The organism is Pseudomonas sp. 5Vm1k, assembly GCF_056161485.1.
In genome coordinates, this window is record NZ_JBSPCZ010000007.1 from 1 (window position 1) to 230686 (window position 230686).

The following is a 230686-nucleotide window of genomic DNA, read 5'->3' on the forward strand; positions in this document are numbered from 1 at the left end:
TTTTCAGAAGTTTTCAAAGTTTCCTCTGCAACTTCAACCACTTGCGCTTTCGATCTCTCGTTAGCGGGAGGCGAATTCTACAGCGTTACTCGCTGCTGTCAACACCTCTTTTTCAACTCCTTTTGCGCTTCGATGAACTGAAGCAACCTGCTGCCGAAACCTACGTAACTCTTTGTTTACCAAGGAGTTTTCCGTTTCGACTGCGCCGGAAGTGGGGCGAATTATAGACTTCCAGAATCTGCCGTCAAGCACTGATTTAGCTTTTCTATCAGGATGCTGAAAAACCCTGCTTATATATAGACGCGACCGAAACGAATGCGCAGTATATTGCCCAACACATAAAACAATACTTTCGCTTCCTACCTTGGACGATGCCTCGCAATGAATGACCAACCCCGCAGCCTTGCCTCGACCCTCTTTTCGGTTGGCCTGCTATTAATAGCCATGGCATCGATCCAGTCCGGAGCCTCCCTGGCCAAAAGCATGTTCCCCATTGTCGGCGCTCAAGGAACCACCACCCTGCGGCTGATCTTCGCCAGCGTGATCATGTTATTGCTACTGCGCCCATGGCGAGCGAAGCTCACAGCCAAATCCCTGCGCACCGTCATCATCTACGGGATGGCACTGGGCGGGATGAACTTCCTCTTCTATATGTCCTTGCGTACTGTCCCGCTAGGCATAGCAGTGGCTCTGGAGTTCACCGGGCCGCTGGCGGTCGCTATCTATGCCTCGCGTCGCGCCATCGACTTTCTCTGGATCGCACTCGCCGCCGTCGGTTTACTGCTATTGATCCCTACGGGAGCTGCAACGGCCGGAATCGATCTGATTGGCGCTGGTTATGCACTGGGCGCCGGTGCCTGCTGGGCGCTGTACATTCTCTTCGGCCAAAAGGCCGGGGCCGATAATGGTGTAACAACCGCCGCACTGGGCGTCATTATCGCCGCGCTGTTCGTCGCGCCTATCGGGATTGTTCACGCAGGCGCCGCACTGCTCACCCCGTCGCTGATCCCTGTGGCCATTGGTGTCGCCCTGCTATCCACCGCCCTGCCCTACACACTTGAGATGGTCGCCCTGACCCGAATGCCAGCACGCACCTTTGGCACGCTGATGAGCATCGAACCCGCATTCGGTGCGCTCTCAGGCCTGCTGTTCCTTCATGAGTACCTGTCCTTGTCACAGTGGATGGCCATCCTGTGCATCATTCTGGCTTCCGTCGGCGCGACCATGACCATGGGGAGTGCTGCCAAGCCCGTGGTCGCGGCAGATTGATACCGGAGTTGACGAAGGTCTGGTATTTGCCGCTCAATTAGGCCATGTTTAGGCCCGCAACCCAGCGCCACGCATGGACTTTTTCAAGATAGGGATATCGGAGTGCGTCAAGCGATAGTGACAGCGAACGCAGCCAGACCCGGGCGTAAGATCCGGGCCGCTTAAGGACAGTAATGAAACGAATTTTGATACTGATCGCCGTACTTGCAGTTGCGGGCTGCGCGGCGACCTCGAAAACCCAGGTCAAACACGGCAAGAAAGGGCTGCATATCAACTGTTCGGGGCTCTCGTCCTCGTGGGACAAGTGCTACACCAGCGCCGCCAATTCATGTGCGCCCAAGGGCTACAAGGTCATCGCCAAGTCGGGAGATGCTGTGGAAGAACCCGGCGACTATCCTTTCGGTCTCAACCCCGCCGGTTACACCAGTCGCAGCATGATCGTCATTTGCAAATAGCTTGATGCCGCCCGGCAATCTGGCGGCCAATCTCATCTTGACTGGATTGCAGCACGGCTCGCTGGATATCCGCAGTGGCCAGCATTCTGGCCACCACCAGCGCACCGATGCATTGCGACAGAATCGCCCAAGCCAGACTGTCGCTGTCCAGAATCCGCGCCCAACTCTCCTGAAGCCGACAAATCCACACCTCCGCCTGCTGGCGCACCAAGATGTCTGAACGGGCAATCTCGGCCCCCAACGCAGGCAATGCACACCCGGACTCAGGCTGTTCGACATGGGCCATGCTCAGGTAGTGCTTGAGACAGCGTTCCAGCCTCGCGCGATCCTGTTCACCCTGCCCACCCAACCGGGCCAGGCTCTGGCACAACTCGCGTTCGACGATTGCAGCGAATAGTTCATCCTTCGACGAAAAATGACTGTAGAAAGCCGCCCCACTCAACCCGATTGCTTTCATTAAGCCGTCGACACCAACGGTCGCAAAACCGGACTTCTTGGCCGACACCGCACTGCTTTCCAACAGCTTCTCTTTGGTTTCCAACTTGTGACTGGGCGAGTAACGCATTGCCTTTTCCTCAGGATTGATCGCCTTGACGCTGGCCGGATCTTAGCATAACGTCCGTTCAGTTAACGATCGTTTACCAAAGGGATCTACCCATGAATAACAAGAAGGTCGTACTGGTTGTCGGCGCTGGGGATGCTACCGGCGGCGCCATCGCCAAACGTTTTGCGCAGGAAGGCTTCATCGCCTGCGTCACCCGCCGCAGCGCTGACAAACTCCAGCCGTTGGTGGACGCCATCAAGGCCAGCGGCGGCGAAGCTCATGGTTTTGCCTGCGACGCGCGTAAGGAAGAGGATGTGATTGCGCTGGTGGAGCAGATTGAAACCCAGATCGGCCCCATCGAAGCTTTTGTCTTCAACATAGGCGCCAATGTGCCGTGCAGCATTCTCGAAGAAACCGCCCGCAAATATTTCAAGATCTGGGAAATGGCCTGTTTCTCAGGCTTTCTCAATGCTCGAGAAGTGGCCAAGCGCATGGCGACACGCCAACGGGGCACAATCCTGTTTACCGGCGCCACTGCCGGCATGCGCGGCGCCGCGGGGTTTGCGGCATTCGCCGGCGCCAAACACGGCATTCGCGCCTTGGCCCAAAGCATGGCCCGGGAACTGGGCCCTATGAACATCCATGTCGCCCACATCGTGGTCGATGGCGCTATCGACACCGACTTCATTCGCAACAGCTTCCCGGAAAAGTACGCGACCAAGGATCAGGACGGCATCCTCAACCCCGAGCACATTGCCGAAAACTATTGGTACCTGCACAGTCAGCCACGGGACGCCTGGACGTTCGAACTCGACCTGCGCCCCTGGAACGAACGCTGGTAAGCCCTCCCCCAATAACAATAAACAGAGTGCATCAACCATGAGCAAAACCGTGGAGTTTTACTTCGACCTTGGCAGCCCTGCCACCTACCTGGCGTACACCCAACTGCCGAAGATCTGCGCGCAAACCGGCAGCCAACTGATCTACATTCCGATATTGCTGGGCGGCGTCTTCAAAGCCACCGGTAACGCATCACCGGCAACCATTCCGGCCAAGGGTCGCTACATGTTTCAGGACCTGGACCGCTACGCCAAACGCTACGACGTGCCACTGAAGTTCAACCCGCATTTCCCGATCAATACCCTGATGTTGATGCGCGCCGTCACCGGCGTGCAATTGCGCCACCCAGAGCGTTTCCAGGACTTCATCGGTTGTTTGTTCACAGCGCTATGGGTGGAAGGCCGCAGCCTTGATGACCCGGCGACCGTCGCGGCCGTGCTGAAGGAAAACGATTTCGACCCGAACGAAGTGCTGGCCCTGACCGCCGATGAGGAAGTCAAAGCCGCCCTCAAGGACAACACGGAGAAAGCCGTGCAGCGCGGCGTGTTCGGTGCGCCGAGCATGTTTATCGATAATCAACTGTTCTTCGGCCAGGACCGACTGGACTTCGTCCTTGAAGCCCTGAGCTGAATGGCCTGAGCCAGGCGCTCGATTGAGCGCCTGAACTCAAGTCGATCAGATAGCCGCGGTCCGGGTGTTCAACCACTCAAGCGCCGCACCGTCGAGCAACGGACTCAAACGCTCACGCACTTCAGCGTGATAGCCGTTGAACCACTGTTTCTCATCCTCAGTCAGCAACGACGGCTCCAGGCAGCGAGTGTCGATCGGGCACAGGGTCAGGGTTTCGAATTTCAGGAATTCACCGAATTCGCTCTTGCCCGCTTCACGGTTCAACACCAGGTTTTCGATCCGCACTCCCCAACGGCCCGGACGATACGTCCCAGGCTCAATGGAAGTGATCATCCCAGGCTGCATCGCGGTTTGCGGTGCCGCAGCGGCTTGATAGGCAATCACTTGCGGGCCTTCGTGAACGTTCAGGAAGTAACCGACGCCATGCCCGGTGCCGTGGCCGTAATCAACGCTTTCCGCCCAGATCGGCGCACGAGCGATGGCATCCAGCAACGGCGACAAAATGCCCCGAGGGAATTGCGCACGGGACAACGCGATCACGCCCTTGAGCACCCGCGTGCAATCGCGCTTCTGCTCGTCGGTTGGCGCGCCGACCGGCACCATCCGAGTAATGTCGGTGGTGCCACCCAGGTATTGGCCGCCGGAATCAATCAGCAACAGACCATCACCCTCGATCACCGCGTGTTCTTCTTCGGTGGCGTGGTAGTGCGGCATGGCGCCATTGGCGTTAAACGCGGCAATGGTGTTGAAACTCAGCGACACATAATCCGGGCGCCGTGTGCGGGCCGCAGTCAGGTGTTCGTCGATGGTCAGTTCGGTGATGCGCTCACGGCCCCACGCGGACTCCAGCCAGGTGAAGAATTCGCACAACGCCGCGCCGTCCTGCTCCATGGCCCGACGAATATGCTCAGCGTCGTCCAGGCTTTTCCGGGATTTGGCCAAGGTGGTCGGGTTCAAGCCTTCCAGCAGTTTTACGCCGCTGTCCAGGTTATCCAGCAACCCGGCAGTGACGCGCGCCGGGTCGACCTGCAGGCTCGCGCCGCTCGGCACGGCGCGCAAGGCATCGGCCACTTCGCTGTAATCGCGCAGGGTCACGCCGTCCTGTTCGAGGATGGCGCGCAACTCGGCACTGACTTTGCTCAGGGCCACAAACAAAGTGGCCTGCTGCTGGCTGATCAAGGCGAAGGACACAAAAACCGGGTTGAACGACACATCGCCGCCGCGCAGGTTGAACAACCACGCAATGTCGTCGAGGGTGGCGATGAAATGCCAGTCGGCACCGCGTTCTGCCAATACCTCGCGCAACGTGGCGAGCTTCTCGACACGGCTGACTGTCGCTTGCGGCGGCAAGTGTTGATAAATCGGTTCGTTCGGCAGGTTTGGGCGATCGCTCCAGACTTCGCTCAACAGATCGATATCAGTGCGCAGACGGGCACCGCGCTCTTCGAGTTTGCCGCCCAGCGTGCGTGCCGAGGCCACCGCCATTACTGCACCGTCGACGGCAACGACGCCACCTTCAGGCGTTTGCTCGGCCAGCCAGTCCAGCGGCCCCGGTTGACCCGGTTGCAGCTTGACCAGTTCAATGCCGCTGCCCTTGAGCTCCTTGCTCGCTTGTTCCCAGTAACGGCTGTCGGCCCAGACGCCGGCGAAATCCGGCGTAACAATCAGGGTGCCGACCGAGCCGTGGAAACCCGACAACCATTGCCGACCTTGCCAGTAACCCGGCAGGTATTCCGACAAGTGCGGGTCGGCCGACGGCACCAACAGGGCGTGAATACCCTCGCGGTTCATCAGCTCACGGGTTTGCGCCAGGCGCTGGGGTACCAATCCATTGGTCAAAGGCTGCGTACTCATCATGTCTCCTGCTAACCACTTCATCATTATTGTTGAGTGCCGATCTGAGTCGGCGCTTTAACGGCTTATTGCCAGAACGCCGGGGCGCTGGCGTTAGCCGCTTTAATCAGTTCGATCGCTTGGTCGATGTCCTGCTCGGTGGTGAATCGCCCGAGGCTCAAGCGGATAGTGCGACCGGCCGTACGGGCGTCGTGCCCCAGGGCCAGCAACACATGGGATGGCGCATTGCTTGCGGAATTGCAGGCCGAGGTCGCGGAAAACGCGATCGAATGGCCCAGCGCCGCCGCGTTGAACTCGCCTTCATTGAAGGTCAGGCTCAAGGTGTGGGGAATACGTTGGGTAGCGCTGCCATTGAGGCGCACGCCGGGGAGGCTCAGCAGTTGTTCGAGCAAGCGCTCGCGCAGATGCACGATGGTGGCTTTCTCGTCATCGAACAGGGTCGCCGCCAGCGCAAACGCTTCGCCCATGGCGACGATCTGGTGCGTGGCGAGAGTGCCGGAACGCAAGCCGCCCTCATGACCGCCGCCGTGGATCTGCGCCTGCAAACGCTGTTGTGCCCGCGGGCCGACATACAACGCACCAATACCTTTGGGACCGTAGATCTTGTGTGCCGAAAACGACATCAAGTCCACTGGCCATTCGGCCAGATCGATCACGACTTTGCCCGCGCCCTGGGCCGCGTCAACGTGAAACAACGCGTCACGATTACGCACCACCTGCCCGATGGCCGGGATGTCATTAACCGTACCCAGCTCGTTATTCACCAGCATCAACGACACCAGAAAGGTGTCGTCGCGCATGGCTTCACTGACCGCTTGCGGTGTGATCAGGCCTTCGGCGTCCGGCACCAGATAGGTCACCGCCACACCGGCGTCCTGCAATTGTTTCGCGGTGTCGAGAATCGCCTTGTGTTCAATCTGGCTGGTGATGATGTGGCCGCCGGACACGCCTCGGGCCTGGGCAACGCCCTTGAGCGCCAGGTTATTCGATTCGGTGGCGCCGGAAGTCCAGACGATCTGCTCGGCCTGGGCACCTACCAACTCGGCCACTTGCTGGCGCGCCTGCTCGACCGATTGCCGGGCCTGCTGGCCGAACGCATGGGAGCTGGACGCCGGGTTGCCGAAATTGCCGTTGAAACCCAGACACTCGACCATGACCTTGATGACCCGCTCATCCACCGGCGTGGTGGCGGCGTAGTCGAAATACAACGGACGTTTATTCATAAAAAGACTCGCAGAGCGTGTTCCGGGATCAGGAGGCTCGTGACTAAATAGCTCAAAGCGTCGCCTTGTGAGCGACGCTGAATTATCCGCACGTCAGCAATACCTGATCGGAGGCCGTTAAAGAAGAACAACTTCATTTAAAAGTGCGTAGGAACGCTCCTGAAGTCGAGCTTAACAGGCATCGGCCAACCGGTTGAAGCAATGCGTCAGTGAAAGCTTTCGATCAACAACGGATACAGCGAAGCGACCAGCAGTAGAGCCATGCCCCAATTGAAGATCCGCAACCAGCGGCGATCCTTCAACACATTGCGCAACAACGTACCGCAACCGGCCCACACGCCGACGCTCGGCAGGTTGATCAAGGCGAACACCGCGGCAATCACGATCACATTGGTGAAGTAGCCCTGCATCGGCGTGTAGGTGCTGATGGCGCCGATGGCCATGATCCAGGCCTTGGGATTGACCCACTGGAATGCCGCGGCGCTGAGGTAGCTGATCGGTTTGCTTTCGCCCTGTTCGCTTTCGGACACCGGCCCGGAGTGAGCGATTTTCCACGCCAGATACAGCAAATACGCCGCGCCGACGTAGCGCAACACGGTATAGAGCAACGGATAGGTTTGAAACACCGCACCAAGGCCAAAACCTACCGCGACCACCAATACGAAGAAGCCGCAGGTGATGCCGAGCATATGGGGAATCGTGCGGTTAAAGCCGAAGTTCACGCCCGATGCCAGCAACATGGTGTTGTTCGGGCCGGGTGTGATCGAGGTCACGAGGGCAAACAGGGCGAAGCCCAGTAGCAGATCGAGCGAGAGCGTCATGGTGGCAGTCCGTCAGGGTCAGTCAGGTATTGACCCTATCGCACGCCTTGCGGGAAACCCACGGACAGTTGGGTAAAAGTTCGAGCAGTACAGTCGCAGATTAGCTTGGGCGACCGTGAAGGTGTACGGCACGTTCAGCATTCATTTCGCCTTGGCTATCGAAGCCAAACGACTTCTGTGGCTGGCCGAGCAATGCGGCTTTTTTCGCCTGGTATTCCTCAAAGGACAACCCTTGCCGATTCAAGGCTTCCATCGCCAGTTCCTTGGTTTCTTCGGCGGTGTAGGGCCGCAATTCCGGCGAAACATGGCTGGCACATCCGGCGAGGACAGAAACGGCGAGCAGCAAGGAAACAGTGAGTAAGCGGTTCATGGGGAGCGTCCTGACAAGGTTGTGTTTGGCGATGTGTGAAGGCTACGCCCGGCCCGCCCCGAGCAGAAATCAACGCTCTCGATAGTGGGTATCAGGGACCAGGCATCGGAGCGCCACATATTCAATAAAGATCTATAAATATCTTTTAATGATCTTTTACGGAATAACAACAAGCCTTTATAACAACCGCATCGCTGCACCTGCTGTTGCCCACGCAACTGTTGGCCTGGCAACAGTCATTCAACAAATGGCCCTGCCAGTCACACAGCCTGCGTTGACCGTAGCGCTGAAAGCCCCGGAATACGGGGCTTCGAAGGATTGGTACAGGTCTTGCTCAAGCCCAGTGACTCTTCACTGCTCCCTGAGCAACTGTTTAACAAGGAACTGATCATGTCGCGTCCATTGAAAGTCGTTGCCCTCTCCGGCGGTACCTGGCGTCCGTCCCGCACCTTGGTGCTGACCCAAGCGCTGTTGGCCGAACTCGGCGAGCAATTGCCGATCGAGAGCAAGTTGATCGAACTGGGCGACATCGCCCGGCCACTGGGTGCCGCCCTCGCCCGTCAGGAACTGAGTGCCGAAATCGAAGCCGAGCTGCAAGCCATCGAAAGCGCCGACCTGCTGATCGTCGCCGCACCGGTTTATCGCGGCTCCTATCCTGGCCTGCTCAAGCACCTGTTCGACCTGATCGACCTCAATGCGTTAATCAACACGCCAGTGTTGCTGGCCGCCACCGGTGGCAGCGAGCGTCATGCATTGATGCTCGATCATCAGTTGCGACCGCTGTTCAGTTTCTTCCAGGCCCTGACCCTGCCGATTGGCGTCTACGCCACCGAAGCCGATTTCTCGAATTATCAAATAACCAGTGAGCCCTTGAAGGCCCGCATTCGTCTTGCTGCAGAACGCGCCGCGCCGTTGTTTGGCGTGCACCCCAACAATCTGCTGAAAATCGCTTAAGGATCTCTTCATGGATGTTTTCTGGTTTCTGCCCACCCACGGCGATGGCCATTACCTGGGTACCACCCAGGGCGCCCGCCCGGTGACGCTCAACTATCTGAAACAGGTGGCCCAGGCCGCTGACAGCCTTGGCTACCACGGCGTGCTGATTCCCACCGGGCGTTCCTGCGAAGACTCGTGGGTGATCGCCTCGGCGCTGGTGCCGTTGACCGAACGCCTGAAATATCTGGTGGCGATTCGTCCGGGAATCATCTCGCCGACCGTTTCCGCGCGCATGGCCGCCACCCTGGATCGCTTGTCCAATGGCCGCTTGCTGATCAACGTGGTGACCGGTGGCGACCCGGATGAAAACCGTGGCGACGGAATCTTCCTCGATCACAGCGAGCGCTACGAAGTCACCGACGAATTCCTGCAGATCTGGCGTCGGGTGCTGCAAGGCGAATCCGTCGACTTCGAAGGCAAACACTTGCAGGTGCAGAACGCCAAGGCGTTGTATCCGCCGGTGCAAAAACCTTATCCACCGCTGTACTTCGGCGGCTCTTCGGAAGCAGCCCATGAACTCGCTGCCGAGCAAGTGGACGTGTACCTGACCTGGGGCGAGCCACCGGCTGCCGTGGCGGAAAAACTCGCCGATGTGCGTGAGCGTGCTGCACGCAACGGGCGCACCGTGAAGTTCGGCATTCGCCTGCATGTAATCGTGCGCGAAACCGCTGAAGAAGCGTGGAAAGCCGCGGACAAACTGATCGAGCACATCAGCGACGACACCATTGCGGCGGCGCAGAAGTCGTTCTCGCGTTTTGATTCCGAAGGTCAGCGGCGTATGGCGGCGTTGCATGACGGGCGGCGCGACAACCTGGAAATCGCCCCCAACCTATGGGCCGGCGTTGGCCTGGTGCGCGGCGGTGCCGGGACGGCGCTGGTGGGTGATCCACAACAAGTAGCGGCGCGGATCAAGGAATACGCGGACCTGGGGATCGAGAGCTTTATCTTCTCCGGTTATCCGCACCTTGAAGAGGCGTATCGCTTTGCCGAACTGGTATTCCCGCTGCTGCCGGAGCCGTATGCCAGTCTCGCGGGACGTGGTGTGACCAACCTCACGGGGCCGTTTGGCGAAATGATTGCCAATGATGTGCTGCCGGCAAAAGCCACAGCTTGACCAGGTAATTCCCTGTGGGAGCGGGCTTGCTCGCGAAAGGGTGTGTCAGTCAACCGTAATGCCGACTGACACGACGTCTTCGCGAGCAAGCCCGCTCCCACAAGGGATCTGCGTCGATTTCAATAAGGAATTCCCCGCGTGACGGCCAAACCACAAAGCGCCCTGCTCTCTCCCCTGCACACCGCCCGCCAATTGGCGGCCGAGTTTGCCCTGACCGCCGTCGAGCGCGACGAACGTGGCGGTACGCCCAAGGCTGAACGTGACGCCCTGCGCAACAGCGGTCTGCTCGCGCTGAGCATTCCCACCCAGTACGGCGGCCTCGGCGCCAGCTGGAGTGAAACCCTGAGCATCGTGCGCGAGTTCGCCAAGGTCGACAGTTCGATTGCCCATGTCTTCGGTTTCCATCACCTGATGCTCGCCACGGTACGCCTATTCGCCAAACCCGAACAATGGCAGCCATGGTTCGAGCAAACCGCGCGCAAGAACTGGTTCTGGGGTAACGCCCTGAATCCACTGGACACCCGCACCGTGGTGAAAAACCTCGGCGGCTGGCGTGAGTTTTCCGGAAAGAAAAGCTTCTGCTCCGGCGCCAGCGATTCACAGATGCTGATCGCCTCGGCGGTAGACGAAAGCGCTGGCGGCAAACTTTTGATCGCCGCCATCCCCAGCGGTCGCAGCGGCATCACCCTGCACAACGACTGGAACAACATGGGCCAGCGCCAGACCGACAGCGGCAGCGCCACCTTCGAACGAGTACGGGTCGAAGAGTCGGAATTGCTGCTCGATCCCGGTCCATTGAGCACACCGTTCGCCTGCCTGCGGCCGTTGATCGCGCAACTGACGTTCACCCATATGTTCCTCGGCATCGCAGAAGGTGCCTTCGAAGAAGCGCGGCAATACACCCTCACCGAAACCCGGCCCTGGCATAAATCCAGCACCCAGGACGTGCGGGAGGATCCGTATGTGCTCGCCCATTACGGCGAGTTCTGGGTTGCCCTCGAAGGCGTTCGCTTGTTGGTGGAACGCGCTGCCGACTTGCTCGACAAAGCCTGGGCCAAGGGCCCGAACCTCAGCGCCGAAGAGCGCGGGCATCTGGCGACGGCGATTGCCACGGCCAAGGTCGCCGCCACTCGCAATGGCCTGGAACTCTGTAGCCGACTGTTCGAAGTGACCGGCGCGCGTTCGACCCACGCCTCGCTGCGACTGGACCGGCACTGGCGCAACCTGCGCACGCAAACCCTGCACGACCCGGTGGATTACAAACTCCATGAGCTGGGTGATTGGGCGTTGAACCAGTCCCTGCCGATTCCAACTTTCTATTCCTGACCTTCTCTTCATGGAGCCTGCCATGCAACTGCTGACCCTACCGCCCTCGCCCGCCCTGGCCACGTCGATCCGCGCCACCGCGCAAGTGTTCGAAGACCCGAAATCCCAGGCCTTGCTCGCGCATTTGCAACAGGTCGCCCCGAGTGAAGCCAGCGTGCTGATCATCGGTGAAACCGGCACCGGCAAGGAATTGGTGGCGCGGCACATCCACAACCTCAGCGCCCGGCGCAACCGGCCATTCGTGGCGGTGAACTGCGGCGCGTTCTCCGAATCCCTGGTGGAAGCCGAGCTGTTCGGCCACGAGAAAGGCGCGTTCACCGGGGCGTTAAGCGCCAAGGCCGGGTGGTTCGAAGAGGCCGATGGCGGCACCCTGTTCCTCGATGAAATCGGCGATTTGCCGATGGCGATCCAGGTCAAGTTGCTGCGGGTGTTGCAGGAGCGTGAAGTGGTGCGCCTCGGCTCGCGCAAAAGCATTCCCATCAATGTGCGGGTGCTGGCGGCGACCAACGTGCAACTGGAGAAAGCCATCAACGCCGGGCATTTCCGCGAGGATTTGTACTACCGCCTCGACGTGGTCAGCCTGGAACTCAGCCCGTTGCGCGACCGTCCCGGCGACATCCTGCCGCTGACCCGCCACTTCGTCGAAGCCTACAGCCAACGCCTCGGCTACGGCACCATCACCATCAGCAAAGAAGCCGAGCTGAAACTGCGCAGCTACAGTTGGCCGGGCAATATCCGCGAACTGGAAAACGTGATTCACCACACCCTGCTGATCTGCCGCAACGGTGTGATCGAACGGGATGACCTGCGCCTGTCGAACATGCGCATCGAGCGTCAGGACGATCACCACGGCACAGTCGATGATTCACCGGAAGCCTTGCTCGACCGCGCGTTTCAAAAGCTCTTCGAAGAACAGGCCGGGGCGCTGCACGAGAAGGTCGAAGACGCGTTGTTGCGCGCGGCGTATCGCTTCAGCCATTACAACCAGGTGCACACCGCTGCGCTGCTCGGCCTGAGCCGCAACGTAACCCGCACGCGGTTGATCAAGATCGGCGAACTGGCGGTGAACAAGCGCCGGCCCACAGAAAATGTGCAGGGCGAGCGTTTGATGCAGTTGTCGATCTAGGCCCTTAGCCGGAATGCACCAGATTGCAGTGCAGCGCATCATCGTGACTGCGCTCCAGGCTGTGCAGCACCTGGAATGATCCGAAGGTCACGGTTTTCGCCTGATGGGCGCGGATCAGTTGCCAGAAATCCTGCTCGCCGCTTTCAAAGCGCTGAAACGCGGCTTCCCCGGCCTCGCGGGACTGCCATTGCAGGTAATTGAGCACCCGCCGGCCATCGTCGCTGGCCTGGATGCTCGCGCTCAAGAAGCCGCTGAAATCCTGGGCCAGGCGCTCAGTCTGCGCAGACAGCGCCGAGACCAGTGCGGGCTGTTGATGAGGCTCGATCTCGAATTCGATCAATTGGGTGAAACTGCGGTTTTTCTCTGACGTTTGCATGAATAGTCCCCACTCACCTTGAAACCGGATCTTGCGATCCGAAGGCCTGCAGGGTAAAACCTCAAGTTAACTAGAGGTCAAGAGGCTTTTTTCAAATGGTCACCTCGGAAAACCTGCACAAGGAACTCACTGTCGGCCAGGTCGCCGCCCGTAGCGGCGTGGCCGTGACCGCCCTGCACTTCTATGAAACCAAGGGTTTGATCAAAAGCCATCGCAACCAGGGCAACCAACGGCGGTATCCGCGGGAAGTGTTGCGGCGGGTGGCGCTGATCAAGGTTGCGCAACGGCTGGGGATTCCGTTGGCGGAGATTGCGGAGGCGTTGAGGTCGTTGCCGGACAATCGTGCGCCGACGGCGGCGGACTGGCAGGTGTTATCGGCGCAGTGGAGTCGGGATCTGGATCAGCGGATTCATCAGTTGACCTTGTTACGCGACCGGCTCAATGGCTGCATCGGCTGTGGGTGTTTGTCGATGGAGGCGTGCCCGTTGCGTAATTTTGGCGATGTGCTGGGGGAGCGTGGGCCGGGGGCGCGGCTGCTGGAATCGGGGATTGATCCGGAATAGTGGTGCGGCCTTCGCGAGCAAGCCCGCTCCCACAGGGGATTTGTGAGCGCCACAGATCCAGTGTGGGAGCGGGCTTGCTCGCGAAGGCGTCCTCAAGACAAACCGAAGCTTAGAACCCCGGCGCAATCTGCCCTTTGTAGCGGGTCAAAATGAACTGCCGAACCTCATCGGAATTCAACGCCTTGGCCAGTTTCTGGATGCGCGGGTCGTTGATGTTGTCCGGGCGCGCGACCAGGAACTCGATGTAAAGGCTCTTGCCCTTCTCGACGATCAACGCGCTGTTGGTGTCGATCCCGGCTTCCAACGCATAGTTGGCAAACACAAACGCCAAATCCACCTGGCTCACCGACCGCGCGAGCAACGCCCCTTCCAGTTCACGAATCTTCAAGTGTTTCGGATTCTCGATGATGTCCCGTTGCGTGGCCAGGGTGTTGCTCGGGTCCTTGAGTTTGATCAGCCCCGCTTCGTGCAGCAACACCAGCGCGCGACCGGTGTTCACCGGGTCATTGGGGATCGACACGCTGGCGCCGTCCTTCAATTCGCTGATGTTCTTGATCTTGGTCGAGTAGGCGCCAAATGGTTCGATGTGCACGCCAACCACCGGCACCAGGTCGGTGTGGCGGGTTTTGTTGAAGTCATCGAGGAACGGCCGGTACTGGTAATAGTTAGCGTCGAGGTTTTTCAGCGCCAGTTGCTGGTTGGGCTGGATAAAGTCGGTGAAGACCTTGATGTCGAGGTCCACGCCTTCCTTGGCCAGGGTCGGTTTGACGAATTCGAGGATTTCCGCGTGCGGCACCGGGGTGGCGCCGACGATGAGTTTTTCGTTGGCGTGAACGCTGAACGACAGGACGGCAGCCAGAATGGCCAGGGTCTTTTTCATGCTGTGCTCCAAGGCAGATTGAGTGGCCGTCGTGGGGTGGACGTGGGGCCTGATTGTTTGTTGAATCGAATTTTTAGCGTCGGCTGTAGCGCGCCACCAGGCGGTCGCCGGTCATTTGCAGGGCCTGCACCAGGATCAGCAGCAACACCACGGTGACCACCATCACGTCGGTCTGAAAGCGCTGATAGCCGTAGCGGATCGCCAGGTCACCGAGCCCACCGCCACCGATCACCCCGGCCATCGCCGTGTAATCCACCAGCACAATCGCGGTCACCGTGACCGCCGCCAACAACCCGCCTCGGGCTTCCGGCAACAAGGTGTGACGGATGATTTGCCACGTGGTGCCGCCCATGGCCTGGGTCGCTTCCACCACCCCGCGATCGACCTCGCGCAACGCGGTTTCAACCAGCCGCGCAAAGAACGGCGTGCAGCCCACCACCAGCGGTGGAATTGTCCCCGGCACGCCGAGCGAAGTACCCACCAGCAGCGTGGTCAGGGGAATTAGCACGATCAGCAAAATGATGAACGGCAGCGAACGCAGCATGTTCACGATCACCGATAGCACCCGGTAAACCCCGACCGCTTCATGCAACTGGCGCTTGCCGGTGAGGAACAACACCACCCCCAGCGGCAACCCGAGCAACACGGTAAAACCGAGGGCGGCGCCGAGCATCGTCAGGGTATCGAGGCAGGCCTGGGCGATGTCGGCCCAATAGATATTCTTGAACCACTCGGCCATGGTCAGGACCAATCGTGGCGTGGCGGTTTGACGCCGTTGAGCAGCCAGTTGCCGACCACGTGGTACTTCCAGCGCACCGGGTCATGCAGGGTGTGGACCCGCGCGTTGCGCCAGTGGCGGTCGAAGTTGTGTTTCTTCAGGGTCGAGCGAGTGCCGCCGAGTTCGAAGAGTTTGTTGCTGGCCTCGATGGCGATTTCGGTGGTCAACACTTTGGCTTTGGCGACCGCCAGTGAAGCGCGGGCAACGTTGTCTTCATCCGGCGCCGGACGTGCCGCATCCAGCGCGCGACCGGCGCGTTCGAGCAAGGCTTCGGCGGCTTCCAGGCGAATCTCCAGGCCACCGACTTGAATGATGGTCAGCGGATCTTCGCTGGCCTTTTCTACGCCTGCGTCGATCCACGGCCGGGCGAATTGCTGGACGAAGGCGATGGTGTCGCGCAGGGCCGCGCGGGCGATGCCGGCATCGATGGCTGCGGTGGTCAATTGCGCGAACGGGCCGGCCAGGGTCGGGCTTTCATACGAGCGATAGGTCGGGAACACGTTGAACGGCGAGACGTGCAGATCCTCGGCCAACACCGTGCCGCTGGACGTGGTGCGCTGGCCGATGCTGTCCCAATCGTCGACGATCACCAGCCCCTTCGTGCCGCGCTCGACGAACGACAATTGGCCCTTCTCCTCTTCATCCACGGCCAGCACCGCCAGCCAATGAGCGTAGAGCGAACCGGTGCAATAACCCTTGCGCCCGTTGATCACATGGCCGTCGCCGTAACGACGGATCGTTGCCTGAATGTCCTGCACGTTCTTGCCGCCGGTTTCCGACAACGCATTGGCAAAGCGATGCCCTTGCAGCGCGAGCTCGAAGAAGTGCGCTTGCTGCTCCGGTGTGCCTTGCAGGCGAATGTCTTCCAGCAGGCAATAGTGGTTTTGCGGGATCTGGCCGAGGGACGGATCGGCCGCCGAGATAATCGCAATCACCTGCGCCAACACCGCGTAGGACACCTGCGCGCCGCCGAACTCCTTGGGCACGCTGATGCCCCACAATCCGCTGTTGGAATACAGATCGACAATCTCGGCCGGCACCTGGCGACTGCGGTCGCGCTCGGCGTCCTGCTCCAGCAAAACGGCGGCCAAACGCTCGGCAACCCGCAGGGCTTCGGCTCCGTCGGCGATCCGATGGGCGGCCGGCGGGTTGATCGGATAAACGGCAGATTCAGGCATACACGACTCTCGACAACAGGGTTTTGAGAGGGTCATTGCAGCTTCTGTGCCGAGTGCATGGATCAATGTTTTCGGGGGTTTTTCCGGGTTTAACGGTGATGAAGCCGAGCAATCTGCTGCTTCACTGTTGATGGCTGAACAGTGGCGTTTTTGCGCCGAACATTTGTAGGAGCTGCCGAAGGCTGCGATCTTTTGATCTTGATCTTTCGTCGCCCTCGCTGGCGCCAAAGTCAAAAGATCGCAGCCTTCGGCAGCTCCTACTATATTTGTTCGCTCCGTCCCACAACAAAAATCAGGGAGAACCGTTATGAGTGTCAAACCCATTCCAGAGGGCTATCACAGCATCACCCCCTACCTCGGCATCCAGAAAGCCGCCGAAGCCATCGAGTTCTACAAGAAAGCCTTTAACGCCATTGAAGTGATGCGCCTGAGCATGCCTGACGGCGGCATCGGTCACGCCGAACTGCGCATTGGCGACTGCCCGATCATGCTCGGCACACCGTGCGATCAAGGGCCGCTGAGCAACCCGGACAAATCACCGTCCGTGGGGTTGCACCTGTATGTGACCGATGTCGACAAATCCTACAAACAGGCGATTGCCGCTGGTGGCACGGTGGTATCGGAGGTTAAGGATCAGTTTTACGGCGACCGCTCGGGGACCCTGAAAGATCCTTATGGGCATTTGTGGTTTCTGGCGACGCGCAAGGAGGATTTGACTCAAGAGCAGATTGAGCAGCGGGCCAAGGAGATGTTTCAGCAGGGTTGAAATTTTCAGCGCCTGATCGGGCCTCTTCGCGAGCAAGCCCGCTCCCACAGTGGATTGGTGTTGAACACACATTTTGTGTACACGGCCGATCCCCTGTGGGAGCGGGCTTGCTCGCGAAGACGGCCTCCCAGCCACCGCCGATCTGCTTCAACACACTTCATGAACAACCACCCCACGCTTTGCGCCTTGCCGTAACCGCTCAACAATTTCAGGATGCAGGCAACTACAACAAGGAGTCATTCCCCATGTTCGCCGGATTCCTGAAAGACCAGCGCCACGTCAACGGCGTGGACATCGCCTACCGCATTGGCGGCAGCGGGCCGGGCCTGCTGTTGTTGCACGGTCACCCGCAGACTCACGTCATCTGGCACAAGATCGCCGAGCAACTGGCCGAGCATTTCACCGTGGTCGCCGCCGACTTGCGCGGTTATGGCGACAGCGGCAAACCGCCGGCCAACGATCATCACACCAACTATTCCAAACGAGAGATGGCCAAGGACGGCGTCGAACTGATGAAGTCCCTGGGCTTCGAGCAGTTCTCGATTCTGGCCCACGACCGTGGCGCCCGGGTGGCGCATCGCCTGGCGCTGGATCATCCCGATACCGTGCAACGCATGGTGCTGCTGGACATCGCCCCAACGCTGTCGATGTACGCGCAAACCAACGAAGCGTTCGCCCGCGCCTATTGGCACTGGTTCTTCCTGATCCGCCCGGCGCCGCTGCCGGAAACCCTGATCGAAGCCGATGCCGAATCGTACCTGCGCAGTGTGATGGGCAGCCGCAGCGCCGGGCTCAAACCGTTCACCGCCGAGGCCTTCGGCGAATACCTGCGCTGCCTGAAACTGCCCGGCACCGCCCGGGGTATCTGCGAGGACTATCGCGCCAGCGCCAGCATCGACCTGGATCACGACCGCGCCGATCTCGACGCCGGGCGTCATCTGAATCTGCCCTTGCTGGTGTTGTGGGGCGCCGAAGGCACCGTCGGCCGTTGCTTCGAGCCACTCAAAGAATGGCAACTCGTGGCCACCGACGTGCGTGGCAAAGCGCTGCCCGCCGGTCATTACATCGCCGAAGAAGCCCCCGAACTGCTGCTCGCCGAGGTCCTGCCTTTCCTGCACTGACAGCCCTGTGCTGACACCCGCAACAGCCTGACCTGAATCCACCTCCCACCGTGGGCCGTCACTGGCCCGCGCGGGATCGTCATGCCCAAAAACCGTCTCGAGATAATAAAAATGACAATCAGAAAACTGCTGGGAACCCTCTATGTGCAGGTGCTTATCGCCATCGCCCTGGGCATTGCGATCGGGCATTACTGGCCCCAGGTCGGCATTGATCTCAAACCGTTGGGCGACGGTTTTATCAAGCTGATCAAGATGATCATCGGTCCGATTATCTTCTGCACCGTGGTCTCCGGGATCACCAGCATGCACGACGTGAAACAGGTGGGCCGGGTCGGTGGCAAGGCGTTGCTGTATTTCGAAGTGGTTTCCAGCATTGCGCTGTTGATCGGGTTGCTGGCGGCGCATGCGCTGCATCCAGGCGCAGGGTTCAACATCGACGTGAAGACCCTGGACTCAACGGCCATCGCCGGTTTTGTCGGCCAGGCGCAACACGGTGAAGGCGTAACCGGGTTTCTGTTGCATGTGATTCCGACGACGTTTTTCGAGGCGTTTTCCCAAGGAGAAATTCTGCCGGTGCTGTTCGTTTCGGTGTTGTTCGGGATTGCGCTGGTGATGGTCGGCGAGAAAGGCCGCCCGCTGGTGGGCATCATCAATCAGGCCAGCGAGGTGTTTTTCCGCATTGTCGGCATCATCAGCCGCGTGGCGCCAATCGGCGCGTTTGGCGCGATTGCCTTCACCATCGGCAAGTACGGGCTCGGCTCGTTGCTGCCGCTGCTGAAACTGATCGGCACCTTTTATCTCACCGCGTTTATTTTCGTCGCCTGTGTGCTGGGCAGCATCGCCCGTTATGCCGGGTTCAGCATTTTCAAATTGCTGGCGTACATCAAGGCTGAGTTGTTGATCGTGCTCGGCACCAGTTCTTCGGAATCGGCAATGCCGCAGTTGATCCAGAAACTGGAAAGCCTCGGCGCGTCGAAAGGCGTGGTCGGCATCGTGGTGCCGACCGGCTACACCTTCAATCTGGACGGCACCAACATCTATATGACCCTGGCGGTGTTGTTCCTGGCCCAGGCGACCAATATCGACCTGACGCTGGAGCAGCAACTGACCTTGCTGGCGGTGGCGATGCTCACGTCCAAAGGTGCCGGCGCGGTGGTCGGTGCAGGCTTCGTTGCCTTAGCGGCGAGCCTGGCGGTGGTGCCGACCGTGCCGGTGGCGGCGATGGTGCTGATCCTCGGTGTCGACCGTTTCATGGCGGAATGCCGGTCCCTGACCAACATCATCGGCAATGCGGTTGCAGCCCTGGTGGTGGCGGCATGGGAAGGTGAACTCGACCGCAGCAAAATGGCGCCGATTGCCCTCAAGCGTGGGCGACATGCGCGGGCCGCCGCCAAACTTTCCGCTGAATAGAAAGCCCACACACCGATGCTATGCTGGCGGCTCATGCCGCCAGTGCTCGCTCTGTCATGACCACCAAGAAAGACACCGTGCCCCTACCCGAAGACCTGCGTGTTTTGCTTACCGTCATCCGCAAAAGCGGTTTTGCCGCGGCCGCCGATGAACTGGGCCTCTCCCCTGCTTACGTCAGCAAGCGTATCCAGATTCTTGAAACCACCCTCGGCACGCGCCTGTTGCATCGCACCAGCCGCCGCATCGCCCTGACCGAAGACGGCGAGCGGGTGCAGCGCTGGGCGTTGCGCATCCTTGATGACTTCCAGCAACTGCACGACGAACTCTCCGACGCCCACGACAGCCCTCGCGGGCGTTTGCATCTGTGCAGCAGTTTTGGTTTCGGCCGTAATCATGTGGCGCCTGCGGTCTCACTGCTGGCCGAGCGTTACCCGGAACTGGAGATTCGCCTGGACCTGTTCGACCGGGTGGTGGACATCGTCAGCGAAGGCTTCGACCTGGAAATCCGCGTCGGCGACGACATCCCCGGTCAGCACATCGGTCGGCGCCTGGTGAGCAATCGGCGGGTGCTATGTGCGGCCCCGGCATATCTGCAACGCCACGGCACGCCGCAGACGCTGGCGGATCTGGAACAGCATCATTGCCTGGTGATCAAGGAGCGCGACAACGCGTTTGGCATCTGGAACCTGGAGCGTGACGGGGTTCAGGAGAGCGTGAGGGTCAGCGGGCCGTTGTCGTCGAATAATGGCGAGATTGTCTTGCAGTGGGCACTCGATGGGCGCGGGGTGTTGCTGCGTTCATTGTGGGATGTGAAGCCGTTGCTGGAGCAAGGACGGTTGGTGCAGGTGCTGGCGGATTACACCCAGAGTGCGAATGTGTGGGCGGTGTATCCGACGCGGTTGGCGTATTCCGGGAAGTTGCGGGCGTGTGTGGAGTTTTTGCAGGAGCATTTCAAGGGGTTGTCGGTTTAGTGGCAACAATGCAATCCAAATTGTGGGAGCGGGCTTGCTCGCGAAAGCGGTGTGTCAGTCAACGTTGATGGTGACTGACACGACGCCTTCGCGAGCAAGCCCGCTCCCACATGGGATTTGTGTTCAGCCTAACCAGGGGTTCGCAGCCAGATGTGCGCGTTCGAAGGCCTTGATCTGTTCAGCACGCTGCAACGTGCTGCCAATGGCATCAAGTCCCAGCAACAATGCGGTCTTGCGCAAGGTATCGATCTCGAACGGGATGACTTCACCTTGAAGGCGAATCTCTTGCGCCTCAAGGTCTACGCTGATCTGTGCGCTGTCGGGCTCACTGACGACCCGACCCAGCCGCTGCAACACCGGCTCATCGAGCGTGATCAACAACACCCCATTGCGCTGGCAGTTGTCATAAAAAATCCCGGCAAAGCTTGAGCCGATCAACGCCCGAATTCCCATTTGCTTCAAGCCCCACACCGCGTGTTCCCGGCTCGATCCGCAACCGAAATTCGGCCCAACCACCATGAAACTCGCGCCTTGCCAGGCCGGTCGATTCAGTACGAACTCAGGGTTAAGTGAACCGTCCGGCAAGAACCGCAAATCAAAAAACAACCCACGGTCCAGCCCCGCGCGGTCGATACTCTTGAGGAACTGCTTGGGCATGATCACGTCGGTATCGATGTTCGCCGCGAGCATTGGCGCAGCTTTGCCGCTGACCTGGGTGAAGGGTTGCTGGCTCATGCTCGTTCTCCAAAGTGGCGGATGTCGGTGAGGCGGCCGGTGATCGCAGCGGCCGCGACCATCGCCGGGCTCATCAGGTGCGTGCGGGCTCCGGCGCCCTGGCGGCCTTCGAAATTGCGGTTGGTGCTTGAAGCGCAGCGGTCGCCCGGGGCGAGCACGTCGTCGTTCATCGCCAGGCACATCGAGCAGCCGGACTGACGCCATTCGAACCCTGCGTCGATAAAGATCGCCGCCAAGCCCTCGGCTTCGGCCTGATCCCGCACTTCGGTGGAACCGGGCACGATCATCGCCCGCACATGCTCAGCGACATGTTTGCCACGGACCACGCTGGCGGCATCGCGCAGGTCTTCGATGCGCGCGTTGGTGCAGGAACCGATAAAAGCGTGACTGATGACGATTTCGCTCAATGGCATACCGGCCTCCAGTCCCATGTAATTGAGGGCGCGGCGCATGTCCTGGCGCAGGATCAGGTCACTGACGTCTTGCGGATCCGGGACCCGAGCGCCAATCGGCGAGGCCTGGTCCGGACTGGTGCCCCAGGTGACCATCGGTTCCAGCACACTGGCGTCCAGATAAACCTCACGGTCGAACCGCGCATCCGCATCGCTGTGCAAGGCGCGCCATTTCTCGACGGCGCGGTCCCACAATTCGCCTTTGGGTGCGCGGGGTTTGTCCTTGAGGTAGGCGAAGACTTTTTCGTCCGGCGCCATGAACGCGCCGCGAGCCCCCGCCTCCACCGCCATGTTGCAGATGGTCATGCGCGCTTCGACGCTTAGGGCATCAATGGTCGAGCCACGAAATTCGATGGCATAACCGGTGGCGCCGGATGCACCGATCTGGCCGATCAGCGCCATGATCACGTCCTTGGAAGTCAGCCCTGTGGCCAGCTCGCCGTCCACGGTCACACGCATGCTTTTCAGGCGTTTGTAGACCAGGGTCTGGGACGCCAGCAGGTGTTCGATTTCCGAGGTGCCGATGCCGAAACCGAAAGCGCCCAGGGCGCCATAGGTCGTGGTGTGGCTGTCACCGGCGGCGATCACCATGCCCGGCAGGATGAAGCCCTGTTCCGGGGCGATTACGTGTTCGATGCCTTGGCGCTTGTCGAGGATGTCCAGCAGTTCGATACCGAAGTCCTGGCAGTTTTCCGCCAGATACGACACCTGCCGCGCCCCTCCGGCATCCGGCATCGTGGCAATGCGCACCGGCGCCGTGGGGTTGACGTGATCGACCACCGCCAACGCGGTTTCCGGGCGCCAGACCTCGCGTTTGGCCTCACGCAAACCGCTGAACGCCTGAGGGCTGGTGTATTCATTGATGACTTGCCGATCGATGTACAACAGGACGTGGCCCTGGTCATCGAGGCGACACACCGTGTGGGCATCGATGTGTTTGTCGTAGAGGGTTCTTGATGGGGTCATGGAAGTACTCGCTCAGAGGACGGTACGCCGCAGGCGTCTGGGTTCCATCATAGGGAGCGGGGGTTGGCCATCAATGGCCGGAGAGTGATCCCGTGAACCATGGTTCGTGTTGAATAGCGCTCCCGAGTAAACACATCGCCCCTGTGGGAGCGGGCTTGCTCGCGAAAACGGTGGGTCAGGCAAAGTGATGTCGACTGACATGACGCCTTCGCGAGCAAGCCCGCTCCCACAAGGGGCCAGAGCGACTGGCGAACGCGAAACATTTACTTTCATCTCCGCTTTCGGGATTTCCATGGCTCATCCGTCTTATTTAGATGCAGTCAGGCCGCGTAGGCAAAAGCCACGGCCGGGCTTTTCGAGGACCATCATGCTGCGAAGCCCGCAGAAGAGGTCCCTCCATCGAAACAAGACCTTTAATCATGTCGAAGAAATCCCGCTCAAAACTCTGGTTTCTGGTCCATAGCTGGCTGGCGCTGCCGATCTGGTTTTTCGTGCTGATCGTCTGCGTGACCGGCACCCTGGCCGTCGTCAGCCAGGAAATCGTCTGGCTGGCCAACCCGCAAATGCGCGCCAGCCAACCGTCGGACGATGCACCGCTGCTCAGTTACGACCAGATCCTTGCGGCCATGAAGAAAGCCGAACCCCAGACCCTGGTCCAATCCATCAACCGCCCCGACGAATCGCACTTCGCCCTCGATGTGGACGTCAGCTATCCCGACGGGCGCTCGGTCACCGTCTACGTCAACCCGTACACCGGCGTGATCCAGGGCATTGCCCCGGCGTTCAACTTCAAGGCATTCACCCGCGCGTTGCATGGCTGGTGGCTGGTGCCGTTCACCAATGGCTTCAGCTGGGGCTGGTACCTGGTGTCGTTCCTCGGCCTGCCGCTGCTGGTTTCACTGATTACCGGGCTGGTGGTCTACAAGAAGTTCTGGAAGGGGTTCCTGCGCCCGACCTTGCGCATTCGTCATGGCGCGCGGATTTTCTGGGGCGACTTTCACCGCCTCAGCGGTATCTGGTCGATCTGGTTCATTGCGGTCATTTCCATCACCGGCACCTGGTTTTTGATTGAAGCCCTGCTGTCCGACAACCAGATTTCCATTTCCAGCGCACCGATCATTCCGGCCATGGCCCGTGAAGCGGTGCCGCTCTCGGCTGACGGCTCGCCGCCACCACGGATCGACCTGGATCGTGCGATTGAAATCGCCATGCAGAAAATTCCGGGGCTGGAAGCCAGTTTTGTCAGCCTGCCGGGCAATGGCTACAGCCACCTCGATATCGGTGGTCGCGGTTGGTATCCGCTGATGTACCAGACGGCGACCATCAACCCCTACAACGGTGAAATCGCGGCTTCTCGACTGCTGTCAGACCGCAATGCGCTGGAGTTCGTGACCGAGTCCATGCGTCCGTTACACACCGGGGATTTCGGCGGTCTGTGGATCAAGCTGATCTGGTTCTTCTTCGGCCTGGTGCTGAGCATGATGGTCCTCAGCGGCCTGCTGATCTGGACCAAACGTACCGCACTGGCCACCGCCAACGCGCTCAAGCGCAGTAACAAAAAACAGCGCAGCACCACGGCACAACCGAGCGTGAACCACGAAACCTCGGAGGCCAGCCTGTGAGCAAAACAATCGTCACCGTCCAACCCTCGCGCCTGAGTGTGCTTTGGCACAAATGGCGTTTCCACTTGAACATTCTGTTGCTGCTGATCCCCTTGGGTTTCATGCCCAAATACTTCAGCGACGCCGCGCTGTTTCGCGGTGACAGCGGCCTGGGCGAGCGCGAAATCGGCGAGATCCAGGTCGGCCCATGGAGCCTGCGCCTGGCCGAGTTGCGCGACGAAGCTCCCCGTTCGGACGGCCCCGCCGGCTACCTGAAAAGCTTCAACGCCGCCCTGTGCGACACCTGCATCGAACCGGTCAAGGCCACCTACCTGCGTATTGGCAAGCCGCGCAGTCTGCGTGCAGCCGGGGTGATTTTCTTCGGCACGCCATACCGCATGGGCGCGTCGTTGCCGGTGCCGGCAAAAACCCAGGCCGACGCCGAACTGTGGATCACCATGGAAGGCTGGGACGGCAGCATGCACCAGGCCTCGATCCCGCTGAGCCAGGCATCCCCGGCCACCATCGCCTGGCTGAACAAACAAGGAGGCAAACCATGATCAACGCTCTACGCCCACTGCGCACCGCACTGCTGGTGCTCGGCGTCGGTTTCAGTGCCAGTGCCCTGGCCCACAACCCGATGTGCGAGTGCAAGGCCATCGATGCCGAGCAAATCAAATGCACCGGCGGTTTCTCCGACGGCAGCGGCGCGCCCGGGGTGACCCTGGACGTGATCGGCTACGACGAAACCATCTTGGTACCGGGCAAGCTCGGCGCCGACTCGACCCTGGTGTTCAAGAAGCCCGGTGCCGAGTTCTATGTGCTGTTCGACGCCGGCCCTGGCCACGTGGTCGAGATCGACCAAGCCGACATCGAGGCGCCCTGAACATGAGTACGCCCACGACCCAAGTTGTGCGCCCGGCCGGTGCCGGCCATGAAACCCTGTATGTACTGCTGTTGTGCCTGATGATTCTCGCGGTAGCCGGTTCGGTAGTCGCCTGGCGTCATGAGTCCCAGGCTGTGAGCACTATCAGCAGCCATCAACTGGATGCCCGCCGCGACCTGAGTGCTTCCGAGCAAGGCATCTACGCCGATCTGCGGGTGACCCTGGACGAGATTCACTTGCTGCGTCAGGAGCAAACGACGCTGCCCACGCCGCAAGCGTTGGCCGATGAAGGCTTTGCACCGTTTGCCCAGGACGCCAGCTCCGTCAGTCGCGGCGGCCATGCCTGGCAGTTGCTCGCGGCCAAGGCGTACTTCGGCCAGAGCCAGGCGCCGAGCGTGGCCGGTTCGTTCCTGATGCGCCTGACCGCTGACGACGATGCGCCGGACGTGTGGCTCAACCGCAGTAAAACCCTCGCTGCGCCGACCGACCTGACTGACGCCGCGCTGGAAAGCGCTGGCTGGCAGCAGATCGTCGCGCAATTCGATGCCGGCGTGACCCGCCAGCATCGGCACTGACCCCTCGCCTTCACCCGAGAGAAGACCGCTTTCCCATGCCTATTTCATCTCAACGTTCAATTCTGCGCCTGCTGCTGGTTGGCCTGTGCGCCTTGCTGCTGGCACCACTGGCCAGTGCCGATCAGGCCAAGCGCCTGCGCATCGGCATCACCCTGCACCCTTATTACAGCTATGTAGCCAACATCGTCGGCGACAAGGCCGAAGTGGTGCCGCTGATCCCGGCCGGTTTCAACCCCCACGCCTACGAGCCACGGGCCGAAGACATCAAGCGCATCAGCGGGCTGGACGTGATCGTGCTCAATGGCGTCGGCCATGACGACTTCGCCGACCGCATGATCGCCGCCAGTGAAACCCCGAATATCCCGGTGATCGAGGCCAACGAAAACGTGCCGCTGCTGGCCGCCACCGGCACCGCTGCGCGCGGCGCCGGCAAAGTCGTGAACCCGCACACGTTCCTGTCGATCAGCGCCTCGATTGCCCAGGTCAACAACATCGCCCGTGAACTGGGCAAGCTCGACCCGGACAACGCCAAGACCTACACCCAGAACGCCCGCGCCTACGGCAAACGCCTGCGGCAGATGCGCGCCGACGCACTGGCCAAACTGACCCAGGCGCCCAATGCTGAACTGCGGGTGGCCACGGTCCACGCGGCCTACGATTACCTGCTGCGCGAGTTCGGCCTGGAGGTGACCGCCGTCGTCGAACCGGCCCACGGCATCGAGCCGAGCCCGAGCCAGCTGAAAAAGACTATCGACCAACTGCGCGAACTCGACGTGAAAGTAATCTTCTCGGAGATGGATTTCCCGTCCACCTACGTCGACACCATCCAGCGTGAGTCCGGGGTCAAGCTGTACCCGCTGTCGCATATTTCCTATGGCGAATACACCGCCGACAAGTACGAAAAAGAAATGACCGGCAACCTCAACACCGTGGTGCGGGCGATTCAGGAGTCGGGCTCATGACCGCGAAAGAAACCATTCACTCGAATCCCCCCCAATCCCCTGTGGGAGCGGGCTTGCTCGCGAATGCGGTGGATCAGTCAACATTGATGTCGACTGACACGACGCCTTCGCGAGCAAGCCCGCTCCCACAAGTCTTCGGGCCGACGCTGGATTTTGCGGAGGTCAGCCTGACGCTGGGCCGCACGACGATCCTCGACAAGGTGACCTTTACCGTTCAGCCCGGCAGCGTGCATGCGCTGGTCGGCCCTAACGGCGGCGGCAAGAGTTCGCTGATCAAAACCCTGCTCGGGCAGATGCCCCACCAGGGTCGACTGAGCCTGCAATGGCCCGGCGAACCCGGCACCATCGGTTACGTCCCGCAAGCGCTGGAGTTCGACCGGGGCCTGCCGATGACCGTCGACGATTTCATGGCCGCCATGTGTCAGCGGCGCCCTGCGTTTCTCGGCTTGAGCAAGCATTACGCGGTGGCGATTGGCGAAGCGCTGGAACGGGTCGGCATGCAGGACAAACGCAAGCGTCGCATGGGCGCGCTGTCCGGCGGTGAACGCCAGCGGGTGTTGCTGGCCCAGGGGCTGATTCCGGCGCCGCAATTGCTGGTGCTCGACGAACCAATGTCGGCCCTCGATGAAGCCGGTATCCAGGTGTTCGAACGGCTGCTGGGCGACTGGCGCCAGAGCGGCATCACCGTGCTGTGGATCGAGCATGACCTGGAAGCCGTCGGGCGTCTGGCGGACCGGGTAACCGGACTCAATCGCCGGGTGCTGTTCGACGCCACGCCGCAACAGGCGCTGACCCCGGAACGCTTGCTGACCCTGTTCTCAACCCATCCCCGGAGCGCTGTCTGATGAGTTATGAAGCCTTTCGTTTGATGGTCCAGGGCTGGGCCTCTTCGGGTTATCTGCCGGAAGCGCTGGCCTATGGATTTGTCGTCAATGCGCTACTCGCCGGCCTGTTGATCGGCCCGGTGCTCGGCGGTTTGGGCACGCTGGTGGTGGTCAAGCGCTTCGCGTTTTTCTCCGAAGCGGTGGGTCACGCGGCGTTGACCGGCGTGGCCATCGGCATTTTGCTCGGCGAACCCTACACCGGGCCGTATGGCAGCCTGTTCGGTTACTGCCTGCTGTTCGGCATTTTGCTCAACTACCTGCGCAACCGCACTGGCCTGGCGCCGGACACGCTGATCGGTGTATTCCTTTCGGTGTCCCTGGCACTCGGGGCGAGCCTGCTGTTGATTCTGGCGGGCAAGATCAACGTGCACATTCTGGAAAACGTGCTGTTCGGTTCGGTGCTGACGGTCAACGGCAATGATTTGCTGGTGTTGGCCATCGTCGGATCGCTGGTAATGGCCCTGGCCCTGCCGCTGTACAACCGCATCATGCTCGCCAGTTTCAACCCGCAACTGGCGGCGGTGCGCGGGGTGGCGGTGAAGACCCTGGATTACCTGTTCGTGATTCTGGTGACCCTGATCACCGTCGCGGCGGTGAAAGTCATCGGCGCGATTCTGGTCGGTGCCTTGCTGGTGATTCCAGCGGCTGCCGCGCGGTTGCTCAGCCAGTCGCTGAAGGGATTTTTCTGGTGCTCGGTGGCGATTGCGACGGTCAGCACCCTGTGCGGGATTCTGGCGCCGATTGTCTTCGACCTGCCGATCCCGTCCGGTGCCGCGATCATTCTGGTGGCCGGTATCGCCTTCGCTCTCTGCGCCATCGCGCGCGGTGTCGTTCCAAGTCTGAAAGGGAATCTCGGATAAATGTCTTTTACTCTGCGTCAATTGAGCCTGGCCGTGGCCCTGTGTGGGACGGCCTCCTTCAATGCGTTGGCCGGCGACAGCTTCGAACCGATGCGCCTGGTGGCCAATCACGGGATCGGTAATACCGCCCTCTTCGCCTCGTCGTCAGCACACAAAACCCTGGTCCTGGCCTCGCTGCCAGTGACCTATGGCCTGGGCAGCGTGTTGCTGGAAGGCACTGATGTCGCCATTGAGCGCGCGGCACCGGCCAACCTGCCCGGTACACGGCAGACCGCTTACTTCACCGGGCGTGGCGCAGCGGAACTGAGCAAACTGGCGACCGACGCTGATGCGGTAATTGGCATCCGCTCGTTGTGGCCGGACGATCCGCTGTACCCGAATGCCCGCCGCAGCAATATCCGCATCATTGAAATCGACGCCGCCCGCCCGGTGGATGGCGCCCTGCCCGGCATCGCCGTGCAGCCGGGCAACAAGGTCGATGGCTTGAACAGTCAGCCATGGTTTTCCAGCAACAACATGGGGCGCATGGCGGACGTGATGGCGGCGGACCTGGTGCGCCTGGCACCCGAGGCCAAGCCGAAGATCGAAGCCAACCTGGCGGCGCTCAAGCAGCGGTTGCTCAAGCTCAGCGCCGACAGTGAGGCGCGGTTGGCCAGTGCTGACAACCTTACAGTGATGAGTCTGAGCGATCACTTCGGCTACCTGGTCGGCGGGCTCAACCTGGAATTGGTCGGCCTCGACGCGCGGCCGGATGCCGAGTGGACACCGCAAGCGCTCAAGCAATTGGGCGCGACGCTCAAGGACAATGACGTGGCGGTGGTGTTGCATCATCGCCAGCCGTCGGAGGCGCTGAAAGCGGTGATCAGCGAGGCCGGGAGTCGGTTGGTGGTGTTGAGCACCGACGGGGCGGACCCGGTGACCGAGCTGGAGGGGAATGTGGATTTGTTGATCAAGGGGTTGAGTGACGGGCCTTCGGCCTAAGATCAAAAGATCGCAGCCTTCGGCAGCTCCTACAGGGGAATGCGGTCGGCGTAGGAGCTGCCGAAGGCTGCGATCTTTTGACTTTCCAACCACAAAAAAGCCCGCTGAACCAGTTACGGTCAGCGGGCTTCTTTATGCGCGGTGACTTCAGTGAGCCACTGCCGCCTGCTCTTCCATCTTCTGACGCAAGCTCAACGGGCGCATGTCGGTCCAGGTTTCTTCGATGTAGGCCAGGCATTCTTTCTTCAGGCCACTCTTGCCCACGGTGCGCCAGCCCTGTGGCACGGCTTTGTAGTCGGGCCAGATCGAGTATTGCTCTTCGTGGTTGACCACGACCTGAAAGAGGATGTCCTCGCGGTCGAATACTGACGTCATGGTGTCTCTCCATCGTTGTAGGGGTGGGCTGCACTGCGCGTACAGCCGGTATGTAGAAGGAACGTACAAGTCGCTGAAAAATTTAGAGGCTGGTGGTGGCTGCTGCCAACGCCCGACCGAAAATCTCCGCGACACGGTCGATTTCAGCGGCGGTGATCACCAGCGGCGGCAGGAAGCGCACCACCGCGCCATGTCGACCGCCCAGTTCGAGGATCAAGCCGCGCTTGAGGCATTCGCGCTGCACCAGCGGCGCCAGGCGACCGAATGCCGGTGGATGACCTTGCACGTCCGGCGTGCCAGTCGGGTCAACCAGTTCGACGCCGAGCATCAAGCCGCGACCACGAATGTCACCCAACTGCGGGAAGTCCCGTTGCAGGATGCGCAGGTGTTCGCTCAAGCGCTCCCCCATGGCAGCCGCGTGTGCGCAGACGTTGTTGTCTTTGAGGTAACGCATCACCGCCGAACCGGCGGCCATAGCCATCTGATTGCCACGGAAGGTCCCGGCATGGGCGCCCGGCAGCCAGGTGTCGAGCCAGTCGCGATAGACCACCACCGCCAGCGGCAAGCTGCCGCCGATCGCCTTGGACAGCACCACCACGTCCGGAATGATCCCGGCATGCTCGAAGGCAAACATCTTGCCGGTGCGGGCAAAACCGCTCTGAATTTCATCGACGATCAGCGCCACGCCAGCCTGCTCGGTGATGCGCCGCAAGCCGCGCAACCAGTCGAGATCAGCCGGAATCACCCCGCCCTCGCCCTGCACCACTTCGACGATCACCGCCGCCGGCAATTGCACGCCGGCCTCCGGATCGTTGAGCAGATTTTCCAGGTAGTTGAGATTGACCTGCACCCCTTGCGCGCCGCCAAGCCCGAACGGGCAGCGGTAATCGTACGGGTACGGCATGAACTGCACGCCGCTGCTGAGCAGTGCGCCCAAGGGCTTTTTCGGCCCCAGGCTGCCCATCAAGCTCAGCGCGCCCTGGCTCATGCCGTGGTAACCGCCCTGGAACGACAACACGGTGCTGCGCCCGGTGGCGGTGCGCACCAGTTTCAATGCCGCTTCCACGGCGTCGGTGCCGGTGGGGCCACAGAACTGGATTTTCGCTTCAGCGGCCAGGGCTGGTGGCAGCAGACCGAACAAGTCCTGGACGAACTGATCCTTGACCGGCGTCGTCAGGTCGAGGGTGTGCAGCGGCAATTCATCGCTCAGCACTTGCTGGATCGCTTCGATCACCACTGCGTGGTTATGCCCCAGCGCCAGCGTCCCGGCACCGGCCAGGCAATCGATAAAGCTGCGGCCCTCGACGTCCTCGACATAAATACCCTTGGCACGCTTGAGCGCCAGGGGAATACGTCGCGGGTAGCTGCGGGCATTGGATTCCTGCTGGCTCTGACGGGCCAGCAACGGCGATTCGTTGAACTGGTAAAGCGTCTCGGCAGGCGTCGGGACGACCCGGGCCGGCTGATCTTCGATAAGGCTGGTAGCGACTGACATCTCTCGACCCCTCAATACGCTGTTGATAGTGACCAAAACTGCACACCGGGCAGGTGCGCGTTCCGGTCACGGGGCGCACTTGCAGGTTTTCCTGTTCTGGAAACGCATCAGAGCCTTGAGGATTTAGACCCGCGCTCAGCTTTCTATGAAGGTGATGCGAGTGCCTTGTGCATGGGAATGGCGTGCAGCCCCGCCACGCTGAAGGTTTCGGCACAGGCGCGATAGCCCTGACGCCGATAAAAGGCTTCGCTGGTGCGGGTGCTGTTGAGGCGTGCCTGGTGCAAGCCCTGATCGAGCAGCCAGGTTTCGAGGCCGTGAATCAAGGCCTGTCCGGCGCCACGGCGAAACCATTCCGGCTGCACGTAACAGAAGGCGATTTTGCCACTGCTCACGGCCATGGCGACGCCGATCGGTTTGTCCTTGATCAAGGCGATGTTCAGGTACAACCGTTGGTCGGTCAGCCAGGCATGGATATGTTCGGCGGTTTTGCTGTGGGTCCAGGCGGCGACGATTTTCGCGTCGTTGCGGTGGTCGAGCGCGCAACCGACCCGAATCGAACGCTCGACGATCCGGCTGATAATGCCGGCGTCGGCAGGGGTTGCGTTGCATATGTGCAGGGGTGCATCCATGGCGCTGTTACCTCAATCCATTGAGTCAAAGCTGGCGGGAAGATAGCGCCGGTTGGGGCATGAATGCCAATGGACAGAAGTTACATTTGATGTGCAACACAGATCCCCTTGTGGGAGCGGGCTTGCTCGCGAAAGCGGTGGGTCAGCCAACATTGATGTCGACTGACACGCCCTCTTCGCGAGCAAGCCCGCTCCCACAGGGGGGGTATGGTGTTTTTTAGACTGTTTGCAGCGGCATCGTCAGCTCGACCCGCAACCCGTCCGGGCGACTGTCGAAATGCAAGGTGCAGGCGCAACGCTGGACAATCGCCTGGACAATCGCCAATCCCAAGCCGCAACCGGTGCTCTGGCCGTTGCGCCAGAAACGTTGAGTCAGGTGTTGCAGGTCATCTTCGGCAATCCCCGGCCCATGGTCGCGGACCACAAAGCGCACACGGTTGCCGGTGGTTTCCAGGCTCAGCTCCACGGCCCCGTCACTTGGGGTATGGCGCAGGGCGTTGTCCAGCAGGTTGCGCAGCGCGGCAATCGACAGCACTGCGGGCATTTGCACCGGGGCCGCCGAGAGCTTCGCCGGCAACTGGAACTTGATGCGCTGGCGATCACCGCTGGCGGCATCCTGAATCGCCAGTTTCGCCACTTGCTCGGCGCTGCACTGCACGCCGTCATCGAACGACAGACTGCCCTCGACCCGCGCCAGCAGCAGCAATTGTTCAAGAGTGCGGTGCAGGCGGTCGGCGCCTTCTTCGGCCCGGGCCAGGGATTGATCCCGGGCCGCGCCTTCGGTCATGCGCGCCACTTGCAGGTGGGTCTTGATCGCGGTCAGCGGGCTGCGCAGTTCGTGAGCCGCATCCCCGGTCAGACGTCGTTCGCGCTCGATGGTCCGGCCGATACGCTGGAACAGCTGATTCTGCGTGTCGAGCAACGGTTGCAGTTCGCTGGGCAGTGGCTGGATCTGCAGCGGTTCGAGAGAATCGGCACTGCGGCGCATCAAGGCATCGCGCATGCGATTGAGCGGCGCCAGGCCTTGGCCGATGCCCAGCCAGAGCAGGCACAGGCAACCGAGCAACGCCACGCCCACCGGCACCGAAGCGGCCAGCAGAATCGACATGTTCAAAGCTTCGCGTTCGATCTGCCGGTCCGCCGTGGTGATGCGCAGATCGCCGCGCGCCAAGGTGAAACTGCGCCATGGCGCGCCATCGATCATCTGGTCATGAAAGCCCATTTTTTCGGCTTCCAGGGTTTGTTGCGGGTCGGTGTGACTGCGCGCCAGGATTTCGCCGCGCAACGAACTGACCTGACAGGCCATGCCGCCGGGAACATTCAATTGCTCCGCGCTGAAATGAGTGCCCTCGCCCTTGGTCGGCAACGCCGGCAATTGCTCCATCAGCCCCGCAACCATCCGCGCCGAAGCGACCAGCCGCTGGTCGAGGGAAAACATCATCTGGTTACGCAGGTCGCTGAGCATCCAGGCTGCCGCCAGGGCCCAGATCAGCGCAAAAGCGGCGCCGAGGGTCAAACTCAGGCGCAAACGCAGGCTCATCACTTCGATTGATCTCCGCCATCCGCCGGACCCAGCCGATAACCGAGGCCGCGCACTGTTTCGACGATGCCGTTACCGAGTTTACGCCGCAGGTGGTGGATATGGACGTTGAGGGCATTGCTTTCCAGTTCGTCGTTGAACCCGTAGACGCTGTCCTTCAATTGCTCAGTGGACAACACCCGACCACGGTTGTGCAGCAAGGCTTGCAACAGCGACTGCTCGCGGCGCGACAAGTCCACCGGCTGGCCGGCGAGCATGGTTTCGCGGCTGCTTGGGTCGTACGTCAGTGCGCCGTGCTCGATCAGATTGACGCTGCGCCCGGCTACTCGTCGCAACAACGTGTGCAGACGCGCGGCGAGTTCTCGCAGGTCGAAGGGTTTGAGCAGGTAATCGTCAGCGCCGGCCTGCAGGCCATCGACCCGGTCGGTGACCGAATCCCGGGCAGTGAGAATCAGCACCGGAATCTCCAGACCGCTTTGGCGTAGCTGCTGCAGCAGCTTGAGGCCGTCTTCGTCCGGCAGCCCGAGGTCGAGCACCATGACATCAAACTCGGCGACCTTGAGTATCGCCCGTGCCGATGATGCCGTAGCCACATGCTCCACGGTCAGGCCCTGAGCGGTGAGGCCGGCGACGATGCCGCTGGCGATCAACTCATCGTCTTCGCAAACCAGTACGTGCATGGAAAGCCCCGTAGAAAAAAGCTGATTAGGCCGTTGGCCGATTAAGCGGACATTATGCCCCGATCACCGGCGCTACAAGGCCATGACGGTTAATCATCGGTTAATCGCCGCCCACCATTGTGCAACTCACTTGCACAGGGACAAGGCCTACCCATGCGTCGACTGTTTTTCCTCTTTGCTCTCTTGATCTCGGGTCTGGCCCAGGCAGGGACCAATCCGTTCGAGACCAAACCGGACTTTCTCCCCGTCGAGCAGGCGTTTGTCTTTACCTCCGAACGTCTGGACTCCGGTGAAACACAACTGTTCTGGCAGATCGCCGACGGCTATTACCTGTATCAGAAGCGTCTGAAATTCGATGGCCTGGCCCAGGAGCACACACCTGTGTTGCCGGCGGGCGAGTCCCACAGCGATGAGTTCTTCGGTGAACAGCAGGTCTATCGCCAAGGCCTGGAACTGAAAATCCCGGCCGGTGCCACCGGTCAGATCAAGGTCGGCTTCCAGGGCTGTGCCGATGCGGGTTTGTGTTATCCGCCACAAACCCAGGTCGTGGACCTGGGGGAAGTTTCAGCAACGTCAGTGACCAATGAAGCCCCGGACCAGACCCTGGCCAGCAACCTGCAACAGCGGGCGCTGGGCTGGAGTCTGCTGGTGTTCTTTGGCCTCGGTCTGCTACTGGCCTTTACGCCGTGCACCTTGCCAATGCTGCCGATTCTCGCCGGTTTGATCGTCGGCAGCGGCGCCACGCCCAAACGCGGTTTTGCCCTGGCCAGCAGCTATGTGATCTGCATGGCGTTGGTGTATGCGGCGATGGGCGTTCTGGCGTCGCTGCTCGGGGCAAACCTTCAGGCACTGCTGCAAAATCCGTGGTTGCTGGGCAGTTTCGCAGCGATATTTGTGCTGCTTGCATTGCCGATGTTCGGCTTCTTCGAATTGCAATTGCCGGTGGCGCTGCGGGATCGACTGGAAAACGTCTCGCGCAATCAGCGCGGCGGCAGCCTGATCGGCGCCGGTGTGCTCGGGGCCTTGTCCGGTTTGCTGGTCGGCCCGTGCATGACCGCGCCACTGGCCGGCGCCCTGCTCTACATCGCCCAGAGTGGCAATGCACTGCATGGCGGACTGATTTTGTTTGCCATGGGCATCGGCATCGGTGTGCCCCTGTTGCTGCTGGTGACCGTCGGCAACCGCTTCCTACCCAAGCCCGGCGCCTGGATGAATTTGCTCAAAGGCGTGTTCGGTTTCCTGTTCCTCGCCACCGCGCTGCTGATGCTGCGGCCGGTGCTGGATCAATCGCTGTGGGTCGGTTTGTGCGGCGCCCTGCTATTGATTGCCGCTTATAGCGCCTGGAAGCAGTCGGAAGGTTTCGGTCGCGTGGCCCAAGTGTTCGGCGCCAGTTCGCTGTTGCTCGGGGTGTGGGGCAGTCTGTTGATGGTCGGTGCGGCCGGCGGCAGCGATGATCTGTTCAAGCCGTTGCAGGTTTACACCGCTGCACGCTCCAACAACGCCCCCGTCGGTCATGACGCTTTCACCACGATCAAAGACCCCGCCGCCCTGCAACGGGAACTCGATGCGGCGCAGGCCCAGGGCCAGTGGGTGTTGCTGGATTACTACGCTGACTGGTGCGTGTCGTGCAAAGTCATGGAAAAACAGGTCTTCGCCAAATCGCGGGTATTGGACGCCTTGAAAGACGTGCGCTTGCTACGGCTGGACGTGACCGCCGACAATGCCGCCAGTCGCGAGCTGCTCGGCCGCTACAAAGTGCCGGGGCCGCCAAGCCTGTTGTGGATCGGTGCCGATGGCAACGAACGCCGCAGCCAGCGCATCACCGGTGAGGTCGATGCCGAGACTTTCCTGCAACGCTGGACCACCACCCGAGATGCCCGTTAATGCTGACCTTTACCCTCGGCACCTTTGCCATCGCGCTTAACCACCTGCTGCTGATCAGTGCTCTGGCGCTGGCTACCTTTGTCGGCTGGCGGGTGGCCAAGCGCGGCGGCGAGAACCCCGAGTCAGCGCTGTTCAGCCTGTTCCTGCTGGGCATGCTGGCGGCGCGGATCAGTTTCGTGATCGCCTACTGGGCGCAGTATCGCAACGATCCGTGGCAGATCATCGACCTGCGCGATGGCGGTTTTCTCGCCTGGCCGGGCGTGATCGTGCTGGTGCTGGCCGCGTTGTATCGCGGCTGGCGCCGACCAGGGCTGCGTCGGCCACTGGGGTTCGGGGTCGGCAGCGGCCTACTGTTCTGGTTGCTGGCAACCTTCTCCCTGAGCCTTTACGAACAAGGCACGCGCCTGCCGGAAATCACCTTGCGCAATGCCGCTGGCGAAACCGTGCAACTGGCCGACTATCAGGGCGGCCCACTGGTGATCAATCTTTGGGCCACTTGGTGCCCACCGTGTCGCCGGGAAATGCCAGTACTGGAAAACGCCCAGCAACACCGCCCGGACCTGACCTTCCTGTTCGTCAACCAGGCCGAAAGCATGCAAAGCGTCAGCACCTTCCTGGAAACCCAGGGCCTGAGCCTGTCCAACGTGCTGTTCGACGGCAGCGGCCGCTTGGGCCAGGCCGTCGGTTCCATGGCCTTGCCGACTACGCTGTTCTATAGCCACGATGGTCGCCTGCTGGGCAGCCATCTGGGCGAATTGTCAGAAGCCAGCCTGGCCCGGGCCCTGGAAAACTTCGACACCCCCACTTCTGCCGCACCGGCCACCTCTGCAAGGAAATTGCCATGCCCCGCCTCCGCCACCTGCTGACGCTGACCCTGGGCGCCGCCCTGCTGCACCTGCCGTCGGCGCAGGCTGTTGAAGAATTGCCCGAGGCGATCAAGAAGATCGAAGCCAAGGGCGCGAAAATCGTCGGCCAGTTCGATGCGCCGGACGGTTTGCGCGGTTACGCGGCGCAGTACCAGAATCGCGGCATGGCGCTGTACCTGACCCCGGACGGCAAGCACGTCTTGCTCGGCAACCTGTACGACGCCGACGGCAATGACCTGAGCAGCGCGCCGTTGCAGAAACTGGTCTACGCGCCAATGTCCAAGGAAGTCTGGGGCAAGATGGAAGCAAGCAACTGGATCGGCGACGGCAACAAGGACGCCCCGCGCGTGGTGTACCTGTTCAGCGACCCGAACTGCCCTTACTGCAACATGTTCTGGGAACAGGCACGGCCGTGGGTCAAGTCCGGAAAAGTGCAGCTGCGGCACATCATGGTCGGCATCATCCGCGAAGACAGCCCGGGCAAATCCGCTGCGCTGCTGGCGGCCAAGGACCCAAGCAAAGCCTTGGAAGACCACGAAAAATCCGGCAAGCAAAGTTCGCTTAAGGCCATGAAAGACGTGCCACCAGCGATCCAGGCAAAACTGGCGGCGAACATGCAGTTGATGGAAGACCTGGAATTGCAGGCAACCCCGGCGATTTTCTATATGGATGACAAAGGTGAGCTGCAACAACAGCAAGGCGCGCCGTCGCCGGACAAGTTGTTGAAGATTCTCGGGCCGAAGTGAATTCACTGGCCTCTTCGCGGGCAAGCCTCGCTCTACAGGTTCACGCTGTCTGTAGGAGCGAGGCTTGCCCGCGAAGGCGTCAGAAAGATCGACTAATTTCTCTCAGCCAAAAAACCCAACAAAGCCTGCGTCACAAACCCGGGATTCTCCAGATTGGAGATATGCCCCGCCTCCGGCACCAGCACACACGGGCAACCAATCAACTCGGCCATTTCCCGTGCTTCTGACGGCGGTCGTGGTTTGTCCTGATCGCCACACATCACCAGCGTGGTGTCAGGATTCAACTCACCCAAACGCGGCAACAGATCATCCCGTCCAAAGGTAATCCGCCCCATCGGTACGATGCTCTCGCGCAGACGTTCCGCCGGTAACGCCGCCAATGACGCGCGGAAATCCTGATACAGCGCCGATTGCGGATCGATGCCCGGCCGGAAGAAGATCGGCACCACGATGTCCAGCAACTGCGACGAAATCACGCCGGTGTCTTCGATCTGCTTGAACAGCGAGAAATAATATTGGCGGGTCGGCTCGGGTTCGACGCCGACGTAGGTGTCCATCAGCACCAGGCCGTTGAGCCGTTGCGGTGCCGACAGCGCCAGACGCACGCCCCACATGCCACCGACGGACAACCCGACCAGGGTGATGCGATCAATGTCCAGATGATCGAGCAGCGCCAAGGCCTGGCGTGCCACATCATCCAGCGACGTCGTACCGTCAGGCAGTCGCCCGGATTGACCGTGGCCCCAGAGGTCCAGGGCAATCACCCGGTAATGCTGCGACAGCGCGGCAATCTGCGGCGCCCACATGGCCTGGTCCCACAGATAACTACCCGCCAGCAGCACGGCCGGGCCGGTGCCCTGGTCGATGTAGTGCAGGGGTTGTCCGTCTATTGTTGCGAAGGGCATCGAGTGTCTCCTTTGTGAAGGGGTCTACCGAAAAAGCCTTGGCAGGCTGAACCGGTACAGCTCGACAGTCAACGCGCAAATTGTAGCGAAAGTGCTGACGCCTTCGCGGGCAAGCCTCGCTCCTACAGGGATACGTAAATCTCCTGTAGGAGCGAGGCTTGCCCGCGAAGAGGCCATCACAAACGCTAGAGAATCAAAGCCCCTCCAGCTCCGCCATCAGGTCATTCAAGCGATCCACCTTCTCCTCGGTCATATCACTCGCCGCCAACCCGTCGATGTACTCGGCCAATTCCTCCACTGTGCTGCACTCGAACATCGCCCGCAGCGGCACATCACGTTGCAACGATTTCTGCACCCGCGAAGCAATCTGTGTCGCCAGCAGCGAATGGCCGCCCAGTTCGAAGAAGTTATCCCGAATACCGACCTTCTCCACCTTCAGCACCTCAGCCCAGATATCGGCCAGGGTCTGCTCCAGATCATTGCGCGGCGCCTGGTAATCCTGGCTCTGCAACTGGCCGATCTCCAGCGCTGGCAGCGCCTTGCGATCAAGCTTGCCGTTGGCATTCAACGGCAGTTTGTCGAGCCACAACCAGTGCAGCGGCACCATGTATTCCGGCAGTTCAGCGCGCAGGCGTTGCTTGATCCGTTCCAGGCGTTCGCTCGGGTTGAGCGCGGAATCCGCCACCAGATAGCCAACCAGGTGCTTGCCGTTGACGCCTTCCTGCACACCTACCGCCCCGTCGCGGACTTCCGGTTGCTCGTGAAGACGCGCCTCGATTTCCCCCAACTCGATACGGTAACCGCGAATCTTCACCTGATGGTCGATGCGTCCGACGTATTCCAGCACGCCGTCATTGCGCCGACGAGCCAGGTCGCCCGTGCGATACAGACGATCACCCGGCTCGCCAAACGGGTTCGGCACAAACACCTGGGCGGTGCGCAGCGGATCGCTGACGTAACCGCGACCGACGCCCGTACCCGCGACGCACAACTCGCCCACCGCTCCCAATGGCACCAGTTCCAGCGCGCCATCGAGCAGGTACAAACGGTTGTTGTCGGTCGGCGTACCGATCGGCAAATAGCTGCCGCGAGTCGAAGCCATGTCGACCCGGAAGAACGCCACGTCATCCGAGCATTCCGCCGGGCCATAGGCATTGACCAGCCCTATCTCCGGGTAGCGCAGCAGCCATTGGTGCGCCAGTTCCGGCGGCATCGCTTCACCGGTCGGCAGCATCCAGCGCAGACCGTCGAGGCTCATGCGTTCCTGGGCGAGCATGCCCTGGATCAGCGACGGCACGCTTTCGAGCACGGTGATGCCCTGGCTTTGCACGTGGGCCAACAAACCTTGCGGATCGTGGGCGATGGTGTTCGGCACGATGTCCACCCGCGCGCCGAACAGCGGCGCGGCGAGGAACTGCCAGACCGAAATATCGAAGCTTTGCGAAGCGGTTTGCGCGATCACATCGTTAGCGCTCAGGTTCAGGTACGGCACTTTGCTCAACTGGTTATTCAGCATGCCGCGCTGTTCGACCATCACGCCCTTCGGCAAACCGGTGGAGCCCGAGGTATAGATCACGTACGCCAGGTTATCCGGTGCGCTGTAGATGCCCGGGTTTTGCACCGAGGCATCGCTCGCTTGCACGTCTTCCCAGACCAGCAACCGTGGACGATTGGCACAACCGAACTCCTCCAGCAACGTGACGGCCTGATCACGACAGGCTTGAGTGCAGACCAGCAATGGCGTGCGGCTCAGGTCAATGATGCGGCTCAGGCGCTGGCTCGGCAGGCCCGGGTCCAGCGGCAAGTAACCGGCACCGGCCTTGAAGCTGCCGATGATCATGCCGAGCAAATCGAGGTTACGTTCGGCGAGCAACGCTACCGGCTGATCCAGCCCGACACCCGCCGCGATCAACGCGTGACCGAGACGGTTGCTGCGCTGGTTCAGCTCGACGTAACTGTGCAGCCGGTCGAGGCAACTCGCGGCAATCCGTTGTGGATGTTGCGCGACCTGGGCTTCAAACAGTTCGACGTAGCCTTTTTCCAACGGGTATTCATGTTCGCTCTGGTTGCAGCCATGGATCAGGAAGTCCTGTTCCTCGCTGCCCAGCAATGGCAAGTCGGCCATGTCGCCATGGAAGCCTTGCACCAGCGCCAGCAGCAGACGCTTGAACTCGCCGAGCATGCGCTCGACCGTGGTCTCGTCGAAATAACGCTGGTCGTAGGAGAGGTGCAAACCAAGGTCATCCCCCGGATAACACACCGCCGTCAGCGGGAAGTTAGTGTGGGTGCGGCCCGAATCCGAGGTGGCATTGAGGCTTTGCGCACGGTCCAGCACCGAGACTTCCACCGGGGCGTTTTCGAACACGAACAGGCTGTCGAACAACGGCTGGCCTTTCGGCAGTTCGCTGTTTTCCTGGATCGTCACCAGCGGCAGGTATTCGTACTCACGCAGTTGCATGTTGCTGTCGAGCAAGCCGCTGAGCCACTGGCGCACGCTGACGCGCTGATCGTCTTCCGGCATTTTCACCCGCAGCGCGATGCTGTTGATGAACAGCCCGACCGTGCGTTGCATCTCCGGCATTTCCACCGGACGCCCGGCCACCGTCACACCGAACAACACGTCGCGATCACCGCTCAAGCGCCGCAGCACCAAGGCCCACGCAGCCTGGGCGAAAGTGTTGATGGTCAATTGATGGGCCTGGGCCAGTTCGCGCAATTGCGCGCCGTCACGGGCATCGAGTCGGGTGTAGCGGTCGCCAACGATCATGCCGCCGCTGTCACCGGCGTGTTCACGCAGGAACGGCCGGTCGCTCGGGATCGGCGTGGTCCGCTCGAAGCCTTGCAGGTTGGTTTTCCACCACTGCCGCGCTTCGGCCAGGCTCTGGCGTTGCAGCCAGCCGATGTAGTCGCGGTAACGCGGCGGCACGGCCAATTGCGCATCCCGGCCCTCACCCAGCGCCATGTAGATTTCAAAGAAATCGTTCATCAGCAGCGAGCGGCACCAGGCATCGATCAGGATGTGGTGGTTACTCATCATGAACCAGTAGCGCGCCGCGCCGACCTTGATCAGGCGCAGGTGGAACGGTGCCTGGTTGAGCAGATCGAAGCCGGCCTCACGCTCGCATTTCAGTAGCGTTTGCAGCTTCGGTTCTTGCTCGGTTTCGGCGACGGCAGTCCAGTCCAGATACTCGATCGGCGTGCTGCCCGGTTTGTGGATCACTTGCAGCATGTCTTCGCCGACGTTCCAGCAGAACGAGGCGCGCAAGGCTTCGTGACGGGCGATCACCGCTTGCCAGGCCTGGGCGAAACGCTCGGCGTCGAGTTCGCTGTTGATGCGGTAGCGGTCCTGCATGTAGTAGAGGCCGGTGCCCGGCTCCAGCAAGGTGTGCAGCAGCATGCCTTCCTGCATCGGGGTCAGCGGGTAGACGTCTTCGATGACGGCGGCCGGGATCGGCAACGCATCGAGTTGCGGCTGGGTCAGTCGAGCCAGCGGGAAGTCCGACGGCGTCAGGCCACCGGCATCGTCGTGCAGGCAATGTTCGATCAGGCTTTGCAACTCGCCCAGATAGGCATTCGCCAGATCGCTGATGGTTTGCGGATCGTGGCGCTCGGCGCTGAAGGTCCAGCGCAGCACCAGTTCACCGCCGTAGACCTGACTGTCGACGCTCAGCTCGTTCGGCAGCGGCGCGCGAGGATCATGGGCCGCACCGACCGGTTCATCGAGTGGCCGGAACAACGCGTCCGCACCGAAGCTCTGGTCGAATTGGCCGAGGTAGTTGAAGGTGATCGGCGCCACCGGCAACGCGGCCATGGTCTGGCGGCACAGGTCATCGGCGAGGTAACGCAGCACGCCATAACCCAGGCCTTTATGCGGCACCGCGCGCAGTTGTTCCTTGATCGCCTTGATCGAGGCGCCCTGCTCCAGCGCCGGGATCAGTCGCAGCGGATAAGCGCTGGTAAACCAGCCGACGGTGCGGGTCAGGTCGATTTCGTCGAACAGGGTTTCGCGACCATGGCCTTCGAGCTGAATCAACGCCGATTCGTGACCGCTCCAGCGGCACATGACCCGAGCCAACGCGGTCAGCAGCAGGTCGTTGACCTGGGTGCGATATGCGCTCGGTGCCTGTTGCAGCAATTGCCGGGTGCGCTCGGCATCCAGGCGCACGCTGACGGTTTGCGCATGACGATTCTGCTGGCCACCTTGCGGGCGATCACATGGCAGTTCGACGCTTGGTCCGGCCAATTGTGATTGCCACCAGCTCAGTTCTTCGCGCAGGGATTCGCTGCTGGCATAGGCCTGCAAGCGTGCTGCCCAGTCCTTGAAGGCGCTGGTTTTCGCCGGCAGTTTCACCGACTGCTGTGCGTCGAGTTGACGGTAGACCGTTTGCAGATCGTCCAGCAAAACCCGCCAGGAAACACCGTCCACCACCAAGTGGTGAATGGCGATGAACAAGCGTTGCTGGCCTTCGGGACCGTCGACCAGCAAAGCACGCATCAGCGGACCTTGTTCAAGGTCGAGGCTGCGCTGGGCATCGGCGAACAGCGCGGTGCACTTGTCCATGGACGCAACGCGAACCTGCCACAGCACCGGGGTGTCATTCACCGCTTGGTGCGCGGCGTGCCACTGACCATCTGTTTCCGTGAAGCGCAGGCGCAAGGCGTCGTGTTGTTCGATCACCGCCAGCAGCGCTTGCTCCAGACGATGGGGTTCCAGGGCCAAGGTCGGTTCCAGCAACAAGGCCTGGTTCCAATGCTGACGCTCGGGGATATCCGTGTCGAAGAACCAGTGCTGGATCGGCGTCAAACCCGATTCGCCAACCAGCAAACCTTGCTCGGCGGTGACTTGCTCGGTGCGCGTCGCGACGGCGGCAAGGGTCTGCACGGTCTGGTGCTGGAAAAGATCCCGCGGGCTGAAGTGAATGCCCTGTTGCCGCGCACGGCTGACCACCTGAATCGACAGGATCGAATCGCCGCCCAGTTCGAAGAAGTTATCGTTGAGGCCGACCTGCGCCACGTTCAGCACTTCGCACCAGATGCCGGCCAGGGTCAGCTCCAGTTCATTGCTCGGTGCCACGTAGTGCTGGCGGTTCAGTTCCGGGTCCGGCGCCGGCAGTGCGCGACGGTCGAGTTTGCCGTTGGCGGTCAGCGGCATGCTCGCCAGCAGGATTAGGTGCGTCGGCACCATGTAGTCCGGCAATTGGGATTTGAGGTGAGCCTTGAGCGCTTCGCGCAGTGCGGCTTGGTGTGTTTCGTCCTGTTCGGCGACGTCAGTGACCAGATAGCCGACCAGTTGTTTGCCGCTCGGCGCATCCAACGCGAGGACCACTGCTTCACGGATGGATTGGTGTTCCAGCAGACGGGTTTCGATTTCGCCCAGCTCGATGCGGAAACCACGGATTTTCACTTGATGGTCGATACGCCCGAGGTATTCCACCAAACCATCGGCACGCTGACGCACCAGGTCGCCAGTGCGGTAAATGCGCCCGCCGTTGCTGGCGAACGGGTCCGCGACAAAGCGCTCGGCGGTCATGCCCGCCCGTTCGTGATAACCCTGGGCCAGGCCGGCACCGCCGACGTACAACTCGCCGGTCGCGCCTTGCGGCACCAACGCCAGGTCGGCGTCGAGGATGTACGCCACGCGAGCGCCGATCACGCTGCCGATTGGCACACTGCCCAGGCCTTCTTCCAAAACGTCCGGAGCCAGACTGGCCAACGGCATGACCACGGTTTCGGTCGGGCCGTAAGCGTTAAAGAACACACTCGGTTTGAACGTCGCACGAATCCGCGCCAGGTGTTCGCCGGTCAAGGCTTCGCCGCCGGTGATGATCATGCGCACCGGCAGGGTTTCGCCCTGGGTCGCCAGCCATTGCGCCAACTGGCTGCCGTAGCTCGGGGTGAAGCCGAGGATGTTGATTTGATGCTGACGAATCAGGCCGCAGATTTCTTCCGCGTCCCACTGGCCTTGAGCACGCAACACCACTTGCGCACCACTCAACAACGGCACCAACAGACGCTCGGTGGCGGCGTCGAAGTTGATCGAATAGAAATGCAGTTCGCAGTCGTCCGGGCGCATGCCAAAACGCTCGATCACCGCTTGGCAATGCATGGCGATTTCGCCGTGAGACACCACCACGCCTTTCGGTTTGCCGGTGGAGCCGGAGGTGTAAATCAGGTACGCCTGATGTTGCGGCAGGCTGATAAATGGCAGCTCGCTGGCCGGGTAGTTGGCCAGTTCGGCGGCGTCGTCTTCCAGGCACCAGCGAGCCACGGTCGAGGGCAATTCACCGAGGGCGTTGAACATGGCTTTGTCACTGAGAAGCAGACCAATGCCGCTGTCTTCGATCATGTAGTGCAGGCGATCGAGCGGGTATTCCGGGTCCAGCGGCACATAGGCGCCGCCAGCCTTGAGGATCGCCAACAGCCCAATGACCATTTCCAGCGAACGCTCCAGCGCCAGGCCAACGCGCACTTGCGGGCCGACACCGCGCTCGCGAAGCATCCAGGCCAGGCGATTCGCGCGGCTGTCGAGTTCAACGTAGCTCAAGGTTTGGCCAGCAAAGGTCAGGGCCGGCGCATCCTTACGCGCCAGTGCCTGCTCGCTGAACAGGTGATGAATGCACTGGTCCAGACGATGTTCGCCCGGCTCGATGCCGAGGCTGTTCAACAGGTTTTTCTGTTCCGTGACTTCCAGCAACGGCAATTCGCTGAGGCGCTGTTGCGGATCAGCCAACAAGGCTTCCAGCAGATTGCGCCAGTGCCCGGCCATCCGCGCAATGCGTGGTTCATCGAACAGGTCGGTGCTGTAGGTCAGGCAGCAACCCAGGCGATGGTCGAGGTCGGTGACTTCCAGGTTGAGGTCGAACTTGGTCGCCCGGGCATCGTTGGCCAGGTACTCGACGGTCATTCCGGCCAGAGTGCGGCTCTGCTGGAACTCCCAACGCTGGACGTTGCACATCACCTGGAACAATGGGTTGTAAGCGGCGCTGCGTGGGGGTTGCAGGGCTTCGACCAAGTGATCGAACGGCAGGTCCTGATGGGACTGGCCTTCGATCACGGTGTGGCGCACTTGCTCGAACAGTTCGCCGACGGACATCTGCCCGTCGAGCTGGCAACGCAACACTTGGGTGTTGAGGAACGCGCCGATCAGCCCTTCGCTTTCCGGACGAATGCGATTCGCGACCGGTGCGCCAATACGCAGGTCGGTCTGGCCGCTGTAGCGGTAAAGCAGCACAGCGAGGGCGGCGGTCATGGTCATGAACAGGGTCAGACCGTTTTGCGCGTTGAAGGCGCGAACACGGGCGGCAAGATCGTCGCTCAAGTCGAAACGGAACAGTTCACCCTGATGGCTTTGCACCGGCGGACGCGGACGGTCGGCGGGCAATTCCAGCAGCGGATGCTCGCGGCCCAGTTGCGCGGTCCAGTAGTCGAGTTGGCGTTGACGCTCGCCGGACTCCAGCCACTGGCGCTGCCAGACGCTGTAATCCAGGTATTGCACCGGCAACGGTTCCAGCGGCGATTCGCGATCATCGACGAAAGCTTCGTAGAGCGCACTGAGTTCCCGGGCAAAGATGTCCATCGCCCAGCCTTCGGTGACGATGTGGTGCAGGGTCAGCACCAGGTAATGTTCCTGTTCGGCAGTCTTGACCAGGCAAGCGCGCAGCAACGGGCCGGTTTCCAGATCGAACGGCTTGTGCGCCTCATCGTCCGCCAGTTGCTGGACCTGCCATTCGCGGCCCTCGGCATCCAGCGCAGTGAAGTCCTTCCAGTCCATGCGCAGGCCAGTGTCGGCATGCACCTGCTGCCGGGCCACGCCATCGACGCTCGGGAACGTGGTGCGCAGGGTTTCGTGGCGGATGATCAGCGCTTGCAGCGCCGCTTCGAAACGCCCGACATCCAGCACCCCGCGCAGCCGCGCCATGCCGCCGACGTTGTAGGCCGGGCTGTCCGGCTCCATTTGCCAGAGGAACCACATGCGCTGCTGGGAATAGGACAACGGCACCGCTTGGTTGCGGTCGACTTTCTCGATGGCTGGCTGCTGGTTGGTTTTGCCGCTGGCCTGGATCAAGCGCACCTGTTCCGCGAAGGCGCCCAGTTCACTGTTTTCGAACAGCGCGCGCAACGGTAATTCGACGTCGCAGGCCTGGCGAGTACGGGAGATTATTTGCGTGGCCAGCAGCGAATGGCCGCCGAGGGCGAAGAAATCGTCGCGCAGGCCGATTTGGGTTTGACCCAACACTTCACGCCAGATGCCGGCGATTTGTTGCTCCAGCGCGGTGACCGGTTCGACGTGTTCGCGGACCTGCCATTGCGGTTCCGGCAAGGCGCGACGGTCGAGTTTGCCGCTTGGGCTCAAGGGCATTTCGTCCAGACGCATCAGCTGGGCCGGAACCATGTATTCCGGCAGCTCGGCGGCCAGCGCGGTTTTCAGGCGCTGCGTTTGAACATCAATGTCTTCAGAGGAATCAGTGGTTGTGTAGTAACCAATCAACTGCGCGCCAGCGGCCGTTTCGCGCACCAGCACCACGGCTTGGGCGACGCTATCCTGGGCCAGCAGACGCGCTTCGATTTCTTCCGGCTCGACCCGGAAGCCACGCAGCTTGACCTGCTGATCGAGGCGTCCGAGGTATTCGATCACGCCATTGGCGGTCCAACGCGCACGGTCGCCGGTGCGGTACAAACGCGCGCCCTGCTCGCCCAGTGGATCGACCACGAAGCGTTCAGCAGTCAGGGACGGACGACCGAGGTAACCCCGGGCCAGGCCGATACCGCTGATGCACAGTTCACCCGGCACACCGGCAGGGACGGGATTGAGATCACTGTCGAGCACGCGGCAAATGACGTTGCCCAACGGCCGGCCAATCGGTGAACGCTCGCCATCTACCGTCGTGCAATGCCAATGGGTAACGTTGATCGCGGTTTCGGTCGGGCCATAGCGGTTGTGCAGTTGCACCGCAGGCAATTGCTCCAGCACACGGTTGCGCAGCTCGGCGGGCAAGGCTTCGCCACCAGAGAATACCCGGCGCAGGCTGGTGCATTCGGCGGTCAGCGGTTCTTCGATAAACAGCGCCAGCAACGGCGGCACGAAGTGCAGCGTAGTCACGCCATATTGCTGGACCAGTTGCGCGATGCGATGGGGATCGCGGTGTTCGCCGGGACCGGCAATCAACAAACGCGCGCCGGTGATCAGCGGCCAGAAGCATTCCCACACCGACACGTCAAAACTGATCGGCGCTTTTTGCATCAGCACGTCGGTGTCGTTCAAGCGATAAGTGTTCTGCATCCATTGCAGGCGCTCGGCGAGGGCCGCGTGGGTGTTGCCGACGCCTTTCGGTTGGCCGGTGGAGCCCGAGGTGTAAATCACGTAGGCCAGGTTGTCGCCGTGCAGGTGCAGGCCGGGTGCGTGGCTCGGCCAGTTTTCCAGGTGCAACGCGTCCATGGCGATCACGCTGACGCCATCGGTGGCTGACAAGCGGTCCAGCAATTCAGTCTGGGTCAGCAGTAATTCGACGCCGCTGTCGCGGAGCATGTAGGCCAGGCGATCGGCCGGGTAATCCGGGTCCAGCGGCACGTAGGTGCCGCCGGCCTTGATGATCGCCAGCAGGCCAATCAGCAGTTGCGGCGAACGCTCGGCGGCAATGGCGACGCACACATCCGGGCCGACACCTTTGTCGCGCAGGTAGTGGGCCAGGCGGTTGGCTTGGGCGTGCAGTTCAGCGAAGTCGAGTTGGCCGCCGTCCCAGATCAGCGCGGCGCGTTCCGGGGTCAGGCGCAGTTGTTCATTGAGCAATTCCGGCAGCCATTGGCTGGCCGGTGTGCAGGGGGTCGCGCTCCACGAGGCTTGCTGATCATGCTCGCTTGCAGTCAGCAGTGGCAGGTCGCCGATAGCTTGTTGTGGCTGTGCGCAAACCTCGCTCAGCAGGTTGGTGAAGTGCTCCGCCAGACGCTTGATGGTCGCTTCATCAAACAACTCGTTGGCGTAGTCGAAGGACAGACTCAGGCGACCATTACGGTCTTCTTCACTGTGCAATTGCAGGTCGAACTTGGCTTCGCGGCTGTGCCATGGCAACTCTTCGGCGAGCAACCCCGGCAAGCGGCGCAATGCGCTCAGGTCGCGCTGCTGGTGGTTGAACATGACCTGGAACAAACCGGATTCGCGGGCCTGGGGGAAGGCTTCAAGCAGTTGCTCGAACGGCAGATCCTGATGAGCCTGGGCGCCGAGCGCGGCTTGGCGGGTTTGCGCCAGCAACTCAACGAATGGCAGGCGCGAATCAACCTCGGCGCGCAGCACTTGGGTGTTGATGAAGAAGCCGATCAACCCCTGGGTTTCCAGGCGCGGACGGTTGGCATTCGGCACGCCGATGCGGATGTCGCGTTGGCCGCTGTAGCGGTGCAGCAGGCTCTGGAACGCAGCGAGCAACAGCATGAACGGCGTGGCTTCATGAGCCTGAGCCGTCTGGCGGATGGCTTCGCTCAGGCTCACACCCAGACGCACGGTGTGGCGGGCGGCGCTATGTGCGTGCTGCGCCGAGCGCGGATGATCAGTGGCCAGGCTCAGCACCGGATGTTCATCGCCCAACTGGTTTTTCCAGTAGGCCAGTTGCCGCTCGCCCTCACCTTGCGCCAGCCATTGGCGCTGCCAGCTACCGTAATCGGCGTACTGGGTTGGCAGGGCCGCGAGCGCGGTTTTCTGTCCTTGGGAAGCAGCGGCGTACAGGCGCGAGAACTCGTCGATCAACACATTCAGCGACCAGCCATCAGCGATGATGTGGTGCATCGTCACCAGCAGTTGATGGTCCTCGTCGTCGAGGCGCACTAGCGTCACCCACAGCAGCGGGCCTTTCTCCAGATCGAACTGGGTGCGGGCTTCGTCCTCACGGATTTGTTGTGCGCGCAGTTCACGCTTGTCGACGGGCAAATCGCTGATGTCGATCAGTTGCAGATTGAATTCGCCAGCCGCATCGACCCGTTGCAGCGCCACGCCGTCACGCTCAAAGAACCGTGTGCGCAGGGATTCGTGGCGTTCGATCAACTGCTGGAAACTGGCGCGCAGTGCGTCTTCGTCCAGTTCGCCGCGCAAACGCAAGGCGCCGGGAATGTTGTAGGCGCTGCTCTGCGGGTCGAGTTGCCAGGTGATCCACAAACGGTTTTGTGCCAGGGATTGTGGCATCGCTTCGCTGCGCGACAGCGGCGTAATCGTGCCTTGGGCGAGGCCGCCATCCTGTTGCAGACGGGCCACGGCATCAGCGAAAGCGCCGAGGGTCGGGGCTTCGAACAACAGACGCAGGTTCAGCTCCAGGCCCAGCTCTTCACGCAAGCGCGCGACCACTTGAGTGGCGGCGATGGAGTTGCCGCCGAGCAGGAAGAAATGATCGTCGGCGTTGACCTGTTTGACGTTGAGTTGCTCGCACCAGATTGTGGCGATCAAGCTTTGCAGCTCGGAAGCGGATTCAGTTTTGCCTGTGCTCTCGGTGGTTGCCGAGGGGAACAGCGCGTAGCTGTCGAGGCTGCCGTCCGCCAGGCGATTGCGGCATGCCGAGCGTTGCAGTTTGCCGCTGGAGGTCTTCGGCAACGCGCCGGGATTGAGCAACACCACCACGCTCGGCGCTTCCTGATACGCCTCGGCCACGGCTTGGCGGATGGCCTTGATCAGGGCGTCGGGCGGGAGGATTTTCTGCACGCTGCGGCTGATTTCCGCAGCAATGCCGATGCCTTCCTGGCCGTCGACATTCACCGCAAACGTGGCGACGCGCCCCTTGCGCACCACTTCCACTTCGCGCTCGACGGTTTGCTCGATGTCCTGCGGATAGAGGTTGTGACCGCGAACGATCAGCATGTCTTTCAGGCGCCCGGTGATGAACAGTTCATCGTCGCGCATAAAACCCAGGTCACCGGTGCGCAGCCAGGTGCGGCCCGCGTGCTGGACGAAAGTCTTGGCGCTGGCCTCGGGGTTGCGCCAGTAACCGTGGGCAATGCTCGGCCCGGAGGCCCAGACTTCGCCGACGGCGTTGTCCGCCAGTTCAGTGAGCGCGACAGGATCGACAATCAGCACCGCGTGCTCCGGCTGGCTGATGCCGCAACTCATGATCGCAGCGCCCTCGCCCGCTGTGGCACGGTTTTGTGCCAACGCCTGATCGTCCACGCGCAGGTTGCCGATGCCCTGGCCGCGCGGCGTGCCGGCCACGAACAGCGTGGCTTCGGCCAAACCGTAAGACGCCATGAAGCTGTCCGGGGTGAAACCACACGGGGCGAACTTCTCGGCAAAGCGTTCCAGGGTGTCGAGGCGAATCGGCTCGGAGCCGGAATAAGCCACGCGCCAGCCGCTCAGATCCAGCCGTTCCAGCGCCGATTCGCTGACCCGTTCGCTGCACAGGCGATAGGCAAAGTCCGGCCCACCACTGATGGTGCCGCCGTATTCGCTGATCGCTTCGAGCCAGCGCAACGGCCGGCCGAGGAAGTACGCCGGCGACATCAACACGCAGGGCACGCCGCTGAAAATCGGCTGCAACAGGCCGCCGATCAGGCCCATGTCGTGGTAAAGCGGCAACCAACTGACGATCACGTCGTCCGGGTTGAGGTCGATGCCGAAGCCATGACGGATCAGCAGTTCATTGGCCACCAGGTTGCCGTGGCTGACTTGCACGCCTTTGGGCAACGCGGTGGAGCCGGAGGTGTATTGCAGGAAAGCGATGTGGTCGTCTTCCAGATCCGGCGCGACCCAGCGTTCGGCCATATTGCTGTCGAGGGTGTCGACGCAAAGCAACGGCGGAGCGCCTTCAATTTGCAGTAAGGCGTCGCGCAGGCCGGCGCTGGTCAATAGCAGACGCGGTTCGGCATCGCTGATGATCGATAGCAGGCGTTCCTGGTGATGACGCTTGGTCGACTCCGGCGGATAGGCCGGCACGGCGATGACACCGGCATACAGGCAACCAAAAAACGCCGCGACGTAATCCGGGCCACTGGGAAACAACAGCACCGCGCGATCGCCAAATCCGGCCTCAGCCTGCAACGCGCCGGCAATGGTCCGCGCCCGCTGATCAAGTTCTTGATAACTGAGTACCACCGCCTGATCCGGGGTTTCGGCGAGAAAACGCAAAGCCACGCGATCCGGCGTCAGGGCCGCGCGGCGCTGGAGGGCTTGGACCAGTGTGCTGGGGAGTTCGAACGCGTCGGTCATGAGGTTTCCTGCCTGAATTCGGCTTGCAAGTTGGAATCGGTTTTCCTACGTCACGCTCATACAAATGGCGTGCAGGGCGCGGTCTTCGCCGACCGCGCAAGGCTTGGGAATGCGGTTATGGCCGGGACGTATCCGGAACCATTCACCAATGAGAACGATTGATGTCTTGAAATAATTAGTCGGCAGGCTTCAACCCCAACAGGGCCGGGCTTGCCTGCGTGTCGCAGTTCTCACTCTGCACTTTTGTGGAGCATTAATTCTCTTTCTCAATTGACAATCATTATCATTCAACATAATTTGTCGCTCGATGTGTAGGACGGCTCCGAAACGCTTGTCGTCCCGCAACCCTATTTGCAGCAAGGTGATTTCCATGACGGAACAAGTATCCACAAGCAGGTGCGATTCACCGCTACTTCAGGCTTTTGTCGACAACCGACTGATTCTGGTCAAAATTGCAGCCCGCATTACCGGCTGCCGGTCGCGGGCTGAGGACGTGGTGCAAGATGCGTTCTTCCGGCTGCAATCGGCGCCGCAGATCACCTCTTCGTTCAAGGCTCAACTCAGTTACCTGTTCCAGATCGTGCGCAACCTGGCGATCGATCACTACCGCAAACAGGCGCTGGAGCAGAAGTATTCGGGCCCTGAAGAGGAAGGTCTGAACGTGGTGATCCAGGGCGCTTCGCCAGAAACCTCGCACATCAATTTTTCGACCCTGGAACACATCGCTGACGCGCTGACCGAGCTGCCTAGCCGCACGCGTTATGCCTTCGAGATGTACCGCCTGCACGGCGTGCCGCAAAAGGACATCGCCAAGGAACTCGGCGTCTCGCCGACCCTGGTGAATTTCATGATTCGCGATGCGCTGGTGCACTGCCGCAAGGTGTCGGGCAGTCGGGCGGATACGTTCGCTCGTCGTTAAGATCTGAGATTTTTGTCGCACCCATTCGCGGGCAAGCCTCGCTCCTACGGGTTCAGCGCCAACCGTGCCATTGTGGTTCGACGCTAAACCTGTAGGAGCGAGGCTTGCCCGCGAAGGCTGACTCAAGACCGCAACGGATCTTGAGCCTCAAGCATCACGCCAACCTGCACCGATCAAAAAACCGCTCACGCCCCAACACCATCAACGCCGCGCGCTTGTGCGGGAAGTCGAACTCTTTCTCGCAGTGGAAACACTGGTTGTGCATGTGCCCGATCATCTTCGCGTTGTCGGCGCGGGGCTCGGCGACCACGCGCTGGGTGCGCGGATCGTCGAGAAACAGGTAATGCACCAGCGCCGATAACCAGCTCGCCACTTTGTCCGGGCCGCGATGCGCCTCTTCCCCCACCAACATGTGAATGCCACGATCGTAATCGCCGGCGTCATAGAACGGCGCGATGCGATCTTCCTTGGCCCAGTAGGCTTCAAAGTAGGCGAACGGCTGGTCGTCGAAACAACCGATCAACGTCAGGGTGTGAGGGTCGGCGTCGAGCTTGCTCAGGTATTCGCGATGTTTCTCGAGGCTGCCCTCCTCCTGCCAGAAACTGGCCACCCGCGGGCTGTTCTGCCAGCGATTGAAGCGCGTCAGGTCCTGTTCGATCTCCACCGTTCGCAAGGACACCCACGCGCCGAGACGTGCATCGAAACGGCGATAGACTTCGCCGCGAGGTTTGGCCGGGCGCAAGGGATGACGCTTGCCCGTGCTGATGACCATCTGTTGCGGATAGCTGCCGGTCAGAGATTGCCCCAGCCACGGCTGCGGCAACTGCCAGAACAGCGTGCGCTCGCAATGGTACTCACCCAACTTTTCGGTCGGGATCAGCAAACCGCTGAGCAAGGCTTCGGTAGGTGCTTCGCCCAGACGCCAGGTCAGGCGCTGGCAATCCGGATCACGCGCAAACAGCCAATAACATGCCGCCCAGAATGCCTGACCGGCGGGCAAGCCAAAGCGCTCTTCAACCTCGATGTGCAACTCGGGCTCACGGCTCAGGCGCAAGCGAATCAGCGGCTGCCCTTCCAGGCTGAGGCTCAGGCGGCTTTCGGTTTCATCGGCTACAAGACTGCGCCCTGACGGCAACGCCAGGGCAGTCAGGTCATTCAGATTGGACATGGGGCGGGCTCACAGTAATCGTCGACAGTTCAACGATGTGACGTGAGCCGAGGCAGGAAATTTAAGCGAACGGGTTAAATCCGCGACCTGTGACACGTTTCAGGGCTTGGGCACCGGCACCACAGCAATCTTGTACGGCTCGAAAATCTTCAGCATCTGGCCGTTATCGCGCAAGCCTTGCAGCAGCTTGCTGAACGCCGGGCCACTGATCGGTGCGTTCGGGCTGAGCAGTGCGTAGTGGTGGTAAACCTGATCGATGCGCTGGGACACCAGCAACTGATCGGCGACTTTCTCGTTGCGCAGCAGGTAATCGCTCAAATAGGAGCGCGTGACCAAAGCAATGTCCGCGCGCCCGCGAAGGACCATCAGCAGGTTGCTGTCATGGGAATAGGTCAGCGTGGCGTTGAAATTCTGCGCAAGGAATTTCGGGTCGGCATTGAAGTTGGCGAATTCATAGTGATAACCACTGAACAGTGCCAGACGTTTGCCCGTGAGGTCGGCAAAGTAGCTCTCGCGACGATCGGCTTCCCGTTGCGCGACAAAAATCTCGGCGTCTTCCAGGCCCATGTCGACAGTGGTGTGAGGAATGTCCTTCCAGCCCCAGTCCGGGTTCTCGAAGATCGCCATGTCCACCCGACCCTGCTTGAAATCACCGAAACGCCGGGGAATCGAGGTCGGCACCAGCACAAACTGATAATCGGTTTGCAATTGATTCAGGGCTTCGACCAATTGCGGCAACAGACCGGTGTCGGCACCTGATTCCGGGCGCACAGTGTAAGGCGGGAAATGCGCGGCGCCGACCCGCACCTGTTGCGCCGCCTGGGACGGCAACACCCATAGCACCGCTAATGCCGCTAGCAAGAGCCGCGACACTGTCCAAATTGGTGAAGACATCAAAACAACCCACTCCCCGAAAAAATACACATCAATGCATTCAAGCTAGGCGGTTTCGCCTACTTAGCCAGTTTATCGTCGAGATAGACGTCTCACTGCCGCTCTTCCAGCACCAGAATCAACGCTTCATCGGCCAATTGATCGAGGCTCATGCTGCCACCGGCGCGAAACCAGGTGGTGGTCCAGGACAGGGCACCCGTCAGGAAGCGCCGAGTGATGAACACATCGCCGCGGATAAATCCGGCGTCCTTGGCCTCACCCAGCACCTGCAACCAGATCTCTTCATAAATATCGCGCAGAGCCAGCACTTGGACCTGCCCTTCTGCGGACAACGAACGCCATTCGTAGACCAGCACCGCCATGGCTTCGCCGCTGCCGCCCATGATTGACTGCAATTCGCAGCGGATCAGCGCCAACACCCGCTCGCGCACGTTACCGGCCTCGGCGAGGGCGGCCTGCATCAACGCAGTGTTGTAGCGAATGGTTTCTTCCATCACGGCGCGCAGGATCTCGTCCTTGCTTTTGAAGTGATGAAAAATACTGCCCGACTGAATGCCTACGGCGCTGGCCAGATCGCGCACTGTGGTGCGTTCGTAACCTTTGTTGCGAAACAGATGAGCCGCCACTTGCAGCAGTTTGCCGCGAGCGCTGTCCGGGTCGGTCAATTGGCCATTGTCGACCAATTCGCGCATCACCCTCAGGGCTTTTTGCTCGTCCACCCGTTCTCTCCTACAGTCGTTCAGTCAGATGCGCCGCTCGCCGCTAAAACAGCGGGGTTGCGCGGGCAATTTAAGCTGGCCGGGGCGACCAAGCAAGCGCTTGGGGCGAAGATATTTCAGGCGTTTACAAACCAAGCGCTTGCTTGGTAGTCTCGAAGCACTTCCGTCGGAGCTGACCATGGAGTTGACTGTGCCAAAAACAATCCGCATCGGTTGCGCCAGCGCCTTCTGGGGCGACACCTCGACCGCCGCCGCGCAGCTGGTAGAAGGCGGGCGGCTGGACTATCTGGTGTTCGATTACCTGGCCGAAATCACCATGTCGATTATGGCCGGCGCCCGGATGAAAGACCCCCAGGCCGGCTACGCCAGTGACTTCATCGAAGTCCTCAGCCCCCTGCTAACGCAACTCGCCGAGCAAAAGATCCGCGTCATCAGCAATGCCGGCGGGGTCAATCCACAAGCCTGCGCCGCCGCCCTGCAAACGGCGTGCGACAAGGCCGGTGTGGCGCTGAAGATCGCCGTGCTGCTGGGTGATGACCTGCAACCACAGTTCAAACAGCTCAGCAGCCAAGGCATCCGCGAAATGTTCAGCGGTGCGCCGTTGCCACCGATGTGCGTGTCCACCAACGCTTACCTCGGCGCGCCGGGCATCGTCGAAGCGCTGCGCCTGGGGGCGGACATCGTTATTACCGGGCGGGTGGTCGACAGCGCCGTGGTCAGCGCCGCACTGGTGCATGAATTCAACTGGTCGTGGCACGACTACGACAAATTGGCCCAGGCTGCGCTGGCCGGGCACATCATCGAATGCGGCGCCCAGTGCACCGGCGGCAACTTCACCGACTGGCGCGAGGTGCCCGATTACGAGCACATCGGTTTCCCCATCGTCGAAGTCAGCGCCGACAGCCAGTTCATCGTCAGCAAACCCGAAGGCTCCGGCGGGCTGGTCACGCCGCTGACCGTCGGCGAGCAGATGCTCTATGAAATCGGCGACCCGCGCGCCTATCTGCTGCCGGACGTGGTCTGCGATTTCAGTCAGGTCAAACTTCAGCAACAGGGCAAAAACGCGGTTCAGGTGCACGGTGCCAAAGGCCTGCCGCCGACTGATCAGTACAAGGTCAGCGCCACGTACCCGGACGGTTTCCGCTGCACCGCCAGTTGCCTGATTGCCGGCATCGATGCCGTGGCCAAGGCCCGACGGGTCAGCGAAGCGATCATCAACAAGACGTCGGAGATTTTCAGCCAGCGCGGCTGGGCGCCCTACAGTGAAGTAAACATCGAGCTGCTCGGCAGCGAAGCCACCTACGGTCCGCACGGTCAGCGCCAGGACAGCCGCGAAGTGGTGATCAAACTCGCCGTGCGCCACCCGAGCAAGCAGGCCTTGATCGTGTTCTCCCGGGAAATCGCCCAGGCCGCCACCGGCATGGCACCGGGGTTGACCGGTATCGTCGGTGGGCGGCCGACGGTGTATCCGCTGATCCGGCTGTTCTCGTTCCTGATCGACAAAACGGCCTGCACGCTGGAGATTGATCTCAAGGGTCAACGCCATCCCTGCGCCCTGCCGACTCTCGATCCGCTGGACACCGCCGCCCTGCCCGGTCCTCATGAGCTGCCCAAACCCCAGGGTCGAGCCGATGCCAGTGTTGCGCTGATCAAACTCGCGGTGGCCCGCTCCGGCGACAAGGGCAATCACAGCAATATCGGGGTTATGGCACGACATCCGCAGTTTCTGCCGTGGATTGCCGAAGCGCTGACGCCGGAGGTGATCGTCGACTGGATGAGCCACGTGCTCGACCCGGTCCACGGGCGTGTCGAGCGCTGGTATTTGCCCGGTACCCACAGCTTGAATTTCCTGCTGGAAAACGCCCTCGGCGGTGGCGGCGTGGCCAGCCTGCGGATCGATCCGCAGGGCAAAGCCTTCGCCCAGCAACTGCTGGAGATTCAGATTCCGGTGCCCCAGAGCATCGCCGACCAGGTCAACTAGAGGACCGCTGCCATGGCTTACGACTCGATTTTCAAATCCGATCTGTTCGCTGGCCAAACCATCATCATCACCGGCGGCGGCAGCGGTATCGGCCGTTGCACCGCTCACGAACTGGCGGCCCTCGGCGCCCACGTGCTGCTGGTGGGGCGCAATGCCGACAAACTGAAAACCGTGGCCGCCGAGATTGCCGAAGACGGCGGTAAGGCTGACTGGAAGACCTGCGATATCCGCGAGGAAGAAGCGGTCAAGCATCTGGTCAGCGAGTTGATCCGCCTGTTCGGTCCAATTCATGGCCTGGTCAACAATGCCGGCGGCCAGTTCCCCTCGCCACTGGCCTCGATCAATCAGAAAGGTTTCGAAACCGTGATGCGCACCAACCTGGTGGGCGGTTTCCTGATGGCCCGGGAAGTGTTCAACCAGTCCATGAGCAAACATGGCGGGGCCATCGTCAACATGCTCGCCGACATGTGGGGTGGCATGCCCGGCATGGGCCATTCGGGTGCATCGCGCTCGGGCATGGACAACCTGACCAAGACCGCCGCGTTCGAATGGGGTTACGCCGGGGTGCGGGTCAATGCCGTGGCGCCGGGCTGGATTGCCTCCAGCGGCATGGACACCTACGAAGGCGCGTTCAAAGCGGTGATCCCGACCCTGCGCGAGCATGTGCCACTCAAGCGTATCGGTACCGAATCGGAAGTCAGTGCGGCGATTGTGTTCCTGCTCAGCCCGGCAGCGGCGTTTGTCAGCGGCAGCACGTTGCGCATTGACGGTGCGGCGAGCCTGGGCGGTCGCGCGTGGCCGATTCACAAGGCGCAGAACAGCGAGTCGTATAACGGCTTTCACCGCGCCTACTTACCAGATGTACTACGGCCCGAAGTACTCAAGGACAAGGAATAACCTATGCCGGTGATCGAGTCCCAGATCGACCCTTTCAGCGAACAGTTCGCGCAAAACCGCGCGGCGATGCTGGTGGGCATCGAACATGTGCGCCAGCTCGAACAGAACCTGCTGAACAAGGCCGCCGAAGCGAAGGCCAAATTCGACAAACGCGGCCAACTGCTGCCCCGAGAACGCCTTAACTTGCTGCTCGACCCCGGCGCGCCGTTTCTCGAACTGGCCAGCCTGGCCGGCTATAAATTGCACGACGACAAGGACGGCAGTTCGGCCGGCGGCGGGTTGATTGCCGGGATCGGCTATGTCTCTGGCGTGCGGGTGCTGGTCGTGGCGAATAACAGCGCGATCAAGGGCGGGACCATTTCCCCCAGCGGTTTGAAAAAATCCCTGCGCCTGCAACAGATCGCCATGGAAAACAAACTGCCGGTGATTACCCTGGCCGAGAGCGGTGGTGCCAATCTCAATTACGCCGCCGAGATTTTCATCGAAGGCGCGCGCAGCTTTGCCAATCAGGCGCGGATGTCAGCCATGGGTTTGCCGCAGATCACCGTGGTCCACGGCTCGGCCACCGCGGGTGGCGCGTATCAACCGGGCTTGTCGGATTACGTGGTGGTGGTGCGTGGCAAGGCCAAGCTGTTTCTCGCCGGCCCACCACTGTTAAAAGCCGCCACTGGCGAAGTCGCCACCGATGAAGATCTGGGCGGCGCCGAGATGCACGCACAAACCGCGGGCACCGCCGAGTACCTGGCCGAGAACGATGCCGAGGGCGTGCGTCTGGTGCGCGAGATTGTCAGCCTGTTGTCGTGGAACGAGCAGTTACCGTGGCTGCCCGAACCGCAGTGGAAAGAACCGCTCTATCCCATCGACGATTTGCTGGGCCTGATTCCGGATGATCCGAAAAAACCTTACGACGTGCGCGAAATCATTGCGCGAATTGCCGACGCATCGAACTTCCTCGAGTTCAAAGGCGAGTTCGATCAACAGACGATCTGCGGGCACCTGAAAATCCAGGGTCGCGCCTGCGGCTTCATCGGCAACAACGGCCCGATCACGCCCAAGGGCGCGAGCAAAGCCGCGCAGTTCATTCAGCTCTGCGACCAGAGCCAGACGCCGCTGCTGTTTTTCCACAACACCACCGGGTTCATGGTTGGCACCGAGTCGGAGCAACAAGGCGTGATCAAGCACGGCGCGAAGATGATCCAGGCGGTGGCCAATGCCCGCGTGCCGAAACTGACCATCGTCGTCGGCGGTTCCTACGGTGCCGGCAACTACGCGATGTGTGGTCGTGGTCTGGACCCGCGCTTCATCTTCGCCTGGCCCAACAGCCGCACCGCGGTGATGGGCGGCGCCCAGGCCGGCAAGGTGCTGCGGATCGTCACCGAGGCCAAGCAGCTCAAGGATGGCTTGGTGCCGGACCCGAAAATGCTCGACATGCTGGAGCAGGTCACCGCGCAGAAACTCGATAGCCAGTCCACCGCACTCTACGGCAGCGCCAGTTTGTGGGACGACGGGTTGATCGATCCACGAGACACCCGGACGTTGCTCGGGTATTTGCTGGATATCTGCCATGAGGCCGAGGTTCGGCCGCTGCAAGCCAACAGCTTCGGCGTGGCGAGGTTTTGATCGTTCCCACGCTCTGCGTGGGAATGCAGCCCGGGACGTTCCCCGTCCCAAAAGCGGACGCAGAGCGTCCATAGCGGCGTTACCACGCAGACGGTTCGACGTGGAAACGATCATGGATCAAAGGAGAACAATAAAAATGATCTTCACCCAGGAACACGAAGCACTGCGCCGCACCGTTCGCCAATTCGTCGATCACGAGATCAACCCGCACGTCGAAGAATGGGAAAAGGCCGGACGCTTTCCGATCCATGAGATCTTCCGCAAGGCTGGTGACCTTGGACTGCTGGGCATCTCCAAGCCGGAAAAATTCGGTGGCATGGGCCTGGACTACAGCTACTCGATCGTCGCCGCCGAAGAGTTCGGCACCATTCATTGCGGCGGGATTCCGATGTCCATCGGCGTGCAAACCGACATGTGCACCCCGGCCCTCGCCCGCTTCGGCTCCGATGAATTGCGTGAAGAGTTCCTGAGGCCCGCGATCACCGGTGAGCAGGTCGGCTGCATTGGCGTTTCGGAAGTCGGTGCCGGCTCCGACGTCGCCGGGCTGAAAACCACCGCCCGCAAGGACGGCGATGACTACGTGATCAACGGCAGCAAGATGTGGATCACCAACTCGCCGAGCGCCGATTTCATCTGCCTGCTAGCCAACACCTCGGACGACAAACCTCACGTGAACAAGTCGCTGATCATGGTGCCGATGAACACGCCAGGCATCAGTCTGAGCTCACACTTGGACAAGCTCGGCATGCGCAGTTCGGAAACCGCCCAGGTGTTTTTCGACAACGTGCGCGTGCCACAGCGCAACCGCATTGGCCACGAAGGCGCGGGGTTCATGATGCAGATGTTGCAGTTCCAGGAGGAACGTCTGTTCGGCGCGGCGAACATGATCAAAGGCCTGGAATACTGCATCGACAGCACCATCGAGTACTGCAAGGAGCGCAAGACCTTCGGCAACGCGCTGATCGACAACCAGGTGATCCACTTCCGCCTGGCTGAGTTGCAAACCGAAATCGAATGCTTGCGGGCGCTGGTCTACCAGGCCACCGAGCAGTACATCAAAGGCCAGGACGTCACCCGACTGGCGTCGATGGCCAAACTCAAGGCCGGGCGTCTGGGCCGGGAAGTCAGCGACAGTTGCCTGCAATATTGGGGCGGCATGGGCTTTATGTGGGACAACCCGGTGGCTCGGGCCTACCGCGATGTGCGGCTGGTATCGATTGGCGGTGGCGCTGACGAAATCATGCTGGGGATCATCTGCAAACTCATGGGCACCCTGCCGGGGAAAAAGAAATGAACAGCCTGCCGGTTTGTCAGACGCTGTTGCTTGAACTGCACAATGGCGTACTTCACATCACCCTCAACCGCCCGGAAAGCCGCAATGCCATGAGCTTGCAGATGGTCGCCGAATTGCGCGCGGTGCTGGCGGCGGTGCGCGATGACCACGCCGTGCGGGCCTTGGTGATCGGCGGTGCCGGCGGGCATTTCTGCGCAGGCGGTGACATCAAGGACATGGCCAACGCCCGCGCTCAAGGCCCGGACGCCTACCGCGACTTGAACCGGGCGTTCGGTGCGCTGCTGCAAGAAGTGCAACACGCGCCGCAAGTGGTGATCACGGTGCTGCAAGGCGCGGTGCTGGGCGGTGGTTTCGGTCTGGCCTGCGTCAGCGACGTGGCCCTGGCCGATCATCAGGCGCAATTCGGTTTGCCCGAAACCAGTCTCGGTTTGCTACCGGCGCAGATCGCACCGTTCGTGGTCCAGCGCATCGGCCTGACCCAGGCCCGAAGACTGGCCCTGACGGCAGCGCGGTTCGATGGTGTTCACGCGAGGCGAATGGGCCTGGTGCATTTTGTCGAGCACGATCCGCAAGCCCTGGCCGAACGCCTCGATGAAGTGTTGGCCCATGTGTTGTGCTGCGCGCCGGGGGCGAATGCGTTGACCAAAAAACTGTTGCTGGCGAGTGCCGGGCAGCCTTCCGACGAATTGTTGGATCAAGCGGCCGAGTGGTTCAGCGACGCGGTGACCGGGTCTGAGGGAGTCGAGGGGACGATGGCCTTTGTGCAGAAACGAAAACCGGGGTGGGCCACTTAAAAGCTTCGCGGGCAAGCCTCGCTCCTACAGGTTTTCAGTCGTGCCCAACATTTGCGGCAAACACAACCCCTGTAGGAGCGAGCCTTGCCCGCGAGGAGGCCCTCAACTTCACCGCAAAACATTAGAGAAGACCCCATGCCCGAACTCCGCAAAATCCTGATCGCCAACCGCGGTGAAATCGCCTGCCGCATCCAGCGCACCGCCCAGGCCCTGGGTTACCGTACCGTCGCGGTGTTCAGCGACGCCGACGTCGATGCCCTGCACGTGCAGATGGCCGACGAAGCCGTAAACATCGGCCCGGCCCCGGTGCAGCAGTCCTACTTGAACATCCCGGCGATCATCGAGGCCGCTCGCCGCACCGGCGCCGATGCGATCCACCCAGGTTATGGCTTTCTCTCGGAAAACGCCGGCTTCGCCCTCGCCTGTCAACAGGCCGGTATCACCTTCATCGGCCCCAGCCCCGAAGCCATCGAATTAATGGGCAGCAAGCGCCTGTCGAAAATTGCCATGCTCGCGGCCGGCGTGCCCTGCATCAACGGCTATCAAGGTGCCGAACAGGACGATGCGACCCTGAGCCGCGAAGCCGAGCGCATCGGCTACCCGCTGATGATCAAGGCCAGTGCCGGCGGTGGCGGGCGTGGCATGCGCCTGGTGCACGACGCCAGTGATTTGCTGGAGCAACTGCGCACTGCACGCTCCGAAGCGCTGCACGGGTTTGGCAGCGATGAGTTGATCCTCGAACAGGCGCTGATCGATCCGCGCCACGTCGAGGTTCAAGTATTCGGCGACCAGCATGGCAACCTGATCTACCTCGGCGAGCGCGACTGCTCGATCCAGCGCCGACACCAGAAGATCATCGAGGAAGCGCCCTGCCCGGTGATGACCGCCGAACTGCGTCAGGCCATGGGCGAAGCGGCGCTCAAGGCTGGACGCGCAGTGAACTATGTCGGCGCCGGCACCGTGGAGTTCCTGCTGGATGCGCGCGGGCAGTTTTACTTTCTGGAGATGAACACCCGGCTGCAAGTGGAACACCCGGTGACTGAACTGATCACCGGCCTGGACCTGGTGGCCTGGCAACTGCACGTCGCCGAAGGCCAGCCACTGCCGTTGCGTCAGGATCAGGTGCAACTCAACGGGCATGCCATCGAAGTGCGCCTGTATGCCGAAGACCCGGCCCAGGGTTTCCTGCCGCAAACCGGGCGTATCGACGCCTGGGAGCCGGCGTTGCAAAGCGGCGTACGGATCGACCATGGCCTGATCGAGGGCCAGCATGTCAGCCCCTTCTACGACCCGCTGCTCGGCAAACTCATCGCCCACGGCGCCACCCGAGAAGAAGCCCGGCGCAAATTGGTGCGCGCGGTGCAGGACAGCGTGCTGCTGGGCGTGCAAAACAATCAGCGCCTGCTCGCCAGCCTGCTGGAACACCCGCAATTTATCAGCGGCGACTTCAGCACCGGGTTTATCCCGACGCACTTCGCCGACCATCCGTGCCTGCATACCCATGTCCCGAGCGCCGAAGAACTGGCCATCGCGACGGCGTTGCTCTATCAGGCATCAGCACAGCAACACACCGCACCTCTGGCCGGCTGGCGCAACAACGCCAGCGTGCCGCTGCACTATCGCATCGGCGTGGAGGACAAGGACTGGACCGTGGAATTGAACGCGGAGCCTGACCAACCTTATCGGCTTCAGATCGGTGACCGAACGCTCGAACTGAAGCTCATCCACAGCGACGGACAACAGGCCACCCTGGAAATCGACGGCATCCGCCAGCGCCACGCCTATCGCCTCATCGCAGGAGAACTCTGGTTGTTCACCCGCCCCGGCAGCCTGCGACTGGTGGATCGCACTCAGATGCAGGTCAGCAGCCAGGCCAGCATCAGCTCCGGCACGCTCAAGGCACCGATGGACGGGGCCATCATCGACGTGCTGGTCAGCGAGGGCAGCACAGTCAGCAAGGGACAACTGCTGGTAGTGCTGGAGGCGATGAAAATGGAGCACCCACTCAAATCCGGCATCGACGGTGTGCTCAAACGTTTGCAGGTCAGCGTCGGTGATCAGGTCAAAAATCGTCAAATTTTGTTGGAGGTCGAATAAGGCGCTAGGCGGATCCGTCGGGTTTGGCTACGCTCAAGCCCTATCAGGACGCGGATACCAGGAACCCTGCGATGCCTCACTGGTTGGTCATTGATCTGGAAGCCACCACCGATGAGGGCGGCTGGCCAGTCACAGAGATGGAAATCATCGAAATCGGTGCCACCCTGGTGGACCGAAAAGGCCGGGAACTGGACCAATTCCAGCGCTTCGTACGCCCGACGCGTCGACCTTTGCTGACGCCGTTTTGCCGCGAGTTGACCCACATCACTCAGGCCAATATCGATACCGCGCAGCCGCTGACCGAGGTCTGGCCGGCGTTCGAGGTCTGGCTCGGCCAGCATCACTCGCAGCTGGAAGGCTGGGCCAGTTGGGGCGATTACGACCGCAAGCAATTGGTTCAGGAATGGCAGCGCCTGCAACTCGACAGCTTCCTGAGCCAGGTGCCACACATGAACCTCAAGCAGCGTTTCGCCAAGGCGTGGCGGCTGGATCGCCCGTTGGGGCTTAATGGCGCTCTGCAGTTGGCTGGCATGCTATTCAATGGTCAACAGCATCGGGCACTGGAAGACGCACGTAATACGGCGCGGTTATTACCGCTGGTTCTTCCCGTCTAGGAGGGTGACGGCGCAAGGGGCGTTGTGCATACTGGCCGGCCCTTTTAAGCCCTTTTTCGAGGAATCGCCCATGTTTAAAGTCAACGAGTACTTCGACGGCACCGTCAAGTCGATCGCCTTTGGCACTGCTGAAGGTCCTGCGACCATCGGCGTCATGGCCCCGGGCGAATACGAATTCGGCACCAGCCAGCGTGAAATCATGCACGTGGTGACCGGCGCCCTGACCGTCAAACTGCCAGACAGCAGCGACTGGGAAACCTTCGCCGCCGGCAGCCAGTTCAACGTACCTGCCAACAGCAAGTTCCAGCTGAAAGTGGCCGTCGACACCGCTTACCTGTGCGAATACCGCGGCTAAAACCCTGGGTTTTCACAGCGCAAAAAAATGCCCGTGTCCAAGGACACGGGCATTTTTCGTTCAAGGGCTTTTTACTCGAGGATCGTCACCGGCATGCCGACTTCAAGTCGACCGTTGCTGTCGTTGACCAGGTTCTGTCCGAACATCGCACCGTCCTCCTCGGCCCGATACTTCTGCAACGTGGCCAAGGGCTCGCGATCATCGCTGCGTAAACCGGTCTGCGGATCGATCGTCGTCAGGATGCAACGCGAGCACGACTTGACCACCCGAAACTCGACGTCGCCGATGCAAATGCGCTTCCAGCCATCCTCGGCATACGCCTCACTGCCTTCGATCACCAGATTGGGCCGGAAGCGCAGCATTTCCAGCGGTCGCCCGACTTTGCTCGACAGGTCTTCCAGTGATGCTTGGCCAATCAGCAACAGCGGAAAACCATCGGCGAATGCCACTTGGTCGTCGTCCTTGCCGTAACCGGACTGGGTGGTGCGCGCGCGATCCAGCGGCACTTGCACCAGCCGTGTCGGCTTGCCGATGAATTGGCTGACCCAGGCCCCCGCTGCGTCGCCGGCGTCGGGCACGCGCAAGGTGTCGCGCCAAATGGTCACACCGCGCAGTTCGGCTTCAGTGCCGGGCAAGGCAATATCAATCGGTGAATGGCCAGGCGCGCTGAGGGTCAAGCCGCCATCGGCATTCCACAGCGCCGACAATTGGCTCATTTGCGCCACTGCGCGCTGGGTCAAGAAGCGCCCACTGGCCTCGTCCACCAACATCCAGCGTCGATCCCCGTCCAGGCCCAGTTTGTCGAGGTTGACCTGTTGCAGGGTCTCGCCCTTGCCGGATTTCAACGGATAACGATAAAGCGCGCTCAGACGCAGCATGGCCAGCTCCCTGGTGGCAAAAACGCCACCCTATACGAGCTTGATCGCTGAATCAAAGGCAAAAAAAACCTGTGGGAGCGGGCTTGCTCGCGAAGGCGGTGTGTCAGCTGACATCAATGCTGAATGTGACACCGCTTTCGCGAGCAAGCCCGCTCCCACAGGGATTAGATCGTGATTAGGCCGGCACTTCGTCCAGCATCAGGCGCTGGCGCACTACATCCACAAGCTTGTCCGGCTGGAACTTGGAGAGGAAGTTGTCGCAGCCGACCTTCTTCACCATCGAGTCGTTGAAGCTGCCGGACAGCGAAGTATGCAGGACCACGTAGAGGCCACGCAGGCGTGGATCGTTGCGGATTTCGGTGGTCAGGCGATAGCCATCCATTTCCGGCATTTCCGCGTCAGTGAAGATCATCAGCAGCTTGTCGGTCATGACCACGCCGGTATCGGCCCAGGCTTTGAGCATGTTCAGCGCCTTCAGGCCATCGCTGGCGATGTGCATTTTCACGCCCAACTGGCCGAGGGTGTCGCGCAATTGCGAGAGCGCCACGTTGGAATCGTCCACCAGCAGCACTTCACGACCACGGGCGCGCTCCAGCACAGGGTCATCAAGTTTGTCCTTGGACACCTTGGCGTTGTACGGGACGATTTCGGCGAGGACTTTTTCCACGTCGATGATTTCCACCAACTGGTCGTCGACCTTGCTGATGGCCGTCAGGTAATGCTGGCGACCGGCGCTGGTCGGTGGCGGCAGAATGGCTTCCCAGTTCATGTTGACGATGCGATCCACGCCACCGACCAGGAACGCCTGCACCGAGCGGTTGTACTCGGTGACGATGATCGTACTGGTGGGGCTTGGCACCAGAGGTCGCATGCCGATCGCCTGGGACAGGTCGATCACCGGCAGCGTCTGGCCACGCAGGTTGACCACACCGCAGACAAACGGATGGCGCTGGGGCATCAGGGTCAGTTTTGGCAGTTGCAGTACTTCTTGAACTTTAAACACGTTGATTGCGAACAATTGCCGCCCGGCCAACCGGAACATGAGAATTTCCAGGCGATTCTCACCCACCAGTTGCGTGCGTTGGTCTACCGTGTCGAGAATGCCGGCCATCAATGACTCCTGGGCTTGTTCTGATGAATTCACTAAAGAGGGTTATCGGCTGTTATTGCCGGACCTTGACCCCCAGACAAAATGCCATGCTCAGCCATTGATGTCACATTAACATCATGCTTTACTGCCCCTGTGATTTTCATCTGCTTCATCCCCTGCCGCGCGACCTCGGTTCGCACGTTAGGTTCCCCTGTGTAAGGGATTCCCCTAGTAACAATCAGGCCCAACCTGATATTCGCAATATCCAATAGCCATTAATGTGACGCCATTCTCATTGCATGAACGGAGTCAGGCTTTTGTGTGCGATCGCAGGTCAGTGGCCCTCCACCCTCTCGAGTTCTCCAGCGAGCGCAAAAGCTTACCGGCGTGCGCTCGCGCAAAAACTCGTGATTATCGGCACACACGACATTCCCTCATCTGACATGACGTTGTGGAGATAAGCATGCCGAACGACCATAAAGAGGGAACTCAGGGGCTTCCCGAATTTCTCGTCGAGGCTGAAACACTCCTGGCCAAATCCGAGGAATGTCTCAGTCATCTGCAACTGATCAGCAATGATACGGACGCGATCGACTGCATGCTCAGCACCCTGCTCAAGCTGGCAAACAAGGCCGATGCCCTGGCGCTGGAGGCGGTTTCGGAGTTTTCTCTGCATATTCATGGCTTGTTGAACCATGCCCAACATCACATGGAACTGCACGACCAGGCCCTGGATGCGTTGAAAGACTGCTTGACGCTGATGGCCTGGCAGCTTGAACTCATCGACCCGAAAACCGGCCAATTGAGCCTTGATGACAGCGAGCAGGTTTCGCTGATCGAAGCCTTTGCCTTTCAGGTCGGACAAAGCCGTTTTCAGCCCCCTGCCCATGCCAAACCGCTCACTCTGGTGGCCTTTTCGGAACGGCAAGCTTAAATCTCCAGATAACTATGCGCCGTCTGGTTTTCATATTGCCCGGAGCCGACTCAGCAACTTGAATGCACATGTCGCAATTGAATATTTCATACCTGCCAACGACAGCTCATTACACATAATTATTCTTGTCGGGCACGGACTTTCTGTCTCGGGCTCAGGTAATGCCTGGCATTAAAAATAAAAAACAGGCACGTCCACTATCTTCGCACGACAAAAAAACCAAACTTTTTCCATTATGGAACACACGTCCAATTCTCTTTAATTCCTGACTGTATGGACATATATACCAAACGCGACCAACGGTATCTTAAGTGGTATTATGCCGCCCATTAGTTGCCTTCAATTAATGGCACCTTGATTCCAAACGAGAGCAGCCCGCTAAACTTCAAGGCTCGATTTCGTACATGGGTTTGCCGGTTGAAGTCGGTGATTTACCCAACAGTTTTCCAGACAGAGACCCGTCAACCACCTGACCGGTCTGCCCGCAGCGAACATCCATTGGCTCCATCTGCTATGTACGCCAGCCTCAAGTCAATCACCACATGGCCACCGTCCCGAGAAAACGCGCGTCGGTTCACGCTATTGCTGTGTATCTGCTCGGCGCTTGGCAGCTTGCTGGTCTATGGCCTGTCCACTCGCCTGCCGGCAAGCCTGCTGGTGCTCAATTTGGCAGCACTGGCCTGCGTCTGGGTCGGGCATCGCCTGTCGCTCAAGTCGATCAAGTTTCAACCTCAAGAGTTGGCCGACCGGCTTCTGGAAGTACAGGAAAATGAACGTCATCGACTCAGCCGCGAGTTGCACGACGACATCGGCCAATTGCTGACAGCCGCAAAACTTCAAAGTGAATGGCTCAAGCGCCGATTGCCCGAAGACCTTCAAGGTCAGTGCTCGGTGCTCTGCGACACCCTGGAAGAAACCTTGACCAAGGTGCGTGACGTGTCAGCCATCCTCAATCCCCGGCAACTGACCAGTCTTGGCCTGGAAGCCAGTTTGCGGGCACATTTGCTCAAGACCCTGGCCAACACCTCGGTGCACTGGAGCCTGGAATGCCATCAGCGCTTGACTGGCATTCCGGAAGAAATGGCCGTGGCCGCCTTCCGGATTACCCAGGAAGCGGTGACCAATATCCTGCGCCATGCCGAAGCCCGGAATCTGCTGGTGCGCGTGCAACGCCTGCCGCAGGGTCTGACATTGTTGATCAGCGATGACGGTCAAGGCTTTGCGCCTGCGGCGAACCCCGGGCGCGAGGGGCAACGCGGAATGGCCGGGATGTCGGAACGGATCGAGCAATTGGGCGGGACCTTGACCGTGACCAGCGAGCCAGGCAAAGGCACTCAAATCGAAGCACTATTCCCCTGGGCGCCCCGAGCGCTCGAGCGGGCCAGTACGAATAAGGTTATGCGTTGACTTGTAACTTACTTCTGGTGGATGACCACTCGCTTATCCGGGCAGGCGTGCGCGCTCTGGTGCTGGATATTCCCGGCTACGCCGTCGTTGGTGAAGCCAGTGACGGCTCACAACTGCTGGAGATGGTCGAGCAACTGTCCCCGGACATCGTCCTGCTGGATATTTCCATGAAGGAAACCGGCGGCCTTGAAGCCTTGCAGCGACTTAAAAGGGTTCGTCCACAAAGCAAAGTGCTGATCCTGTCGATGCACACCGACCCGGCGCTGATCATGCAGGCGCTGGAATCCGGTGCCCACGGCTACTTGCTCAAGGACACCACGGCCACCGAACTCGAACACGCCCTGGACGCCTTGCGTAACAATGAGCGCTACCTGAGCCCGGCCATCGCTCACACCGTGATCAATCAGGCGCTGACCCGTACGCAGAAAAACCAGCCGCCGATCCCCGACACCCACAACCTGACGGCACGCCAGCTGGAAATTCTGCGGCTGATCGTTCGCGGCAAATCCACCCGGGAAATCGCCAACGGTCTGGGCCTGAGCATCAAGACCGTCGAAACCCATCGCTCGCAGATCATGAAACGCTTGCAGATCTACGATGTGGCCGGCCTGGTGCTATTCGCCGTACGTGAACAAATCATCAGCCTGGACGATTGATCGCTTGCGATGAGCCCAGCAGTGGCGAGTTCGGCGGCAAGTGCACCCGCAAGGCCGCCGGACGCGCCTCGAAACGCAAGTTATCGCCTTCCAGCGGTTCGCCATCAAGGTTGATGTGCAGGCCTTCCGACACTTTGATCTCGACCCACGGTAGTCGGGCCCGCACGAACATGTTGTCGATACCGAAGCCATCGGTCAGCAGGTTTTTCAACGTGCCGACCACCTCCTGCGGTGCCGGCAAAATACTGATATCCAACAGCCCGTCATCCACCAGCGCCTCCGGACACAACACGCGGCCACCACCGGCCTGCCGGCCATTACCGATACCCAACGCCAGCAACTCGCCACGCCAATGAAAGTCCGGGCCCTGCAATTCACCGTAAGCCGCATGCAATTCGCTGAAGCGCGATAAACCGGTGAACAGATACGCTGCGCCGCCCAGGACCTTTTTCAGGTCCTCCGAAGTGTTGGCCGTAACGTTACTGCCAAAACCACCCGTGGCCATGTTCAGGAAAACCTGGCCGCCGATCGTTCCCAGGTCGATGGCGCTCGGGGCACTGTCCAGCAGTTCCAGCGCCTGAGCGGGCTCCAAAGAAATACCGGCGGCCCGCGCAAAGTCGTTGGCGGTGCCCAACGGCAGCAACACCAGGCTGGCCTCGGTCGAATGCGTCGCCATGGCTTCGGCGATATCACGCAAGGTTCCGTCACCGCCACCGGCAATCACCTGCCTGTAACCGGCTGCCAGCGCTTCATCCACCAGACGTTGGGCATCGCCAGCCTCCCACGTCACCCGGACGGCCAGTTCCCATCCCTGCTTGCGCTTGCCTTCAACGGCCGCGCGGACTTCCTCGTTGAGTGCCTGCTTGCCATGCAGAATCAACAGCGCCTTGCGCTCACCCATTGCTGTCACTCCCCTGTTTGGAATCCGTATGGGAGATGTTGACCTCACAGGCACGCAAAAAAGTCAGGGAAACTTGAATTAATTCAGCGTCCCGGCGCTTTGGGTCCTACAACGCAGTATTTTTTCCTACGAAACATGAGGAATCGGCTCAATTGACCGAGGCAGGTGATTGGTACACCGTTGGCGCCAGCGGTCTCAATCAAAATACAAACACACAAGGATGTGCACGCAATGAATGGAAGCGCCTTAAAGGCTCATCAGGCTGAATTCAAAAACAGCGTAAAAGCCAATGGAGAAGTTGATATGGAACCTCGAGTCATTGAACTGGAGACACACCTCAAATACATCCGTCGAGACATGGATGAGGTGCGGGGTGACGTCAAATCCATCAAGCACCGCCTGGCCTACTCAGCCGGCGCAACTGCGGTAATCCTGGGACTGCTGGGGTGGATCGCCAATAGCCGGTTCGAACAGGTCGTGACACTCCTATCTCGCTAAGCCGCACGGGGTGGATGCAAGGCCCGGCTCGAACAACCGGGCTTGCAAGGGCGGGCATCAGCCCAAGACTTCACTCAAGGGGATGAAGTTGACGACATCCCCCTCGATCAATGTGCAGTCTTCCAGCACCTCCACCAGGCCTTCGGCCCAGGCGGCGCTGCGCAGTACACCAGAACTCTGATTCCTGTAAATGGTTGCCCGACCGTTCTCGAGGCGCCCACGCAGGTACTCACGGCGATTGCCAGCCTTGGGCCAGACAAACCCTGCTGGCACCGGGAACTTCAGCGGTTCGACGTCCTGAACACCCTGACGACGCAGGAGATAAGGCCGCGCCAACAAGGCAAAAGTCACCAGCGTCGAAGCCGGATTACCCGGCAGGCCAATGACCGGTACCCCACGAAAATGCCCGAACGTCAGCGGTTTGCCGGGTTTGATGGCGAGCTTCCACAGTGACAGCTCGCCCTCTTCGCGCAGGGCAATGCCCAGGAAGTCGGCTTCCCCCACGGATACCCCGCCAGTGGACAGAATCAGGTCGACATTGGTCAGTTCGCCCAAACGCGCGCGGGTCACCGCCAGATCATCCACCAGGATGCCGGCATCAATCACCTCGCAACCCAAACGCTGCAACCAACTGCACAGCAGCACACGATTGCTGTTATAGATCTGGCCCGGCCCCAAGGCCTGACCGGGTTCGATCAGTTCATCACCGGTGGACAGCACCGCGACACGAATCTTGCGCACCACCGCCAGTTCCGCACAGCCCAGTGATGCCGCCAGCCCCTGCTCGATAGGCCCAAGGCGCGTACCGGCCGACAAGACCAACTCACCAACAGTGGTTTCCTGGCCCTGGGGACGAATGTTCTGGCCCGGCGTCATGGTTTCGATGAAACGTACACGCTCGTCCGCCTGGACTTCGGCGTTCTCCTGCATCTCGACACAGTCGGCACCCGCGGGCACCGGAGCACCGGTGAAGATTCGTGCACACGTGCCTGGCTGCAACGGTTGCGGGGCCTGGCCAGCGAAAATCTTCTGGCTGACTACCAATGGCTCGCCGGTCCAGTCGGCCACGCGCAAGGCATAACCGTCCATGGCGCTGTTGGGCCAGGGTGGCAGGTCCAGTGTCGAAATCAGATCGTCTGCCAGCACGCGCCCCTGGACCTGCGCCAACGGCAATCGCTCAGGTTCACGAATCGGCGCCGCTTCAGCCATCTCCAGCAAACGCGCCAGTGCCACCTCGACCGGCATCAAACTACCGGTCTTGCCAGGCTTACCCGCGGGATTCACAGGGAGCCGCCTGTTTCAGATGAGGAACGAAATTGCACGGGCGGTGACGCGAGTCCAATTGCTCGGCGAGAATGCCATCCCAGCCAGTGCGCACAGCATTGGTCGAACCCGGCAAGCAGCAGACCAGCGTGCCATTGGCCAGACCTGCCAACGCACGGGACTGCACGGTAGAGGTGCCGATATCCGCCACGGAAATCTGGCGGAACAACTCGCCAAAACCATCGACCTGCTTATCCAGCAGGCAACTCACCGCTTCCGGCGTACTGTCGCGGCCGGTGAAACCGGTACCGCCCGTGATCAGCACCACTTGCACCACATCGTCGGCAATCCAGGTGGCGACTTGCGCGCGAATTTTGTAGAGATCATCTTTAAGCAGCACCCGCGCCGCCAGGTTGTGACCGGAAGCACTCAGGCGGTCGACAAAGACCTGGCCAGAAGTGTCGGTTTCCAGGGTACGGGTATCACTGACTGTCAGCACCGCGATGTTGAGTGGTGCGAAAGGTACATCAGCCTTGGCTTTCATAGGCTCGTCCAGTTGTAGGGGAAACAGCCCGGTGTTATATCACAGCGCCTCATTTTTTTTCGCCGCCCCCACGGAGAGCTGCCATGACTTCCAATACATCTCTTCCCACCTGTTCAATTCTGCTCCTGGCGGGTGGACGCGGCCAGCGCATGGGGGGCCAGGACAAGGGTTTGATCGAGTGGCACGGCGAACCGCTGATTGCGCATCTGCACCGCAAGACCCGCGCGCTGAGCGATGACCTGATCATCTCTTGCAATAGAAACCAGGAAAAGTACGCGCCTTACGCCGACCAACTGGTGGTTGATGATCATGCCGATTTCCCCGGCCCTCTGGCCGGCATCCGGGCGGGTCTGAAGGCTGCCCGCCACTCCCATTTGCTGGTGCTGCCCTGTGATGTGCCACGTATCGATGCCGCTTTGCTTCAAGGCATGCGCGAGACCGCCGCGCAGCATCCGGACAAACCACTGATGCTGCGCCACGGTGAACACTGGGAACCGTTGCTGTGCATTATCCCCGTCGCCCTTTCACCGGCGTTCGAAAACGCCTGGAACAAGGGCGAACGCAGCCCGGGTCGAATCATGCGCCAGCTGGGCGCTACCGCCCTGCAATGCCCCGACAACGACCCTCGCCTGGCCAACCTGAACACACCCGAACTGTTAAGTGCACACAACAGTGTGTCAGACTGACACGAGAAGGAACTTGCGCTCGTTGCATACGTCTACAAGCTCAGTAACCAAAGAATTCATATCGGAGACACACTCATGACTCAACGGACCCTCGCCACTTTCATGCTCGCACTGGGCCTCGCCACCCTCGCCGGTTGCGCATCGCCAACAGTGATCACCTTGAATGATGGTCGTGAAATCCAGGCCATCGACCAGCCTAAATTCGATTCCGAGTCGGGTTTCTACGAGTTCGAACAGCTGGACGGCAAGCACACCCGCATCAACAAGGATCAGGTTCGCACTGTTAAAGAGTTGTAATCTTTGCGGTGATAACCGGATACAGAAAAGCCCGCTAAATTCGGGCTTTTTCGTGGCTGACATAAAGTGCGGCGTCGATTACCACTGCAAGGTGATAGCGCTTTCGAAGGCCCGTTCCTGCCCGGTGACGGGATCGACAAAACGTAAGCCCTGGGCCAGCAGCTTCAACGGGTTGGCGTAGTCATCCTCAACATCCTTGAGCACCTGCGGATAAAACGGATCATTGCAGATACTGGCGCCCAGAGCGGTCATGTGCACCCGCAACTGGTGCTTCTTGCCGGTCACCGGGTAGAGCCCGTAACGCCAGAGTTCGCCGTTTTTCTCCCGGACTTCGACGGCCGTCTCGGTATTGCTGACGCCTGGACCTTCCTGCATGCGGAAGAACGGTTCGCCGTCCACGAGGCGGCTTTTATGGACCAACGGAAAGGACAACTCAGGCAATGCCCGGGCAATGGCCTCGTAGCGCTTTTCGATCTGTCGCGTAGGGAACAACGACTGATACGCCGAACGCGTCTGCGGGTTGGCCGAAAACAACACCAGCCCCGCCGTATGCCGGTCAATGCGATGCAATGGCACCAGATGCGGATTATCCAGGCGGTGGATCAGCCGTCGCAGCAGCGTTTGTTCGACGTATTCACCCGCCGGCGTCACGGGTAGGAAGTGCGGTTTGTCCGCGACCACCAAGTGTTCATCGGCGTACAGGATCGACTCGACCACCGGGATCGGCTTTTCGTCCGGCACCTCGCGAAAATAGTGAATCCGCAGGCCTTCCTTGTACGGCAGGTCAACGGCGATCGGCTGTCCTTGGCCATCGAGGACACGACCGCGTGCGATGCGGTCCAGCCATTGCTCACGACCAATAGCGCGGAAGTGCTCGCACAGGCAATCGAGCACGGTCGACCACGGGCCAGGTGGCAAGTAGAGGGTGCTGGCCTGGCTGTGTGCAGCGGAAAACGATGAAGTGGACATACAAAAGCTCTAACCCTCAATGCAGGGCGGCATTATCCAACAGTGGCCGAAGCGAACCTAGCAGAGAATCCTCAGGCCGTCCGCGCGGCGGCTTCGGTGAACTCCTTGAGCCAGCGCAGCACATCCACCGCTTCCCAGCGGCCCGGATCATAAAGCGCATACATCAAGCCCTGATAACCCACGACATCCAGTTGCCGGTGATAACCCGCGCGCTGGAACAAGGCTTCGATTTCGGCGAAACAGGTGTTGAAATGCAGCTTGTTGAAGGGCGTTTTGCCTTCGGTGACCAGGCCATCCAGACGCAGCTCGATGACAGCCTCGCGCACCACGTCGACCGACATCCGGTTCACGCTGTTCTTCAATTGTTCGACATTGACCACGGTACATCCCTCTGACTGGCGCGATTACCTGGCCAAACCCGGAAGGGAGGATGCATGGCAGGCAATCCGAATAACTGTATGAACATACAGTAACCGAATAACCTGTTTTTCGCCAATGGATGAACGCAACACCGCGACGGATGGGGACACTCAGCGCAAGAACGCCACGACCTGCTCGGCATCGAAGGGCCAATCGAGTTCAGCGCCGGTATCGAGGCGCCGCAACACTGGAATTCGCAGGCCGTAGTCTTCGACCCACGCTTCGTTTTCCGCGATATCGACCAACTCCACCATCAAACCGTGCTCGACCATGGGCATCAGTTCGTCTTCGGCAAGTTCACATAAATGGCAACCCAGGGTGCCGAACAGCTGACATTCAGGAGGCATGACAAACAGACCCGATAAAGTAGGCGTTCATTCTAGGCCCCGCCGCCATAACCCGTCGAGCCAATGCCCCCGAGGCCTGCAGACGACAGCGTCAGTCAATTTCAAAAGGTTTCGGCAATTTGCTGATGCACATCATTTGCGCGCAATCCTGTTTGCGCGATGCTCTGGACTTTTTTTGCCTCTACGCTTGGGGAGCCCCAACCCCTCACCGGAGTTTTTTGTGTTTGCCAATCTGCTGATCATCCTCGCCTCCTCCCTGGTGGTCATTGCCCTGTTCCGGCGCCTGCGCTTGCCACCCGTGCTGGGTTACCTCTGCGTAGGGCTGATGGTCGGGCCCACGGCATTTGATTGGGTAAACGAAAGCGAAGAGCTGCCGGATCTCGCTGAGCTGGGCGTGGTTTTTTTGCTGTTCTCCCTGGGGCTGGAGTTTTCCCTGTCGAAAATGCTCGCACTACGCCAGGTCGTATTCGGCCTCGGCAGCCTGCAAGTGTTGAGTTCCGGGATACTGCTGGGGGCTTTGCTGATGCTGTTCGGCATGTCGGTCACACCCGCCTTGCTGCTCGGCGCCGGCCTGGCGTTGTCTTCCACGGCGATTGTCAGCAAAGAGTTGAGCAGCCTGGGGGAGATTTTCAGCAGCCACGGCCAAAATGCGATCGGCGTGTTGTTGTTCCAGGACGTGGTGGCGGTCTTGCTGCTGACCCTGGTGCCGGTGTTCGCCGGCAGCAGCGATCAAGCCTGGTATTGGGCATTGCCGCTGACACTGGCCAAGACCGTGTTGCTGTTTGTCGGCCTGCTACTGGCCAGTCGATGGTTGCTGCCCCGGCTGTTCCAGGAGGTAGCCGCGTCCCGTTCTGCGGAACTGTTCGTGCTGCTGGCCCTGGTGATTGTGCTGTTGACCGCCTGGCTGACACATCTGCTCGGCCTGTCCCCTGCCCTCGGCGCATTCCTGGCCGGCATGCTGTTGGGGGAAAGCCATTATCGGCATCAGATCGAGGCTGATATCCGGCCGTTCCGCGACATCCTGCTCGGGTTGTTTTTCGTCAGTATCGGCATGCTGATCGACTTACAGCTATTCGCCAGCCACGGCTTGCTGATCCTCGGTCTGACCCTCGGATTGCTGCTGATCAAGGGCAGCGTGGTGGCCCTGCTGGTCAAATGGCGCGGCAGTGACGGCGAGACCGCCTGGCGCAGTGGCTTGGCGCTGGCCCAGGGCGGCGAGTTCTGCTTTGCCTTGATGGCGCAGATGCAGCAACACAAATTGATGCCCGCCGACCTCGGTGGCCTGCTGCTGGCTGCGACGTTCTGTTCGATGCTGGTTACCCCGCTGTTGTTGCGCGCCGCCCCACGCATCGCCGCACGCCTGCACCGCAAACCCAACGAAGAAGCGCAACTCGAGGAAATCAGTGCGCTCAACGCCGGGCTGCATAGCCATGTGGTGATTTGCGGTTATGGCCGCGTGGGCCAATCCATCGGCCGCTTTCTGCACAATGCACAACAACCGTATATCGCTCTGGATAACGACCCGGTGCGGATTCAGGAAGCGGCGGTCGGGAAAAGCAGCGTGCACTACGGCGATTCACGTCGCGGTGAGTTGCTGGTCGCCGTCGGGCTGGAGCGCGCCAGGTTACTGGTGATCGCCGTCGACCAGACTGACATTGCCTTGCTGATCTTGAAGGAGGCGCGTCGATACAACCCGAGCGTACCGATTCTGGTGCGCACCCGGGATGACAGTCAGTGGGCTGAATTGAAAGCAGCCGGCGCCAATGAAGTGGTGCCGGAGTTGCTCGAGTCGAGCCTGATGCTCGCCTCCCATGCGCTGATCATGCTGGGACTGCCGGCGCATCAGGTCCAGGAACGAGTCGATCAGGTCCGCCACGACCGCTACCGCCTGCTGCACCGGTTTTATCCCGGTGCTGAAGATGAAGAAAACTAGTCCTGGCTCACGGCGCCTATCTTGTGCACCGACAAATCCGCGCCGTAATACTCCTCTTCCTGGCTCAGGCGCAGCCCATGGAATGCCTTGATCGTGCCGTACACCGCGAAGCCGCCGGCCAGTGCCACGATCACGCCCAGCGAGGTGCCGATCAACTGGCTGATCAGGCTCACACCGCCCAGGCCACCCAGGGCTGTCTGACCAAAAATGCCGCAGGCAATCCCGCCCCAGACGCCGCACAAACCATGCAACGGCCAGACACCCAACACATCATCGATGTGCCATTTACCTTGGGCCGCAGTAAAGCACCAGACGAACAACGCCCCGGCGATCGCACCGGTGACCAGCGCGCCCACCGGATGCATCAGGTCGGAACCGGCACAGATCGCCACCAGCCCGGCCAGCGGGCCGTTATGCAGGAAGCCTGGGTCATTGCGCCCGACGATCAACGCCGCCACGGTGCCGCCGACCATGGCCATCAACGAATTCACCGCCACCAGGCCACTGACGCCCTGCAACGTCTGTGCACTCATGACGTTGAAGCCGAACCAGCCGACGATCAAAATCCACGACCCCAAGGCCAGAAACGGAATACTCGACGGTGCAAACGCCACCAGTCGACCGTCGCGATAGCGCCCTTGCCGTGGCCCGAGCAACAGCACCGCCGCCAGCGCGAGCCAGCCACCCATGGCGTGAACCACCACGGAGCCGGCGAAATCATGGAAGCTGGCGCCAAAACGCTCCAGCAACCAGGCTTGCACTCCGAAGTTGCCGTTCCAGATCATGCCCTCGAAAAACGGATAGATGAACGCCACAATCAGTGCCGTCGCGCACAACTGCGGAACGAAGCGTGCACGCTCGGCAATACCGCCGGAAATGATCGCCGGGATCGCCGCCGCGAAGGTCAGCAGAAAAAAGAACTTCACCAGTGCATAACCGTGATCGGCATTGATCACTGCCGCCGGTTGCATGAAAGTGACGCCGTAGGAAATCCAGTAGCCTATAAAGAAATAAGCCAAGGTCGAAATGGCGAAGTCGCTGAGGATTTTCGACAAGGCATTGACCTGGTTCTTTTGGCGAACCGTGCCGACTTCCAGAAAGGCGAACCCGGCGTGCATGGCCAAAACCATGACTGCACCGATCAGAATGAACAACGTATTGGAGCTGTGAACCAGACTGTCCACAGCGCTTTGCAGATTTTCCATGGGGTTGGCAGACCTGAAGGCTAAAAAAGCACCAAAGCAGTTCGCGCAGGCAATTCATGCACCAAGTTGCGGCTTGTCGGAACCAACGCATTGATTCCAATGAACCGCTTTGGCGCACAAGGTCATCACCTTTGCGCGGGTTTTGATTATTTGAGTTATGGTTTTGCTCAAATCATGCCCAGCAACAGCGCAACGGCGCAGGCTGACGCACCATGACATAGCAAAAGTTGTACCAGTCATTTGTACTGAACCTTCGCCCAAGGCTCATACTCGAACGCATCAGAAGCCACTTACGGAGATCCACCCATGGCCAGCATCAAGGCAAAGACTGCTCAAGAAATCCTGATGAACGATTTTCAGACCCTGGTCAGCGACACTGAACGGTTGCTGGAACACACCAAATCCATTGCAGGCGATCAGGCCGATGAGCTGCGCGACCAGATCCACGACAGCCTGCTGCGTGCCCGCGAAACCTTGAAGCTGACCGAAGACTCGCTGCGCCAGCGCGGTCAGGCAGCCGTCACCGCCACCGAAGATTATGTGCAGGCCAACCCATGGCAATCGGTCGGCATCGCCGCCGGCGTGGGTTTCCTGATTGGCCTGCTGGCCACGCGTCGCTGATATGTCTATCGGCGAATCCGGCTCGTCCGCGACGGGCACAAGCTCCTCAACGCGGCGCCTGGGTGCCGCATTTCTAGGGTTGCTGCACAGCCATGTCGAATTGTTCGGCATCGAATTGCAGGAACAGAAAGCCCGCACCGTAAGCCTGTTGCTGTTTGCAGGCTTGGCGCTGGTGTTTGCCTTGCTGTTGCTGGTGGGGTTGTCGACGCTGGTGATGATCCTGTTTTGGGACACCTATCGCCTGGCCGCGATCATCGGGCTATGCGTGTTCTACACCCTGGCCGCGATTTTCTGCGGGATGCGCCTCAAGGCTGCGGTATTCGATGAGTCCTCGCCCTTCCATGGCACCCTGGAAGAATTGGCCAACGATCGGGAGCGCCTGCTGCCATGAGCCTGCCTGAACTGCCACACAACAGCACGCGCACGGAAATGCGCAAGGCGCTGATCCGTTTGCGCATGGAAATGCATCGCCAGGAGATCCGCCACGAATCCGCGCAATTGCTGCAACCGCTGCAGCGAGTACGCGGGATGACGCAAAACCTGCAAGACGGTTTCGGCATCAAGCATGCTCCGCTCTGGGGCATGGCCGCCGTGACCCTGCTCGGTTTTCTCACCGGCAAGGGCGCCAAAAGCGGTGGTGTCAGCAGCGTCACTCGCCTGGTTCAGTTAGGCACCAGTCTGGGGCCGCTGATCAAGTTGGTGATGCAAGGCTCCGCGCGCAAACCGTAATCCGTCAGCCGTCATTAGCTGGCTGCATTCTTGCAATACCACCGGGATTGAATCTCTTTATCGAGGGGTTTAATCCTGCGTGCCTACCCGGCCTTGGGCTCAATCCAAAAACAAAACCTCACTAAGGAGGCCTCGTGATCGACGGGCACCCGCTCGCCTGCTTTCAGCCGTTCATCGATACTGCCACCGGCCGTATCGCGGGCGTCGAAGCATTGGGTCGACTGCGTCAGGCCGATGGTCAATTGACCTCCGTGGGGCCACTGTTCGCCGACCCGCGAACCCCGGCCATCGCCCTGCGTCGCCTCGACCGGCAGATACGTGATAACGCATTGAGCCGCCTGCACGAAGCACCTTCGGAATGGTTTTTGAGCCTGAACATGTCGCCGCGCTGGATCAGCCGCTTGCGCCCGGATCAGGCCTTGCCAAGTCTCAAGCAACTGGCCCGGCACGGGGTCGACCCGCAACGCATTGTCTTCGAGATCACCGAACTGGGCGGCGACGGTCAACGCCTGGCCGAAGTGGTAGCGCGTTATCGCCAGGCTGGTGCGCGGATCGCCATCGATGACTTCGGCGCCGGTTATTCGCAACTCGATCGCGTGCTCGCCCTGCAACCTGACATTCTCAAGCTCGACATGCGCCTGTTTCAGGCCGCTGCGCTAGGTGGGCCGAGCAGCGAAGTGGTCAAGGCCCTGGCACTCATGGCCGAAAAAACCGGGTGTTGGATCATCGCCGAAGGGGTGGAAACCGAAGCCCAACTGAGTTTCGCCCTGGAATGCGGTTCTCGCTATGTGCAGGGGTTTCTGTTCGCCCGGGCGCACACCGATTTCTTCGCCACCGATGCCTTCGTCGACCAATTCGCCCAACTGCGCCAACGCTATGTTCAGCGCAAGCTGGTTGAACGCGGGCAATTGATGGTCATGCGTCGACAACTCAGCGAGCTGATGGCGATCCTGCAGGAGTGGGCCCAGGCCCGCGCACCGCTGAGCGCCCTGCCCCAACTGGATGCTTTTCCCTGGCTGTTGCGCTTCTACCAATGCGATCGCCATGGCACGCAACTGACGCCCAACCTGGAATGGCGCAACAATCGCTGGGAGGCCGACGACCGATACCTGGGCCATAACTGGTCATGGCGCCCGTACTTCTATCATCTGCTGGCCGAAGGTTGGGATGAGCGGCGGCTGACCCTGTCCAACACCTACCGCGATGCCACCAGCAACCAGTACTGCCTGACGGCGGGACAGTTTTTCGACAACGGCGAACGACTGGTGCTCATCGATATCGACGCCGCCGGGCTGTAGTTCTGCTTGCAGGCACTGATGCGAACCGGGAAGCTAGGCCATCAGTCACTTGACGGAGAGAACCAGCCTTGGATTGGCAAACCCTGCTTACCCGCGAACGCCTCGGAAAGCCTCTGCACAGCCCGGAAGAACTTGGCCGCAGCCCTTTCCACAAAGACCACGATCGCATCATCTTCTCCGGTGCGTTCCGTCGCCTGGGGCGCAAGACTCAGGTCCATCCTGTGTCCAGCAACGATCACATCCACACGCGCCTGACCCACTCGCTGGAAGTCAGTTGCGTCGGCCGTTCCCTGGGAATGCGCGTGGGCGAAACCATCCGCAATGCCCTGCCCGAATGGTGCGAACCGAGCGACCTGGGCATGGTGGTGCAATCGGCTTGCCTGGCCCATGACATCGGCAATCCACCTTTCGGCCACTCCGGCGAAGACGCGATCCGTCACTGGTTCCAGCAGGCCGCCGGACGTGGCTGGCTGGATGCGATGAGCGAGGTCGAACGTAACGACTTCCTCAATTTCGAAGGCAATGCCCAGGGCTTTCGCGTGCTCACCCAGCTGGAATATCACCAGTTCGACGGCGGCACCCGCCTGACCTACGCCACCCTCGGCACTTACTTGAAGTACCCGTGGACGGCCAAACACGCCGATTCCCTGGGTTACAAAAAGCACAAGTTCGGCTGTTATCAGAGCGAACTGCCGCTGCTCGAACAGATCGCGCACAAACTCGGCCTGCCGCAACTGGAAGACCAACGCTGGGCCCGTCATCCGCTGGTGTACCTGATGGAAGCCGCCGATGACATTTGCTACGCGCTGATCGACCTTGAAGACGGTCTGGAGATGGACCTGCTGGAATACGCCGAAGTCGAATCCCTGCTGCTGGACCTGGTGGGCGACGATATTCCGGAAACCTATCGCCTGCTCGGCCCGCAGGATTCTCGTCGGCGCAAACTGGCGATCCTGCGGGGCAAGGCCATCGAACACCTGACCAACGCCGCCGCCCGCGCCTTTGTCGAGCAACAGGATGCGCTGCTGGCCGGCACGTTGCCCGGCGATCTGGTGGAACACATGCACGGCCCGGCCAAGCGCTGCGTGCTCAATGCCAAGGACATGGCACGTAAAAAGATCTTCCAGGACAAGCGCAAGACGCTGCATGAAATCGGCGCCTACACCACCCTGGAAATCCTGCTCAACGCCTTCTGCGGCGCGGCACTGGAACAGCACAACGGTCGCACCCCGTCCTTCAAGAGCCGTCGCGTTCTTGATCTGCTGGGGAACAACGCGCCCGATCCCCATGGCCCGTTGCATACCTCGTTCCTGCGCATGATTGATTTCATCGCCGGCATGACCGACAGCTATGCCAGCGAAATGGCCCAGGAAATGACTGGGCGCTCCGTCCACGGATAAAACCCTTGGATCAGCCGGGTCGGAGGCTTCTGACCGGCTGATTCAAGTGGCTCACCCTTCAACTGAATATCAACAGGCGCTGAATCCCTGCGTCTTGCGCTGAGCAAGCTGATCAATTATCCGGCTCCGACAGCGCCGAAGGTACCCTGTAAAAGATGCTCGGGGCGGGGCAACCGTTCGATATTCTGCTACGCGATCAATGCCTGCACGATCTCCCCCGGCTTGACCTTGCCCCGATATAAAAAAACGCAAACTTTCGATACTCACCAGGCACCAATAAATACAGCGTGTAATTCGCACTTTTAAACTCATCGCTTTCCGATTAAACAATCAGAAACTTCACACTTCCTCATTCAAAACCCAGTTGATACGTAGTCCTATTCTTTATCATTTGTAGGAATTGTCCTATATCACAGCTATCGACCCGTCCGTTCATACGCCCTTCCAATTAACTGAGCTAAGGTGCGCGCTTTATTCGCGCACGTATGGGACTTGATTATGAACTCCGTTTTTATTGTCGACGATCACCCCGTCATCCGTCTTGCTGTCCGGATGCTGCTGGAGCATGAAGGTTATAAAGTCGTGGGCGAAACCGATAATGGGGTCGATGCAATGCAGATGGTCCGCGAATGCTTGCCCGACTTGATCATTCTCGACATCAGTATTCCCAAGCTCGATGGGCTGGAAGTTCTCGCTCGTTTCAACGCCATGGGTACTCCGCTGAAAACACTGGTACTGACGGCACAATGCCCGACACTTTTCGGCATTCGCTGCATGCAATCCGGGGCCTCCGGGTATGTCTGCAAACAGGAAGACCTCAGTGAACTGGTGAGCGCCATCAAGGCCGTACTGTCGGGTTACAACTACTTTCCCAGCCAGGCCCTCAACCCCGTGCGCCCGGACGACGAGCGTTATGCAGAACTTGAGCTGTTCAAGTCCGTCAATGATCGGGAACTGATGGTATTGCAACTTTTTGCTCAAGGGCGCACCAACAAGGAAATTGCCAAAGGCATGTTCCTGAGCAACAAGACGGTCAGCACTTACAAAAAACGACTCATGCAAAAACTCAAGGCCAAATCCCTGGTAGCACTCATCGAGATGGCAAAACGTAACGCGTTAGTGTGAGAGACAGGATGCCGAGTCGCATAAAGGACTATCTAATAACATTGAGCGCAGGTTTATGCCTGAGCACTTCAGTGTCCGCGGCACACACCGCCGTCGAGAACTACACCCTGCTCAGCCGCTCAGCCGTCGGACATCTGGAAGTCCAACTGGATAAATCACAACGCCAATGGGCTAACAACAAACGCGAATTGATAGTGGGCACATCCGCCCCGGATTACCCGCCTTTTGACCTGACTGTCAGTGGCCGTGACTATGAAGGCTTCACCGCTGACTATGAAGGCTTCACCGCTGACTATGCCGGGATTCTCGGCCAGGCCATGGGCTTGCCGGTCAAGGTCCAGCGCTTCGCGACCCGCCATGCCGCCATCGAGGCGCTGGAAAAAGGTGAGGTCGACCTGCTCGGCACGGCCAATGGCTTCGAAGCCCACAACGCCAACGTGGTGCTCTCGACACCCTATGCCGTGGATCAACCGGTCCTGGTGACACGCGTGGGAGAAACCCGGTCGCTGACCGATGGCCTCGCCGGACTGCGGCTGAGCATGGTGTATCACTATTTACCGCTGGAGGAAGTGCAGGCGCTGTACCCGAAAGCGCTCATCACCGACTACCCGTCCTATCAGAATGCGATCAACGCGGTGGCCTTCGACCAGGCTGACGTCTTTCTTGGCGACACCATTTCAGCCCACTACATGATCAACAAGGGTTACCTGAACAACATCCGCATGGCCAATTTCGGTAAACACGAGGCCCATGGTTTCAGCTTTGCGGTACACAAGGACAACCCGCAACTGCTGCAGATCATCAACGCAACACTCAAGGCCATCCCCACCAGCGAGCGAGAAAACATCGCCAAGCGCTGGAGTGCCGGTAGCGACATTCTCCTCACCGATCACAAGTTGCATCTGACTGACCGCGAAGAGCGCTGGCTGGCGCAACACCCGGTGGTGCGCGTGGTGGTCAACGAGGCGTTTGCGCCGCTGACATTTTTCGACAGCGACGGCAATTTCCGCGGGGTCACCGCTGACCTTCTCGAGTTGATCCGAATGCGCACCGGTTTGCGCTTCGATATCCAGCGCAGCCGCGGCGACGATCAGATGATCGCGCTAGTCAAAGGCAACCAGGCCGACTTGATCGCCGCGCTGCTCCCCAGTCCTCAACGTGAAACCCAGCTGAGTTTCAGCCGCCCCTACCTGGAAAACTCCTTTGTACTACTGACGCGCAAATCCGCCGACAGCGCGACAAATCTTTCGCAGTTACAGGACAAACGCCTGGCCATCGCCCAAGGCAATCCTCTGACCGACTATCTGCGCAGCGAGTTTCCAGGGATCCACCTGATTGAAACACCGGACACTTTTCACGCCGTGGAATTGCTCGCCGAGGGCCAGGTAGAAGGCGCCGTCAATTCACTGGTCATCGCCAACTACTTCATTTCGTCGCGCATCTTCGAACATAAACTGCAGATCAGCACCACCATCGGCACCCAACAGGCGGCGTTCTCCCTGGCCACGGCGCGCGGCGCCACGGAACTGAGTTCGATCATCGACAAAGCCCTGTTGAGCATTGCTCCGGAAGAGCTGGGGGTCATCAACAGTCGCTGGCGTGGTTACTCGGCAGCCTCGGAAAAAACCTGGAATAACTTTCACCGTGTGTTCTATCAGATCGTGATCGGGGCCAGCGTGCTGCTGCTGATTTCCATGGCCTGGAATGCCTGGATGCGACGCCAGATCAACCAGCGCAAGGCCGCTGAGCGTGCATTAAACGATCAGTACGAATTCATGCGCTCGCTAGTCAACGGTACGCCTCACCCGATTTATGTGCGTGATCGTCAGGGCTTGCTGCAAAGCTGCAACGACAGTTACCTGGAAGCGTTCCAGGCGAAACGCGAAGACGTGATCGGCAAAAGCGTCATGCAGGGCAAGATGAACAATGCCTTCGAAGCCCGGGAATATCAGGCTGACTATCAACGGGTCGTGGCTGAAGGCACACCGATGATCGTCGACCGTGCGCTGCACATTGGCGGGCGTCGGTTGACGATTTATCACTGGATTCTCCCCTACCGAGATTCGAGCGGTGAAGTGCAAGGCATCATTGGCGGCTGGATCGATATCAGCGAACGGCGGCAACTGTTCGACAAACTGCGGGCCGCCAAAGAGCAGGCCGATGAGGCCAACCGGGCCAAAAGCACCTTTCTGGCCACCATGAGCCACGAGATCCGCACGCCGATGAATGCAGTGATCGGCATGCTTGAGCTGACCCTCAAACGCATGGATCTGCGGCATCAGCATCGCTCGTCCATCGAAACCGCGTACAGCTCGGCCAAAGATTTGCTGGAATTGATCGGCGACATTCTCGACATTGCCCGGATCGAGTCCGGGCGCCTGAGCCTGAGCCCGGAGCGGGTCAACCCGAGGGAAATCGTGGCCTCGGTCGTGAGGATTTTCGACGGCCTGGCCCGCCAGAAAAATCTTCGCCTGTTGTTGGCGTTCAATCCTCCCGAGCCGCCCTTCGATGTACTGCTGGACCCGTTGCGCTTCAAGCAGGTGCTGTCCAACCTGGTCAGCAACGCCATCAAGTTTACGGAACACGGCGAGGTGAGGATTACCGTCGACCTGCTCCCTGGCGATGAGGCCGAGCACACGCGACTGCAAGTGCAGGTCCAGGACAGTGGGGTCGGTATCAGCGAACAGGATCAGCAGCGCCTGTTCGAGCCCTTTGCCCAGGCCGATAACACCGGGCAGTCCGCCAGAGGCGGGGCGGGGCTTGGCCTGGTGATCAGTCGCCATCTGTGCGAAACGATGGGAGGCAGCCTGAAACTCAGCAGTCAGCCGGGGGTTGGCACTCAGGTCAGCGTTTCTTTGCATCTGGGAACGTTGCCACCAGAGCAGGCACCGGACAGGATTGAGCCACACCTCAACACCAGCGGCGCGCCGCTGAACGTTCTGGTGGTCGACGATCATCCCGCCAATCGACTGCTCATGTGTCAGCAACTGGAATACCTCGGGCACCGGTTTACCGGGGCCAGTGATGGCCAAGCGGGACTGGAAGCCTGGAAGCGTGCGCCCTTCGACCTGGTGGTGGTCGATTGCAACATGCCGATCATGAATGGCTACGACCTGGCTAGCGCCATCCGCCAGCATGAACAGCAGGGCCAACGTTCTCCCTGCATCATCCTGGGGTTCACCGCCAACGCGCAGCCAGAGGAAATTCAACGCTGCAAGGGCGCCGGGATGAACGACTGCCTGTTCAAACCCCTCAGCCTGACAGCGTTAAGTCAGTGGGTTGAAGGCATCAAGCCATCGGTCGGTGAACAGCCGTTCAATCTGCAAGGGCTGGACCTGTTGACGGGCGGCAATCCGGAGTTGGCCCAACGGCTGATGGCCGAACTGCTGAGCAGCAACCGACTGGATCGCCAGGAGCTGCTGGCCTTGTCCAGCCTCGATGACCGCCAGGGACTGCTCGATATTGCGCACAAAATCAAAGGCGCCGCCCGCATCGCCCAGGCCTCTCGATTGATCGATTGTTGCCAGGCCCTCGAAAAAGCCTGCCATGACACGGCGCCTGAAGATGAACTCGCCCCCTGCATCCGAACCATGGATCAAGCCATGCTCGAACTGGAGCGTGCGTTACTCCACCAGATGAGCCTCAACGCCGGCAGCAAAATGGCGGAGCCTTAACTATGCTTGGACGCTGAGCAGTGAGTTAAACACTATGGAGAGACCTGTAATGCCCAGCCCACTGCGCCAGGATCAACGCCGGTTTCCCCTGCACGTCCATATCAGCGTCATGTTCACGTTCCTGTTGCTGCTGACTGGTGTGGTGCTGGGCATTTTCAACTACGGGCAAACCACGCAGATCATTCTGTCCAGCAGTGAAAAGCTCTTCAATCGCATCGAGCAGGATGTACGCCTGGACCTGCAATCCACCTATGAACCGATTCGCCACCTGCTGAGCCTGCTGGCCGACAGCCCGCCCACCCAGGCCACGACACTTGAGCAGCGGCTGGCGTTGCTCAAGCCGTTCAGCCAATCGCTCAAGGACAATCCCAACCTGGCCTCGCTGTACCTGGGCTACGGCAATGGCGATTTTTTCATGGTGCGCCCGCTGCGCACCGCCGCCCTCAAGGCGCTGCTCAAAGCCCCCGACGCGGCGGCCTATCAAGTGTGGAGCATCGAGCGCCACGGCAGCAGCGATCAGGTGGTTTCCCAAGCCTTGTTCTACGACCAGGCCCTGAACCTGATCAGCCGCCAGGCGCTTCCCGACGAAACCTACGATCCGCGGACCCGCGCCTGGTTTACCAGCGCTCGTGGGGAGATGGACCAAATCACCACCGAGCCCTACGTTTTTTTCTCCACCCACAATGTCGGCACCACACTGGCCCGGCGCAGCGGCGACGGGGCGGTGATGGGCGCCGACCTGACCCTCGCTGAACTCTCGGCGACCCTGGCCAAACACGTCGTCACCCCCAGCACCGAGATTGTGCTGTTCGATGCCGAGGGCAATGCCATTGCCTACCCGGACAGCCAAAAACTGATCATCGACGACCAGACCGCCCGCCTCAGTAAAGCAGCGGACCTGAGCCCCATCCTCGGCGCCCTGCTCGCCAGTCCGCTGGCGGGTCATCGCCTGAACGTCGCCGGCCGGCAATGGATCGTTGCCCGCAGCCACATGCAGGAAGGTGGACCCGAGGGTTTGCAAATGGCGCTGCTGGTGCCCGAGGATGAATTGCTCGTCGATGCCTACCGCATGCGCTGGCAAGGGGCGCTGATTACCCTGGCCACGTTATTGCTGTGCCTGCCGCTGGGCTGGCTGACGTCGCGCATTCTGGTCAAGCCGCTGCGCGCTCTGGTGAAGGAAGCAGACGCCATTCGCAGTTTCGATTTCAATTTTCCCGTCAGCCGGCGCTCGCCAGTGCTGGAAGTCGATCAATTGAGCGTGTCGATGGCGCGGATGAAAGACACCTTGGGGAGTTTTTTCCAGATTACCGACAGCTTGTGTGCCGAGACCCGCTTCGCCCCCTTGCTGCAACGGGTACTGTTTGAAACAGTAAAAATCGGCCAAGCGCAGGCTGGCCTGATCTACCTGCGCGAGAGCGATGGCGATCGAATCGAGCCCCATGGCCTGGTGATCAATGGCACGTCTGAGCCCTTGCCTTCATACGGCATTCAAGGACATGAACTGCAGAACACGCGGAACCCGTCGTGGTTACAACAGCTGTCGAATGCTGACAATGTGGTCGCCAATCTGGGGTTCGAACAGGCCGGGGATTTGCAGAAGGTCTTGCTTGCGATGAACAGCCCACGGGTGCATCTGATCGGTATTCGGCTGCGTAACCGGCATAACGAAACCGTGGGTCTGCTGATTCTGCTGCTGGCCGACAGTGGCAGCCAAAGCGACCTGGAAAAACTCCGCCCGGATCGCATCGCGTTTCTTCAAGCGGTGTCCGGCGCCGCAGCGGTGAGTATCGAAAGCCAGCGTTTGCAGGCCAAGCAAAAACAACTGCTCGATTCCTTCATTCAACTGCTGGCCGGCGCAATCGACGCCAAGAGCCCTTACACCGGCGGACATTGCCAACGCGTCCCGGCGCTCACGCTGATGCTCGCCCAAGCGGCCGCGGCCAGTCAGGCCCCGGCGTTCAGTGGCTACCAACCCACCGACGATGAGTGGGAAGCACTGCACATTGCAGCCTGGCTCCACGATTGCGGCAAGGTCACCACCCCCGAATATGTGGTCGACAAGGCCACCAAGCTGGAAACCCTGAACGATCGTATCCACGAAATCCGCACCCGCTTCGAAGTGCTCAAGCGCGATGCCTGGATCAACTATTGGCAGGCCATCGCGTTGGGTGGCGACGAGCAACACCTGGCCGAACTGCGCAATGCCAACCTGGCAGGCCTGGACGATGATTTCGCCTTTATCGCCCGTTGCAACCTGGGCGGCGAGGCGATGGCCGAGGCCGACCTCCAGCGCCTGAACCTGATCGCCCAACGCACCTGGACCCGAACCCTGGATGATCGACTGGGGGTGTCCTGGGAAGAGAACCGCCGCCAGGCACGCACTCCGGCGCCGACGCTACCGGTCAGTGAGCCGTTGCTGGCGGACAAACCCGAGCACCTGCTGGAACGCGCCGAAGGCGAACTGATCCCGGCCGACAATCCCTGGGGTTTCAAACTCGATGTGCCGCACTACAAATACAATCGTGGCGAGCTCTACAACCTGAGCATTCCCCGAGGCACCCTGACTCGCGAAGAGCGCTACATCATCAATCACCACATGGTGCAGACGATCCTGATGCTCAGCCACCTGCCCTTCCCCGGCCACCTCATCAACGTCGCGGAAATCGCTGGCGGCCACCACGAAAAAATGGACGGCACCGGTTATCCCAAACAGTTGAAGCGCGAAGACATGAGCCTGCCTGCGCGGATGATGGCGATTGCCGATATTTTCGAGGCGCTGACCGCAGCGGATCGTCCCTACAAGAAAGCCAAGTCCTTGAACGAAGCGCTGGGCATCATGGCCACGATGTGCCGTGACGCCCATATCGATCCTGAATTGTTCGGGTTGTTTATCAACGAGCAGATTTACCGGCAGTACGCCGAGCAATTCCTCGACCCGAAACAGATCGATGCCGTGGACCCGGCAAGCCTGCTGGCAAAAGCAGGCTTAAGATAGTGACAATCAACCCCTGTGGGAGCGGGCTTGCTCGCGAAGAGGCCATAACATTCAGCATTGATGTTGACTGACAGACCGCTTTCGCGAGCAAGCCCGCTCCCACAGGAGGTAAGCCTCAGCAATCGGTCAAGCGCAGGAAAATCGCCGCCAGTTGCTCGATGCCTGCCTGATCGGCGGCGGTGAAACGCGCCAGCTTCGGGCTGTCCAGGTCCAGCACGCCGATCAGTCGGCCGTCCTTGACCAGTGGCACCACCAGCTCGCTGTTCGAGGCGCTGTCGCACGCGATATGGCCAGGGAACGCGTGAACGTCTTCAACAAGCTGGGTCTGCAAAGTGGCGGCTGCCGCCCCGCACACGCCCCGGCCGAAAGGAATGCGCACACAGGCGATCTGTCCCTGGAACGGGCCAAGCACCAGCTCTTCGTTGCGATTGAGGTAGAAACCGGCCCAGTTCAGGTCATCGAGCTGGTTGAACAGAAACGCCGAAAACTGCGCAGCATTGGCGATGAAATCCCGCTCGTCCGCCAGCAAGGATTCCAGTTGTGCGTGCAGCATGCCGTAGCCTTCGAGGCCCTGGCCGCTTTGTTGTAAATCGATCATGCCTTGTGCTCCAACAGCTTCAGTCCAACCCAATAACGTGCAAATTGATAGGCACAACGGCCATTGCGATTACCCCGCCCAGTGGCCCAACGGACCGCGAGGATATCCAGCTCTTCCGTGCGCTGCCAGGCGAGGCCAGCCTTGTCGGCCAACTGCCCAATCCAGTGCTCGACCACATTGAGGAAGTGTTCCTGAGTAAACGGATAGAACGACAGCCACAGGCCGAAACGGTCCGACAGGGCGATCTTGTCTTCCACCGCTTCGCTGGGATGCAGTTCACCGTCGACGCGTTTCCAGTTTTCGTTGTCGCTTTCCTTTTCCGGCACCAGGTGGCGGCGGTTGGATGTGGCGTACAACAGAACGTTGTCCGGTGCCTGTTCCAGGGAGCCGTCGAGCACGCTCTTGAGCACCCGGTAATCGCCCTCGCCCGACTCGAACGACAAGTCATCGCAAAACAGCACGAAACGCTGGGGCAATTTGGCAATCTGCTCGACGATACGCGGCAAGTCCGCCAGGTGATCGCGTTCGATCTCGATCAAGCGCAAACCGGCGGCGGCGTGTTCGGCCAGCAACGCGCGAACCAGCGACGATTTCCCGGTGCCACGCGAACCCCAGAGCAGCGCATGGTTGGCCGGCATGCCGTCGATAAACTGTTGAGTATTACGCCCCAGCTGTTCCACTTGGCGGTCGACACCGATCAGGTCGGTCAAACGTGTGTCGAGGCTGACTTGCAGCGGCAGCAGGAAACCGCTGCGGCCTTCACGTTGCCAGCGCGCGGCCAGGCAATGCGTCCAGTCGATGGTTTGCCGAGGTGCCGGCAACAACGGTTCGATACGAGCCAGAACGGCATCGGCGCGTTCAAGAAAAGCATTCAATCGGGAATCCACGTCTTCTCCTCGGGCACGTTTCACAGTAATGATGGCGATACGGCAACTAACAACAACCGTCCTCCTCGAATCAGGGTGGCACGGGAACATCGGTATCGATGCATGATCGACTATGCTTGAGCAGCGAAGGGAAACGGAAGTGGTTCAACACCCCATGGATATCAAGTTCACCCACCGGCTGTCTTACAAGCAAGCCCGGCTCACTGTGCTGGTCGGTTTTATACTGGGCACCTTGCTCAGCCTGGTACAAATAGGCATCGATTATGCCAGCGAAGACGCCTCCATCAACCGCGAAATATTGTCTTTGCTGGAAATCAGCCATAACCCCGCCTCACGCATCGCTTACAACATCGATGCCGAGCTCGCCCAGGAACTGACCATGGGCCTGCTGCGCTCACCGGCGATCATCAGTGCGCAGTTGACCGATAACAACAATACGGTGCTGGCCAGCGTCAAACGCCAGGGCCTGCAAAGCGGTTATCGGGTGATCAGCGACTTCCTGTTCGGCGCCAACCGACAGTTCGAAGACCGCCTCTTCCTCGACCACTTACCCGATGAGTCCCTCGGCACTTTGCAGCTGGAGGTCGACACTTATTCCTTCGGCAGTCGTTTCCTGCGCCGGGCGGAAGTCACCCTGCTCAACGGTTTCGCCCGCAGCCTGATCCTGACCGGGATTCTCCTGGCGCTGTTTTACGTGATGCTGACCAAGCCACTGGTGCGGGTTATCCGCGAACTCAGCGGCCGTGATCCGCGCAGCGCGGAACCGACGTGGCTGGAGTACCCGTTGGGGCATGAAAACGATGAAATCGGTGTGCTGGTCAAAGTGGCCAATCAACAGTTCGAAAACATCGCCACCGAAATCCAGCAACGGCGCAACGCCGAAAATCGCCTGACCGATTACCTCGGGCAACTGGAAAACATAGTTTCCGCGCGCACCGCCGAACTCAAGGCGATCAACACCCGGCTCAGTCAATCCAACGAAGAACTCGAAGTCGCCCGCCGAACCGCCCTGGACATGGCCGAAGCGCGCTCGGCGTTCCTGGCCAACATGAGCCATGAAATCCGCACGCCACTCAACGGCTTGCTGGGAATGATCGCGCTCTCGCTCGACGGTCCGCTCAATGCCGAGCAGCAGCAACAACTGTCCATCGCCCATGACTCGGGCAAAGTACTGGTGGAACTGCTCAACGATATTCTCGACCTGTCGAAATTCGATGCCGGTCAACTGGAGCTCGAACACATTCCATTCGACCTCGGCTCACTGATTGAAGACACCGCCAACCTGCTGTCGCAGAACGCCGCGCCCAGCGTCGAGCTGGCCTGCCTGATTGATCCACAGTTTCCGGCCCTGGTGCTGGGCGACCCGACCCGGGTGCGGCAGATTGTCAGCAACTTGCTGTCCAACGCCCTCAAGTTCACTCGTTTCGGGCGAGTCGATGTGCGGCTTTCGACGTTTGAGGATGGCGTGCGCATCGAGGTCTGCGACACCGGCATCGGGATCGCCCAGGACGCCCAGGTGAAGATCTTCCAGCCCTTCACCCAGGCGGGTGCCGGCATTACCCGGCAATTCGGCGGCACCGGACTGGGTCTGGCCCTGACATTCAACCTCTGTGAAGCCATGCAAGGACGGCTGACGATCAGTTCCGAGGCCGGGTTCGGCAGCCAGTTCTGCGCCGATCTGCCGCTGCCCTGTCACACCCGCGCCATCGCGCCGGCGCCACTGCAAGGCAAGGTGATCGCGATTACGACGGCCAGCAGCGGTCTGGCAGAACTCTTGAAAAGCCTGCTGCCATTGTGGGGGCTCGACTATCAGCAGCGCTCCATTGAAGATTCGCTGCTCGGCCTGGACCCCGATGTCTTGATCACCGACTGCCCGGAATGCCTGTTCGGCCTGCGCCCCACGCTCAAGGCACCGATCCTGCTGGTGACGGCCTATGGCAGTTTCATGCCCAGCGAAGAAGCGGCCGCCCTGGCACCCTTGCAGCAACAGGCGCGACCATTGGCCCGTAACGCGCTGTACCAGACATTGCGCCGGGTCTTGCAACCGGAAACCAACACGATCAATGACGCACGACTCGACGCCCTCACGCCTCAGCGCCGCGGCCGGGTACTGCTGGTGGAGGACAACCCGGTCAATCAATTGGTGGCCAAGGGCATGCTCGGCAAACTCGGTTGCGAGGTCATCGTCGCCGCCCACGGCGCCGAAGCCCTGGATCAACTTGAGCTGAGTGAATTCGATCTGGTGCTGATGGACTGCAACATGCCGGTGATGGACGGTTACGAAGCCAGTCGGCACATCCGCCGCAGCGGGCGCTGGCCGCAGTTGCCGATTGTCGCCCTGACCGCCAACGCCATGTCCGAAGAACGCGAGCGCTGCCGTGTGGCGGGCATGAGCGACTACCTGGCCAAACCGTTTCGCCGGGAGGAGTTAGCCGCCCTGCTCGACTTGTGGATACCGACTACGACAGTGCCTTGATCTGACCCAGCAACTGATCGAGGCCATCACGCAATTCGTTCAGGCGATTCAAATCAACACCGCTGTCGCACAGCAGCCGCGCCTTGAGCGGCCCGACCTGCTCGCGCAAAGCGATGCCCGACGGCGACAGACTCAGGTGCACCTCACGTTCATCCCGCGCTGAACGCTGGCGCTGGACCAGTTGCAGTTGCTCAAGACGCTTGAGCAACGGCGTGAGAGTGCCGGAATCCAGCGCCAGGCGTTCGCCCAAGGCCTTGACGGTCGGTTGTTCCGGGGCCGCTTCCTGCCATTCCCACAACACCAGCATCACCAGGTACTGCGGGTAGGTCAGGCCAAGCTGGTCGAGCATCGGCTTATAACCACGAATCACCGCCCGGGAAGCGGCATACAGCTTGAAGCAGAGCTGGCTGTCGAGTTTCAGGGAGTCGGCGGACACGCTGTTCATTTGAGCAGGGCTTCGATCTCGGCGCTCAAATCCTGCGGCTTGGTGGCCGGGGCGAAGCGCTTGACCAACTGGCCATCCTTGCCGATCAGGAACTTGGTGAAGTTCCACTTGATGCCTTGGGAACCCAGCAGGCCCGGTGCACGTTTCTTCAATTGAACGAACAGCGGATGCGCGTCGGAGCCGTTCACGTCGATCTTTTTGAACAACGGGAAGCTGACACCGTAGTTCAGCTCGCAGAACTCGGTAATCGCACCTTCGTTGCCGGGCTCCTGCTTGCCGAACTGGTTGCAGGGAAAGCCGAGCACCACCAGGCCTTGATCCTTGTAGGTCTGCCACAACTCTTCCAGACCTTTGTACTGCGGGGTAAAACCGCATTTGCTGGCGGTATTGACCACCAGCACCGCTTTGCCGGCGAAGTCGGACAGGGTTTTTTGCTCACCTTTTATGGTGGTAACCGGAATGCTCAGCAGGTTGTCGCTCATGGTTTGGGCTCCAGTGGAAGGACGAAGCGTCAAACATAGTAAACAATTGAATTGTGTGCAATTTAAATTATGAAATACCGACCACATGTAGGAGCTGCCGAAGGCTGCGATCTTTTGATTTTGCTTCTTCGCGAGATCGTTAAAGATCAAAAGATCGCAGCCTTCGGCAGCTCCTACAGAGGGCCCGTATTACGAGCGCGGCACCAAGTCCAGGCACACCGAGTTGATGCAATAACGCAAACCGGTCGGCGGCGGGCCATCCGGGAACACGTGCCCCAGGTGCGCATCGCATTTGGCGCAGACCACTTCGGTGCGGATCATGCCGTGGCTGACGTCGCGGATCTCGACCATCGCACTGTCGCCAATCGGCGCGTAGAAGCTTGGCCAGCCGCAGCCGGAATCAAACTTGGTCTTGGAGTCGAACAACGGCTCGTTGCAGCAGATGCAATGGTAGACGCCGTCAGTCTTGGTGTCGTTGTACTTGCCGGAGAACGGCCGTTCGGTGCCCTTGAGGCGGCAAACGTTGTACTGCTCCGGGTCGAGCATTGCCTTCCATTCTTCCAGGGTTTTATCCAACTTTTCCATCGTCACACCTCAGCAGCTGAAAAAGCCCGATCTGTACCTTTTCCACGGATCGGGCGGCACGTATGATTGCGCCTCGTCAAACGCCAGTCTGGCAGCCAGACCACGCGCATTCAAACGGATTATGAGTGTCGCCACTGAAGGCGTCAGGCCTGTGTGAATACGCAGGATTCCCAGTACGGTTGTCCATCCGCCGCCTGGATCGTTCATTTTCGGGAACACATCGCCATGCAGGTCAGCAAATCGAACAAGCTCGCCAACGTCTGCTACGACATTCGCGGCCCAGTGCTCAAGCACGCCAAACGCCTGGAAGAGGAAGGCCATCGCATCCTCAAGCTGAACATCGGCAACCCGGCGCCCTTTGGTTTCGAAGCGCCGGATGAAATCCTCCAGGACGTAATCCGCAACCTGCCGACCGCCCAGGGCTATAGCGATTCCAAGGGGCTGTTCAGCGCGCGCAAAGCCGTGATGCAGTACTACCAGCAGAAGCAGGTCGAAGGCGTCGGCATTGAAGACATCTACCTGGGCAACGGCGTGTCCGAGCTGATCGTGATGTCGATGCAGGCCCTGCTCAACAACGGCGACGAAGTGTTGGTGCCGGCTCCGGATTACCCGCTGTGGACCGCTGCGGTGAGCCTGGCCGGCGGTAACCCGGTGCACTACCTGTGCGATGAGGGCGCCGACTGGTTCCCGGACCTGGCTGACATCAAGGCCAAGATCACCCCGAACACCAAGGCCCTGGTGATCATCAACCCGAACAACCCGACCGGTGCGGTGTATTCCAAAGAAGTCTTGCTGGGCATGCTCGAACTGGCCCGCTCGCACAACCTGGTGGTGTTCTCCGACGAGATCTACGACAAGATCCTCTACGACGACGCCGTGCACATCTGCACCGCTTCGCTGGCGCCGGACTTGTTGTGCCTGACCTTCAACGGTCTGTCCAAGTCCTACCGCGTGGCCGGTTTCCGCTCCGGCTGGATCGCCATTTCCGGGCCGAAACACCACGCCCAGAGCTACATCGAAGGCATCGACATGCTGGCGAACATGCGCCTGTGTGCCAACGTGCCAAGCCAGCACGCGATCCAGACCGCACTCGGCGGCTATCAGAGCATCAATGATCTGGTGTTGCCTCAGGGTCGCTTGCTGGAACAGCGCAACCGTACCTGGGAACTGCTCAACGACATTCCGGGTGTGAGCTGCGTCAAACCGATGGGCGCGCTGTATGCGTTCCCACGGATCGATCCGAAGGTCTGCCCGATCCACAACGACGAGAAGTTCGTGCTCGACCTGCTGCTCTCCGAGAAGCTGCTGGTGGTACAAGGCACGGCATTCAACTGGCCATGGCCGGATCACTTCCGCGTCGTCACCCTGCCCCGGGTCGACGAACTGGATCAGGCCATCGGCCGGATCGGCAACTTCCTCAAGACCTACCGTCAGTAAGCTGACAGTCACCGTGCGACGCGGGCTCGGGTCGCACGGTGATTAATTCAGCAACACATCTCTGCACTTTGCCGCGCACCCTTGCTGCCATCGCTACCTGATGACGGGTTTTGCGCTCGCGTCTAACAAAGACTGGGGCTGAACAGTCATTCGGCTGACGAACCCTTCCTGCATCCGCGTCGGAAATGCCCTGCACGCAGCTAAACTGTTGCTGTAGGACACAGTTTGAAATAGTCACTCGGTTGAATAGCACGGTGCAGCACCTTATATACCCCGCAGTACGCTACATCTTTAGCATGAGGAGATTCTTACAACCATGATGCGCATCCTGCTGTTTTTGGCCACTAACCTGGCGGTCGTGCTGATTGCCAGCATCACCCTGAGCCTTTTCGGCTTCAACGGGTTCATGGCGGCCAACGGGGTTGATCTCAACCTCAATCAGCTGCTGATTTTCTGTGCGGTCTTTGGTTTCGCCGGCTCGCTGTTCTCGCTGTTCATCTCCAAGTGGATGGCGAAGATGAGCACCAGCACCCAAATCATCAGCCAGCCGCGCACCCGTCACGAGCAATGGCTGCTGCAAACGGTCGAGCAACTGTCCCGGGAAGCCGGGATCAAGATGCCTGAAGTCGGGATTTTCCCGGCCTACGAGGCTAACGCCTTCGCTACCGGCTGGAACAAGAACGACGCGCTGGTCGCGGTCAGCCAGGGCCTGCTCGAGCGGTTCTCGCCGGATGAAGTCAAAGCCGTGCTGGCCCACGAGATCGGTCACGTGGCCAATGGCGACATGGTCACCCTGGCCCTGATCCAGGGCGTGGTGAACACCTTCGTGATGTTCTTTGCACGGATCATCGGCAACTTTGTCGACAAGGTGATCTTCAAGAACGAAGAAGGCCAGGGCATCGCCTACTACGTGGCGACCATCTTCGCCGAACTGGTGCTGGGTATCCTGGCCAGCTCGATCGTCATGTGGTTCTCGCGCAAACGCGAATTCCGTGCAGACGAAGCCGGCGCACGCCTGGCCGGTACCAGTGCCATGATCGGCGCCCTGCAGCGCCTGCGGGCCGAACAAGGACTGCCGGTGCACATGCCGGACACCTTGAACGCCTTTGGCATCAACGGTGGCATCAAACAAGGGTTCGCCCGTATGTTCATGAGCCACCCGCCGCTGGAAGAGCGTATTGACGCGTTGCGTCGTCGGGGCTGATTGGCTTCGCACTAAAAGAAAAGGCCCGCATTGAATGCGGGCCTTTTTTTGTCTGCTGTTTTTTTGGTGTTCTTCAGGCCCCTTTCGCGAGCAGGCTCGCTCCCACGGGAGGGATGCATTCCAATGGGGGCGCGAGCCTGCTCGCGAAGGGCCAGCACAAACAACCCGGATCTATCAGCTGGAAACCCGATACACCCGCTCTTCAAGCCGAGTGACACCACTCTCGACAAACTTCCAGCTCTCGCCCAGAACGTCCTGGTCCTCCAGAATCTTCAGCTTCCAGGTTGCCCCGAACAACCGTTGCACTTCGTCATCCAGCACCGCAAACGGCGGTCCATCCTTTTGTGCCTGGTCGTAATCCAGGGTAATCAAAATCCCCATGGAATCCTTCGGCAGAATCCGTTTCAGGTGCTCGGCATACTGCTCACGCATCGTCGGCGGCAAGGCGATCAACGCCGCGCGGTCGTACAACGCGCTGCAATCAGCCACATCACCGGCGGTCAATGCGAAGAAATCACCGCACCAGATTTCGATCGAACCCGCGCGATACACCGTGAAAGGGCCCTGGTCGCTGACGTCCGGGTCGAATTGATGCTCGTGGAAAAAGTCTTCCACGGCTTTTTCCGACAACTCGACGCCCAACACCTCGTGACCGCATTTGGCCAGCCACAGCAGATCCAGGCTTTTCCCGCATAGCGGCACTAGCACCCGCGCGCCCTCTTCCAGGCTCAGTTGCGGCCAGTACCGTTGCAGATATGGATTCACTTCCGGCAGGTGGAAGCCGATCTGATTCGTCGTCCACCGCTTGTGCCAAAACTCCGGCTGCATAATTAATCCCGAAAATTCGATCAAAAGACCCTAAAACTTATATTAGATTTAGATCAATGATCTGACTGAAGATGACGCCATCTTACCCCTCAGGAGCTCATTCATGTTCCCCAGCCTGTACATATCCCATGGTTCGCCCATGTTGGCGCTGGAACCGGGCGCCAGCGGCCCGGCCCTGGCGCGCCTGGCTGCAGAAATGCCAAAACCGAAGGCCATCGTGATTGTGTCCGCACACTGGGAAAGCAACGAACTGCTGGTCAGCGGTAACGCCCAGCCAGAAACCTGGCATGACTTTGGCGGCTTCCCTAAAGCCTTGTTCGAAGTCCAATACCCGGCACCTGGCAATCCACAACTGGCGGCAGAGGTGGTCGAGTTACTTAAGGCCAATGACCTGCCGGCACGCATCGACGCCAAGCGGCCGTTCGATCATGGGGTCTGGGTGCCGTTGTCATTGATGTACCCGCAGGCCGACATTCCAGTGGTGCAAGTCTCGCTGCCGACCCGTGGTGGCCCGGCGCTACAAACCCGTGTCGGCCATGCCTTGGCCAGCCTGCGTGGCCACGGCGTACTGTTGATCGGCTCCGGCAGCATCACCCACAACCTGCGCGAACTGGACTGGCATGCCGGCCCGGAAAGTGTTGAACCGTGGGCCAAGGCGTTCCGCGACTGGATGATTGAAAAACTCGCCGCCAACGATGAGGTCGCGCTGCACGATTATCGCCAGCAGGCGCCGAATGCCGTGCGCAACCATCCGAGTGATGAGCATTTGCTGCCGTTGTACTTTGCCCGTGGGGCCGGGGGGGAGTTCGGGATTGCGCACCAGGGGTTCACCATGGGGGCGCTGGGGATGGATATTTACCGGTTTGGCTGACAGATAGACCGCATCGCCCCATTCGCGAGCAGGCTCGCTCCCACAGTGGATCTCCAGTGAACACAATATCTGTGTATCGCAGAGATTCCCTGTGGGAGCGAGCCTGCTCGCGAATGAGGGCAACTCGGTGTCCAGGCAGGCACAAACAGCAGGCAAAAAAAATCCCCGAACCAGTCGGGGATTTTTTATGTGCGATCAATCAGCCCGAGAGCGGATTAATCTTCGCGATAGCGACGCAGCTTCAACTGCTTGCCAGCAACGCGAGTGTCCTTCAGTTTGGTCAGGAGTTTTTCCAGACCATCTTCCGGCAGCTCGACGAGGCTGAAGCTGTCACGAACCTGGATGCGACCGATTGCTTCGCGAGCCAGACCACCTTCGTTGAGGATGGCGCCCAGCAGGTTCTTGGCAGCGATACCATCACGCGCACCCAGCGCGGTACGGCAACGAGCACGGCCTTCAGCCAATGGAACCGGAGCACGACGCTCACGATCACCACGGTCCGGACGATCACCGGTACGCTCTGGACGATCGCCACGCGGTGCGTTGTTCGGCACCAATGGACGTTCTTTCTCGATCGCAGCCAGGGTCAGCGCCTGAGCGTTGGTAGCCTTGCGCAGCAGAGCAGCGGCCAGGGCACGCGGAGTGCAACCGATGTCAGCGGTCAGGCGATCAAGCAGATCACCGTGAGTCGATTCGGCATCAGCCACCAGCGGCGACAGGCTGTTGGTCAACTTCTTGATGCGGGCATCAAGAACAGCTTGAGCATCCGGCAGGCGGACTTCGGCAACCTTTTGACCGGTTACACGCTCGATCACTTGCAGCATGCGGCGCTCACGTGGAGTCACCAGCAGCAGTGCACGACCTTCGCGACCGGCACGGCCAGTACGGCCGATACGGTGAACGTAGGACTCTGGGTCGTACGGCATGTCAACGTTGAACACGTGAGTGATGCGCGGAACGTCCAGACCACGAGCAGCTACGTCGGTCGCCACAACGATGTCCAGACGGCCATCCTTGAGGGATTCGATTACGCGCTCACGTTGGTTCTGAGCAATGTCACCGTTCAGCGCAGCGGCTTTGTAGCCTTTGGCTTCCAGGGCACTGGCCAGGTCCAGGGTCGCTTGCTTGGTGCGCACGAACATGATCAGGGCGTCGAAGTCTTCAACTTCCAGCAGGCTCAATACAGCCGAGGTCTTCTGGTCAGCGTGAACCAACAGGTGAGCCTGTTCGATCGCGGTAACGGTCTGAGTCTTGGTCTGGATCTTCACGTGCTGCGGATCACGCAGGTGACGCTCGGCAATGGCACGGATCGACTGCGGCAGGGTCGCCGAGAACAATACGGTCTGACGGGTCGGTGGCAGAGCCTTGAAGATAACTTCGAGGTCGTCCATGAAACCCAGTTTGAGCATTTCGTCCGCTTCGTCCAGAACCAGGTGGTTCACGGTCGACAGGACTTTTTCGTCACGACGCAGGTGGTCGCACAGACGACCCGGAGTGGCGACAACGATCTGTGCGCCATTACGGATTGCTTTCAGTTGTGGGCCCATCGGGGCGCCGCCGTAAACGGCCACAACGGTAACGCCCGGCATTTGCTTGGCGTAGGTTTCGAAAGCGGTTGCTACTTGCAGCGCCAACTCACGGGTTGGCGCCAGGATCAGGGCTTGCGGCTCGCGCTTTGCAGGATCGATGCGATGCAGGATAGGCAGGGCGAACGCGGCGGTTTTACCGGTACCGGTTTGCGCCTGGCCAATCATGTCGTGGCCGGCCATGATGATCGGGATCGATTGCTGCTGAATAGCCGAAGGCTCTTCGTAGCCAGTCGCAATGACGGCTGCAAGAATATTCGGATTAAGATTAAAAGCGGCGAAGCCGCCGGTTTCCTGGGTCATGGGTCTGCCTCTAAGTGCATCCGCAAAGACCCATGCTCCAAAGCTGCGCATGCCGTGTAAGACTCAAGAGTCGCCCTGGCTGCTTTGTCGGCGGGGATTTGCGAAAACGAATGAATGAAAAAGATTCGTCAAGGAAGAGTCCGCTGTGCGGACGTGCAGCCGAAGCTGACTTCGGGGAATTGCGCTACCTAAACGCGGCCCGGTTAAAGGCCGGCGCGCACTATACCGGAATTCGCCCAAAAAGGGAGCATTATTTGTCGGAAAACTGACGTATACACCGTTATGTCACAGGCTTTGCGGATAATCGCGCAACAGTCTATTTTTCAAAGGCCCGGCCCTGCTGGCGATGGCGCTAAAACGGTTCACCCTTGTGACGCAGACCTTCGGTCTGACCTCCCCTTCCCGCCCGAGGAAATGCCCCATGAATCAGACCGTTTCCAGTCGTGTCAGCCGTGAGCGACGTGGTCATGTCTTATTGCTTGGCCTGGACCGGGTCGCCAAGCGCAACGCCTTTGACCTTGATCTACTCAACGAACTGAGCCTGGCCTATGGCGAATTCGAGGCCGACAGCGACGCGCGGGTGGCGGTGGTGTTTGGCCATGGCGAACATTTCACCGCCGGGCTCGACCTGATCAATGCCAGCGCCGCCCTCGCCGAAGGCTGGCAGGCGCCGCCCGGCGGCTGTGATCCGTGGGGCGTGTTTGCCGGGCCACGGGTGAGCAAACCGGTGATCGTCGCCGCGCAAGGTTATTGCCTGACCATCGGCATCGAGCTGATGTTGGCTGCCGATATCAACCTCTGCGCCAGCAACACCCGTTTCGCCCAGATGGAAGTGCAGCGAGGGATCTTCCCGTTCGGCGGCGCCACGTTGCGCCTGCATCAGGTGGCCGGCTGGGGCAACGCCATGCGCTGGCTGCTGACTGGCGATGAATTCGACGCCCATGACGCGCTGCGCCTGGGACTGGTACAGGAAGTCATGGCCAGTGAGGATTTGCTGCCCCGCGCGATTGAACTGGCGGAGCGCATCGCCCGACAGGCGCCGCTGGGGGTACAGGCGACGTTGATGTCTGCCAGACAGGCGCGTTATGAAGGAGAGACAGCGGCGGCGCAGGCATTGCCGCCGATGGTGAAGAAATTGCTGGCCAGTGAGGATGCCAAGGAAGGTGTGCGATCGATGATCGAGAAGCGGCCGGGGGTCTTTAAAGGGGTTTGAGGTTTGCGGCGATGCGGAAACTGCCTTCGCGGGCAAGCCATGCTCCTACGGGTCATGCGCAACCATTGTAGGAGCGAGGCTTGCCCGCGAAGAGGCCATCACAGACACCCCATCAAGTAGCCGGCCGAATCGCCTTGATCAACGACTGCAACGAATACCCCAACCGCGGCGCCAGCCCTTCAGCCCGGGCGATCAAGCCGTCCATGTCCAACTCCTGATCCAGCTCCGACGGCACGATCAGGATCACGTTGCCCTCCTTCACCGGCAGTTCCCAGTAATGCCGATGGTAGAGCCCGCGAAACAATGCCGCCCCCAGCGGTTTACCGTCGTCGGTGGCCCACTGATTGATCACCAGCCAGCCACCCGGGTTCAGGCGTTTCTGACAGTTTTCCAGAAAGCTCCAGGCCAGATGCCCGACGCCCGGCCCGACATCGGTGTAGAGGTCGACGAAAATCAGGTCCGCCGGCTCAGCCGTCTCCAGCAACTCCAGCGCATCGCCGACGCGGATATACAGCCGGGGATCGTCATCCAGCCCTAAATATTCGATGGCCAGGCGCGGCACGTCCGGGCGCAGTTCGATGGCTTCGACGTCTTCCAGCGGCAGGAACTTGAGGCAGGCCTGGGTCAGCGTACCGGCACCGAGGCCAAGAAACAGCGCGCTTTCCGGCTGTTCATGGCACAACGCACCAATCAGCATGGCGCGGGTGTAGTCGTACTCCAGCCAGCTCGGGTCGGCTGTGAACACGCAGCTTTGCTCGATGGCATCGCCGAATTCGAGAAAGCGATAATCGGCCACTTCCAGCACGCGAATCACGCCGAACTCATCCTGTACCTCGGCGAGCAGATGCTCGACGCGCTCCTCAGTCATTTCGTCTCCAGATCGTCACCGGGCCCGGCAACCAATACACCGCAACATGAAGCGGCAAAGGCGCGATTGTCCGCGAAGCGACGGGAACAGGTCACGCACTAATTGCTGATAACATAAGGACCCGTGCGTAAACACTAGAGACCGTGATGAGCCAACCCTGGAGCCCTGACAGCTGGCGTGCCCTGCCGATCCAGCAACAACCCCGCTACCCCGACGCCGCGCATTTGCTGCACGTCGAGCAAACCCTGGCCAGCTATCCGCCGCTGGTGTTTGCCGGTGAAGCCCGGGAATTGCGCCGTCAGTTTGCCGAAGTGACCCAGGGCCGCGCGTTTCTGTTACAGGGCGGCGACTGCGCCGAAAGCTTCGCCGAGTTCTCCGCCGCAAAAATCCGCGACACCTTTAAAGTGCTGCTGCAAATGGCGATCGTCATGACCTTCGCCGCCGGTTGCCCGGTGGTCAAGGTCGGGCGCATGGCTGGCCAGTTCGCCAAACCGCGCTCGGCCAATGACGAAACCATCGACGGCGTAACCTTGCCGGCCTACCGTGGCGACATCGTCAACGGCATCGGTTTTGACGAAAAAAGCCGCGTGCCAGACCCGGAACGCCTGCTGCAGTCCTATCACCAGTCCACGGCCACCCTGAACCTGCTGCGCGCCTTCGCCCAAGGCGGCTTTGCCGACCTGCATCAAGTGCACAAGTGGAACCTGGATTTCATCGCCAATTCGGCCCTGGCCGAGAAGTACAGCCACCTGGCCGATCGCATCGATGAAACCCTGGCGTTCATGCGCGCCTGCGGCATGGACAGCTCCCCGCAACTGCGTGAAACCAGTTTCTTCACTGCTCACGAAGCGCTGCTGCTGAACTACGAACAAGCCTTCGTGCGTCGCGACAGCCTGACCAACGATTACTACGACTGCTCGGCCCACATGCTGTGGATCGGCGACCGCACCCGTCAGCTCGACGGCGCGCACGTCGAATTCCTGCGCGGGGTGAATAACCCGATCGGCGTAAAAGTCGGCCCGAGCATGAACCCGGAAGATTTGATTCGCCTGATCGACGTGCTCAACCCGGACAATGATCCGGGCCGTTTGAACCTGATCGCGCGGATGGGCGCGAACAAGGTCGGCGATCACCTGCCGCATCTGATCCGCGCCGTAGAGCGCGAAGGCAAGAAAGTGCTCTGGAGTTCCGACCCGATGCACGGCAACACTATCAAGGCCAGTAGCGGCTACAAGACCCGCGACTTCGCGCAGATCCTCGGCGAGGTGAAGCAGTTCTTCCAGGTGCACGAAGCGGAAGGCACCTATGCCGGCGGTATCCACATCGAAATGACCGGGCAGAACGTGACCGAGTGCATTGGCGGGGCGCGGCCGATTACGGAAGACGGGTTGTCGGATCGTTACCACACCCATTGCGATCCGCGGATGAATGCCGATCAGTCGCTGGAATTGGCGTTTCTTATTGCCGAGACCCTGAAACAGGTTCGGCGCTAAACCGCGTCGCGACCTTCGCGAGCAAGCCCGCTCCCACATTTGGAATGCGTTCCCCTGTGGGAGCGGGCTTGCTCGCGAAGGCGGCCGCTCAATCACCACCCATTTGTGCCAATGCCACCCGCAACCTGTCTGCACTCACCCGCTGACAATTCAATTGCACCCGCTCCAACCCCAACCAATCCGCCATCTGCCGCAAATTAACCGCTAACGCCAGCATCCCCGCCTCATCCAGCCCCGGCTCTTCCTCATGCACCGCATGCACCGCCAATCGGCCCAACGCTCGCTCAGCGCGCAAATCCACCCGCGCAGCAATCCGTTCATGGTGCAAAAACGGCAACACGTAATAGCCGTAGACCCGCTTGTCTTGCGGCGTGTAAATCTCCAGCCGATAACGGAAATCGAACAAGCGCTCTGTGCGGCTGCGCTCCCAAATCAGCGAATCAAAGGGTGACAGCAAAGCGCTGGCCTCGACCTTACGCGGCACTTTCGGCTCGGGCAGACAGTAGGCTGGTTGGCGCCAGCCCTGCACTTCGCAGGCCAGCAGCTCACCAGCCTCGACCAGTTCCGCCAAACGCAGTCGACTGTCGGTCGGGTTCAAACGGAAATAGTCGCGCAAATCCTTTTCCGTGCCGACTCCCAATGCCGTTGCCGCATGCAGCAACAATCCGCGCTGAGCCTCGGCTTCCGTCAGCAAAGGTTGCTGGAGAATCGCCGAGGGGATCACCCGCTCCGGCAGATCATAAAGTCGTTCGAAGCCGCGTCGTCCGGCGACGGTCACTTCACCGGCGGCGAACAGCCATTCCAGCGCATGCTTTTCCGCGCTCCAGTCCCACCACGGCCCGGCCCGTTCCTGACGGGTCGACAGGCTACCGGCACCCAACGCACCCAGCTCTTCAACCGATGCCAGCACTCGACGAATCGTGTGTTGTTGTTCACGGCCAAAACGTGCCAATTGCTGATAGATGTCTTCGCCACGGGTCGCGCGCTGCATGCGCCAGCGCATCAACGGATACATGGACAACGGCAACAGCGAAGCTTCATGGCCCCAATATTCGAACAACGTGCGTCGCCGGCCCTGACTCCAGGCAGCCTGGTCGAGCAAGTCGGATGAGTAGTTACCAAGACGGGAAAACAAGGGAAGGTAGTGCGAACGCACCAACGCGTTGACCGAATCGATCTGCAAAATGCCCAGGCGTTCGATCAGTCGATTGAGCTGAACCGGTTTGATCGCCGCTGGCGGCTGGCGCCCGTTGAACCCTTGGGCAGCCAGTGCCAGACGTCGAGCCTGTTTGATGGAAAAGGACAGCGTTGCGGGCATGAGCATCTCCTTGTCTGCTCGCAACCTACCTCACCAGAGAGGGGTTTGTGTAGCAATGGCCTCATCATTTATGCATCGGATCGTCCCAGAACGGCCGGATCGACTCGTGCTCGACATCCGCACGGCTCACGCCAATGTCCTTCAGCGCTTCATCGCTCAGGCTCGCCAACAGCTCACGTTCGCGATGAAGTTCGTACCAGCGACTAAACTTGTGCAGCAGATCCGAAACAGCGTGGATTGAGAATTTTTCTGACGTTACATGCTCGTGTTGACCTTTCATCATGTTGCCCTCCTTTAGGGATGGCTCAAGTCTCGCGCCAGAGCTAAGATCAATCCAACGAATGTTTCTGATGGTATGCATCTCGGAGATTGATGAATGTCAGCTTTCCCCAGTATTGATACCGATGTGCTGCGTACCTTTGTCGCGATCGCCGACCAGGGCGGTTTTACCCGCGCCGGTGAATTGGTCAACCGCACGCAGTCGGCGGTGAGCATGCAGATGAAACGCCTGGAAGAAGACGTGTTGCAGCGCCAACTCTTCGAACGCGACGGCCGCCAGGTCAAGCTGACCGCCGAAGGTCAGGTGCTGCTCGGCTATGCCCGGCGCATCCTCAAACTGCACAGTGAAGTGTTCAATACCCTGCGCGAGCCGCACATGGTCGGCACCGTGCGCATCGGCACGCCGGATGATTACGTAATGCGCTTTTTGCCGGGCATCCTGTCGCGCTTCGCCAAGTTCTATCCGTTGATCCAGATCGAAGTTCACTGCGAATCGACCAAGCAACTGTTGCAGCGCCAGGACCTCGACCTGTCGATCGTCACTCGCGAGCCGGGAACCGAGATCGGCCAGTTGCTGCGCAAGGAGCGTTTCGTCTGGGCCGAGGCGCAATGTTTCAGCGCCCACGAGCAAACCCCGCTGCCACTTGCAATGTTCAACAGTGATTGTTTCTGCCGGTTGTGGGCCTGCAACGCCCTCGACGCGATGGGCCGTGATTACCGCATCGCCTACAACAGTTCGAGCCTGTCAGCATTGATGGCAGTGGTCAGCGCCGGCCTGGCGGTGACTGCGCAACTGGAAAGCCTGATCACCCCGGACATGCGCATCCTCGGCGCTGCCGAAGACCTGCCGCTGCTACCGGAAGCCTGCATTATGCTGGTGCGCAATCTGCACAACCCGTCGCCGATCACCGAGTGCCTGGCCGAGCACATCGTCGAAGGCTTCAAACTTTAAGGGCAAGCATCGCCGCACAGAACACCAGGAAACCGCAGAACAGCCCGCGCAACAGCCGTTCTGGCAATGCGTGGGCAATCTTCACGCCCCAACTGATGCTCATCAGACCGCCAACAGCCAATGGCAAGCCGATCATCCAGTTCACCTCATGGTGTACAGCGTAAGTCACCAGCGTGACGCCGGTGCTTGGCAACGCCAGCGCCAGCGACAAGCCTTGGGCAACCACTTGAGTGGTGCCGAACAGGCTAGTCAGCACCGGCGTCGCCACCACCGCGCCACCGACACCAAACAACCCGCCCATGGTCCCGGATGCCGCGCCGAGCACACCCAGCCACGGCCATGAGTAATTCATTTGCGAAGACGCCGGTGCGTTGGCGGTGAACATTCGTGCAAGGTTGTAGATAGACAGGGCCACCAGGAAGGCGACAAAGCCTAAGCGCATGGTTTGCGCATCAATGCCCACAGCCCAGATCGAACCAATCCAGGCGAAGCAGAAACCCATCGAGGCCAGCGGCAGCGCATGGCGCAATTCGATGCGATTGCGTTGGTGGTAGCGCCACAGCGCCAGCATCACGTTCGGCACCACCATCACCAACGCCGTGCCTTGGGCCAGTTGTTGATCCAGACCGCACAACACGCCAAGCAACGGAATGGCGACCAGGCCACCACCAATGCCGAACAAACCGCCCAGGGTGCCCAAGGCAACGCCGAAGATCAGGTACATCAAAAACTCAATCACGGCTCATTCCCTCTTGTCAGGCTTTTCATCCTACGCAGTCGGCCCTAGCGGGGAAACGCACAGCAACGCACAATGGCTATGCCGATTTCGCACAAGCGCTGGTGAACCCATGAATCCCAATCAATTGACTGACCAACTCGGGCTGTTCCTGGATGTGCTCGAAAGCGGAAGCTTTTCCGCTGCATCCCGGCGCCATCCGCTGACACCTTCGGCGGTGGCCCGGCGTATCGACAGTCTTGAAAGCGCGGTCGGCAGTCAGCTATTCCTGCGTAGCACTCACGCGGTGCGGGCGACGCCGGCCGGTTTAGCGTTTGCCGAGCGTGCGCGGCGGATCGTTGCCGAACTGCGTCTGGCGCGGGCGGAAGCGGTGTCCCTCAGCAGCGCGCCTGAAGGCTTGATTCGGGTGGACGCACCCGCCGCATTCGGCCGCCGACATCTGGCACCGGTCATCGCGGACTTTCTGATGCTGTATCCCGGCCTCGACGTGCAATTGCACCTGATCGACAGTTTTGTCGACATGCAGGGTTTGAACCTGGGCAAAGTCGACCTGGTGTTGCGCGCCGGGCAAATGGCCGACACCCGACTGGTGGCGACGCCACTGGCGAACATGGTGCGCATCGCTTGCGCCAGCCCCGACTATTTAAAACGCCGAGGTGTGCCTACCGATCCGGCGCAATTGAATGAACACGATGGCCTGGACTGGGACGGGCTGGCTCCGCCCTTCGCCTGGCGTTTCGAGCTGGAGGGACGCATGCAATTGCACCGCCCGGCGCGTATCCGCATGAGCGCCAACAATGCCGAGGCCTTGGTCTGCGGCGCGCTGGCCGGGCTGGGCATCGCGCACTTGCCGACGTGGCTGGCCAGCGAATACCTGCTGCGCGGTGAATTGTTGCCTCTGTTCTGCGAAAACGGTCTGCCGAAACCGGAAACCGCCGGGATATACGCATTGCGCCTGGAGCAGCAGGCCAGTTCCCGCAGTCGTCTGTTGCTCGAATACCTGAAGACCCGCTTCAGCCCGATTGCCCCTTGGGATCTCGCGCTGCAAGGCAATCTGGCCGGGTACTAAGCCAAAATTATCTGGCGCATTAAAGATTCGCCCGCTAGATTCATGACGATCACTGATCAAGGCTTTGACATGACCACCGAACGCAACACCCCGGACAACTGCGACGACCTGCTGCTGGACAACCAGGTCTGCTTCGCCCTGCATTCCACTTCGCTGCTGATGACCAAAGTCTACAAACCCTTGCTGCAAGCACTGGGCCTGACCTATCCGCAGTACCTGGCGATGATGGTGTTGTGGGAAAAGGATGGTTTGACCGTCGGTGAAATCAGCAATCGTCTGTTGACCGATCCGGGCTCGTTGACGCCGCTGCTCAAGCGCCTGGAAGTCGAAGGACTGCTCAGCCGCACCCGCAGCCGTGACGATGAACGGGTGGTTATTGTCGAGCTGACCGAACAAGGCCGGGCGTTGCGGGACAAGGCCCGGGGTATTCCGCAGTGCATTTTGGGCGCCAGCGGGCAGACGCTGGAGCAGTTGAAGAAGCTGCAAGCGGATCTTCAGGATTTGCGTAGCCACCTGCAAGACAGCCTCTAATATCCCCCAAACACAATAGATCCCTGTGGGAGCGGGCTTGCTCGCGAAGGCGGTGTGTCAGTCAACTTATTGCTGAATGACACACCGCCTTCGCGAGCAAGCCCGCTCCCACACTAGTTTTGTGTTCACCTTCAAAAAAATACTCGCCCCTGAAAATCCCGTCCCCACCGCTCTAGCTCAATATTCTCCCCAATCATCAGCAACCCGCCTGCGTCCCCTCACCAAACTTTCCCAAAAATTTATCTTGCGCGCTAAATATTCGCGAGCTACATTTATCTCGCAGTTACTTAGCGCGCAAATATTTAGCGCAAAACACCCAAACCCGAATGAGGCTCACACCATGCAAACTCTCTACACCGCAATCGCAACTTCCACCGGTGGCCGTGACGGTCGTGCGGTTTCCAGCGACAACATCCTCGACGTAAAGCTCGCTACCCCCAAAGAACTCGGCGGTGCTGGCGGCGCGGCGACCAACCCTGAGCAACTGTTCGCAGCCGGCTACTCCGCCTGCTTCATCGGCGCGCTGAAGTTCGTGGCCAGCCAGACCAAACGCACTATCCCGAACGACGCCTCGATCACTGCGCATGTCGGCATCGGCCAGATCCCTGGCGGTTTCGGTTTGGACATCGACCTGCACATCAGCCTGCCAGGTCTCGAACAAGCCGACGCGCAATCCCTGGTCGATGCGGCTCACCAGGTCTGCCCGTACTCCAACGCCACCCGTGGCAACGTCGAAGTGCGCCTGCACGTGACCGTCTAACCGCTGATTCCAGGCCCGAACAGGAAACGACCATGAACACGTTCAGCAAAGTCTTGACCGGTACCCTTCTCGCCCTCTCCGTCCACAGCGCATTTGCTGGCGATGGGGTTGAGCACAACACCCAGGCATTCCTCGATGTACTGAATGCCGGAACCGGCAAGCCAATGGAGCAGCTCACTCCCAAAGATGCCCGCGCGGTGTTGGTGGGTGCGCAAGCCGGGGTGAAGCTGACGCTGCCAAAAGCCGATGTCAGCCAGAAGACCATTCAAGTCGATGGCCAACCGATCAGCCTGACCATCGTCCGGCCGGCTGGGGTCAAAGGCAAGCTGCCCGTGTTCATGTTCTTCCACGGCGGCGGTTGGGTGCTGGGGGATTTCCCGACCCACGAGCGGCTGGTTCGGGATTTGGTAACCGGTTCGGGTGCGGTGGCGGTGTTCGTCAATTACACGCCGTCGCCGGAAGCGCACTACCCGGTGGCGATCAACCAGGCTTACGCCGCCACAAAGTGGGTGGCCGAGCACGGTAAAGAGATCAATGTCGACGGCAAGCGCTTGGCGGTGGCCGGTAACAGTGTCGGTGGCAACATGGCCGCGGTGGTTTCGCTGATGGCCAAAGACAAGGGCACGCCGGCAATCAAGTTCCAGGTGCTGTTGTGGCCGGTGACGGACGCCAGCTTCGAAACCGCGTCTTACAACCAGTTAGCCGAGGGGCACTTCCTCACCAAGAACATGATGAAGTGGTTCTGGGACAACTACACCACCGACGCTAATCAGCGGAACGAGATCTACGCGTCACCGTTGCGGGCGACCACGGCTCAGCTCAAAGGTCTGCCGCCAGCGCTGGTGCAGACCGCCGGCGCCGATGTACTGCGCGATGAAGGCGAGGCCTATGCACGCAAACTCGACGAGGCTGGCGTGCCGGTCACGGCGGTTCGCTACAACGGCATGATCCACGACTATGGTTTGCTCAACGTGGTGAGCCAGGTGCCGGCGGTGCGTTCGGCGATGCTGCAAGCGTCTGAAGAACTCAAGCAACACCTGAAGAAATAACACCACCCCTGTAGGAGCGAGGCTTGCCCGCGAAGGCGTCGTGTCAGTCGACATCAACGTTGAATGACAAACCGCTTTCGCGGGCAAGCCCTCGCTCCTACAGGGGTCATGTGTTTCTGGCAGGCACAAAAAAGCCCGACTCAATGGTCGGGCTTTTTCATTCCTGAGGCTGTGCTTATTTAGCACGGCCTTTGTAGGAACCGCCTTCGCGGGTATCGATCTCGATCATGTCGCCGATTTCGATGAAGTCAGCAACCGACAGTTCGGTACCGTTCTTCAGTTTGGCAGGCTTCATTACCTTGCCGGAAGTGTCGCCGCGAGCGGAACCTTCGGTGTAGTCAACCTGACGCACGATAGTGGTCGGCAGTTCTACGGAAACCAGACGCTCTTCGAAGAAGATCGCTTCGCAAACATCGGTCATGCCTTCTTCAACGAAAGGCAGAACGGCTTCGATGTCTTCAGCGTTCAGCTCGTACATGGTGTAGTCGGTGGTGTCCATGAACGTGTAGGTGTCGCCGCTGATGAAGGACAGGGTCGCTTCTTTGCGGTCGAGGATTACGTCGTCCAGTTTGTCGTCAGCGCTGTAAACGATCTCGGTCTTGTAACCGGTCAGCAGGTTCTTCAGCTTGGTCTTCATGATCGCGCTGTTACGACCGGACTTGGTGAATTCAGCTTTCTGAACCAGCCAAGGATCGTTTTCGAGACGGATCACGGTACCGGGTTTCAGTTCTTTACCAGTTTTCATTGCGAATATCCGAATTTGGATGGGATTTACAAAAATCTAGGCCGCGTATCATATCCAATTTAGGTAAAACTGTACCAGCGCCGCGGCAAGATCCGCCTGCAAGGCTTGTTCCAGACACCACGCCTCGGCATGTTTTTGCAGCTGGGGCCAGTGTTTGCGGGTCGCCAGCCATTGGTCGGCCATGTCTTCGCCAGCATTCCACGCCCGCCAAAGACCACCGATCGCCTCTGCGGCAGGTGCAGACAAGCCTTTTGTGTAGAGCGCGAGGAAAGCTTCGAGCTTGTCGAGGTGGATATCTTCGTCCTGCTGATAGATGTGCCAGAGCAGCGGTCGCCCTGCCCATTGGGCACGGACAAACGAGTCTTCGCCGCGCACCGCGTTGAAATCGCAGCACCAGAGCAAATGATCGTATTGATCCTGGCGGACGAATGGCAGCACCTGAACAGTCAAGGCGTCGCGTATATGCAGCGCACCGGCCGCTAGATCGCTCACCCCGAGCCAGCGCTCAACATCTCCGAGAATCCGCCCTTCAGGCACCAGCAGATGCGTGGGCGCAGAATCGGCGGCCAGTGTGTCGAGCCAACTCGCCAGCCCGGTATTTTCGTAGGCAAACAGCGAGATCAACTGCGCACCTTGCGCACGATCTATCCCCAATCCCTGCAGGAATTCCCGCTGAGCCTCGGGGTTTTGCTGAAATTGCCGACGCCGCTCCAGCAATCCGCTTTCACGCAGCAAGCCACCGGTGCCCTGCTGGAACCCTGGGAAGAAGAAATACTTCTGCACACTCTTGTACTTCACCGACGGCAAACCGTGGCAACCGATGACCCAGTCTTCAGCGCTCAAGTAATCCAGGTTCATCCACAATGGCGGCTTTTGCCGCGCGGCCATGGCGTCCATATACGGGCTCGGCAGTTGGCAGGCGAACGCGGCGATCACCACGTCGGCGGCCTCCACGGGTTGCCATTCGATCGGCCATTGACGCACCTCGACACCCTGCTGCCACTGCTGGGGCGCATGGATGTCGATCTGCGGGCACAGGCGTTCGAAGGCTCGCAGGTCGTCGACCCACAGGCGCACGGTCACACAATGTTCGGCCACCAGTTGCCGGGCCAGGCGCCAGGTCACGCCGATGTCGCCAAAGTTGTCGACTACGGTGCAAAAAATATCCCAGCGGCTGTTCAGTTCAGGCATTACAGATTCCCGTTGGCAAAGGCGCCAATTGTCCGCATAAATTACCCCGTGCAGAAGAGCCGCCGACGATTAATCTTCGTGCGACAATCGCCATCCAACCGCGACCACTCGCCAGGAGGCAGCCATGCCCTACCGTCCCAACCCGCGCCGCCCATTGCCGATCCAGCTCAATGCCTTGCAATTGATCGGCAGCATTGCCTTGGGTCTCTGGCTGGGATTTCTGGCCATCGCGCTGACGTGCTGGCTCGCCTCGCGTCTTTTCTCCACCGAGCAATTGGCGCCCGTGGCCCAGGCCGTGCAGCGACTGACCCAACCGGTGGCAGTGGCTCAACCGGTGCCGGACATTCCGCCACAGAGCCCGTTATTCGAGCAATACAAAGAAAACCTGCGCAAGAACGAACAGCAACAATTCCTCGATCAGGCCCGCACCAACAACCGCAACCTGTCGAACCCCAAATGCCAGTTCTGGCTGCAACAGGACCAGACCGCGCCGAGCGAAAAAAGCCGCGCCAACGTCCAGCAATTCTGCGATTGATCATGAACAAGCCGACCGTCCACCAACTGATTCTCGACAAGCTGCGCATCGATCTCGACATCGCCGAACGCGCTGCGCAAACCGCTTACGAAACCGCGACCCACGAAGAAAACATCGCCGAAAACAAATACGACACTTTGGGCTTGGAGGCGTCGTACCTCGCAGCCGGGCAGGCGAAACGGGTCGAGGAAATCCGTCATTCACTGACGCTTTGCCAGAACCTGACGTTGCGTCCCTACGACGATCAGCGCGGTATCGAAGTCGGCGCCCTGCTCGGTCTGGAAGACGAAAAGGGTCGTGAACAATGGCTGTTCCTGGCCCCCGACGCGGCGGGTTTGAAGGTCGATCTGGTGGGACAGATGATCACCGTCATCACCCCTCGCTCGCCGCTGGGCAAAAGCCTGCTGGGCAAGTTTGAAGGGGACGAGGTGGAGATTCTGGTGGCGGGCGCTCGGCAACAGTTCTCTGTTACCGAGGTGATTTAACGCAGATTAATGAACGGGAAGTTCGACACCGTCGAACAGCTCTTCCAGTTCCTGCTTGTTGTGGCACTGGATCGCCTTGGCCATGACTTCGCGGGTCAGGTGCGGGGCAAACTTCTCGATGAAGTCGCACATGAAACCACGCAGGAACGTGCCGCGACGGAAACCGATCTTGGTGATGCTGGACTCGAACAAGTCGCTGGCATCGAGCATCACCAGGTCGCTGTCGAGTTTGGCGTCGACCGCCATTTTCGCGACGATGCCCACGCCCAGGCCCAGGCGCACGTAAGTCTTGATCACGTCGGCGTCGGCGGCGGTGAACACCACTTTCGGCGTCAGGCCACGATGGCTGAAAGCTTCGTCGAGTTTCGAACGGCCGGTGAAACCGAACACGTACGTCACGATCGGGTATTCGGCGAGAGCTTCGAGGGTCAGCTTCGGCAGCTTGGTCAGCGGGTGGCCCTGAGGCACAACCACGCAACGGTTCCAGCGGTAGCACGGCATCATCACCAGATCACCGAACAGCTCCAGGGCTTCGGTGGCGATGGCGAAATCCACGGTGCCGTCAGCGGCCATTTCGGCGATCTGCATCGGCGAACCCTGGTGCATGTGCAACGCAACGTCCGGGTACTGCTTGATGAAATTGCTGATCACCGGCGGCAACGCATAACGCGCCTGGGTGTGGGTGGTTGCGATCGACAGGGTGCCTTTCTTCTCGTTGGAGAATTCCTGGGCGATCTGCTTGATGCTTTCAACCTTGCGCAGGATTTCGCCGGCGGTGGTAATGATGCGTTCGCCAGCCGGGGTAACGCGGGTCAGGTGCTTGCCGCTCCGGGCAAAAACCTCGACTCCCAATTCGTCTTCCAGCAGACGGATCTGCTTACTGATGCCCGGTTGCGAGGTGTAGAGACTTTGGGCGGTAGCGGAAACGTTGAGGTCGTGGTGCGCCACTTCCCAGATGTAGCGCAGTTGTTGAAGCTTCATATGTATCCCTCAAAGCAGGTAGACGCCACGGGCATCAGCGACGGTATATAACTATATTAATGGTTTGAAGAATAAATCTAGAACTTTTTTATCAAAACGCCATTATTCGTGTTCTGGTGCCCTGCTTCGCGAATACGTTCTTCTTTTGATGAGAGGCTGTTGCTGCCAGGCAATGCGCCGTGACGAGTCATAGCCCGCTATGGCGAGGAGCGGCAACGCAGCATGGCAGTAACAGACCCCGTCAAAAAGGAACAGTATTTGCGAAGCAGGGCACTACCGGTCTCCCTGACGTCGACGCTCTACCAATGGCACCAGATAGACCGGCACCCGGGCCAACTGCAAGACCCGCGCCGCCGTACGGCCCAGCGGGGTTTCCGCACTGGCGCGATGGCTATGACTACCTACGATCAGCAAATCCACCGAGAGTTTCTGCGCCTGGTCGAGAATCACCTGCGACGGATCTCCCTGCACCACCCGCACCGCCTGAATCCGCTGCAGATCCTGCGTGCCCTCATCCCCCAATTCTTCTCGAAAACTTTCGAGCACCCGTTGTTCGATATTGGCGATTACCGTGTTCAGGCCCTGGCTGTGAAACTCGTTCAACGCCTGCTCATCAAGGTAGCTCTGTAGCACCGACTCGGCGAACAGCCCCATCGGTTCCACCGCGTGCACCACATACAAGTCGGCATTGAATGTTCGCGCCAGTGCCAGAGCATGTTGCATCACCAAAGGTGCATACAGGCCGAGGTCAGTGGCATACAGCATGGAACGAATCATATGACCTCCTCGCGTGCCAACATGGCGGAGATTGATTCAGCTTAGCAGTGCCTTGCCGAGTACGACGTGCCGCGTAACACCTTGAAGCAAGGGCTTAAACTTTCTGCTCGTTGCTGATGCCGTGCGGCACGTGACCGGTGGCGACCACTTCGCGCGCCAGTTCGCAATGACCGGCCTGATCATCGAAAAACACGTCGGCGGCAAACGCTTCCAAAAACGCCGCTTTGGTCAGGCCGCCAAGAAACAGTGATTCATCCAGACGAATGTCCCACTCGCGCAGCGTGCGAATCACCCGCTCGTGGGCCGGTGCCGAACGCGCGGTGACCAGAGCGGTGCGGATCGGACAGGCGTTATCGGGGAACTCACGCTGCAACAAATTCAATGCCGCGAGGAAGCCTTTGAACGGGCCGCCGCGCAAGGGCTCCCGGGCTGATTCACGCTCACTGGCCTGAAAAGCTTCCAGCCCACCGGACTGATAAACCCGCTCCGATTCATCGGAAAACAGCACCGCGTCACCGTCGAAGGCAATGCGCAATTCATCACTGGCCGCACGACTCGCGCCGCCCGAGAGAATGGTCGCGGCCGCAAAACCGGCGTCCAGCGCACTGCGCACATCTTCGGCATGGGTGGAGAGAAACAGGTCGCAACCAAAGGCCTTGAGGTACGGATAAGGACTGCGCCCACCGACAAACGCCGCGCGGGAAATCGCCAGGCCATAGTGGTGAATCGAGTTGAAGACCCGCAGACCGGTGTCGGCACTGTTGCGCGACACCAGCACCACTTCGACCCGGGCGCGACCCAGACTGGCATTCAGATTCAGGAGTTTTTCCACCAGCGGGAAGGCATCACCGGGCTCGAGGATTTCGTCTTCGTGTTCGATCTGGTATTGCCGATAGGCCTCGACGCCGCTCGATAGATAGACCTTGTGGCTTTCGCTTAAATCGAACAGCGCTCGCGAAGAAATCGCCAGCACCAACTTGTCATCTATGTCCTTTGCCATGCCCTTCCCCTCTGGTGGATCGACTCAAACGTTACGTCGATCAATAAAACCGAGCGCCCGATACAAGGCCTCGATGCGTGGCAACTCACATCCCGCCGCTTTCGCCGCTGCCAGTGGCCGGGCATAAATCGCCTCCAGCTCCAGCGGTCGCTTGTGCAGGAAATCGTGGTACATGCTCGGCCAATAGTCGGGCATTTTTTGGGTCACTATAAACAGATGATCGGCATACCCGGCCGGGATCTCGTGACCACAAGCGATTGCGCCCCGAACCACTTCGGCCATCAACGCCTTGATCAGTTCCCGACTGTCGGCATCGGCCATCAACGGCGTAGTGCTCGCCCCGAGCAGCACCGAGAGACCGTTGTAAGGGATATTCCATACCAGTTTTTGCCAACGCGCCTGGTGCAGGTTCGGCATGCCCTGAGAATCGATGCCTGCCGCGCGGAACAACCCGGCGCCCTCCTCGACAATGGCCATGCGGGCCGACTCATCAGCGGCCGGGCCACTGTGATAACCGACATTCACCGCGCCCAGCGCTTGATGCGTGATGACGCCAGGCCCGGTGCGATGAACGCAGATAAAGCAGAGCCCGCCAAGCACATGCAGCGAATCGGGGAGCAATTCGCGCAGGCTGTCCTCGACGTCCAGGCCGTTTTGCAGCACCAGTACTTTGGCGTTCGGCGCAGCGGCTTGCAGGATGGCGGGCGCCAGATCGGCGTTGCTGGTGGTTTTGGCGCCGATCAGCAGCCAGTCACATGGCGGCATGTCCTCGGCACTCGAATAGGCCTGGACCGGGTTTAACGTCAGCGCCCCATGCGGCGCACTGTCAACCTGAAGCCCGCGTTCGGCCACTGCGGAAAATTCACTGCGCAATAGAAAATGCACATCGAAACCGGCGCGCGCCAACATCACCCCGTAGAAACCACCGATTGCGCCGGTCCCGATAATGCCGATTGTCGGCTTGGCAACTGCTCCCATCATGGCAACTCCTCAGCAATTCGACTCAGCGCCTGGCCCACCGCCTGATTCAGTTCGGTGTCGGTCAGGCGCGACTGTACCGCCCCAAAGAACTCACCGTCGCGCACCACAAACAACGCCGGCAAATGAAAGACCTCATATCGCTCCACCAACCCGCCGTTGTCGGCGGCGTCGATCCAGCACAACCGGTCGAGCGCCAGATTGAGTCTTGGCAACTGCTCGCGGGCAAAACGGCAACTGGCACAGCCGACGCTGGTGAAAATCACCAGGGAAATGCCGCTCATCGCCAGCAGCCGTTGGTCGGCGTCGAAATCGGTCAGTTCCGATTCGACCACTATACTGGGGGAAACAATGTCAAATGGGCGACACAGGGAGTCCGTGTTCATGGGACGTTTTCTTCCTCATCCTGACGATGTGCCCGTGGAACTTACGCTGCTCAAACATGAGTGCATTTCACGGCAACGGCTGCACACTATCAGCCTCGGCGGCATGGCTTGCAATTACCACCGCGCCTGGCGCCACGGTACGGCGCTGGAAGTGCGCATGCCGACCTTGAACCCCGATTTGCGTTTCCTGGGCTACGTAGCCTGGTGCCTGCGCCGAAAGCGCGGCTACCTGGTGGGCATTGCCTTTGTCGATGAGCAGATGCTGTTCAGTGCGCGGATGGGCGAGCAGGTGTGCCAGATCGAGCGTTATTGCCGCCTGCATGATGCCCATGATGATCTGCAGGAAACTCAAGCCCTGGCCCTCGAATGGGTCCAGCAGCATGCCGACGAGTTCTCCAATGACACGGTTCGCAAGGCTTTTGCGCAGCCAGTGCTGGATTAAACAGCCGTCTGCCCATTGTCGAGTCACGGTGTAACGCGCTAAGGTTCGGGTCCCCCGACGCGCTTAATTTGCTGTGCTCCGCCGCGCGGGTTCGCTGGCGGCCGGCACCCGTGACCTGACGAGTAAACGATGGCTGATTTACCGATCAACGACCTAAACGTCGCTTCCAACGAAACCCTGATCACTCCCGATCAGCTCAAGCGTGATATCCCTTTGAGCGACGCTGCCCTGCGCACCGTAACCAAGGGCCGCGAAGTCATTCGCAACATTCTTGATGGCACCGACCACCGCCTGTTCGTGGTGATCGGGCCGTGCTCGATCCACGACATCAAGGCTGCCCACGAATACGCCGAGCGCCTGAAAACACTGGCAGCCGAAGTGTCCGATACTTTGTATCTGGTCATGCGCGTGTATTTCGAGAAGCCACGGACCACCGTCGGCTGGAAAGGTCTGATCAACGATCCGTACCTGGATGACTCGTTCAAAATCCAGGATGGCTTGCACATCGGTCGCCAGTTGTTGCTGGACTTGGCCGAGATGGGCCTGCCGACCGCCACCGAAGCACTCGACCCGATCTCCCCGCAGTACTTGCAGGACCTGATCAGTTGGTCGGCCATCGGCGCGCGCACCACCGAATCCCAGACTCACCGTGAAATGGCCTCCGGCCTGTCCTCGGCAGTCGGCTTCAAGAACGGCACCGACGGCGGCCTGACCGTAGCGATCAACGCCTTGCAGTCGGTTTCCAGCCCGCACCGCTTCCTGGGCATCAACCAGGAAGGTGGCGTGTCGATCGTCACCACCAAGGGCAACGCCTACGGCCACGTGGTATTGCGCGGTGGCAACGGCAAGCCGAACTACGATTCGGTCAGCGTTGCGCTCTGCGAGCAGGCGCTGAACAAGGCCAAGATCAAGCCGAACATCATGGTCGATTGCAGCCACGCCAACTCCAACAAGGACCCGGCCCTGCAACCGCTGGTGATGGAGAACGTCGCCAACCAGATCCTCGAAGGCAACCAGTCGATCATCGGCCTGATGGTCGAGAGTCACCTGAACTGGGGTTGCCAGGCGATCCCGAAAGACCTCGCCGACCTGCAATACGGCGTGTCGATCACCGATGCCTGCATCGATTGGTCCGCCACCGAGAACACCTTGCGCAGCATGCATGCCAAGCTCAAGGATGTGCTGCCGAAACGCGATCGCAGCTGATCAGCCGTCTTCGAGGACAAAAAACTCGGGCACAAAAAAACGCCGGGCTTAAACCCGGCGTTTTTTTATGCGTTGCGTTTACTGGCTCAGTTTTGCAGCGTGCCGCTGATGACGCTCCATGTAGCGCTCGACGTAAGAGCACGATGGAATCACCGTGTAGCCCATTTCTTCCGCGTACTGCAGCGCCTGTTCGGTCAACGCCGCCGCAATGCCACGGCCACGCAATGCGTTGGGCACGAAGGTGCGATAGATATCCAGGGTCTGTTTCCCCAGATCCATATAGGTCAGGTAGGCACGATGACCGTCCACATTGGTCTCGAACTGATGACCAGCCTGGTCATGGTGGATGGACAACGCCTCGCTCATCACTACTCCTCGCGGGTCTTGGATTCTGACCCCTACCTTACCGATGTTTTTCCGGCGAAGGAACATCTACGCCACCCTGTGCCTGAAAGGACACCGAGAAGAACTGCACCGCTCTCGCGCAACCTGGGCACGTATCAAATAGTAGGCACCATTGGCGAAAATGCTCAAGGTGCGCTCGTCATCATGCTGAGGTGGCGGTGGGTGCTGCTCCCGGGTTACGCAGGGACGGCTCGACCGAAGATCTTCCCGGGTCGAAAGCCTGAACATTGCCGGATGTTGAGACTTAAGACGAGCGCCCTTCGTTAAAGTCACCTCAACATGCAGAAAGATATGAGAGGTGCTGCGCAAAATCCGAACAAAAGTGTAGACGAAAGCATGTAGACAGACTTTAACAAAGACCGGAAATACTGCCTTCGGAATAGGGAACTTTTCTCATGCGGCTCGCTCATCTCGGGCCTTGCAGCTGGGTATTTTTTAAACAGAGCAGTTAAAAGTTGCTCGAAAAAGAATCAACGCCTACAATTTTTTTTGCTTCTTGCTTTACGTCAGTTTACTTACGACAAGTAATGGGTAGTATGTACGCCGGCTATTTCCTCACTCTGAGGAGACAGCTACTTAATAGAAAGTCCTTGAAGGGGAACACGATGAACAACGTTCTGAAATTCTCTGCTCTGGCTCTGGCCGCAGTTCTGGCTACCGGTTGCAGCAGCGTATCGAAAGAAACCGAAGCACGTCTGACCGCTACTGAAGACGCAGCTGCTCGCTCCCAGGCTCGTGCAGACGAAGCTTACCGTAAAGCTGATGAAGCTCTGGCTGCTGCTCAAAAAGCACAACAGACTGCTGACGAAGCTAACGAGCGTGCTCTGCGCATGCTGGACAAAGCTAGCCGCAAGTAATAATCCTTCGGGGTTGTTATCAAGCCGATCCATTTATGGGTCGGCTTTTTTATGCCCGGCGTTTAGTACCGGCCATAAAAAACCCGCCGACGGCCAACGTCGGCGGGTTCTTTTTCCTGCTGCTTACTGCTGCAGATCGACCGGTACGCTCGACACCATCGGTGCTCCGGTGTTCGGTACGGCGATTTCCACCGGCAGGCCGTCTTCGGCAGCCACCACGTCACGCACCACATCCCAGTTCATGCGCAGGTTGTTAGTGATGTCTTCACGCTTGAGCATCGCGTTGATCACGGCGGTGTGTTTGTCGACCACCGACGGGTTGCCGTTGTCGTCCAGCGGCGTGTGCGCTTCAAGATAGACCTTGCCGCCACTCATGCCGAATTTGTACGGGTCATTGATGATCCGCACCGACGTACCGACCGGCACCATGCTCGCCATTTCAAGCACATTGTTGTTGAACATACGGAAGCAGCCGTGGCTGGTGCGCATGCCGATGCCGAACTTTTTGTTCGAGCCGTGGATCAGGTAGCCCGGAGTGCCCAGACTGAACTTGAACGGCCCCAGCGGGTTGTCCGGGCCGGCCGGCACCACATTCGGCAACGGATCACCGTCAGCGGCGTGCTCGGCCTTGATCGACGCTGGAGGCGTCCAGGTCGGGTTCGGCGTTTTCGCGGTGATGGTGGTGTGGGCGATCGGCGAACCCCAACCTTCACGACCGATACCCAGCGGGAAGGTGTACACCACGTTCCGGCCTTTCGGGTAGTAGTAGAGGCGGTACTCGGCCAGGTTGATGACGATGCCTTCACGCGGGCCCGGCGGCAGAATGAAGCGGGTCGGCAGAATAATCTCGGTGCCGGCACCCGGCAACCAGGCATCGACGCCCGGGTTGGCCGCGACCATTTCCGAATAGCCCAGATCGTAAGTGGTACCAAGGTCGGCGAAGGTATCTTCGTACTTGGCCTTGATCACTTGCACCTGACCGATGATGTCTTCACCTGGAGGTGGTAGAGGCAGCTCTAGTGCTGAAACCGGACCCGCCACACACAGGGCAGCAAGGGTCAGGCAGCGGGTGACGGCAGGAAAGCGCGGCAACATCCGGAAAATCCTTCGCATGATCGACAAGGGTATAAGAAGGCGATTGTACACCGACGCCCGTAAAATCGGGGAGGTCAAGAACATCGCAGGCGATACATGACGTTTTTTTCATGTATGGGGTGTATGGCTGGAAATGTTTTTGTGGCGAGGGGGCTTGCCCCCGTTCGGCTGCGCAGCAGTCGTAAACTCATCACACGCGGTGTGCCAGTTGGAACCCGGCTGCAGGATTTGGCACTGCTTCGCAGCGCAACAGGGGCAAGCCCCCTCGCCACAAAAGTCCATCACACAGGCTTAAAGCTCGAACCGCAGTTCCGGCCAGATCGGCGAGGTGCCGCGTTTTTGCGACTCAAGGATGGCCCGGCACAACGAGCACAAACGCTGGTCCTGGAACACCGTGCGGTTCACGCTCGACCAGCGCGGCTGTGCCGGCAACAGGCTGCCGCACAGGGTCCGATCTGCCGAACCGCCGAGTTCCAGCTGACGCGCCACCAGATGCACCCGCACTTCCTGACAGGCGAACAGATCCAGCTGCTCGTCAGGCTCGATCAGTTGGTAGGCAAAAAGGGACCAGGCAGGACGCGGCATCGGGGGCTCCAAATCGGGGGCGCCACCTTAGCCGAAACACAGCCACTAGAAAAGCGTCAAAGCAGCGGTTTCAGTGTCGGCCAGACATTTTCCAGCAACTTGTCCTGAGCCACTGCGGCCGGGTGCAGGCCGTCGGCTTGCATCAAGTCTGGATGACCGCCGATTCCTTCGAGAAAAAACGGGACCAGCGGGATTTTTTCTCGATGACGAGGTTAGCGCAGACACCGAACTTGGGCAGCCAAAGGTACGTCTGTCGGATTTAAGGGATGGAAAGGGCTCCGTTACTAATTCCACATTGACATCATGGCTATCCGCCAGTGAGACTCAGCGAATACCCACACCCAGGATAAGGAAATCTAATAATGAAAAAGCGCTCCTTTCTAGTACCAATGGCAACTCTGGCCGCAGCTGTAGCTACCGAACAGGCTTCGGCCTTAGCAAGCCACGAGGTTGTCGAGCCCAATCCCGACACCACCATTTCATTCCAATCGGCTACTCAGAGTGAGAACCTTTCGGTTCGCGGCGGTAATGATCTCTTTGCATTTATCCTGAAACGTGGAGATCAAGGTCAATTCATGGCCTACCACAGCTCTCATAGCTCACACGCGTCGCACAGCTCACATAGCTCCCACCACTCGGGCTCCTGAAATGGAACGCGCGGCGACGCTCGTCTTTGATGAGCGGCTTTATGACGGACAGGTACTGCAAAAAGCCGCTTATCGCTCGATGAACTCACTGACAGCTGATATCACATGCGCTGATGGAAAATTTATCTGCGCCTTGTCCTCGAATATCGGCATCGATGAATCTTCGTTTCTGTCAGCCATTCAAGAATTCAAGAAGGATGTACTCGACTACCAGCTGCGGCATCGGCTGAACGCTGAGACCCTACCGATCAGGAATCTGATCCTTGGGCTGGCCTTCTCAGAAACCGGACTTATCAGTGAGTAAATTCCAAAAGCTGGAGTTTTATATAGAGCAACGTCCCTACGAGTTGCTGCCGTTCAAATTTGATCGTCTGAATGACGACGAGTACGTCATCACCAACATGGCAGGTGAGTATCACGTCATACCGATATCGATGCTCGAACCACTGATCAACAAGACGCTTCCGATCTCGTCCGAACTGATCCCTACGCTCAGATCGAAACAGTTCATCCGTTTCAGCAATGAACAGGCGCCGCTTCAGCTTCTGGCACTCAAGATTCGCACGCGATTGTCCAGATTGGCCAAGTTCACGAATCTGCATATCTTTGTCGTAACCCTTCGCTGCGACCACAGCTGCCCGTATTGCCAGGTATCAAGGCAATCGGAGAGCAAAGGCGAATTCGACATGACGAAGGAGATGGCTGAAAAGTCTTTGGACTTCGTTTTCAGGTCTCCGAATCCAGCCATCAAAATAGAATTTCAGGGGGGCGAGCCCCTGCTGAACTTCGAAATGGTGAAGTACATCGTTAGTGAGGCAAAAAAACGCAACCTTAAGGAAGGTCGTGACCTTCAGTTCGTCATTGCTACCACGCTATCGCTACTGACTGATGATGTGCTCGATTTCTGCAAGCAGCACAAAATTGTGCTTTCGTCTTCTCTCGACGGACCAATGGATCTGCATAATGCAAACCGCCCAAGACCCGGGCGAGACAGCCATCAGCGCTTCGAAGAAGGCCTGAAAAAGGCACGCGCAGCTCTTGGTTACGATCAAGTGTCAGCTCTGATGACAACGACGGACAAGAGCCTGCCACGAGCAAGAGACATCATCGACGAATATTTGCGCCTAGGCTTTGACGGAATCTTTCTCCGTACGCTTTCCCCATACGGCTTTGCGATCAAGACAAAGAAATACATGTCGTATGACACTGAGCGCTGGCTGGTGTTTTACAAGGAAGGTCTTGAGTACATCATTGAGCTGAACAAGTCCGGTGTACGATTTGTCGAGCAATATTCCTCTCTTGTACTGACAAAAATGCTGACATCAGGTGATCCTGGATTTGTTGACCTGATGAACCCTGCTGGCGCTGGCATCGCTGCCATCGTTTTCAATTACGACGGGGCCGTCTATGCCTCGGACGAAAGCCGGATGCTTGCAGAGATGGGCGATCATACGTTCAGGCTGGGCAACGTCCTTGAGCATTCGTATGAAGAGATCATTCTCTCCGATCAGCTTCTGGATGCACTGGAAAACTCCTTCACCTTAAGCGCCCCTATGTGCTCTGACTGTGCGTTTGAACCTTATTGTGGAGCAGAGCCCGTCTACCATCACGCCATGCATAGGGATCTGGTAGCGAGAAAACCTGAGTCCTCGTTCTGCAAGCGCAACATGGCGATTTTCAAGCATCTGATTGAACTGATGGGAAGCGACGAACATACAAAACGGATTTTTATGGGATGGGCCAATCGATGCTGAAGCTCAGCGGCAAAATAATCCGTATCCACGCTGTTGATGTTTACAAGGATCTCACCCTGATCAAGGTTTCCACCAACCGAAACCTACCTGATGTCTTGCGCCGGGAATTGGCTTATCTGGTTTCCGATCATCAGATCCCCAGTGGATTCGCACACTATCTACTGACCGAGCAACGTCAAAAGCTGGTCGAAGAATTGCCTGCTGGTTCTGATTATTCGATCCTGCCGGATGACTACAGCTACATTGGTGACAATGACGTTATCCGACTTTCCGCGGATCGTCAGAGCATCCGAGTGTTGTTCCGCGCTTCGTCACCGAACAACAGCATTCTGCTGACCGAGCAATGCAATAACTACTGTCTGATGTGCTCCCAACCACCTAAAACCGCTGATGACTCATGGATACTCGATGAGATCGAGAGCTTGATTCCGTTAATCCCAAAAGAGACCCGAGAGCTAGGGTTTACTGGGGGAGAGCCAACAACAAACCAAGAGCGTTTCCTTAAGATCATCAGCCTGACCAAAAGCTATTTGCCAAGAACCGCAATCCACATCCTCTCGAACGGTAGAAGCTTCAAAGATCCAACGTTCGCAGAAAAATATGCAGCCATTGAATTGGCCGACTCGATGATTGGAATTCCCGTCTATTCAGACGATCCGACACTGCATGATTACATCGTCCAGGCTCGAGGTGCGTTCGATGAAACCATTCAAGGCATTCTTAACCTCAAGCGCTTGGGTCAGAGGGTTGAGATCCGAGTGGTCATACACAAGCTCTCGGTGCAACGACTTCCGGAGCTGTGTGAGTTCATCGCCCGCAATCTTCTTTTTGTTGATCAGGTGGCCCTGATGGGCCTCGAAATGATGGGCTTTACCAGGGCCAATCTCGACGAGCTATGGATCGACCCCATCGAGTACAAAGACACGCTTAGCAAGTCGGTTAGCATCCTCGCCAAGTACGGCATGAACGTCTCGGTCTACAATCATCAACTGTGCTTGGTGAACCCGGATATTCTTCCCTACTACCGAAAATCGATTAGTGATTGGAAGAACGAGTTCGCCCCCGAATGCCAGAACTGCAAAAAGCAGCGCGAGTGCGGGGGCTTTTTCGCATCAGGCGTCAAGTTCGGGTATAGCAAACAGCTTTCTCCGTTCTGACCCCTTCGAGAAAATATTTCAAAGCAGCGGTTTCAGTGTCGGCCAGACATTTTCCAGCAACTTGTCCTGAGCCACTGCGGCCGGGTGCAGGCCGTCGGCTTGCATCAAGTCTGGATGACCGCCGATTCCTTCGAGAAAAAACGGTACCAGAGGGATTTTTTTCTCTTGCGCCAGGGTGCCATAGACCTTCGCAAAGGCCTCGGTGTAACGGGCACCGTAGTTCGGTGGCAGTTGCATGCCCAGCAACAACACCTTGGCACCACTGGCTTTGGAGCTGTCGATCATCGCCGCAAGGTTTTGTTGCAATTGTGTTGGGAGCATTCCGCGCAAGCCGTCGTTGCCTCCCAACTCGAGGATGACCAGCTCCGGTTTATGCTCTGCAAGCAGCGCCGGCAGGCGTGCCTGGCCTCCGGCACTGGTGTCGCCGCTGATGGAAGCGTTGATCACTTTATCGTCGAAACCTTCGCGCTTGAGCCGTTGCTCAAGCAGCGACACCCACCCCAAGCGGGTATCCAGCCCGAAACCGGCGCTGATACTATCGCCAACGATCAGGACTGTACCCGCCGCTGCGTTCTGGGCCATGCACATCAAGGCCAGGCCAGCACTCAAAAACCACACTCGCATCGGATTCTCCATGGGCGCAAGCATTCTCACCGCGAAGAACCTCAGCAAAGTGGTTCCCAGCGCGGAAGGTGAACTGACTATCCTGCACGAACTCAGCCTGGAACTGAACAAGGGCGACAGTCTGGCCATTGTCGGCGCCTCCGGTTCCGGCAAATCCACCCTCCTCGGCCTGCTGGCCGGCCTCGATCTGCCGAGCAGTGGCGAAGTCACCCTCGCCGGGCAAGCCCTGAGCAATCTCGACGAAGATCAGCGCGCACGCATCCGCGCCGAGCACGTGGGGTTTGTCTTTCAGTCGTTCCAGTTGCTCGACAGTCTCAACGCCCTGGAAAACGTCATGCTGCCCCTGGAACTCGATGGCCGCAAAGACGCCCGGGCGCGCGCCACCGAATTGCTGCAACGGGTTGGCCTGGGCCAGCGCCTGACTCATTCGCCGCGCCAGCTCTCCGGCGGCGAGCAGCAGCGCGTGGCGATCGCCCGTGCGTTTGCCGCCGAGCCCGACGTGCTGTTCGCCGATGAACCCACCGGCAATCTCGACAGCCACACCGGCGAGCGCATCAGCGACTTGCTGTTCGAACTGAACAAGGAGCGCGGCACGACCCTGGTGCTGGTGACCCACGACGAACGCCTGGCACATCGTTGCCGGCGCCTGATCCGCCTTGAAGCCGGCCTGCTGGTCGCCCCTCTGGAGCCTTGATGGCACGCTTGCCGCTATTGCGCCTGTTCAGCCTCGCCATCCGCCAACTGCTGCGCGACGCCCGCGCTGGTGAGCTGCGGGTATTGTTCTTCGCTTTGCTGGTGGCCGTGGCGGCGAGTACCGCCATCGGTTATTTCGGTGCCCGCCTCAACGGCGCCATGATGTTGCGCGCCACCGAGTTTCTCGGCGCCGACCTGCTACTGGAAGGAAGTTCGCCGGCGCGTCCGGAACAGATCAAGAGCGGCACGGAGCTGGGCCTGGAGCACGCCCAGGTGGTGGAATTCTCCAGCGTTATCGCCACCGACAACGGTATCCAGCTGTCCAGCATCAAGGCGGCCGACGACGTCTATCCGTTGCGCGGTGAACTGAAAAGTGCCCCCGCGCCCTTCGCCCCGGAAGTATCCGGTGGCGGGCCGAAATCCGGCGAGGCTTGGGTCGAGTCACGCCTGCTGACGGCGCTGGACCTGAAGATTGGCGACAGCATCGACGTCGGCATGAAAACCTTGAAGCTGACGCGAGTGCTGACGTATGAGCCTGATCGCGCCGGTAATTTCTACAGCCTGACGCCGCGAGTGCTGATCAACCTCAGCGATCTCACCGCCACCGGCGTGGTGCAACCCGGCAGCCGGGTCAGTTACCGCGAGCTCTGGCGCGGCAAGGCCCAGGCGCTGGAAACCTATCGCCAACTGGTCAAGCCCGGCCTCGCCGCCAACCAGCGCCTGCAAGATGCTCGGGACGGCAATCGGCAAATCGGTGGTGCACTGGGCAAGGCCGAACGCTACTTGAACATGGCCAGTCTGGTAGCCGTTCTACTGTCCGGGGTGGCGGTGGCGCTGTCGGCGACACGCTTCGCCACGCGCCGATTCGATGCCAGCGCATTGCTGCGGTGCCTGGGTCTGTCCCGCCGGGAAACCATGGTGTTGTTCAGTTTGCAGCTGACAGTCCTCGGCCTGCTCGCCAGTCTCAGCGGTGCCCTGCTCGGCTGGCTGGCGCAACTTGGTCTGTTTGCGCTACTGCATGACTTGTTGCCCACCGATGTTCCGCCGGGCGGTTTGTTGCCGGCCGTTGCAGGGATCGGCACCGGGTTGGTAGCTCTGGCTGGCTTTGCCCTGCCACCGCTGGCCGCACTCGGGCGGGTGCCGCCATTGCGGGTGCTGCGTCGGGACATGTTGCCGATTCCGTCCAGTACCTGGATGGTCTACTGTGCGGCGCTGGGTGCGCTCGGGTTGATCATGTGGCGCCTGAGCCTGGACCTGGTTCTGACGTTCGCCCTGCTCGGCGGCGGCGTGATCGCCGCCGTGGTGCTCGGCGGTTTGCTGCTGTTGCTGCTCAAAAGCCTGCGCCGGATGCTGGCCCGCGCTTCCTTGCCGTGGCGTTTGGGCCTTGGCCAATTACTGCGCCATCCACTGGCAGCGGCCGGCCAATCCCTGGCCTTCGGTTTGATTCTGCTGTCCATGGCGCTGATCGCTTTGCTGCGCGGCGAGTTGCTCGATACCTGGCAAAACCAGCTACCGAAAAACGCGCCGAATTATTTCGCGCTGAACATCCTGCCAGCGGACAAGCAGGCGTTTACTGATCGCCTGATCGAACTGTCGGCGCAATCGGCGCCGCTGTACCCGGTGGTGCCGGGAAGGCTGATCAGCATCAATGGCGAAGCGGTGCAGGACATCGTCAGCAAGGATTCGGCCGGTGACCGGGCGATCCAGCGTGACCTGAGCCTGACCTGGGCGGCGGACCTGCCGGCGGGCAACAAGCTCACTTCGGGCAACTGGTGGACTGAACAAACACCGGATGAAATTCCCGGTGTGTCAGTCGAAGGCAAGGTCGCCGAAAGCCTGAAACTCAAGCTGGGCGATCATCTGGTGTTCACTGTCGGCGGGGTCAATCGCGAAGCGAAAGTCACTAGCCTGCGGGAGATCAACTGGGACAACTTCCAGCCGAACTTCTTCATGATCTTCCAGCCCGGCACCTTGAAGGATCTGCCGGCGACTTACCTCACCAGCTTCTATCTGGCGGCCGGCCACGATCAGCAGATTGTCGATCTGTCCCGGGCGTTCCCGGCGGTGACCATTCTGCAAGTCGAAGCGTTGCTGGAACAGCTGCGCAGCATCCTCGCCCAAGTCACCCTGGCGGTGGAGTACGTGTTGTTGTTCGTGTTGGCGGCGGGGATGGCGGTGCTGTTCTCCGGTCTGCAAGCCACGCTGGATGAACGGATTCGCCAAGGCGCGCTGTTGCGGGCCTTGGGGGCCGAGCGGCAGTTACTGGTCAAGGCACGGCGGATCGAGTTCGGCTTGCTAGGCGCGGTCAGCGGTTTGCTGGCGGCACTGGGTTCGGAGTTGGTCAGCCTGGTACTTTACCGCTACGCCTTCGACCTGCCCTGGCATCCGCATCCGTGGCTGCTGGTGTTGCCATTGATCGGCGCGGTGCTGATTGGTGGCGCCGGTGTGTTCGGCACACGTCGCGCCTTGAACGCCAGCCCCCTGACAGTCTTGCGCGAGGGTTGATAGACTCAAGCACTCTCAAACACAAGAAGTCGCCATGAGCCGTTATCGCCCTCCCCGCACCGCTGGCACCGCGCTGATCACCCCTGAAGGTGAAGCGCGGATGCGTGCCGAGTTTCACGAACTCTGGCATGTGCGCCGACCACAGGTGACGCAATCGGTCAGCGAGGCGGCGGCCCAGGGTGATCGCTCGGAAAACGCCGAGTACACCTACGGCAAAAAAATGCTCCGCGAGATCGACAGCCGCGTACGTTTTCTCACCAAGCGCCTGGAAGCCCTGAAAGTCGTCAGCGAAAAGCCCAGCGATCCGAACAAGGTTTACTTTGGTGCGTGGGTCACCATTGAAGATGAAGAAGGCAAAGAGTCGCGCTATCGCATCGTCGGCCCGGATGAACTGGATCTGAAACTGGGATTGATCAGCATCGATTCGCCTTTGGCGCGGGCACTGATTGGCAAGGCGCTGGACGCTGAAGTTCGGGTCCAGACACCGACCGGTGAGCAGTGCGTGTACATCGTGGCGATCGAGTATCCCTGAGCCTCAGCGCCGGGTAATCAATCCCTGTCGCGCAACGCGAGTCAGCTGTTTGATCACTTCAGGTGCGTCTTCAAGATTGGGCGACTGAATCACCGCCAGATCAAAACTGTCGTTTGCAAAACGGGCCAGGGACTCGCCGTCTTCGACGAACTGGATCAGGAACGCGGCGGGACCGCCGGTGCGACGTGGCCAGCCATCGAGATAACGCAACAGCGTCGGCTGATGTTTACCGCCAAGCAGGATTTTTGGATTGCGCTGGGTGAGGTGTGCCGTGATCGGCGCGGGACGTACAACAGGGCTTAGTGCATTCATTGGGTCGTGTCTCTGCCTCAAAAGTCTGCATGGCAGGTGAGAGGCAACACCGAACCAGCGCTTTAGCGGTATTTCGAAGCCTGATTCAAGCTTCTATCGGCAACTGAATGAGTCACCTGGCGCCCCGCAAGTAGCTGTTTAAATCGGCGCATGAGCAGCATCCTAGAGAACCTGACCGGACAGTGTCAAGAATGACGCGCAACAAAAAAGGCCCGCACAATGCGGGCCTTTTCGTTGAGCCAGAGCGGTCAGCCAGCGATGGCGCGGTCCGCCGAAAGCTTGCCGGCACCTTCGATCAGCACCGCGACGCTGCCACCGAGCAAGGCCAGGGCGAACTCATAACCGTTGTTGGCCATGAACAGACCGTTGCTGATATGCACCGTGAAGATGGCAACCAGCGACAGGAAGATCAGCCCCAGCGCCGCGGGACGCACCAGCAGGCCGATGATCAAGGCCAGGCCGGCGAAGAACTCGGTGCCACCGGCCAGGATCGCCATCAGGTGACCCGGTGCCAGGCCCAGGCTTTCCATGTACTGCGCGGTACCGGCAATCCCGTAGCCGCCGAACAGGCCGAACAGTTTCTGCGAGCCGTGGGCAGCGAAGATGATGCCGACAAAGATCCGCAGAACAGTCAGGCCGTAGCCAGCGCGGGTAAACAGTACCTTATTGATCAGTGTGCTCATGCTGTGTCATCCATTGATTATGTGTGTTGGTTGGCCGCCATATTAATCGCTAAATCGAATGATAAAAGCGCAAATATTCCGCTATAACAATCAGTTTAGTCGATCATTTCCGTAAGGCGACTTTTTGTCCCTGAGGCTCCAACGACTCCCGCTCCCGATCGAACGCCAAGTAATACTTGTTCACGCTATTAACATAGCTGACGGCGCTCATCCCCACTTGCTCCATGGCGATGCGCTCGACCTGAAAGAACCACTGATTCGGATTCAGGCCCCGTCGCCGGGCCTCGGCCCGCATGCCCTGGACCCGTTCCGGCCCCATGTTGTAGGCCGCCAGCACGAACGCCATGCGCTCGCGCTCGTTGAGTTTGGGGCTGGAGAAGAATTTGCGGCGAATCATCGCCAGGTACTTGGCCCCGGCTTGCACATTGGCGTCGAGGTTTTGAATATTGTTGACCCCGACGCGCTGGGCCGCGGACGGGGTGATCTGCATCAGGCCCGTCGGGCCGCCGCCACCGCGGGCCTCGGGTTGCAACGCTGATTCCTTGAACGCCAGCGCCGCCAGGTTCAGCCAGTCCATGCCTTGGGCATCCGCATGTTTCTGCAGCACCGGCCGGAGTTTTTCCAGGCGCTGTCGATCAGCCTTGGCCAACGGATAGTGCACTTGATACAGCCGTCGGTAGATGCGCAGGAACGCCACGTCCTCATCCGACGGTTTTTTGTAGGTGGTCAGGAAGCGGTCAATGCTCGCGCGCAGCATCGAGGCATCACGGCGCACGAACCAGTATTCCTCACCGGGCTCGCTGATCAGCAACTGCCGATCGAAGCGCAACTTGGGCAAAATCTTGCCCCAGCGCTCGGCAATCGGTTGCTCGACGATGGTCAGGTGGAAAATGCCACCCTGGACCATTTCCAGCACGTCCTCGACCGCCAGGCTGGGGTCGACCCACTCGACCTTCACCGGCGCCAGTTTGTGCAGGGCGAGTTTTTGGTTGATCTGACTGACCGCATCCCCGGCCGCGCTGCCCGTGGGCAATGCCAGGGTTTTACCGGAGAGTTGTTCGAGTTTCGTGTAACGGCGTTCACCCTTGATGCCCACCAGAATCAGCGGCACGTTGCTGGCAATCGGTTCACTGGTACTGACCGCGTGGCCCGATTGCGGGTCAAGCAATTCCCCCGGTGCCACCAAGTCACCCTCCCCGCGCTGCAACGCGCCGAGCAGTTGATCCTTGGCTTTGGGGATGATCTTGAGAGTGATTTCCTGACCGTCGCGCGCGTGGCCATTGAGGTATTGCTCGAAGGCGCGCAGGCGATGGTATTCGACACCGATGGCCTGGCCCTGGACTTCACCGGAGCTGTTGCGGCTCTGGTTGACCAAGACCTTCAGCACCCGGCTACTGCGGATTTCTGCCAGGTCGCGAACCTTGGTGGCCGGCACGGCTTGCAGCGGTCCGGCCAGACGCGCAACCGCCGGCATCGGCAGCAGCAACGAACAACACAGCAGTAGCAAAACCGAGGGACGTGTCATCCACTCTCCGGAAAGAATACTGGCCGACCTCACGAAAATTCATGACATCGAACGACAGAAACAGAGCGCCTTGAGCGCTGGCAAAGTGCGAAAGACTGGCACAGTGATGGCAGTTTCACCAACCCGACCTGTCTCGCGGCATCAAGAGACAGCTTTAACTCGTTGTAGTTCTTGGCTTTTCTTATAAATCTACAGCTCTGATATGCTTTCCGGCCTTTGGTCCGAGGTAGCACCATGCAACTCATCGATATCGGCGTCAACCTGACCAACCCCAGTTTCGACGATAAACACCAGGCTGTACTCGATCGCGCCTACGCTGCCGGGGTCTGCCAATTGGTGCTCACCGGGACCAGCGTCGACGGCAGCGAACAGGCTTTGGAGCTGTGTCGGCAACTGGATGAAAGCGCGCAACGGCTGTTCGCCACCGCCGGCATTCACCCCCACTGCGCCAGCGATTGGAACGCCGACAGCGAACAGCGCCTGCGCAGTTTGCTCAAGGAGACGAATATGGTCGCCGTGGGCGAATGCGGGCTGGATTTCAACCGCGACTTCTCGCCGCGCCCGCAGCAGGAAAAGGTCCTCGAACAGCACCTGGCCATGGCGGTCGAGCTGCAATTGCCGGTGTTCCTGCATGAACGCGATGCCAGCCAGCGCTTGCTGGAAATCCTGCGTGACTACCGCGATCAGCTGCCCGCCGCCGTGGTGCATTGCTTCACCGGTGAAAAGAAGGCGCTGTTCAGCTACCTCGACCTGGATTTGCACATCGGCATCACCGGTTGGATCTGCGACGAACGTCGGGGCACGCACCTGCATCCGTTGGTGAAAGAGATCAAGCGCGGCCGCCTGATGCTGGAGAGCGATGCGCCGTACCTGCTGCCCCGCAGCCTGCGACCGAAGCCGAAGAACGGGCGTAACGAGCCAGCGTATTTGACTGAAGTGCTGCGTGAAGTGGCGTTGCATCGTGAAGAGAGCGAAGAGGACTTGGCGGCGCATACGACGGCTTGTGCGCGGGCATTCTTCAACCTGCCCACAGTCCCCCAGTAACCACTATTCCCCCTTGTGGGAGCGGGCTTGCTCGCGAAAGCGGAGTGTCAGTCAATGCATTTGGTGCCTGACACTCCGCATTCGCGAGCAAGCCCGCTCCCACAGGGGATTAGTGCTGCTCCACAATATCTGTGTGGTAGTCATTGACCTGCGTCAAATCCGATTCCCTGCATAGCGGCACAATGCTGGCACCTTGCCAATGCTGTTTCCGCTATCAGAGAAGACCTTCCTATGGGTGCCTGGCTTAGCAACATCTCGCTGAAATACAAATTCTGGGCGGTCAACGCGGTCGCCTTCGTCACCACCCTGTTGTTGGTGCTGTACGCCGTACAACTCGAACAGCAGGCCCGTAGCCACGCGTCCCAGGCGTCGGCCCAAGCCCAGGCGCGGTTGCTCAACGCCTGGCCCGCCGGGCAGCCGCTGCCCAAGGCTGACAACGTGCTGACCTTCAGCCACGGCCAGGCACCACGGCTGAACGAACAACCGGTACTGGAACTGACGGACACCAACAACGGTTGGGTCGAGATCAATGCCATGCCGCTGTTCGGCGACAACCCATTGATGGGCGCCGAGGTGTTCAGTCGCGCCGACGGCCAGCAAGTCGCGGTGATCGCTTACGGCCCGAGCCTGAGTCAGGTGTTCGGTGAACGTTTCTTCAACTATGCAATGGCAGTGGCAATCCTGATGCTGGCGATGCTCGGTGCTTCGCAGCTACTGATCCGCTTCTTGCTCAGCCAGCTCAACACCTTGAAAGACGTGATGCTGCACGTCGAAAAAACTGGCGACCTGTCGGCCCGCGTGCCCCTGGCCTGCAAAGATGAAGTCGGGCAGATGGCCAATGCGTTCAATGCCATGCAGGCCGGTTATCAGCGGGTGGTCAATACAGTTGCCAATACCGCCCGGCAACTGGACGTCGGTGCTGCGCGATTGGCGGCGAGCATGAACGACGTGCGCCACGGCATGCTCGGCCAGCAAAGCGAAACCGATCAGGCCGCTACGGCGATCAATGAAATGACCGCCACGGTCTACCACATCGCCCAACATGCCGGCGCCACCCGCGACCTGTCGCAAAGCGCTGACACCCTGGCCGGCAGTGGTCAGGAAGTGGTCAGTCGGGTGCAAAAGTCGATTGCCGGGTTGTCCAGCGGCGTGCAACAAACCGCCGAGATGATCCAGCGCTTAGCCGAGGACAGTCAGAAGATCAACGGCGTGGTCAGTGTGATTCACAGCATCGCCGAGCAAACCAATCTGCTGGCGCTCAACGCCGCCATTGAGGCCGCGCGGGCCGGTGAAATGGGCCGTGGTTTTGCGGTGGTGGCCGATGAAGTGCGCAACCTGGCCAAGCGTGTGCAAACCTCCACCGACGAAATCACCCTGATGGTGTCGGCGTTGCAGGCCGGAACCCGGGATGCCGTGGATTTCATGCAGGAGAGCTCATTCAAGGCTGACGACTGCGTGCAGCAGGCTCAGGAAGCCGGGGCGGCACTGGCACAAATCACCAGTGCCGTGGCGCAGATGCGCGAAAGCAACACGCAAATCGCCGTGGCTGCCGAGCAGCAGAGTCATGTGGCAGAGGAGATGAATCGCTCGGTGGTGAGCATTCGTGATGTGACTGAGAACACCGTGCAACAGACCGTGGATTCGGCGAACACCAGTAATGAGTTGGCGACGTTGGCTGGGGAGTTGAGCAAGGCTATTGGGCAGTTGAAACTCTGAGGGCCTCTTCGCGGGCAAGCCTCGCTCCTACAGTAGACCGCGATCCCCTGTAGGAGCGAGGCTTGCCCGCGAAGGCGTCCGCCCCGTCAACATCAATATTGACCATTACCCCTATCACTCCGATAGCCAACCTTGATTCGCCGCCCTCCAGTGCCGCGCCTATTCTTCAAGCATGTGTTCAACATGGATTTGAGGAGTTTCATCATGGGCAAACGTCACCCCAACCTTCCGGCCTGGCAATGGAAGTCGTACCCGCACAATCACCAGCACCCCACCAACCTGGCGATACACCTGATCGCCGTACCGCTGTTCATCATCGGGTTCCTGCTGATTGTGTCCGGGGTGTTCAGCCTGAGCTTGCTGAATGTCGTGATCGGCGTTATCGGCGTCATCGCTGCATTGGGCTTGCAGCGCCACGGTCACAGCCTGGAGGCGCAAGCCTCCGAGCCGTTCACGGATCGCAAAGACGCGATGTCACGCTTGCTGGTCGAGCAGTTCCTGACCTTCCCACGGTTTTTCCTCAGCGGCGGCTGGTGGCGCGCCTGGCGTCAGCGCCACCGGCGCTGAGTCAGGCGAAGATCGTCACGGTCTGCCGGCTCATGGCGATCAACTGACCGTCAGCGCTCCACAGCTTCGCCGCCGCGTGGCCGTAGCCGTCACGGGCGAGTTCGATGTCTACCAGATACTTGCACCAATCCAACGTGCTTAGCGCCAGCAGCGGCTGGACGAATTCGATGGTCCAGGTCAGCGTGCTGCCCGCCGCCGGTTTGTTCAGGTGCGGCAACAAGGCCGGCGGCCAGGCGTCGACTAGCGCCAGGATATACGCCTCGCTCAGCGCCTCTTCTTTCACATCACCGCGCAAACGCACCCAACCGCCCATGTCCCGGGATTTGTTGCCGGTGAACGGCAACCCACCGACGCTCCAGCGCATCGCCAGATGCTTCATGAATTCCGGGGTCACGCCTTTGATGTAAGGCAGTTCCTGGCAGTCGTCCCAGTGTTTCATCTGCGGTGCAGGCTCGGCCGCCACGGCCACTTCGGATGGTCGCGAGGCGCCGAAGCTGCCCTGGACCAACGTCACCACCTGACCTTTCTGCATCACCCGGCCCAGCACCTGGCTGACGGCTTTGCCTTCACGCAACACATCAACTTCAAAACTGACCGGAGCATCAGGCTCGACCGGGCCGACAAAGGTGATCGCCAGCGAACGTACCGGACGATCCGCCGGGACTTTCGCGCGCATGACTTCGTACTGCAACGCGGCGACCAGACCACCAAAACTGGCTCGGCCCTGACCCCACTCAGCGGGAATGGACAGCTCCTGCGGTTGGCTGCGGACAGCATCGAGCAGATCGGAAAAGCGCATGGGAACCTCAAGAATGCGGGAAAAGGATGAAGGGATCTTAACTAGCCTGCGGAGGGGATACAGCGCTTATTCCGGACAAAGAGACTGACAGATAGGACGCAATTCCAAATCCAACATGATCCCTTGTGGGAGCGGGCTTGCTCGCGAATGCGGTGCGTCAGTCAATACAGGTGGTGACTGACACACCGCATTCGCGAGCAAGCCCGCTCCCACATTTGAGTTTGTGGTGTTCTCAGGATTTGAAGCAGGTAGCGCTGAGTTTGTCGAGCACGCGGTCGGCGCGACCTTCAGCCTTGGCCATGGTGGTTTTCCAGACCGCGACACAGGACTGCAAATCCGCTTCCTGTTCGGCCCGAAGCAGCCACTGCCAGCAGTCGTGCCAATCGCCCAATGCGGCCTGGGCCGATTTGAGCCGTGGCATCGCCGCTTTCGGCAGGCGATCCAGTTCGGGATAAGCCTCGATGCCATAGCGCACACGCTTGATCAACAAGCGCAAACGATGGCGATCATGGGCCGGGTCGTGCAAAGCCTCATCCAGTTTTTTCCACTGCTTGGCCAGGCGCTTTTCGATGCGCTTGCGCAAGCCCTGGAGCAACCCCTGACGCTGGGAGGCCCGTAGAAAACGCGGGAAGGCGTCGAGGATCATCAGCAGTTGAATCACTTGCGGGCTGGTCGCAACGGTTGGATAAGCCACGTCCATTTGCGCCATGCGCCGCTGCGCCGCCTCGGGTTGACCGTGCTGGAGCAAGTACGCCGCCAGCACTTCGCGATCGCGCAGCGGCGTGGTCAGCTCACCGACCCCGGACGCCGCGCTTTCCAGTTGTTCGACCCCGGGCAAACCACGCAACGGCCGCAACAGACTGCGCAAGCGCCGCACCGTGGTGCGCAAATCGTGCAGTGCTTCCGGGTCGGTGCGGGCACTCAAGCGTGCCTGGCAGGCAAGCAAACGGACTTCAATGCTCAAGACTTGAGCCACCAACCGGTCAACCAAGGCAGACATCACTTGCTCCCTGAATCGAGTTTGCGTTATCCCGCTCAATGTCATCCTGCCTGCGTCGAACCCCGCAGGCATTGAGCTACATCATGCGCTTAACGACCTGCACGCGACTCACGAATATAGAAGCGTGCCTTCTCGGCCTTGCTGGTACAGCCTTCGTAGGCTTCGAATTGCTGCTGGGTCTTGGCGCCGGTCAGCAGTGACAGGGCCTTGGAGTAACTGACGGTGCCGGCGAAACCTTCGGCCTTGGCCAGGTCCAGCTCATGCCAGGCCGCATCGATCTGGGTGCCACAGCTGTCGCGGTACGCAGTTTTGCCAGCACAACCGGCCAGAGCCAGGGCAATCAAAGGCACACAGATCCAGGCTTTCATCGATAACACCTCAAAGATAGATAAACAGTCGCGCAGGTAAGACGGTGCGGCACGCAAAAAGTGCCTTGCCCCGCCCGTACAAACTATAGCGCTCGCGAGCATACCCATCTGTCGCCATGCAGTGTCGAAAAAACGACGCCCCCGCCTCGGCAAACGACCTTACCGATTGAAGCACAGCCCTCGATGGGTGCATTGTTGAACCTTGTCAAACGAGGGCGATTCATGAAAAAGCGTGTCGCACTGGTGCTGGGCTCGGGTGGAGCCCGGGGCTATGCCCATATCGGTGTCATTGAAGAGATCGAGCGGCGTGGCTACGACATCGCCTGCATCGCCGGTTGTTCCATGGGCGCCGTGGTCGGCGGGATTTATGCCGCCGGCAAACTCGACGAGTATCGCAACTGGATCGAAAGCCTGGATTACCTCGACGTGTTGCGTCTGGTGGACGTCAGTTTTCGCCTGGGCGCCATTCGCGGCGAAAAAGTCTTCGGCCAGATCCGCAAGATCGTCGGCGAGATCAATATCGAAGACCTGCGCATTCCCTACACGGCGGTGGCCACCGACCTGACCAACCAGCAGGAAATCTGGTTCCAGGCCGGCTGCCTGCACCAGGCCATTCGCGCCTCGGCGGCGATCCCCAGTTTGTTTACGCCAGTGATGCAGGGCAATCGCATGCTGGTCGATGGCGGTTTGTTGAACCCGTTGCCGATCGTGCCGGTGGTGTCGAGCCATTGCGATCTGATCATCGCGGTCAACCTCAACTCGACCAACCAGCGCCATTACCAACTGCCGGTGATCCAGCGTCCGGCGGCGTTCAAGTCACGGTTCAATAGCCTGATCAACTCGCTCGGTTCGAAGATGCCGTTCCGGCGTAAACAGGCCGAACAATTGCTGTTACTGGAGCAAGAAGCGCTGAAGGCCGAAGCGGCGGAGATCAATCCGTGGATCGAATCCGCCGAACCTGAAGCCCAGCAACCGGCGGCGGCCCCGCAAGGTGAAGGCGCACCGAAATCCGCGACAGGTTCGTTCATCATCGATAACGTCGGGCCCGCGTCTTTGCTGGACCTGATCAACCAGAGTTTCGAGGTGATGCAGACCTCATTGGCGCAGTACAAGATTGCCGGGTATCCACCGGACGTCCTGATCAACGTGCCGAAGCGGGTGTGCCGGTTTTTCGAGTTTTACAAAGCGCCGGAGCTGATCGCGCTGGGAAGGGAGATTGCGCGGGATACGATGGATCGGTATGAGAATGAGCAGAACTGACAACCCATGATTCTCGAGTGAATGAGAGGGCCTCTTCGCGAGCAAGCCCGCTCCCACAGGGATATGCATTCCAATGTGGGAGCGGGCTTGCTCGCGAAGGCGCCCGACCCGACACAACAAAACCTAAATGCCACCCTCACTCAACAACCGATACCCCACTCCCGCCTCGGTCACGATAAACCGCGGCTGGGTCGGATCGTCCGCCAGTTTTTGTCTTAAATGCCCCACCACAATCCGCAGATAATGGCTGTCCTCGGTATGGGTCGGCCCCCAGATATCCTTGAGCAATTGCTGCTGGGTAATCACCCGCCCCGGATGCCGCGCCAATTGCGCCAGCACCGCGTACTCCTTGCGGGTCAGCGCGACTTCGGCGCCGTCGAGCAGTACCCGGCGATAGGCCAGGTCCACGGTCAGCGGGCCGAACGTCAGGGCCGCTTGTTGGGCTTCACCAGCCGGCGCCTGGCGCAACAAGGCGCGCACCCGGGCGAGGAATTCCTGAATGCCGAACGGCTTGGTCACGTAGTCGTTGGCGCCACCGTCCAGCGCTTCGACCTTCTGCCCTTCGCTGGCCCGCACCGACAACACCAGCACCGGCACCGTCGACCATTCGCGAAACTCGCGCAGCACTTGCTGGCCGTCCATGTCCGGCAGGCCGAGGTCGAGCACCAGCAGGTCGGGTTTGTTCAGCGCCGCTTGCGCCAACCCTTCGTTTCCGGTGCCGGCTTCCAGCACTTTGTAGCCCTGGGAGGCGAGGCTGATGCGCAGGAATTTGCGGATCTGCGGTTCGTCGTCGATGACCAAAATGGTCGCGGTCTGGCTCATGAATTCACATCAACACAAAGAAGTGGCAAGAGAGTAGCGCAAGCGCGATCAGGCTTCACTTTCGGCGCTTAATTTTCAAGGGCCGGCTGCGCCTGCAATGGCAAGTGCAAGGTGATGCAGGTGCCGCGGCCTTCGATACCGTCGGCGACACTGATCCGCCCGCCATGGGCGCCGACCATGCCCTGACAAATCGCCAACCCCAGCCCGGTACCCTGCCCGCCCCGATCACCGCGGGCGGCGGTGTAGAACATATCGAAAATCTTCGACCGTTCTTCTTCGGGAATTCCCGGACCTTCATCACTGACGGAAAAAAACAGCTCGCTGTCATCAGCCCCGGCGCGCACTTGCAGGCGCCCGTGAGCCGGGGAAAACCGCGCGGCGTTTTCGATTACATTGACCAACGCCTGCTCGATCAGCGCCGCATGCACATAGAGCAACGGCAACTCGGCCGGCACTTCGGTGCTGACCTGCAACGGCGCCAGCACCGCGCGCAGGCGATTGAGCGAACTGCCGACGATGTCGGCGGGTGACACCCAGTCCCGCGCCAGTTTCAGCGCGCCGTGACCGAGGCGGGTCATGTCCAGCAGATTTTGAATATAGCGGTCGAGGCGTTCGGCTTCGTCGCGAGTGCCTTCGAGCAACTCGCGGCGATCCTCCAGCGGGATCGCTTCGCCAAGGGCCAGCAGGCTGTCGATGCTGCCGCGCATGGACGTCAGCGGTGTGCGCAAATCGTGGGACACCGAGGCCAGCAGCGCGCTGCGCAATTGCTCGGTTTCGCCATGCAGCCGCGCCGCTTCCAGGTCTTCGGCCAATTGCGCACGGGCCAGGGCCTGGGCCAAAGGCTGGCTCAGGGCGGTCAACAAGCGCCGACGCTGGCCGCTCAAGGTCTGGCCTTCTTTGGCGCATACACCAAGCAACCCCAGCGGTCCGTCCTCGACCGACAACGGCCACCACCACCAACGCCCAAACGGCAAGGTGCCGGTGCCGGCGCCCGCCGGTTGATCGTGTTGCCAGGCCCAATCGGCAGCGGCGCGCTCGGCTTCGGAGAACTCCAGCGGGCCACCGGTCTCAACTTTCCAGCCGCCCTGGCCGTCGCGGTTGAGCAGGCACAATTGCAGATCGCTCCAGCCGTTCAAGTGCTGGGCGGCGGCGCTGACCACCGCCTGGCGGTCGGTGGCGGCGGTGAGTTTGCGCGACAGGTCGAGCAGTTCGGTGGTTTCTTCCTGAGTATCGCGCAAGGCCTGCAACTGCCGGCGTTGCCGCGCGGCGAGGTTACCCGTGAGCGCTGCCATCAACAGGAAAAACAGCAAGGTCAGCACGTCTTCTTCGCGCTGGATGCTGAAAGAAAAATTCGGCGGAATGAACAGAAAGTCGTAGGTCAGAAACGACAGTGCCGCACAGGCCAGCGCCGGGCCGAGACTGCTGCGTACCGCGACCAGCAACACGGCAGCGAGGAACACCAGGGAGATATTCGGCAGCGGCAAAACACTCGCCACCGCCCAGGCCAACGCACTGGCCAAAATCGTTGCCACCAGGGCCAGCACATAGTCAAACCAGACCAATGAATGCGCCGAGCGCTGACGTGGTGCGTGCTCCTCGTGATCGCTGTCGAGGACGTTGATTTCCAACCCTCGGGCATCGCGCAGCAAGCGTGACGCCAGACCGCCACCAAACAAGCGCCGCCGCAAACGCTGGCGGGACTGCCCGACCAGCACCAGACTGGCGCGGCGTTCGGCAGCGTGCTGGATCAGGGTTTTCGCCACCTCGCCGGCGCGCAGCAACACGACTTCGCCACCCAGGCGTTCGGCCAGTTGCTGGGCGCTTTGCAGGTGCAGGCGAGATTGCTCGTCACGCACGCTGCCGTTGTCCACGTGCACCAGGCTCCACGGCAAATGCCGACGCTGGGCGACACGGCTGGCATGACGCACCAGTCGCTCGGCCTGGGCATCGCCATCGATCCCGACCAACAAGCGACCGCGCACCGCCGGCGCCGCCTGACCGAGCTGGCGATACCCCTGGGCCAGATCATCATCGACCTGGGCCGCGGCAGTTTGCATCGCCATTTCCCGCAGGGCGGTAAGGTTGGTCTGGGTGAAGAACGCCTCGATGGCCGCCCGCGCCTGCTCCGGCACGTAGACCTTGCCATCGCGCAGACGCTCCAGCAGTTCCCGGGGTGGCAGGTCGATCAACAGCAGTTCGTAGGCTTCTTGCAGCACCCAGTCCGGCAGGGTTTCGCGCACCTGCACGCCGGTGATGCCGCGCACTTTATCGTTGAGACTTTCCAGGTGCTGGACGTTGACCGTGGTGTACACGTCGATGCCGGCGGCCAGCAGTTCCTGGATGTCTTGCCAACGCTTGGCGTGACGACTACCGGGGGCGTTGCTGTGGGCCAGTTCGTCGACCAGCACCAGCTTCGGCTTGGCTGCGAGCAGGCCGTCGAGGTCCATTTCTTCAAGCATCACGCCGCGGTATTCAGAGCGCACCAACGGCAGTTGCGGCAGGCCGCCGAGCAGCGCTTCGGTTTCGGCGCGACCGTGGGTTTCGACCACACCGGCGAGGACTTTTACGCCCTGGCGCAGTTGGGTGTGGGCGGCTTGCAGCATGGCGTAGGTCTTGCCGACACCGGGCGCGGCACCGAGGAACACCTTGAGCCGGCCACGGCCGTCGCGGGGCAGGTCTGCTAACAATGCGTCGGCGCGGCCGGAGTCACTCATGCTTGAAGTTCTCTTTTTTCAGGTATTGAGGTGGTGATTATTCGGCCGCCTTCGCGAGCAAGCCCGCTCCCACATTGGAATGCATTTCAACATGTGGGAGCGGGCTTGCTCGCGAATGGCGCCACCACCGATCTATAGCTTTTCCAGCGCGATATTCAATGCCAGCACATTGACCACCGGCGGCCCCACCAGCGGCTGCTCGATGTTGGCGTTCAGCAGTTGCTGAAGCGTAGACACCGGCAAATTGCGCGCCGCCGCAACACGCGCCAGTTGATAGGCAATCGCCGCCGGTGGCAAGTGTGGATCGAGGCCGCTGCCGGAGGTGGTCAGCAGTGCCAATGGCACCGGACCTTGCCCCGGCACCAGCAATTTGTTGGCATCGTCGATCACCCGCGTGGCCAGCGCCGGGTTGCTCGGCGACAGGTTACTGGCACTGCTCGATACAGTGGCAAATGCACCGGCCGATGGCCGTGGGTGGAACCAGGCGTCACCGACGAAATCCTGGGCAATCAGCGACGAGCCACGGACTTTACCGTCGGCGTCGCGCACCAGGCTACCGTTGGCCTGGTCCGGGAACGCGACTTGCGCAACGCCGGTGACCACCAAGGGGTAGGCGACGCCGGTGATCAGGGTCATCAGCACCAGCAGGCTCAGGGCCGGACGTATCATTGTGGACATTTCAAAATCCTCGAATTCATTGAATACAGACACAGACTTGGAAACAAACCCCATCCTGTGGCGAGGGGGCTTGCCCCCGTTGGGCTGCGAAGCAGCCCCATAACCTGCAATCTCATTTCTTCAGGCATACCGCATGCATCGGTTTGGCGACTGTTTCGCAGTCGAACGGGGCGGTGCGGCGATCCGACAAGCCCCCTCGCCACAAAAGCCCGCACCACCCGATAGCTCGTCAAACCAAATGCAACGCCGTCAACAGCATGTCGATCGCCTTGATGCCCACGAACGGCACCAGAATCCCGCCCAAGCCGTAGATCAACAGATTGCGTCGCAACAACGCCGCCGCACTCGCCGCTTGCACTCGAACACCGCGCAGGGCCAACGGAATCAGCACCACGATGATCAAGGCGTTGAACACGATCGCCGAGAGGATCGCGCTCTGCGGGCTGCTCAGGTGCATGACGTTCAGCACACCGAGTTGCGGGTAGATCGAGGCGAACAGCGCCGGCAGGATTGCGAAGTATTTGGCCACGTCGTTGGCGATGGAAAAGGTCGTCAGCGCGCCGCGAGTCACCAGCAATTCCTTGCCGATCTGCACCACGTCCAACAGCTTGGTCGGATCGCTGTCGAGGTCGACCATGTTCGCCGCTTCCCGCGCCGCTTGTGTGCCGTCGTTCATCGCCATGCCGACGTCTGCCTGGGCCAGCGCCGGAGCATCGTTGGCGCCGTCGCCGCACATGGCAACCAGGCGACCGTCGTTCTGCTCGTGGCGAATGCGCGCCAGTTTTTTCTCTGGCGTGGCTTCGGCCAGCACGTCATCCACGCCGGCTTCGGCAGCAATCGCCGCAGCAGTCAGCGGGTTGTCGCCGGTGACCATGACCGTCCGAATCCCCAGTTTGCGCAACTCGGCGAAACGCTCGCGAATGCCAGGCTTGACCACGTCCTTGAGGTGGATCGCACCGAGCAATTTGCCGTCGGCGCACACCAGCAACGGGGTGCCGCCGCTCTGGGCGATCTTGTCGATTTCCCGGGACAGGGACGGTGCCAGGTCGGCACGTTTCAGGCCGACGAAGGCCAACAACGAATCCACCGCACCTTTGCGATACACGCGACCCTGATAGTCGACACCGGACAGGCGGGTTTCGGCGCTGAATGGCACGGCAGTCAGCAGCTCAGGGCTTGGCTCTGGCTGCGGATGCAGACCGCGCAGGTACTCAACGATGGATTTGCCTTCAGCGGTGTCATCGGCCAGCGACGCGAACAACGCACCCTCAGCCAATTCCTTCGCATTAACACCTGGCGCCGCATACACGGCGGTGCAACGACGGTTACCAAAGGTGATGGTGCCGGTCTTGTCCAGCAGCAGGACGTGCACGTCCCCCGCCGCTTCCACGGCGCGCCCGGATTTGGCGATCACGTTCAGCCGCACCAGACGGTCCATCCCGGCGATACCGATGGCCGACAACAAACCACCAATCGTGGTCGGAATCAGCGTGACCAATAACGCCACCAGGAACACCAACGGCAGGCTGCCGTTGGCGAAGTGGGCGAACGGTTGCAGGGTGACGACCACCAGCAGGAAGATCAGGGTCAGGCCGATCAGCAGGATGTCGAGCGCCACTTCGTTCGGGGTTTTCTGGCGTTTGGCGCCTTCGACCAGGGCGATCATGCGATCGAGCGTCGACTCACCCGGGTTGGCAGTGATGCGCACCAGCAGCCAGTCGGAGACCAGGCGGGTGTTGCCGGTGACGGCCGAACGGTCGCCGCCGGACTCACGAATCACCGGCGCGGATTCACCGGTAATCGCCGCTTCGTTGACTGCCGCGATGCCCTCAATCACCTCGCCGTCACCGGGAATCATTTCCCCGGCTTCGACGCGCACCACATCATCCTTGCGCAGGCTGGTGGCGGGCACCACCTGGAAGGTGCCGTTGGAGGTCCGACGGCGGGCGCTCAAACCTTCGCTGCCAGCCTTGAGGCTGTCAGCGCGGGCCTTGCCGCGACCTTCAGCCAGGGCTTCGGCGAAGTTGGCGAACAACACGGTGAACCACAACCACAACGCAATCTGCGCGGCGACAAAGGTCGGCACGGCGCTGTCGGGAATGAAGCACAGCACGGTGGTCAGCACGGCGGTCAGTTCGACCACCAGCATTACCGGCGCGCGCTGCAATTGCCGTGGGTCGAGCTTGACGAAGGCTTGCACCAGCGCCGGACGCCACAGGGCCGAGATCGCGGTTTTCGGTTGTTCCGGGGCTTTGACGACCACCGGCTTACTTACGGGCATATTCATTCATTGACTCCTTAGAAGCCCATGCTCAAGTGTTCGGCAATCGGACCCAGCGCCAACGTCGGCAAGAAGGTCAGGCCACCCACGAGCAAAATGGTCACGGTCAGCAACGTCACGAACAGCGGGCCATGGGTCGGGAAGCTGTTCTGGCCGATCGGTGCGGTTTTCTTCATCGCCAGGCTGCCAGCCAGAGCCAGAACCGGGAGGATGTAACCGAAGCGACCGATCAACATGCCCAGCCCCAGCATCAGGTTGTGGAACGGGGTATTGGCACTCATACCGCCGAACGCCGATCCGTTGTTGGCACTGGCCGAGGTGTAGGCGTACAGCAACTGGCTGAAACCATGCGGCCCGGGGTTACTGATGGCTCCGGCCGGGCCGGGCAAACTCGCCGCGATGGCGCCGAGCACCAGCACGCCAACCGGCATTACCAGCAAGGTCACCACCAACAATTGCACTTCCTTGGCTTGCAGTTTCTTGCCGAGGTATTCCGGGGTGCGGCCAATCATCAGGCCGGCGAGGAACACTGCGATCAACACGTTGAGCAACATGCCGTAGAGCCCGGCACCGACGCCGCCGAAGATCACTTCGCCGACCATCATGTTGACCAGCGCGACCATGCCGCTTAGCGGGTTAAGGCTGTCGTGCATGCCGTTGACCGAACCGTTGGACGCTGCGGTGGTGGTCACCGACCACAGCACCGTTGCAGTCGTACCGAAACGCGCTTCCTTGCCTTCCAGCGGCGCGGTCTGTTCGACGGCAGCGTTGGCCAGGGTCGGGTTCGGTTGGTACTCGGCCCACAACGATGTCGCGCCGCCAATCAGGAACAGCGCCAACATGCAGGCGATGATCGCGCGGCTCTGACGCAGGTCCTTCACGTAGTGGCCGAAGGTGAACACCAGGGCCACCGGGATCAGGATGATCGAACCCATTTCGAACAGGTTGCTCCAGGCAGTCGGGTTCTCGAACGGATGCGCCGAGTTGACGCCGAAGAAGCCGCCACCGTTGGTGCCCAGTTGCTTGATCGCAATCTGGCTGGCCGCCGGGCCGAGCGGGATCACTTGATCGACACCTTGCATGGTCACCGCATTCACGTACTGCGCGAAGGTTTGCGGCACGCCCTGCCAGACCAGGTACAGCGCCAGCAGCAGGCACAGCGGCAGCAGGCCGTAGAGGGTGGCGCGGGTCATGTCGACCCAGAAGTTACCCAAGGTCTTGGTGGACTTGCGACCAATACCGCGGCACAAGGCAACCAGCACGGCGAGGCCGGTGGCGGCGCTGACGAAGTTCTGCACGGTGAGGCCGGCCATCTGACTCAGGTAGCTCAGGGACGCTTCACCGCTGTAGGCCTGCCAGTTGGTGTTGGTCATGAAACTGATGGCGGTGTTGAACGCCAGCGTCCACTCCTGGCCCGGCAGGTTTTGCGGGTTGAGCGGCAAGTGGTCCTGGAACAACAGGATCGCGAACAACAGCAAAAAGCCTGCAAGGTTGAAGGCGAGCAAGGCCAGGGTGTACTTCTGCCAGCTCTGTTCTTCCTGTGGGTCCACGCCGGATACCCGATAACAACCGCGCTCGACCGGGCCGAGGATCGGTGACAGCCAGGTGCGCTGCCCTTCCATCACCTTGTAGTAGAAGCGCCCCAAAAACGGTGCCGGGATCAGCACCACGGCGAAGAAGGCCAGGATCAGCCAATAGTCATAACTGTGCATAGCCGCTCCTAGTTCCGGTCCGCGCGCAACAGCGCAACTAACAGATAAATGAACAGCCCCACTGCCAATAGCAGTGACACCCCGTCCAGAACGCTCATGGAAGTTCTCCGTGTTACGGCGTATTGCCGTGTGTGCAGTCATTGTCCGCAGGGAGGCTGTAAAGGAACGAGAGCGAGGGGTGTGGCGGGGCATAAAGAAAGCGTAAAGAGTGGGTTTATGACTTCGTTACAGCTTGATCTTGTGGTGACTGGGCGGGCCTCTTCGCGGGCAAGCCTCGCTCCTACGGGTTCGGGGTGTTCACAGACCCCTGTAGGAGCGAGGCTTGCCCGCGAAGACGGCAGAACAGACGCCACCGCCCCCAACTGGCGCACAAAAAAGGCACATCGCGCCGCGATCATCCCCGATACGACAGCTTTAACCGCTTTACGACGCTCAAATACAAAATGGCACGTCCGCTGCACATGCCCTTCCCCGAGCTTTCCAAACCGTTCAGGGAGCAACGCATGAACACACAACTCAAACCCACGTTGGGCACGCTGCACCTGTGGGGCATCGCGGTCGGGCTGGTGATTTCCGGTGAGTACTTCGGCTGGAGTTATGGCTGGGGCGTCGCGGGAACATTGGGCTTTCTAGTGACGTCCTTTATGGTCGCCACCATGTACACCTGCTTTATCTTCAGCTTCACCGAGCTGACCACCGCGATTCCCCATGCCGGTGGTCCCTTTGCCTACAGCCGCCGCGCCTTTGGCGAGAAAGGCGGATTGATCGCCGGGCTGGCGACGCTGATCGAATTCGTCTTCGCCCCGCCGGCCATCGCTTTGGCGATTGGCGCCTATCTGAATGTGCAGTTTCCAGCGCTCGACCCGAAACACGCAGCGGTCGGCGCGTACATCGTGTTCATGGGCCTGAACATTCTCGGGGTAAAACTCGCTGCAACCTTCGAGTTGATCGTCTGCGTATTGGCCGTGGCCGAACTGCTGGTGTTCATGGGCGTGGTCGCCCCGGCCTTCAGCTTCAGTAACTTCGCCCTCAATGGCTGGGCCGGTTCCGATGTGTTCGCCGCGCCGGCGATTGCCGGGATGTTTGCGGCGATTCCATTCGCGATCTGGTTTTTTCTCGCCATCGAAGGCGCCGCCATGGCCGCCGAAGAAGCCAAGGACCCAAAACGCACGATTCCGAAGGCTTACATCAGCGGCATCCTGACGTTGGTGCTGTTGGCCATGGGTGTGATGTTCTTTGCCGGCGGCGTCGGCGACTGGCGCACCCTGTCGAACATCAACGACCCACTGCCACAGGCAATGAAAACTGTGGTCGGCGAAAGCTCCGGCTGGTTGCACATGCTGGTGTGGATCGGCCTGTTTGGTCTGGTGGCTAGTTTCCACGGGATCATTCTCGGCTACTCGCGGCAGTTCTTCGCCCTGGCTCGCGCCGGTTACCTGCCTAAATCCCTGGCCAAGCTATCGCGCTTCCAGACGCCGCATCGGGCGATCATTGCCGGTGGCTTGATCGGCATCGCCGCTATCTATAGCGATGGCTTGATCAACCTCGGCGGCATGACCCTGACCGCGGCGATGATCACCATGGCGGTGTTCGGCGCGATTGTGATGTACATCATGAGCATGCTCAGCCTGTTCAAGCTGCGTAAAACCGAGCCAAACCTGGAACGCACTTTCCGTGCGCCGTGCTATCCACTGGTGCCGATGATTGCGCTGGTGCTTGCGGTGGTATGCCTGGTGGCGATGGCCTGGTTCAACGCCTTGATCGGGGTGATCTTCCTTGGCTTCATGGCGGTAGGGTTTGTCTACTTCATGCTCACCGCGCAATTGCGTGCCGATGCGCCGGCGGATGCGATGTTGACCGGGCTCTGACATGCCGAGCCACCCGTTCCAAGGGTGGTAACACAACCTGCGTAGGAGTTGCCGCAGGCTGCGATCTTTTGATCTTCAGCGGTCGTGATGACGCCAAGATCAAAAGATCGCACCCCTCGGCAGCTCCTACAGGGGTATGTGCAAGTCGTAACAGGCATAGAATGGAACCACTGCGATTTTCCATCGCTCAAAGTGGTATGCACGATCGGTTGGCGAACGCCGTCAACCGGCCTGCCCTTCAAGGAGAGCCCTATGCCCTGGTATGCCTGGTTGATTCTGGTCGTTGCAATCGGCTCGATCGTTGGCGGTTTGATGATGTTGCGCGACACCGCCACCAAGGTCGATCTGACCGAAGAGCAACGTAAACGCGTCGCCGAACGCAATGCGGAAATGGATGCCAAGGAAGCTCAAGACCGCTGACAAAAAACCCCGCCTTAGTTGGTGGGTTTTTTTTGGGGCTCCACACAAAACGAAGTGCTCGCCGAAGAGCATTTTGTTCACAGACGGATCGCACCGCGATGAGTCGCTGCCGCCTCCAAAATACGGGATTTTTTGTAAGCCCTGGAGGCCATTCAATATAAAAACAAGCATGCTTGTGCTATTTTCCACGCTGGATCAAAGTCCAGCGGCTATCAACTCCGATGCCAATAATCGCTTTTAGCCCTGCAAGCCCCATACTAAGGAGACAATATCGTGACCGTTACGCAAACCGATTCAGGCCCATGCCAACAGTCAGGGGCATACTTTCCGAAAATCACCGGACAATCAAAGATGACCTTTATATCGCAACGAGTGGACGCATTTTAAAGGCCTTCCCGCCGACCAAAAAACATAAAAACAATGTACGACTATTTAGCCGAACATTTTGATACGAGACGGAAAATGGTATTCAGCTCTCCCACCTTTATATTACTTTATTTACCGATTGTTTTTTTTATTTACTTCCTTCTAAACAAAAAGCGACTGGTGCCTGCGGGTAAATGCTGGCTTGTCGCTGCAAGTTTGTTTTTTTACGGTTATTGGAGCGTTGCTTATTTGCCCTTGCTTCTCGGGTCTATATTTTTCAACTTCATAATTGGAGGCGCCCTGTCACCCGCCACAACGGGAATCAGACTCAAACTCTCTAGAAAAACCATACTTTCAATAAGTATCGCAATCAATCTTGGGTTGCTCGGCTACTTTAAGTACGTAAACTTTTTTATCGACAACATCAACAGCATTTCGAACCTAGGCATTGGATTCCAACAAGTAGTTCTCCCGCTCGGAATCAGCTTCTACACCTTCACCCAAATTGCGTTTTTGGTGGACAGTTATCGTGGAGAGGCCAAAGAGTATGACTTTATAAATTACGCACTCTTTGTCACGTTTTTTCCGCACCTCATTGCCGGTCCTATATTACATCACAAGGAAATGATGTCGCAGTTCCAATCCCGCTGGACGCTTGCCATCAGATACCGCAACATTTTGATGGGGTTATTTATTTTCAGTATTGGGCTATTCAAAAAAGTCATGATCGCAGACACCTTTGCAATTTGGGCAGATGCCGGATTCCAGGCAGGCGCACAACACGACTTCTACAGTTCCTGGGCTACCAGTCTTTCCTATACCTTTCAGCTATATTTTGACTTTAGTGGTTATTGTGACATGGCCATCGGCGCCGCTCTTTTATTCAACATTTGGCTTCCGATAAATTTCAACTCACCTTACAAATCATTGGACATTCAGGATTTCTGGCGCCGCTGGCACATGACGCTGAGCCGCTACCTTCGCGACTATCTCTATATACCACTTGGCGGTAACCGCTGCTCTTCACTACGGATTTACATAAACTTAATGATTACCTTCGTGCTAGGAGGATTGTGGCACGGGGCAAGTTGGATGTTTATTATCTGGGGTGCATTGCATGGTGGCGCCTTGGTTGTACACAGAGCCTGGAATCAATTCGGTATGCGTTTGCCAAAAGCACTTGCATGGCTGACCACATTTATTTTCGTGAATATAACCTGGGTATTCTTCAGAGCGCATTCACTGGACGACGCCTTTAGAATACTTACCGGCATGGTGAGCTTCAAATCAATGAAGACGCCCATCAGCGACGTCCCGACGTCGAGTCTGGCGTGGGGAGGGACACTGGAGGATCAATTGTTAGCGGTTCTTCCAACCGGGATTGCTGTAAATATAATCTGCTACCTCATGATCGCTTTCGGCTTCGTAGTTATCAGCCAGAAAAACTCCTTTGAACTGACCACACAAGGACGTATCGGCTGGTCAAAAATAGCCTATATGTCGATACTGTTCAGTGCAGCTATTTACTCAGCAATTTTAACGACCAGTTCTATTTTTCTATATTTCAATTTTTGATCGGCGATAACATGAAAAATAAAATTTATGCGTTCCTGGTCTTGATATTTATATCACTGACCTTAGTGCCGATAATTAATCTGCTATCCCATGGCACCCGCACAACACAACCAAATCAAGCTTGGTGGTCACGGGCCAATTTATACAACACCGATTTTATTATGCCGACTCTCGGCCGTATATTTTACACATTCAGTATCTCTATCGATCCCAAGCAAGTAATAATAGGACGGGATGGCTGGTTTTATCTTGGGGACGCGTATGCCAAGTCCATCACCGCAAAAAGAACCGGCGTGACCCCCGCCAGCATTATCATCAACAACCAAGTCACTGACGCCACAAAGTCTTGGGCAGCTTGGTACAAAGATAATGGTGTGAGCGCTTACCGAATCATTATCGGGCCTGACAAAGACACACTTTACCCGGAACATCTGCCGGCCTGGGCAAAACACTCACCATTGTCCCTTACTGATTATCTGATTAATCATGCAAATATAGAAAACTACATTAACCCCACCGAAGCATTGCGCCAAGCCAAAAGCAGTCATCCTACTCCGCTATATTATAAAACTGACACGCACTGGAACTATGTAGGGGCTGGCATTGCCTTTGAAGAACTCGCCAAAAACCTTTCCATTACACATCCTGATTTGATCTGGCCGGACCAGGCCGCCGGCGTCCCTTCAAGCATCATCGCCAAAACAGGCGGCGACCTATCCAGATTCCAGAGGATAAGTGATTCGGTGACCGATGAAGAAGTCATCGTCGATTTCATTCACAAAAATCCGATTCCCGTTGAGCAATACGAGTATGCAACTGGAAAGCTCCTGGTTTCAGGAAAAAACTCAGCCATTGAGGCGTCACGACGACCACTATTGGTGAAATCGGAAAAGGCATTGAACAAAAAGAAAGTATTATGGCTACGCGATTCCTTCGGAAATGCTATGGCGCCATATATGGCAGCTACTTTCAGCGAAACATTGCAACTGCATTATGCCTATACCAGTCATCGAGAGATAACCGAACTGGTTGAAGAATACCAGCCAGATTATGTATTGGTTACAGGCGTTGAACGCGAGATTTTGAGCACATTCTTTCAGCAGCCAGCCCCATCACTATCTATTTCGAAGACCGTCACACAGTATGAAAGTATCGCTAAAGGCATTCAGACGGGCTCCAATGACCTAACCAAACAAGGTAATGAAAACACCTACAAAGTCAGCGGCCCTGACCCTTTTATTATCTTTAAACTTTCCGAAACTATCGATCCTGATCGTGCGAGAAAAATTGTCATCAACGCTCGTTGCCTCAACGCTACAAAAAGAATGCCTATCCAATTGTTCTGGCGCACAAAAGAGTCCGAATTCAGCGAAGTCAACAGTATTCGCTTTTCAGCGAACGATGGGCTGACATTGCTGACCTTCGCTACAAACTCTCCTTGGGCGCAAAGCGCCCCCATCACCGATCTCCGCCTCGATCTGGATGCGCCAGGTGAGTGTGCCGACGTTTCGATAGATGCACCTGATATTGGGTTGAAACACACCATTAAAACTCAAATAAGTCGTAGCGAACAGACACGTAACTGATGTGTCTTCAGAGACCGGTATCCGGTCTTGGGCTTACTGGAGGACAAGCGGTAGGCCCTGGGTTCGAATATCCAGTGACAAGCGCAGTTTTCCGGCTCGATTCACGCTAAACGCAGCGTAGAAGTAAAATCGACATCCAATCAAGATTGTTTAAGATGGCGCATTGTTGCGGAGATTTGAAATGCGTTACTCGCAGGACCACAAAGCCCAGACTCATCAACGCATCATCAAAGAAGCCTCTGCACGATTCCGTAGGGATGGGATCAGCGCGACCGGTCTTCAGCCATTGATGAAGGCGTTGGGGCTGACTCACGGCGGATTTTACTCGCACTTCAAGTCCAAGGACGAGTTGGTGGAAAAAGCTCTCCAGGCGGCTGGTGAAGAACTAGATGCTCACTGCGCAATGCTATTCGCCAAGGAACACCCACTTCACGCGTTCATCGACAGCTATCTATCCGAGTGGCATCAGACGTCGCCTCATCAGGGGTGCCCGCTGCCGACCATGTCATCGGAGCTTGGTTTACGCGGGCAGCCAAGCCCGACCACCGATGTCGTACTCAATGCGCGATTGGAACAAGTGCAAAGCACGTTTGAAGGCGAAGATGCCAGAGATCGCAGCATCGTCATCATGTCGACGCTGGTCGGGGCGTTGCTGCTATCACGCAGTGTCGAGAATACCGAACTGGCTCAGCGTATTCTCGACGTCACGAACTCTTACCTCAAGCAGCTAGGCGGCTAACCCTCCCAGCGTCTGAAAAGCACGCTGGCATTGACGCCGCCAAAACCGAAGCCATTGGATAGCGCGTATTCGATCGGCATTGACCGCGCAGCGCCATGAACGATGTCTACACCTACGGCGGCCGGGTCGGGGTTATTCAGATTGAGAGTGGCCGGGACAATTTGATCACGAATCGCCAACAAGGTAAAAATCGCCTCGATCCCGCCGGCTGCGCCAAGCAAATGCCCTGTAGCCGATTTTGTCGAAGTCACTGCCACCGATTTATCCGTACCAAACAACGCTTTGATAGCCGCCAACTCTCCCAAATCCCCGACAGGTGTCGAAGTGGCGTGAGCGTTGAGGTGTTGAACCTGCTCCGGGGAAATACCAGCCTGGGCCAAGGCCAATGACATCGCCCTGCGTGCACCATTGCCGTCTTCGGGGCCTGCGGTCAAGTGATAGGCATCTGCGCTGGTACCATACCCGACCAGCTCGGCCAGCGGTTTAGCACCACGGGCCAAGGCATGCTCCAAGGACTCGATCACCAGTAAGCCAGCCCCCTCGCCCATTACGAAACCGTCGCGACCACTGTCAAAAGGTCGTGAGGCGCGCTCCGGGGTTTCATTGTAACCGCTGGATAGAGCACGAGCCGCAGCAAATCCGGCGAGACTGACGCGATCGATCGCCGCCTCAGCCCCCCCACATATAGCGATATCTGCTTCACCGCAGCGAATCAGACGCGCAGCATCGCCAATCGCTTGAACCCCCGCTGCGCATGCAGTAACCGGCGCACCAATGGGGCCTTTGAATCCATGCTGGATTGACACGTGGCCCGCCGCGAGATTGACCAAAAATGACGGAATGGTAAATGGAGACAATCGTCGAGGGCCGCGGCTGTCGGTGGTGCGTACCGCGTCGGCAATCGCACCGAAGCCACCTACTCCTGAACCAATGATGGTCGCCGTACGCTCTTGGGCATAGGCATCCAACGCTTGCCAGCCTGCCTGGTCCAAGGCCTGACGCGCAGCCTCCATGGAGAAAAGGATGAAACGATCCATCTTCTTCTGCTCTTTGGGCAGCGTCGCTAGGTCAGGGTCAAAACCCGCCTCTGCATCTTCCAACAGCGTTGGCACGCAGCCTCCGACCTTGGCCGGCAGATCGCTGACGATCTCATCCGGCAGATTTCGCAGACCGGAGCGCCCGGCCAACAAACGCGACCAAACCGCTTCTACACCGCTACCCAGCGGCGACACCAATCCCATGCCGGTTACTACCACTCGACGATCACTCATAACACAAACACCTCCAGCCAATTCATGACGCCTCATTTGTAGCGTGCGGCAGCTCTGTCTCTGGACAGGTTCGGCGCCATCACTAGGCGGGCCGCAACAAAAGCATCCCACTCGCCGGCATCCGGCAACGAAGGAATGGTGATCAATTCTCCCTGGTCGAGACCGGATAGTGCGGCACCAACCATTTCTCCAGCCTCCATAATCATCTGCGCCGGAATGCCGCTGGCATCAATGCCAGAGCGCTCCCAGATTTCTGTACGTGTAACGCCAGGTAACACCGCTTGAACCTTGACCCCGGTGCCTTCAAGTTCGGCATTCAATGATTGAGTCAAACTCAGAACATATGCCTTGCTGGCACTGTAAGTCGCATTAAACCGCTCGGGAAATAGCGCCACAACTGAGGCAATGTTGATGATCGTACCCCGACCCGCCTTAGCAAAACTGGAGGCCGCAGCCGACGCCAATCGCGTGACCGTCGTAACATTCAACTGAATCAAGCGCTCCAACTGCTCCATATCGGAGTTGGCCAACAATCCATCGGCCGCAACACCCGCGTTGTTCAACAACAGACTGATACTGGAGTCGCTACGCAAACGCTGTTCAATCTTCAGCACATCGTCCTTGTACGTGAGGTCTGCCTTGAGCACCTCGACCTGAACGCCATGTTCATTTCGTAATTTGATCGCCGCAGCCTCCAGCCTCTCTTGATCACGGGCGATCAACAACAAATCGAAACCACGCGCCGCCAGGCGCTCGGCATAAATGGCACCAATACCGGAAGACGCACCGGTGACGAGCGCGACACCTTGGGACTGGGTGGAAGTCATGGCTAAGCTCCGGGGAATGTTTAGGAAAGCGAGCACCGCTTTTTCAGGGCGCTGCAACGGACGATGATTTTATTATAGGCATAATTCAAATGTAATATGATAGCCGTAATTTCAAAACCGACAATTACGGCGTCTCGGACACCTTGATCAATCGAGTAGGAGGCGGTCCCGCGACCGCGTCCTCTCACACCACCGTACGCACGGCTCCGTATACGGCACAGATTATGCGATTAAGCCCTGCGTGTCCTCGCAGAGGGCCGTTTCCATTGCCGCAGCAGAGCACAACGAAGCTTGTGACGCCCCCATCCATCAAGTCTCTCCAAAGCACGCTTGCCCTGAGTGAGCTTGTAGTAGCCACCCACTCTCGCAGCACAGGGTTTATTCGCTCAATGGTATAGGTCATTTTTCTCCCTCGTGCTCCGCGCAGAAGCGCCCCGAGCCGATCTCGTAAGTGACGCAGACTCATCGTTGCCACTCGCAAACTTGGCTGTTGATGCCAGCTCATCCATAGCCCAAGTAATCACACATCCACGACCCGGCCACTCGCCTCTTGTCCCGATTCAGTGTCAGTTTCAGGCGCTGGATCAGGAAACGCTCAACGCCGGCCATCACTAGTGCGTCGGCACGGCGACTGCACACATTAATGTTGGTGTCGTCGGCATAACGTACGAAACGTTGACCCCCGCCGTCCCAGTTCGCTGCCGAGTTCATTGAGGAAGATATTCGACAGCAACGGCGAGAGCAGGCCGCCTTGCGGCGTGCCTTCCTGCCGTCGGCTGACGAGTCCGCCTGACATCGTCCCCGATTCGAGATAACGACGGATCAGCGTGAGTACCCGTTTGTCTTCGATTTGACGCTCGATGTAAGCCATCAATACATCGTGTGTTGACCCGATCAAAGAACTTCTCCAGATCAAGTTCCCACGCACCAACGGCAACCAGCAGCCACATGGGCGCGGGCTGTTTTGATGGTTTGGTGGTTTGGTGGTTTGGTGAGCGATTCTGCCCGGACTAAAGCCGCAGCTATAGTCCAAGAACAAAGGGTCGAAGATCGGCGTGAGTTGTTGCAGCAGTGCCTGCTGAATCAGGCGATCCACGACACTGCGGATACCCAACTTACGGGCTCCGCCTTCGGGCTTTGGGGATGTCTACGGCACGCACACCTTGCGTGTGGTATACGCCGGCCAACAACCGAACCTTGAAGGTTGGCCAGAACTGTTTCACGAAGTCCTCTAATTGGTTGACCGTCATGTCATCGGCACTCGGCGCGCCTTTTTACTGACTACGCGTTGAGACTCTGACACCTACCGGCGGCATAACCTGTTCGGCCCTTGGTGACACGGTTATTCACCACTTAATACGGCTTCGGCAGACCTCTACACACTCATCCCATCGCCTTTCGACGCCCAGTAGCACTGTGGCAAATGAGCAGATCTCCCAGGGTAATTCGCGCGACCTTCCTGCTTATGCCTGTTGGATTTACGTCGTAGCGTTCCGTGCAAGTATTGGGCTTTAGTGAACATTGCCACCTTACCCAACTACGCTGCCTGATCCGCTTCCTATTCGTCCGGCCAGCATTTTGCCTCAGGCGTCCTTCAGATTCGCAGTCACCCGCGACACCCTTGCCTCTGGCTAACACTTCCCCTTGCGGGTGCGTAGAGGACCTTCACCTCCAAGTCGCCAGCAAGGCCAGCAAGGCCAAGCTGGTTGCGCTTAGGCACAACGCGCCATGCCTGGCGCGCGATGCAAAAAGGCCGGTCAATGACCGGCCTCTGGCGCTGGCAGATAAATTTAGTTCACCTCAATCTTTTCGCGGTTTCGATCGAGAATTGCCTTGCCGATCCCTTTCACTTCCAACAACTCATCTACCGAAGCAAAAGGTCCATTACTCTCACGATATGCAACAATCGCCTTCGCCTTGGCCTCCCCTATCCCCGCCAGCTCTCGTTGCAGTGTCGGTGCATCAGCCTCGTTGAGATCGACTTTTGCGGTGGTAATCTTGGCGGCAGCGTCCACCATAGCGGGCACTTTCACAGTCTCAGTTGTGGGGGCTGGTGCCGCTACCGCGGCAATTGATGCGCTAGTGAGCAGGGCAAAAAACAGAGAGTAGAAATATCCTGTACGCATAATTGAAGCTCCATGACATCGATTGGAATAAGCAGCTTTTCCGAAGCTGCCTTCCAAACTTAGGCGATGACATGGATCTGTCAAAAATGTGTCAGTTACAGGATGTGAAACAATCAGGGTTCCAGGTGACGTTGCTGGTAAATCCAGTCAACAATCTCGCCGTCAGGCATATAGCCGCTGACCGTTTCACGAAGGAGTTGGCGAACGCGAGAATAATCGTCCTGCTCGACAGCAATCAGCAATTCCGTCAAGCGCCCCTTGAGAACATCCCAAGGCAGATGGTCCTCGCTGGCGCTCATTATCATCGGATGTCGGGTGGCTGCCACGTTGTCGCCGATCAACAACTCCTCGTACAACTTCTCGCCAGGGCGCAAGCCGGTAAACTCGATGGAGATGTCGCCATGTGGATTCTTTTCCGAGCGAATGCTCAAGCCGGACAGGTGGATCATCTTCTCGGCCAACTCGACAATTTTCACCGGCTCCCCCATGTCCAGCACGAATACTTCGCCGCCCTGGCCCATGGAGCCAGCCTGGATGACCAGTTGCGCCGCTTCGGGGATAGTCATGAAATAACGGGTAATCTTTGGATGAGTGACCGTCAAGGGGCCACCAGACTTGATTTGATTGTGGAAGAGTGGGATCACCGAGCCGGAAGAACCCAGGACATTGCCGAAACGTACCATGGTGAAACGTGTTCTATTCACATGGCAAACATTGGCTTTATCGCCAAACAGCACGGGAGCCAGCTCATGGCTCAGCGCCTGAAGTGTCAACTCGGCCAGACGCTTTGTGCTGCCCATCACATTAGTTGGCCGCACTGCTTTATCCGTGGAGATCAATACGAAGTTGGCAACACCCGACTGCAATGCAGTCTGTGCAGTATTGAGGGTGCCAATCACATTATTGAGCACGCCTTCGGCAATATTGTGCTCCACCATCGGGACGTGCTTATAAGCGGCCGCATGATAAACCGTCTCCACGCGCCAAGTCTTCATCACATCCAGAAGCTTTTCTTGATGTCGAATTGAACCGAGTATTGGTAACAAACGCACTGACAGCGACTCCCGACAGACCCGCTGCTCCAGCTCTGACAAAATGCTGTAAAGGTTGAACTCACTGTGGTCAAACAACAAAAGGGTCGTCGGCCCCAAAGAGCATATCTGCCTGCAAAGCTCTGTGCCGATCGAGCCGCCGGCACCAGTCACCATGACAGTCTTACCCTTGATACAACGCTCGAGCAGGTCAGGTTGTGCCGGCACCGCATCGCGTCCGAGCAAATCCGCAATATCGACTTCCTGGATATCATCGACCTTCACTCGGCCACTGGCCAGATCGGTGAAATTCGGGACACTACGAACGTGAAGCGGAAATCCTTCCAGTAGATTGAGGATTTCTCTGCGTCGTGCACGGGTGGAGGATGGCAACGCCAAAAGAATTTCCTGAGCCCCGGTCACATCAATCATTTGTTGAATATATTTGGGTTTATAGACTTGAAGGCCTGAAATAGAGCGATCAGCAATGCTTGCATCGTCGTCGACGAAGGCGACCGGACGCATAACCCGCCCCATTCTCAACGCTGCCACCAATTGATTACCGGCAACCCCGGCACCATAAATAGCTACTTTGGTCAGCCCGTCATCGCGATTAGCAAAGGGCACATGTTGCGCAGCAGTGAACCAGTCCCCCATGAAGTACTGACGCATACAAAGGCGTAGCCCCCCGATAACCACCAGACTAAGCCACCAGTAGTTGAAAATAATGGAGCGTGGTACGACCGCTTCGTGATTGCTGTACCAATAGACAACAAGGGCAAGGATAAGTGACGAGAGGCTGACGGCCTTGATGATCGCAATGAGCGCATCATTGCCAAAATAGCGCATCACCGCTCGATACATGCCGAAACGGATAAAGAGAGGAATGGCAATAACAGGAGCGCAGGCGAAGAGCCAGAAATGCACTCTGAGCGGATTGTACATGTCATCAATGCCAAGGCGGACAATGAAGGCCAGCCACAGAGCAATCCACACCAATACAACGTCAGTAGCGACCTGAATCAATCGCTTTTTGCGGCGTGGAAGCCCAAGCAGATAAACCCTTATTTTGTCCATAAACCCGTCACTCACCTCTAAATGCTCCCTCAAATCGGCCAAATTGCTACATTGAAACCTGCGGAAACACCGGTAGCACTGTAAACCTAAATAGCACCCGCATAGCCATCTCTACGCTTGATCAGCCTCGAGCTCACCAGCCCGAAACTTTACTGCCAGAAACAACAGAGGCGCATAAGCCAAAATGACCCCAATACTCCCTTCGAGTTCAAAATGTGTCACGCACAGAGCGATGGGTAGCAGCCAGAACAGATTAACGAAGCCGACCGCAAGGGTCACGGGCAAATGCTTACCGAACCGACGTGAAGCAAACTGATACGCGTGACTGCGATGGGCTTCATAGACCTTGTCACCTCGAAACAGGCGACGAAGCAAAGTGAACGTTGCGTCAACGATAAATACTCCCAGCAGGATCAACCAAGCCCATAGCAACTGAGGTCGCTCCCATGCGGCCTGCAGCGAAAGCAGCCCAAGTATGATCCCCAAGAAGCCACTGCCAGCATCCCCCATGAAGATCCGGGCAGGTGGAAAGTTCCAGCACAGAAATCCAGCAACGGAAACCGACAGCAGCAACGGTGCCCAGATCAGGCTTTGAGCCCCATCAATCCAATATAACAAGCTGGCACTTAAACAAACGCATATCGCCTCGACACTGGCGATGCCATCAATACCATCCATGAAATTGTAGAGATTGAGCAGCCATACCAAATAGATTGCCCCCAGGACATTTCCGGCCCAGCCCAACTCCAGACTCATACCGAAAACGCTGATCGGTGGCAATCCGCCCAGCCAGTATAAGCCCCAAGCGGTGGCGCAAAAATGCCCTAAAAGACGCCAGCGAGCAGCGATATGGCCATGGTCATCCATGAACCCGATAGCGGCGATCAGCCCGCCAGCGCCGACGTTTGCTGCGAAGACGCTGAAAGAGATGAGCCCGCTCGATAGCATCAACCCCAAAGCCAGCAAGAATGCCAGCACAATGGCAACCCCGCCTCCCCGCGGTGTAGGGACAGTGTGAGAGCTGCGGGCATTAGGCACATCGAGCAAACTCTGCGCCAGTGCATAACGACGAATAAGCCACGTCAGAAAAAATGAGACGCCGGTGACGATCGGCACAATCCAACCATTATTCATGAATGAAGAAATCCTGAAATAGCCGTGATCCTCTTGACCTCTCGTCGCACTTGGTTGCGCGGAGACATTGGATGACAGATAAATAAAAGTCCTTCGTCACGCGCTTGGACATCATTTGAATGACCATCGTTTATGTCCAATGTAGCTGGTGAAAACAGGCACCGCCACCCCCACTGCATGAGCTATTTCGTGTTGAAATGAGCTGACCCCTAGTGTAGGTAAAACATAAAAAGCCAATCCGAGGCTGATCGCCCAAGTTTGTGCAACCGCAACTAAATTGACCAAGATAAAAAACAAAATTGATCGCTGTGTTGATTGCTCACTTTTAGTAAAAACAAAGCATTTTATCAGACAGAATGCAGTAATCATTCCGGTGATATACGCGAAGATAACTGCTGTAGAGAAGTCAAACCACAGGCTATACAAAATTCGTGAGCCGAAGTTTACCGCTGCCGCAGCCCCGCCGGTTAACAGGAATACAAGAAACTGACGCGATGCAAAGTGCTTGATCAACGACTTGCGTCCCGTGCCAAATTTCTGCCAAACCCAATACTCTCGGAAATCCCGCGATCTTCAGGGTAATAATAAGATGTATCGGCAACCCACAAACCTTCAACTGGAAGGGATACCGGCGGAAGCCTATCCAGGTAACCGGGATCACAAATAGGTTGTGCGTAACGATAACGACTGGCACGCAGCTCGATAAAGTCCGAGTCCGACAACGCAGGGTTTATTTTTTTCAGATAGGTTCGCACTTTTTCAATGAATACGGCGTCGGAGTCTCTAAACTTCGGATTATCACCAGGCATATAGAAGGGAACATACACGATGTGCTGCCCCAATGGACGCAGATTTGTATACTCAACTAGCCCTGGAATATCCATTTCCGGATCGTTCGTATTCAGCCAGAAGTTCTCTGTGAGTGCTTTGGTTAGTTTAACAATCACGCATACAACAGCTACGTTCTTCAGAGACTCGAAACGAGCCAGTACATCAGCTGGCAAGTCAGGCATAATTTTCGGTACGTAAGGCAGAGGAATCGTACTGATCACCTTATCGAAGTGTTCGATTTGCCCCGCCACCTTGACACCATGGACCTTATTACCGTCCATTAGCACCTGCGTTACAGGCGAGCTCAGACGGATTTCACCACCATGGGCTTCGATGTCCTTTTTCATGGTTTGAAGTAATGTATCTGACCCTCCTTCCAGGTATCCAAGCTTCTCGCGGAACAAACTAAAGCGCGAACGACCGATACGTCGAATCCGGCTCCAGATCCAGGCGGCAGATAGATTATCTGTGTACTCATAAAACTTATAGTCGAACAGACGGCGCCAAAGCACCTCCCAGGCTTCAGCCCCCACCCAACGCTTGATCCAGCCAGTAGCCTCTACGTTGTCCAGAGGCCGCCAGTCATTTCGCTTGGTGCAGAGAAAGGCGTGAAAGCCATAGCGAATCTTGGCCACCATACTCAGGCCACGAAACTTCAGCAGCGCGACAGGATTACCCCAGGGCTGAAGTTCGTTCTGATACCAATAGCCCATCTTCGTTTCTACCCAACGCATTTTGTCAGACAGGCCCAACTCGCCGAGAACAGTGAGAAAAGCGTGATCTGAAATGCAATGGAAGTGATAGTAGCGCTCGATGCTCAGGCCCGAAAAATCAAAAGCGGCAGTCATGCCGCCCACCCTGTCATCGGCCTCGAAGATAACCGGGGTATGACCATCACGGGCCAATTGATAGGCCACCGCCAATCCCATGGGCCCAGCACCCAACACTGCTATACGTTGACCCATGATTAAAACTCCAGAATCACTTTGCCATACACCGGATCATTGAACGTTTCGTTGATCGCATCAGCAAACGGCGTACAAGGTACGTTGAATATCCCAGGCCAATCGATCACCTCGAATTCATCTTTCGCACTGAGCGCCGCAAGTTGTTGAGTTGTAAAAGGAGGGTTTTTGTCAAATAGCGACCAGATCCATATTAACGAGTAAAAAATCCCGTACGGAATATGAATGATTGGTGTTTTCGCACCAATACTGTGTTTTATTTGACGAATAATATCTACGTAGTCAACTTTCTCGTGCCCCGTAATATTGTAGATACCAGGACCAACGCGTTGCTCGATACAACTAATAATCACATTACAAAAATCGCCAACATAAAGGGGTTGACGCATAAAACGGCCGTTACCGGGAATAGGAAATACTGGCACACGTTTCATGAATCTGGACAGCCATCCCAGATGTTTTCGATCAAACCAACCAAACATTAACGTAGGACGCAATATAGGGCATGCCACACCACTATCAAGCACCATCTGCTCCTGCGTTTTTTTGCTTCTCGTATAGAAGTCGTCCGCGACAGACTCCACGACCGAAGAACTGACATGCACAACATAAGGCGAGCCATTGAGCTGAACGGCGTCAAGAATCAGCTTTGTAGTAGTGACATTGTTACGTACAAACTCTTCGTAATCGTTTCCACCGATCTGCGCCTGCAGCATCACCACGACATCGGCGTCAATGACGTGTTTCTGCCACTCGCCAGGCTCCGCGAGATCCGCGTATTGAACCAAAACATCTGGTTGGACTTGTTTCAAAATAGCTAGGTTCGCCCGATGCTTATCAAGAACGGTAATATTGGTATAACCTTTAGCTCTTAATCGCGCGACCAAATTCTGACCTACCAGGCCCGCCCCTCCCGGAATTACGATGCGACTGCCAATCTTAATACTGTTCATTTATTAACCTGCAATTCTTTACGAAACTGGCAAGATTCCAGTCGCTTATCGACGACTCTGGCAACACCGACCTGGTAGTTACCTGGAAGGACGGCATTGATCATCACTCCAAAGCCTGAGGGACCTAGATTTGGAACTGCAAAATACTCGCTAACGTCAACCCTTGGAAATTGGATTGTGTCGTAGAAGGAAGTCACTCCTGCGGAATTCGTCAGTGTCACGTAAACGGCTTCCGGCACAAGATTCTGTTTACCCGATGTAGTAGTCCAGCCACGTACCCTCATCGTGTTTACCACTTCTGCTCCCTCGGTCCCAATATAATCGAGGCTTCCTTCACACGTAGACACATCAGTCTTCGGATAGTCCAGACCGAGTTGTTTTTTCTGCAATGCGACGTAGCATCCAGCTACTTCGGAAACCTTCCATCGAGGATCATTAACCAGACCTGTTAGATGTTGCACATGGGGCTTTCTGGCATCAGGACAGATAACTTCGCCCCCCAGAACGGCGCCCCCCAGGAACGATTCTGGATTTTCCACCACAGCACTGTAACCTTTGAACCAACTCGGCACTGTGAAAGATCTTCGCTCCGAGTAATAGGAAAGAACCGAACTCCAGTCATTTCCAAAAGCAACGAAAGCCTGATCTTCCGTTATACCCCGCTTCAAAACCGAAGCAATATTCAAATCTTTGGAATTCCCTGTCGTAAAGGTTTCTTTCACACTTGTGAAATATCCGTTTGCGAATGAAATGTAGTTATTAATGACCAAGGCAAGAAAGATGCAAAAAATCCAACTTTTACTTTCCGCGCTACTCTGCATTCTGTCGGCGAGGGCCAACGCCAAGGCAAAAACCAGAAAAAAGACATTAGCACTCTGATAATAATTATGAATCAAGTGCAGATTGGTAAAAATCAAAAACGGAGCCAGACCCAAGACCAGCGAGACGAAAACCGCTCGTCTCAACATCGCAGTTTTGGAGCAAATCAAAGCACCAACAATAACAAGTAAACCTACGAAACCGGAAAAGTTATCCTTTAGTACTCGCCCCCACAAGACGTCATCGTACAGCTTCATGGAGAACCGTTGCTCCAACGTTCCCCAGTTCCATTTAGCCAACGCGGCAGAAGTGATTGAACGACCAAATTCGCTCTCCACTTTCACGACATCGGTGTATCGGGTCCAACCGTATCCTATCGCAAGCGGGACAGCGAATAAGACGATGCACCAAAGGATATTTCTAGGCGTAATCGATTTTAGCAAGCTCGCGTTTTTATTGAGCTCATAGAAAAGAAAGAGCAACGCCATTACCGCCAGTACAGCGAAACCTGTGGTCGCTTTCTGCAAGATCGACAACACAATGAAAAGGACGAACAAAGCAGCGTAAAACCCGTTGTGTGAGCGAATAAACGATACAAAATAATCAACAGCGACTACTGCAAAAAACAGCGCCGCTGTCTCCATCATGAAAGTTCGCCCCCAAAACAAGTAGATAGGCGTAGAAAACAGCAAGGCTACAAAAATATAAAAAGCAGAATCATCGAAAGAAAGCTTCTTGCATATTGATTTAGCCGGAAAAACGCACAGGGCCAAGAAGACGAAGGAGGTGACACGTCCGACCGTTCCCAACTCGAGCCCAGTCAACATCGAAAAGACCGAAACAATATATTGGTACAATGGAAACTCGAACGGAATGGACCATGGCGCACCTCCAACAGGCGTTAAATATGCCAGGCTAAAACCACTCTTGATAAACCAATATGAAGTCAACGCTGTTTGCGTTTGTCTGAATGAGTGTTGCTCCAACAGGGGCTGCCCTGAATAGTATAGCGCGATAAACGCCGCAAAGCCGAAAGCCAGCAATGCAACTAGCCGCACACTTTGCTCAATCGTTGTAAACTTTGTAAAAAAAACATTAAATTTCAACACACACCCCTGCTGAATATCGGCTTACAAGCTTATTCTTTTGAATACGATGTTTGGTACCAGCTTGATAATGAGCATTATCAAACTCCAAAAACGTGGTGTGTACAGAACGGCTGTTTTACGCTGCAGGCCTACCATGATCAACTCAGCTACGTCTTCTGGCTTAGCCAATAGAAGAGAAGGCAACTTCAAGCCCTGAGTCATTGGTGTATCGACGAAGCCTGGCTTGATCGTCATGACATGGACACCCAGCTTGAACATTCTGGGACGAAGTCCCTCACAGAATGTTGAAACTGCCGCCTTGGCAGTACCATACAAATAATTGGAAGGTCGGCCTCTGTCGCCAGCAACCGATGAGATTATTGCCATTGCACCACAGCGCTGACGCTCGAACTGGTTCGCCAACACCGTCAACAGACTGATGACCGAAGTCCCGTTGTTTTCGAATTCTTTCAAGGCGAAACTCACGTCTTGCTCGCACAGTTTCTGATCGGGCAGCGTGCCATGAGCAATCAATGCTATATCAATTTGCTGGAGGGTCTGGACACCACGTTCAACCATCTCGTTGTGAGCATTCAGGTCAGCGATATCCAACTTATAGACCGTTACTGCTTTTGCACCGCGAGCCATTAAATCGGCAGCCGTCTGTTCAAGTTTTACCTCATTACGTGCGACAAGGAAAAACTCGCTACCCTGTGCCGCCCACAATCGAGCACATGCATTCGCGATCGCTGAGGTCGCGCCGATGATCATAACTCGTTTCATGCTGTTACTCTTCTCCAAAAGCGGGAATTGAGGGACGGGTCGCGCAGCGCTTCCAGTTTCTCCCAGGATGGGTAAAACTGACGGAAATCCGTTCCTTGCATGTGCGCGTCTTTGGCGGGATACAAACGTCCCCCAGCCTCTCTCACGATGCAATCCAAACGAGAAAACAATACCTTTTCCAACATCGGATTCTGCGGAAAATCCAAAGCCAGCGACGTACCTGGGCGCGGAAATGACAGTAAGCCGGGAGATGCGATATCGCCGCATCGCTTAAGTACCGCAAGAAATGAGCCTTGTCCGGAACCGGCAATATCTTTCAGCAATTCACGCATGGCGGCTTCGGACTCGTTTTCCGGTATTACGCACTGATACTGTTGAAAACCCTTTCGACCATAGATTCGATTCCAGTGAAGGATGCGGTCTAGCGGATAGAAAAAAGGCTCATAGTTAACCCTGCTATCCGCCCGTACAGCTGGATGCATGTGCCAATAGGCAACATTGAAAGCCTTTAGTGTAAGCTGATTGATAAGTGAAACTGGTGGTAATACAGGCACTAACAGTTTTGAACGGGCTTCAAGCTCCAAGCTCCCATAGGATGCATGGTCACCCACAATAAATACCCCGCGTCCCGCTTGACTACCTTTTGCCAGGCAATCGATCCACGCCACGCTATATTCATGGAGTGGGTCCAGTTCACTAGACAACGCAAAAAAATCTGACAGATTATCGAAGCGCACTACCGAGCTGTCGATCTGGCTGGAACGTATGGGTATCAATTGGATTTCCCCCCAACTGATCACTCCCGTAAGTCCTAATCCGCCTATCGTGGCAGCGAACAGCTCGGCATTCTGCGAAGGGGAACAAACAAGTAGTTCTTGACCACTGCGTAAAAGACCAAAACTGCGAACATGATTACCGAACGTTCCTCGTACATGGTGATTCTTTCCGTGCACGTCGTTCGCAATCGCGCCCCCAAGAGTCGCGAACTTCGTGCCAGGTGTCACGGCAAGAAACCAGCCCTGCGGAATTGCCAACGAAAGAATTTCAGCAAGCGTCACACCAGCTTCAGCTCGAACAACTCCATTTACCCAATCGACCTTAATAAACTTATCCAATGCTCGCATAGCGAGGACATGCCCACTAGCAGCCATACAACTGTCGCCGTAACTTCGCCCGTTACCAAATGGAAGGCTGTCACCGTGAACGCGCGCAACGCTTTGAAGCGCCTGCGGAATATCGTTCTGCCACTGACAGGAATGTCCTACTTGCGGTTCATAGGGATAACGCCCCCATGATTGGTACAAAGCTCTCATGCGGCCGCCCAGAAAACGAGACAGAACATTGCGCCGACCATCAGACTCACTCGGTCCCGTATAGCAAATACCACCGGGTCATCGTGCATTTGCCCCCGGTGAGTCAACATCCACACCCGCGTGACCCAAAACAGGAGTAGCGGGCAAGCCAACCAAATAATTTGGGGATGAGAATAAAGGCTCGTGGTCGCTTGATCATGTATATAAAGCGCCAACACCATCACCGCCAGGTAACCTGATGAAGCCCCCAATGAGGAAATCATCTCCAGATCGCCCGGGTAGTAACCGCGTCCTCTGGTCTTTTGGGTATGTCCTTTGCGCCTTGCGTCCCCCAGCTCAGCGTAACGTTTGACCAGTGCAAGACTGAGGAACATGAACATGGAAAATGCCAGGATCCAGAAGGTCAGCTCCAAACCAAACGCAGCAGCCCCGGCAATAATACGTAACGTGTAAAGAGCTGCCAGTGCGATGACGTCCATCGCCATTTGCCGCTTTAACCAGAGGGAATAGGCAAATGTAAGGACGTAATAGGCAACTAACGTCGCAACAAATTTCCAGGGCAGTAAAAGTGCGGCGCCGACGAAAGCGCCTATCAAAAATACGGGAAAAACCATAAGGCCTGTCCCTATGGACAAACGGCCAGAGGCAAAAGGTCGATGACGTTTGGTACCATGATGCCTGTCATCCGCAAGATCCAAAAGATCGTTGAGCAAATAAACGCTAGAGGCGCAAAGCCCGAAAAATACAAACGCTAGGATGCCTTGCCACAGCAACAGGTAATTGCTCAACTGATGAGCAGCCAATAGAGGGACGAAAATCAATATATTTTTCATCCACTGGTGCAGACGCAACGCCTTACGCCAGTCCTTAAAGCCGGGCACGTTCGAACGTATGACCTCCTTGACATTGCCCATTGACTGGGCGCGTCGCTCTACCCCCCGCTCCGGATTCACTACATAAGCTTCCCGGGCAACCTCCCAGACAGACACGTCATCAAGGGAGTTACCAACGTAATCGAAGCCTTTCAGACCAAAGTTTGCTACTAGCAAGTCACGCTTGCGATGTGCTGACAGATTCACTTCCTCATTGGAAGCGAGCACTTGATCAAAAACATCCAAATGAGTGGCAATGCGGTCAGCCAAGGAAATGTGACTCGCAGTTGCCAAAACTACTTTTCGTCCAGAACTGCGAGCTGACTGAATAAGGGTTAATACGGCAGGATCGTAAGGGAGAACGCTGACATCGATGTCCACCTCCCTAGCGAGATTGGCCTTCAGCGCAGCCTTGCCCTTAATGAGCCAGTTAAATAATTTGAAAAATTTTAGAGGACGATGGCGAACAAACGCCAACCCCGTTTCCAAGAGTAAATCTGATCGCAACAGGGTGCCGTCGAGATCGACAACGAGAGGGGTATTCAAACTGTAACTTCCTTGAGTGCGACTCTGGCTGCACCTGTTTTTAGTGATCTTGAGCTAGAAACCTCATCAAGCCCTGATGAAACAACCGGAGCAAAATCAATTCGCTATCATGATTATCATTTTGGTGGGAGAAATTACCACAAGGGCCAGTCTTTTTCACGACTCAAAGCCCGCTCCATCTGCTGAAAGGTTCATCGCCCAACTTCTTTTCCTTGATTTCATTGACTCTGTCCGATCTCCCGGTCAAAAAACCTATAAGTCGTAACACCGTGCAGGCATGCGAGTGGACAGGTTCTTGAAGAGCTGAAAACTGGCAAACCGGCTCGCAGCTCAGCTGAAACGCTGCGAATCCGTCGCCAATTTGACTAGCCAAAACAGATTCAATCCTTCGAAAAAGGTCGAACCACTGAATGCAGCCGGCTCGCGACCTTCCAGGTCGTCGAAGTTTTTATCGAGTTAATTTCTTCGGACAACCGCAAAACTTCTTCCGATAACCGTAAAGCATTTTGCTCACCTTCAGCTACTGCCGTCTGCATGTGCTCAAGCTGCTCCCGACGTGAGTCATTCTGCCCCTCCAGCCATTTTATCTGCGCCAAATAGGTATCGGACAGATTCTGCAACTGTTCGACAAATTCAACTAATGGTCTAGTGTGGGAGCGGGAACGATCAAGGAAAGTCGGCAATTTATGCACCGACCAGTCAGCATATCCAATTGGAGTATTAACTACGCCGGAAGCGAATGTCATGAACTCAGCCTCTTGACAGGCATACTCTTCGAATACCACTTCGGTGAAATCGAATCCCAAGTGAGCAAAAACCTCACAAAATAGTTGGCCCTGATTTAACCAGCGCATATCTGATGGAACGGCAAAGCTGGAGACCATCCGAATTAACGTGGTCAACGAACGAAAGGTCAAATACCCCAGAGAAATATCATTTTTAATCGACCACTCCTGATCGATGATCGCATGACCAGATTCAGACAGAATAATATTCTGCGGAACGGTGTCCAGGAAACGACCAGGTACTTTCTGAGTGAGATCCAAATCAGATCGATTCGAAATCCGGCTGCCTGTTTCACTCAATAAGATTTGAAGATAGTTGAAAAGAAACTGTGCTATCTGCTTTGCAGTCCAACCCGGCACCTGCACGACCCTAATGAAGTCGGCACTCATTGCTCGGCCAGAAGAAAATACTTCAACAGGTATTTCATAACGATAGGAGCTTTCGGAACTCAGTGGCAATACATCGGGACAGAGGCGATGATGCTTTACACTAACGCCATCGGCCCCTTGAGTGAACTCCGCAAACTTACAGAATGCCGCTTGCCTTTCGCTGGAATAATGAACTGCAAAAGTATCGGCATCGAAGATCGAATTGTCATTAGCTGAAGCAGGTGAAACGGCAAACAAGAAGGAGTTCGCAAGATCGGGAAGCAACTGATTCTGACCGATGACCGTCCACGCGCATTCGAGAGAGAATGTCAATTGATCGGAGGATGTTTGAACATCTCGCGAAGCAGTCTGAGCGGCAAGGACCGAACCATCAAAGGGGCACGACTCTGCACTGGCAGCAGGCAGAACCATACTGGTCGCAAGCTTATAGTCCGGGAACGGAAGAGCCAGTTCAACGTGCTGAAATCCCGCCTGACGGAATCGACGGGTGAGTTCCACTCGACCGAAAGTTTCAACGCCGGGACGCTCGTAAAGCCCTTGAATACCGACCATCGGAACACTCAAGTGATCTTCCGGTGCACCAGCGAAATACTTAAGCCCCAACTGGTTTTCAATAGCAACCACCAAAATCCCGTCTGGCTTCAACAACCGCTTGGCTGATTCCAGCATGGACTGAACCGGATCTTCACCATCGCCAAAGACGCCGGAATACTCTAGAACACCGATTAAAGTAATGACGTCAAATCGAAAGGTGGTGTTGAATCTATCGAAGTGATCGTTAACAACCGTCACATTCGTCAAGTCTCGGGTCCGCTCCGCCGCAATCATTGCACGACGGCTACTGCCTTCTATGGCGACGATTTCGCCGCCATTTTCACCCAAAAAGCGCGTTATCGCACCGCATCCGGCGCCAATCTCAAGCACGCTGCCTTTTAAACGCTGTGCGAGAGGCCGGAGAAGGTTTCCACGTGACGCACTCAGATGATAACGGGTCGGCCAGTCAGTACAGGCATCACGAAGTTCATTCGAGAAAATAGAAACATCTAACGCCTCGCGGATAATTCGATATAAGGTGTTTTCCGTTCCGTCGCCATCACTATAGTTGAATGCTGCGGGCGTAGTTCGGGTCCATATCCGTTGATCCGACTGATACGAATATCCCAATGTAGAAAAATCAAGAGATGAACTGCTCATTCTATACTCATCCCCATATTCAAATTTGTAAGTCCAAAAAAGCGCGAGTCTGTGTTGACCGCAAAATGAATTGAGTCATATCGACGATCATGTGGAATGATTTCCTCTCCTTCACGAGTGGCAAGTCCCAGCGAGATAAAGAAATCGCCCTCCCCTAAGTTGCAATTAAAACTAATGTTTGCTGTGAAGGTCTTTCCACTTTCATATACGGTTTGAACACCGTCGCACTGCAAAAGCTCAGAATTGCTACCAAAAATAGTGACACCGTCTTTAGTCTTTATGGTCATACCCAGGATAGGACGCATCAAGGGAAGTAGAATCTTGACGGCAACCTTCAATGTGACCTGCGCGCCATTCTTAACAAGGGCGGGATATTCAACTCCCTCACTAGATAGAGAGAAGTCGGTAATTTTTGCACTCCCGTCCCCCCACCGATACTCATACGAATTGTAAAGCGGGCGACCAGCGAAACTCTCATCATCAAATAATAATTGAGTCGTGTCCGAAACTACAGGCTCGACTGATTCAACTTTATCGTCAACAGAAACTACCTCTTCCGCAGAAGCGGGAATTTCAGCTTGCTTTTTCTGCTCCCTACCGAACAACAAATCCAGATAGCAATTGATCACATCACGTGGATTACCCTGTGTCACCATTTGTCCTTGATCAAGTAATACTGCACTAGAGCAATGGGTAACCACCTGTTCGCTGCTGTGCGTCACCAACAAGATGCTAGTTCCGCTCTCTTTTAGCCTTTTCAACCGGTCAAAGCACTTCGCCTGAAATTTCGCATCCCCGACCGCCAATGCTTCATCAACAATCAGAATTTCTGGATCAATTTGTGCTTGCACTGAAAACGCAAGTCGAACGAGCATGCCACTCGAATATGTTTTTACGGGTTGATCAATGAAGTGACCGATGTCTGCAAAAGCAGCAATGCTATCAAAACGATTATCAATTTCCTCTTGAGTCAGGCCAAGAAGAGCCGCGTTCAAATAGACGTTTTCCCGCCCCGTAAAATCTGCGTTGAATCCAGACCCCAACTCAAGCAAAGCGGCAACACGACCATGGCTGGAAACCAAGCCACTGGATGGCGTCAATGTACCCGCAATGATCTGCAGCAGGGTCGATTTACCGGATCCATTGCGTCCGACAATACCGACAGTTTCCCCGCGCGGGACCTCGAACGAAATATTTTTCAACGCCCAAAACTCTCTGAAGAGGTTTTGACGTCCACGCATGATCATTTGTTTTAGACGATCCTGAGGATTGTCGTAAATGTGGTAGCACTTACTGATATCTGAAATGATGATCGCGCTATCTGATGACATTACAAAACCTATAGTGTTTTGGGAGCGGCAATACCACGCTCAAATAAAACAACTGGCACCTTAACCAGTCGAAAACAAACTTTCCGCACGTTTCCGATTTACGCTTTCATATATTGCTTCAGCCAAATCTTCAACAGCGCTAATAGCGATATTCGCCTAACATCAGGAGCAGACCCGGTAGCAGCCACAATCGGCTCACTTACCACATGCGCGATGAACCCAGCACGCAATTCTGCATTGTCTAGCAGCAAAAGCTCCGGTTCAAGCACGCCTTGGGTTTCCTGTGCGCGCACAAACTGCAAAATCATCCAATAAACTTTATCATTACCCTGCAGATTCACGGAGTTATGCACACGATGTACATCAGAGAGCCAGCTCTCGGTTCCCGCTCCAGCGTACAGACGACGGCCTTCGAAGCGACGCATGCCCGTAGCCATTACCCAACAAATCTCAAATAACATCCATGCGCGATTTGACGAGATAGTGTTACTTCCATGAATACGATATTGCATAAGCGCTTCAGGCAGCACAATACACTTAGCTACATCCACGGCCCGAAACATGAAATCCCAATCATGGGCAAATCTGAGATTGCGCATCCCACCGATATCATCGTAAAGCTTGCGAGTAAAAACGATATTGCTAGTGGTTGATACAAAATTGGACACCAACAAATTCAAAGCAAAATCATTAGTGGCTGAAAACGATTCCTCGACATTCGGCACCGTCCAAGGCAGCATATTTTGCCATGCCTGTTTCACGCCTAACGGTTTGCCTTCAGCATTTATAACTTCGATCCAGGTACTCACCAGCTCTGCATTGTTTTGCTGAAGCGCCTCAATACATCGCCGCAACCTGTCTGAATGAAATATATCATCAGAGTTTAGGATAGCCAGGTACTCTCCCTTTGCGAGCTCTAGCCCACGATTAATAGCGTTGTGGGCACCCGCATTCGCCTGCTCGACAAGTATAAATCTTGGATCGTTGATTTGGCGCAAATAAGTCAAAGACTCATCTGTTGAGCCATCATCAATAACAATCAGCTCAAGATCACGCTCACTCTGATTCAAAACGCTTTCAACAGCTTTCTCAATATAATGGCGATGATTATAGCTAGGAATTACTACTGAAATCTTGGTCATCAAATACGACTCAGGTGGTTCTGAACCCAACCCCAACTGCCGGGCAAACCAGCCGCCAAGGTAATAGGTGAAAAATTAATGCAACGACTTAGCTTTTTAATATCAAGCACATTATAAGCAACATCAATCGCACGAGCGTCCCTTCTCTCTAATTGCAAGTCAAACCCGGCCTGCTTGACGATTGGCAGAATATGCTCTTGAACAAGTTCCAGAACAGAAGTCCCTACGCCACTGCCTATATTATAAACTTCGCCAACTTGACCATCATTGAGAAGACCTGCAATTGCGTAGGCGATATCATCGACATGTACGTAATCTCGTACCGCACCACCATCACCAAAAATTGTTATGGATTTCCCTTGCACCGCGGATGCGAAGGCCGTTGCCACCAGCCCTTGTCCTTTAAAAGGTATTTGACCAGGCCCATATGCATTTGCGGGGCGCACTACAACACCTGGTAATCCACGCTGCCTGCTATACAAGTGAACCATATGCTCAATACAAAGCTTGGATGTTCCGTAAAGAGAAATGGGAAGCGGTGCCGCATCTTCCTTTAACGGTTTCCTGGAAGCCGGATTGCCGTAAACGGTGCCACCAGAAGATACAAAAACAAACTTTTCGACCTCTGCGAAAATACACTCCTCCATCAGCTGTATAGCCGGAGCAATATTTCGCTGATACTCGATAGCCATATCGCAAAGTTGATTCAACTGCAAACTGTCGTGGGCCAAATGAACTACTGCATTGGCACCAATCAAAACCTTTCGCAGGAACTCACGATTACCATAATCACCATAATGAATATCAATACTTGGATCAATAGGCAGCGTATCGACGTTAATATTTCGGGACAGCATGACAACCTTGCTGCCGCTATTTAACAAATAACGCGCAACATGTTGACCGATAAATCCGCTACCGCCGACCAAGACTACTTTTTTCATGACGCAGACTCAACGTAAGCGAGACTCGCCTGATTAAAGCAATCAACGTATTGCTGTGCAATTTTAGCGCTGGAGAACCGATGCAAAATCGCATCTTCGAAACCCAATAGCGCCCCCCTGTAATGCGGCAGTAAAGCCAACCACTCCGAATACACAATGTTGCGCAGATCCCCATGGAGCTCCACGGGAACAGTGCGTCCGCCGGTATAATCCTCCAGGACACTCTGAATATCTCCGGTGTCCGTAGCGAAAACGGGAACCGCAAAATTCAGAACTTCGATCATCGCAATTGGAAGACCTTCGTATGCCGAAGTGATAATCAACCCTTCGGTAACACTTGCAAGCTCAAGAGTGTTTTCGACGTATGGGATGCGCAAAACATTATCTAGCGCTTCTTTCTGTATGAAATCGACGCACTCTTTTGCCAGTTCGCCATCACCTACTAGCACATAACACTCGTCGATATAATCCTTGCGCGACAAAGCAATTTTTAGAAACTCAAGCGGACGCTTCTGAGCCGTCAACCGCCCAACAAATGTAAAAAGCTTTCTACTTGCCGGCAGGCCCAACTTTTGCCGGATGGCATCAGACGAACTGCGAGAAGCTTTAAAATCAATAATTCGCTTAATATCGACAGCCGAATAAATCAGGTCGACTTTATTAGCCGGAAGATTCAAATCCCCAATAAAACGCTGACGAATTTTCTGATTGACAGCAATAAATCGATCAAAGGAGCGGATACCAGGCTCATGGTATCGATTTATCCACCCTTCCTTGGCGTCATAGACCTCTTGATCGATGATTGGGACATCGCAAAAAAGCGCTCGCAGGTTTAACGCATTGTCACAGAGCCAAGGTGATCCATTGCAAATCCAAACCAAATCCGGCGACAACCAGTTTTTTAGACGCAACAGAATGCGGAGATATTCGGAGTGAGGTGCAATTTCCGACATTTCTATTACGCGCGCGCCCGCATCCTGGAACTGGCTGGCCAAACTTCCCTGCTCTTGACGCAAGCGCTCCATCGTGACGATGACAAAATCATAAGAGTCCTTGAGCCGTCGTATAATTTCGACTGTATTTCGCTCTACTCCACCCACCGCGACAAATACCGGAAAAACAAAAACAATTGGTCGATTTTTTATGGTTTTAATCAACAAAGGCGCAGAAAGACCGACAACCCGAGGCCTGAACTGACTGGTTTGAAACCAGGAATTGTGTTCAATGAAAACCACGTCTCTATTCAGGAGTACAGAGACGGATGAGCTTTTCCGCGCGTTGACTTGCTTGCATTCAGTTCGATACAGTTTTCCGCAAAACTCTATGTTTTTGAGGTCCTGTCGAAACACATCGCTACATACGGTTTCAGAAAAAACCATTTGATTGCGCTGATCGCTGTAAATGACATTCCCGTCATTGCTCAACCCATAGGAAATCAGCACTACATCGCAGCTGTTTTCTACCAGTGCGAGCCAAGCACCGATCAGATGATCTCTGTGCGGAAAGTCGGCAAGACTACTGGGCCAGAAGTAACAAAAATTCTGTTCGGGAGTTTCGTCGTCTACCTGATCAACAGACAACTGCCCGTCGCGCTCCAACCAGGACACCGGTGCATTTGCCCCCATGATCCCTTTGAAACGCTCAATAATCTGCTGGGATTGCGTGCCATCACGATCAACCACCAGGCGCAATGAAACACGCGAGGCGGATGCAGGAAGACTTGCCGCCTTTACTTGCGGCGCAGCAGTGCGTCTCTTCATAGCATCATGCAAACGCCTGAAAAGATAGCGCGGATCTCTCGCTAAATAGTAAAGCGCGCGACCCGCCTGTCGTTGGAGGCGAACCCGCTTGTTGTTATCGGCACTTGGCTGTTTAGACATCGAAAAGAGCATCTCAAGCTCATCAAAAGCCCAGCGCTGCACCAGAGGCTGAAACAGCTCCGAGACTTCACGACTGATATGTGCGGCGAGAAGATTTGAAGTCAGGCTGGCGTCGAAGTTTAGGGAGTCCACCTTATTTTTTTTGAGCTGCTCCCAATAGCCATCCCATACTTGGCCAAAATGGCGTGACATAGCCAAAGATAGAACCTGTTCACTGCCCGCAATCCTCTGCAAAACACCGTATTCGTACATGGCGCGAAACAGCGTCGTATAGATGAAACTTAAATAAGCACCAAGTACCCTTTTACCTTTTTTACCACCATTCTCGATTAATTTTTCCAGGAAATTACAACGTTCGACAAGCCCATCAAGCCGCACTTGCCATTCGGCTTGACTGACGCTTTGGCGGTCAGTCTTCGACTTATTGAACGCCAATTCCAGAGTATCAATTCCAAGAATCCTACCGACCCCTGGATGAGCATCCCTGAACACTACCGCCATGCGTCCAGAACAAATCTGACGCTTGCAGAACCCTTCGACAACGTAGGGGTGATAGTGATCGCCTTTTGCGCTAGTACTGTAATAAATCTTCATACCCTGCAGAGATAGTCGATATCCCAATTCGATATCTTCAAAACCGTACTGATCGAAGCGACCATCAAAGATAGTTTCTTGACTGGCAACAAGCTCTCTGTCGATGCAAATGTTACACGTATAAAAATGTCTGAAATCTACAAAAGATTCATCAGGTAGCCGATTATAACTAAACTGCTCATTTCCGATTTCGGTAATGTGCTCCATCAAATGATTGACAGTCAGATCCGAAGCCCAATCAACTATGCCCAATGTTGCGACATTTCGACCTAATCGCTTTGCCAGACTGGCATGGACGTTCAACAGATTCGGAGCGGGGAAAATATCATCACCAATAATAAGCAGACGTTCGCCCGATGCGGCACGTATCGCTGCGTTTCTCGCTTTTGAAGCGCCACCGTGATCGTTTTTTAGAACCCTAATTGGGAGATCGGAAATCTGCTCTAGAAATTCCACACTCCCATCCTCCGACCCATCGTCAGAGAAAATAATCTCATATGGAAAATCCGTATGCCGATCAACAATACGCCATGCGTCAATAACGATGGGCAAAAGCCGCAACCTGTTATAGGTCGGGATGATGACGCTGATATAGGGAGCAGATATCGACGAGGACTGTGGATGTTGCAGCCCCAATGAATCACTGTTTTTTTGATCAGCAAGATGCTTGGCGTTTATCCAATCCAGATCCAGCGAAGGATTAAGATGACGACCTTCATGACGCCCATGCAACCAATAGTGCACTAGCGGAGGAACGTCCAAAGCGGCTACATCTGGATAACGGGTGAGGTAGTAAGTACCGTCAAACTCCGCGCAGGGATCACGCATCTCTCTCCAGCCGATGCTCAAGTAATGACGCAGCGGATCCACGCCCGCTGACGCCACATCGGTATTTTGCGTCAGATACCAAGGTGCGTCGAAGAGAGAGCTTGTCTCCAACGCAGCTTGCCATCGTCGCTGCTCCATTTTTTTACCCAGTCTGGTAGGGAGCGCTTTGAAGAGTCGTTTCATGGCATGTTCTCTACGAATGCATTTATCAAGCGGCTTGCCCATCCTTAAAGGACGTCGGCAAAACCTTTGCGAGTTTTTTGAAACCACCAAAAGCCCGCCCAAGCGACGACGATGCTCAACAAATAGTAACTAGCCAATGGAACTATCGAAGGTAGTGTCCCCCAGATCAAGACACCACGGGAGGTTTCGATAATGAATGTCAAGGGATTCAAATAAAGAAGGTGCCGATACTGTTCGGAGATAGCCGTCATTGGATAAAACATCGGCGACAAAAACATCAGGACGGTGGTGATAATGCCCGTGAGCTGGGAAATATCACGAAAATAAACTCCGGTAGCCGCGAGGAACCAGGAAAATCCCATCGTGAGTAACACAAGGGGAAATATGACAATCGGAAACAATACAGCGGTCCAGGGAATCGAGCCCTTGAGTAGTAGCTCTGCCACCAATAAAACGAACCAGCTGATTGCAGTGTGAAACAGAGCTGCCCCCATCGAAATCCAGGGCAGGATCTCTAGTGGAAAAATGATTTTTTTGACGTAATTCGGATTGCCGACAATTTGCGTAGGAGCCCGATTGAAGCATTCGGCGAATAGTCCATGCACAATCATTCCCGAAAAAATAATGATTGCGAACTCACCCGTATCATGAGTTTCGGTATTGCCCCATCGGGACTTGAAAATCACTCCAAAAATAAATGTGTAAACAACCAAGAGTAGAATCGGGTTGAAAAAGGACCAAGCCAAGCCCATGACTGAACCGCGATACCTGCCGATGACCTCTCGGACTGTCATTTTCTTGATAATGGATCGACGCTCCCAAAAGGTGCGGACCATATCGAACATGCTGGAGGGTGAAGGTGTATGGGGGTTCATTAGCGAATCCGAGGAAAAGCGAGGTTTGAAATGAAGAACATCATCAGTGACGCCCAGCGATGCGCCGGATCAGTGAGCCGCCGCGCATGAATGACCGCAAAGGTTCTTCTCTGTACGTCCTGGCGGCAAAGAAAATGGGTATTCGCTCGCACCAGATCTCTGAAAACAAAAAAGGCACAGGAAAAAATCGGATCTATACCTTGGTTCCTGTTGGCTTTCACCGCTTAAAAGCCAGATAGCTGCAGTTTCGGACTTGAGCGCTCTTACGCAAAACCGGCAACGACATCGAAATCTTCTCCATTACTGAACGATTGCACTCTTGAGTGGTACGCATATGACACCCAGGCCCGACCGGTCCTGATAGCTAATAAGCCCCGCACACCTTTCAAATTCCGTTGAAAATCGCCGCGAGGATCAGGCCAAGATTACCCAAAACAGTCTGCCTGTAGACTCCCGACCGTTTCAACCACAGAAAACGCCTCATACCTCGATGCCTCCTCGCCTCTTTGAAGCTATTCAATATGCTACGATTTTCTTCGCTCAATCGATAGTCGATCGACTCCAGAGCACGGATATTCGATTGATTCCAGCTTCGGAAACGTCCTTCGAAAACCATACGAAGCCGATTAATCCTTGAGGACAGGCTGGAGTTCGAACCGACTATATTATCATCATGTTGTCGGTAAAGGATCGTGGGGGCAGCGTCATAAAAAACGCGACCACCCGCGCCGGTAACCACCAGATACGCCCACCAGTCGTGGGAGACGATGGGTAGCTCCTTGCCCGCCTCTCGAATAAGATCGCAGGCAGCATGGTTGAACACCATCGTATTGCCTCCGCCAATACTCTGCACCAATGCGTTGGAGAAAGTGGCTGGGCGGCTAAACAAAGGAGAAAACCCAATCGACTGGCAGCTTTCATTGATCAACTCGGTTCTGCCACAGTAGAGCGCGGGTACATCTTCGGATATGGTCTGTAGCCAATCGAGGGCGGTCTGGATTTTGTGGTCGCGCCAGATATCATCTTGATCCGCCCATGCGTAAAAGTCAGACTCAACCTCGGCCTGACAAGTGAGCGACATGAAATTCGCGGCAAAACCTCGCTTGGGGCCTGAAAAAACTGTCAGTTTCTCCTCTCCCCATTTGGCCCTGTAGTCCTGAAGAATGTCTAGAGTAGCATCACTGGAACCGTCATCAGAGACTGCGACAATCCAAGCCGAATGAGTCTGGCGCCCGATGGAATCCAGCTGCTCCTTCAAAAACCGTTCACCGTTGTAGGTACAGATGAGTACTGACACCAACGGAATTCGCAAAGACGACCCATCTAAAGAAGCATCGATGCTGACGGACCCAGAGCTCGACTTCTGCTGGACAGATAAAAAAGGGTCTACCACCGAGCACTCCATCGCATATTAAATAAAATAAATACTGTATTCATTCACTACACGGACGCAGCAGAAGGAGTACACAAGCCTTTAGGCTCCTGCTTATTAGCCCAGATTGCACAAAATCTGCGTTCTAACGAAAAAAGCTTTGCAATTGATAACTCGATGATATCACCTACTCTGACTGCATTGAATTTGAGCATAAGCAAACCTACAGGAAGCCCAGAATGCAATTTCGATAGCCTTAGCAGTATAGGGTATCAAGCGCCTCACATTGGCAAAATGGGTAGCAATCGGTCTGATACTCATATCGAAATCAACAGCCTGCGATCCGCCTTAACTCTCGACAACGAGACCAATAGAACGCTGGCTTTCTTTCATACGCGACATACTGGCGGTAACTCATCAACGGACCACTCAGCGAGTTTTATGTTGCATAAAATGATTGGCTGTCGCGCTCAGCGCCTGGTCTACGCTTTCCGGAGGCGACCATCCCAATACTCTACAGGTTTTCTGGATATCAACTTGAAGTGACCCACATAGCCGCTGCGCCATCGCAGGCTTGCGCAAAACGAATGTGCCTAGCCTTAAAAGCCAGGGCGAAACATACAGCAAACGTGACCTGACATGCATGGCTGCCGCCATGCGGCGAAGCAATTGAGTAGTGCTCAAGTCCTCCCCATCACTCACCAAAAAGGTATTACCCGCAGCAGCTGGATGAGTCATGCAAAGCTCGATCAGATCCACAAGGTTGCCGATCGAGACCAGGCTTCGCTGATTGCCAAGCCCTCCCAACGGCAAAGGGACACCACTCGCCACCCATCGCATCATGCTCTGAAAGTTGGCTTTCACGCCCGCCCCATAAACAAGAGGAGGCCGGATAATGACAATTTCCATTCCCGTATCCAAACCGATCTTCTGAAGCGCTTGTTCCGCCTCCAGCTTCGAGACGCCATACGGATCAACCGGTGCTGGGAGATCGTCAGCCATATAGCGAATCCCGTTGACGGTAGCTTCACCATTTACCTTGATCGAGCTAAGGAAGATAAATCGTTTCACGCCAGATTCGGCCGCGTGTTGCGCGAGCCTGACAGTACCTTGCACGTTCACCTGTCGGTATTCTGTCAAAGCGTCCACCGCCACCTCACTCATCACATGGACCCGCGCAGCCGCATGCACAACCACGCCGACTTCAGTAAGTGCGGGTAAGGCGCGTGAATCGTTGAGATCAAACCGAACAACGGGACACAACCCTTGGAGTCGCGTAACGCCTCGAACTGCAGCAATCGGCACAAACTTCTTACCCAGAAGAAGCCTGAATACCAATGCTTCACCTACAAATCCGCTCGCGCCTGTCACAAATACTTTAGGGCCCGTCATTCAGTCTTTCTTCCAAAAATTGCAGCAGCCCAACAGACGAAAAAGAAAAAAATCTTATCCCGGACGCGACGTCGGCAACTCCAAGCACTGAAGGATAATTTGATCAAATGCCCGAACCGAAAACCCAACCAGGGCTTTACAAAAGAGTCATTCTTCAACCCCACCAGAAACGTAATGAGCTGCACCTGACTGAACCACCAGCCTTCATGAATGGCTTTGTAGCGAACTACCAATGAGCTCAAGCCTTTGTTCGCTCCCACCTGATTACGCTCATGCTGCCGATAATTCATGGAGGGTTCAGGGTCGATATACCAACGGTAGCCATGACTACGGGCGAAAGCGTAGCAATACCAGTCATGCAAGCTGACATCTTGCAATTGTCGCCAATTGGCGAGCATGGAAGTCTTGAGCGCATCTACCAATTTTTTGCTCATCACGTAAGTACAGCCAGGACCCGCGGCTTCGAACAAAAAGTCCCAAGCAACCTGAGGCTGTGCCTTATCCAAAAGGTGTGTACTGCCATCCTGCCAGAATGCGGTTACATTGCTGGAATAAGCATCTGTGTGACCGGCTCGAATAGTCCGTGTCGCGCGTAGGAGTTTGTCCGGGTGCCAAACATCATCCTGATCAGCAAAGGCGATGTAGTCGTAGCCCTCAAAATCGACATCACGCATGAGTCGAAAGAAGTTACGGGACGCACCGCCGAAGCTCCCGGCAGCTGGCAACACTACTACTTCGGAGTGCTGAATGGAGTAAGCCGTGCACCAAGCCTCGGTGCCATCAGTTGAGGGATCGATACTTATATGAACGGTTACATCGACGGCTGACTGATCAAGGATCGAAGCCAACTGCTCCTCGATCCATCGCATGCCGTTGAAGGCGGCCAGCAAAACGGCAACCCTGGGATGTTTTACTGACATGCCATTCCTGCTATACGGGTCGAGCGTCGCCGCTCACAAAGTTGCGCAGTCGCCTTAACTGGAAGGCGAATCCAGCAGCTTTTGCAGGTACTGGCCATAACCGGTTTTCTTCAACGCATCAGCTTGAGCGCCCAACTGCTCGGCAGTGATCCAGCCGTTGTGGTAGGCGATCTCTTCCAGGCAGGCCACCTTCAGGCCTTGGCGCTGCTCGATGGTATGCACGAAGTGACTGGCTTCTAGCAGCGAATCATGGGTACCGGTATCCAGCCAGGCAAAGCCGCGGCCGAGCATTTCAACGCTCAGCGTCTTGCGGTCGAGGTATGCACGGTTAACGTCGGTAATTTCCAGCTCTCCACGCTCGGAAGGCTTGATGCTCTTGGCGATCTCGACAACGTCGTTGTCGTAGAAATACAGACCGGTCACCGCGTAGTTGGACTTGGGTTTCAGCGGTTTCTCTTCGATGCTGAGAGCACGGCCAGTAGCGTCGAATTCAACCACGCCAAAACGCTCGGGATCAGAGACGTGATAGCCAAATACCGTCGCTCCGCTCTGCTGATTGGTCGCCGAACGCAAGTTATCCGAAAAGTGCTGACCATAGAAGATGTTGTCGCCCAGGATCAGGCAGCAAGGATCCTTGCCGATAAACTCTTCCCCGATGATAAACGCTTGGGCCAGACCGTCCGGGCTAGGCTGTTCGGCATAAGTCAGCTTGATGCCATACAGGCTGCCATCGCCCAACAATTTACGGAAACACGGCAAGTCTTCAGGCGTGGAGATAATCAGGATTTCTCGCATGCCTGCCAGCATCAGCACCGACAGCGGATAGAAGATCATCGGCTTGTCGTAGATCGGCAGCATCTGCTTGGACACGCCGAGGGTCAACGGATGCAGGCGCGTGCCCGAGCCACCAGCGAGGATGATGCCTTTACGATTTGTCGTGGTCATTTGTTCAGAACTTCCCTAAGCATTCGGGTTACACCACTTTGCCAATCCGGCAAGTGTAGAGAAAAATTGTCGCGTAGCTTCTGAGTATTCAAACGTGAGTTCAGAGGTCGGCGTGCAGGTGTTGGGTAGGCAGTCGTTTCGATCGGATTTACCGCCGTTACGGCAAGCTGCTCACCATTAGCCTGGGCAAATTCGATCACATGACTGGCATATCCATGCCAGGACACTTCCCCGCTGGCAGCCAGGTGATAAAGACCCGTCAGTTCGGGGCGCTGCATGACCTGCTGAATGGCCAACGCAGTCACGTCGGCAATCAGGTCTGCACCCGTCGGGGCTCCGATCTGGTCCGCAATGACGCTCAAGGTTTCGCGATCCTTGGCCAGACGCAGCATGGTCTTGGCGAAATTGTTACCGCGAGCGCCATAGACCCAACTGGTGCGGAAGATCAGGTATTTGCAGCCCGAAGCGATAATCGCCTGTTCGCCGGCCAGCTTACTGGCGCCGTAATGATTCACTGGTGCGACTGCATCAGTCTCTTGCCATGGCATAGAACCCTGGCCACTGAAGACATAGTCGGTCGAGTAGTGAATCAGCCAGGCGCCCAGGGACGCGACCTCTTCTGCCATGACCAGGCTTGCCTGACCGTTCACGCGGTCGGCCAGCTCGGTTTCAGACTCGGCCTTATCGACAGCGGTGTAGGCCGCGGCGTTGACGATGACGTCGGGCCTTACCTGACGGATTGTCGTACGCAATGCATCCAGGTCAGATAAATCACCACACAAACCACCGATCGCATGACGATCCAGCGCAATCAACTCACCAAGGGGCGCTAGGGAGCGCTGTAGCTCCCAGCCCACCTGACCGTTTTTTCCCAGTAAAAGGATTTTCATGCCTTACTCGAGCGATCCGCGTAGTTTTGGTCGATCCACTGCTGATAGCTACCGCTCTTAACGTGAGTCACCCACTCAGTGTTGTTCAGATACCACTCAACAGTTTTGCGAATACCGGTTTCGAAAGTCTCTTCCGGCGTCCAGCCCAGCTCGCGCTGGATTTTGCTGGCATCGATCGCATAACGCTGGTCGTGGCCCGGCCGATCCTGAACGTAAGTGATCAGGCTGGCGTGAGGACGATGTGCGGAATCCGGACGCAATTCATCGAGCAACGCGCACAGCGTGTGTACAACTTCGATGTTTTGCTTTTCGTTATGGCCACCGATGTTGTATGTCTCGCCGATAACGCCTTCGGTCACGACCTTGTACAGAGCACGAGCGTGATCTTCGACATAGAGCCAGTCACGAACTTGGTTACCCTTGCCGTAGACCGGCAGCGGCTTGCCTTCCAGCGCATTGAGAATGATCAGAGGGATCAGCTTCTCAGGGAAGTGGCACGGGCCGTAGTTGTTCGAGCAGTTCGTGACCAGGGTCGGCAGACCGTAAGTACGGCTCCAGGCGCGAACCAGGTGATCGGAACTCGCCTTGCTCGCCGAGTACGGCGAGCTTGGTTGATACGGGGTGGTTTCGGTGAAGAGATCCTCCGGGCCTTCAAGGTCTCCGTAGACTTCATCGGTGGAAATATGATGGAAGCGGAAGTTGGCTTTGCGTCCGTCATCCAGTGCAGCCCAATAATGGCGTGCAGCTTCCAGCAGGGTGTAAGTACCGATGATGTTGGTCTGGATGAATTCAGACGGGCCAGAGATCGAGCGATCAACGTGGGACTCTGCGGCCAGGTGCATGATGGCATCTGGTTGGTGTTCACGCAGGACACGGTCGATTTGATCGCGATCACAAATGTCGACGCGTTCAAACACATAGCGCGAGTTTTGGCTAACTTCGGCCAACGACTCAAGATTACCGGCGTAAGTCAGCTTATCGACGTTAACCACAGAGTCGGCAGTGTTGGAGATGATATGACGGATGACTGCCGAGCCGATGAACCCGGCGCCGCCGGTTACTAGAATTTTCACGCGAAACTACACCCTTTGAGTTGCTGACAGGGCCGGCAACCGAGCGCTGTCTAATCCATGAATGCAGAAGCCGTCATCTAAGCTGAGGCTTCTGACAGAGTCAGTCTGAACCGATGTGGGAATATGCCACTATCGGACAAGCACAGCATTTTACAGCTTAATGACTATTTTACTAATGGATATAGACAAGCTGTGGCGCGCATTGGACATACACCCTGTATTTGTCGCAATCAAACAAGGCGTTTACGAGAGGCTCTTGATGCACGCCCCAGAGCCCAACCCAGAATCGGCCCAATCAGCATTCCGATCAGCAACGCCAGCACCATAACCACTGATACCGGTAATTCTGGACCTGCCCAGCCAAGGAACAGCAGTGAAACCGATTGCTGATTTTCAAGTACAAATGCCAGAACCGCCAGAATCAGCAACAGCACTACGAAACCAAGGAGTACGCGCTTGAGGTTACGCATGCATCGATCCTTTAGCCATGAAGGTCAAAACCTTCCTCCTCTTCCTCGTTCACCCGATCACGCAACTCCTTGCCCGGCTTGAAATGCGGAACAAATTTACCGTCAAGGCTAACGGACTGACCGGTTTTCGGATTACGGCCTACACGCGGTGCGCGGTAGTGCAGAGAGAAACTGCCAAAACCACGGATCTCGATACGATCCCCGGTGGCCAGACATTGGGACATTTGCTCAAGCATGGTCTTGATGGCCAGCTCCACATCCTTGGATGAGAGCAGCCCTTGATGGGTGACAATTCGTTCGATCAACTCCGACTTCGTCATATTTTTCCCTTCTTTTTCAAGCAGCTAGATCAGCGCTTCAAAGGTTTTAGCATGCCCGGAGGAATTTGAACAGTCCGAGTATTGACATATATTTACCAAGGATGTGCCGCCCAATGATGGAGCACCACAACACGACAATATCGTTACGCTCTCACCGACAAATAACCAACATGGTGCGCGTTACCAGCCCCGCCGGATTGAAGCCGAATGGAAAGTCATCCTCGTCCTTGGCCTCATCCGATCTGGCGATAACTTTGTAACCGCTCCCCCTACACTCCCTATCGGCTCGCTTGCGGCACTTCTCCCAACCAGAACCCAGACCCGAACAATCGACCTCGATCCCACTGACGCCGCGCACAACATGAGTCTTGGCGTTGGTGGTACAGCCTGCCAGTGTCAGTAACACTACTGCGACAATGAGCCTATTCATTCACTTCCTTATGTCGGACACTCGGCCCGACTGTCGTTCGCACATGGCGTAAGCCTAGCTGCAAATAAACGATTGATCCTGTTAAAGAAAGAGACAGCAGGTGACAGGGATTGGTTTCACCAGCGCAGGTTTTAGAACAACGCTCGTAGGACTCACTAAATCGCAGGCACAAAAAAGGGCGACCGAAGTCGCCCTTTTTCTATGGTCTGACAGAACTTAGTTCTGTTTTTCCATTTGTGCACGCAACAGGTCGCCCAGAGTGGTAGGACCAGCAGCAGGAGCATCCGAAGCTGGCTTGTCGCGCAGGCTCTGGATTGCTTCTTTCTCTTCTTCAACGTCTTTCGACTTGATGGAGAGCTGGATTACGCGGCTCTTACGGTCAACGCTGATGATCTTGGCTTCTACTTCTTCGCCTTCTTTCAGAACGTTGCGCGCGTCTTCAACGCGGTCACGGCTGATTTCGGAGGCTTTCAGAGTCGCTTCGATATCGTCGGCCAGAGTGATGATGGCGCCTTTAGCGTCAACTTCTTTCACGATGCCTTTAACGATTGCGCCTTTGTCGTTCTCTTGAACGTACTCGGAGAACGGATCGCTTTCCAGTTGCTTGATGCCCAGGGAGATGCGCTCGCGCTCTGGGTCAACCGACAGGATAACGGTGTCCAGCTCGTCGCCCTTCTTGAAGCGGCGAACGGCTTCTTCGCCCACTTCGTTCCAGGAGATGTCGGACAGGTGAACCAGACCGTCGATGCCGCCGTCCAGACCAATGAAGATACCGAAATCGGTGATCGACTTGATGGTGCCGGAGATTTTATCGCCCTTGTTGAACTGGCCAGAGAAATCTTCCCATGGGTTAGATTTGCACTGCTTGATGCCGAGGGAGATACGACGACGCTCTTCGTCGATGTCCAGAACCATAACTTCCACTTCGTCGCCGACTTGTACGACTTTCGAAGGGTGGATGTTCTTGTTGGTCCAGTCCATTTCGGAAACGTGTACCAGACCTTCAACGCCTTCTTCCAGCTCAGCGAAGCAGCCGTAGTCGGTCAGGTTGGTTACACGAGCGGTAACGCGAGTGCTTTCTGGGTAACGGGCTTTGATAGCAACCCATGGATCTTCGCCCAGTTGCTTCAGGCCCAGGGAAACACGATTGCGTTCGCGATCGTACTTCAGAACCTTGACATCGATCTCGTCGCCAACGTTGACGATTTCGGAAGGATGCTTGATACGCTTCCAAGCCATGTCGGTAATGTGCAGCAGGCCATCGACGCCACCCAGATCGACGAATGCGCCGTAATCGGTGAGGTTTTTGACGATACCTTTGACTTGTTGACCTTCCTGCAGGGATTCCAGCAGAGCTTCACGCTCAGCGGAGTTCTCGGCTTCGAGGACACTACGACGGGAAACGACAACGTTGTTGCGTTTCTGGTCGAGTTTGATGACCTTGAATTCCAGCTCTTTGCCTTCCAGGTGCGTGGTGTCGCGCACTGGACGAACGTCAACCAGAGAACCTGGCAGGAACGCACGGATGCCGTTAACGTCGACAGTGAAGCCGCCTTTAACCTTACCGTTGATAACGCCCTTGACCACTTCTTCGGCTGCGAAGGCTGCTTCCAGAACAATCCAGCATTCAGCGCGCTTGGCTTTTTCACGGGACAGCTTGGTTTCACCAAAGCCGTCTTCAACCGAGTCCAGAGCAACGTGAACTTCGTCACCGACGTTGATAGTCAGTTCGCCAGCATCGTTGTAGAACTGCTCAAGCGGGATGAGTGCTTCAGACTTCAGGCCAGCGTGAACGGTTACCCAGCGAGCTTGGTAATCGATATCAACGATAACACCGGTGATGATGGAGCCTGCCTGAAGGTTCAGGGTTTTTAGGCTTTCTTCAAAGAGTTCCGCAAAGCTTTCGCTCATTTTAATTCCTGTTGAATAAGGGCGAAGGATACGCCCATCTCCACATCCCAGACGACGTGGGTTACGTTCATTAGAAGAAGCAGCGCAAGACTATGACTGGTCCCCTGCGAAGCTTCTTGGTCACCCGGCGATATCGCGAATGGCGATCTCGCTCATGATGCGTTCCAGCACCTGATCGATGGATAATTCCGTGGAATCCAGCTGTATGGCGTCAGCCGCCGGTTTGAGCGGGGCTACCGCTCGCTGGGTGTCACGCTCATCGCGGACACGTATCTCATCTAGCAGACTCGACAGACTAACACCATCGACTTTGCCCTTCAACTGCAAGTATCGACGGCGCGCACGCTCCTCGGCACTGGCAGTGAGGAATATCTTCAGCGGTGCGTCGGGAAATACCACCGTGCCCATGTCGCGACCATCGGCCACCAGGCCCGGCGGCTCCTGAAATGCCCGCTGGCGCTGCAGCAGCGCATCGCGCACCGCCGGCAGCGCAGCGACCTGAGAAGCCCAGGCACCGACTTGCTCGTTGCGCAGATCGTCAGTGACATCGTCACCTTCGAGAATGATTCGCTGCGGATGACCTTCGGTCGCGCCGACGAACTGCACGTCCAGATGAGCGGCCAACAGTTTCAGCGACTCTTCATTGGTCAGATCGACGCCATGGTTACGCGCCGCGAACGCCAGCAGACGATACAGCGCACCGGAATCCAGCAGACACCAGCCCAGACGCTTGGCCAGAATCCCGGCAATAGTGCCCTTGCCCGAACCGCTGGGACCGTCGATGGTGATGACCGGTGGCTTGATAATCACGACTGAGCCTCTTGTGCAACACGGATACCGACCTGCGCGCACAGCGCAAGGAAATTCGGGAACGAGGTCGCGACGTTGGCACAGTCATGGATGCGAATCGGTGCCGTGGCGCGCAGCGAAGCCACGCTGAAGGCCATCGCAATCCGGTGATCGCCGTGACCATGCACTTCGCCGCCGCCGATCAGGCCGCCGTCGATGATGATGCCATCCGGGGTCGGCTCGCACTTGACGCCCAGCGCCAGCAGGCCATCGGCCATGACCTGGATCCGGTCCGACTCCTTGACTCGCAGCTCTTCGGCGCCGCGCAGCACGGTGCGCCCTTCGGCACAGGCCGCCGCCACGAACAACACCGGGAACTCGTCGATGGCCAGTGGGACCAGCGCCTCGGGAATCTCGATACCTTTGAGTTTAGCTGCCCGCACGCGCAGATCAGCCACCGGTTCGCCGCCTACTTCACGCTGGTTTTCCAGGGTGATGTCGGCGCCCATCAGGCGCAGGATATCGATTACGCCAGTGCGGGTCGGGTTGATGCCGACGTGCTCGAGCACCAGCTCCGAACCTTCGGCAATCGATGCAGCCACCAGGAAGAACGCCGACGACGAGATGTCCCCCGGTACTTCAATGTGGGTGGCGGTCAGCTTATGGCCGGACTCGACCGACGCCGTTGCACCGTTAACGGTGACCGGGTAGCCAAAGCCACGCAGCATGCGCTCGGTGTGGTCACGGGTCGGTGCTGGCTCGGTAACAGTGGTCTTGCCTTCAGCGTACAGACCCGCCAGCAGCAGGCAGGATTTAACCTGGGCGCTGGCCATTGGCATGGTGTAAGTCAGGCCTTTGAGCTTGTTGCCGCCACGAATGGTCATCGGTGGACGACCTTCTGCGGCCGTCTCGATCACAGCACCCATTTCCCGCAGCGGGTTGGCCACGCGATTCATCGGGCGCTTGGACAGCGAAGCATCACCGGTCAGAGTGCTGTCGAAGTTCTGCGCCGCCAACAGGCCGGACAGCAGGCGCATCGACGTGCCGGAGTTGCCCAGATAGATCGGACCTGGCGCAGGCTTCAGGCCATGCAGGCCGACGCCGTGGATGGTCACGCGACCGTGGTGCGGACCTTCGATCACGACGCCCATGTCGCGGAAGGCTTGCAAGGTCGCCAGGGCATCTTCGCCCTCGAGGAAACCTTCCACTTCGGTGGTGCCTTCAGCCAGGGAGCCGAGCATGATCGAACGGTGGGAAATCGATTTGTCGCCCGGTACACGAATCCGCCCAGTCAGGCGGCCACCAGGTTGTGCCAGGAAAATCAGGTCGTTGGAGTTCATAGCGTCCACATAAGCCCGGCGGGCCAGGATTTTACTGAAATGTTCGCGGGCAACCCGGGCGCGCGTAAACACGCCCAACAATTGGTGCCCATCCCCTGCATCGACCGCGTCGCGCAAGGCGTCGAGGTCGCTGCGAAATGTATCGAGTGTGCGCAGGACAGCTTCGCGGTTGGCGAGGAAGATGTCGTGCCACATGACCGGGTCGCTACCCGCAATTCTTGTGAAATCGCGAAAACCGCCCGCAGCGTAACGGAAGATCTCAAGATTTTCATTGCGCTTGGCCAACGAGTCGACCAAACCGAACGCCAGCAAGTGCGGCAAATGGCTGGTTGCCGCCAACACTTCGTCGTGGCGCTCGACCTGCATGTGCTCGACATCGGCGCCCAAAGCGCGCCACAGACGGTCGACCACAGCCAGGGCTGCCGGATCGGTTTGATCCAGCGGCGTCAAAATCACTTTATGGCGACGGAACAGCTCGGCATTGGAGGCTTCAACCCCGCTCTGCTCGGAACCGGCAATCGGATGGCCCGGCACGAAACGCGCCGGCATGCCGCCGAACGCTTCGGAGGCCGCGCGCACCACATTGCCTTTGGCGCTGCCGACGTCGGTCAGGATCGCTTGACCCAGATCCATGCCGGCCAAACGGGCAAGCATTTTTTCCATGGCGAGGATCGGCACGGCCAGCTGGATCACGTCAGCGCCCTGGCATGCAGCCACCAGGTCGTCTTCGCAACGATCCACCACGCCCAGCTCTACCGCCAGTTTGCGCGACTGCGGATCGAGATCGACCCCGACCACTTCGCGGCACAGGCCGCTTTCACGCAAACCCTTGGCAAACGAACCACCGATCAACCCCAGACCGACCACCACCAGGCGCCCGATCATAGGTTCAGCAGATTGCAATGCAGTGACATCAACCACGAGCCAGAACCTTGGTCAGCGCCTCAAGGAAGCGACTGTTCTCAGCCGGCAGACCGATGGTGATGCGCAGGTGGTTCGGCATGCCGTAGTTGGCCACCGGACGCACGATCACGCCTTCGCGCAGCAAACCCTGGAAGACCGGTGCAGCGACCTGACCCAGATCGACGCAGATAAAGTTGCCCTTGGACGGAATCCAGCTCAACCCCAACTCGCGGAAACCCGCTTGCAGTTGCAGCATGCCGGCCTCGTTCAAGCGACGGCTTTCGGCCAGGTATTCGGCATCCTGCAGGGCTGCGCACGCCGCGGCCAAGGCCAGGCTGTTGACGTTGAATGGCTGACGTACGCGATTCAGCACATCGGCGACCACGGCGGTCGACAAGCCATAACCGACTCGCAATGCCGCCAGACCGTACGCCTTGGAGAACGTGCGCGAAACCAGAAGGTTCGGATAAGCGGCGAGGAAATCGAGGCCATCCGGCAAGTCACTGCCTTCGGCGTATTCGATGTAGGCCTCATCCAGCACCACCAGCACATGGGCCGGTACGTCCTGCAGGAACTCGTCCAGCGCTTCGGCGCCGAACCAGGTCCCGGTCGGGTTGTTCGGGTTAGCGATGAACACCACGCGGGTGTCGGCATCGATCGCGGCCAGCATCGCCGGCAGATCATGGCCCCAGTCTTTGGCAGGAATAACCCGCGCCTCAGCACCTACGGCCTGAGTCACGATTGGATAGACCGCGAACGCATGCTCGCTGAACACCGCATTCAGACCAGGCGCCAGATACGCGCGAGCGACCAGCTCCAGAATGTCATTGGAACCATTGCCCAACGTCACTTGATTGAGCTCGACGCGGCACTGTTCGGCCAACAGCGTCTTCAGCGCAAAACCATTGCCATCGGGATAACGGGTCAGCTCGGCCAATTCTTCACGAATCGCGGCCAATGCCTTGGGACTAGCACCCAACGGGTTTTCATTGCTGGCCAGTTTGACGATTTTGGCCGGATCGATGTCCAGCTCGCGCGCCAGTTCGTCCACAGGCTTGCCCGGAACGTACGGCGAAAGTTGTTGCACGCCCGGCTGTGCCAGAGCGAGGAAGTCACCACTCATTTGCTACCCCTTAGAGAACTGCTTTCGGGTAGGAACCCAGCACTTTGAGTGCTACTGCTTCCTGACTGATCTTTTCCAGCACGCCTTTGATCAATGGATCGCGGTGATGGCCGACGAAGTCGATGAAAAACACGTAGGTCCATTTACCGCTGCGCGACGGACGGGTCTCGATCCGTGTCAGATCGATGCCATTGTCGTGGAACGGCACCAGCAACTCGTGCAGTGCGCCGGGCTTGTTGCTCATGGAGACGATGATCGAGGTCTTGTCGTCGCCGGTCGGCGGCACTTCCTGGCTGCCGATCATCAGGAAGCGCGTGGAGTTATCCGGGCGATCTTCGATTTTCTCGGCGAGACGGGTCAGCCCGTACAAACCTGCAGCCATGTCACCGGCAATCGCCGCCGAGTTCCACTCACCCTTGACCCGCTTGGCCGCTTCGGCGTTGCTGGACACCGCCACGCGCTCGACATTCGGGTAATGGGCGTCCAGCCACTTGCGGCACTGGGCCAGCGACTGGGCGTGGGAATAGATGCGGCTGATGCTATCGGTCTTGGTGTTTTCGCCGACCAACAGGTGATGGTGGATCCGCAGCTCGACTTCGCCACAGATCACCATGTCGTGTTCCAGGAAGCTGTCGAGGGTGTGGTTGACCGCGCCTTCGGTGGAGTTTTCCACCGGGACCACACCAAAATTCACCGCGCCAGCCGCCACTTCGCGGAACACTTCGTCGATCGCCGCCATTGGCTTGCTGATCACCGCGTGGCCGAAATGCTTCATGGCCGCAGCCTGGGTGAAGGTGCCTTCAGGGCCGAGGTACGCCACTTTCAGCGGCTGCTCTAGGGCCAGGCACGAAGACATGATTTCGCGGAACAGCCGCGCCATCTCTTCATTGCCCAGCGGCCCCTGATTACGCTCCATCACGCGCTTGAGCACCTGAGCTTCGCGCTCAGGACGATAGAACACTGGCACTTCGCCTTCGGCCAGCGAGGCCATCTTTACTCGCGCAACTTCCTGGGCGCAGCGTGCACGCTCGCTGATCAGCTCCAGGACCTTGGTGTCCAGGGCGTCAATGCGAACGCGCAGTGCCTTGAGTTCTTGCTCAGACATTAGCCGTGTTCCTTCTCGAACTCTGCCATGTACGAAATCAGTGCGTTGACTGCAACGATGTCGACGGCGTTATAGATGGAGGCGCGCATGCCGCCCACCGAACGGTGGCCTTTGAGGTTCAGCAGGCCGCGTTCGTCGGCGCCGGCCAGGAATGGCTTGTCCAGGCGATCGTCGGCCAGGCGGAACGGCACGTTCATCCACGAGCGATCCGACTTGTTGATCGGGTTGCTGTACAGGCCGCTGGCGTCGATGAAATCGTACAGCGTGCGCTGTTTGACTTCATTGAGCTTGCCGATAGCCTCAACACCACCCTGCTCTTTCAGCCACTCGAATACCAGACCCGACAAGTACCAGGCCAGGGTCGGCGGCGTGTTGTACATCGAGCCGTTATCGGCCGCGACCTTGTAGTTGAGCATGGTCGGGCACAAGGAACGGGCGTGACCGAGCAGGTCTTCACGAACGATGTTCACCACAATGCCGCTCGGGCCGATGTTTTTCTGGGCGCCGGCGTAGATCATGCCGAAACGCGAGATATCCACTGGACGCGAGAGAATGTCCGAAGACATGTCGGCCACCAGCGGCACATCACCGGTTTCCGGGATCCAGTTGAATTCCAGGCCGCCGATGGTTTCGTTTGGCGCGTAGTGAACGTAGGCCGCGTCTTTCGACAGGCTCCATTCGTTTTGGCCGGGAATAGCGAAATAGTCGTAAGGCTTGGCGGTCGCAGCGACATTGACGTTGCCGTAGCGCGAAGCTTCTTCGATGGCTTTCTGCGACCAGATACCGGTGTCGATGTAGTCGGCCGAGCCGCCTTCAGGCAACAGGTTCAGCGGAATCTGGGCAAATTGCTGGCTGGCGCCGCCCTGCAGGAACAGCACTTTATAGTTCGAAGGGATATTCAGCAGATCACGTAGATCCTGCTCGGCCTTAGTGGCGATGGACACGAACTCATCACTGCGATGGCTCATTTCCATGACCGACAGGCCCTTGCCGTGCCAATCGAGGAGTTCACCCTGAGCGCGCTTCAGGACAGCTTCAGGAAGCGCCGCAGGACCGGCACAGAAGTTATAGGCTCTCTTGCTCACATCCAATCTCGCTCTGATTTGGTGGTATCACGCAGTAAATCTGAAAATTCAAAAATCCTGTAGGGGTCGTAGGAGCCGTAGGAGCTGTCGAGTGAAACGAGGCTGCGATCTTTTCCCGGCATCTGCGAAGCAAGATCAAAAGATCGCAGCCTCGTTTCACTCGACAGCTCCTACAAGTCCTACAAGCCCTACATTCAAACAGGAGAAACAAGAAGGGGCGAATCTTCATCCGCCCCCTGTTTGTCCACTTATTCCTGCGGCTCTTCGTCGGCTGCGGCGTCGAGTTGCTGGTCTTCAGCAACGTCGTCGATCACGACTTCACCGTCGAACACTGCACCTTCTTCGCCCTCTTCACCTTCGAGCTCTTCGCCCTCGACTTCCGACGGCTCCTGGACCCGCTCCAGACCGACTAGCGTTTCGTCGCTGGCCAGTTTGATGAGGGTCACACCCTGGGTGTTACGACCCAGGCTGGAGACTTCGTCGACTCGAGTACGAACCAAGGTGCCCTGGTCGGAAATCAGCATGATCTCCTCGCCATCGAGCACCTGGACTGCACCGACCAGACGGCCGTTACGGTCGTTGCTGACCATGGCGATAACGCCCTGACCGCCACGTTTGTACTCAGGGAACTCAGTGATCGCCGTGCGCTTGCCGTAACCACGGGCCGAAGCGGTCAGGATCTGGCTGCCTTCTTCCGGGATCAGCATGGAAATCAGCTTCTGGCCTTCCGGCAGACGCATACCGCGGACACCGCGAGCGGTACGGCCCATGGCGCGAACGTCGGTTTCCTTGAAGCGAGTCACCTTGCCACCGTCGGAGAACAGCATGACTTCGCGGCTGCCATCGGTAATGGAAGCAGAAATCAGTACATCGCCTTCATCCAGCTCCAGCGCGATCAGGCCGACGCTGCGTTGACGGCTGAAGGATTCCAGCGGGGTCTTCTTCACGGTGCCTTTGGCAGTCGCCATGAAGATGAAGTGACCTTCGGTGTATTCGTCGACCGGCAGCATGGTGGTGATGTATTCATCACTGTCCAGCGGCAGCAGGTTGACCAGCGGACGACCACGGGCTGCGCGGGACGCTTCCGGGATTTCGTATGTTTTCAGCCAGTACACTTTGCCCTTGCTGGAGAACAGCAGCAGCGTGGTGTGGCTGTTGGCGACCAGCAGGTGAGCGATGTAGTCCTCATCCTTGACGCCGGTGGCCGACTTGCCTTTACCGCCACGACGCTGAGCCTGGTACGCAGCCAATGGCTGGGTCTTGGCGTAGCCACCGTGGGAAATGGTCACGACGCGCTCTTCTTCCGGGATCATGTCACCCAGGGTCAGGTCGAGACGGGCATCGAGAATTTCGGTGCGGCGCACGTCGCCGTATTCGGCGCGGATCACTTCCAGTTCTTCGCGGATCACTTCCATCAGGCGCGTAGCGCTGCTGAGGATGCGGATCAGTTCGCCGATCTGGTTGAGAATTTCTTGATACTCGGCCAGCAGCTTCTCGTGTTCCAGACCGGTCAGGCGGTGCAGACGCAGTTCGAGAATGGCTTGTGCCTGTTCTGGCGACAGGAAGTACTTGCCTTCGCGCAGACCGTATTGCGGGTCCAGGGTCTCTGGACGGCACGAGTCGGCACCGGCGCGCTCAACCATCGCGACCACGGCGGAAGATTCCCACGCAGTCTTGATCAGCGCTTCCTTGGCTTCCGACGGCGTCGGCGAGGCCTTGATCAGGGCGATGACCGGGTCGATGTTCGACAGGGCAACCGCTTGACCTTCCAGGATGTGACCACGTTCGCGGGCTTTACGCAGCTCGAACACGGTACGACGGGTCACGACTTCGCGACGGTGACGAACGAAGGCTTCCAGCAGGTCCTTGAGGTTCAGGATCCGCGGACGACCGTCGATCAGCGCAACGATGTTGATACCGAACACCGCTTGTAGCTGGGTCTGGGCGTAAAGGTTGTTGAGGATCACCTCAGGCACTTCGCCGCGACGCAGTTCGATCACGACGCGCATACCGTCCTTGTCGGACTCGTCGCGCAGTTCGGTGATGCCTTCCAGCTTCTTCTCTTTAACCAGCTCGGCGATCTTCTCGATCAGACGGGCCTTGTTCAGCTGGTAAGGGAGTTCGGTGATGACGATCTGCTGGCGACCACCGACCTTGTCGATGTCTTCGATCATCGAGCGGGCGCGCATGTAAATGCGGCCGCGACCGGTGCGGTAGGCTTCGATGATACCGGCGCGACCGTTGATGATCGCGGCGGTCGGGAAGTCCGGACCCGGGATGTATTGCATCAGCTCATCGATGGTCAACTCAGGGTTGTCGATGAGGGCCAGGCAACCGTCGATGACTTCACCGAGGTTGTGCGGCGGGATGTTGGTCGCCATGCCCACGGCGATACCGCTGGAGCCGTTGACCAGCAGGTTGGGAATACGGGTCGGCATGACCGCCGGGATCATTTCGGTGCCGTCGTAGTTCGGCACCCAGTCCACGGTTTCTTTGTGCAGGTCAGCCAGCAGCTCGTGCGCCAGCTTGGTCATGCGCACTTCGGTGTATCGCATGGCTGCGGCGTTGTCGCCGTCCACCGAACCGAAGTTGCCCTGGCCGTCTACCAGCAGGTAGCGCAAGGAGAATGGCTGCGCCATCCGAACGATGGTGTCGTACACCGCGGTATCACCGTGAGGGTGATACTTACCGATCACGTCACCGACAACACGGGCAGATTTCTTGTACGGCTTGTTGAAGTCGTTGCCCAGCTCGCTCATCGCGAACAGCACACGCCGGTGCACGGGCTTCAAGCCATCGCGCGCATCCGGCAGTGCCCGCCCGACAATTACGCTCATCGCGTAGTCGAGGTAGGACTGCTTCAGCTCGTCTTCGATATTGACCGGGAGGATTTCTTTGGCCAGTTCGCCCATGAGAAGCCTGATTCCTTTTTCTGGTGAAACTTCGTCACATCCATATGGGACGAACGAAGCTCGCCGATGCCGACTGATTGCCATGCACCGACTTACGACAAATCAACGAGTTATGCCATGGATCTGCGCAGTAAAGACAACCCCGTGGGACTGCCTCGGAAAACGCCGGATGTTATCACAAGAGCCGCCACGCACCTATCCCCCTGATGCGCATGGAGCATAGTTAGTTGACCGGTGACAGGCTTAACGGGGACGAGAGAGGCTTAGAGCCTTGTCGAATGACGAATTCAGGCTGATTTGTTGGCTTTGCGGGCCCTATCGCGAGCAAGCTCGCTCCCACATTTGACCGAGTTATCCAGCCAGACACCGTCAAGTGTGGGAGCGAGCTTGCTCGCGATTGCGATTTAACTGACGCTAAAGATCGTCAATGCAGACGCTTGCGGCACATCAACTGCGCCATCTTCGCGGTATCAGGCCGCTCGACGATGCCTTTCTCGGTGACGATCGCATCGATCAGGTCCGCCGGCGTTACGTCGAATACCGGGTTGAAGGCATCGACATCCGCCCCGACCCGCTTGCCGCCGACATTCAGCAATTCGCTGCCGTCGCGCTCTTCGATAGGAATGTCGTCGCCACTGGCCAGGTTCATGTCGATGGTCGAACTCGGCGCCACCACCATAAAGCGCACGCCATGGTGCATCGCGCACACCGCCAGTTGATAGGTGCCGATCTTGTTGGCCACGTCGCCATTGGCAGTGATCCGGTCCGCGCCGACGATCACCCAGGTAATGCCTTTGGTCTTCATGATGTGCGCGGCGGCTGAGTCGGCATTGAGGGTCACGGGAATGCCTTCATTGGCCAGTTCCCACGCAGTCAACCGAGAACCTTGCAGCCAGGGACGGGTTTCGTCGGCGTAGACACGCTCGACCATACCTTCAATAAACGCACCACGAATCACCCCCAGCGCCGTACCGAAACCGCCCGTAGCGAGTGCGCCGGTGTTGCAGTGGGTCAGGATCGCCTGGGCATTGCCCTGATGCTTGCGGATCAGGTCCACACCCAGTTGGGCCATGGTCAGGTTGGCTTCGCGGTCGCTTTCGTGAATGGCAATGGCTTCCGCCTCCAGCGCCGCCAGAGGGTCTGCATCGCCCTTGAGACGGTCCAGGCGGTCGCGCATGCGACTCAGGGCCCAGAACAGATTCACCGCCGTTGGCCGGGAATCTGCCAGCAACGCGTAATCCTCTTCCCATGCGGCTTGCCAGTCATCGCCTTCGGCAATGCGGGCGCGGGCTGACAGCACCATGGCATAGGCGGCACTGATGCCGATCGCCGGCGCACCGCGCACCACCATCGAGCGAATGGCCTCGGCCACGCCAGCGGCGCTGGTGTAGGCGATCCAGGTTTCCTCGAACGGCAAAATACGCTGATCCAGCAGGTACAGGGCGCCATCACGCCAATCGATGGCCTTAACTTTCTCTGCAGCCAATAGTCGATCGCGCATCCTTCACCCCGCACTCATGAACAAAAGCCGCCGATTATAGCGATCCCCCCGCGAAGACGCTCGGGTATACTTCGCCATCCTTTACAAAAGCACTGGAACCGACCCTCGATGCCGAAACCTGCCGTTGCGCTCGACTTATTATTGCTGCCGACCTGGCTGGTACCCGTCGAACCCGCTGGCGTGGTCCTCAAAGAGCACGGTCTGGGCATCCGCGACGGTCGCATCGTGTTTATCGGCCCGCGTGCCGAAGCGCTGAAGTGTAACGCGACCGAAGTCCGCGAGCTCCCGGATGTTCTGCTCAGCCCTGGCCTGATCAACGCCCACGGCCACGCGGCGATGACACTGTTCCGCGGCCTGGCCGACGACTTGCCGTTGATGACCTGGCTGGAAAACCACATCTGGCCCGCCGAGGCCAAGTGGGTCGATGAAGATTTCGTGCGCGATGGTACGGACCTGGCGATCGCCGAACAGCTGAAAGGCGGCATCACCTGCTTCTCTGACATGTATTTCTTCCCGAAGGTTGCCAGCGAACGCGTGCATAACAGCGGGATTCGCGCGCAAATCGCGATTCCAATCCTCGATTTCCCGATTCCAGGTGCCGCCACGGCGGATGAAGCCATTCGTCAGGGCATCGAGCTGTTTGGCGATCTCAAGCACCACGAGCGCATCAAAATCACCTTCGGCCCCCACGCACCGTACACCGTGGGCGACGAAAACCTGGAGAAAATCCGGGTAATCGCCGAAGAGCTGGACGCGGCAATTCACATGCACGTGCACGAAACCGCTTTCGAAGTGCAGCAATCGGTGGAACAGCGTGGTGAACGCCCGCTGGCCCGCCTCGGGCGCCTGGGCTTGCTCGGGCCGCGCTTTCAGGCGGTTCACATGACCCAGATCAGCGATGAAGACCTGGCCTTGCTGGTAGAAAGCAACACCCATGTGATTCATTGCCCGGAATCGAACCTGAAACTGGCCAGCGGTTTCTGCCCGGTGGAACGCCTATGGCAGGCCGGGGTGAACGTGGCCGTCGGCACCGATGGCGCGGCCAGCAACAATGACCTCGACCTGCTCGGCGAAACCCGCACCGCCGCGCTGCTGGCCAAGGCTGTCGCCGGTTCGGCCACAGCGCTGGATGCTCATCGTGCCTTGCGCATGGCCACCCTCAACGGGGCCCGCGCGCTGGGCATCGAGACTGAAGTCGGCTCGCTGGAAATCGGCAAGGCCGCGGACATCGTCGCTTTCGACCTGTCCGGCCTGGCCCAACAACCGATCTACGACCCGGTTTCGCAACTGATCTACGCCACTGGCCGCGACTGCGTGAAACACGTTTGGGTCGCCGGCAAGCAACTGCTCGATGACAAGCGCCTGACGCGCCTGGATGAAGAACAACTCTGCGCCACGGCCAAGGCCTGGGGCCAACGCATCAGCGGCCACACCGAATCGTAAGCACCCCGGACTCAACGCCGGGGCAACAGGATTTTTCAAGTTTTAGAGGACTTACACCATGAGCAACGTCGACTACGCCGAAATCGCCAAATTCGAAGCCCTGGCCCATCGCTGGTGGGACCGCGAAAGCGAGTTCAAACCGCTGCACGACATCAACCCGCTGCGGGTCAACTGGATTGACGAACGCGTCAACCTGGCCGGCAAGAAAGTCCTCGACGTCGGCTGTGGCGGCGGCATCCTCAGCGAAGCCATGGCTCAGCGCGGCGCCACCGTGATGGGTATCGACATGGGCGAAGCGCCATTGGCGGTCGCACAACTTCATCAACTGGAATCCGGCGTCAGCGTCGAGTACCGCCAGATCACCGCCGAAGCCCTGGCCGAAGAGATGCCCGAGCAGTTCGACGTGGTCACCTGCCTGGAAATGCTCGAACACGTGCCGGATCCGTCCTCGGTCATCCGCGCCTGCTTCAAGATGGTCAAGCCGGGCGGCCAAGTGTTCTTCTCCACGATCAACCGCAACCCGAAGGCGTACCTGTTCGCCATCGTCGGCGCGGAATACATCATGAAGCTGCTGCCTCGCGGCACTCACGACTTCAAGAAATTCATCCGCCCCTCCGAGCTGGGTGCCTGGAGCCGCATGGCCGGCCTGACCGTCAAGGACATCATCGGGTTGACCTACAACCCGCTGACCAAGCACTACAAACTGGCGGCCGACGTGGACGTCAACTACATGATCCAGACCCTGCGCGAGGAGTAAGCCGATGCGAATCAGAGCAGTCCTTTTCGACATGGACGGCACGCTGCTCGACACCGCGCCGGACTTCATCGCCATCTGTCAGGCGATGCGCGCCGAGCGCGGCTTGCCGCCGATGAATGACCAACACATCCGCGACGAAATCTCCGGTGGCGCCAAGGCCATGGTGGCGGTGACGTTCTCAATGGACCCGGAATCACCGGGCTTCGAGGAGCTGCGTCTGGAGTTCCTGGAACGCTATCTCGTCGGTTGTGCGGTTCACAGCAAACTCTTCGATGGTATGGGCGAACTGCTGGCCGATATCGAAAAGGCCAACCTGATCTGGGGCGTGGTGACCAATAAACCGCTGCGTTTTGCCGAACCGATCATGCAGCAGCTGGGGCTGGCCGAGCGCTCGGCGCTGCTGATCTGCCCGGATCACGTGAAGAACAGCAAACCGGACCCGGAACCGTTGATTCTGGCCTGCAAAATGCTCGACCTCGACCCGGCCAGCGTGTTGTTTGTCGGTGATGATTTGCGCGATATCGAGTCGGGCCGCGACGCCGGCACCAAGACCGCCGCCGTGACCTATGGCTACATCCATCCGGAGGACAACCCGCGGCATTGGGGCGCGGATGTGGTGGTGGATCATCCGCTGGAGTTGCGCAAGGTGCTGGATAGCGCGCTCTGTAGTTGCTGATCAAGGTCAAAAGATCGCAGCCTGCGGCAGCTCCTACAGGAGACCACGATCGGCGCAGGAACTGCCGAAGGCTGCGATCTTTTCCCAGCTTGTTAATGGATTGTGTTGAGGTTTTTTATGTTTGATTATTCTGCCCGCCCTGAATTGCTCAAGGGCCGAGTCATCCTGGTCACCGGCGCTGGCCGTGGCATCGGCGCTGCCGCTGCGAAAACCTACGCCGCCCACGGCGCCACCGTGCTGTTGCTGGGCAAGACCGAAGCCAACCTGACTCAGGTCTACGACGAAATCGAAGCCGCCGGGCACCCTCAACCGGCAGTCATTCCGTTCAACCTGGAAACCGCCCTGCCCCATCAATACGATGAGTTGGCGGCGATGATCGAGACCGAGTTCGGCCATCTCGACGGGTTGCTGCACAACGCGTCGATCATTGGTCCGCGCACGCCGATCGAGCAGTTGTCAGGCGAAAATTTCATGCGCGTCATGCACGTCAACGTCAACGCCATGTTCATGCTCACCAGCACCCTGCTGCCGCTGCTCAAGTTGTCGCAGGACGCCTCGGTGGTGTTCACCTCCAGCAGCGTCGGGCGCAAGGGTCGGGCGTACTGGGGCGCTTATGGCGTCTCCAAGTTTGCCACCGAAGGGTTGATGCAAACCCTCGCCGATGAAGTCGACACCGTGGCGCCAGTGCGCTCCAACAGCATCAACCCCGGCGCCACCCGCACCAGCATGCGTGCCCAGGCCTACCCAGGGGAGAACCCGCTGAATAATCCAACGCCCGAAGAAATCATGCCGGTCTATCTCTATCTGATGGGCCCGGACAGCACGGGCATCAATGGCCAGGCGTTCAACGCGCAGTAACGCCCGCACGTCGTATTTGTGCCGCGACATTTAACCGTCGCGGCACGCAACCACCGCTGCAAACCCTGCACTTCCCAGTCAAACAAATGCCGCCGACCTCAGCGGCATTTCTCGTAAAACGCTCTAAATCAATGATTTAGAACGGCTTTTATCCGAATGAACCGAATGGCACGACTTTCGCTCTAATTTTGTTCAGACACGCAGTGTGACAGCAGCTGGCGGTGGCGCCTGAGTCGATAGGTTACTTAACTTCGACAAAGCGGACTAAACTCGTACCAAATGTCCTACGGGACTGATGGACCAGTATGACGCGCAGCCCAAAGCCGCTCTCACCCAGCCTGTAAGACAGCCTTACTGCTTAGGGGCTCACGCCATATGAAATCACCTTCCCAGACCAACGCAATTGACTTCGATAGCGCCAAATTGCAACGCCTGGGCTTTGGTCAGCAGCCTCCGCTTCTAGAGAGGCCGGTCAGTCTTGCGCAATTGCGCCAGCAACTGGGCCTGCAGCTGCAAACCAGTCTTGAGCCGCAACGCATTCTCGGGCTCTTTTTCCGCGAAATTCAGCGCCTTGTCCCTTTGGACGCCTTGAGCTACCAGCACAAGACCAGTGACTTGCGCCTGGAATTCGGTCAGCGCGGTCATCATTCGGTCAGCTACAGCCTGAGTCATGAGGGTGAACATCTGGGTGAGCTGGTGTTCCGCCGCAATCAGCGTTTCAACGAACAGGAACAGGGCAATCTGGAGTCACTGCTGTCGGCGCTGCTCTATCCGATGCGCAACGCCCTGCTCTACCGTGCCGCGACCCAAAGCGCCCTGCGTGACCCGCTTACCGACACCGGTAACCGCGTCGCCATGGACCAGACCCTGCAGCGGGAAATCGAAATGTCGCGGCGGCATTTGCAGCCCTTGTCGTTGCTGATGCTGGATATCGACCACTTCAAAGACGTCAACGACAGTCACGGGCACAGCGCCGGCGATGACGTGCTCAAGGCAGTTGCCGCCTCGATCAAGGGTCAGTTGCGCAACGTGGACATGGTGTTCCGGTTTGGTGGCGAGGAGTTTTTGATCCTGCTGTCGAACACTAGCCGGGAAGCTGCGGCGCTGGTTGGCGAACGCCTGCGGCTTGCCGCCCAGGCCCAGGAATATCGCGCCGATGGTCAGGTGATCGAGTTGACGGTCAGCCTCGGCTGCTCGACCTTGCTGCCCGGCGAATCCGCCGAGAGCCTGTTGCGCCGAGCCGACAGCGCGTTGTACGTGGCCAAGCGCGAGGGGCGTAATCGCCTGGCGATGGCGGGCTGATCCTGATCAAAACAACTGTAGGAGCTGCCGAAGGCTGCGATCTTTTGATCTTTGGCAGCTTCAAAACCATCAAAGATCAAAAGATCGCAGCCTTCGGCAGCTCCTACAGGGTTTAACGACCTTTAGCTCTCGACCAACATCATCCGCTCACGAGCTACCGGTGCCCGCTCCGCGTGTTCCTGCTGCATGCAGCGTTCAAGAAACAGGAACATGTAGTCGTAGCTCTTGCACACGGCCTGGCGCAATTCCACTTGCAGGGCTTTACTCGGATTCAAGCCAGCCAGGGTGCAGATGATTTCCAGCGCTTCCCACGGGTGGGCATCATCGTACTGGGCGTGCATCTTCAGCCATTTCATGGCCCGCTTGCGATCTTCCTCAGGGAAGGCTGCCGCGTAGACACCACTGGAACAGACCAGCGCCGACCACTCCCCGGTCGCACCCTCAATGGCGTAGTTGGTAGCGGCGATAGCCACGATCAGCGAATCCGCTGAACTGGTGTGCCAACACCAATGGCTTAACGCATGCAGCTCAGGGGCAACTTGCTGGGCTTGCAGATCTTCCAGGCTGACACCGTGAGCCCGGCTCCAGTGCACCCAGTAATCGGCGTGATTGAGTTCGACACGAATATTACGCATCAGCCAGCGCCGCGCCATGTCTTCGCCGGGGTGGCGGGCAAAGCGGGTCTTGGTGAGGTTTTGTGCCATATACAACGCGAACTGCTCGACTACCGGCCAGCCCCCTATCAGGTACTGACGCATAGTCTTGGCGCTGAGTTTGTTATCTCGCATGCGCTGATACAGTTCGTGTTCGACAACCCGGCGTTTGCTCTCGCTGCAATCCTGGATCAGTTGCTGAGCCCAGGCGGGATAACTTGCAGCTTCCATGAGTGGTCCGGTTCGGTTGAATGTGTCGATCACTGTTCGGCTCCTTTTGATTTGTGATTGTAAGATCAGCAAGAGATTTCAACGGAACGTGCCAGGCGCCTTGAATAACAGAGGCTGCGGTCTGGCGGGACGACTTTGCAAGCTGTCACAGGTAAACAATTGCGGGCGTTCGATGACATACCCTTGAGCGTAATCCACACCGATTTCGAGCAATGCCTGCTCGATCTGGGGTGTCTCGACAAACTCGGCAATGGTGCGCTTACCCATGACATGACCGATGTGGTTAATCACCTCGACCATAGCGCGGTTAATCGGGTCGTCCAGCATATCCTTTACGAAACTCCCGTCGATCTTCAAGAAGTCTACAGGTAAATGTTTCAAGTAAGCGAACGAGGACATTCCGGCGCAAAAGTCATCAAGTGAAAAGTGGCAACCTAAACCTTTGAGTTCATTAATAAATCTGATTGCACTTCCCAAATTCGAAATAGCGCTGGTTTCTGTAATTTCAAAACAAATCATTTCAGGAGGAATAGCGTAAGTAACAAACTGTTCACGCAAGAAGTCCAGGAACGCCTCATCTCCGATAGTAATACCTGACAGATTAATCGCACACATGGCCAACGGTCCTTTGCGCTGTTCGCCAATACATTGCGCGATGATCTTGAATACATTCTCTACAACCCAGCGATCCAGCGACGTCATCAAGCCATAACGCTCGGCGGCCGGAATGAAACTGTCGGGCAAGATCATCCGCCCGGCCTCGTCATGCAGGCGCAGCAGTATTTCGATGTGCCCGCCGCCGTGCTCGACATGCCCCAACGGCGCGATTTCCTGGGCGTACAGGCAGAAGCGGTTTTCCTCCAGCGCCATGTGCAAGCGTTGCACCCAGGCCATTTCACCGAAACGCAGGGACAGTTCCGAGTCGTCGGCATGATAGACCTGCACCCGGTTGCGCCCCTTTTCCTTGGCCATGTAACAGGCCATATCGGCGGCGCGCAGCGAGGATTCGAGGGTGGTCGGGGTTTGCGCGACATGCACCAGGCCAATGCTGACGGTGGTCAGGAACGGCCGGCCCTTCCAGACAAAGTGCAGGTTCTGCACGGTCTGGCGCAGCACCTCGGCGATTTTTTCCGCATGCTCCGGTGCACAGTTCTCCAGCAAAATACCGAATTCGTCGCCGCCCAGCCTGGCCAGGGTGTCACCTTCACGCAGGCCGGATTGCAGCAACGCGCAGATATGCCGCAGCAACTCATCCCCCGCCGCATGGCCGCAAGTGTCGTTGACCAGTTTGAACTGATCCAGATCGAGGAACATCAAGGCGTGGCGCCCCGGCTGGCGCGTCAGGTTGTGCAGCGCCTGCTCCAGGCGATATTCGAATTCCCGGCGGTTGGCCAGCCCGGTCAAAGCGTCGTGGGTCGCCTGCCAGGACAGATTGGCGATGTATTGCCGTTCCTGGGTCATGTCGTGCAGCACCAGCACCGTGCCACTGACCTTGCCGGCATTGCGGATCGGTGCGCCAACCAGGGTCACCGACACCGTGCTGCCGTCCAGGCGCTGGATCAGCTTGGAATGCTCGCTACCGCCGCTGAGTTGGCCACTCAGAATATGCTCGATCAAGGTAAAGCCGTCGGCCTGGGCGTTCTCGTCCAACAGATTGAACAGCGCCGCCAGCGGCAACCCGGTGGCTTGTTCGGCTTTCCAGTGGGTCATGGCCTCGGCAGCGGGGTTCATGTAAGCAATCGCCCCTTCGACATCCGTGGTAATCACCCCATCGCCAATCGACTGCAAGGTAATTTGCGCCCGGTCCTTCTCCAGTTGCAACGCCTCGGCGAAGGCATGGCGCTGCTTGAGCAGCTTGTGGGTGCGCAGCAACGCCAGGACGATCAGCCCCAGCGCCGTCGCCAGATTGGTCACCAGCAACAGCCGCAGGATGACCCGCGAGCCCTCGCCCAGCGCATCGCTGAACGCCTTGGCCGCCGGGGTTACGCCGTCGTTGATGGCAAAAATCTGATCCTTCCAGCGCTTGATATCGGCCGAGGTGGCCTGATTATCGACGACGCTCTGGTGCATTTCCCGGGCGACGTCATCGAGCTGCACCAGGTAAGCGTCGCCCACGGTCCAGCGGTCGATGGCTTTTTCCAGGTAACTGAAGTGCCGGAAGTTGAGGTACAGCCAGATCAGGCTGGCGACGTCGTCCGGATGGTTGCCGCCCTTGAGAATCCCCACCCGCGCGGCTTCGAGATCCGGAGGTTGCTTGTCCAGCGCCACGCGCAACTCATGCCCGCCCTGGGGCACGGCAATGGCGTTCTGGTATTTGCGAAAGATCACTTCGTCGCGATTGTCGGCGTAGAGGTTGAGGTAATAGATGGCGTCTTTCTGGCCCTTGGACCACAGGCTTTCACCGGCCACATAGCCGCGCACCGCCGACAGCACATAGAGGCTGACGCCGCCAAGCAACGCTTGAAACAGCACGACGGCGATAAACGGCCAGACGATGCCTAACAATCGTGGCGTTCCGAGAGTCCGTTTTGGCTTCATGAGGTCCCTTGCATAGGCGCTGCCCTGATCATCATCCAGATCTGACCACTCCCGCAAGACTAGGAGGCGTTCCCTCTCCCCGCAAGGAGGCGTCTGCTCGCAACATGGACAAGTTGCCATAAATAACGGCTTTTCAGTGCAGATCGGCCAAAAAGGACGGTCAACAGCGCCCCAAAGACATCCGCTGCCATAACTATGTACCACCTCGGACTTCACTTGATCGCTTGTAATCGAGCCAGGACGCCCTCGCGCAAAGCGATGCGAAGCTCAACAACCATCAGGAGATGCTCCTTCATGCAAACAATCACGTCCGGCGGCCTGTTCCCGCCGACACACCCTACCGAAGCCCAACTGCATACAGGCCAGCTGGAAGATTACCAACTCTTGCTGTCTGCCATGAACGAACCCCCCAACCAGGTTCATCTCTTTAATCTAATACCGATAGGGCCTTTTTCACCGCTGCACCGGGTGAGCGAGGACGGCCTGAATGCGCTATGGCACTTATTGCGCGACCGGGATTACATCGATATGTGCACAAAGCATCAAGTCAAACACGGCGACCTGAACGTCACCCTTGAAAAGGGCCAGTATGTTTATCGAGGCTGGAGTAACGAGGGTTACAAAGTCACCCTGGATCTGATGGAACAGGCCAGTTGGCAAGCGTTCAAACCCCGGATCGAACGGGCCGCCTCTTTATTAGGCGGTCAGATCAACTCCAACCGTACGATCAGCCTGGGCAGGATGTGCGAGTTTTACGGCCTCGCCCCGTGGACGCCGCGACACCCGCTAGAACATCCCGCCGCGATAAAGACCCTGCAAGAAAAAATCGCCAGCCATCAACTAAGGCTGGAGGACGACTTCGATATTCTGGTGCTGAGACGACGCCCCACTGATAAAGATCGCGCCGTATTCCGAGCCCATCGACGTGACTCGTCCGAGCCTTCGCAGATCGATACCCAGAAGATTCACGCGGGGATCATCCGCGCGGAAATCATCGACACCCTCAACCAGTTCCGGCCTGATCAAAACACATCACCACTGACCCACCTCGCCAACACCATCCTGGCTGATGCCACCCTCGAGCAAGTTCGGGCGACACCGACTGTTTATCTGCAAAAAATCCTGCTAAGCGCCGAAGCCGAACAACTGGGAGTGCTGTTGCTATCGACCCTGGATTGGTATGGCGGGGAAATCGGTGAAGACACTTCACCCTTTATCAAAACCCGGCTGATCGCCCAGGCACTGCAACTCTGGCTGACAGGGCCTACCGATGATCATACTGAGGAGATTGCCGGTTACGCCTGGCAGGCGCGCGCTAACTGGGGCAAAAGTTATCAGGCCATTCAGGCTGATTTTGAAACCCATCTACTTAAGTCAAAGCGTGCTTCATCGGAAAAAGAGGCGATGGTTATTGCCCGGTTGTTTTTGCCTCTATTTCCTAGCGAATTCCGTGTAACAGGGATTCCGGCCGAACTTGCCTACAAAAGCTCAATCGTCTGGGTCAACTTTGTCACGGGTGTGAACTTGATCAAGGCCAGCGATCCCCGATTGCTGGAGCGGCTCAATTTCCAACAACTGGCCAACCTGCCCCTCTTGCTGAGCGAAAACGCAACGGCTGAAACCCTGAAATATATTGGCCTGGTGCGGCTGATGCCAACATTGGACTGGGCGCGAACCTACGGCGTCATTGCCCAGAAACCGTATGACCAGTACACGCGAAAAGAAGTTGAGCGGGCGCTGGCGGAACTGGACGAGTACACCGAGCAACTCAATAAAGCCGTTATCCAACTCAACGAAAAGCCCCCCGAACGCCTGTCCATCGGCAAAAGGGAGATGGCAAAGCTATTCGGTAAAGACGCCTTCATCTCGGACGGTCGGAAACTGGCGAGGAAACTGGCCCCGCCTATTTCTGTTTCTCGTGACGCCCCCTACCTCCCGGGCAAGGATTACGAGTACTACTCGTTCCTCGACGTACTGGCCTCCGGCAAGTTTGATAATCAGAAAATATGGCAGGTTACAGAAGCTGATGGCACCACGCTCAGCAAACAATGGGTTCGGATCGATGAGCATCGAACGATAAAAACCGAAGGGGCATGGCCCGCTCCAGAGAGCGAGTTCATGGGTTTGCGAGTAGTCATGTCGCCGTTCACCAAGATGCCTGATGTAAAGGCATTGTTCGAGGCGGAATTCGAACACTATGTACAGAAAACCACGACCGCCTACGAAACGCTGATCAGAAGCCTGATTGCATCGCTGCCTTGCGCTGACCGTCTGGCCCTGGAGTTCGGAGAAGTCAAGATCCATAGCCTGAGAAAAGAAAGCCAGGGCATTGAGGCGCAAAACGAGACACCTGAGCTGATCTTGCCGCTCAGAGCCCGCAATGGCCTGATCCTCCAGGCAACCCATGCCGATAACACCACGCATTACGAACTGTTGCCCAAGGCAGGCGTGATACGCCGCCTCGATAAACTGGATTCGGGGTTGTTCAGTGGCGATCTCCAGACTGAACGCTGGCGCGTTTCCGGATCCGGCACCGTGGCCGTTTCGGTATGGCGGCATAAGGATCTGCCATTTGACTGGGACGCTCATTCAAACGGCAGCGCACCGCGAAAGGAAAGCCGTTGCCAGGCCATCATCGAACAGTTGGGCGACACCCTTGATGCAACCCCCTATAGCGAGGAAAACGCCGCCCTCCCCCCGCAAACATTGTCCTCGTATCGCGCGGTGAAAATCAGTCATGCCATTGCAAGCGGGCTGCTATTCGTCGACCCGAAAGCACTGCGCAACGCCGCTTATGGTCAGACCCAGTTCGATCGCAACACGGCCTGGTACGAAAAAGTCGTCGCCGTTGCAAAGATGCTGGTGCCGTTCTGGAGCAGTATCGAAGACCTGGAATCGGGCGACAAGACACGCTTGATCGACGGCGCGTTCGGCCTGTTCGCCGATGTCCTTTCATTTGCGTTGCCGATCGGCAAATTTGCCTCGGGCTCGATGCAATTGGTCGCCCGTTCCAGCCGGCTGACCTTGCGTGCCACGTTGCCGTCGGTCAGATCACTGACGTTGGAACTGGTGATTTCGATTGCCGGCGCTCTGAACCCGATCGATGGTCCCCTCTCTCTGCTGAACGGACTGCGTGTGGTCATTATGAAGTTAGGTCGCGCCGGACGTTTCAGGCTGATGGAACTGCTGGGACGAGCAGGTCGCTATAACTTCGTGCGCAGCCACCCCCAGGTTGGCGATGTGGGTCACTGGAAGCCCTTGGTGGACGGTGAGGAACTGGCCCGGGTAAACGGCGTCGACGACGTATCGGTCCGTAATCTGGCAAGCGCTGGAAAGTCCGACTATCGCCTGGTCGATCCGCTATCGTCCAAATTGTTTGGCCCAACCCTGGCGACCAAATCCGGCGAACTGTCGCCAGGGCGATCCCGCTACGATTCCCTGGGCAAGACCGACAACCATGCGCTCATCGAGGTCCCTGAACATACCCGTGTGCGCGAAGTGCTTGAAGTCGATGGCCGTACCACGATGTTTCTCGACGACGTGCCATACAGACTGGACGGCGACACGCTGCGTCGCGCCGACCTGATCGATGACGATGCACTCAAGGCCATCCCCTGCCGGATAAGTCGAGCCCCGGCCTCCGCTGTCTGCAAGACCCGCTACGTGACCCGTGACCCGGCCCCAGTCCCGAGCATCGGCAGTTACGATGAAACCAAAGGCTGGGCACTCTGGTTTGGCGATGTTATCTACACTCCCGCCACTGACCGTGCACCGATGCGGGCCGCAGACATCGCCAGGCACGCAAGCCTCGACGCCACCCTGGAGTTCCAGAAAGGTATCTACGGACGGGTCATGCTCAGCCTGCCCGATCCGCGCCAATAACTCGTGGACAACTTGAGGGTGGGCGCCATCATCGTCGAATCCATGGATGAATCCAGGCACTACATTTATATTCGTATTAATGCTGGCGATTTTTATGTCGCCGAACGCCTCAAGGGGCAAAAGGCCCATGAGCTCCTGACCTTCAGAAAAGCCAAAACACTGCCCAAGGAGCTGAATGCCGAACTGAAAACGGTCTACACCGGCTCCCTGAATGCCAACAACATGGTGCGAATCCATGGGACCGACGCCGTTGAGCGCGCCTTGAAAACCATGGAAGAAATCGCCATACCGATCGGTGGCCACGCCAGGCCACCCGAGACGCTCCAATGGTTGAAAGTCGACACCAGTCCTGGTGAGGCGCTGCTGTTCGATCATTCGACACGCATGATCGTCAGCCGTCTGCCGGAGGGCGCGACGTCGTGGTCACGCAGCATGGAGGCCTCGGAGCCCTTTCGACAAAGAACCGCGGAAATCTTCGATACGCTGTTCGTCGAGGAAACCATTTCGACCCCGATGAACAGCAACCTGAAAATCCATTCAACAATGAACAAGCTCCAGAAATTGCTTCCTAAAAGACTTCGTACACAGAACGCGAGGAATATTGCCTATGCCGAAGTCATCACGGCGGCCGGGGCACGGGAGGTTTATGTCAGCGTTTCGGGTGCGCAGGGGCTGACCGGTTATTTGCCGCTGTTTCAGCCACCATTCCCGCCTGGTCAGGTGATCATTAACGGCACAACTTATTTCAACATCGATTTCAATCGGGCATTTACCAGGAGCTCACTTAACGTCTCACCGGATGGCAAGTTGTTGGCCGTACCGCATACGATAAAAGACATCGACACCTACCAGCCTGCGCTGACCAGTCGCCCGACGTCCCTGGACAGCGAGGCCAAACTGATCAGCGTGATCCGCGAGAAATACCCGAATCGCGACATGATCCAGTCCGTCAACATCTCCACAACCATGCCTCCGTGCAACAGCTGCTCGGTGGTCGTCAAGGAGTTTGGATACGACGGCGGGAAAAACGCCCTGCAAGTCCTGTGGAACTGACCTACAACTGCTGCAAATGCCCATAAAGCTTGGCGTACAAACCACCATCGGCAATCAGTTGCTGATGGTCGCCATCCTCGGCGATGCGCCCGCCATCGAACACCAGCACGCGGTCGGCCTGCTTCACCGCTGACAGTCGGTGGGCAATGATCAGGGTGGTGCGCTCGCTGAGAAATCGCGCCAGCGCTTCATGCAGGTTGTATTCGGTAGCGGCATCCAGCGCCGAGGTGGCCTCGTCGAGGATCACCACTTTGGGCTGGGCCAGGACCATCCGCGCAATGGCCAGCCGTTGACGCTGGCCACCGGACAAACGCACACCGGAACGACCGACCACACTGTCCAGACCCTGGGGCAAGCCGCGCACCGTGCCATCGAGCTGGGCGATTTCCAGGGCCTGCCAACACGCTTCGTCGCTGCGTTCGCGGCCCATGGTCAGGTTGGCCCGGATGGTGTCGTTGAACAGCGCCGGATGCTGCAGCACCACCGCGACATTTTCCCGCACGGTTTCCAGGCCGATCTCTTCTTGCGTCGCACCACCGAAACGAATGGTCCCGGCCAGCGGCGTGTACAAACCCAGCAGCAACTGCACCAGGGTGCTTTTACCGCCACCGCTGGCGCCGACAATCGCGACTTTTTCACCGGGGGCGATGCTCAGGTTCATCTGGTCCAGCACCAGCTCATCGCCATAACTGAAACTCAGGCCCTGCACGTCGATGCCCACGGTATTGCGACCCTGGAACGGATCGACACCGCCGGGGTATTGCGGCTCATCGGCACGGGCCAGCAATTCGTTGATCCGCGACAGCGCGCCACCGGCGGCGTAGTAGGCGTATTGCAGATTCAGCAGCTGCTCCACCGGGCCGATCATGAACCACAGGTAACTGAATACCGCGAGCATCTGGCCAATGGACAGGTCGGAAAACAGCACTGTGAGCATCGCGGCGGCCCGGAAAATATCGATGCCAAACTGGAACAGCAAACCGCTGGCCCGGTTCGACGCGTCGGTTTTCCACTGGGAGTTCACCGCGTAATCGCGCACTTCCCGGGCGCGCTGGCCGAGCCGTCCGAGGAAAAAACCCTGGCGGTTGCCGGCGCGCACTTCCTGGATCGAATCCAGGGTTTCGGTCAACGCCTGGGTGAAGCGCGAAGTGCTGTCGTTCTCGAGTTTCTTCAGGTGCTTGACCCGTTTGCCCAACTGCACCGTGGCGTAGATTACCAGCGGATTGAACAGCATGATCAGCAACGCCAGTTTCCAGTGCATCCACACCAGAATGCTCGCGGTACCGACCAAAGTGAGCATCGCCACGAGGAAACGACTGAGGGTTTCGCCGACAAACTTGTCGAGGGTGTCCAGGTCGGTGACCAGGTGCGTAGTCACCGTGCCGCTGCCCAGGCTTTCGTATTCACCGAGGGAAATGCGCTTGAGCCGTTCGATCAGTCGCACGCGGATGCGGTAAACGATGTCCTTGGCCAGCGCCGCAAACAACTTCGCTTGCACCACGTTGAACAGCAACGCGCCACAGCGCAGAACGAAGGTCACCAGCAACATCAGGCCAATGTAGCCGGCGGCTTTCTGCCAGGCATCGGGCAGTGCGTGGTTCATGATCTTCAGCGCGGAATCGCCGTGGCCCAGTAGCACTTCGTCCACCAGCAACGGCAACAGCAACGGGATCGGCACACTGCACAGGGTCGCCAGCACGGCCACGCCGTTGGCGATCCACAGGGATTTTTTATGATGCAGGGCCAGTCGGCGGATTTCCGCCCAGCTCAATCTATCGACACGCGGGGTGATAGGTGCATCATCGGGCAGATCATGCACAGGCAGCGCGCTCCAGCCAGCGGCCGAGCAGCGGTGACAGGACACTCAGGGGTTGGTAGCCGTTGGTCAACAACGCCAATTGCCCATCGCGTTCGGCCAACAAGGTCGGGAACCCGGCGATGCCGAGGTCCTGAACCCAGGTGAAATCGGCGGCGGTGGCAGCGTGCTGGTCGGCACGGTCGAACGCGGCGGCGAACTCGATGCGCGGCAAACCGGCCTGCTCCGCCAACTCCACCAACACGCTGGCGTGGGTGACGTCGCGACCTTCGGCGTAAAACGCGTGCTGGATCAGCCCGAGCAGTTTCCAGGCGCAATCCGGTGCCAGGCTGCGCGCCGTCACCAGCGCCCGGCAAGCAGGCTCGGTGTCGTAGACAAAGCCGTCAGGCAACGCGCCTTCAGTCTTGAACGGCTGACCGGTCGCCTCGGTGACCGCTTGCCAGTGCTCAAGAATGTAGCGCCGGGTGGTCGGCTCCAGTGCCGAGCCGCTGCCGGTGCGCAAACCGCCCACCACCAGATGCAACTCCACACCCGCCGTCTGCGCCTGCTCGACCAGCGCTTCAGCCACCGGTGCGAAGCCCCAGCACCAGGAACACATCGGGTCCATCACATAGAGCAGGCGGCGAGCAGACATGGATTCAAGCCTCGGAAGGGGTTTGCTTGTAGTTGTAACCGATCGGGTGCGGCAAATTGCGCGCCTTGGCCAGTTCGATTTGCTTCTGCCGATCGATGGCGCTGCGACGGGTTTTCTCGCTCAGCTTATCCCAGCAATGCGGGCAACTGATGCCGGCCACGTAGTGCTCGGATGCGCGGTCTTCGACGCTGATCGGTGTACGACAGGCATGACACTGATCGTAGTCGCCTTCGCTCAAATCGTGGCGCACGGTCACGCGGTTGTCGAACACGAAGCAGTCGCCCTGCCACTTGGTTTCTTCCTGCGGCACCTCTTCGAGGTACTTCAGGATGCCGCCCTTGAGGTGATAGACCTCGTCGAAGCCTTGGCTGAGCATATAGCTCGAAGCCTTCTCGCAACGAATACCGCCGGTGCAGAACATCGCGACTTTCTTGTGCACGGCCGGGTCGAAGTGTTCTTTGATGTAGTCGGGGAATTCGCGAAAACTGGTGGTTTTCGGATCGATGGCGCCTTCGAAGGTGCCAATCGCGACTTCGTAGTCGTTGCGGGTGTCGATCAGCAGCACTTGCGGGTCGCTGATCAGCGCATTCCAATTCTGCGGATCAACGTAGGTGCCGACCGCTTTGTTCGGGTCTACGCCTTCAACGCCAAGGGTAACGATTTCTTTCTTCAGCTTGACCTTGGTGCGGTAGAACGGCTGGTCGTCGCAGTACGATTCTTTGTGATCGATGTCGTCCATGCGCGGGTCGTTCTTGAGCCAGGCCATCAGCCCGTCGATGCCTTCGCGGCTGCCGGACACGGTGCCGTTGATGCCTTCTTCGGCGATCAGCAGGGTGCCTTTGATGCCGTTGTCGACCATCGCTTGCAGCAATGGCTCGCGCATTTCGACGTAGTTTTCCAGGGTGACGAACTTATACAGTGCCGCCACGACAATCTGTTGTGTCATGGGTGATTCTCCAGGTGGCTACCCTCGTAAGGGGTGAACCGGATGCGAAAAAAAACGCGCCGGGTGAGCGGCGCGTTGCGGATTCTAGCAAAAATAAACGCTTCTGTAGGAGCGAGGCTTGCCCGCGAAGGCGATCTTGAGTACGCCTTCGCGGGCAAGCCTCGCTCCTACTGGTGGCAGATCATCAATGCTTGCTGCCGCCAGCACAGGTCGGTGAGGCCGGAGCCGCATCCATCTGTGCCCATTCTTGCGGCGTGTAGGTATGCAGCGCCAACGCATGAAACTCACCCATCAGCTCGCCCAGCGTGCCGTAGACCTTCTGGTGACGCTTGACGCGATTGAGCCCTTCAAACTGCTGGCTGACCACCACGGCCTTGAAGTGGGTTTGCAACCCACGGCTGTGCATGTGGCTTTCATCCAGCACTTGCAGGTGCTCGGGCTGGAGCAGCCCCAGCGTCGATTCGATGCGTTGTTGCATGGTCATACCGAACTCCGCTTAAGGCTTTTTCTTGACGGCAGGAGCAGCGGCGCCTTTAGGCTCCAGCTCGGCGGTCATGTCAGCCAGCAGCTTGTTGACCACAGGCACGGCGCTTTCAAGCTTGGCCTGGGTCATCTGGGCCGATTGCTGAGTCAGCTGCGGCATTTTTTCCAGGACTTTTTTACCCAGTGGCGACTGGTAGAACGCAACCAGGTCCTTGAGCTCGGATTCGCTGAAGTTGGTGGTGTACAGCTTGACCATGTCAGGTTTCAGCTTGTTCCAGCCAATGGCTTGATCCAGAGCGGCGTTGGCCTTGGCCTGGTAGGTTTCCAGCAGGGCTTTTTTCGATTCAGGAGCTTTGGTCTGTTCAAAGCGCTGAGCGAACATTTGCTGCACTTGCATGTACACCGGAGTGCCCAATTTGTCAGCGTGCGCCAGGGTCAGGAAAGCTTCGGCACTGGCGTTGTGGCTGGCGGTATCGGCAAAAACCTGGCCGCTGGCGCAAACCAGTGCAACCGCGGTACAGATGGCACGAAGACGAGTCATCGAGTTTCCTTTTCTAGCAGGCGAGGTAAAACCCCAAGGGCGACCATTCTGCGCCTAAAAAACGTCATGGCTCAACCCCTACCCCTTATGGCGCCTGATTTCCAGGGTTGAGTGGTCAAAAAACAGACTGATGGAACCACAGCGGCCGAACACGGCCTAAACTGCGCAATCAGACATTCAGGAGTGTGACCGATGAGCCGTATCGAAACCGACAGCCTTGGTGAAGTGGACGTCCCGGATGATGCCTACTGGGGCGCTCAGACCCAACGTTCGCTGATCAACTTCGCCATCGGTCAGGAACGTATGCCCCTGGCGGTCCTGCACGCACTGGCGCTGATCAAGAAAGCCGCAGCCCGGGTCAATGACCGCAATGGCGACGTACCGGCGGACATCGCCCGGCTGATCGAGCAAGCGGCCGATGAAGTCCTCGACGGCAGCCATGACGACCAGTTCCCGCTGGTGGTGTGGCAGACCGGCAGCGGTACCCAGAGCAACATGAACGTCAACGAAGTGATCGCCGGTCGCGCCAACGAACTGGCCGGCAACGCCCGCGGCGGCAAGTCGCCGGTGCACCCCAACGATCATGTGAATCGCTCCCAGAGTTCCAACGACTGCTTCCCCACCGCCATGCACATCGCCACCGTTCAGGCGGTGCAGCAGCATTTGCTGCCGGCGATCGGGGAATTGTCTGGCGGGCTGGCTGAACTGTCGGCGCGGCACATGAAACTGGTCAAGACCGGTCGCACCCATATGATGGATGCGACGCCGATCACTTTCGGCCAGGAACTGTCCGCATTCATCGCGCAGCTGGATTACGCCGAACGGGCGATCCGCAGCGCGTTGCCGCAGGTCTGTGAACTGGCCCAGGGCGGCACGGCGGTGGGCACTGGGCTGAATTCGCCCCACGGCTTTGGCGAAGCTATCGCTGCCGAACTGGCCGCGCTCTCCGGTTTGCCGTTCGTCACTGCGCCAAACAAATTCGCGGCCCTCGCCGGTCATGAACCGCTGACCACGTTGTCCGGCGCGTTGAAAACCCTGGCCGTGACCCTGATGAAAATCGCCAACGACCTGCGTTTGCTCGGCTCCGGCCCGCGTGCCGGTTTCGCCGAAGTGAAGCTGCCAGCCAACGAGCCCGGCAGTTCGATCATGCCCGGCAAGGTCAACCCGACCCAGTGCGAAGCCCTGTCGATGCTGGCGTGCCAAGTGATGGGCAACGATGTGGCGATCGGCTTTGCCGCGAGCCAGGGTCACCTGCAATTGAACGTGTTCAAACCGGTGATCATCCACAACCTGCTGCAATCGATTCGCCTGCTGGCCGATGGCTGCAGCAACTTCCAGCAGCATTGCATCGCTGGGTTGGAACCGGATGCCGAGAAAATGGCGGAACACCTGGAACGTGGCCTGATGCTGGTGACCGCGTTGAACCCGCACATTGGCTACGACAAGTCGGCAGAGATTGCCAAGAAGGCGTATGCCGAAGGGCTGACCTTGCGCGAGGCGGCATTGCAGTTGGGTTATCTGACCGATGAGCAGTTCGATGCGTGGGTGCGGCCGGAGAATATGCTGGAGGCTGGGGCCAAGGGCTGAGGTTTGTAGCGCCTGACAGTCAGTCTTCGCGGGCAAGCCTCGCTCCTACAGGGGTTTTCGCATTCCCCCTGTGGGAGCGAGGCTTGCCCGCGAAGAACGATGATGCGGTCTAACTGGCCGCCACCCGTACCCGCCGCGCCCGCAGCCCCGCCATCAACGACGGCCCCAACGCCACCAGCGCCGACCCCAGCACCACCAACACCGCCCCGCCATAACCCAGACCATTGATGGTCTCTGCATGCACATACTCCGGCCATGCCCACGCCGCCACGGCTACCGCGACAAACGTCACCAACGGCGTAATCGCCAGCGTCGCACTGACTCGCGAAGCCTCCCAGTGCGCCAGCGCTTCAGCAAACGCGCCATAAGCAATCAATGTGTTCATGCAGCACGCCAGCAGGAGCCAGCCTTGGCGCGGGCTCAGGTCCAGCGCTTCCAGCGGATGCACCCACGGTGTCAGCAGCAGCGCGCAGAACAGGTAGATCACCATCATCACCTGCAACGAATTCCACACCGTCAGCAATTGTTTCTGCCCCAGCGCATAGAACGTCCAGACGGTGGATGCCGCCAGCACCATCAATACGCCGGCGGTGTAATCGGTCAGGGACGTCAGTAATTCGGCCAACCGCTGATTGAAAAACAGCCCGAAACCGATCAGCAGCACCAACAGGCCAATCCCCTGCCCGATGCTGAAGCGTTCCTTGAACACAAACAGGCTGGCGATCAGCAACATGATCGGCCCCATCTGCACCACCAGTTGCGCGGTGCCGGGACTGAGCAGGTTCAGGCCCATCAGGTACAGCACGTAGTTACCGACCAAGCCGAGCACCGCCATCAGCACCAGCCAGCCGCCCTTCGGGCCGAGCACTTTGCGGCTTGGCAGGCGCTTGGTCGCCGCCAGATAAAGGAACAGGCAACCGCCGGACACCAGCAGGCGAAACCAGGTCACCGTCACCGGGTCCATCACCACCAGCACTTGCTTGAGTTTGATCGGCAAAATGCCCCACAGCAGAGCGGTCAGCAACGCCAGGAACAGACCGTACACCCAGCGACCCGATGAAATATGCATGCCGACCCCAAAGCCCAGTGACGAGAATCGTCATTCTAGGCTCAGCGCCGTGTGGCACACAGGGACAGTTGTGGGTTGGCCGCGAATGAAACTGTGCAGGTCGCAACGCTAAATTGACGAAGTGCCGTCGATCAGGTCGCCAGGCGCCGCAAGTACTTCAGGCATAAGCTCATTGGATCCGCAAACAGGACCCACCCTCAGGAGATCGCCATGTACGGCATGCGCGCCCAGGACAACGCCCCCGCCACGCACTTTCGCAGTGACCGGATGTGTCGTGTGAATGGGGAGTTGTATTTCAGCACTCGGGAAAACACCCTCGAGGGGCCGTTCGACAATCCCGAAGCGGCGGCGCGGGAGATACAAGCGTATATCGAGCGGATGCAGCTTCTGAGCAAAAACCGGTAATGTGGCGAGGGGGCTTGCCCCCGTTGGGCCGCGAAGCGGCCCCCCGTACACCAGAACATAAGGGACTGCTGCGCAGTCCAACGGGGGCAAGCCCCCTCGCCACAATAGGCAAAACAAATCTGCCGGTTTAACGCACCGCCTCAAACAACCCCGTCGCCCCCATTCCGCCGCCCACGCACATGGTCACCACGCCATAGCGCAAGTTGCGCCGTTGCAGTTCACGCACGATATGCCCGACCTGACGCGACCCGGTCATGCCGAACGGATGACCAATGGAAATCGAACCGCCATTGACGTTGTATTTCGCGTTATCGATTTCCAGCCGATTACGGCTGTACAGGCACTGGGACGCGAACGCTTCGTTGAGTTCCCACAAATCGATATCGGCGATCCGCAAACCCTTGGCTTTGAGTAACTTCGGCACCGAGAACACCGGGCCGATGCCCATTTCATCCGGCGCGCAACCGGCGACGGTGAAACCACGGAAGAACGCTTTCGGTTTCAAGCCCAACTTCAGGGCTTTTTCCAGGCTCATCACCAGGGTCATGGACGCACCGTCCGACAACTGCGACGAGTTACCCGCCGTCACCGAACCGTCCTCGGCAAACACTGGTTTCAAACCGGCAAGGCTTTGCAGGGTGGTGTCCGGGCGGTTGCAATCATCGTGTTCGACGATGCCATCGAGAATCTGCACCTGGCCGGTGGCTTTGTCTTCAACCCGGTACTTGACCGCCATCGGCACGATTTCATCATCAAACAACCCGGCGGCCTGGGCCTGCGCGGTTCGTTGCTGACTCTGCAACGCGTACAGATCCTGTTCTTCGCGGCTGACGTTGTAGCGTCGGGCGACGATTTCGGCGGTCTGGCCCATCGGAAAATAGATGCCCGGCACGTGCTCCTTGAGCAACGGGTTGATCAGGTTGTCGGTGTTGACGCTTTTCATCGTCAGGCTGATGGACTCGACGCCACCGGCCACAATGATGTCGCTGCAACCCGAGGCGATCTGGTTAGCAGCAATCGCAATGGCTTGCAGGCCCGAGGAACAGAAACGGTTGAGGGTCATGCCGGCGGTGCCGATGCCCAAGTGCGAGAGCACCGCGACGTTACGCCCGATGTTGTAGCCCTGGGCGCCTTCGTTGGAGCCGGCGCCGACGATGCAATCCTCGACACTGGCCGGGTCGATGTCGTTGCGCGTGAGCAGCGCATTGACGCAGTGGGCCGCCATGTCGTCCGGTCGGGTCTGATTGAACTTGCCGCGAAAGGATTTGGCCAGGCCGGTCCGTACGCTGTCGACGATCACCACTTCACGCATGGCATACCTCATTGTTGTTGTCGGTTGAGAATGGACCGAGCATAAGTCCACCCCATTACCGACCGCGACAATCATTCACCTCGCGTATGCGTAACCATCGCCCTACTTCTTGTGCTTCCTGGCCTTCTTGTCGGCCTTTTCGAACGCTTCTTCCAGCGCCCGGTTGATCGTGCGCAACACTTTGACCCGCGCCCAGCGCTTGTCATTGGCTTCCACCAGCGTCCAGGGCGAGATCTCGGTGCTGGTGCGGTCGACCATGTCGCCGACGGCAGCGCGGTAGGCGTCCCACTTGTCGCGGTTGCGCCAGTCGTCTTCGGTGATCTTGAAGCGTTTGAAGGGGATGTCCTCCCGAGCCTGGAAGCGCTCCAGTTGCGTCTGCTTGTCGATGGCCAGCCAGAACTTGACCACGATGACGTGGGACTCGGAGATCTGCTCTTCGAAATCGTTGATCTCGCTGTAAGCCCGCAGCCAGTCTGCCGGAGGGCAGAAACCTTCGATGCGCTCCACCAGCACCCGACCGTACCAGGAGCGGTCGAACACGGTGAACTTGCCCTTGGCCGGGAGGTGTCGCCAGAAACGCCACAGATACGGTTGCGCCCGCTCCTCTTCGGTCGGCGCGGCAATCGGCACGATGCTGTACTGACGCGGGTCGAGGGCTGCCGCGACCCGACGAATCGCCCCGCCTTTGCCCGCTGCATCATTGCCTTCAAACACCGCCACCAAGGCGTGCTGACGCATGCGTTTGTCGCGCATCAGGCCGGAGAACCGTGCCTGCTCGGTAATCAGTTGTTCTTCGTAATCGTCTTTCTCCAGACTCTGGGTCAAATCCAGGCTGTCGAGCAGGTTCATTTGATCGACATGAATGGGCAGCGGCGCCGCGTTGACCTTGTCCGGATGGACCTTGGGCCGCTTCAAGGCATTTTGCAGGCCTTCGAGCAAAATCTGCCCCACCGCCAGACTGCGGTAATGCGGATCGACGCCTTCGATCACATGCCAGGGCGCATAGTCGCGACTGGTGCGGCGCAGCACGCGCTCGCCGTATTTCACAAATTTGTCGTAGGTCTGCGATTGCTGCCAGTCCAGCGGGCTTATGCGCCAACTGTGCAATGGGTCGTCGGCGAGCGCCTTGAGGCGCGCCTTCATTTGCTGCTTGGAGAGGTGAAACCAGAACTTGAAGATCAGCGCGCCTTCATCGCAGAGCATTTTCTCCAGGCGTTCGGACTGGTTGATCGCCTGGTCGAGCACCGCATTCTTGAAATCGCCATGGACGCGCCCTTGCAGCATCTGGCTGTACCAGTTGCCAAAGAAAATCCCCATGCGGCCCTTGGCCGGGAGCATCCGCCAATAGCGCCAGGCCGGTGGCCGCGCCAGCTCTTCGTCGGTCTGCTGGTCGAAGGTGCGCACCTCGATCAGGCGCGGGTCCATCCACTCGTTGAGCAACTTGACTGTCTCGCCTTTGCCCGCACCTTCGATGCCATTGATCAAAATGATCACCGGAAAACGTTGTTGTTGCTGCAGTTCAAACTGCGCTTCGAGCAAGGCTTCCCGCAGGACCGGCACTTCAGCGTCGTAGGTTTCTTTGTCGATGGCGTGACCGATTTCGGCAGATTCGAACATGGGTGGCTCCCTTCCAAGATTGAGCAAGACTAGCGGATTGACCTCTCCAGCGGGGGGAGAAGTTCAAGATCAAGAGCAAGATCAAAAGATCGCAGCCTCGTTGCACTCGACAGCTCCTACATGGAATGCGTATCCCTGTGAGCGCCGCCGAAGGCTGCGATCTTTTGATCTTGACCGCCTTACCTGTCTAAGGACATGCCATGGATCAAGCACACCCCCACCGATCAGATAGAATGCCCGCCTTGCCGTTGCCGAGCCTGCCATGAACCCCGAATTGCCCAACGCCCAGCTCGACTGGGACGACCAGGGACGCCCGCACTCGCGGGTGTTCGATGATGTGTATTTTTCCGACCTGTCCGGGTTGGACGAAACCCGCTACGTGTTCATCGAACAAAACCGTCTGAAGGAACGCTTTGCCGCGTTGCCCGCCGACGGTCGTCTGGTGATTGGCGAGACCGGTTTCGGCACCGGGTTGAATTTCCTCTGCGCCTGGCAGTTGTTCGAAGAGCAGGCCGTGGCCGGTGCGCGACTGCATTTTGTCAGCGTGGAAAAATACCCGCTGACCGCCCCGGACCTGAAACGGGCGCTGGCGCTGTGGCCGGAACTCAAGCCATTCGCCGATCAGTTGCTGGCCCAATACGTGGCGATCCATCAAGGCTTTCAACGGCTGGTGCTGGATAACGGTCGGGTAACCCTGACCTTGCTGATCGGCGATGCGCTGGAACAGTTGCCACAACTGGACGCACAGATCGATGCGTGGTTTCTCGACGGTTTTGCCCCGGCGAAAAACCCCGACATGTGGACCGCCGAGCTGTTCGCTGAACTGGCGCGCCTGGCCGCTCCTGACTCGACCATCAGCACTTTTACCAGCACTGGTTGGGTGCGTCGGCTGCTCAACGCCGCAGGCTTCAAGATGAAGCGCACACCGGGCATCGGCCACAAATGGGAAATCCTGCGGGGCGCCTTTCTCGGATGGCCCGCCGAGGTGGCGGCACCTACCGCCGCCAAACCCTGGTTCGCTCGCCTACCCGTGCATAACGGCGAACGCCGCGCCTTGGTGATCGGCGCCGGACTGGCCGGTTGTGCCAGCGCGGCCAGCCTCGCTGCGCGGGGTTGGCAGGTAAGTTTGCTGGAACGGCATGCCGACATCGCCCAGGAAGCCTCGGGCAATCCGCAAGGCGTGCTGTACCTCAAGCTGTCGGCTCATGGCACTGCGTTGTCGCAACTGATCGTCAGCGGTTTCGGCCACACCCGACGGGTGCTCGAACACTTGCATCGCGGTGTCGACTGGGACGGTTGCGGCGTGCTGCAACTGGCGTTCAATGCCAAGGAAGCCGAGCGTCAGGCGCAATTGGCGGCGGCGTTTCCTGCGCACTTGCTGCATGTGCTGGATCAGCCGCAAGCCGAGGCGCGGGCCGGCATTGCCTTGGCCCATGGCGGCTTGTTCTATCCCGAAGGTGGCTGGGTGCATCCGCCGGCGTTGTGTCAGTGGCAGGCAACCCAACCCAATATTCAATTGTTGACCCATCGCGATGTGCTGGAACTGCGCAAGGTCGATGACCAGTGGCAAGCCTGGGACGGCGACACTTTGCTCGCCAGCGCACCGGTGGTGGTGCTGGCTGGTGCCGCCGAGATCAAACGTTTTACGCAAAGTGCCGACCTGCCGCTCAAGCGGATCCGCGGGCAAATCACCCGACTGGCACAAACCACCGAGAGCCAGAGCCTGGCCACAGTGGTCTGCGCCGAAGGGTATGTCGCACCGGCGCGCTTGGGCGAACACACCCTGGGCGCCAGTTTCGATTTCAACAGCGATGACCTGACGCCAACCACCGCCGAACATCTGGGCAACCTGCAATTGCTGGAAGAGATTTCCAGCGATCTGGTCAGCCGTTTGCACGCCGATCAACTGGACGCCGAACAGCTGCAAGGTCGCGCGGCGTTTCGTTGCACCAGCCCCGACTACCTGCCCATCGTCGGCCCGCTCGCCGACGGCCAAGCGTTCAGCCAGGCCTATGCCGCCCTGAGCAAGGATGCCCGGCAAGTGCCCGACGTCCCCTGCCCCTGGCTCGGTGGCTTGTACGTCAACAGCGGTCATGGCTCACGGGGCTTGATCACTGCACCGCTGTCCGGCGAGTTGCTGGCCGCGTGGCTGGAAAATGAACCGCTGCCGTTGCCGCGCGCCGTGGCCGAGGCCTGTCATCCGAACCGCTTTGCCTTGCGCCGGTTGATTCGCGGCAGTTGAGTCAAACCTCGGCAATGGCACACAAACCCAGATCAACGCGCTTCATGGCCTCGTCCGTCAAACGTTCCAACAGCTTCGTCTCGGCCAGTTCGCGTTCCTTATTGATCGCCTCGACCTGCCCTCGGTAATCGGCATCCTTCAAGGTTGAAGCCTTTTCGAACACCTTGCCCAGGCGAGTTTGAAATGGCGCATTCATCGTCGAGAACGCCTTGGGCGAATGCTGCCTCAGGTAATCGGCCCAGAAGTACTGCTTCGCCAGGGACCCGCGCAACGCTGGGGAAAGCTCAGCGGCGAGGATTTGGGTTTTCGCCGACGCGATGTCGGTGGCTGTCACATCGCCAAGGGAAGAAAAACGCATGTACTTGGGCTGCCCCGGCAATTGCAGATCCTCCGCCAGACCCGTTCGATAAGCCAGGTTGGCCTCCAGTGGATCCACCGCCGGATGGGTGGCTTTATGTTCCACGGCGATGGCATTCAACCGCTCGATTCGAAACAGCACTCGCCCCAGTTGCAGCAATGGCTTGGCCGAGGTTGCGGTGTTGCCGGACAGTCGCCGCACCTTATCGACCTCCACGGCCACTTCCAGGTTGCTGAAGTTCATCGCCGCTGTATCCGTACAATTGATCGGGTTTGCCGCCTGATTCAGCACTTGGTCGCGCAACACCGCATCGCCATAAGCCGCCTCCAGCACCGACCAGACTCTGCGGGTCATGTCCTCTCGAACATATTCGCTGTCGGCGGTATTCCCCAACTCGGCCAGCAACTGGAACAGACTTTCGGACTGTGGATCATCCCTGAACGCGTTCCAGATCTCACCGCGCCGGGTATAGGTGACTCTGGTTTCCTCCGGCAGCCAAAGCGCCTTGGCGCTCTGTTCGTTCATGCGGGCGATGTCATCGTCGAAATAGCCCATGCCCACGCCAGTGTTATCCCGATAGGTTTCGAGCTTGAGGCGACTGGCGTCGTCCAGGGTGTTGGTTCGCAGGTTGATGCTTTTACTCAAGCGTGTGGAAACATCGAACAGCCAGTCGGGCAGTGTCCTGATGCTGTTCTCGCGCAAGTCGACGAAGTTCAGGTTAGGCAGCCGGATCAGGCCTTTGGGCAACTCCGTGGCTGCGGTGTCACGCAACGACAGCAGACGCAAATCGAACATCTTGCTGACATCGGGGGTAGCGCCCAGCGCGTTTTTGCTCAGGTTCAACGATTCCAGTGAACGCATGGCCGCCAGTTTCACCAGGGTGGCCTCGGACAAGCGCAACCGGTTGTTCGCCAGGCTCAAATGGATGAGCTTGGGCATCTGCGCCAATGCGTCGGGCAACGCGGTTATTTGGTTACCGTCCAGTTCCAGGGATTCAAGGCCTTTGAAGGACTTCAGGAAGTGCACTACTTCGTCGCCCTGCTGCATGCCTTTCAATGACAGGCGCTGTATATGGCTGAAGTCGATATCGGCCGGCAGTGTCGGCAGATTGCCGCCCCGCATGCCATCCAGGCTCAGCCCCGGCACACTGCGCCCCTGCTCGTCGCGCAGCAAACCCAGTCGCCTCCAGCTGTTCTCAATGGCATCGGCCACTTGGCGACGACTTTGTTTGTACTCAGTCAAGGCGCCTGGCAGCTTGCGCATGTCAGCCTCATCGTTGCGCCAGGCCTTGAGTAACCCGCGCAGGGTTTCGAGTTGTACCTTGCGCTGCTTGACCGCCGTGGCCCTGGTCAGGTGGTCGGAGCTCAAACCATCGAGCAGGGTATGGATCTGTCTATCCGTCAGCA

The 230686-nt window shown here is 58.3% G+C and carries 201 protein-coding genes and 3 pseudogenes (1 of these 204 cut by a window edge); 92 read left to right on the top strand and 112 right to left on the bottom strand.

Annotation, left to right across the window (positions count from 1 at the left end; genetic code table 11):
* Nucleotides 1–381: 381 nt before the first annotated feature.
* Together rhtA and ACWIKB_RS15295 are read left to right on the top strand one after the other, a co-directional pair.
* Nucleotides 382–1269, top strand: coding sequence for a threonine/homoserine exporter RhtA (gene rhtA, locus ACWIKB_RS15290; RefSeq protein WP_475267869.1), 888 nt, complete (start codon nucleotides 382–384; stop codon nucleotides 1267–1269).
* 173 nt (nucleotides 1270–1442) lie between these two features.
* Nucleotides 1443–1724, top strand: coding sequence for a hypothetical protein (locus tag ACWIKB_RS15295; protein WP_041069802.1), 282 nt, complete (start codon nucleotides 1443–1445; stop codon nucleotides 1722–1724).
* Here ACWIKB_RS15295 and ACWIKB_RS15300 read toward each other — a convergent pair.
* Nucleotides 1711–2289 (bottom strand): TetR/AcrR family transcriptional regulator, encoded by a 579-nt coding sequence (locus tag ACWIKB_RS15300; protein ID WP_475267870.1) that lies wholly within the window; start codon nucleotides 2287–2289, stop codon nucleotides 1711–1713. The two genes, ACWIKB_RS15295 and ACWIKB_RS15300, sit on opposite strands and share 14 nt — an antisense overlap.
* Before the next feature lie 92 nt (nucleotides 2290–2381).
* Between ACWIKB_RS15300 and ACWIKB_RS15305 the strand changes: the two genes are divergently transcribed.
* Together ACWIKB_RS15305 and ACWIKB_RS15310 are read left to right on the top strand one after the other, a co-directional pair.
* Entirely contained in the window at nucleotides 2382–3110 is a 729-nt protein-coding gene (locus tag ACWIKB_RS15305) for an SDR family oxidoreductase (RefSeq protein ID WP_475267871.1), read from the top strand.
* Nucleotides 3111–3147: 37 nt separating this feature from the next.
* The gene (locus ACWIKB_RS15310) at nucleotides 3148–3738 is read left to right on the top strand and encodes a 2-hydroxychromene-2-carboxylate isomerase (RefSeq protein ID WP_475267873.1); all 591 of its coding nucleotides are present in this window, start codon (nucleotides 3148–3150) and stop codon (nucleotides 3736–3738) included.
* Nucleotides 3739–3783: 45 nt separating this feature from the next.
* Here the strand turns inward: ACWIKB_RS15310 and ACWIKB_RS15315 are convergent, their stop codons facing one another.
* The 4 genes from ACWIKB_RS15315 to ACWIKB_RS15330 form a co-directional block, all read right to left on the bottom strand.
* The gene (locus ACWIKB_RS15315; protein WP_475267875.1) at nucleotides 3784–5592 is read right to left on the bottom strand and encodes an aminopeptidase P family protein; all 1809 of its coding nucleotides are present in this window, start codon (nucleotides 5590–5592) and stop codon (nucleotides 3784–3786) included.
* A gap of 65 nt (nucleotides 5593–5657) precedes the next feature.
* Nucleotides 5658–6815, bottom strand: a complete 1158-nt coding sequence (locus ACWIKB_RS15320; RefSeq protein WP_475267877.1) for an aminotransferase class V-fold PLP-dependent enzyme — start codon at nucleotides 6813–6815, stop codon at nucleotides 5658–5660.
* A 206-nt stretch (nucleotides 6816–7021) separates the two neighbouring features.
* Complete coding sequence (locus tag ACWIKB_RS15325) at nucleotides 7022–7636, bottom strand: LysE family translocator (protein ID WP_475267879.1); 615 nt, start codon at nucleotides 7634–7636, stop codon at nucleotides 7022–7024.
* A gap of 100 nt (nucleotides 7637–7736) precedes the next feature.
* Nucleotides 7737–8006, bottom strand: coding sequence for a hypothetical protein (locus ACWIKB_RS15330; RefSeq protein WP_475267881.1), 270 nt, complete (start codon nucleotides 8004–8006; stop codon nucleotides 7737–7739).
* 390 nt (nucleotides 8007–8396) lie between these two features.
* Here ACWIKB_RS15330 and msuE point away from each other — a divergent pair, with 390 nt between their 5' ends.
* The 4 genes from msuE (at nucleotide 8397) to ACWIKB_RS15350 (ending at nucleotide 12568) form a co-directional block, all read left to right on the top strand.
* Complete coding sequence (gene msuE / locus ACWIKB_RS15335) at nucleotides 8397–8960, top strand: FMN reductase (RefSeq protein ID WP_475267882.1); 564 nt, start codon at nucleotides 8397–8399, stop codon at nucleotides 8958–8960.
* Nucleotides 8961–8970: 10 nt separating this feature from the next.
* On the top strand, nucleotides 8971–10116 hold the full coding sequence (gene ssuD, locus ACWIKB_RS15340) for an FMNH2-dependent alkanesulfonate monooxygenase (RefSeq protein ID WP_475267884.1): 1146 nt from the start codon (nucleotides 8971–8973) through the stop codon (nucleotides 10114–10116).
* Nucleotides 10117–10254: 138 nt separating this feature from the next.
* Entirely contained in the window at nucleotides 10255–11442 is a 1188-nt protein-coding gene (locus ACWIKB_RS15345; RefSeq protein ID WP_475267886.1) for an acyl-CoA dehydrogenase family protein, read from the top strand.
* Nucleotides 11443–11464: 22 nt separating this feature from the next.
* Nucleotides 11465–12568, top strand: a complete 1104-nt coding sequence (locus ACWIKB_RS15350) for a sigma-54 interaction domain-containing protein (RefSeq protein WP_054052190.1) — start codon at nucleotides 11465–11467, stop codon at nucleotides 12566–12568.
* Between the two features lie 4 nt (nucleotides 12569–12572).
* On the opposite strand, the gene ACWIKB_RS15355 is transcribed toward ACWIKB_RS15350, so the two are convergent.
* Nucleotides 12573–12944, bottom strand: a complete 372-nt coding sequence (locus ACWIKB_RS15355; protein WP_054052187.1) for an antibiotic biosynthesis monooxygenase — start codon at nucleotides 12942–12944, stop codon at nucleotides 12573–12575.
* A gap of 95 nt (nucleotides 12945–13039) precedes the next feature.
* On the opposite strand from ACWIKB_RS15355, the gene soxR reads away from it, so the two are divergent.
* Nucleotides 13040–13507, top strand: coding sequence for a redox-sensitive transcriptional activator SoxR (gene soxR / locus ACWIKB_RS15360; RefSeq protein ID WP_475267887.1), 468 nt, complete (start codon nucleotides 13040–13042; stop codon nucleotides 13505–13507).
* Between the two features lie 109 nt (nucleotides 13508–13616).
* Here soxR and ACWIKB_RS15365 read toward each other — a convergent pair whose 3' ends face one another.
* From ACWIKB_RS15365 to ACWIKB_RS15375, 3 genes are all read right to left on the bottom strand, one after another.
* On the bottom strand, nucleotides 13617–14387 hold the full coding sequence (locus tag ACWIKB_RS15365; protein ID WP_475267889.1) for a MetQ/NlpA family ABC transporter substrate-binding protein: 771 nt from the start codon (nucleotides 14385–14387) through the stop codon (nucleotides 13617–13619).
* 73 nt (nucleotides 14388–14460) lie between these two features.
* Nucleotides 14461–15126, bottom strand: a complete 666-nt coding sequence (locus tag ACWIKB_RS15370) for a methionine ABC transporter permease (RefSeq protein ID WP_054052181.1) — start codon at nucleotides 15124–15126, stop codon at nucleotides 14461–14463.
* A 2-nt stretch (nucleotides 15127–15128) separates the two neighbouring features.
* On the bottom strand, nucleotides 15129–16343 hold the full coding sequence (locus ACWIKB_RS15375) for an SfnB family sulfur acquisition oxidoreductase (protein WP_475267891.1): 1215 nt from the start codon (nucleotides 16341–16343) through the stop codon (nucleotides 15129–15131).
* Nucleotides 16344–16650: 307 nt separating this feature from the next.
* Between ACWIKB_RS15375 and ACWIKB_RS15380 the strand changes: the two genes are divergently transcribed.
* From ACWIKB_RS15380 to ACWIKB_RS15395, 4 genes are all read left to right on the top strand, one after another.
* The gene (locus ACWIKB_RS15380; protein ID WP_475267893.1) at nucleotides 16651–17109 is read left to right on the top strand and encodes a VOC family protein; all 459 of its coding nucleotides are present in this window, start codon (nucleotides 16651–16653) and stop codon (nucleotides 17107–17109) included.
* Between the two features lie 245 nt (nucleotides 17110–17354).
* Nucleotides 17355–18230 (top strand): alpha/beta fold hydrolase, encoded by an 876-nt coding sequence (locus ACWIKB_RS15385; RefSeq protein ID WP_475267894.1) that lies wholly within the window; start codon nucleotides 17355–17357, stop codon nucleotides 18228–18230.
* Nucleotides 18231–18341: 111 nt separating this feature from the next.
* Nucleotides 18342–19640, top strand: a complete 1299-nt coding sequence (gene dctA / locus ACWIKB_RS15390; RefSeq protein ID WP_475267896.1) for a C4-dicarboxylate transporter DctA — start codon at nucleotides 18342–18344, stop codon at nucleotides 19638–19640.
* A gap of 20 nt (nucleotides 19641–19660) precedes the next feature.
* Complete coding sequence (locus tag ACWIKB_RS15395; RefSeq protein WP_475267897.1) at nucleotides 19661–20611, top strand: LysR substrate-binding domain-containing protein; 951 nt, start codon at nucleotides 19661–19663, stop codon at nucleotides 20609–20611.
* Between the two features lie 123 nt (nucleotides 20612–20734).
* On the opposite strand, the gene leuD is transcribed toward ACWIKB_RS15395, so the two are convergent.
* Nucleotides 20735–21346 (bottom strand): 3-isopropylmalate dehydratase small subunit, encoded by a 612-nt coding sequence (gene leuD, locus ACWIKB_RS15400; protein ID WP_475267899.1) that lies wholly within the window; start codon nucleotides 21344–21346, stop codon nucleotides 20735–20737.
* Nucleotides 21343–22764 carry a 3-isopropylmalate dehydratase large subunit gene (gene leuC, locus ACWIKB_RS15405; RefSeq protein WP_475267900.1) on the bottom strand — a complete coding sequence of 474 codons (1422 nt, stop codon included), beginning with the start codon at nucleotides 22762–22764 and terminating at the stop codon, nucleotides 21343–21345. Before leuC ends, leuD begins: the two co-directional genes overlap by 4 nt.
* Before the next feature lie 419 nt (nucleotides 22765–23183).
* On the opposite strand from leuC, the gene ACWIKB_RS15410 reads away from it, so the two are divergent.
* From ACWIKB_RS15410 to ACWIKB_RS15445, 8 genes are all read left to right on the top strand, one after another.
* Entirely contained in the window at nucleotides 23184–24386 is a 1203-nt protein-coding gene (locus ACWIKB_RS15410; RefSeq protein WP_475267902.1) for a PepSY-associated TM helix domain-containing protein, read from the top strand.
* On the top strand, nucleotides 24383–24925 hold the full coding sequence (locus ACWIKB_RS15415) for a thiamine pyrophosphate-binding protein (protein WP_475267904.1): 543 nt from the start codon (nucleotides 24383–24385) through the stop codon (nucleotides 24923–24925). The genes ACWIKB_RS15410 and ACWIKB_RS15415 overlap by 4 nt, the downstream gene beginning before the upstream one ends.
* Nucleotides 24922–25251, top strand: a complete 330-nt coding sequence (locus ACWIKB_RS15420; protein ID WP_475267906.1) for a hypothetical protein — start codon at nucleotides 24922–24924, stop codon at nucleotides 25249–25251. The genes ACWIKB_RS15415 and ACWIKB_RS15420 overlap by 4 nt, the downstream gene beginning before the upstream one ends.
* A 2-nt stretch (nucleotides 25252–25253) precedes the next feature.
* Nucleotides 25254–25826 carry a DUF6162 family protein gene (locus ACWIKB_RS15425; protein ID WP_475267908.1) on the top strand — a complete coding sequence of 191 codons (573 nt, stop codon included), beginning with the start codon at nucleotides 25254–25256 and terminating at the stop codon, nucleotides 25824–25826.
* A gap of 35 nt (nucleotides 25827–25861) precedes the next feature.
* Nucleotides 25862–26788: a metal ABC transporter substrate-binding protein gene (locus ACWIKB_RS15430; RefSeq protein ID WP_475267910.1), complete on the top strand. Its 927-nt coding sequence runs from the start codon at nucleotides 25862–25864 to the stop codon at nucleotides 26786–26788.
* 86 nt (nucleotides 26789–26874) lie between these two features.
* A complete protein-coding gene (locus ACWIKB_RS15435; RefSeq protein WP_475267912.1) occupies nucleotides 26875–27633 on the top strand; it encodes a metal ABC transporter ATP-binding protein in 759 nt (252 codons plus the stop codon).
* Nucleotides 27633–28532, top strand: a complete 900-nt coding sequence (locus tag ACWIKB_RS15440) for a metal ABC transporter permease (RefSeq protein WP_213940816.1) — start codon at nucleotides 27633–27635, stop codon at nucleotides 28530–28532. The genes ACWIKB_RS15435 and ACWIKB_RS15440 overlap by 1 nt, the downstream gene beginning before the upstream one ends.
* Nucleotides 28533–29513 (top strand): metal ABC transporter substrate-binding protein, encoded by a 981-nt coding sequence (locus tag ACWIKB_RS15445; protein WP_475267913.1) that lies wholly within the window; start codon nucleotides 28533–28535, stop codon nucleotides 29511–29513.
* Nucleotides 29514–29660: 147 nt separating this feature from the next.
* Here ACWIKB_RS15445 and ACWIKB_RS15450 read toward each other — a convergent pair whose 3' ends face one another.
* From ACWIKB_RS15450 to ACWIKB_RS15470, 5 genes are all read right to left on the bottom strand, one after another.
* On the bottom strand, nucleotides 29661–29888 hold the full coding sequence (locus ACWIKB_RS15450) for an MbtH family protein (RefSeq protein ID WP_007990131.1): 228 nt from the start codon (nucleotides 29886–29888) through the stop codon (nucleotides 29661–29663).
* 82 nt (nucleotides 29889–29970) lie between these two features.
* Nucleotides 29971–31383 (bottom strand): diaminobutyrate--2-oxoglutarate transaminase, encoded by a 1413-nt coding sequence (locus tag ACWIKB_RS15455; RefSeq protein ID WP_475267914.1) that lies wholly within the window; start codon nucleotides 31381–31383, stop codon nucleotides 29971–29973.
* 143 nt (nucleotides 31384–31526) lie between these two features.
* A complete protein-coding gene (locus ACWIKB_RS15460; RefSeq protein ID WP_475267916.1) occupies nucleotides 31527–32012 on the bottom strand; it encodes a GNAT family N-acetyltransferase in 486 nt (161 codons plus the stop codon).
* 217 nt (nucleotides 32013–32229) lie between these two features.
* On the bottom strand, nucleotides 32230–33555 hold the full coding sequence (locus tag ACWIKB_RS15465; RefSeq protein WP_475267918.1) for an ATP-binding protein: 1326 nt from the start codon (nucleotides 33553–33555) through the stop codon (nucleotides 32230–32232).
* Nucleotides 33552–34232: a response regulator gene (locus ACWIKB_RS15470; RefSeq protein WP_475267919.1), complete on the bottom strand. Its 681-nt coding sequence runs from the start codon at nucleotides 34230–34232 to the stop codon at nucleotides 33552–33554. Before ACWIKB_RS15470 ends, ACWIKB_RS15465 begins: the two co-directional genes overlap by 4 nt.
* 153 nt (nucleotides 34233–34385) lie before the next feature.
* Here ACWIKB_RS15470 and dsbD point away from each other — a divergent pair, with 153 nt between their 5' ends.
* The 3 genes from dsbD to dsbG are packed head-to-tail and all read left to right on the top strand — an operon-like array spanning nucleotide 34386 to nucleotide 37728.
* Complete coding sequence (dsbD, locus tag ACWIKB_RS15475) at nucleotides 34386–36116, top strand: protein-disulfide reductase DsbD (RefSeq protein WP_475267920.1); 1731 nt, start codon at nucleotides 34386–34388, stop codon at nucleotides 36114–36116.
* Nucleotides 36116–36982 carry a TlpA family protein disulfide reductase gene (locus ACWIKB_RS15480; protein WP_475267921.1) on the top strand — a complete coding sequence of 289 codons (867 nt, stop codon included), beginning with the start codon at nucleotides 36116–36118 and terminating at the stop codon, nucleotides 36980–36982. Before dsbD ends, ACWIKB_RS15480 begins: the two co-directional genes overlap by 1 nt.
* Nucleotides 36958–37728, top strand: a complete 771-nt coding sequence (gene dsbG, locus ACWIKB_RS15485) for a thiol:disulfide interchange protein DsbG (protein WP_123409495.1) — start codon at nucleotides 36958–36960, stop codon at nucleotides 37726–37728. The genes ACWIKB_RS15480 and dsbG overlap by 25 nt, the downstream gene beginning before the upstream one ends.
* A 92-nt stretch (nucleotides 37729–37820) precedes the next feature.
* Here dsbG and ACWIKB_RS15490 read toward each other — a convergent pair whose 3' ends face one another.
* A complete protein-coding gene (locus ACWIKB_RS15490) occupies nucleotides 37821–38633 on the bottom strand; it encodes an alpha/beta fold hydrolase (RefSeq protein WP_475267923.1) in 813 nt (270 codons plus the stop codon).
* 193 nt (nucleotides 38634–38826) lie between these two features.
* Entirely contained in the window at nucleotides 38827–51807 is a 12981-nt protein-coding gene (locus ACWIKB_RS15495; RefSeq protein WP_475267925.1) for a non-ribosomal peptide synthetase, read from the bottom strand.
* A 370-nt stretch (nucleotides 51808–52177) separates the two neighbouring features.
* Between ACWIKB_RS15495 and ACWIKB_RS15500 the strand changes: the two genes are divergently transcribed.
* The gene (locus ACWIKB_RS15500; protein WP_054614033.1) at nucleotides 52178–52726 is read left to right on the top strand and encodes an RNA polymerase factor sigma-70; all 549 of its coding nucleotides are present in this window, start codon (nucleotides 52178–52180) and stop codon (nucleotides 52724–52726) included.
* Between the two features lie 154 nt (nucleotides 52727–52880).
* Here ACWIKB_RS15500 and ACWIKB_RS15505 read toward each other — a convergent pair whose 3' ends face one another.
* From ACWIKB_RS15505 to ACWIKB_RS15515, 3 genes are all read right to left on the bottom strand, one after another.
* Nucleotides 52881–53894, bottom strand: coding sequence for a GNAT family N-acetyltransferase (locus ACWIKB_RS15505; protein WP_475267927.1), 1014 nt, complete (start codon nucleotides 53892–53894; stop codon nucleotides 52881–52883).
* Nucleotides 53895–53993: 99 nt separating this feature from the next.
* Nucleotides 53994–54788, bottom strand: a complete 795-nt coding sequence (locus ACWIKB_RS15510; protein ID WP_475267929.1) for a substrate-binding periplasmic protein — start codon at nucleotides 54786–54788, stop codon at nucleotides 53994–53996.
* A gap of 92 nt (nucleotides 54789–54880) precedes the next feature.
* Nucleotides 54881–55507, bottom strand: coding sequence for a TetR/AcrR family transcriptional regulator (locus ACWIKB_RS15515; protein ID WP_475267931.1), 627 nt, complete (start codon nucleotides 55505–55507; stop codon nucleotides 54881–54883).
* Between the two features lie 190 nt (nucleotides 55508–55697).
* On the opposite strand from ACWIKB_RS15515, the gene ACWIKB_RS15520 reads away from it, so the two are divergent.
* The 8 genes from ACWIKB_RS15520 (at nucleotide 55698) to ppnP (ending at nucleotide 65159) form a co-directional block, all read left to right on the top strand.
* Nucleotides 55698–57488, top strand: coding sequence for an acyclic terpene utilization AtuA family protein (locus tag ACWIKB_RS15520; RefSeq protein WP_475267933.1), 1791 nt, complete (start codon nucleotides 55698–55700; stop codon nucleotides 57486–57488).
* A 12-nt stretch (nucleotides 57489–57500) separates the two neighbouring features.
* The gene (locus tag ACWIKB_RS15525; protein ID WP_475267934.1) at nucleotides 57501–58385 is read left to right on the top strand and encodes an SDR family oxidoreductase; all 885 of its coding nucleotides are present in this window, start codon (nucleotides 57501–57503) and stop codon (nucleotides 58383–58385) included.
* Between the two features lie 3 nt (nucleotides 58386–58388).
* Nucleotides 58389–60005, top strand: coding sequence for a geranyl-CoA carboxylase subunit beta (gene atuC / locus ACWIKB_RS15530; RefSeq protein ID WP_475267936.1), 1617 nt, complete (start codon nucleotides 58389–58391; stop codon nucleotides 60003–60005).
* Nucleotides 60006–60141: 136 nt separating this feature from the next.
* Nucleotides 60142–61299, top strand: a complete 1158-nt coding sequence (atuD, locus tag ACWIKB_RS15535; RefSeq protein WP_427628436.1) for a citronellyl-CoA dehydrogenase — start codon at nucleotides 60142–60144, stop codon at nucleotides 61297–61299.
* Complete coding sequence (locus ACWIKB_RS15540; RefSeq protein ID WP_475267938.1) at nucleotides 61296–62093, top strand: enoyl-CoA hydratase/isomerase family protein; 798 nt, start codon at nucleotides 61296–61298, stop codon at nucleotides 62091–62093. The genes atuD and ACWIKB_RS15540 overlap by 4 nt, the downstream gene beginning before the upstream one ends.
* A gap of 135 nt (nucleotides 62094–62228) precedes the next feature.
* The gene (locus ACWIKB_RS15545; RefSeq protein ID WP_475267940.1) at nucleotides 62229–64190 is read left to right on the top strand and encodes an acetyl/propionyl/methylcrotonyl-CoA carboxylase subunit alpha; all 1962 of its coding nucleotides are present in this window, start codon (nucleotides 62229–62231) and stop codon (nucleotides 64188–64190) included.
* Nucleotides 64191–64261: 71 nt separating this feature from the next.
* Nucleotides 64262–64804, top strand: a complete 543-nt coding sequence (locus ACWIKB_RS15550; RefSeq protein ID WP_475267942.1) for a 3'-5' exonuclease — start codon at nucleotides 64262–64264, stop codon at nucleotides 64802–64804.
* Between the two features lie 70 nt (nucleotides 64805–64874).
* Nucleotides 64875–65159 carry a pyrimidine/purine nucleoside phosphorylase gene (gene ppnP, locus ACWIKB_RS15555; RefSeq protein ID WP_054614024.1) on the top strand — a complete coding sequence of 95 codons (285 nt, stop codon included), beginning with the start codon at nucleotides 64875–64877 and terminating at the stop codon, nucleotides 65157–65159.
* A gap of 71 nt (nucleotides 65160–65230) precedes the next feature.
* Here the strand turns inward: ppnP and ACWIKB_RS15560 are convergent, their stop codons facing one another.
* Both ACWIKB_RS15560 and ACWIKB_RS15565 read right to left on the bottom strand, forming a co-directional pair.
* Complete coding sequence (locus ACWIKB_RS15560; protein ID WP_475267943.1) at nucleotides 65231–66037, bottom strand: MOSC domain-containing protein; 807 nt, start codon at nucleotides 66035–66037, stop codon at nucleotides 65231–65233.
* Between the two features lie 175 nt (nucleotides 66038–66212).
* Nucleotides 66213–67148: a chemotaxis protein CheV gene (locus tag ACWIKB_RS15565; RefSeq protein WP_054052105.1), complete on the bottom strand. Its 936-nt coding sequence runs from the start codon at nucleotides 67146–67148 to the stop codon at nucleotides 66213–66215.
* A 442-nt stretch (nucleotides 67149–67590) separates the two neighbouring features.
* Between ACWIKB_RS15565 and ACWIKB_RS15570 the strand changes: the two genes are divergently transcribed.
* From ACWIKB_RS15570 to ACWIKB_RS15580, 3 genes are all read left to right on the top strand, one after another.
* Nucleotides 67591–68061 carry a hypothetical protein gene (locus ACWIKB_RS15570; protein ID WP_475267945.1) on the top strand — a complete coding sequence of 157 codons (471 nt, stop codon included), beginning with the start codon at nucleotides 67591–67593 and terminating at the stop codon, nucleotides 68059–68061.
* 513 nt (nucleotides 68062–68574) lie between these two features.
* Nucleotides 68575–69468, top strand: a complete 894-nt coding sequence (locus ACWIKB_RS15575; RefSeq protein WP_475268240.1) for a sensor histidine kinase — start codon at nucleotides 68575–68577, stop codon at nucleotides 69466–69468.
* Nucleotides 69465–70124, top strand: a complete 660-nt coding sequence (locus ACWIKB_RS15580) for a response regulator transcription factor (protein ID WP_475267946.1) — start codon at nucleotides 69465–69467, stop codon at nucleotides 70122–70124. The genes ACWIKB_RS15575 and ACWIKB_RS15580 overlap by 4 nt, the downstream gene beginning before the upstream one ends.
* On the opposite strand, the gene yegS is transcribed toward ACWIKB_RS15580, so the two are convergent.
* The gene (gene yegS, locus ACWIKB_RS15585; RefSeq protein WP_475267948.1) at nucleotides 70108–71025 is read right to left on the bottom strand and encodes a lipid kinase YegS; all 918 of its coding nucleotides are present in this window, start codon (nucleotides 71023–71025) and stop codon (nucleotides 70108–70110) included. The two genes, ACWIKB_RS15580 and yegS, sit on opposite strands and share 17 nt — an antisense overlap.
* A 231-nt stretch (nucleotides 71026–71256) precedes the next feature.
* Between yegS and ACWIKB_RS15590 the strand changes: the two genes are divergently transcribed.
* Complete coding sequence (locus ACWIKB_RS15590; RefSeq protein WP_475267950.1) at nucleotides 71257–71523, top strand: hypothetical protein; 267 nt, start codon at nucleotides 71257–71259, stop codon at nucleotides 71521–71523.
* A gap of 57 nt (nucleotides 71524–71580) precedes the next feature.
* Here the strand turns inward: ACWIKB_RS15590 and ACWIKB_RS15595 are convergent, their stop codons facing one another.
* Together ACWIKB_RS15595 and moaB are read right to left on the bottom strand one after the other, a co-directional pair.
* Entirely contained in the window at nucleotides 71581–72807 is a 1227-nt protein-coding gene (locus ACWIKB_RS15595; protein WP_475267951.1) for a molybdopterin molybdotransferase MoeA, read from the bottom strand.
* Nucleotides 72791–73330, bottom strand: coding sequence for a molybdenum cofactor biosynthesis protein B (moaB, locus tag ACWIKB_RS15600; protein ID WP_475267953.1), 540 nt, complete (start codon nucleotides 73328–73330; stop codon nucleotides 72791–72793). Before moaB ends, ACWIKB_RS15595 begins: the two co-directional genes overlap by 17 nt.
* Before the next feature lie 83 nt (nucleotides 73331–73413).
* Here moaB and mobA point away from each other — a divergent pair, with 83 nt between their 5' ends.
* Nucleotides 73414–74016, top strand: coding sequence for a molybdenum cofactor guanylyltransferase MobA (gene mobA, locus ACWIKB_RS15605; protein WP_475267954.1), 603 nt, complete (start codon nucleotides 73414–73416; stop codon nucleotides 74014–74016).
* Between the two features lie 75 nt (nucleotides 74017–74091).
* On the top strand, nucleotides 74092–74313 hold the full coding sequence (locus tag ACWIKB_RS15610) for a YgdI/YgdR family lipoprotein (RefSeq protein WP_475267955.1): 222 nt from the start codon (nucleotides 74092–74094) through the stop codon (nucleotides 74311–74313).
* A 78-nt stretch (nucleotides 74314–74391) separates the two neighbouring features.
* Here ACWIKB_RS15610 and ACWIKB_RS15615 read toward each other — a convergent pair whose 3' ends face one another.
* From ACWIKB_RS15615 to ACWIKB_RS15625, 3 genes are all read right to left on the bottom strand, one after another.
* The gene (locus ACWIKB_RS15615) at nucleotides 74392–75282 is read right to left on the bottom strand and encodes a pseudouridine synthase (protein ID WP_475267956.1); all 891 of its coding nucleotides are present in this window, start codon (nucleotides 75280–75282) and stop codon (nucleotides 74392–74394) included.
* A gap of 71 nt (nucleotides 75283–75353) precedes the next feature.
* Nucleotides 75354–75662 carry a transcriptional regulator gene (locus ACWIKB_RS15620; RefSeq protein ID WP_475267957.1) on the bottom strand — a complete coding sequence of 103 codons (309 nt, stop codon included), beginning with the start codon at nucleotides 75660–75662 and terminating at the stop codon, nucleotides 75354–75356.
* A 150-nt stretch (nucleotides 75663–75812) separates the two neighbouring features.
* Nucleotides 75813–76049 carry a glutaredoxin family protein gene (locus ACWIKB_RS15625; RefSeq protein ID WP_475267959.1) on the bottom strand — a complete coding sequence of 79 codons (237 nt, stop codon included), beginning with the start codon at nucleotides 76047–76049 and terminating at the stop codon, nucleotides 75813–75815.
* Between the two features lie 220 nt (nucleotides 76050–76269).
* Between ACWIKB_RS15625 and ACWIKB_RS15630 the strand changes: the two genes are divergently transcribed.
* Entirely contained in the window at nucleotides 76270–77982 is a 1713-nt protein-coding gene (locus ACWIKB_RS15630) for a cation:proton antiporter (protein ID WP_475267960.1), read from the top strand.
* On the opposite strand, the gene ACWIKB_RS15635 is transcribed toward ACWIKB_RS15630, so the two are convergent.
* A complete protein-coding gene (locus ACWIKB_RS15635; protein ID WP_401323532.1) occupies nucleotides 77979–79187 on the bottom strand; it encodes an ammonium transporter in 1209 nt (402 codons plus the stop codon). The two genes, ACWIKB_RS15630 and ACWIKB_RS15635, sit on opposite strands and share 4 nt — an antisense overlap.
* A 306-nt stretch (nucleotides 79188–79493) precedes the next feature.
* Here ACWIKB_RS15635 and ACWIKB_RS15640 point away from each other — a divergent pair, with 306 nt between their 5' ends.
* From ACWIKB_RS15640 to ACWIKB_RS15680, 9 genes and pseudogenes are all read left to right on the top strand, one after another.
* Complete coding sequence (locus ACWIKB_RS15640; protein ID WP_133838233.1) at nucleotides 79494–79808, top strand: ElaB/YgaM/YqjD family protein; 315 nt, start codon at nucleotides 79494–79496, stop codon at nucleotides 79806–79808.
* 1 nt (nucleotide 79809) lies between these two features.
* Nucleotides 79810–80199, top strand: a complete 390-nt coding sequence (locus tag ACWIKB_RS15645) for a phage holin family protein (protein WP_475267963.1) — start codon at nucleotides 79810–79812, stop codon at nucleotides 80197–80199.
* Nucleotides 80196–80537 carry a hypothetical protein gene (locus ACWIKB_RS15650; protein WP_475267965.1) on the top strand — a complete coding sequence of 114 codons (342 nt, stop codon included), beginning with the start codon at nucleotides 80196–80198 and terminating at the stop codon, nucleotides 80535–80537. Before ACWIKB_RS15645 ends, ACWIKB_RS15650 begins: the two co-directional genes overlap by 4 nt.
* A gap of 134 nt (nucleotides 80538–80671) precedes the next feature.
* Nucleotides 80672–81835 carry an EAL domain-containing protein gene (locus ACWIKB_RS15655; protein ID WP_475267967.1) on the top strand — a complete coding sequence of 388 codons (1164 nt, stop codon included), beginning with the start codon at nucleotides 80672–80674 and terminating at the stop codon, nucleotides 81833–81835.
* 68 nt (nucleotides 81836–81903) lie between these two features.
* A complete protein-coding gene (locus tag ACWIKB_RS15660) occupies nucleotides 81904–83235 on the top strand; it encodes a deoxyguanosinetriphosphate triphosphohydrolase (RefSeq protein WP_475267969.1) in 1332 nt (443 codons plus the stop codon).
* Between the two features lie 113 nt (nucleotides 83236–83348).
* Nucleotides 83349–83465 (top strand): annotated as a pseudogene (locus tag ACWIKB_RS15665) (response regulator); the annotation flags it as partial.
* 268 nt (nucleotides 83466–83733) lie between these two features.
* Nucleotides 83734–84360 carry a response regulator gene (locus ACWIKB_RS15670; RefSeq protein ID WP_475267971.1) on the top strand — a complete coding sequence of 209 codons (627 nt, stop codon included), beginning with the start codon at nucleotides 83734–83736 and terminating at the stop codon, nucleotides 84358–84360.
* Nucleotides 84361–84368: 8 nt separating this feature from the next.
* Nucleotides 84369–88034, top strand: a complete 3666-nt coding sequence (locus tag ACWIKB_RS15675) for a transporter substrate-binding domain-containing protein (RefSeq protein WP_475267973.1) — start codon at nucleotides 84369–84371, stop codon at nucleotides 88032–88034.
* Nucleotides 88035–88083: 49 nt separating this feature from the next.
* Entirely contained in the window at nucleotides 88084–91029 is a 2946-nt protein-coding gene (locus ACWIKB_RS15680; RefSeq protein ID WP_475267974.1) for an HD domain-containing phosphohydrolase, read from the top strand.
* A 115-nt stretch (nucleotides 91030–91144) separates the two neighbouring features.
* On the opposite strand, the gene ACWIKB_RS15685 is transcribed toward ACWIKB_RS15680, so the two are convergent.
* On the bottom strand, nucleotides 91145–91627 hold the full coding sequence (locus ACWIKB_RS15685) for a GAF domain-containing protein (RefSeq protein WP_475267976.1): 483 nt from the start codon (nucleotides 91625–91627) through the stop codon (nucleotides 91145–91147).
* Complete coding sequence (locus ACWIKB_RS15690) at nucleotides 91624–92514, bottom strand: ATP-binding protein (RefSeq protein ID WP_475267977.1); 891 nt, start codon at nucleotides 92512–92514, stop codon at nucleotides 91624–91626. Before ACWIKB_RS15690 ends, ACWIKB_RS15685 begins: the two co-directional genes overlap by 4 nt.
* 154 nt (nucleotides 92515–92668) lie before the next feature.
* Between ACWIKB_RS15690 and ACWIKB_RS15695 the strand changes: the two genes are divergently transcribed.
* Entirely contained in the window at nucleotides 92669–94990 is a 2322-nt protein-coding gene (locus ACWIKB_RS15695; RefSeq protein ID WP_475267979.1) for a hybrid sensor histidine kinase/response regulator, read from the top strand.
* Here the strand turns inward: ACWIKB_RS15695 and ACWIKB_RS15700 are convergent.
* The 3 genes from ACWIKB_RS15700 to msrB all read right to left on the bottom strand — a co-directional run bounded on the left by ACWIKB_RS15700 (nucleotide 94974) and on the right by msrB (nucleotide 96502).
* Nucleotides 94974–95435, bottom strand: a complete 462-nt coding sequence (locus ACWIKB_RS15700) for a MarR family winged helix-turn-helix transcriptional regulator (protein ID WP_475267981.1) — start codon at nucleotides 95433–95435, stop codon at nucleotides 94974–94976. The two genes, ACWIKB_RS15695 and ACWIKB_RS15700, sit on opposite strands and share 17 nt — an antisense overlap.
* Nucleotides 95432–95917: a glutathione peroxidase gene (locus ACWIKB_RS15705; RefSeq protein WP_475267983.1), complete on the bottom strand. Its 486-nt coding sequence runs from the start codon at nucleotides 95915–95917 to the stop codon at nucleotides 95432–95434. Before ACWIKB_RS15705 ends, ACWIKB_RS15700 begins: the two co-directional genes overlap by 4 nt.
* Nucleotides 95918–96106: 189 nt before the next feature.
* The gene (gene msrB / locus ACWIKB_RS15710; RefSeq protein WP_475267984.1) at nucleotides 96107–96502 is read right to left on the bottom strand and encodes a peptide-methionine (R)-S-oxide reductase MsrB; all 396 of its coding nucleotides are present in this window, start codon (nucleotides 96500–96502) and stop codon (nucleotides 96107–96109) included.
* Between the two features lie 225 nt (nucleotides 96503–96727).
* On the opposite strand from msrB, the gene ACWIKB_RS15715 reads away from it, so the two are divergent.
* Nucleotides 96728–97939 (top strand): pyridoxal phosphate-dependent aminotransferase, encoded by a 1212-nt coding sequence (locus ACWIKB_RS15715; protein WP_054052048.1) that lies wholly within the window; start codon nucleotides 96728–96730, stop codon nucleotides 97937–97939.
* A gap of 316 nt (nucleotides 97940–98255) precedes the next feature.
* Nucleotides 98256–99143 carry a protease HtpX gene (htpX, locus tag ACWIKB_RS15720; protein ID WP_059403635.1) on the top strand — a complete coding sequence of 296 codons (888 nt, stop codon included), beginning with the start codon at nucleotides 98256–98258 and terminating at the stop codon, nucleotides 99141–99143.
* A 174-nt stretch (nucleotides 99144–99317) separates the two neighbouring features.
* Here htpX and ACWIKB_RS15725 read toward each other — a convergent pair whose 3' ends face one another.
* Nucleotides 99318–99971: a thiopurine S-methyltransferase gene (locus tag ACWIKB_RS15725; protein WP_475267985.1), complete on the bottom strand. Its 654-nt coding sequence runs from the start codon at nucleotides 99969–99971 to the stop codon at nucleotides 99318–99320.
* A gap of 103 nt (nucleotides 99972–100074) precedes the next feature.
* Between ACWIKB_RS15725 and ACWIKB_RS15730 the strand changes: the two genes are divergently transcribed.
* A complete protein-coding gene (locus tag ACWIKB_RS15730) occupies nucleotides 100075–100842 on the top strand; it encodes a DODA-type extradiol aromatic ring-opening family dioxygenase (RefSeq protein WP_475267986.1) in 768 nt (255 codons plus the stop codon).
* Between the two features lie 215 nt (nucleotides 100843–101057).
* On the opposite strand, the gene ACWIKB_RS15735 is transcribed toward ACWIKB_RS15730, so the two are convergent.
* On the bottom strand, nucleotides 101058–102731 hold the full coding sequence (locus ACWIKB_RS15735) for a DEAD/DEAH box helicase (protein WP_054052043.1): 1674 nt from the start codon (nucleotides 102729–102731) through the stop codon (nucleotides 101058–101060).
* A gap of 421 nt (nucleotides 102732–103152) precedes the next feature.
* Here ACWIKB_RS15735 and ACWIKB_RS15740 point away from each other — a divergent pair, with 421 nt between their 5' ends.
* Nucleotides 103153–103944 (top strand): crotonase/enoyl-CoA hydratase family protein, encoded by a 792-nt coding sequence (locus ACWIKB_RS15740; RefSeq protein WP_475267988.1) that lies wholly within the window; start codon nucleotides 103153–103155, stop codon nucleotides 103942–103944.
* Between the two features lie 112 nt (nucleotides 103945–104056).
* Here the strand turns inward: ACWIKB_RS15740 and ACWIKB_RS15745 are convergent, their stop codons facing one another.
* Nucleotides 104057–104812, bottom strand: a complete 756-nt coding sequence (locus ACWIKB_RS15745) for a spermidine synthase (protein ID WP_475267990.1) — start codon at nucleotides 104810–104812, stop codon at nucleotides 104057–104059.
* Nucleotides 104813–104958: 146 nt separating this feature from the next.
* Between ACWIKB_RS15745 and ACWIKB_RS15750 the strand changes: the two genes are divergently transcribed.
* Nucleotides 104959–106305 (top strand): class II 3-deoxy-7-phosphoheptulonate synthase, encoded by a 1347-nt coding sequence (locus ACWIKB_RS15750; protein WP_475267991.1) that lies wholly within the window; start codon nucleotides 104959–104961, stop codon nucleotides 106303–106305.
* An 88-nt stretch (nucleotides 106306–106393) separates the two neighbouring features.
* On the opposite strand, the gene ACWIKB_RS15755 is transcribed toward ACWIKB_RS15750, so the two are convergent.
* Nucleotides 106394–107623 (bottom strand): winged helix-turn-helix domain-containing protein, encoded by a 1230-nt coding sequence (locus tag ACWIKB_RS15755; protein WP_475267992.1) that lies wholly within the window; start codon nucleotides 107621–107623, stop codon nucleotides 106394–106396.
* Between the two features lie 64 nt (nucleotides 107624–107687).
* Nucleotides 107688–107903 carry a DUF1127 domain-containing protein gene (locus ACWIKB_RS15760; RefSeq protein ID WP_054052224.1) on the bottom strand — a complete coding sequence of 72 codons (216 nt, stop codon included), beginning with the start codon at nucleotides 107901–107903 and terminating at the stop codon, nucleotides 107688–107690.
* Between the two features lie 96 nt (nucleotides 107904–107999).
* Here ACWIKB_RS15760 and ACWIKB_RS15765 point away from each other — a divergent pair, with 96 nt between their 5' ends.
* A complete protein-coding gene (locus ACWIKB_RS15765) occupies nucleotides 108000–108854 on the top strand; it encodes a LysR substrate-binding domain-containing protein (RefSeq protein ID WP_054052034.1) in 855 nt (284 codons plus the stop codon).
* Here ACWIKB_RS15765 and ACWIKB_RS15770 read toward each other — a convergent pair.
* On the bottom strand, nucleotides 108844–109578 hold the full coding sequence (locus ACWIKB_RS15770; protein WP_475268241.1) for a sulfite exporter TauE/SafE family protein: 735 nt from the start codon (nucleotides 109576–109578) through the stop codon (nucleotides 108844–108846). The genes ACWIKB_RS15765 and ACWIKB_RS15770 overlap by 11 nt on opposite strands.
* 124 nt (nucleotides 109579–109702) lie before the next feature.
* On the opposite strand from ACWIKB_RS15770, the gene ACWIKB_RS15775 reads away from it, so the two are divergent.
* The 4 genes from ACWIKB_RS15775 (at nucleotide 109703) to ACWIKB_RS15790 (ending at nucleotide 112999) form a co-directional block, all read left to right on the top strand.
* Nucleotides 109703–110659, top strand: coding sequence for a LysR family transcriptional regulator (locus tag ACWIKB_RS15775; RefSeq protein ID WP_475267994.1), 957 nt, complete (start codon nucleotides 109703–109705; stop codon nucleotides 110657–110659).
* A 69-nt stretch (nucleotides 110660–110728) separates the two neighbouring features.
* The gene (locus ACWIKB_RS15780; RefSeq protein WP_475267996.1) at nucleotides 110729–111190 is read left to right on the top strand and encodes a MarR family winged helix-turn-helix transcriptional regulator; all 462 of its coding nucleotides are present in this window, start codon (nucleotides 110729–110731) and stop codon (nucleotides 111188–111190) included.
* Nucleotides 111191–111530: 340 nt separating this feature from the next.
* Nucleotides 111531–111950 carry an organic hydroperoxide resistance protein gene (locus tag ACWIKB_RS15785; protein ID WP_427628400.1) on the top strand — a complete coding sequence of 140 codons (420 nt, stop codon included), beginning with the start codon at nucleotides 111531–111533 and terminating at the stop codon, nucleotides 111948–111950.
* Nucleotides 111951–111982: 32 nt separating this feature from the next.
* Complete coding sequence (locus tag ACWIKB_RS15790) at nucleotides 111983–112999, top strand: alpha/beta hydrolase (RefSeq protein WP_475267997.1); 1017 nt, start codon at nucleotides 111983–111985, stop codon at nucleotides 112997–112999.
* 175 nt (nucleotides 113000–113174) lie between these two features.
* Here ACWIKB_RS15790 and ACWIKB_RS15795 read toward each other — a convergent pair whose 3' ends face one another.
* Complete coding sequence (locus ACWIKB_RS15795; RefSeq protein ID WP_007943632.1) at nucleotides 113175–113744, bottom strand: elongation factor P; 570 nt, start codon at nucleotides 113742–113744, stop codon at nucleotides 113175–113177.
* A 48-nt stretch (nucleotides 113745–113792) separates the two neighbouring features.
* On the bottom strand, nucleotides 113793–114935 hold the full coding sequence (earP, locus tag ACWIKB_RS15800; RefSeq protein ID WP_475267998.1) for an elongation factor P maturation arginine rhamnosyltransferase EarP: 1143 nt from the start codon (nucleotides 114933–114935) through the stop codon (nucleotides 113793–113795).
* Nucleotides 114936–115059: 124 nt separating this feature from the next.
* Between earP and ACWIKB_RS15805 the strand changes: the two genes are divergently transcribed.
* The gene (locus ACWIKB_RS15805) at nucleotides 115060–115470 is read left to right on the top strand and encodes a hypothetical protein (protein ID WP_475267999.1); all 411 of its coding nucleotides are present in this window, start codon (nucleotides 115060–115062) and stop codon (nucleotides 115468–115470) included.
* 2 nt (nucleotides 115471–115472) lie between these two features.
* The gene (locus ACWIKB_RS15810) at nucleotides 115473–115955 is read left to right on the top strand and encodes a GreA/GreB family elongation factor (RefSeq protein WP_475268000.1); all 483 of its coding nucleotides are present in this window, start codon (nucleotides 115473–115475) and stop codon (nucleotides 115953–115955) included.
* Nucleotides 115956–115961: 6 nt separating this feature from the next.
* Here ACWIKB_RS15810 and cysB read toward each other — a convergent pair whose 3' ends face one another.
* From cysB to ACWIKB_RS15835, 5 genes are all read right to left on the bottom strand, one after another.
* A complete protein-coding gene (gene cysB, locus ACWIKB_RS15815; RefSeq protein ID WP_054052018.1) occupies nucleotides 115962–116936 on the bottom strand; it encodes an HTH-type transcriptional regulator CysB in 975 nt (324 codons plus the stop codon).
* 273 nt (nucleotides 116937–117209) lie between these two features.
* A complete protein-coding gene (locus tag ACWIKB_RS15820; RefSeq protein WP_475268002.1) occupies nucleotides 117210–117713 on the bottom strand; it encodes a universal stress protein in 504 nt (167 codons plus the stop codon).
* 94 nt (nucleotides 117714–117807) lie between these two features.
* A complete protein-coding gene (locus ACWIKB_RS15825) occupies nucleotides 117808–118713 on the bottom strand; it encodes a 5'-nucleotidase (protein WP_475268003.1) in 906 nt (301 codons plus the stop codon).
* Nucleotides 118714–118737: 24 nt separating this feature from the next.
* Nucleotides 118738–119694: a putative 2-dehydropantoate 2-reductase gene (locus tag ACWIKB_RS15830; RefSeq protein ID WP_475268005.1), complete on the bottom strand. Its 957-nt coding sequence runs from the start codon at nucleotides 119692–119694 to the stop codon at nucleotides 118738–118740.
* Entirely contained in the window at nucleotides 119691–120077 is a 387-nt protein-coding gene (locus ACWIKB_RS15835) for a thioredoxin family protein (protein ID WP_475268006.1), read from the bottom strand. Before ACWIKB_RS15835 ends, ACWIKB_RS15830 begins: the two co-directional genes overlap by 4 nt.
* On the opposite strand from ACWIKB_RS15835, the gene ACWIKB_RS15840 reads away from it, so the two are divergent.
* Complete coding sequence (locus ACWIKB_RS15840) at nucleotides 120076–120519, top strand: PilZ domain-containing protein (protein WP_403023471.1); 444 nt, start codon at nucleotides 120076–120078, stop codon at nucleotides 120517–120519. The two genes, ACWIKB_RS15835 and ACWIKB_RS15840, sit on opposite strands and share 2 nt — an antisense overlap.
* A gap of 129 nt (nucleotides 120520–120648) precedes the next feature.
* Nucleotides 120649–121725: a 3-deoxy-7-phosphoheptulonate synthase gene (locus ACWIKB_RS15845; protein ID WP_054052004.1), complete on the top strand. Its 1077-nt coding sequence runs from the start codon at nucleotides 120649–120651 to the stop codon at nucleotides 121723–121725.
* Between the two features lie 78 nt (nucleotides 121726–121803).
* Here the strand turns inward: ACWIKB_RS15845 and ACWIKB_RS15850 are convergent, their stop codons facing one another.
* Nucleotides 121804–122091, bottom strand: a complete 288-nt coding sequence (locus ACWIKB_RS15850) for a GNAT family N-acetyltransferase (RefSeq protein WP_020800382.1) — start codon at nucleotides 122089–122091, stop codon at nucleotides 121804–121806.
* A gap of 644 nt (nucleotides 122092–122735) precedes the next feature.
* Here ACWIKB_RS15850 and oprI point away from each other — a divergent pair.
* Nucleotides 122736–122987, top strand: a complete 252-nt coding sequence (oprI, locus tag ACWIKB_RS15855) for an outer membrane lipoprotei OprI (protein ID WP_002553018.1) — start codon at nucleotides 122736–122738, stop codon at nucleotides 122985–122987.
* A gap of 123 nt (nucleotides 122988–123110) precedes the next feature.
* On the opposite strand, the gene ACWIKB_RS15860 is transcribed toward oprI, so the two are convergent.
* From ACWIKB_RS15860 to ACWIKB_RS15870, 3 genes and pseudogenes are all read right to left on the bottom strand, one after another.
* Nucleotides 123111–124082: a L,D-transpeptidase family protein gene (locus tag ACWIKB_RS15860; RefSeq protein ID WP_475268008.1), complete on the bottom strand. Its 972-nt coding sequence runs from the start codon at nucleotides 124080–124082 to the stop codon at nucleotides 123111–123113.
* Nucleotides 124083–124373: 291 nt separating this feature from the next.
* Entirely contained in the window at nucleotides 124374–124667 is a 294-nt protein-coding gene (locus ACWIKB_RS15865; RefSeq protein ID WP_054051999.1) for a hypothetical protein, read from the bottom strand.
* Nucleotides 124668–124723: 56 nt separating this feature from the next.
* Nucleotides 124724–124867, bottom strand: a pseudogene (locus tag ACWIKB_RS15870) (arylesterase); the annotation flags it as partial.
* Nucleotides 124868–125029: 162 nt separating this feature from the next.
* Between ACWIKB_RS15870 and hxsA2 the strand changes: the two are divergent.
* Genes hxsA2 through hxsC form a run of 4 tightly spaced genes read left to right on the top strand, consistent with a single transcriptional unit; the run spans nucleotide 125030 to nucleotide 128225 of the window.
* Entirely contained in the window at nucleotides 125030–125314 is a 285-nt protein-coding gene (hxsA2, locus tag ACWIKB_RS15875) for a His-Xaa-Ser repeat protein HxsA2 (protein WP_475268010.1), read from the top strand.
* A gap of 1 nt (nucleotide 125315) precedes the next feature.
* The gene (hxsD, locus tag ACWIKB_RS15880) at nucleotides 125316–125618 is read left to right on the top strand and encodes a His-Xaa-Ser system protein HxsD (protein WP_475268012.1); all 303 of its coding nucleotides are present in this window, start codon (nucleotides 125316–125318) and stop codon (nucleotides 125616–125618) included.
* On the top strand, nucleotides 125611–127068 hold the full coding sequence (hxsB, locus tag ACWIKB_RS15885) for a His-Xaa-Ser system radical SAM maturase HxsB (RefSeq protein WP_475268014.1): 1458 nt from the start codon (nucleotides 125611–125613) through the stop codon (nucleotides 127066–127068). The genes hxsD and hxsB overlap by 8 nt, the downstream gene beginning before the upstream one ends.
* Entirely contained in the window at nucleotides 127062–128225 is a 1164-nt protein-coding gene (gene hxsC / locus ACWIKB_RS15890; protein ID WP_475268016.1) for a His-Xaa-Ser system radical SAM maturase HxsC, read from the top strand. The genes hxsB and hxsC overlap by 7 nt, the downstream gene beginning before the upstream one ends.
* An 18-nt stretch (nucleotides 128226–128243) precedes the next feature.
* Here the strand turns inward: hxsC and ACWIKB_RS15895 are convergent, their stop codons facing one another.
* Nucleotides 128244–128849, bottom strand: a complete 606-nt coding sequence (locus tag ACWIKB_RS15895; RefSeq protein ID WP_475268018.1) for an arylesterase — start codon at nucleotides 128847–128849, stop codon at nucleotides 128244–128246.
* 10 nt (nucleotides 128850–128859) lie between these two features.
* Between ACWIKB_RS15895 and ACWIKB_RS15900 the strand changes: the two genes are divergently transcribed.
* From ACWIKB_RS15900 to greB, 3 genes are read left to right on the top strand one after another with little or no spacing between them, the layout of a single operon-like run.
* On the top strand, nucleotides 128860–129543 hold the full coding sequence (locus ACWIKB_RS15900; protein WP_213940745.1) for an ABC transporter ATP-binding protein: 684 nt from the start codon (nucleotides 128860–128862) through the stop codon (nucleotides 129541–129543).
* The gene (locus ACWIKB_RS15905) at nucleotides 129543–132047 is read left to right on the top strand and encodes an ABC transporter permease (RefSeq protein ID WP_475268021.1); all 2505 of its coding nucleotides are present in this window, start codon (nucleotides 129543–129545) and stop codon (nucleotides 132045–132047) included. Before ACWIKB_RS15900 ends, ACWIKB_RS15905 begins: the two co-directional genes overlap by 1 nt.
* Nucleotides 132048–132081: 34 nt before the next feature.
* Nucleotides 132082–132579 carry a transcription elongation factor GreB gene (gene greB, locus ACWIKB_RS15910; RefSeq protein ID WP_054051991.1) on the top strand — a complete coding sequence of 166 codons (498 nt, stop codon included), beginning with the start codon at nucleotides 132082–132084 and terminating at the stop codon, nucleotides 132577–132579.
* Nucleotides 132580–132582: 3 nt separating this feature from the next.
* On the opposite strand, the gene ACWIKB_RS15915 is transcribed toward greB, so the two are convergent.
* From ACWIKB_RS15915 to ACWIKB_RS15925, 3 genes are all read right to left on the bottom strand, one after another.
* Nucleotides 132583–132891: a class I SAM-dependent methyltransferase gene (locus ACWIKB_RS15915; RefSeq protein ID WP_149660107.1), complete on the bottom strand. Its 309-nt coding sequence runs from the start codon at nucleotides 132889–132891 to the stop codon at nucleotides 132583–132585.
* 248 nt (nucleotides 132892–133139) lie between these two features.
* Nucleotides 133140–133574, bottom strand: coding sequence for a DoxX family protein (locus ACWIKB_RS15920; RefSeq protein WP_475268023.1), 435 nt, complete (start codon nucleotides 133572–133574; stop codon nucleotides 133140–133142).
* Between the two features lie 103 nt (nucleotides 133575–133677).
* A complete protein-coding gene (locus ACWIKB_RS15925; protein WP_475268025.1) occupies nucleotides 133678–135099 on the bottom strand; it encodes an MltF family protein in 1422 nt (473 codons plus the stop codon).
* 234 nt (nucleotides 135100–135333) lie between these two features.
* Here ACWIKB_RS15925 and ACWIKB_RS15930 point away from each other — a divergent pair, with 234 nt between their 5' ends.
* The 3 genes from ACWIKB_RS15930 (at nucleotide 135334) to ACWIKB_RS15940 (ending at nucleotide 138426) form a co-directional block, all read left to right on the top strand.
* Complete coding sequence (locus tag ACWIKB_RS15930) at nucleotides 135334–136143, top strand: TatD family hydrolase (RefSeq protein WP_475268027.1); 810 nt, start codon at nucleotides 135334–135336, stop codon at nucleotides 136141–136143.
* A gap of 231 nt (nucleotides 136144–136374) precedes the next feature.
* The gene (locus tag ACWIKB_RS15935) at nucleotides 136375–137859 is read left to right on the top strand and encodes a methyl-accepting chemotaxis protein (RefSeq protein ID WP_475268029.1); all 1485 of its coding nucleotides are present in this window, start codon (nucleotides 136375–136377) and stop codon (nucleotides 137857–137859) included.
* A 204-nt stretch (nucleotides 137860–138063) separates the two neighbouring features.
* The gene (locus ACWIKB_RS15940) at nucleotides 138064–138426 is read left to right on the top strand and encodes a terminase (protein ID WP_475268031.1); all 363 of its coding nucleotides are present in this window, start codon (nucleotides 138064–138066) and stop codon (nucleotides 138424–138426) included.
* Nucleotide 138427: 1 nt separating this feature from the next.
* Here the strand turns inward: ACWIKB_RS15940 and ACWIKB_RS15945 are convergent, their stop codons facing one another.
* The 3 genes from ACWIKB_RS15945 to ACWIKB_RS15955 all read right to left on the bottom strand — a co-directional run bounded on the left by ACWIKB_RS15945 (nucleotide 138428) and on the right by ACWIKB_RS15955 (nucleotide 140593).
* The gene (locus ACWIKB_RS15945; RefSeq protein ID WP_475268033.1) at nucleotides 138428–139225 is read right to left on the bottom strand and encodes an acyl-CoA thioesterase; all 798 of its coding nucleotides are present in this window, start codon (nucleotides 139223–139225) and stop codon (nucleotides 138428–138430) included.
* A gap of 232 nt (nucleotides 139226–139457) precedes the next feature.
* Complete coding sequence (locus tag ACWIKB_RS15950) at nucleotides 139458–140225, bottom strand: CHAD domain-containing protein (RefSeq protein WP_475268036.1); 768 nt, start codon at nucleotides 140223–140225, stop codon at nucleotides 139458–139460.
* Nucleotides 140226–140314: 89 nt separating this feature from the next.
* Nucleotides 140315–140593 (bottom strand): hypothetical protein, encoded by a 279-nt coding sequence (locus ACWIKB_RS15955; protein ID WP_054051974.1) that lies wholly within the window; start codon nucleotides 140591–140593, stop codon nucleotides 140315–140317.
* Nucleotides 140594–140815: 222 nt separating this feature from the next.
* On the opposite strand from ACWIKB_RS15955, the gene ACWIKB_RS15960 reads away from it, so the two are divergent.
* Nucleotides 140816–141853 carry a patatin-like phospholipase family protein gene (locus ACWIKB_RS15960; RefSeq protein ID WP_475268038.1) on the top strand — a complete coding sequence of 346 codons (1038 nt, stop codon included), beginning with the start codon at nucleotides 140816–140818 and terminating at the stop codon, nucleotides 141851–141853.
* A 123-nt stretch (nucleotides 141854–141976) separates the two neighbouring features.
* On the opposite strand, the gene ACWIKB_RS15965 is transcribed toward ACWIKB_RS15960, so the two are convergent.
* The 6 genes from ACWIKB_RS15965 to kdpF form a co-directional block, all read right to left on the bottom strand.
* Complete coding sequence (locus ACWIKB_RS15965; protein WP_054051971.1) at nucleotides 141977–142675, bottom strand: response regulator; 699 nt, start codon at nucleotides 142673–142675, stop codon at nucleotides 141977–141979.
* Nucleotides 142676–142743: 68 nt separating this feature from the next.
* The gene (locus tag ACWIKB_RS15970; protein WP_475268041.1) at nucleotides 142744–145389 is read right to left on the bottom strand and encodes a DUF4118 domain-containing protein; all 2646 of its coding nucleotides are present in this window, start codon (nucleotides 145387–145389) and stop codon (nucleotides 142744–142746) included.
* A 132-nt stretch (nucleotides 145390–145521) separates the two neighbouring features.
* A complete protein-coding gene (kdpC, locus tag ACWIKB_RS15975) occupies nucleotides 145522–146067 on the bottom strand; it encodes a potassium-transporting ATPase subunit KdpC (protein ID WP_475268042.1) in 546 nt (181 codons plus the stop codon).
* A 229-nt stretch (nucleotides 146068–146296) separates the two neighbouring features.
* Complete coding sequence (gene kdpB / locus ACWIKB_RS15980) at nucleotides 146297–148354, bottom strand: potassium-transporting ATPase subunit KdpB (protein ID WP_475268043.1); 2058 nt, start codon at nucleotides 148352–148354, stop codon at nucleotides 146297–146299.
* An 11-nt stretch (nucleotides 148355–148365) separates the two neighbouring features.
* Entirely contained in the window at nucleotides 148366–150060 is a 1695-nt protein-coding gene (kdpA, locus tag ACWIKB_RS15985; RefSeq protein WP_475268045.1) for a potassium-transporting ATPase subunit KdpA, read from the bottom strand.
* Nucleotides 150061–150068: 8 nt separating this feature from the next.
* Nucleotides 150069–150158: a K(+)-transporting ATPase subunit F gene (gene kdpF, locus ACWIKB_RS15990; RefSeq protein WP_007899818.1), complete on the bottom strand. Its 90-nt coding sequence runs from the start codon at nucleotides 150156–150158 to the stop codon at nucleotides 150069–150071.
* Between the two features lie 405 nt (nucleotides 150159–150563).
* Here kdpF and eat point away from each other — a divergent pair, with 405 nt between their 5' ends.
* From eat to ACWIKB_RS16015, 5 genes are all read left to right on the top strand, one after another.
* A complete protein-coding gene (eat, locus tag ACWIKB_RS15995) occupies nucleotides 150564–151928 on the top strand; it encodes an ethanolamine permease (protein ID WP_475268047.1) in 1365 nt (454 codons plus the stop codon).
* A gap of 252 nt (nucleotides 151929–152180) precedes the next feature.
* Complete coding sequence (locus tag ACWIKB_RS16000) at nucleotides 152181–152348, top strand: DUF2897 family protein (RefSeq protein WP_081744012.1); 168 nt, start codon at nucleotides 152181–152183, stop codon at nucleotides 152346–152348.
* 462 nt (nucleotides 152349–152810) lie between these two features.
* Nucleotides 152811–154289: an MBOAT family O-acyltransferase gene (locus tag ACWIKB_RS16005; RefSeq protein WP_475268049.1), complete on the top strand. Its 1479-nt coding sequence runs from the start codon at nucleotides 152811–152813 to the stop codon at nucleotides 154287–154289.
* An 11-nt stretch (nucleotides 154290–154300) separates the two neighbouring features.
* Nucleotides 154301–155875, top strand: a complete 1575-nt coding sequence (locus ACWIKB_RS16010; protein ID WP_475268051.1) for an alginate O-acetyltransferase AlgX-related protein — start codon at nucleotides 154301–154303, stop codon at nucleotides 155873–155875.
* Between the two features lie 181 nt (nucleotides 155876–156056).
* Nucleotides 156057–156614 carry a TetR/AcrR family transcriptional regulator gene (locus ACWIKB_RS16015; protein WP_475268053.1) on the top strand — a complete coding sequence of 186 codons (558 nt, stop codon included), beginning with the start codon at nucleotides 156057–156059 and terminating at the stop codon, nucleotides 156612–156614.
* Here ACWIKB_RS16015 and fabF read toward each other — a convergent pair.
* From fabF to ACWIKB_RS16110, 19 genes and pseudogenes are all read right to left on the bottom strand, one after another.
* Nucleotides 156611–157885 (bottom strand): beta-ketoacyl-ACP synthase II, encoded by a 1275-nt coding sequence (fabF, locus tag ACWIKB_RS16020; protein ID WP_475268055.1) that lies wholly within the window; start codon nucleotides 157883–157885, stop codon nucleotides 156611–156613. The two genes, ACWIKB_RS16015 and fabF, sit on opposite strands and share 4 nt — an antisense overlap.
* A gap of 32 nt (nucleotides 157886–157917) precedes the next feature.
* Entirely contained in the window at nucleotides 157918–158712 is a 795-nt protein-coding gene (locus ACWIKB_RS16025) for an SDR family NAD(P)-dependent oxidoreductase (RefSeq protein WP_475268057.1), read from the bottom strand.
* A gap of 239 nt (nucleotides 158713–158951) precedes the next feature.
* Nucleotides 158952–159986: pseudogene (gene ltrA, locus ACWIKB_RS16030) on the bottom strand (group II intron reverse transcriptase/maturase); the annotation flags it as partial.
* Nucleotides 159987–160502: 516 nt separating this feature from the next.
* Nucleotides 160503–160838 carry a ComEA family DNA-binding protein gene (locus ACWIKB_RS16035; protein ID WP_475268059.1) on the bottom strand — a complete coding sequence of 112 codons (336 nt, stop codon included), beginning with the start codon at nucleotides 160836–160838 and terminating at the stop codon, nucleotides 160503–160505.
* Nucleotides 160839–160951: 113 nt separating this feature from the next.
* Complete coding sequence (locus ACWIKB_RS16040; RefSeq protein WP_475268242.1) at nucleotides 160952–162946, bottom strand: polysaccharide biosynthesis protein; 1995 nt, start codon at nucleotides 162944–162946, stop codon at nucleotides 160952–160954.
* Nucleotides 162947–163057: 111 nt separating this feature from the next.
* Complete coding sequence (locus ACWIKB_RS16045) at nucleotides 163058–164080, bottom strand: MraY family glycosyltransferase (RefSeq protein WP_475268061.1); 1023 nt, start codon at nucleotides 164078–164080, stop codon at nucleotides 163058–163060.
* Between the two features lie 111 nt (nucleotides 164081–164191).
* A complete protein-coding gene (locus ACWIKB_RS16050) occupies nucleotides 164192–164593 on the bottom strand; it encodes a GtrA family protein (RefSeq protein ID WP_475268063.1) in 402 nt (133 codons plus the stop codon).
* Nucleotides 164590–165876 (bottom strand): NAD(P)/FAD-dependent oxidoreductase, encoded by a 1287-nt coding sequence (locus tag ACWIKB_RS16055; protein ID WP_475268065.1) that lies wholly within the window; start codon nucleotides 165874–165876, stop codon nucleotides 164590–164592. Before ACWIKB_RS16055 ends, ACWIKB_RS16050 begins: the two co-directional genes overlap by 4 nt.
* Before the next feature lie 2 nt (nucleotides 165877–165878).
* Nucleotides 165879–166829, bottom strand: coding sequence for an NAD-dependent epimerase/dehydratase family protein (locus ACWIKB_RS16060; RefSeq protein ID WP_475268067.1), 951 nt, complete (start codon nucleotides 166827–166829; stop codon nucleotides 165879–165881).
* Nucleotides 166826–168754: a glycosyltransferase family protein gene (locus ACWIKB_RS16065; RefSeq protein WP_475268069.1), complete on the bottom strand. Its 1929-nt coding sequence runs from the start codon at nucleotides 168752–168754 to the stop codon at nucleotides 166826–166828. The genes ACWIKB_RS16060 and ACWIKB_RS16065 overlap by 4 nt, the downstream gene beginning before the upstream one ends.
* 24 nt (nucleotides 168755–168778) lie before the next feature.
* Nucleotides 168779–169519: an SDR family oxidoreductase gene (locus ACWIKB_RS16070; protein WP_475268070.1), complete on the bottom strand. Its 741-nt coding sequence runs from the start codon at nucleotides 169517–169519 to the stop codon at nucleotides 168779–168781.
* Nucleotides 169516–170832, bottom strand: a complete 1317-nt coding sequence (locus tag ACWIKB_RS16075; RefSeq protein ID WP_475268072.1) for an FAD-binding oxidoreductase — start codon at nucleotides 170830–170832, stop codon at nucleotides 169516–169518. The genes ACWIKB_RS16070 and ACWIKB_RS16075 overlap by 4 nt, the downstream gene beginning before the upstream one ends.
* Nucleotides 170829–172250, bottom strand: a complete 1422-nt coding sequence (locus tag ACWIKB_RS16080; protein WP_475268073.1) for a UbiA family prenyltransferase — start codon at nucleotides 172248–172250, stop codon at nucleotides 170829–170831. Before ACWIKB_RS16080 ends, ACWIKB_RS16075 begins: the two co-directional genes overlap by 4 nt.
* Nucleotides 172251–172630: 380 nt before the next feature.
* Nucleotides 172631–174619: a class I SAM-dependent methyltransferase gene (locus ACWIKB_RS16085; RefSeq protein WP_475268074.1), complete on the bottom strand. Its 1989-nt coding sequence runs from the start codon at nucleotides 174617–174619 to the stop codon at nucleotides 172631–172633.
* Nucleotides 174616–175950: an ABC transporter ATP-binding protein gene (locus ACWIKB_RS16090; RefSeq protein WP_475268075.1), complete on the bottom strand. Its 1335-nt coding sequence runs from the start codon at nucleotides 175948–175950 to the stop codon at nucleotides 174616–174618. The genes ACWIKB_RS16085 and ACWIKB_RS16090 overlap by 4 nt, the downstream gene beginning before the upstream one ends.
* Before the next feature lie 98 nt (nucleotides 175951–176048).
* A complete protein-coding gene (locus ACWIKB_RS16095) occupies nucleotides 176049–177092 on the bottom strand; it encodes a glycosyltransferase (RefSeq protein WP_475268076.1) in 1044 nt (347 codons plus the stop codon).
* Entirely contained in the window at nucleotides 177092–178036 is a 945-nt protein-coding gene (locus ACWIKB_RS16100; protein ID WP_475268077.1) for an NAD-dependent epimerase/dehydratase family protein, read from the bottom strand. The genes ACWIKB_RS16095 and ACWIKB_RS16100 overlap by 1 nt, the downstream gene beginning before the upstream one ends.
* Nucleotides 178033–181521 carry a glycosyltransferase gene (locus ACWIKB_RS16105; protein WP_475268079.1) on the bottom strand — a complete coding sequence of 1163 codons (3489 nt, stop codon included), beginning with the start codon at nucleotides 181519–181521 and terminating at the stop codon, nucleotides 178033–178035. Before ACWIKB_RS16105 ends, ACWIKB_RS16100 begins: the two co-directional genes overlap by 4 nt.
* A 44-nt stretch (nucleotides 181522–181565) precedes the next feature.
* Nucleotides 181566–182396 carry an ABC transporter permease gene (locus ACWIKB_RS16110; protein ID WP_475268080.1) on the bottom strand — a complete coding sequence of 277 codons (831 nt, stop codon included), beginning with the start codon at nucleotides 182394–182396 and terminating at the stop codon, nucleotides 181566–181568.
* Nucleotides 182397–182482: 86 nt separating this feature from the next.
* On the opposite strand from ACWIKB_RS16110, the gene ACWIKB_RS16115 reads away from it, so the two are divergent.
* Entirely contained in the window at nucleotides 182483–182635 is a 153-nt protein-coding gene (locus tag ACWIKB_RS16115) for a hypothetical protein (protein ID WP_475268082.1), read from the top strand.
* A 146-nt stretch (nucleotides 182636–182781) separates the two neighbouring features.
* Here ACWIKB_RS16115 and ACWIKB_RS16120 read toward each other — a convergent pair whose 3' ends face one another.
* The 17 genes from ACWIKB_RS16120 to mtnA form a co-directional block, all read right to left on the bottom strand.
* Nucleotides 182782–183789: a glycosyltransferase family 2 protein gene (locus ACWIKB_RS16120; RefSeq protein WP_475268083.1), complete on the bottom strand. Its 1008-nt coding sequence runs from the start codon at nucleotides 183787–183789 to the stop codon at nucleotides 182782–182784.
* Nucleotides 183790–184197: 408 nt separating this feature from the next.
* The gene (locus ACWIKB_RS16125; protein WP_475268084.1) at nucleotides 184198–185160 is read right to left on the bottom strand and encodes a UDP-glucose 4-epimerase family protein; all 963 of its coding nucleotides are present in this window, start codon (nucleotides 185158–185160) and stop codon (nucleotides 184198–184200) included.
* The gene (locus tag ACWIKB_RS16130) at nucleotides 185157–186080 is read right to left on the bottom strand and encodes a glycosyltransferase (protein WP_475268085.1); all 924 of its coding nucleotides are present in this window, start codon (nucleotides 186078–186080) and stop codon (nucleotides 185157–185159) included. The genes ACWIKB_RS16125 and ACWIKB_RS16130 overlap by 4 nt, the downstream gene beginning before the upstream one ends.
* A gap of 54 nt (nucleotides 186081–186134) precedes the next feature.
* A complete protein-coding gene (gene rfbA, locus ACWIKB_RS16135; protein ID WP_475268086.1) occupies nucleotides 186135–187025 on the bottom strand; it encodes a glucose-1-phosphate thymidylyltransferase RfbA in 891 nt (296 codons plus the stop codon).
* Nucleotides 187022–187915 carry a dTDP-4-dehydrorhamnose reductase gene (gene rfbD / locus ACWIKB_RS16140; protein ID WP_475268088.1) on the bottom strand — a complete coding sequence of 298 codons (894 nt, stop codon included), beginning with the start codon at nucleotides 187913–187915 and terminating at the stop codon, nucleotides 187022–187024. Before rfbD ends, rfbA begins: the two co-directional genes overlap by 4 nt.
* Nucleotides 187912–188988, bottom strand: coding sequence for a dTDP-glucose 4,6-dehydratase (rfbB, locus tag ACWIKB_RS16145; protein ID WP_475268089.1), 1077 nt, complete (start codon nucleotides 188986–188988; stop codon nucleotides 187912–187914). Before rfbB ends, rfbD begins: the two co-directional genes overlap by 4 nt.
* Before the next feature lie 230 nt (nucleotides 188989–189218).
* Nucleotides 189219–189458 (bottom strand): LapA family protein, encoded by a 240-nt coding sequence (locus tag ACWIKB_RS16150; protein WP_475268090.1) that lies wholly within the window; start codon nucleotides 189456–189458, stop codon nucleotides 189219–189221.
* Between the two features lie 11 nt (nucleotides 189459–189469).
* Complete coding sequence (gene ihfB / locus ACWIKB_RS16155; RefSeq protein ID WP_475268091.1) at nucleotides 189470–189778, bottom strand: integration host factor subunit beta; 309 nt, start codon at nucleotides 189776–189778, stop codon at nucleotides 189470–189472.
* 151 nt (nucleotides 189779–189929) lie between these two features.
* Complete coding sequence (locus ACWIKB_RS16160) at nucleotides 189930–190208, bottom strand: hypothetical protein (protein WP_475268092.1); 279 nt, start codon at nucleotides 190206–190208, stop codon at nucleotides 189930–189932.
* A 216-nt stretch (nucleotides 190209–190424) separates the two neighbouring features.
* Nucleotides 190425–192119, bottom strand: coding sequence for a 30S ribosomal protein S1 (gene rpsA, locus ACWIKB_RS16165; RefSeq protein WP_213939899.1), 1695 nt, complete (start codon nucleotides 192117–192119; stop codon nucleotides 190425–190427).
* A gap of 120 nt (nucleotides 192120–192239) precedes the next feature.
* A complete protein-coding gene (gene cmk, locus ACWIKB_RS16170; protein WP_054051914.1) occupies nucleotides 192240–192929 on the bottom strand; it encodes a (d)CMP kinase in 690 nt (229 codons plus the stop codon).
* Nucleotides 192926–195133, bottom strand: a complete 2208-nt coding sequence (locus ACWIKB_RS16175; RefSeq protein WP_475268243.1) for a bifunctional prephenate dehydrogenase/3-phosphoshikimate 1-carboxyvinyltransferase — start codon at nucleotides 195131–195133, stop codon at nucleotides 192926–192928. Before ACWIKB_RS16175 ends, cmk begins: the two co-directional genes overlap by 4 nt.
* Nucleotides 195134–195161: 28 nt before the next feature.
* Nucleotides 195162–196274, bottom strand: a complete 1113-nt coding sequence (gene hisC, locus ACWIKB_RS16180; RefSeq protein ID WP_401328531.1) for a histidinol-phosphate transaminase — start codon at nucleotides 196272–196274, stop codon at nucleotides 195162–195164.
* A gap of 10 nt (nucleotides 196275–196284) precedes the next feature.
* Nucleotides 196285–197379, bottom strand: coding sequence for a prephenate dehydratase (pheA, locus tag ACWIKB_RS16185; RefSeq protein WP_028620536.1), 1095 nt, complete (start codon nucleotides 197377–197379; stop codon nucleotides 196285–196287).
* Nucleotides 197379–198464 carry a 3-phosphoserine/phosphohydroxythreonine transaminase gene (gene serC, locus ACWIKB_RS16190; protein WP_475268093.1) on the bottom strand — a complete coding sequence of 362 codons (1086 nt, stop codon included), beginning with the start codon at nucleotides 198462–198464 and terminating at the stop codon, nucleotides 197379–197381. Before serC ends, pheA begins: the two co-directional genes overlap by 1 nt.
* Before the next feature lie 248 nt (nucleotides 198465–198712).
* Nucleotides 198713–201376: a DNA gyrase subunit A gene (gene gyrA / locus ACWIKB_RS16195; RefSeq protein ID WP_123510133.1), complete on the bottom strand. Its 2664-nt coding sequence runs from the start codon at nucleotides 201374–201376 to the stop codon at nucleotides 198713–198715.
* Nucleotides 201377–201800: 424 nt separating this feature from the next.
* A complete protein-coding gene (gene mtnA, locus ACWIKB_RS16200) occupies nucleotides 201801–202877 on the bottom strand; it encodes an S-methyl-5-thioribose-1-phosphate isomerase (RefSeq protein WP_475268095.1) in 1077 nt (358 codons plus the stop codon).
* Nucleotides 202878–202985: 108 nt separating this feature from the next.
* On the opposite strand from mtnA, the gene ACWIKB_RS16205 reads away from it, so the two are divergent.
* The 5 genes from ACWIKB_RS16205 (at nucleotide 202986) to ACWIKB_RS16225 (ending at nucleotide 207913) form a co-directional block, all read left to right on the top strand.
* The gene (locus ACWIKB_RS16205) at nucleotides 202986–204320 is read left to right on the top strand and encodes a TRZ/ATZ family hydrolase (protein ID WP_475268097.1); all 1335 of its coding nucleotides are present in this window, start codon (nucleotides 202986–202988) and stop codon (nucleotides 204318–204320) included.
* 58 nt (nucleotides 204321–204378) lie between these two features.
* Nucleotides 204379–205077: a bifunctional 2-polyprenyl-6-hydroxyphenol methylase/3-demethylubiquinol 3-O-methyltransferase UbiG gene (ubiG, locus tag ACWIKB_RS16210; RefSeq protein WP_109633737.1), complete on the top strand. Its 699-nt coding sequence runs from the start codon at nucleotides 204379–204381 to the stop codon at nucleotides 205075–205077.
* Between the two features lie 4 nt (nucleotides 205078–205081).
* Complete coding sequence (gene mupP, locus ACWIKB_RS16215) at nucleotides 205082–205753, top strand: N-acetylmuramic acid 6-phosphate phosphatase MupP (protein WP_475268099.1); 672 nt, start codon at nucleotides 205082–205084, stop codon at nucleotides 205751–205753.
* Nucleotides 205754–205870: 117 nt separating this feature from the next.
* The gene (locus tag ACWIKB_RS16220; protein ID WP_123598539.1) at nucleotides 205871–206611 is read left to right on the top strand and encodes a YciK family oxidoreductase; all 741 of its coding nucleotides are present in this window, start codon (nucleotides 205871–205873) and stop codon (nucleotides 206609–206611) included.
* A 375-nt stretch (nucleotides 206612–206986) separates the two neighbouring features.
* The gene (locus ACWIKB_RS16225; protein WP_475268101.1) at nucleotides 206987–207913 is read left to right on the top strand and encodes a GGDEF domain-containing protein; all 927 of its coding nucleotides are present in this window, start codon (nucleotides 206987–206989) and stop codon (nucleotides 207911–207913) included.
* 122 nt (nucleotides 207914–208035) lie between these two features.
* Here ACWIKB_RS16225 and ACWIKB_RS16230 read toward each other — a convergent pair whose 3' ends face one another.
* Nucleotides 208036–208797, bottom strand: coding sequence for a TenA family transcriptional regulator (locus ACWIKB_RS16230; RefSeq protein WP_475268102.1), 762 nt, complete (start codon nucleotides 208795–208797; stop codon nucleotides 208036–208038).
* 78 nt (nucleotides 208798–208875) lie between these two features.
* On the bottom strand, nucleotides 208876–211335 hold the full coding sequence (locus ACWIKB_RS16235) for an EAL domain-containing protein (RefSeq protein ID WP_475268103.1): 2460 nt from the start codon (nucleotides 211333–211335) through the stop codon (nucleotides 208876–208878).
* Nucleotides 211336–211629: 294 nt separating this feature from the next.
* On the opposite strand from ACWIKB_RS16235, the gene ACWIKB_RS16240 reads away from it, so the two are divergent.
* The gene (locus ACWIKB_RS16240; protein WP_475268104.1) at nucleotides 211630–215217 is read left to right on the top strand and encodes a hypothetical protein; all 3588 of its coding nucleotides are present in this window, start codon (nucleotides 211630–211632) and stop codon (nucleotides 215215–215217) included.
* A gap of 18 nt (nucleotides 215218–215235) precedes the next feature.
* Complete coding sequence (locus tag ACWIKB_RS16245; RefSeq protein WP_475268105.1) at nucleotides 215236–216270, top strand: hypothetical protein; 1035 nt, start codon at nucleotides 215236–215238, stop codon at nucleotides 216268–216270.
* A gap of 1 nt (nucleotide 216271) precedes the next feature.
* Here ACWIKB_RS16245 and ACWIKB_RS16250 read toward each other — a convergent pair whose 3' ends face one another.
* The 5 genes from ACWIKB_RS16250 to ACWIKB_RS16270 form a co-directional block, all read right to left on the bottom strand.
* Nucleotides 216272–218062, bottom strand: a complete 1791-nt coding sequence (locus ACWIKB_RS16250; RefSeq protein WP_475268245.1) for an ABC transporter ATP-binding protein — start codon at nucleotides 218060–218062, stop codon at nucleotides 216272–216274.
* Nucleotides 218063–218081: 19 nt separating this feature from the next.
* Nucleotides 218082–218684, bottom strand: coding sequence for a DsbA family protein (locus ACWIKB_RS16255; protein WP_475268247.1), 603 nt, complete (start codon nucleotides 218682–218684; stop codon nucleotides 218082–218084).
* Between the two features lie 40 nt (nucleotides 218685–218724).
* Nucleotides 218725–219666 carry an oxygen-dependent tRNA uridine(34) hydroxylase TrhO gene (gene trhO, locus ACWIKB_RS16260; RefSeq protein WP_475268106.1) on the bottom strand — a complete coding sequence of 314 codons (942 nt, stop codon included), beginning with the start codon at nucleotides 219664–219666 and terminating at the stop codon, nucleotides 218725–218727.
* Nucleotides 219667–219850: 184 nt separating this feature from the next.
* A complete protein-coding gene (locus ACWIKB_RS16265; protein ID WP_475268108.1) occupies nucleotides 219851–220150 on the bottom strand; it encodes a BolA family protein in 300 nt (99 codons plus the stop codon).
* A 12-nt stretch (nucleotides 220151–220162) separates the two neighbouring features.
* Nucleotides 220163–220690 carry a DUF2059 domain-containing protein gene (locus ACWIKB_RS16270; protein WP_475268110.1) on the bottom strand — a complete coding sequence of 176 codons (528 nt, stop codon included), beginning with the start codon at nucleotides 220688–220690 and terminating at the stop codon, nucleotides 220163–220165.
* Nucleotides 220691–220882: 192 nt separating this feature from the next.
* Between ACWIKB_RS16270 and ACWIKB_RS16275 the strand changes: the two genes are divergently transcribed.
* Nucleotides 220883–222277, top strand: coding sequence for a class II fumarate hydratase (locus ACWIKB_RS16275; protein WP_475268112.1), 1395 nt, complete (start codon nucleotides 220883–220885; stop codon nucleotides 222275–222277).
* Between the two features lie 109 nt (nucleotides 222278–222386).
* On the opposite strand, the gene ACWIKB_RS16280 is transcribed toward ACWIKB_RS16275, so the two are convergent.
* Nucleotides 222387–223346: a DMT family transporter gene (locus ACWIKB_RS16280; RefSeq protein WP_475268114.1), complete on the bottom strand. Its 960-nt coding sequence runs from the start codon at nucleotides 223344–223346 to the stop codon at nucleotides 222387–222389.
* Nucleotides 223347–223556: 210 nt separating this feature from the next.
* Here ACWIKB_RS16280 and ACWIKB_RS16285 point away from each other — a divergent pair, with 210 nt between their 5' ends.
* On the top strand, nucleotides 223557–223751 hold the full coding sequence (locus ACWIKB_RS16285) for a DUF6316 family protein (RefSeq protein ID WP_475268116.1): 195 nt from the start codon (nucleotides 223557–223559) through the stop codon (nucleotides 223749–223751).
* 127 nt (nucleotides 223752–223878) lie between these two features.
* Here ACWIKB_RS16285 and ACWIKB_RS16290 read toward each other — a convergent pair whose 3' ends face one another.
* Both ACWIKB_RS16290 and pap read right to left on the bottom strand, forming a co-directional pair.
* Nucleotides 223879–225063: a thiolase family protein gene (locus ACWIKB_RS16290; RefSeq protein ID WP_475268118.1), complete on the bottom strand. Its 1185-nt coding sequence runs from the start codon at nucleotides 225061–225063 to the stop codon at nucleotides 223879–223881.
* Nucleotides 225064–225165: 102 nt separating this feature from the next.
* Nucleotides 225166–226680, bottom strand: coding sequence for a polyphosphate:AMP phosphotransferase (pap, locus tag ACWIKB_RS16295; RefSeq protein ID WP_475268119.1), 1515 nt, complete (start codon nucleotides 226678–226680; stop codon nucleotides 225166–225168).
* A gap of 262 nt (nucleotides 226681–226942) precedes the next feature.
* On the opposite strand from pap, the gene mnmC reads away from it, so the two are divergent.
* Nucleotides 226943–228922 (top strand): bifunctional tRNA (5-methylaminomethyl-2-thiouridine)(34)-methyltransferase MnmC2/FAD-dependent 5-carboxymethylaminomethyl-2-thiouridine(34) oxidoreductase MnmC1, encoded by a 1980-nt coding sequence (gene mnmC, locus ACWIKB_RS16300; RefSeq protein ID WP_475268121.1) that lies wholly within the window; start codon nucleotides 226943–226945, stop codon nucleotides 228920–228922.
* Nucleotide 228923: 1 nt separating this feature from the next.
* Here mnmC and ACWIKB_RS16305 read toward each other — a convergent pair whose 3' ends face one another.
* Nucleotides 228924–230686: the 3' end of an NEL-type E3 ubiquitin ligase domain-containing protein gene (locus ACWIKB_RS16305; RefSeq protein WP_475268123.1), read on the bottom strand. The gene runs 3067 nt beyond the window's last position; 1763 of the gene's 4830 nt are visible here — the last part of the coding sequence; its start codon lies off the right edge, out of view — the gene reads right to left on this strand; the stop codon is at nucleotides 228924–228926.

Bases quoted from the DNA above. Each gene is read 5' to 3' on its own strand.
- ACWIKB_RS16160 (WP_475268092.1), bottom strand. From the start codon at position 190,208: ATGAATAGGCTCATTGTCGCAGTAGTGTTACTGACACTGGCAGGCTGT.
- hxsA2 (WP_475268010.1), top strand. From the start codon at position 125,030: ATGAAAAAGCGCTCCTTTCTAGTACCAATGGCAACTCTGGCCGCAGCT.
- ACWIKB_RS16240 (WP_475268104.1), top strand. From the start codon at position 211,630: ATGCAAACAATCACGTCCGGCGGCCTGTTCCCGCCGACACACCCTACC.
- ACWIKB_RS15895 (WP_475268018.1), bottom strand. From the start codon at position 128,849: ATGCGAGTGTGGTTTTTGAGTGCTGGCCTGGCCTTGATGTGCATGGCC.
- ssuD (WP_475267884.1), top strand. From the start codon at position 8,971: ATGGATGTTTTCTGGTTTCTGCCCACCCACGGCGATGGCCATTACCTG.
- ACWIKB_RS15805 (WP_475267999.1), top strand. From the start codon at position 115,060: ATGCCCTACCGTCCCAACCCGCGCCGCCCATTGCCGATCCAGCTCAAT.
- ACWIKB_RS15385 (WP_475267894.1), top strand. From the start codon at position 17,355: ATGTTCGCCGGATTCCTGAAAGACCAGCGCCACGTCAACGGCGTGGAC.
- msrB (WP_475267984.1), bottom strand. From the start codon at position 96,502: ATGGAAAAGTTGGATAAAACCCTGGAAGAATGGAAGGCAATGCTCGAC.
- ACWIKB_RS15480 (WP_475267921.1), top strand. From the start codon at position 36,116: ATGCTGACCTTTACCCTCGGCACCTTTGCCATCGCGCTTAACCACCTG.
- ACWIKB_RS16265 (WP_475268108.1), bottom strand. From the start codon at position 220,150: ATGACCATGCAACAACGCATCGAATCGACGCTGGGGCTGCTCCAGCCC.
- ACWIKB_RS15705 (WP_475267983.1), bottom strand. From the start codon at position 95,917: ATGAGCGACAACCTGCTGAGCATTCCGGTTACCACCATAAAAGGTGAG.
- ubiG (WP_109633737.1), top strand. From the start codon at position 204,379: ATGAGCAACGTCGACTACGCCGAAATCGCCAAATTCGAAGCCCTGGCC.
- ACWIKB_RS15410 (WP_475267902.1), top strand. From the start codon at position 23,184: ATGTCGAAGAAATCCCGCTCAAAACTCTGGTTTCTGGTCCATAGCTGG.
- ACWIKB_RS16235 (WP_475268103.1), bottom strand. From the start codon at position 211,335: ATGAAGCCAAAACGGACTCTCGGAACGCCACGATTGTTAGGCATCGTC.
- ACWIKB_RS15370 (WP_054052181.1), bottom strand. From the start codon at position 15,126: ATGGCCGAGTGGTTCAAGAATATCTATTGGGCCGACATCGCCCAGGCC.
- ppnP (WP_054614024.1), top strand. From the start codon at position 64,875: ATGTTTAAAGTCAACGAGTACTTCGACGGCACCGTCAAGTCGATCGCC.
- ACWIKB_RS15825 (WP_475268003.1), bottom strand. From the start codon at position 118,713: ATGGCAAAGGACATAGATGACAAGTTGGTGCTGGCGATTTCTTCGCGA.
- ACWIKB_RS15960 (WP_475268038.1), top strand. From the start codon at position 140,816: ATGAAAAAGCGTGTCGCACTGGTGCTGGGCTCGGGTGGAGCCCGGGGC.
- ACWIKB_RS15500 (WP_054614033.1), top strand. From the start codon at position 52,178: ATGACGGAACAAGTATCCACAAGCAGGTGCGATTCACCGCTACTTCAG.
- ACWIKB_RS15740 (WP_475267988.1), top strand. From the start codon at position 103,153: ATGAATCAGACCGTTTCCAGTCGTGTCAGCCGTGAGCGACGTGGTCAT.
- ACWIKB_RS16255 (WP_475268247.1), bottom strand. From the start codon at position 218,684: ATGTGTTCCTGGTGCTGGGGCTTCGCACCGGTGGCTGAAGCGCTGGTC.
- oprI (WP_002553018.1), top strand. From the start codon at position 122,736: ATGAACAACGTTCTGAAATTCTCTGCTCTGGCTCTGGCCGCAGTTCTG.
- ACWIKB_RS16125 (WP_475268084.1), bottom strand. From the start codon at position 185,160: ATGACGGGCCCTAAAGTATTTGTGACAGGCGCGAGCGGATTTGTAGGT.
- ACWIKB_RS15845 (WP_054052004.1), top strand. From the start codon at position 120,649: ATGGCTGATTTACCGATCAACGACCTAAACGTCGCTTCCAACGAAACC.
- ACWIKB_RS15355 (WP_054052187.1), bottom strand. From the start codon at position 12,944: ATGCAAACGTCAGAGAAAAACCGCAGTTTCACCCAATTGATCGAATTC.
- ACWIKB_RS15840 (WP_403023471.1), top strand. From the start codon at position 120,076: ATGGGACGTTTTCTTCCTCATCCTGACGATGTGCCCGTGGAACTTACG.
- fabF (WP_475268055.1), bottom strand. From the start codon at position 157,885: ATGAGTGATCGTCGAGTGGTAGTAACCGGCATGGGATTGGTGTCGCCG.
- ACWIKB_RS16000 (WP_081744012.1), top strand. From the start codon at position 152,181: ATGCCCTGGTATGCCTGGTTGATTCTGGTCGTTGCAATCGGCTCGATC.
- ACWIKB_RS15315 (WP_475267875.1), bottom strand. From the start codon at position 5,592: ATGAGTACGCAGCCTTTGACCAATGGATTGGTACCCCAGCGCCTGGCG.
- ACWIKB_RS15770 (WP_475268241.1), bottom strand. From the start codon at position 109,578: ATGTACCTGATCTTCGGCGTTGCCTTGGGCACCCTGGGCGGTTTGTTC.
- ACWIKB_RS16290 (WP_475268118.1), bottom strand. From the start codon at position 225,063: ATGCGTGAAGTGGTGATCGTCGACAGCGTACGGACCGGCCTGGCCAAA.
- soxR (WP_475267887.1), top strand. From the start codon at position 13,040: ATGGTCACCTCGGAAAACCTGCACAAGGAACTCACTGTCGGCCAGGTC.
- ACWIKB_RS16035 (WP_475268059.1), bottom strand. From the start codon at position 160,838: ATGCGTACAGGATATTTCTACTCTCTGTTTTTTGCCCTGCTCACTAGC.
- ACWIKB_RS16055 (WP_475268065.1), bottom strand. From the start codon at position 165,876: ATGGGTCAACGTATAGCAGTGTTGGGTGCTGGGCCCATGGGATTGGCG.
- ACWIKB_RS15780 (WP_475267996.1), top strand. From the start codon at position 110,729: ATGACCACCGAACGCAACACCCCGGACAACTGCGACGACCTGCTGCTG.
- ACWIKB_RS15745 (WP_475267990.1), bottom strand. From the start codon at position 104,812: ATGACTGAGGAGCGCGTCGAGCATCTGCTCGCCGAGGTACAGGATGAG.
- ACWIKB_RS15445 (WP_475267913.1), top strand. From the start codon at position 28,533: ATGTCTTTTACTCTGCGTCAATTGAGCCTGGCCGTGGCCCTGTGTGGG.
- ACWIKB_RS15565 (WP_054052105.1), bottom strand. From the start codon at position 67,148: ATGGCCGGCATTCTCGACACGGTAGACCAACGCACGCAACTGGTGGGT.
- ACWIKB_RS15430 (WP_475267910.1), top strand. From the start codon at position 25,862: ATGCCTATTTCATCTCAACGTTCAATTCTGCGCCTGCTGCTGGTTGGC.
- ACWIKB_RS15680 (WP_475267974.1), top strand. From the start codon at position 88,084: ATGCCCAGCCCACTGCGCCAGGATCAACGCCGGTTTCCCCTGCACGTC.
- mtnA (WP_475268095.1), bottom strand. From the start codon at position 202,877: ATGCGCGATCGACTATTGGCTGCAGAGAAAGTTAAGGCCATCGATTGG.
- ACWIKB_RS15685 (WP_475267976.1), bottom strand. From the start codon at position 91,627: ATGATCGATTTACAACAAAGCGGCCAGGGCCTCGAAGGCTACGGCATG.
- ACWIKB_RS15760 (WP_054052224.1), bottom strand. From the start codon at position 107,903: ATGAAAGGTCAACACGAGCATGTAACGTCAGAAAAATTCTCAATCCAC.
- mnmC (WP_475268121.1), top strand. From the start codon at position 226,943: ATGAACCCCGAATTGCCCAACGCCCAGCTCGACTGGGACGACCAGGGA.
- ACWIKB_RS15550 (WP_475267942.1), top strand. From the start codon at position 64,262: ATGCCTCACTGGTTGGTCATTGATCTGGAAGCCACCACCGATGAGGGC.
- ACWIKB_RS15305 (WP_475267871.1), top strand. From the start codon at position 2,382: ATGAATAACAAGAAGGTCGTACTGGTTGTCGGCGCTGGGGATGCTACC.
- ACWIKB_RS15350 (WP_054052190.1), top strand. From the start codon at position 11,465: ATGCAACTGCTGACCCTACCGCCCTCGCCCGCCCTGGCCACGTCGATC.
- ACWIKB_RS15435 (WP_475267912.1), top strand. From the start codon at position 26,875: ATGTCGACTGACACGACGCCTTCGCGAGCAAGCCCGCTCCCACAAGTC.
- ACWIKB_RS15375 (WP_475267891.1), bottom strand. From the start codon at position 16,343: ATGCCTGAATCTGCCGTTTATCCGATCAACCCGCCGGCCGCCCATCGG.
- hxsD (WP_475268012.1), top strand. From the start codon at position 125,316: ATGGAACGCGCGGCGACGCTCGTCTTTGATGAGCGGCTTTATGACGGA.
- ACWIKB_RS15920 (WP_475268023.1), bottom strand. From the start codon at position 133,574: ATGAGCACACTGATCAATAAGGTACTGTTTACCCGCGCTGGCTACGGC.
- ACWIKB_RS15570 (WP_475267945.1), top strand. From the start codon at position 67,591: ATGCCGAACGACCATAAAGAGGGAACTCAGGGGCTTCCCGAATTTCTC.
- ACWIKB_RS15930 (WP_475268027.1), top strand. From the start codon at position 135,334: ATGCAACTCATCGATATCGGCGTCAACCTGACCAACCCCAGTTTCGAC.
- ACWIKB_RS16045 (WP_475268061.1), bottom strand. From the start codon at position 164,080: ATGAATAATGGTTGGATTGTGCCGATCGTCACCGGCGTCTCATTTTTT.
- ACWIKB_RS16130 (WP_475268085.1), bottom strand. From the start codon at position 186,080: ATGTCAGTAAAACATCCCAGGGTTGCCGTTTTGCTGGCCGCCTTCAAC.
- ACWIKB_RS16280 (WP_475268114.1), bottom strand. From the start codon at position 223,346: ATGCATATTTCATCGGGTCGCTGGGTGTACGGTCTGTTCCTGGCGTTG.
- ACWIKB_RS16070 (WP_475268070.1), bottom strand. From the start codon at position 169,519: ATGAAACGAGTTATGATCATCGGCGCGACCTCAGCGATCGCGAATGCA.
- ACWIKB_RS15790 (WP_475267997.1), top strand. From the start codon at position 111,983: ATGAACACGTTCAGCAAAGTCTTGACCGGTACCCTTCTCGCCCTCTCC.
- ACWIKB_RS15850 (WP_020800382.1), bottom strand. From the start codon at position 122,091: ATGAGCGAGGCGTTGTCCATCCACCATGACCAGGCTGGTCATCAGTTC.
- ACWIKB_RS15540 (WP_475267938.1), top strand. From the start codon at position 61,296: ATGAACAGCCTGCCGGTTTGTCAGACGCTGTTGCTTGAACTGCACAAT.
- ACWIKB_RS15460 (WP_475267916.1), bottom strand. From the start codon at position 32,012: ATGGATGCACCCCTGCACATATGCAACGCAACCCCTGCCGACGCCGGC.
- ACWIKB_RS15915 (WP_149660107.1), bottom strand. From the start codon at position 132,891: ATGAATGCACTAAGCCCTGTTGTACGTCCCGCGCCGATCACGGCACAC.
- hxsC (WP_475268016.1), top strand. From the start codon at position 127,062: ATGCTGAAGCTCAGCGGCAAAATAATCCGTATCCACGCTGTTGATGTT.
- htpX (WP_059403635.1), top strand. From the start codon at position 98,256: ATGATGCGCATCCTGCTGTTTTTGGCCACTAACCTGGCGGTCGTGCTG.
- ACWIKB_RS15755 (WP_475267992.1), bottom strand. From the start codon at position 107,623: ATGCCCGCAACGCTGTCCTTTTCCATCAAACAGGCTCGACGTCTGGCA.
- ACWIKB_RS15455 (WP_475267914.1), bottom strand. From the start codon at position 31,383: ATGTCAGTCGCTACCAGCCTTATCGAAGATCAGCCGGCCCGGGTCGTC.
- yegS (WP_475267948.1), bottom strand. From the start codon at position 71,025: ATGGGTGAGCGCAAGGCGCTGTTGATTCTGCATGGCAAGCAGGCACTC.
- ACWIKB_RS15440 (WP_213940816.1), top strand. From the start codon at position 27,633: ATGAGTTATGAAGCCTTTCGTTTGATGGTCCAGGGCTGGGCCTCTTCG.
- ACWIKB_RS15725 (WP_475267985.1), bottom strand. From the start codon at position 99,971: ATGCAGCCGGAGTTTTGGCACAAGCGGTGGACGACGAATCAGATCGGC.
- ACWIKB_RS15865 (WP_054051999.1), bottom strand. From the start codon at position 124,667: ATGCCGCGTCCTGCCTGGTCCCTTTTTGCCTACCAACTGATCGAGCCT.
- ACWIKB_RS15955 (WP_054051974.1), bottom strand. From the start codon at position 140,593: ATGAAAGCCTGGATCTGTGTGCCTTTGATTGCCCTGGCTCTGGCCGGT.
- hisC (WP_401328531.1), bottom strand. From the start codon at position 196,274: ATGAGTGGTGACTTCCTCGCTCTGGCACAGCCGGGCGTGCAACAACTT.
- ACWIKB_RS16110 (WP_475268080.1), bottom strand. From the start codon at position 182,396: ATGAACCCCCATACACCTTCACCCTCCAGCATGTTCGATATGGTCCGC.
- msuE (WP_475267882.1), top strand. From the start codon at position 8,397: ATGTCGCGTCCATTGAAAGTCGTTGCCCTCTCCGGCGGTACCTGGCGT.
- ACWIKB_RS15650 (WP_475267965.1), top strand. From the start codon at position 80,196: ATGAGCCTGCCTGAACTGCCACACAACAGCACGCGCACGGAAATGCGC.
- atuC (WP_475267936.1), top strand. From the start codon at position 58,389: ATGCCGGTGATCGAGTCCCAGATCGACCCTTTCAGCGAACAGTTCGCG.
- ACWIKB_RS15905 (WP_475268021.1), top strand. From the start codon at position 129,543: ATGGCACGCTTGCCGCTATTGCGCCTGTTCAGCCTCGCCATCCGCCAA.
- rpsA (WP_213939899.1), bottom strand. From the start codon at position 192,119: ATGAGCGAAAGCTTTGCGGAACTCTTTGAAGAAAGCCTAAAAACCCTG.
- ACWIKB_RS16025 (WP_475268057.1), bottom strand. From the start codon at position 158,712: ATGACTTCCACCCAGTCCCAAGGTGTCGCGCTCGTCACCGGTGCGTCT.
- earP (WP_475267998.1), bottom strand. From the start codon at position 114,935: ATGCCTGAACTGAACAGCCGCTGGGATATTTTTTGCACCGTAGTCGAC.
- ACWIKB_RS15860 (WP_475268008.1), bottom strand. From the start codon at position 124,082: ATGTTGCCGCGCTTTCCTGCCGTCACCCGCTGCCTGACCCTTGCTGCC.
- ACWIKB_RS16270 (WP_475268110.1), bottom strand. From the start codon at position 220,690: ATGACTCGTCTTCGTGCCATCTGTACCGCGGTTGCACTGGTTTGCGCC.
- ACWIKB_RS15640 (WP_133838233.1), top strand. From the start codon at position 79,494: ATGGCCAGCATCAAGGCAAAGACTGCTCAAGAAATCCTGATGAACGAT.
- ACWIKB_RS15695 (WP_475267979.1), top strand. From the start codon at position 92,669: ATGGATATCAAGTTCACCCACCGGCTGTCTTACAAGCAAGCCCGGCTC.
- ACWIKB_RS16175 (WP_475268243.1), bottom strand. From the start codon at position 195,133: ATGATCGGGCGCCTGGTGGTGGTCGGTCTGGGGTTGATCGGTGGTTCG.
- ACWIKB_RS15970 (WP_475268041.1), bottom strand. From the start codon at position 145,389: ATGAGTGACTCCGGCCGCGCCGACGCATTGTTAGCAGACCTGCCCCGC.
- rhtA (WP_475267869.1), top strand. From the start codon at position 382: ATGAATGACCAACCCCGCAGCCTTGCCTCGACCCTCTTTTCGGTTGGC.
- ACWIKB_RS15765 (WP_054052034.1), top strand. From the start codon at position 108,000: ATGTCAGCTTTCCCCAGTATTGATACCGATGTGCTGCGTACCTTTGTC.
- ACWIKB_RS16150 (WP_475268090.1), bottom strand. From the start codon at position 189,458: ATGCGTAACCTCAAGCGCGTACTCCTTGGTTTCGTAGTGCTGTTGCTG.
- pheA (WP_028620536.1), bottom strand. From the start codon at position 197,379: ATGTCTGAGCAAGAACTCAAGGCACTGCGCGTTCGCATTGACGCCCTG.
- ACWIKB_RS15330 (WP_475267881.1), bottom strand. From the start codon at position 8,006: ATGAACCGCTTACTCACTGTTTCCTTGCTGCTCGCCGTTTCTGTCCTC.
- ACWIKB_RS15425 (WP_475267908.1), top strand. From the start codon at position 25,254: ATGAGTACGCCCACGACCCAAGTTGTGCGCCCGGCCGGTGCCGGCCAT.
- ACWIKB_RS16005 (WP_475268049.1), top strand. From the start codon at position 152,811: ATGGTATTCAGCTCTCCCACCTTTATATTACTTTATTTACCGATTGTT.
- ACWIKB_RS15450 (WP_007990131.1), bottom strand. From the start codon at position 29,888: ATGACGTCAGTATTCGACCGCGAGGACATCCTCTTTCAGGTCGTGGTC.
- ACWIKB_RS15380 (WP_475267893.1), top strand. From the start codon at position 16,651: ATGAGTGTCAAACCCATTCCAGAGGGCTATCACAGCATCACCCCCTAC.
- pap (WP_475268119.1), bottom strand. From the start codon at position 226,680: ATGTTCGAATCTGCCGAAATCGGTCACGCCATCGACAAAGAAACCTAC.
- ACWIKB_RS15420 (WP_475267906.1), top strand. From the start codon at position 24,922: ATGATCAACGCTCTACGCCCACTGCGCACCGCACTGCTGGTGCTCGGC.
- gyrA (WP_123510133.1), bottom strand. From the start codon at position 201,376: ATGGGCGAACTGGCCAAAGAAATCCTCCCGGTCAATATCGAAGACGAG.
- ACWIKB_RS15940 (WP_475268031.1), top strand. From the start codon at position 138,064: ATGGGCAAACGTCACCCCAACCTTCCGGCCTGGCAATGGAAGTCGTAC.
- trhO (WP_475268106.1), bottom strand. From the start codon at position 219,666: ATGACACAACAGATTGTCGTGGCGGCACTGTATAAGTTCGTCACCCTG.
- ACWIKB_RS15675 (WP_475267973.1), top strand. From the start codon at position 84,369: ATGCCGAGTCGCATAAAGGACTATCTAATAACATTGAGCGCAGGTTTA.
- ACWIKB_RS15545 (WP_475267940.1), top strand. From the start codon at position 62,229: ATGCCCGAACTCCGCAAAATCCTGATCGCCAACCGCGGTGAAATCGCC.
- rfbA (WP_475268086.1), bottom strand. From the start codon at position 187,025: ATGACCACGACAAATCGTAAAGGCATCATCCTCGCTGGTGGCTCGGGC.
- ACWIKB_RS16205 (WP_475268097.1), top strand. From the start codon at position 202,986: ATGCCGAAACCTGCCGTTGCGCTCGACTTATTATTGCTGCCGACCTGG.
- ACWIKB_RS16225 (WP_475268101.1), top strand. From the start codon at position 206,987: ATGAAATCACCTTCCCAGACCAACGCAATTGACTTCGATAGCGCCAAA.
- greB (WP_054051991.1), top strand. From the start codon at position 132,082: ATGAGCCGTTATCGCCCTCCCCGCACCGCTGGCACCGCGCTGATCACC.
- ACWIKB_RS15965 (WP_054051971.1), bottom strand. From the start codon at position 142,675: ATGAGCCAGACCGCGACCATTTTGGTCATCGACGACGAACCGCAGATC.
- mupP (WP_475268099.1), top strand. From the start codon at position 205,082: ATGCGAATCAGAGCAGTCCTTTTCGACATGGACGGCACGCTGCTCGAC.
- ACWIKB_RS15735 (WP_054052043.1), bottom strand. From the start codon at position 102,731: ATGACCCAGGAAACCGGCGGCTTCGCCGCTTTTAATCTTAATCCGAAT.
- ACWIKB_RS16085 (WP_475268074.1), bottom strand. From the start codon at position 174,619: ATGAGCAGTTCATCTCTTGATTTTTCTACATTGGGATATTCGTATCAG.
- ACWIKB_RS15775 (WP_475267994.1), top strand. From the start codon at position 109,703: ATGAATCCCAATCAATTGACTGACCAACTCGGGCTGTTCCTGGATGTG.
- ACWIKB_RS16040 (WP_475268242.1), bottom strand. From the start codon at position 162,946: ATGGACAAAATAAGGGTTTATCTGCTTGGGCTTCCACGCCGCAAAAAG.
- ACWIKB_RS15835 (WP_475268006.1), bottom strand. From the start codon at position 120,077: ATGAACACGGACTCCCTGTGTCGCCCATTTGACATTGTTTCCCCCAGT.
- kdpC (WP_475268042.1), bottom strand. From the start codon at position 146,067: ATGTCCACAATGATACGTCCGGCCCTGAGCCTGCTGGTGCTGATGACC.
- ACWIKB_RS16115 (WP_475268082.1), top strand. From the start codon at position 182,483: ATGAATGACCGCAAAGGTTCTTCTCTGTACGTCCTGGCGGCAAAGAAA.
- ACWIKB_RS16220 (WP_123598539.1), top strand. From the start codon at position 205,871: ATGTTTGATTATTCTGCCCGCCCTGAATTGCTCAAGGGCCGAGTCATC.
- ACWIKB_RS15610 (WP_475267955.1), top strand. From the start codon at position 74,092: ATGACTCAACGGACCCTCGCCACTTTCATGCTCGCACTGGGCCTCGCC.
- ACWIKB_RS15625 (WP_475267959.1), bottom strand. From the start codon at position 76,049: ATGCCTCCTGAATGTCAGCTGTTCGGCACCCTGGGTTGCCATTTATGT.
- kdpF (WP_007899818.1), bottom strand. From the start codon at position 150,158: ATGAGCGTTCTGGACGGGGTGTCACTGCTATTGGCAGTGGGGCTGTTC.
- ACWIKB_RS15830 (WP_475268005.1), bottom strand. From the start codon at position 119,694: ATGATGGGAGCAGTTGCCAAGCCGACAATCGGCATTATCGGGACCGGC.
- ACWIKB_RS15490 (WP_475267923.1), bottom strand. From the start codon at position 38,633: ATGCCCTTCGCAACAATAGACGGACAACCCCTGCACTACATCGACCAG.
- ACWIKB_RS16275 (WP_475268112.1), top strand. From the start codon at position 220,883: ATGAGCCGTATCGAAACCGACAGCCTTGGTGAAGTGGACGTCCCGGAT.
- ACWIKB_RS15950 (WP_475268036.1), bottom strand. From the start codon at position 140,225: ATGTCTGCCTTGGTTGACCGGTTGGTGGCTCAAGTCTTGAGCATTGAA.
- ACWIKB_RS15310 (WP_475267873.1), top strand. From the start codon at position 3,148: ATGAGCAAAACCGTGGAGTTTTACTTCGACCTTGGCAGCCCTGCCACC.
- ACWIKB_RS15935 (WP_475268029.1), top strand. From the start codon at position 136,375: ATGGGTGCCTGGCTTAGCAACATCTCGCTGAAATACAAATTCTGGGCG.
- ACWIKB_RS15715 (WP_054052048.1), top strand. From the start codon at position 96,728: ATGCAGGTCAGCAAATCGAACAAGCTCGCCAACGTCTGCTACGACATT.
- ACWIKB_RS15300 (WP_475267870.1), bottom strand. From the start codon at position 2,289: ATGCGTTACTCGCCCAGTCACAAGTTGGAAACCAAAGAGAAGCTGTTG.
- ACWIKB_RS15495 (WP_475267925.1), bottom strand. From the start codon at position 51,807: ATGACCGACGCGTTCGAACTCCCCAGCACACTGGTCCAAGCCCTCCAG.
- ACWIKB_RS16100 (WP_475268077.1), bottom strand. From the start codon at position 178,036: ATGAAAAAAGTAGTCTTGGTCGGCGGTAGCGGATTTATCGGTCAACAT.
- ACWIKB_RS15820 (WP_475268002.1), bottom strand. From the start codon at position 117,713: ATGATTCGTTCCATGCTGTATGCCACTGACCTCGGCCTGTATGCACCT.
- ACWIKB_RS15525 (WP_475267934.1), top strand. From the start codon at position 57,501: ATGGCTTACGACTCGATTTTCAAATCCGATCTGTTCGCTGGCCAAACC.
- ACWIKB_RS15470 (WP_475267919.1), bottom strand. From the start codon at position 34,232: ATGCACGTACTGGTTTGCGAAGACGATGAGTTGATCGCCAGCGGCATC.
- ACWIKB_RS15365 (WP_475267889.1), bottom strand. From the start codon at position 14,387: ATGAAAAAGACCCTGGCCATTCTGGCTGCCGTCCTGTCGTTCAGCGTT.
- dctA (WP_475267896.1), top strand. From the start codon at position 18,342: ATGACAATCAGAAAACTGCTGGGAACCCTCTATGTGCAGGTGCTTATC.
- rfbD (WP_475268088.1), bottom strand. From the start codon at position 187,915: ATGAAAATCCTTTTACTGGGAAAAAACGGTCAGGTGGGCTGGGAGCTA.
- mobA (WP_475267954.1), top strand. From the start codon at position 73,414: ATGACTTCCAATACATCTCTTCCCACCTGTTCAATTCTGCTCCTGGCG.
- ACWIKB_RS15560 (WP_475267943.1), bottom strand. From the start codon at position 66,037: ATGCTGCGTCTGAGCGCGCTTTATCGTTATCCGTTGAAATCCGGCAAG.
- eat (WP_475268047.1), top strand. From the start codon at position 150,564: ATGAACACACAACTCAAACCCACGTTGGGCACGCTGCACCTGTGGGGC.
- moaB (WP_475267953.1), bottom strand. From the start codon at position 73,330: ATGAAAGCCAAGGCTGATGTACCTTTCGCACCACTCAACATCGCGGTG.
- leuD (WP_475267899.1), bottom strand. From the start codon at position 21,346: ATGAGCCAGCAACCCTTCACCCAGGTCAGCGGCAAAGCTGCGCCAATG.
- dsbD (WP_475267920.1), top strand. From the start codon at position 34,386: ATGCGTCGACTGTTTTTCCTCTTTGCTCTCTTGATCTCGGGTCTGGCC.
- dsbG (WP_123409495.1), top strand. From the start codon at position 36,958: ATGCCCCGCCTCCGCCACCTGCTGACGCTGACCCTGGGCGCCGCCCTG.
- ACWIKB_RS15785 (WP_427628400.1), top strand. From the start codon at position 111,531: ATGCAAACTCTCTACACCGCAATCGCAACTTCCACCGGTGGCCGTGAC.
- ACWIKB_RS16010 (WP_475268051.1), top strand. From the start codon at position 154,301: ATGAAAAATAAAATTTATGCGTTCCTGGTCTTGATATTTATATCACTG.
- ACWIKB_RS15750 (WP_475267991.1), top strand. From the start codon at position 104,959: ATGAGCCAACCCTGGAGCCCTGACAGCTGGCGTGCCCTGCCGATCCAG.
- ACWIKB_RS15645 (WP_475267963.1), top strand. From the start codon at position 79,810: ATGTCTATCGGCGAATCCGGCTCGTCCGCGACGGGCACAAGCTCCTCA.
- ACWIKB_RS16285 (WP_475268116.1), top strand. From the start codon at position 223,557: ATGTACGGCATGCGCGCCCAGGACAACGCCCCCGCCACGCACTTTCGC.
- ACWIKB_RS16230 (WP_475268102.1), bottom strand. From the start codon at position 208,797: ATGGAAGCTGCAAGTTATCCCGCCTGGGCTCAGCAACTGATCCAGGAT.
- ACWIKB_RS15510 (WP_475267929.1), bottom strand. From the start codon at position 54,788: ATGTCTTCACCAATTTGGACAGTGTCGCGGCTCTTGCTAGCGGCATTA.
- ACWIKB_RS15575 (WP_475268240.1), top strand. From the start codon at position 68,575: ATGTACGCCAGCCTCAAGTCAATCACCACATGGCCACCGTCCCGAGAA.
- ACWIKB_RS15635 (WP_401323532.1), bottom strand. From the start codon at position 79,187: ATGGAAAATCTGCAAAGCGCTGTGGACAGTCTGGTTCACAGCTCCAAT.
- ACWIKB_RS15900 (WP_213940745.1), top strand. From the start codon at position 128,860: ATGGGCGCAAGCATTCTCACCGCGAAGAACCTCAGCAAAGTGGTTCCC.
- ACWIKB_RS15795 (WP_007943632.1), bottom strand. From the start codon at position 113,744: ATGAAAACTGGTAAAGAACTGAAACCCGGTACCGTGATCCGTCTCGAA.
- ACWIKB_RS15615 (WP_475267956.1), bottom strand. From the start codon at position 75,282: ATGTCCACTTCATCGTTTTCCGCTGCACACAGCCAGGCCAGCACCCTC.
- ACWIKB_RS15730 (WP_475267986.1), top strand. From the start codon at position 100,075: ATGTTCCCCAGCCTGTACATATCCCATGGTTCGCCCATGTTGGCGCTG.
- ACWIKB_RS15670 (WP_475267971.1), top strand. From the start codon at position 83,734: ATGAACTCCGTTTTTATTGTCGACGATCACCCCGTCATCCGTCTTGCT.
- ACWIKB_RS16095 (WP_475268076.1), bottom strand. From the start codon at position 177,092: ATGACCAAGATTTCAGTAGTAATTCCTAGCTATAATCATCGCCATTAT.
- ACWIKB_RS15700 (WP_475267981.1), bottom strand. From the start codon at position 95,435: ATGAACAGCGTGTCCGCCGACTCCCTGAAACTCGACAGCCAGCTCTGC.
- ACWIKB_RS16075 (WP_475268072.1), bottom strand. From the start codon at position 170,832: ATGAGAGCTTTGTACCAATCATGGGGGCGTTATCCCTATGAACCGCAA.
- ACWIKB_RS15295 (WP_041069802.1), top strand. From the start codon at position 1,443: ATGAAACGAATTTTGATACTGATCGCCGTACTTGCAGTTGCGGGCTGC.
- ACWIKB_RS16015 (WP_475268053.1), top strand. From the start codon at position 156,057: ATGCGTTACTCGCAGGACCACAAAGCCCAGACTCATCAACGCATCATC.
- ACWIKB_RS16090 (WP_475268075.1), bottom strand. From the start codon at position 175,950: ATGTCATCAGATAGCGCGATCATCATTTCAGATATCAGTAAGTGCTAC.
- kdpA (WP_475268045.1), bottom strand. From the start codon at position 150,060: ATGCACAGTTATGACTATTGGCTGATCCTGGCCTTCTTCGCCGTGGTG.
- ACWIKB_RS15320 (WP_475267877.1), bottom strand. From the start codon at position 6,815: ATGAATAAACGTCCGTTGTATTTCGACTACGCCGCCACCACGCCGGTG.
- cysB (WP_054052018.1), bottom strand. From the start codon at position 116,936: ATGAAGCTTCAACAACTGCGCTACATCTGGGAAGTGGCGCACCACGAC.
- ACWIKB_RS15810 (WP_475268000.1), top strand. From the start codon at position 115,473: ATGAACAAGCCGACCGTCCACCAACTGATTCTCGACAAGCTGCGCATC.
- ACWIKB_RS15325 (WP_475267879.1), bottom strand. From the start codon at position 7,636: ATGACGCTCTCGCTCGATCTGCTACTGGGCTTCGCCCTGTTTGCCCTC.
- ACWIKB_RS15395 (WP_475267897.1), top strand. From the start codon at position 19,661: ATGCTGGCGGCTCATGCCGCCAGTGCTCGCTCTGTCATGACCACCAAG.
- ACWIKB_RS15945 (WP_475268033.1), bottom strand. From the start codon at position 139,225: ATGCGCTTTTCCGATCTGCTCGATGCTGTCCGCAGCCAACCGCAGGAG.
- atuD (WP_427628436.1), top strand. From the start codon at position 60,142: ATGATCTTCACCCAGGAACACGAAGCACTGCGCCGCACCGTTCGCCAA.
- kdpB (WP_475268043.1), bottom strand. From the start codon at position 148,354: ATGAATATGCCCGTAAGTAAGCCGGTGGTCGTCAAAGCCCCGGAACAA.
- ACWIKB_RS15590 (WP_475267950.1), top strand. From the start codon at position 71,257: ATGAATGGAAGCGCCTTAAAGGCTCATCAGGCTGAATTCAAAAACAGC.
- ACWIKB_RS16060 (WP_475268067.1), bottom strand. From the start codon at position 166,829: ATGAACAGTATTAAGATTGGCAGTCGCATCGTAATTCCGGGAGGGGCG.
- ACWIKB_RS15505 (WP_475267927.1), bottom strand. From the start codon at position 53,894: ATGTCCAATCTGAATGACCTGACTGCCCTGGCGTTGCCGTCAGGGCGC.
- ACWIKB_RS16105 (WP_475268079.1), bottom strand. From the start codon at position 181,521: ATGAAACGACTCTTCAAAGCGCTCCCTACCAGACTGGGTAAAAAAATG.
- ACWIKB_RS15925 (WP_475268025.1), bottom strand. From the start codon at position 135,099: ATGACACGTCCCTCGGTTTTGCTACTGCTGTGTTGTTCGTTGCTGCTG.
- ihfB (WP_475268091.1), bottom strand. From the start codon at position 189,778: ATGACGAAGTCGGAGTTGATCGAACGAATTGTCACCCATCAAGGGCTG.
- leuC (WP_475267900.1), bottom strand. From the start codon at position 22,764: ATGACCCCATCAAGAACCCTCTACGACAAACACATCGATGCCCACACG.